Below are 230,686 nucleotides of genomic sequence, written 5' to 3'. Positions count from 1 at the left end.
GGCCCAGGCGGCCCGGCTGCGCGACTGGGTGTCGGCGCGGCCCGGGCTCGAACCGGCTGAGCTGGCCTGGTCGCTGGCCACCACCCGGACCCCGTTCGAGCATCGCGCGGTGGTGACCGGGGACCTGCGGACCGGGCTGGCCGGCCTCGCCGACGGGGCGCCCGGGGCCGGGGTCGTCTCCGGGGTCGCGCGCGGTTCCGCGCGGCCGGTGTTCGTCTTTCCCGGCCAGGGTTCGCAGTGGCGGGGCATGGGGCTCGCGCTGGCCCGGGCGAATCCGGCGTTCGCGGCCCGGCTGGCGGAGTGCGAGCGGGCGTTGGAGTCCTTTGTGGACTGGAAGCTGCCCGAGGCGCTCGAAGGCGAGCTGGAGTCGGCGGACGTCGTGCAGCCCGCGTTGTGGGCGGTGATGGTTTCCCTTGCCGCGGCGTGGGAAGCCGCGGGCGTCGCGCCCGCCGCGGTGGTGGGCCATTCCCAGGGCGAGATCGCGGCGGCCACGGTCGCGGGGATGGTGTCCCTCGAGGACGGCGCGCGGATCGTGTCCCTGCGGTCGAAATCGCTGACTGCGCTCGCGGGTCTGGGCGGCATGTTGTCGGTCAACGCGGATGCTGCCGAAGTCGAGGGGCGGCTGGGCCGGTGGGGCGAGAAGCTGGCTCTCGCTGCGGTGAACGGTCCCGCTGCGGTGGTCGTGTCGGGTGAGCCGGAGGCGTTGGCGGAGCTGAAGTCCGAATTGGACGCTGAAAGCATCCGGGCGCGGATGGTGGCGGTGGATTACGCGTCGCATTGTGCGCAGGTGGAGAGCCTGGAAGCGGAGATCCGTGCGGTGCTGGCGGGGATTGAGCCGCGCAAGGGCCGGGTGCCGATGGTGTCGGCGATGTCCGGGGAGACCCTGACCGGCGAAGAACTGGACGCCGGGTATTGGTACGAAAGCCTGCGGGCGCCGGTGCGATTCGACCGTGCCGTGCGGGTTCTCGGCGACCGGGTGTTCATCGAGGTGTCCCCGCATCCGGTGCTGACGGCCGCGATCGCCGACACCTTGGAGGACGCCGGTGCGGTGTGCGGCACGCTGCGCCGCGACGAGGGCGACAGCGTCCGGCTGCTCACGTCCTTCGCCGAGGCGTACACGCACGGCGCGCCGGTGGACTGGACTGCCGTGCTGCCCGCGGCGAACCGCGTCGACCTGCCCACCTACGCCTTCCAGCACGAACGTTTCTGGCTCGACGCCGGAACTCCCCGCCAGCTCGACGGCAGCGCCGCGAGCCTGCCGGAACCCGTGGCCGCCCCGGTCTCCGGGTGGGCGCGGACACTGGCCGGAAAGCCGGCCGCGGAGCAGGTCGCGCGCGTGCTCGACCTGGTGCGGGCGCAGGCCGCCGCCGTGCTCGGGCACGCTTCGCCGGAGTCGGTGGACTCCGCGCTGACCTTCAAGGAGATCGGCTTCGACTCGGTCACCGGGGTCGACCTGCGCGGCCGGTTGTGCACCGCGCTGGGGCGCAAGCTGCCCAGCACGCTCACCTTCGACCATCCGACCCCGCTCGCGCTGGCCGAGTTCCTGCGCACCGAACTTCTCGGGCTCGCCGACGCCGCGCCGACGCCGGAGCGCACCGGCGCGGCCGCGGACGAGCCGATCGCGATCGTCGCGATGAGCTGCCGCCTGCCCGGCGGCATCAGCGACCCCGAGCAGCTGTGGCGGCTCCTGGCCGCGGGCGGCGACGCCGTCGGGCCGCTGCCCGCCGACCGGGGCTGGGACAGCCTCGGCGAAATCGCCACGGTCGGCGGCGGATTCCTTGCCGCGGCGGGAGAATTCGACGCCGCGTTCTTCGGCGTCAGCCCGCGCGAGGCGCTGGCGATGGATCCGCAGCAGCGGATGCTGCTGGAACTGTCGTGGGAGGCGTTCGAACGCGCGGGCATCGATCCGAAACGGCTCCGCGGCTCGGCGACTGGCGTGTTCGTCGGCGGCGCGGCCTCCGGGTACGGCGGCAACGCGCCCGAAGAGCTTCAGGGGCATCTGCAATCCGGGATCGCGCCCAGCATTCTCTCCGGCCGGGTCTCCTACACCCTCGGCCTGGAAGGCCCCGCGCTCACTGTCGACACGGCGTGCTCGTCGTCCTTGGTCGCCCTGCATCTGGCGGCGCAGGCGTTGCGTGCCGGGGAGTGCTCGCTGGCGCTGACCGGCGGCGTGACGGTGCACGCGACGCCGTCGTGGCTGGAGTGGTTCACCCGGCAGCAGGGGCTGGCGCCGGACGGCCGCTGCAAGGCCTATGCGGAGCAGGCCGACGGAATGGGCATGGCCGAGGGCGGCGGTCTGCTGCTCTTGGAACGGCTTTCGGACGCGCGGCGCAACGGGCATCAAGTGCTGGCCGTGGTGGCTGGCAGCGCGGTGAACCAGGACGGCGCCTCGAATGGCTTGACGGCGCCGAACGGTCCTTCGCAGCAGCGGGTGATCCGCGCCGCGCTCGCCGACGCGGGCATCGAGGCCGCGGACGTCGACGCCGTGGAGGGGCACGGCACGGGGACCCGGCTGGGCGATCCGATCGAGGCGGAAGCACTGCTGGCGACTTACGGGCAGGACCGGGACCGTCCGCTGTGGCTGGGGTCGGTGAAATCGAACATCGGGCACGCGCAGTGGGCCGCCGGAGTGGCGGGCGTGATCAAAACCGTGCTCGCCCTGCGGCACGAGGAACTGCCCGCGACCCTGCACGCGGGCGAGCGATCGTCCCGGGTGGACTGGGAATCGGGTGCGGTCCGGTTGGCGACCGAGGCGGTGTCGTGGCCGGAGGTGGGCGATCGTCCTCGCCGGGCGGGCGTGTCGTCGTTCGGTATCTCGGGGACCAATGCGCATGTGATCGTGGAGCAGGCGCCGGTGGTTCCGGAGGCTCCGGTCGAGATCACCGTCGAGCTGCCGGTGGTGCCGTGGCCGGTTTCGGCGCGTTCGCCGGAGGGGTTGGCGGCGCAGGCCGAGCGGTTGGTCGGGTTGGCTGAGGAGCCGCTGGATGTGGGGTGGTCGCTGGCTTCGCGGGCGGCGTTGGAGCATCGTGCGGTCGTGCTGGGCGACCACGGTGCGGGGTTGGCGGCGTTGGCCGAGGGTCGCGAGTCGGCCCAGGTGGTGTCGGGTGTGGCGGGTTCTCTCGGCAAGGTCGGGTTTGTTTTCACCGGGCAGGGTGCCCAGCGCTTGAGCATGGGATTGGGCCTGTATTCGGTGTTTCCGGTGTTCGCGGAAGCCTTTGACGCGGTGTGTGCCGGGTTGGAAGAGCATTTGGACGGTTCGCCTGCGGCGGTGATCCGGGGCGAGTACGGGGACATCAACGACACGATGTGGGCGCAGTCGGGGTTGTTCGCCGTCGAGGTTGCGTGGTTCCGGCTGCTGGAATCGTGGGGAATGCGGCCGAATGTGGTCGCGGGCCATTCGATCGGCGAGTTGGCGGCCGCTCATGTGGCCGGGGTGTGGTCGCTTGCCGACGCGTGTGCGGTGGTGGCGGCGCGTGGTCGGTTGATGCAGGAGTTGCCGACCGGCGGGGCGATGGTCGCCGTCGAGATGGCTGAAGACGAGGTCCGGAAGGCGATCGCGGGCCGCGCCGGGGTGGGTGTAGCCGCGGTGAACGGCCCGGACGCGGTGGTGATTTCCGGCGTCGAGGACGAGGTGCTGGCGGCGGCGGAGGAACTGGCGGGCGCGGGGTGCCGGACGAAGCGGTTGTCGGTGTCGCATGCGTTTCATTCGCCGTTGATGGAGCCGATGCTGGCGCGGTTCGCCGACGTAGTGAACTCGGTGGAATGCCGTCGTCCGGAGCTGCCGCTGGTGTCGGGGCTGACCGGGCGCGTCGTGGCCGACGAGGTGACTGATCCGGGTTACTGGGTGCGGCATGTGCGCGAGGCGGTGCGCTTCTCGGACGTGGCGGGAACGTTGCGGGACCAGGGAGTCCGGACGGTTGTCGAGGTCGGTCCGGACGGGGTTCTGTCGGGGATGGGGCCGCTGAGCCGTCCCGACGGCGTGGACGAGGCGTGGATTCCGGTGGCGCGGCGCGGACGCGACGAGGTCCGTGCGCTGCTGACGGCGGTGTCCAAAGTGTACGTTCGCGGTCTGGATTTCGGCTGGCACAACGTTTTCGACGGCACGGGCGCCCGGCGGGTCGAGCTGCCCACCTATGCGTTCCAGCGTCAGCGGTACTGGCTGAAGGCGGTCGCGAGCGGCCGCGCCGACGACTTCGGCCTGGACAGCCCTCGGCATCCGTTGCTGGGCGCGGCGGTGGAGCTGCCCGCGACCGGCGGGGTGATGCTGACCGGCCGGCTTTCGCTCGGCGAACAGCCGTGGCTGGCCGACCACGTGGTGGCGGGCCGGGTCCTCGTGCCCGGCACCGCGCTGCTGGACATGGTCGTCCGCGCCGCCGACGAGGCGGGCTGCGACCGCATCGACGAGCTGCTGATGGAAACTCCGCTGGTACTCGAGGATTCGGTGCGGGTCCAGGTCACGGTGAGCGGACCGGGCCCGGACGGCAGCCGCGAAGCGGCCCTGTACGCCCGTGCCGGCGACGACTGGGTGCGCCACGCGGCGGGAACCGTGCGGCCGGGCGCCGCGGTCGAGGCCGTGCGGTTCGCGCAGTGGCCCCCGGCCGGGGCGGCGCCGGTCGAGCTGGAGAACTTCTACCCGGCGCTGGCCGAAGCCGGACTCGGCTACGGGCCGGCGTTCCGGGGCGTCCGCGCGGTCTGGCGGCTCGGCGCGGACCTGTTCGCCGAGGTCGCGCTGCCCGAGGACACCGAGGTCGCCGGCTTCGCCGTGCACCCGGCGCTGTTCGACGCCGCCCTGCACGCGGTGGTCGGCGCCGACGGCGGCCGGCTGGAGGTCCCGTTCGCCTGGCGGGACGTCCGGGTCCACGCGACGGGCGCGACGACCGCCCGGGTCCGCATCAGTCCGCGGGCCGAGGGGGTCTCGCTGGTCCTCGCCGATCCGGCGGGCGAACCGATCGCCACCGTGGGCGCGCTGGCCCTGCGGCCGCTGCCGTCCGGCCAGGAAACTGCCCGGGACGACCTGTTCCGCCTGGAATGGGCGCCGGTGCCGTCCGGTTCCCCGGACGCCGGCCGCTGGGCGGAGTGGGGAAGCGGCGAAGACGCCGATTTCCTGGTCCTGCGGGTGAATCCGGCCGCAGGACCAGTGCCGGAACGAGCGCACGCCGCGGCGGCCGGCGTGCTGGCCGTGCTGCGGGAATGGCTCGCGGCGGACACCGGAGCCCGGCTGGTCGTGGTCACCGAACGCGCGGTGGACGCCGGTGACGGCCTGCCTCTCGACGTGGCCGCCGCGACGGTGTGGGGCCTGGTCTCGGCCGCGCAGGCCGAGCATCCCGGCGGCATCGTCCTGTCCGATGTGGACGGCAGCGCCGACGAGCGGGCTCTGCGGGCCGCCGCGGCCGCCGGCGAGTCGCGGTTCGCGGTGCGTTCCGGGGAGGTGCGGGTCCCGCGGCTGGCCAGGACGACCGCGCCGCGTCCGGCTCCCCGGACCCGTCCGGGCACCGTGCTGGTGACCGGCGCGTCCGGTGCGCTGGGCGGACTGGTCGCCCGGCACTTGGCCGAGACCGGTGCCGTCGCGCGGCTGGTGTTGGTGTCCCGCAAGGGAGCCGAGGCACCGGGAATGCCGGCGCTGGCGGCGGAACTGGAGCAGTCCGGGGTCGAGGTGACCGTCGCCGCGTGCGACGTCGCTGACCGGGCGCAGCTGGCCGCGGTGCTGGACGGCGTGCCGCTCACCGGTGTGGTGCACGCCGCCGGAGTGCTCGACGACGGGGTCGTCGAGTCGCTGACAGCCGAGCGGATGGCCTCCGTGCTGCGGCCGAAGGTCGACGGTGCGTGGCAGGTGCACGAGCTGACCGAGGGCGCCGAGCTGGACTTCTTCGTCCTGTTCTCGTCGGTCGCCGGGGTGTGGGGCACCGCCGGGCAGGCGAACTACGCGGCGGGCAACACCTTCCTCGACGCGCTCGCCGCCCATCGGCGCCAGCAGGGCCTGCCCGCGGTGTCGCTGGCCTGGGGCCCGTGGGACACCGGCATGGCCGGAGAACTGACCGGGACCGATCGCACCCGGCTGTCCCGCCAGGGCCTGCGGACCCTGTCCGCGGCGCAGGGCCTCGCCGTGGTGGACCTGGTGACCGGTCCGGTCGCCGCTCCCGCGCCGCTGCTGGTCGCGGCCCGGCTGGACCTGGCCGCGCTGCGGCGGGCCGGGGAGGCGCCGCCGGTGCTGTCCGGGCTGGCCGGCGCCTCGGCGCCCGCCCGCCGCACCGTCGGGCAGCCGTCCGCCGACGGGAACGCACTGGCCGAGCGGCTCGCGTCGGCGAGCGAGGCCGAGCGGGCGGACGTCGTGCGGGACCTGGTGCTGGCGCAGGCCGGACAGGTGCTCGGCCTGACCGGAGACGCGACTGTCGACTTCGGACGGTCCTTTCGCGACTCCGGCTTCGACTCGCTGACCGCCGTGGAACTCCGGACGCGCCTGGGCGGCGCTACCGGCGTGCGGCTGCCCGCCACCGTGGTGTTCGACTATCCGACCCCGGCCGCACTGACCGAGTTCCTGCTGGGAGAACTGACCGGCCGGAGCGAGACCGCCCCCGCCCGCGTCGCACCGCGCGCGGCCGCCGGCGACGATCGCATCGCCATCGTGGGCATGGCCTGCCGCTTCCCCGGCGGGGTCTCGTCCCCCGAGCAGCTGTGGGAGCTGCTCGAAGCGCGCACCGACGCGGTCGGGGCCTTCCCGACGGACCGGGGCTGGCCCGCCGACCTCGTCGACTCCGATCCGGACGCGGTGCGGAAGAGCGTCGCCGCGGAGGGCGGCTTCCTCTACGGGGCCACCGGTTTCGACGCGGAGTTCTTCGGCATCAGCCCCCGCGAGGCGCTGGCGATGGATCCGCAGCAGCGGGTGTATCTGGAGACGTCGTGGGACGCGCTGGAGGACGCCGGGATCGACCCGAACTCGTTGCGGGGCAGCGACACCGGGGTGTTCGCGGGGTTGTTCTACCACGACTATCTGTCCTGGCATCAGGTCCACGAAGACTCGGAAGGCTACCTGGGCACCGGCAGCATGGGTTCGGTCGCTTCCGGTCGCGTTTCCTACGCGCTGGGCTTGGAAGGTCCGGCGGTGACGGTGGATACCGCGTGTTCGTCTTCGTTGGTCGCGCTGCATTTGGCTGCGCAGTCTTTGAATGCGAGGGAGTGCTCGCTGGCGCTGGCTGGCGGCGTGACGGTGATGTCCACTCCAGGCGCGTTCTTCGACTTTTCGCGCCAGCGGGGCCTGTCGCCGGACGGCCGGTGCAAGTCCTATGGGGACGGTGCCGACGGTGTCGGCTGGGGCGAAGGTTCCGGGGTTCTGGTCTTGGAACGATTGTCGGACGCGCGGCGCAACGGGCATCAAGTGCTGGCCGTGGTGGCTGGCAGCGCGGTGAACCAGGACGGTGCGTCGAATGGCTTGACGGCGCCGAACGGCCCGTCGCAGCAGCGGGTGATCCGCGCGGCACTGGCCAGCGCGGGACTGGATCCGGACGGCGTGGACGTCGTGGACGGACACGGCACGGGAACCCGGCTGGGCGACCCGATCGAGGCGGAAGCACTGCTGGCCACGTACGGACAGGACCGACCGGCCGACCGGCCGCTGCTGCTCGGATCGGTGAAGTCGAACCTCGGGCACACGCAGGCGGCCGCGGGGGTGGCCGGGGTGATCAAGATGGTCTCGGCAATGCGCCGGGGCGTGGTGCCCGCGACCCTGCACGCCGAGACGCCTTCCACCCGGGTGGAGTGGGCTTCGGGTGCGGTCCGGCTGGCGACCGAGGCGGTGTCGTGGCCGGAGGTGGGCGATCGTCCTCGCCGGGCCGGGGTGTCGTCGTTCGGGTTCTCCGGGACTAATGCGCATGTGATCGTGGAGCAGGCGCCGGCGGTCGCGGAGGCTCCGGTCGAGATCGACGTCGAGCTGCCGGTGGTGCCGTGGGTGGTGTCGGCGCGTTCGCCGGAGGGGTTGGCGGCGCAGGCTCAGCGGTTGGTCGGGTTGGCTGAGGAGCCGCTGGATGTGGGGTGGTCGCTGGCTTCGCGGGCGGCGTTGGAGCATCGTGCGGTGGTGCTGGGTGACCACGGCGCGGGGTTGGCGGCGTTGGCCGAGGGCCGCGAGTCTGCCCAGGTGGTGTCGGGTGTGGTGGGGTCGCTCGGCAAGCTTGGGTTTGTTTTCACCGGTCAGGGTGCGCAGCGGGTCGGGATGGGTGCCGGGCTGCACGCGGTTTTCCCGGTGTTCGCGGAAGCCTTCGACACGGTGTGTGCCGAACTGGAGAAGCATTTGGACGGTTCGCCCGCGGCGGTGATCCGGGGCGAGTACGGGGACATCAACGACACGGTGTGGGCGCAGTCGGGGTTGTTCGCGGTCGAGGTCGCGTGGTTCCGGCTGCTGGAATCGTGGGGAATGCGGCCGAATGTGGTCGCGGGCCACTCGATCGGCGAGCTGGCGGCCGCTCATGTGGCCGGGGTGTGGTCGCTGCCTGACGCGTGTGCGGTGGTGGCCGCGCGCGGTCGGTTGATGCAGGAGTTGCCTACTGGCGGGGCGATGGTGGCGGTGGAGGCGACCGCGGACCAGGTGTCGGAGGTGATCGCGGGTCGCGCCGGGGTGGGTATAGCTGCGGTGAACGGGCCGACGGCGGTGGTGATTTCCGGGGTGGAGGACGAGGTTCTCGCGGCCGCGGCGGAGCTGAAGGGATGCCGGACGAAGCGGTTGGCGGTGTCGCATGCGTTTCATTCGCCGTTGATGGAGCCGATGCTGGCGCGGTTCGCCGACGTAGTGAACTCGGTGGAATGCCGTCGCCCGCAGTTGCCGCTGGTGTCCGGGCTGACCGGGCGCGTGGTAACCGACGAGGTGACGGACCCGGGCTACTGGGTGCGGCACGTGCGCGAGGCCGTGGACTTCGTCGCTGTCGCGGGCACCTTGCGGGACCAGGGAGTGCGGACGTTCGTCGAGGTCGGCCCCGACGGCGTCCTCTCGGGAATGGGGCCGCTGAGCCGTCCCGACGGCGCGGACGAGGCGTGGATCCCGGTGGCGCGGCGCGGCCGCGACGAAATCCGCGCACTGCTGACCGCAGTGTCCAAAGTGTACGTTCGCGGCCTGGACTTCGACTGGCACAACGTTTTCGACGGCACGGGTGCCCGGAGGGTCGAGCTGCCCACCTATGCTTTCCAGCACCAGCGGTACTGGCTCAACGCGATCACCGGCGGCCACGCCGACGACCTCGGCATGGACAGCCCGGAGCACCCGCTCCTGGGCGCCGCTGCCGAACTGCCCGCCACCGGCGGGGTCATGCTGACCGGCCGGCTTTCGCTCGGCGAACAGCCGTGGCTGGCCGACCACGCGGTGGCCGGACAGGTCCTCGTGCCCGGCACCGCGCTGCTGGACATGGTCGTCCGCGCCGCCGACGAGGCGGGCTGCGACCGCATCGACGAACTGCTGATCGAGGCTCCGCTCAAGCTCGAAACCGGGGTCTCGGCCCGGGTTCAGCTCACCGTCGACGGTCCGGACGACACCGGCCGCCGCGCGCTCAATGTCTACGCGAAGAGCGGCGACGGCGAATGGGTCCGGCACGCGGCGGGCGCGGTGTCCGCCGGAGCCGCCCCCGCGGACGGTCCGGACCTGGCGCAGTGGCCCCCGGCCGACGCGGAGCCGGTCGACCTGGACGGGTTCTATCCAAGGCTGGCCGAGACCGGGCTTGAATACGGGCCGGTGTTCCAAGGCGTCCGCGCGGCCTGGCGGCGCGGCGAGGAGCTGTTCTCCGAAGTCGAACTGCCCGAAGGCGTTCCCGTTGCCGGGTTCGGCGTGCACCCCGCCCTGTTCGACGCGGCGTTGCACGCGGCCGGAGTGGACACCGAGGGCCTGCGGCTGCCGTTCGCCTGGAACGATGTGGTGGTGCACGCTTCCGGCGCCTCGGCGGCCCGGGTGCGGATCTCGCCGGCGCCAGGCGGGATCGCGCTCGCGCTGGCCGACGCGTCCGGCGAGCCGGTCGCGTCGGTCGGGATGCTGGCGCTGCGCGCGGCAAGCGCCGAAGAGCTGACCGCGAGTTCGGACGGCTCGACCTACGCGGTCGAGTGGACGCCGGTCCCGTCCGCCGGCTCCTCGGACGCCGGCCTCGAACTGCTGACGGTGCCGCCGGTCGGCGGCGAACTGCCGGAACAGGCCAACGCCGTCGCGCTCGACGTGCTGGCCCGGCTGCGGGCGTGGCTCGCCGCGGACACCGAAGCCCGGCTCGCCGTGGTCACCGAACGCGCGGTCGACGTCGGCGACGGGCTCGCGCTGGACCTGGCGGCCGCGCCGGTGTGGGGCCTCGTCCGCGTCGCGCAGTCGGAGAACCCCGGCCGGATCGTCCTGTCCGATGTGGACGATCTGGCCAGTCCCGCGGTCCTCGACTGGGTGCGTGCCGGGATCGCGGCGGGGGAGCCCGAGTTCGCGGTGCGCGCCGGCGAGGTGCGGGCGCCGAGGCTGACCCGGGTTTCGCCGCCTGCCCCGGACGGCGCCCGAGCCGCGGGCACGGTGCTGATCACGGGCGCTTCCGGGGCCTTGGGCCGGCTGGTCGCCCTGCGCCTCGCCGAAACCGGCGTCGCCAAGCGGTTGCTGCTGCTGTCCCGGCGCGGCGCCGACGCTCCCGGGCTCGCCGAGCTGGCCGCGGACCTGGAACGGCGCGGCGTCGAAACCACCATGCTGGCGTGCGACGCCGCCGACCGCGAGCAGCTCGCCGCAGTGCTGGACGGCGTGTCGCTGACCGGCGTGGTGCATTCGGCCGGGGTCCTCGACGACGGGCTCCTCGGCTCGCTGACCGACGAGCGGATGACCGCGGTGCTCCGCCCGAAGGTGGACGCGGCCTGGCATCTGCACGAGCTGACGCAGCCGATGAACCCGGACTTCTTCGTGGTGTTCTCGTCTGTCGCCGGGATCTGGGGCAACGCCGGACAGGCCGCCTACGCGGCGGGCAACACCTTCCTCGACGCGCTCGCCGCGCACCGCCGCCAGCGGGGCTTGCCCGCGGTGTCGATCGCGTGGGGTCCGTGGGAATCCGGGATGGCCGGCGCGTTCACCGAAGCCGACTGGCGGCGGATGTCCCGCCAAGGGCTGGCTCCGCTGCCGGAACCGGAAGGGCTGCGCGTGCTCGACGCGGCGCTGGGCCAATGCGGTCCGCTGCTGGCGGCGGCCCGGCTCGACCTGGCCGGGGTGCGCCGGTCCGGGGAGGTGCCGCCGTTGCTTTCGGCTCTGGCGCCCAGCGCCCGGCCCGCGGCTCCGGCCCGGCGCGCGGTCGGCGAACGCGTCGCGGACGCCCGCGGCACGCTTCACGACCTGAGCGGACCGGAGCGCCGGGACGCGCTGCGCGAGCTGGTCAGCACGCAGGCCGCGCTGGTGCTGGGCTTGGCCGGGGCCGGCGGGCTCGACGCGGACCGCCCGTTCCGCGAAGTCGGCTTCGACTCGCTGACCGCGATCGAACTGCGCAACCGGTTGACCGAGGCCACCGGGCAACGGCTTTCGCCCACCGCGGTCTTCGACTACCCGACCTCGAGCGCACTGGCCGATTTCCTGCTGGAAGGGATGTTCGGCGCCGAGACCGGGGAGGCTCCGGAGCAGCCCGCGCTGTCGGCCTACTCCGGCCTCGACCGGCTCGAAGCTTCGCTCGCCGAACTGCGGGCCGACGACACCGCGCGGGCGCGGGTCGCCGCCCGGCTCGCCGACCTGCTCGCCGCGCTGACCGGACCGGAGGGCGGCGCCGACGGCTCGGTCGCCGAGCAGCTCCAGTCCGCCAGCGACGACGACATGTTCGACTTCATCGACAACCAGCTCGGGATCTGAACTCCGCGCACGAAAGAGGAAGGGCTCCCGGATGTCGAACGAGGACAAGCTCCGCGACTATCTGAAACGGGTCACCGCCGAACTGCACCAGACCCGCGAGCGCCTCCGCGAAGCCGAGGAGCGCCAGCAGGAACCCGTCGCCATCGTGGGCATGGCCTGCCGGTTCCCCGGCGGGGTCTCGTCCCCGGGCCAGCTGTGGGAGCTGCTCGAAGCGCGCACCGACGCGATCGGCCCGCTGCCGGCCGACCGCGGCTGGCCCGCCGACCTGCTCGACCCCGATCCGGACGCGCTCGGCAAGAGCATCTGCGCGGAGGGCGGTTTCCTCTACGGGGCAAGCGGATTCGACGCGGAGTTCTTCGGCATCAGCCCGCGCGAGGCGCTGGCGATGGATCCGCAGCAGCGGGTGTATCTGGAGACGTCGTGGGAGGCGTTGGAGGACGCCGGGATCGACCCGAACTCGTTGCGAGGCGGCGACACCGGGGTGTTCGCGGGGCTGTTCTACCACGACTACCTGATCTGGAACCAGGCGCGCGAGCAGTCCGAGGGCTACCTCGCCACCGGAAACATGGGCTCGATCGCCTCCGGCCGGATCTCCTACGCGCTGGGCTTGGAAGGTCCGGCGGTGACGGTGGACACCGCGTGTTCTTCTTCGTTGGTCGCGCTGCATTTGGCCGCACAGTCTTTGAACGCGGGGGAGTGCTCGCTGGCGCTGGCTGGCGGCGTGACGGTGATGTCCACCCCGGCCACGTTCATCGACTTTTCGCGGCAGCGGGGCCTGTCTCCGGACGGCCGGTGCAAGTCCTATGGGGACGGTGCGGACGGTGTCGGCTGGGGCGAGGGCTCTGGGGTTTTGGTGCTGGAACGGCTGTCGGATGCGCGGCGCAACGGGCATCGGGTGCTGGCGGTGGTGGCTGGCAGCGCGGTGAACCAGGACGGTGCGTCGAATGGCTTGACGGCGCCGAACGGTCCTTCGCAGCAGCGGGTGATCCGTGCTGCGTTGGCGCGTGCGGGGGTGGGGCCGGACGGCGTGGACGTCGTGGACGGACACGGGACCGGGACCCGGCTGGGCGATCCGATCGAGGCGGAAGCGCTGCTGGCCACGTACGGACAGGACCGGCCTGCGGATCGGCCGCTGCTGCTGGGTTCGGTGAAGTCGAACATCGGCCACGCACAGGCGGCCGCGGGGGTGGCCGGGGTGATCAAGATGGTCTCGGCGATCCGTCGGGGCGTGGTGCCCGCGACGTTGCACGCCGACAAGCCATCGTCCCGGGTGGACTGGGAATCGGGTGCGGTCCGGCTGGCGACCGAGGCGGTGTCGTGGCCGGAGGTGGGCGATCGTCCTCGCCGGGCGGGCGTGTCGTCGTTCGGGTTTTCCGGGACGAATGCGCATGTGATCGTGGAGCAGGCGCCGGAAGGTGCGGATGCTCCTGCTGAGGCTGATGTGGTGTTGCCGGTGGTGCCGTGGGTGGTGTCGGCGCGTTCGGCGGAAGGGCTGGCGGCGCAAGCTGCCCGGTTGGCGGGGCAGGCTGACGGGTCGGTGGATGTGGGGTGGTCGCTGGCGGGCCGGGCAGCCCTGGAACACCGGGCGGTGGTGCTGGGCGACCACGATGCGGGGTTGGCCGCACTGGCCGAGGGCTGCGAGTCTGCTGGTGTGGTGTCGGGCGTGGCGGGTTCGCTGGGGAAGCTCGGTTACGTCTTCACCGGGCAGGGTGCGCAGCGCTTGAGCATGGGGTTGGGCCTGTATTCGGTGTTTCCGGTGTTCGCGGAAGCCTTCGATGCGGTGTGTGCCGAACTGGAGAAGCATTTGGACGGTTCGCCCGCGGCGGTGATCCGGGGCGAGTACGGGGACATCAACGACACGGTGTGGGCGCAGTCCGGGTTGTTCGCGACCGAGGTCGCGATGTTCCGGCTGCTGGAATCGTGGGGAATGCGGCCGAATGCGGTGGCGGGTCATTCGATCGGCGAGTTGGCGGCCGCTCATGTGGCCGGGGTGTGGTCGCTGCCTGACGCGTGTGCGGTGGTGGCCGCGCGCGGTCGGTTGATGCAGGAGTTGCCTACTGGCGGGGCGATGGTGGCGGTGGAGGCGACCGCGGACCAGGTGTCGGAGGTGATCGCGGGTCGCGCCGGGGTGGGTATAGCTGCGGTGAACGGGCCGACGGCGGTGGTGATTTCCGGGGTGGAGGACGAGGTTCTCGCGGCCGCGGCGGAGCTGAAGGGATGCCGGACGAAGCGGTTGTCGGTGTCGCATGCGTTTCATTCGCCGTTGATGGAGCCGATGCTGGCGCGGTTCGCCGACGTAGTGAACTCGGTGGAGTGCCGTCGGCCGGAGCTGCCGCTGGTGTCCGGGCTGACCGGGGCCGTAGTCGGCGACGAGGTGACGGACCCGGGCTATTGGGTGCGGCATGTGCGCGAGGCAGTGCGCTTCTCGGACGTGGCGGGCACCTTGCGGGAGCTGGGGGTGCGGACGTTTGTCGAGGTGGGCCCGGACGGGGTTCTGTCGGGAATGGGTCCGTTGAGCCGTCCCGACGGCGTGGACGAGGCGTGGATTCCGGTGGCGCGGCGCGGACGCGACGAGGTCCGTGCGCTGCTGACGGCGGTGTCCAAAGTGTACGTTCGCGGCCTGGATTTCGACTGGCACAACGTTTTCGACGGCACGGGCGCTCGGCGGGTCGATCTGCCCACCTATGCGTTCCAGCACCAGCGGTACTGGCTCACCGCGGTCGCGGGCGGCCGTGCCGACGACCTCGGCCTGCGCAGCGCCGAACATCCGCTCCTGGGCGCCGTCGCGGAGCTGCCCGCCACCGGCGGGGTCGTGCTCACCGGTCGCCTCGCGCCGGGAACCCCGTCCTGGCTCGTGGACTCGACGCTGGCGGGCCGGACGATCCTGCCCGCCGCGGCGCTGGCGGACCTGGCGATCCGCGCCGGGGACGAGGTCGGATGCGGGCGGCTCGAAGAACTGCTCGTCGAGACGCCGGCGGTGCTGCCGAGCCGGGACAGCCTGTCGATGCAGGTCGCCGTCGGCGAAGCGGACGCGGCCGAGCGGCGGCCGGTGGCGGTGTACACGCGGATCGGCGACGCTCCGTGGGCGCGGCACGCGTCCGGCACGCTCGCCCCTGGCGGCCACGGCGCCGGACTGGCCTCGTGGAGTTCGCAGTGGCCCCCGTCCGGCGCGGAAACTGTCGATGTCACTGCGCTGTACGAAGAATTGGCCGCGTCGGGAGCCAGCTACGGGCCCGCCGTGCGCTGCGTCCGCGCGGCGTGGCGACGCGGCGACGAGGTTTTCGCGGACGTAGCCCTGCCCGAGGGCGCCGACGTCGCCGGATACGGCGTCCACCCCGCGTTGCTCGACGCCGCCCTGCACCTGACCCAGCTGGCCGAGTCCACCGGCGGCGCGCCGTCGCTGCCCACCATGTGGAGCGGTGTGGACGTGCACGCCTCCGGCGCGATCGCGACGCGGGTCCGCGTGGCTCCGGCCGCCGAGGGCGTCGAGGTGGCGTTGGCCGACCCGGCCGGACAGCTCGTCGCCTCCGCGCAGTCGGTGGTGCTGACCCCGTTTACCGCCGCTTCGCTGGACCGCACCCACGACGGGCTGTTCCGGATCGAATGGGCGCCAGTCGAGCTGCCCGACGCGGCTCCCGTCTTTTCGCCGGCGGTCCTCGGCGGCGACGGCGGACTGGCCGTGCCGGGCGCGGTGGGCTACGCGGACGTCGCGGAGCTGGTCGCCGCGGTCGAGGCCGGGGCCGCGGTGCCCGAGGTGGTCGTCGTCTGCTGCCCTCGCGGCGAGGACCCGGCGGAAGGCGTCGCCGGACAGGCCCGCGAAGCCGTGCTGCGCGTGCTGGACGTGGTACGCGATTGGCTCGCCGCGGACGCGGTGGAGAGTTCGCAGCTGGTGGTGGTGACCGAACGAGCCGTGGCCGCGACGCCCGGCGTCGGCGTCCGCCTGGACGGGGCCGGGGTCGTCGGCCTGATCCGCGGCGCCGCGGGCGAACACCCGGAGCGGATCGCGCTGGCCGACGTGGACCGGGTCGACGGCGCCGGCGCGCTGGTGCTGGCCGCGACCGCGCTGCGCGAACCCGAATTCGCGATCCGCGGCGCGGAAGTGCTGGTGCCGCGCCTGCACCGGGCCGAAGCGGACGGCCTCGCCGTGCCCACCGGACCGGACTGGCGCCTCGGCTTCGCCGGGCCTTCGCCGGAAAACCTGGTACTGCGCGAAAAAGACCGTGTCCCGCTGGCGGACGGCGAGGTCCGGGTGGGCATCCGCGCCGCCGGGGTGAACGCCGAAGACGTGCGCACCGTGCGGGACGGCGGCTCCGGGCCCCTGGGCCGGGAAGCTGCCGGAGTGGTGCTGGAAACCGGCCCCGGCGTGACCCGGTTCGCCGTCGGGGACGCGGTCCTGGGCGTGTTCGACGGCGCGTTCGGCTCCACCGCGGCGGCCGATGCCCGGTTGCTGCTGCCGATCCCCGCGGGCTGGTCGCACCCGCAGGCGGCCGCCGCTCCGCTGGCGTTCCTCGCCGCGTGGCACGCGGTGGCCGACCTCCGCCCAGGACAGCGAGTGCTCATCCACGACGCCGCGTCGGCGGCCGGGCTGGCCGCGGTGCGGCTGGCCCGGCTTCGGGGCGCGGACGTCGTCGCGGTCGCGGAACGGTCCGCGTGGCGCGTGCTGTCCGAAGCGGGACTCGACGAGGAGCACTGCACCGAGAACGCCGCCGCGGCTCCCGGACGGGAAACCGTGCGGGTCGACCGGCTTCCGGCTCCCGAGGCGTTCGGCCCGCTGCTGGCCTCGTTGTCCGCCCCGCTCGCCGAGGGCGTGCTGCGCCCGTTGCCGGTGGAGTGCTGGGACATCCGGCACGCGGCGGCCGCGTTCGCCCGGGCGGACCGCGGCGGGCCGGAGAAGATCGTGCTGACCGTGCCCGCGCCGTCCGGCCGGGCGGGGACCGTGCTGGTGACCGGGGCGTCCGGCACGCTCGGCGGACTGGTCGCCCGGCACCTGGCGCGGCCGGGCGGGGCCAGGAACCTGCTGCTCGCCTCGCGGCGGGGCATGGGCGCGGCGGGCATGCCCGAACTGGCGGGCGAACTGGCCCGGTCCGGGGCGGGAGTGCGGGTGATCGCCTGCGACGTCGCCGACCGCGACCAGCTCGCCGAAGTGCTCGCCGGACTGCCCGAGACCGAGCCGCTGACCGGCGTGGTCCACGCCGCGGGCGTGCTCGACGACGGCGTCGTCGGCTCGCTCACCCCGGAGCAGATCCGCCAGGCGATGCGCCCCAAGGCCGACGCCGCGTGGAACCTCCACGAGCTGACCAGGCACCTCGACCTCGACACCTTCACCCTGTTCTCCTCGGTCGCCGGGGTCTGGGGCAGTCCCGGGCAAGCCAACTACGCGGCGGGCAACACCTTCCTCGACGCGCTCGCCGCGCACCGCCGCCAGCAAGGACTGCCCGCCGCCTCGCTGGCCTGGGGCCCGTGGGAGGACGGCATGGCCGGGGAACTCACCGAAGCCGGGCGGCAGCGGATGACCCGCCACGGCCTGCGCCCGCTCGCCGCGGCCGACGGGCTCTCGCTGCTGGACGCCGCCACCGGGCGGACGGACCCGCTGCTGGTCACCGCCCGGCTGGACCTGGGCGCGCTGCGCCGTTCCGGCAGCCCGGTCCCCGCGCTGATGACCGCGCTGGTCCGGCCGGGACGGCGGGCCGCCGGAGCCGCCGACCCGGGCCGGACCAGCGCGCTGGCCAGGGAACTCGCCGAGCTGCCGCCCGAACAGCGCGAGGGCGCGGTCCTGAACGCGGTGCTCGCGCAGGCGGCTCTGGTGCTCGGGAAATCCGGTCCGGGATCGGTCGAGGCGACCCGGTACTTCCGCCAGCTCGGCTTCGATTCGCTGACCGCGCTGGAATTCCGCAACCGGCTCAGCGGCGCGCTCGGCCTCCGGCTGCCCGCCGCGGTGGTCTTCGACCATCCGACCCCGGCGGACCTCGCCCGCTACCTGCACGAGCAGCTCGCCGGCCGGGAAGCGGACCACCGTCCGGTGCTGGCCGAGCTGGACCGGCTGCGGTCGCTGCTGGCCGGGATCGGCGCGCGGGACGCGGCCAGGGCCCGCCTGGCGGACCGGCTGGAGCTGCTGGCGGAGGAATTCCGGGGCAGCGCACCGGTTCCCGGGTCCGGCGGCGGTTCCGACGACGACCTCGCCGCGGCGACCGACGACGAGATCTTCGATCTCATCGACAAGGAACTGGGTATCTGACATGGACACGACGCGCGTCTGGCTGGGCGAAGAACTGGCTTGCGTGGCACCGGCTTCCGGCGAACCGGCCGCGGCCGCGCGGATCGGGCACCGGCTGTCCGCGGAGACGGCCCGCGCCGTCCGCGCACAGGCCGGATCCCTTGGCGTCCCGGAGTTCGAGGTGCTGCTCGGCGCCTACGCCGTGCTGCTCGAAAAGCACGGCGCCGGACGGGACCTGTTCCTCGGCAAGGCGAGCAGGCGGCTGCTCGTCGATCCATTGTGGACCGTCCGGGAACTTCTTGTCCGGCAAGGGGAAACTCCCGCGGAGCCGTCCGGGCGCGCGCGGTACGCGTTCTCCCGGGGCCTCGGCGCCGGCGACGGCGCCGAACTCGAGTTCGCTGTCGACGGCGACCTGGTTACGGGCTGGTACCGGCCCGAACTCCTGCCCGAAGAGCAGGTCCGCCTGCTGCTGGCCCGGTACGAGACAGTGCTTTCCGCCGTGGCCGAGGATCCCGGGGGCCGCGTCGGCGACCTGCCGTGGTGGAGCGCGAAGGACCACGAAATCATCTCAGCGGCCAACGACACCGCGCGACCCGTCGAACCGGCGTCGGTGCTCGAGGCCGTCCACGCCCGCGCCGTGCGCGCACCTGAGACCAGCGCTGTCGGCGAAGGGGATCGCTTCGTCGGCTACGGCCAGCTGTGGCACGCGGCCGTCGCTCAATGCGCCGTGCTCCGGGAAGCCGGGATCGGCCCGGGGGACCGGGTGGCCATCGCGCTCCCGCGCGGCCCCGAACTCGTCGCCGCGGTCCTCGGCGCCTGGCTCGCCGGCGCGGCCTACGTGCCCCTGGACGCGACACACCCCGAGGACCGGATCCGCTACCAGCTCGCCGACTCGGGCGCGAAAATCCTGATAGCGGCGGGAAACATGGGCCGCTTCGCCACGCCCGGCCTCGCCGTGCTGTCCGCTTCCCCCGCCGAGGACGCGCCCCCGGCGGACCAGAGCGCGCCCCCGGCGCCGGATCCGGCCTCCTGCGCGTACCTGATCTACACCTCCGGTTCCACCGGACGTCCTAAAGGGACACTCATCACGCACGGCGCGCTGGCCAACGTCGCGGGCCACTTCGCCCGGCAACTGGACGCCGGCCCGGCGGACACGATGCTGTGGACGACCACCTTCGCCTTCGACATGTCCGGCGTGGAACTGTTCGTGTCCCTGGTCTCCGGCGCCCGCCTCGCCGCCGCGCCGGACGCGGCCCGCAGCGACGGCCGGGTGCTGCGCGAACTGGTCGAACGGTACGACGCGCGGTTCGTGCAGGCCACCCCGACCACTTGGCGGCTGGTCCTCGACCGCATGGCGGACTGCTTGCGCGGCCGCAGCGTCGTCACCGGCGGCGAACCGGTTCCGGTGCCGCTGGCCCGTCGCCTGCTGAGCGCCGGCTGCGTGCTGCACCACGCGTACGGTCCGACCGAAACCGCGATCTGGTCGACTTCCCGCGTCGTCTCCGGCGATCCCGGGCCCCGGCTCGACGTCGGCGGCCCGATCGCCAACACCCGGGTGCACGTCGTGGACCGCCACGACCGGGAACTGCCGGTCGGCGTCCGCGGCGAACTGTGCATCTCCGGCTCCGGAGTGGCCATCGGCTACCACGACCGCCCGGAACTGAACGCGGCCCGCTTCGGCACGCACCCGGTGCACGGCCGCTTCTACCGCACCGGAGACCTGGCCGCCTGGCGCGCCGACGGCACCCTGGACCTCTTCGGCCGCGGCGACCGCCAGGTCAAGCTGCGCGGCAACCGGATCGAACTGGGCGAGATCGAAACGACCCTGCTGGCCCACCCCGAAGTCGCCGCCGCCGCGGTCCTGGTCGTCGGCGACCCGACGGCCGACGCCGTGCTCGTCGGCTGCCTGGAGCCGTCCGGGAGCGGGGTGGACCTGGACAGCGTCCGGGAGCACCTGCGCGAACGCCTCCCCGCCTCGATGACCGTCGGCGAGCTTCGGGTCTTCGATCCGATCCCGGTCAACGCCAACGGGAAAGTCGACTATCCGGCACTGGACCGTTCGCTGGCGGAACGGCCTCGCACCGGCGCGGCGGAGCCGCCGGGTCCTGCGCCGATCACCGACCGGTTGGTCGAAGTCTGGCGCGCTGTGCTGCGTCGCGACGACGTGGACGAGGACACCGATTTCTTCGCCCACGGAGGGAATTCGATGCTGGCGGCGGTGGCGATGCAGGAACTGCACAAGGTGAGCGGGGTGTCGGTCGGTCTCACCGAGTTCTTCGAATGCCGCACTCCGCGGGCTCTCGCAGAGCGGGTTCCGTTGGCCGGAGCCACATCGGATCAGTAAACCGCCAAGCGGAAAAACCTTGCGCACTCCCGTTTCCGGGGGACGGACAGCGAACAGCCCCCTCGGGAACCGAGGGGGCTGTTCGACGATCGACGAGGGCGCTCGGCCGGAGCGTTACTTCTTTTCCTTGCGGAACGCCGCGCGGACCTGGCTGTTGCGGGTCAGCACCGCGACCCCGATCAGCGGCAGCGCGCCGATGCCCTGGATGACGGCGTACCAGGTCGGGCAGATGCCCGGGATCAGGTCCACCGCGATGATCGCGATCGGCAGGATGATCGAGACGGTGGCGAGCCGGTCGTACGGGCCCGCCGCGCCGTTGGCGGCCTTCTTCACCCAGCTCAGCATCAGCGGGGCGACCAGGAGCAGGATCGCGCCCCGCACCCACATGAACGTCGTGACCGGCTGGTGCATGAAGGCGACCACCACGCAGGTGCCGAGCACGATGGCGCAGACGATGCCGAAGAAGCCGACGCACTTCTTGATCGTGTCGAACGCCTGCTTGGTGCGGGGGTCGTTGAGCGCCGCGGTGTCGATCGTGAAGTTGGCCATGTCCGGTTCCTTAAGTCTGGTGGTGCGTTCTGAGGTCTTGCGATGCATTCGAAGCTACTGACCGGCCGGGCTGTCCGGTATGGGTCTGGACGTCCGGCCGAGTAGGGACAGCCACACTTCGCTCCCCGGCGGTTCCGGCGGCGACGGCGTGTGCGCCGTCGAACCCGGAAGCCTGGCTGAGGAAGTGAATAGCAGTACCCGTCGGCCGGTGTCAACGACGCGGCGATCATCCCACGGAAAAGCATTAATGGCCGGACGGGGCGGCAGGCGAATGCGCTCGCCGGCCCGGGAAAGGGCCGGTGAACGGCGGCCTAATTCCCCGGCGAGCCGGCGCGGCGGACCGTCCGCCCGGCCCCGGACCGGCCCCGCGGGGTCCGGGACGGCCCGGGGAGCCGCTCGCGCCGGGAACGGGGCTGTCCCGCTTCGATCAAGAGAACCGCCAGTTCACCGGCCAGATCGGGGCAGCAGGGGAGGGGACGGCGGGAGACGCGGAGGGGAAAAACTCCTGCCGCCGCGCCCTGTCCGGTGAGTCGTTGACATGCCTGCTGGGCCGTTGATATGTTCGACTGGCAGTTGAACGGGGGCTGGGGCGTGTCGACTATTCGATAATGGGGGACATTATCAAGCGCGTTCAGCCGTGAAGCAGCGAGACAAAACAAGCTTTGCCGGAAAAAGCGGCAGGGTTCCGATTTTCCGCGCCGGCGGCAGGCCGTCGGGGGAGGTCGCGGACCCGCTGTCGTGAGTCGTCGGCGACGTCGGGGGCGTCGTCTGCGGGCACGGCCGAGCCGGGCGGTCTGGGGAAACACGATCCCGCCCGTGCGACGCGTTCCCGCATGCCCTCTCCCGCGCGGGAAGCACTGCCGCGGGGGAGGTAACTGCCGGAGAGCAGGCAGGCGAGAAAAAGCGGGCGAGGCGATCCGGGGCCGGGTGCGGCGCCGGGTCTCCCGGGACCGCGAGAACCCGGGCCGGACGGCCGCGGGGAATCCGGGCGGCCGGTGCGCGCGAGGCCGGGGCGCGCCGACCGCGTCGGCCGGGCGTGTCCTGTCCGGACGCCGTCAGCGGCGTCCCGGCGAGCGGCGGCCCGTTCCCCCTGGCGCGCCAATGCCCTTTCCCGCGCTTCCACCCTCCACTCAGGACATTCCGCGGCACTGGCGAACCGACGAGGAAAGACACGAGGAGGCCAGTCCGATGAAGCGGATTCGCTCGGGACGGCGGGGGAGCCGGGGCCCGGAGCTGGGGAAGCTGAGAGAGGCCCACCGGCGGGCTGCCGAGGGCCGCGCGGGCACGGTGCTGCTCACCGGTCCGGCGACGGCGGGCAAGACGGACCTGATCCGCCGCTTCACCGACGAGCTGTCCGGCTCCGGCTCGGTGGTGCTGCGCGCCTCGGCGGCGCGGACGGAGCAGCGCGTCGGTTTCGGGGTGGTGGACCAGCTTCTGCTCGGCCTGCCGGAGACCGGAGCCCCGGGCGGAATCGCCGAGGGGCGCGACGCGGACGCCCGCGGCCGGCAGTTCTGCGACGCCGTGCTGGCGCTGGCGGCCGACCGTCCGGTGGTGGTCGTGGTCGACGACCTCCATTTCGCGGACGCCGAATCCCGGCACGCGCTGCTGCACCTGCAGCGCCGCACGCACGAGGAGCCGGTGCTGTTCCTGTTCAGCGAACTGAGCCCGGCGCAGGAGAACGTGCGCTCCTTCACCGCGGAACTGTCCCGCCATCCCGGATGCGAGCGGATCCGGCTGGAACTGCTCTCGCCCGCCGAGACCGCCCGGTTCGCCGGGCCGGAGCACGCCGACGAACTCTGCTACGCCGCCACCGGCGGAAATCCGCTGCTGCTCGCCGCCTTGCTCGCGGACCGCCGGGAAACCGGCGCCGCCCCGGCTCCGGAGAACTTCCGCTGCGCGGTGTCGGCCTGCCTGCACCGGGTGGGCCCGGCCGCGGTGCGGGTGGCCTGCGGCCTGGCGATCCTGGGCGGCGCGGACCGTCCCGCGCTGGCCCGGCTGCTGGGCCTGAGCACGCACGAGGTGGAGCTAGCGCTGCGCATGACGACCGAGACCGGGCTGCTCGTGGACGGGAAGTTCCGGCATCCGCTGGTGGCCGCCGCGGTCGGGGAAACCCTGGTGCTCCAGGCAGGCGCGGAGCTGCGGCTGGCCGCCGCGCGCGTGCTGCGCGACACGGGCGCGCGGTCGCGGGCGATCGCCGAGCAGCTGGTCGCTGCCGGGGAGGCGCCGGACCCGTGGATGGCTGCCGCGCTCCGGCAGGCCGCGGCCGAAGCCCGGCTCGAGGCGGACCCGTCCTTCGCGATCGCCTGTCTGGAGCTGGCGCTGCGAGCCTCGGGCGGGATCGCCGAATCGGCCGCGATCGCCGCCGACCTCGTCCGGATCCAGTGGCGGAACAACCCGTTCGTCGCCGCCCGGCACCTGCGGGCGCTCGGCAGCGCACAGCGGCGCGGCCTGTTGGACGACCGCGACACCGGCGTGCTGGCCCGCTGTCTGGTGTGGCAGGGCGAGATCGCGGAAGCCCGGCAGCTGCTCGACCGCTGGCGGCTGGCGGCCGATCCGGCGGACGCCGGGAGCGCCCGCGAGATCCGCGCGGTCCGGCAATGGATCCGCTGCTCGTATCCGCTCCTCGGCGTGCCCGCCGAGGAGAGCGTGCCGGAGCAGCGGCGGGCAGGCCAGTTCTCCCGCCACGCCGACGCCGTGCAGGCCGCCGAGGCGTTGACCGGCGCGCTGACGGACGGGCACGGGCGCTCTCCGGCCGGCGAGGCCGAGGGGCTGCTGTACGGAAGGCCGTTGACGGAGGACCGGTTCGAAAGCCATTACGCCGCACTGCTGACCCTGGTGTACTCCGAACGCCCGGCCGAGTCGCGACACTGGTGCGATCGGCTGCAGCGCGCGGCGGCCGAACGCCGATCGCCGACCTGGCAGGCGATTTTCGCCGCGACGGCGGCGGAGGTCGCGGTCCGGTACGGGGACCCGGCGGACGCGCTCCGGCACGCACGCGCCGCGCTGCAGCACCTTTCCCTGCGGGACTGGGGCGTTTTCGCCGGACTGCCGCTGTCCGGCCTCGTGCTCGCCTCGACCGCGCTGGGCCGGCACGAAGAGGCGGGCGCGGCGCTGCGGCTGCCGGTGCCCGAAGCGATGTCCGGCAGCCGGACGGCCCCGCTGTACCTCTACGCCCGCGGCATGCACTACCTGGAGACCGGGCGGGCGCGTCCCGCGCTGGCCGATTTCCTCGACTGCGGCCGCTTGATGCGGCACTGGCGGATGGACCGGCCCGCCTTCGTGCCGTGGCGCTCGGGCGCGGCGTCGGCGTGGCTGCTGCTGGGGCGGCGCGAGGAAGCCCGGCGGATCGCCGAACAGCAATGGGGACTGCCCGGTGTGCCGGGCAGCGGGACGGGCGCGGCGTCGCTGCGAATCCTTGCCCTGTGCGGAGATCCGGCCGGGCGGCCGGCGCGCCTCGCGGGCGCGGCCGGGCCGGACGCGGAGATCGGCCGGTTCGCGCTCGTGCGCGCACTGCGCGAACCGGCCGGGCGCGGGCTGCGTCCGGCGCCCGGCGACGGGGCTCCGGCCGCTTCCCGGCGGAAACCGCGGCCGCGTCCGGAAAAACCCGTGCCGCGGAACTGGAGTTCGCTGCTGAGCACCGCCGAGGAACCGGTGGCGACGATGGCCGCGCTGGGCATGACCAACCGGGAGATCAGCGCGAAACTGTTCATCACCGTCAGCACAGTTGAACAGCACCTCACCCGCGTCTACCGGAAACTCCAGGTGCGCAGCAGGGCGGAGCTGCCAGGACGGCTCCGGACGGCAGATTGTGCCGGCGATGCGAGCTGACCCGGCGCGGCGGTGTGTAAAATCCGCCCGGACATCGCGGGCGGGCCGGCGAACGCCCGGAATGTGACGGTATTGCCGGGAAGTGCGAATGTCCAGTTCGGCCATGGGGGTTCCGGAGCCGGACCGGGGGGTTCGCCCAAGAATTCTGGGGCGTTGAATGAATGCATTACGCAGGTTTTTGCGCGGCCGCGCCAAGCGGGCGGCGACGGTGGCCTGTGCCGCCGTGCTGCTGCCCGGCGCGGCCGCCTACGCGGTGACCGGCAGCGGGTCCCTCGGCGGGCCGCGGTCCTCCTTCGACCCGGAGCGCGCGCGGGCGCTGGTGGCGGAGATGACCCTGGACGAGAAGCTGTCGTTCGTCTCCGGGTCGGCGGACCCGGATTCGATCGGGGAGGCGGGGTTCGTGCCCGGCGTGCCGCGGCTGCGGATCCCGCCGCTGCGGATCACCGACGGGCCGGCGGGCGTCCGGATCGGCAAACCCGCCACCGCGCTGCCCGTTCCGGTGGCGCTGGCGTCCTCGTTCAACGACGGACTGGCCAAACAGTACGGATCGGTGCTGGGCGGCGACGCCCGCGCGCTCGGCGCCGACGTGGTGCTCGGCCCGATGATGAACGCGATCCGGGTGCCGCTCGGCGGGCGCAATTTCGAGACCTTCAGCGAGGACCCGCTCGTCACGTCGCACATCGCGGCGGCGGAAGTCACCGGCATCCAGTCGCGCGGCGCGATGGCCTCGGTCAAGCACTTCGCGGGCAACAACCAGGAACAGGACCGCTACAGCGTCGACGCCAGGATCGACGACCAGGCCCTGCACGAGATCGAGCTGAAACCGTTCAAGGCGGCCGTCGACGCGGGCGCGGCCTCGGTGCTGTGCTCCTACAACAAGGTCAACGGCGAACAGGCCTGCGGGAGTTCGGCGCTGCTGACCGACATCCTGCGCCAGCAGCTGGGCTTCCAGGGCTGGGTGATGTCGGACTGGTACGCCACGCAGTCCACCGGTTCCCTCGTCAAGGGACTCGACCAGGAGATGCCGGACAGCAAGTTCCTCGGCTCGGCGCTGAAGTCGGCGCTGGGCAGCGGCGCGATCCCGATGTCCGCTTTGGACACCGCGGTGACCCGGATCGTGACCCAGATGGGCCGCTTCGGGCTGCTCGACTCCCCGCCGCCGGCCCGGCCGGCCCAGGACCCGGCCGCCGGGGCGAAGGTGGCCCAGCAGGTCGCCGAACAGGGCGCGGTGCTGCTGCGCAACGAGGGCGGCACGCTGCCGCTTTCCGGTGCGGCGGGCCAGAATCTGGCGTTGATCGGCCCCACCGCGAAGGTGCCGAAGGTCGGCGGCAAGGGCAGTTCGCTGGTGACCCCGGCGCACGCGTCGTCCCCGCTGGACACGATCACGGCGCGGGCGGGCAAGGGCGCGCGAGTGTCCTACTCGCAAGGCGTCAGCGAGGACTACGCGGCTCTCCCCGCCGCCCAGGTCTCGCCCCAGTTCCCCGCGGCCGCCGACGGCGCGATCACCGTGGCGCCGAACCAGGTGCACCAGGGGACCCTGGACGTGCCCGAGACCGGCGACTACCGGTTCACCGCCGACGTGAGCGGTCCCGGCGTCGCGCTGCTGACCGTCGGCGGACGGGCGAAGGCGTTCATCCCCGGCATCCCGGCGACGCTGCGGGTGCACCTGGAGGCGGGCAAAGTCCCGGTCACGCTGGGGCAGCTGGACGGTTTCGCCAACGGCGACATCACCGCGAAGCTGAAGTGGCTCACGCCGACCCAGGCCCACCAGAAGTTCGGCGAGGCCGTCGCCGCGGCCAAGAACGCCAAGACCGCCGTCGTGTTCGCCTACGACGACGAGAGCGAGGGCATCGACCGCGATTCGCTGTCGCTGCCGGATTACCAGAGCGAGCTGATCTCCGCGGTCGCCGCCGCCAACCCGAATACCGTGGTGGTGCTGAACACCGGTTCGTCGGTCGCGATGCCGTGGCTCGGCAAGACCAAGGCGGTGCTGGACATGTGGTACCCCGGCCAGCAAGGAGCCGAGGCGACCGCGCGGCTGCTGTACGGCGATGTCGCGCCCAGCGGACGGCTGACCCAGACCTTCCCGGCGTCACTGGACCAGACCCCGGTCGGCGGCAAGCCGGAGGCGTACCCGGGCAAGGACGGCACGGTGCAGTACTCCGAGGGCATCCAGGTTGGCTACCGGTGGTACGACAAGAACAGCGTGCGGCCGCTGTTCCCGTTCGGCTACGGGCTGACCTACACCCAGTTCGCCTACCGGGACCTGTCGGCGGCCTGGCGCGACGGCGGGCTCGACGTCGAATTCACCTTGTGCAACACGGGTTCGGCGGCGGGCGAGGAAGTGCCGCAGGTGTATCTGGGCGCCAGCCCGGAGGTCAAGGCGCCGCAGGCGGCCAAGGCGCTGGCGGGATACCAGCGGGTCAAGCTGGCCGCGGGGGCGTCCGCCCGGGTGAAGATGCGGATCGACGGGAACGAGCTGACCTACTGGGACACGTCGGCGAAGAGCTGGCGGGTCGGGACGGGGGACCGGAACGTCCTGGTGGGTCCGTCCGCCGCGGTGACGCCGTTGAGCCGTTCGGTGCGGATCAGCTGACGGGAGGGGCCGGGCGAGCGGGAGTTCCCGTTCGCCCGGCGCGCCGGTTCCGCCGCGGGGAAACCTCTACGCGGACCGCAGCGCGGAACCGGCGACCCGGGAGATCTCCGCGTTCACCGCCGCGCCGTGCACGTTCAGGAAGAAGTGCCCGCCGGGGAAAGCCTTCATCTCGAAGCGCCCGGAAGTGTGCTCGCCCCAGGCCCGCACGTCCTCCAGCGGGGCCTTCGGGTCCGCGGTTCCGCTCATCGCGTGGATCGGGCAGGGCAGCGGCTCCCCCGGCTCGTAGCGGTAGGTCTCGGCCGCCTTGAAGTCGTTGCGGATCGAGGGCAGCGACATGCGGAGGATCTCCTCGTTGCCCGAGACCGGATCCTCGTCGCCGGACAGCTCGCGCACGATCTCGATCAGCCGGTCGTCGCTGGCGAGGTAGTTCTGCTCCGGGAAGTGCCGGGACGGGGCCCGCCGCCCGGTGACGACCAGCGCCAGCGGGGGACGGCCCTGTCCGGCGAGCACCCTGGCCGCCTCGAAGGCCACCGTGGCGCCGAGGCTGTGTCCGAAAAGGACGACCGGTTTGTCCAGCCAGGGCACGAGATTCTCCAGGCACGCCGACACCAGGCCGGGCACGTTGTCGATGCCCGGCTCGGAACGCCGGTCCTGGCGGCCGGGGTACTGCACGGCCAGCACGTCCAGCTTCGGCGCGAGCGTCCGGGCGACCGGGAAGAAGTAGCTGGCCGAACCCCCGGCGTGCGGGAAACAGACGAGCCGGGTCGGCGCCTCGTCGGCGGGCTGGAACCGGCGGATCCACGGTTCCGTGTCACTGATGCTTTTGGGCACGCGCAATCCGTCCTTCACGGTTCACAGCAAGCGGCCGTAGTCGCTCCCCACTCTCCTCGCACCCGGTCCGCGCGGACACCCCTATGTTCGCGCCGTGCCCCGGGAACCGGCGCTCAGGCGCGGACGGGCAGCGCGGTGAGACCGCGGATGAGCAGGCTGGACTGCCAGTTCAGCGAGCCGGGCTCGACGGCGAGGGCGAGCGTGGGCAGCCGGCCGGCGAGCACCCGGAAGGCGATCTCGCCCTCCATCCGGGCCAGCGCGGCGCCGAGACAGTAGTGGATGCCGTGCCCGAACGCGAGGCTCTTTCCCCGCGGGCGCCGCAGGTCGACCTCGTCGGGCCGCTCGAACACCTCGGGGTCCCGGTTCGCCGACCCGATCGCCAGCAGCACGGTCGAGCCGGGCGGGACGGTGGTCGCGCCGATGGTCACCGGCTCGGTCGCGAACCGCACGGTCGCGGTGTTCACCGGGCTGTCGATGCGCAGGAACTCTTCGACCGCGCCGGTCAGCAGCGCGGGTTCCTGCCGCAGCCGGTCCCACTGGGCGCGGTCCTTCAGCAGGGCGAGCACGCCGTTGCCGATCAGGTTCATCGTCGTTTCGTGCCCGGCCACGAGCAGCAGCGAAGCCATCCCGGTCGCTTCGGAGTCCGACAGCCGGTCGCCGTGCTCGTCCTCCGCGACGATCGCGGAGAGGATGTCTTCGCCGGGGCGGTCGCGTTTTTCCGCCACCAGCACGGAAAGGTACTCCGTCATCTCCGCCGACGCGGTCACGAATTCCGCGGGCGAAGCGGGCGACAGCACCGCGTGCGACCATTTCCGGAAGGCGGCCCGGCGGTCTTCCGGCACGCCGAGGATCTCGCAGATCACCTTCATCGGCAGCGGGAACGCGAGCGCGTCGATGAGGTCGACCGACGGCTCGCCGCCGGCGAGGCGCTCGGCCAGCGCGTCGACCAGTTCCTCCGCCAGCTCCTGGATCCGCGGGCGCAGCCCGGCGACGGCGCGAGCGGTGAACGCCTTGGCGACCAGCTTCCGCAGCCGGGTGTGCTTGGGCGGATCCGAGTTGAGCATGTGGTCGTGCGCGTCGAAGTCGTCGAGCGTCACCGCCGCGACCCCGGCGCCCGCCGCGCGCAGATCGTCCAGCGCGGCCGTGACGTCCTTGGACAGCCGCCGGTCGGCGAGCCCGGCGCGCACGTCCTCGTACCGGGTGACCAGCCAGGCGGGCGGCCCGCCGGGCACCTGCACCTTGGTGACCGGACGCTGCGTGCGCAGCAGCGCGTACAGCGCATACGGGTCGTCCGCGAAGCGCGGGGTGAGCAGGACGGCGTCGCCGTCGGTGTCGAATTGCGCGTTCATCTCAGTCCGCCTCGCGGGTAAGCGTGATTTTCGCGCCGTTCGGCGGGCGCTCGGGCTTTGCCGGAGCGTAGCGTTTCGCGATCGCCGGGCACCCCCCTGAGTCCGTTGCCCCGCCCCGTATCCGGAGCGGCCGGGCAGCGCGGGGCGAAAGCCGTTTCCCCGCACTGCCGCTCCGGTTTCTCACTCGGCGATCTTGGTGCGTCCCGTCCAGTGGTAGACCGCTACGCGGGCCTCGTCGGCCCCCTCGAACTCCCCGCGGTGCGAGAAGTGCTCGTATCCGCCGTCGACGCAGATCTTGACGTCCTCGGTGAGGTCGTCCACGTAATGCCCGTCGCCCAGCGGGGCGAGCCGGGACGGGGAACCGACGAGGTTGACTTTGATGCGTGCCATGGTGATTCTCCCATTCGCTCGACAATCTCAGGACAAGTCGTCACCGGGTCCGGGCGGCGGTGCTTCCGGCAGGCGCCAGCACGTCGACGATCGTCCGGACGACTTTCGGGGCCTGCGCGGCGAGATAGAAATGCCCGCCGGGATAGGTGGTCAGCGTGCAGGACGCGGTGGTGTGGTCGCGCCAGCCCTCGGCCTCTTCGACGGTCACCTTGGGGTCGTCCTCGCCGAGCAGGACGTGGATCGGGATCTCGACCACCGTCCCGGGCGGGCAGCGGTAGGTTTCGGCGGCCCGGTAGTCGGCGCGCAGCACCGGAAGGACCATCCGCAGCAGGTCGTCGTCGCCGAAGACCTGCGCGTCGGTGCCGCCGAGGGATTCGACCGCTTCGAGGAACCGGGCGTCGTCCGGTTCCTGGTGCACCCGCTCGTCCCGCGCCCGCGACGGCGCGACGCGGCCGGAGGCGAACAGCGCCCGCAATTCGGTGGCTCCGCCGGCTTCCAGCCGCCGGGCGACCTCGAAACCGAGGGTGGCCCCCATGCTGTGGCCGAACAGCACCGTCGGCCGGTCCAGCCAGGGCCGCACGGCCTCGGCCGCCGCGTCGGCGAGTTCCGCGATGCTCTCCAGGCACCGTTCCGACCGCCGGTCCTGGCGTCCCGGGTACTGGACCGCCAGCACGTCGGCCGCCGAGGACAACGCCCTCGCCATCGGGAAGAAATAGCTCGCGGACCCGCCCGCGTGCGGAAAGCAGACGACCCGGAACGGCGCCCCGTCCCAGGGGTGATACCGCCGGATCCACCGGCTGCTGTCTTGTCCGCTGTCTTGTCCGGACACGGGCATCCCTTTCGTCGTCCGCGCTCTCGGCGAATGCGAGAAACCGCGGTTTCGAGGGTGCCGGAGGATCCGCGAGGGCATCAACCCCTAATAAGTCCGCGCCGCCCCCAGTCGGTCCGGCGGAAAAGCCCGAGCTTGTTTCACCCTATTGGCGGCTTCGTTCACCGAGCGCAGCCGGGCCGGTGAACGGAGGGGGAACGCGGGCGCGCGCGGACGGGCGATTCCCGCCGGAGAGAGGTGAAACGCGAGGCGCGACGGCGTACGGTCCCGGTGCCTGGGACGCCGGTGTTCGGGCAGGTCACCGGCGGTGTGCGACGGTCGCGACGGCGTGCTCGCCGGCGTGGCGGGGGATTGCGAGCGCAGTGGGTGATCGCTAAGATCACTGTTGGCGGGAATAAACGGACAGGAACCCGGCATTGTCGCCGATGACCGAACACGGGAGCCTGCCGCACTAGTTTCCGGATGGCCGAAGAATAGACAGAAACGCATCTCTGGGGGAATCGTGGGGGCAGTCCGGACGAATCATTCGGCGGCGCGGGACCGGCGGTGGCGCGCCGGCGACCGGGGCTGCCGAAGGCTCGGCCGATAGCCGCGGCGACGGCCCGGGCGCGGGATGAAACGAGGGCTCCGGCGCGGGGTCGGTGTTCAGGGACTGACCTCGTGGTTTCACCAGCGGTGCCGTCTTTCGCCGGGGCGGGGTCCGGGGAAAGAGCGGGCGGGAGCGAGGAATCGGCCCCCGGGACCGCGTCCGCCGGCAGGCCCGTCCCCGGGCGGGGCGGCCGGGCAAGACGGGGAAAAAGAATGCGGAACGAACTGGGGTAGGCAACGGTGCGCCCGGGAGCGGCGCGGCTTCCCGGGAGCGAGGCGAGTCGCCGGGGGCGATATCGGCGACTCCCGCGGCGTGCTGCCCGGCGTTCCGCTGTCGGATGCTTGGGGGCAGGACGGCAGTGCTGATCGAGCGCGGAAACGAAGTGAAGTTCCTGGAGGAGCTGTTTTCCGAAACGGATTCCGGGAACGGGAGAATAGCTCTGGTCAATGGCGCCGTGGCCAGCGGGAAGACCGAACTGCTCCGCACGTTCGCCGAACAGCGGGCGCGGGAGGGCGCGGTCGTGCTGACGATGACCGGAGACCGCGACCGCGAGACCCGCGCGTACGGCAGCCTGGAGCGGCTCGTCCGGGAGTTGCCGGTGCCGCGGGCGAAAACCCTCGAGCTGACGCGGTTGATCGCGCGGCCCCCGGACGGTGGTCCGCCTTCGTCGTTCGACGTCGCGAACCTCGTGCTCGAACTGACGCTGGAACTGGCGGAGAGAACGCCCCTGCTGATCACCGTCGACGACGCGCAGCACGTGGACGCGTCGTCGATGGACTGCCTGCTCCGGCTCGCCGAGCGCACGCGCTCGGCCCGGATCATGCTGCTGCTGGCGGAGCTGGCGCACGGCCGGTCGGCGCACCCGTCCTACCGCATCGAACTGGTCCGCCAGCGGCACTTCCGGCGGCTGGATCTCGCGCCGCTCTCGGCGGCGGGGGTGGCGAAGCTGCTGGCCCGGCATCTCGATCCGGACTCGGCGGAGCGGCTGGCCGCGGGGTGCTACACGATCACCCGCGGAAACCCGCTTCTGGTGCGCGCGCTGATCGAAGACCAGCTCGACTGGCCGGAACCCGGCCGGGACGCGCGCCCGGTGGTCGGCGACGCGTTCCGGCACGCGGTGCTGACGTGCTTGCGGCGCAGCGGATCCGACGTGCTGGCGCTCGCCCGCGTCGTGTCGGTGCTCGGCCCGGACAGCACGGTGGAGCGGCTCAGCGGGATCGTGCACCGCAGACCCGCGGACGTCACGCGCGCGTTGCGGGCCCTGCGCACAGTGGGTTTCCTGAACGGCAACGATTTCCGCGACTGGTCCTTCCGCGAGGCGGTGATCGACTGCACGGAGCCGGAGGACCTGGCGAAGCTGCACGTCACGGCGGCGCGGTCGCTGCACGCGGACAAGGCGGGTGCGGGCCGGGTGGCCCGGCATCTCCTCGCGGCGGGCGGCGAACCGGACGCGTGGGCGGTGGAGCAGCTGCACAGCGCGGCCGAGGAAGCGCTGCGCGCGGACGACGCCGGACGGGCCGTCGAATACCTGGAGCACGCGCTGACCGGCCAGCCGGACGGACCGCGGGCCGCCGCTCTGCGCGTCCTGCTGCTCCGCGCCGAACTGCGCGGCGGTTCCGCCGCCGACCGGCATCTGACTCTTCTGTGCGAGCACGAGCGCGCCGGCGACCTCGATCCGGAACAGAAAGTCTTCCTGGTGCAGCGCCTGCTGTGGGCGGGCAGACAGCCGGACGCCGAGCCCGTCCTCGACCGGCTCGGCCGCGAGTACGCCCGCCGGCGGTCGCGGAACAGCACGCTGGCCGACGTCGGCCATTGGCTGCGGCACGCGCATCCCGCGCTCGCGCCGCGCTGGGCGGAGGCGACCGGCGCGGCGGCCCGCGAGGACGCGGAGCCGGCGCGGTGGACGGCGTCCGCGTCGGAAGCGCTGATCACGGTGCTGGGCGGCGCGGACGAGCCCGGCGCGGTCTCGAAGGCGGAAAGCGTCCTCGAGGCGACGCCGCTCGACGACCTGACGGTCGGCCCGATGTGGTCGGCGTTGCGCACGCTGGTCTACGCCGACCGCCTGGAGACCGCGACGAACTGGTGCGACGCGCTGCTCGCGGAGGCGAAGGCCAGGGGAGTGGCGTGGTGGCAGGCGGTGTTTTCGGCCTGCCGCGCGGACATCGCGCTGCGGTACGGGGAACTGTCGAAGGCGTCCGGCCACGCGCACGACGCGATCGAGGCCGTCGGAGCCGAACGGTGGGGCGTCGCGATCGGGATGCCGCTGGCGGTGCTGATCCGCGTCGCCACGGTGATCGGCGACCACGAGGAGGTCCGCGAACACCTGCGGCAGCCGGTGCCGGAGGAGATGTACCGCTCCGGCTACTGCCTGCCGTACCTGCGGGCCCGCGGCCGGTACTGCCTGGCGACCGGCCGCGTCGAGGCCGCGCTCGCCGATTTCGAGCGGTGCCGGGAGCTGATGGCGGCGTGGGGGTTCGAAGCGCCCACGCTCGCGCCGTGGCGGACCGACAGCGCGAAGGCGCATCTTCGGCTCGGCGACGCCGACCGGGCACGGGAACTGGCGAACCGGCAGCTGGCGCATCCCCGGTTCCGCACGCCGCGGGTGCGCGGCGCCGCGCTGCGGATGCTCGCCGCGACCGAGGACGTGAGCTCGCGGCTGGCCATGCTGAAGGAAACCGTCGAGGTCCTGCACGCCAGCGGCGATCGGCTGGAGCTGGCGCAGGCGCTGTTCGACCTGAGCCGGACGCACCAGGCGATGAAGCAGTTCGCCAAGGCGCGGATGGTGCTGCAGCGCGCGCGGCGGCTGGGCCAGGCGTGCCGGCTGGAGGTGACGCCGCCGCGGGGAAGCGAGGAGCCCCGGCCGGAGCCGGGCGCCGAATGGACAGTGCCGGAACAGGCGGCTCCGCCGTCTTCGACGTCTCCGGCGTCTCCGTCGGCTGATGCCTCCGATTCCTCCGGTGGCGCGGCCGCGGCTGTGCAGAACGACCAGATCCTGCGGATCCTGACGTCGTCGGAGTACCGGGTGGCGACGCTGGCGTCGTTCGGGTACACCAACCAGGAGATTTCGACGAAGCTGCACGTCACGCCGAGCACGGTGGAGCAGCATCTGACCAGGGTGTTCCGGAAGCTGAAGGTGAGCAAGCGGACGGACCTGCCGGTGGACCTCCAGCTGGAGGCGGCACGGGCGGGCGGGACGCGGACGGCGGGGAAGCCGAAAGTGTCCGGGCGGGGTCCGCGGTCGGACACGCCCTGAACGGATCGCCGAGCAGCAGGCGAGCACTGAACAGTGCCTCCGCCGGGTGGCATCCGCGAGCACCTGCTCGGCCGATTCGGCCTCCGCGGACCGGCCGTTGCCGGGCCAGCGGCTCAAGCGGAAACCTTGTTTCGCGACGATTTCGAGGCGCGCGAAAAGAATGACACGCCAGGCCGTCGGAACCTTTCAGCCCGCTGAACGGACTGCCGGTCAAGGCCCGCTCCGGAAACGCGGCCGAAAAGGCAGGATCCGCACCCGATCAGCCCGCCCCGGAGGCGGGACAACCCCCCCGGCACAAATACCGTCCCCTAACCGGACCCTCCCGTGGTTTCCCTGGTCGGCGCCCTGAACGCCGGGTCACCCCCCTAAGTGAGGGAGCGGGGTGCGGCCGTCGCATAGGGGGTTGTCCGGCGTCGCGGGCGATCGCTACGTTCGCTGGACCATTTCCGAGTCAGGAAAACGGAATTCGACGAAATCCCGATTGCCGGGACGCTGTCGGCGCGATCGTTTTCCGGCACGAGTCCGCGCGGGTGCTGCCGGGACGGAATGCGTTCCGGCGCGACGGAAAGCGAGTGTTGGGCAATGGGAACAGCGAACCGCTCCGGGCAGTTGCCGCCGTCGGACGCCACCGGCCCGGAATCGGCGCCGGCCGACGGGGCCGGCCGCATCGCGTCCGCCTGAGTCACCGACACCCGAAACGGAGACGGCTGGTTCCATGGCCTTCGATTCCACGGCCTTCGACAGCGGCGCTGCTTCCGCGTCCCTGGCGGTCGTCGGGCTCGCGTCCGGACCGGAGCCGGCGGCGGAGATCGCGCGCCGGGCACTGGAGAACTCGGCGATCGTGCCCGGGCCGGCGGACGTGGTCGGGGTCTTCGCCGCCGGGCACCCGCCGGTCGGCGCCGAACTCGGCCTGACCGGCCCGGCGGAGACAGCGGACGGCTCGGCGGTCCGCCTGGCCGCGGACAGCCTCCGCTCCGGAGCGTCGACTCTCGCGCTCGCCGGCTGGACCTCGCCGGACCGCACCGTCTACACAGTACTGAAAGTCGCCGAGCGCGCCTTCGCCGACGACGATCCGGTCCACTGCCTGCTCGCCCCCGACGCGGTCGACGAGGATCTGTCCGAACTCGCGCAGGGCCGCGGCCCGGCCTCGGCGCTGCCGCCGCCGGAACGTCCCGCGACCCCCGAGGACGAGACGGCGGTGCCGATCCTCCTGTCGGCCGGAAGCCCGGAGGAACTGCGCGGCAAAGCCGGCACTTTGCTGGCACACCTGGAAAAAGCCGAGCCCCCGCCACTGCGGGACGTCGCGCGCACCCTCGCGGTCGCCCGGCCGCACCTGGCCTGCCGCGCGGCCGTGGTCGCCGCCGACCGCGAGGAGGCGCGCGCCGGGCTGGCGGAACTGGCGGACGGCACGGCAGTTCCGGTGCGGGCGGGGAACGGGCGCAAAGTCGCGCTGATGTTCCCCGGCGAGGGCGGCCAACGCCCGGGCATGGGGCGAGAGCTGTACTCGCGGCTCCCGGTGTTCGCGGAAGCACTGGACGAAGTCTGCGCGCACCTGGACGCCGTCTCGACCTGGTCGGTCCGCGAACTCCTCCTCGGCGAGAACGGAACTCGCGTCGACCCCGCCGACGAAGCCCTCTACAGCCAGGACGCCCTGTTCGCCCTGCAACTCGCGCTGTTCCGGCAGTTCGAGCACTGGGGCGTACGCCCGGACTTCGTGGTCGGCCATTCCGTGGGCGAGCTGGCCGCGGCCACCGCCGCCGGGGTGTTCGCCCTCCCGGACGTGTGCGCGGTGCTCGCCGAGCGGATCCGGTTGTTCCGCACGAAAACGACGGTCGGCGGCGCGATGGTGGCGATGCGCGTCACCGAGGCCGAAGCCCGCGCATCGCTGGCCGGCCTGACCGGCAAGGCCGAGGTCTCAGCGGTCAACGCGCCGCGGTCGGTGGTGCTCTCCGGCGACCGCGACGTCGTGCTGCGGATCGCCGAGGACTGGGCACGCCGCGGCCGCAAGGTCAAGCAGCTCGCGGTCGACCGCGCCTTCCATTCCCCGCACATGGCGCCGATGGCGGCCGACTTCGAAGAGTTCGTCCGCCGCTTGCCCGCCCGGCCGCCGCGCATCCCGATCATCCCGGTGCATCCCGGGCTCGGCACCGGCTCCGACGTGGTGTGCCGTCCCGAGTACTGGGGCGCGCAAGTCCGCGGCACCGGCCATTTCCTCGACTGCGTAAGGGGATTGGCCGCCGCCGGGGTCGACACCTATCTCGACCTGAGCGCCAACGGAGTCCTCGCCGCGCTCGTCGAGGAAACGCTTCCCGAGGCCGCGCGCGGCGACGTCTTCGTGACCTCGGCGTTGCGCAGCGCCCGGTCCGAACTCCACGCCGTGCTCGGCGCGGCGGCCGGACTGCACGGGCACGGCGTGCCGCTCGCGTGGCCGAGCATCGTCGCCGGCCGCCGGGTGCACCTGCCCGCCGAGACCGCCGAGACCGCCGAACCGGCCGGAACCCCGGCCCCGGCAAGGGATCTGGCCCGGCTCATCCGGGCCGAGACCGAGGCGTTGACCGGCGCGGACTACCGAGCGGACCGCACCTTCCTGGAACTCGGCCTCGACTCCGTCGCGGCGGTGGAACTCGTCCGGGCGCTGCGCCGCCGGACCGGCCTCCCGATCGCCACGACCGCGCTGTTCGACCACCCGACCCCGGAGCGGCTCGCCGCGCATCTCCGCGGTGCCGGTCCCCAGACCGCGGCGGCCCCGCGCACGGCGTCGGACGAGCCGATCGCCATCGTGGGCATGAGCTGCCGGTTCGCGGGCGGCGTAAGGAATCCCGACGACCTGTGGCGGGTCGTCGCGGACGGCCGCTCGGTGATCGGGCCGATGCCCGGGGACCGCGGATGGGACCTCGAGACCCTCTACGACCCGGACCGGGTCCGTCCGGGCACCAGTTGCGTGCGCGAGGGCGCGTTCCTGCACGACGCCGCCGAGTTCGACAACGCCTTCTTCGGCATCGGCGGGCACGAGGCGCTGGAGATGGATCCGCAGCAGCGGTTGCTGCTGGAACTGGCCTGGGAAGCGTTCGAGCAGGCCGGGATCGACGCGACCGGGCTGCGGGGCTCCGACACCGGCGTCTACGCCGGGTTGGCGCACGACGACTACGGCGCCGGCGGCTTCGGCACGCATGAGAACCTCGCGATCGGGACGGTCTGCAGCGTCGCCTCCGGGCGCATCTCGTTCGCCTTCGGCTTGCAGGGACCCAACCTCGCCATCGACACCGCGTGTTCGTCGTCGCTCGTCGCCGTGCACTTGGCGGCGTCCGCGTTGCGCAGCGGCGAGTGTTCGCTCGCGCTGGCGGGCGGCGTGGCGGTGATGTCCACGCCGACGGTGTTCGTCGAATTCAGCAGGCAAGGCGGGCTGGCGCCGGACGCGCGGGTGAAGCCGTTCGCCGAGGGCGCCGACGGCACCGCGTGGGGCGAGGGCGGCGGAATGTTCGTGCTGGAGCGGCTTTCCGACGCCCGCCGCCGCGGCCATCCCGTCCTCGCGCTGATCGCCGGGTCCGCGGTCAACTCCGACGGCGCCAGCAACGGTCTCACCGCCCCCAACGGCGCTGCCCAGCAACGGCTTCTCGCCACCGCGCTCGCCGACGCCGGGCTCACGCCCGCTGAGGTCGACGTCGTGGAGACGCACGGCACCGGCACCAAGCTCGGCGACCCGATCGAGGCCGGAGCGCTCGCCGCGGTCTACGGCGCGGACCGTCCGGCGGACCGGCCGCTGCTCCTCGGCTCGCTCAAGTCGAACCTCGGCCACACCCAGGCCGCCGCCGGGGCCGCCGGGGTGCTCAAGATGGTGCTGGCGATGCGGCACGGCACCGTCCCCGCCACGCTCAACGTCGACCGGCCCAGCTCCCACGTGGACTGGTCCGGCGGCCTGCGCCTGGTCACCGAGCAGACCGCATGGCCGGACGGCGGCCGCGTCCGGCGGGCGGGCGTCTCGTCGTTCGGCATCGGCGGCACCAACGCCCACGTGGTGCTGGAACAACCTCCGGCGGACGACGAATCCCCAGCGCCCGCCGAGGTTTCCCCGGCTCCGATGTGGACTCTTTCGGCCGGCTCCCCGGAGGCCCTCCGCGCACAGGCTGCCCGCCTGCTCGCGCACTCCGCCTCCGCGGCCGACGCCCGCGACGTCGGGTTTTCGCTCGCCACGACGAGGGCCGCGCTCGCGCACCGGGCTGTCCTCGACGGCGACCGTCCGCGGCTGACCCGCGCGCTGGCCGCGTTGGCGGCCGGCCGGACCGACCCCGCGCTCACCACCGGCGAGGCCGGGGACGGCGGTTTGGCCTTCCTGTTCCCGGGACAGGGCAGCCAGCGCCTCGGAATGGGCCGCGCGCTGGCCGAGCGGTACCCGGTGTTCGCTCGCGCCTTCGACGAGGTGTGCGCCGAGTTTCCCTTGCCGCTGCGCGAAATCGTGTCCGGCGAGGACTCAGACCGCCTGGACCGCACCGAATTCGCGCAGCCCGCGGTGTTCGCGTTCGAGGTCGCGGCGTTCCGGCTGCTGGAGCACTGGGGCATCCGCCCGGATCTGCTGCTCGGGCATTCGATCGGCGAGCTGGCCGCGGTGCACGTCGCCGGGGTGCTGTCGCTGCCGGACGCGTGCCGGGCGGTCGCCGCGCGGGGCTCGCTCATGCAGGCGCTGCCCGAAGGGGGCGCCATGTGGGCGGTGGCCGCCGCCCCGGACGAACTCGGCGAGCTGCCGCCGGGAGTTTCGCTGGCCGCGGTCAACGGTCCGCGTTCGGTGGTGCTCTCCGGAGTCGCCGAGGCCGTCGCGACGGTGGCGGAACGGTTCCGCGAGCAGGGCCGCCGGACCCGGCGCCTGCGTGCCTCGCACGCCTTCCACTCCGAGCTGATGACGCCGATGCTGGCCGAATTCCGCGCGGTGGTGGCAGAACTGGACTTCCAGCCGTCGCGCATTCCCGTGGTCTCGGGCTTGACCGGCCGGATCGCCGCCGACGCCGAACTGTCCACACCGGACTACTGGGTGGCGCACGCCCGCGAGGCCGTCCGGTTCTCCGCCGGCATGCGGACCCTCGCCGGCGAGGGCGTCACCACGTTCCTGGAGATCGGCCCCGGCGCGACCCTGACCGAGCCTGCCTCGGACTGCCTGGACGACGCCGAGGACGCGGCCGTGCTCCCCGCGGTCCGGGACGACGACGTGCGCGCCGCGATCGCCGCCCTGCACGTGCGAGGGCACGGACCGGACTGGGCCGCCTGGTACGCCGGAAGCGGAGCGCGCCCGGTGCCCCTCCCGACTTACGCCTTCCAGCGCAGCCGGTTCTGGCTGCCCCCCGAAACCGCACCCGCCGCGGAAAGCAGCGAGGACACGGAGTTCTGGGAAGCCGTCGCCGGCGGCGACCCGGAGCGGTTCGGCAAGCTCCTCGGCACCGACCTCGACGTCACCCGGCTGCTGCCCGTGCTGGCGCGCTGGCGACGCGGCCGCGACCGGGACGCCGAGGCGGACCGGCTGCGGTACCGGATCAGCTGGCAGCCGGTCGCCGACCGCGACGCCACCGAACGGAACTGGGCCCTGCTGCACCCCGCCGGGCACTCGGTCCCCGAGCCCTTGGCCGCCGCGCTCGGCGGAGCCGTGCGCGCCGTCGAGCCCGGCTCCTCGCGCAGCGAGATCGCCGCGCTCCTGCGCGAATGCGGACCGGTCGACGGCTTCGTGTCCTTGCTGGCGCTGGACGAACGGCCGCACCCGGACGCTCCCGGCGTCCCCGTCGGGCTCGCCCTGACCACCGCCCTCGTCCAGGCCGCGGCGGACCTCGACCTCGAAGTCCCGCTGTGGTGCGCGACCCAGTCCGCCGTCTCGACCGGCCCCGGCGACCGGCTCGACGCGCCCGCCCAGGCGATGGCCTGGGGTCTCGGCCGGGTCGCGGCGCTGGAGCATCCGCGCTGGTGGGGCGGGCTGGCCGACCTGCCGGGGACGGTGGACCGGGCGGCGGCCGAACGGCTGGCCGGGGCGCTGGCCGGGGACGAGGACCAGATCGCGGTCCGCGCGTCCGGGGTGTTCGCGCGGCGGCTGCTGCGCGCCCCGGCGGCGGACGGGGCAGGCGGCTGGCCGCGCCGCGGCACCACCCTGGTCACCGGCGCGTTCGGCGCGCTGGGCCGCCGGCTCGCCCGGTGGCTGGCCGCCGAAGGCGTCGAGCGGCTGCTGCTGACCGGCCGCCACGCCGGCGACCCCGGGTTCGTCGCCGAACTGACCGCGCTCGGCGCGGAGGTCGAGGCGGTCGCCTGCGACGTCGGCGACCGGCAGGCGGTGGCGGACCTGCTGGCCGCGATTCCCGCCGACCGGCCGCTGACCGCCGTCGCGCACGCGGCCGGGGTGCTGGACGACGGCGTCCTCGGCGCACTGGACCCGCAGCGCCTCTCGCGGGTGCTGCGCGGCAAGGCCGGCGGCGCCCGCCACCTCCACGAGCTCGCCAGCGGACTGGAAGCCTTCGTGCTGTTCTCCTCCGCGACCGGAGCCGTCGGCAACGCAGGACAGGCCAACTACGCGGCGGCCAACACCTACCTCGACGCGCTCGCGGACCAGCGGCGCGCGGACGGGCTGCCCGCCACTTCGCTGGCCTGGGGGCCATGGGGCGGCAGCGGTATGGCGGTGGACGGCGCGGACGCGACGGCGGTCGAGGGTCGGTTGCGCCGCAACGGAATGACTGTGCTCGATCCCGAGGTCGCCCTCGCCGCGATGGCGAAAGCGGTCGCCCGCGGCGAGTCCGGTCTCGTGCTCGCCGACGTCGACTGGGACCGGTTCCTCCAGGCGTTCGCCGGCGCCCGGCCCAGCCCGCTGCTCCGAGAGCTGCCGGAAGCCCGCCAGAGCCAGGCCGCCGCTCCGGCGGCCGAACCGGCCAGGCTGCGGCTGACGGGCCTGTCGACGGCGCAGCGCCGCCGCGAACTGCGCGAACTGGTCTGCGAGCGCGCCGCGTCGATCCTCGGGCACGCCTCGGCCGCGCAGGTCCAGCCGAACCGGCCCTTCCACGAGCAGGGGCTCAGCTCGCTCGGCTTGGTCGACCTGCGCAATCAACTCGGCGCGCGGACCGGGCTGCGCGTGCCCGCCAGCGCCCTGTTCGACCATCCGACCCCGGTCGCGCTGGCCGCGTACCTGGAAGCCGAACTCGCCGGCGCCCCGGCCGATCCGCCGCCAGCGGCCGAAGAACCGGCCGAGGCGGCCGAAGAAGGTTCCGAAGCGTCCGAAGCGGACGTGCTCGGCCGGGCCGAACGGGAAGTCTTGCTGGCGCTGGAGGAGCTCATCGATGACTGACAACGGCGAGTTGCTGGCCACGCTGGACCGGGTGACCGCCGCGCTGCGGGACACCAGGGAGCGGCTGCGCGCGATGCGGGAGCGGGCGCGGGAACCGATCGCGATCGTCGGGGCCGGCTGCCGGTTCCCCGGAGGGGTGACCGACCCGGACGCGCTGTGGCGGCTGCTCGAAGACGGCAAGGACGCGGTGACGGCGTTCCCCGCCGACCGCGGCTGGCCCGCCGACCTCTCCGGCGCGGGCGGCTTCCTCTCCGACCCCGCGTGGTTCGACGCCGCGTTCTTCGGCATCGGCCCGCGCGAAGCCGAGTCGATGGACCCGCAGCAGCGGCTGCTGCTGGAGGTTTCCTGGGAGGCGCTGGAACGGGCCGGCATCGACCCGGAGGGCCTGCGCGGCTCCCGCACCGGCGTGTTCACCGGCACCAGCGAGCAGGACTACCGGCAGCTGCTGCTGCCCCGCCTGGACGAGCACGCCGACCATCTGGCGACCGGCACCTCGGCCGCCGTGGTGTCCGGGCGGGTCGCCTACCTGCTCGGGCTGGAAGGGCCGTCGGTCTCGGTCGACACCGCGTGCTCGTCTTCGCTGGTCGCCCTGCACCTGGCGGTGCGCGCGCTGCGCGGGGGAGAATGCGACCTCGCGCTGGCCGGCGGCGCGCTGGTGATGTCCACTCCCGGCATCTACCGCGCGTTCGAACAGCAGGGCGCGCTCGCCGCCGACGGGCGCTGCAAGGCCTTCGGCGACGGCGCGGACGGCGTCGGCTGGGGCGAGGGCGCCGGCGTGGTCGTGCTGGAACGGCTGTCCGACGCCCTCGAACACGACCGTCCCGTGCTGGCCGTGGTCCGCGGCACCGCGATCAACTCCGACGGCGCTTCCAACGGCCTGACCGCGCCCAGCGGACTGGCCCAGCAACGCGTCATCCGCGCCGCCCTCGCCGACGCCGGGCTGCGCCCCGAGGACATCGACGCGGTCGAGGCGCACGGCACCGGCACCCGGCTCGGCGACCCCATCGAGGTGGCCGCCCTGCAAGCGGTCTTCGGCGGGGACCGGGCCGCGCCGCTCGCCCTCGGCTCGGTCAAGTCCAACCTCGGGCACAGCCAGGCCGCCGCGGGGATCGCCGGACTGCTGAAAATGGTGCTCGCCCTGCAGCACCGCACCCTGCCCCGCACCCTGCACGCGGACACCCGTTCGTCCCAGGTGAACTGGACCGGCTCGGTCGAGGTGCTCACCGAGAACCGCCCGTGGCCGGCCGGGGAAGGGCGGCCGCGCCGGGCCGGCGTGTCCGCGTTCGGCATCAGCGGCGCCAACGCGCACGCGATCGTCGAAGAGGCGCCGGACCGCCCCGCCGCCGCACCGGCCGGGAAGGACCAGCTGCCCTGGGTGCTGTCCGCGCGCACCGAATCCGCTTTGCTGGCCAGGGCCGGCCAGCTGCTGTCCCATGTGGACGGACGCGATCCGGTGGCGCTGGCACACGCGCTGATCGCTTCGCGCAGCACCTTCGAGCACCGCGCCGTCGTGCTGGACGAAGACCCGCGGACGGCGCTGGACGTGCTGGCCTACGATTCGATCGCCCCCGGCCTGGTGCGCGGGACCGCCGATCTGACCGGCAAGGTCGTGTTCGCCTTCCCCGGACAGGGCGGCCAGCGGGCGGGAATGGCCGCGGACTTGCTCGACAGCTCCCCGTTGTTCCGCGAGCACCTCGAACGGTGCGCCCGGGCGCTGGCCCCGCACACCGACTGGGACCTCCTCGCCGTCCTGCGGCAGGAACCGGACGCGCCGTCCTTGGAGCGCGTCGATGTCGTGCAGCCCGCGTTGTTCGCGGTGATGGTGTCGCTCGCCGCCGTCTGGCGCGCCTCGAACATCGAACCGGACGCGGTGATCGGCCACAGCCAGGGCGAGATCGCCGCCGCGCACGTCGCGGGAGTGCTGAGCCTGGAAGACGCCGCGCTCGTGGTGTGCCGTCGCGCGAAGGCGCTGACCGCGCTGTCCGGCCTCGGCGGCATGGCCTCGGTCGAACTGTCCGCCGAGCTGCTGCGGCCCCGCCTGGACGAGCGGCTGGTGCTCGCCGCGGTCAACGGACCGGACGCGGTGGTCGTCGCCGGGGATCCCGAAGCGCTCGACGCGTTGGTGACCGAGATGGCCGAGTCCGGGATCAAGGCCCGCCGCCTGGAGGTCGACTACGCCTCGCACTCTCCGGCGGTGGAGGCGGTCCGCGAACGGCTGCTCGCCGAACTGGCCCCGGTCACGCCCCGGGCCGCGAAAATCCCCTTCCACTCCACGGTGACCGCTTCCGTGCTGTCCGGAGCCGAACTCGACGCCGGGTACTGGTACCGGAACCTGCGCCAGCCGGTGCGGTTCGCCGAAACGCTGGCGGGCCTGCCGGCGCCGGAGTTCGCCTTCTTCGTCGAGGTCGGCCCGCATCCGGTGCTCGCGCCCGCGATCGCCGCGACGGTCGGGGAGGACGCCGTCGTCACCGGCACCCTGCGCCGCGGCGCGAGCGGCCGGGAAGCGTTCTTCGGCGCGCTGGCCGAGGTCTACGTCCGCGGGTTGCGTCCGAAGTGGACGGAACTGGGCGAGCCGGGCAGTCCCGGGTTCGCCGCGCTGCCGACCTACCCGTTCGAACGCAAGCGGTTCTGGCTGGCGCAGAAGGAAATCCGCCGCAGCACCCATCCGGTGCTCGACCCGCCGGTCGAGCTGGCGGGCGCCGGCGAACTCGTGCTCGCGGGCAGGCTGTCGACGGCGGAGGCGCCGTGGCTGGCCGATCACCGCGTGCTGGACGCGGTGGTGTTGCCCGGCACCGCTTGGCTCGAACTCGCCTTGACCGCCGGTGCCGCGGCCCGGTGCCCGGCGGTCAAGGAACTCACCCTGGAACGTCCGCTGATCCTCCCGAACGACGCGACGGCGGCGGTCCAGTTGCGGGTCGGCGCCCCGGACGCGGACGGGCAACGCGGCCTGGAGCTGCACGCGAAAGTCGACGGTTCGGCCTGGGTGCGGCACGGCGAAGGGATTCTCGGCCCGCGGCAGGCGGAGCCCGAGCCGCTCGGCGCGTGGCCGCCGGAAGGCGCGGAACCAGTCGCGCACGACGGGCACTACGCCAGCCTGATCGAGCGAGGATTGCGTTACGGCCCGGCCTTCCAGGGCTTGCGCGAGGTGTGGCGGCGCGGCGACGAGGTCTTCGCCGAGATCAGCTGCCCGGTCGACCCCAAGGGTTTCACCGTGCACCCGGCGCTGCTCGACTCCGCCTTGCACGCCCTCGGCTTCGCGGCCGGCGTCCCCGCCGTCGACGGCCCGATGCTGCCGTTCAGCTGGACCGACGTGACCGCGCATTCCGCGCGCCCGGCGGCGTTGCGAGTCCGCCTGCGCGGAGGGCTGGACGGCTCGGTGCGGCTGGACGTCGCCGACGGCCACGGCACTCCGGTGCTGTCGGTGGGCTCCCTGGCACTGCGGCCCGCCGCGGCCCGCGACGGAGTGCCCAGGGACGCGCTGTTCCGGGAGAAATGGGTCGAGGTTCCCGCCACCGGCGGCGCCGCGGGCACTGTCGTGGCTGTCGGCACGGACACCGCACAGTTCCCCGCGTACGCGGACCTGAACGCGCTGGCCGCCGCTGTCGTGGCGGGAGAACCGGTGCCGAACGCGGTGCTCGTCAACGCTTCCGAGGGCTCGGTGCGGGACTCCGCGCACCGAGCGCTGGCGCTGGTGCAGTGGTGGCTCGCCCATCCGGCGTTCGCCGCGTCCAAGCTGGTGTTCCGCACGACGGGCGCGGTCGCGGCCCGCAGCGGTGACGAGCTGCCGGACCTGGCCGGCGCGGGCGTGAGCGGCCTGGTGCGCTCCGCCCAGACCGAGGAGCCCGGCCGGTTCGTCCTGCTCGACGCCGACGAGGTCACGCCCCTGACTGTGGCTGCCGCGCTCGGCTCCGGCGAACCCGAACTCGCCCTGCGCGGGGGAGTGCTGCTGGCACGCCGCCTGGTGCGGGCGTTCGCCCCGACGCCCACGCGGTTCGCCGGCGCGGACGACGTCGTGCTGATCACCGGCGGCACCGGCACTCTCGGCGGACTCCTCGCCCGCCACCTGGCGACCGCCCACGGCGTGCGGCGGCTCGTGCTGCTCAGCCGCCGCGGCTCCGCCCCGGACCTGGTCGCCGAACTCGCCGGGCTGGGCGCGACGGCTGTCGCGGAGTCCTGCGACGTCGCCGACCCGGCCCAGCTGTCCCGCGTGTTCGCCGAACACCAGCCCACCATCGTCGTGCACGCGGCGGGCGCGCTCGCCGACGGCATCGTGGCGGCCCAGACCCCGGAGCAGCTGGACGCGGTGCTGCGGCCGAAGGCGGAGGCCGCGCTGCACCTGCACGAGCTCACGAAAGACAAGCCGCTCAAGGCGTTCGTGCTGTTCTCCTCGGCCGCGGCCGTCGCGGGCAGCGGCGGCCAGTCGAACTACGCCGCCGCGAACGCGGTCCTCGACGGGCTCGCCCGTCGGCGGCACGCACTCGGCCTGCCCGCGCTTTCGCTGGCGTGGGGGCGATGGGCCGAGCGCAGCGAGCTGACCCGGCACCTCGCCGCCGGCCCCGGCGAACTGGCCACCGGGGAAGCGCTCGCGCTGTTCGACGTCGCGGTGTCCCTGCGCGATCCCGTGCTGGTGCCCGCCCGGTTCGACCCGGAGGGCGCCGAGGACCGGCCCCTGCTGCGGGAACTGGCCGAACGGCCGGACACCGAGGACGGCGACCTCCGGCAATGGCTGGACGGCCTCGCCGGCCGGGAACGGGAGCAAGCGCTGCTCGACTTCGTCCTCACCGTCGTCGCGGGCGCGCTCGGGCACGAGGACGCCGCGGACCTGCGCCCCACCGCCGGGTTCCTCGAGATCGGCGTCGACTCGCTGGCCGCGGTCCGCATCCGCAACCAGCTCGCCGGGGCCCTGCGGCTGCGGCTGCGCGCGACGGTGACCTTCGACCACCCCAGCCCCGCGGTGCTGGCCCGGCACCTGGCCGAACTGCTGTCCACCGGCGCGGAGGAGGCGATCGACGAGGAAGGCGCGCGGATGCGCGAATCGGTGCTGCTCGCCCGCGACTCCGCGTGGCAGGCGACCCGCGTCTTCGCCGACTCCGTCGCCGAGCTTGCCGAGCGGCCCGCCCCGGTCCGGCTCGCCGGCGGCGACGCGCGCACCGCGCTGGTCTGCGTCCCCGGCATCGTCGGCATGTCCGACCCGGTGCAGTTCGCGCGGCTGGCCAGGTCCTTCAAAGGCGAGCGGGACGTCTGGGCGGTGCGGCACCCGGGGTACCGCCGCGCCGAGGCACTGCCCCGGACCCGGGAAGTGCTGGTGGACCTGCACGCGGAGGCCTTGCGCGCCGAACTCGGCGACCGGCCGTTCGTGCTGACCGGACTGTCCGCCGGCGGACTGGTCGCGCACCAGATCGCGCGCCGCCTGCACGAACTGGGCACGCCGCCCGCCGGGGTGGTGGTGCTCGACAGCTACGTGCCCAGCGAGCACCAGCGGCTGGTCCGGCTGCTGCCGGGGCTCGGCGAGGAAGCACAGGCCCGGATGGACAACCCGGACCTCGCGGTTCCCGGCGACGACGGCTGGATCACCGCGATGCTGCACTACCAGGACTTCGACTGGGCCCCGGCCGAACTGCCGATCCCGGTGCTGTTCGTCCGCGCCGCCCAGCCGCTGGAGGGCTGGCCGGCGGACTGGGCGCCGGTCTGGCCGTTCCCGCACACGCTCGCCACCGCGCCCGGCAACCACTTCACCATCCTCGAGGAGCACGCGGCGGACACCGCGGCGCTGATCGGGGCGTGGCTGCGCGACACCCTCCCGCCCGCGGGCGGCGAGCACTCCGACCGGACGACCACCTGAGGGGATCCACCGTGGCACCCATGCGAACCGCCCGGCTGGCCGGGCACACCCTTGGCGAAAGCCTTGCCCTGCTGGCGAAATCGACCCCGGAGGCGCACGCCAGGTTCCCCACCGCGGGCGACGGGATCACCGCCGCCGAACTGGATCTCGCCGCCACCGCCGCCGCGCACGAGTTCCTCCGCGCCGGGGTGCGCCCCGGCGACGTGGTCGGCGTGCTGGTGCCGACCGCCGCCCGCTTCTTCACCACGATCTTCGGCCTCTGGCGAGCCGGGGCCGCGGTGAGCGTGCTGCCGGTGCAGGCCGGATTCGCGGACGTGCCCAACACCGCGCGGCGGCTGGCCCGCATCGTGACCGCCGCGGGCATGCGCGACCTCGTGCTCGATCCCGGCTACGCCGAACTCGGCGAGGCGCTGCGGGAACTCGGCACCGGCGTGGCGCTGGCGCCGCCGCCGGACCCGCACGGCACCGGCGACGCGCGTTCGCTGCCGGCCGTCGAACCGGACTCGCTGGCCGTCGTGCAGTTCACCTCGGGCAGCACGAGCCTGCCCAAGGGCGTGATGCTGCCGCACGCCACGACCATGGCCGGGCTGCGGGCCTGCGTGGTCTCCGGCGCGTTCAGCCCCGACGACGTGTTCCTCCAGTGGGTGCCGACCTTCCACGACATGGGATTGATCGGGCTCCAGTCGCACTGGCTGAACGGCGCGGACGTGCACGTCTTCGCGCCGACCACCTTCCTGCGGCGCCCGGAAGCGGTGCTGGCGCACTTCGCCGAGCACCGCGGCACGGTGATGACCGGCCCCAACTTCTCCTACGACTACCTCGTCGACCGCGTCCCCGCCGAGCGGCTGGCGGCCATGGACCTCTCCAGCTGGCGGCTGGCCTTCAACGGCGCGGAACCGGTCAGCGCGGCGACCGTCCGCCGGTTCGCCGAAGCCTTCGCGCCCAGCGGCGTGGACCCGTCGGTGATGTACCCGGTGTACGGGATGGCCGAAGCCACCCTGTCGATCAGCTACCCCAGCGCGGGTTCCCTCCCGCGGATCCGCGCAGTGGACCGCCAGGCGCTCAGCGGCGCCGGCCTCGCGCGTCCGGTGCCCGAATCCGCGGCCGCGGCCAAGCCGGTGGTTTCGGTCGGCCGCGCGGTGCACGGCCTCGAGCTGCGGGTGATGCGCGACGACGGCGCCGTCGCCGCCGACGGCGAACTGGGCGAAATCCAGATCGCCGGCGAAGCGGTGACCACCGGCTATTTCCGGGACCCCGAAGCGACCGCCGCGGCGTTCGACTCCGGCTGGTTCCGCACCGGCGACCTCGGCTTCGCATTGGACGGCGAGCTGTACGTCACCGGGCGGCGCAAGGAGATGGTCGTGGTGCACGGCCAGAACTTCTTCCCCGACGACGTCGAGACTGTCGCCCGGACCGTGCCCGGGATCTACCGCGGCCGCTGCGTCGCCTTCGCCGACACCGACGGCGAAGGCGGCGAACGGATCGGCGTGATCGTCGAGACCGCCGAAGACGCCGCCGCGGTCAGCGAGGCGGTCCGCCGGCGGATCGCCGCCGAGGTGGACCTGCCGCGGGTGGCGGTCTACCCCGTCAAACCGCGCTGGATCCCGCGCACCACGAGCGGGAAATGGCAGCGGGTCCTGGCCGCGCGGCTCCTCGCCGAGGGCGCCGGGGGAGCCGCGGGCGCCAAGGACCGGGCCGAAGTTTCCGAGACCGCACCCGACGCGCAAGGAGAACGAGTGTGAACGCCAGGACGACTTCGCGGGCCGGCGTGCCCCTGCTCGCCGACGAGCAGATGCACAGCGCCCGCATCTTCGCCGAATACCAGCACGCCACCTGGGAAATGCACCACATCCCGTGGCAGGAGTTCGATCCGCGGGCGGTGCGGCCCGAGCACGTGGTCTTCGCCAAGGGCGCGATCATCGGCGAGTCCAATGTGGTCGCCGCGACGCACGGGCTGCTCAACGAGTTCGGCGCGGACTACGACTTCTCGCAGTTCGCCTGCATCTGGGGCTACCAGGAAATCCAGCACCACCTCGCGTTCCAGACCTGGCTGCAGCTGGCGGGCCACCGCATCGAGCACCGCACCATCGCGTCGATGCGCGAGGCGTACCCGCCGGGCGTCACCCGGGCGGCGACCTTGGCCACCAATGTGATCTGCGAGGTGCTTGCCACCCACGCCTACAAGTGCGTGGCGCGCAGCATGGAAGAACCGGTGCTGGCGGAGATCCTGCGCAAGGCGAGCGGCGACGAAGCCCGGCACGCGCGGGAATTCGTGTACTACACGGCGCAGCAGCTGGCCGAGCGGCCCGAAGAACTCGCTTCGGTGGTCGAGACCCTCTACATCTACATGGGCACGACCCGCGACCTGTACCGCCACCCGGTGAGCCGCTTCAAGGGCAACCTGCCCGAGCTCGAGGGCCACGAGACCATCGACGAGATGTTCGCCTACTTCGCCGAGGTCGACGAGGACGGCGCGGAGTGGGCGAAGTGCTGCGAGCAGCTGTTCAAGTACTTCTCCGCGATCACCGGGTACAAGCTGACGAAGATGGCCGACGTCCGGCGCGCGATCGCCGAGGAGTCGATCAAGGCCGAGGCGGCCGCGGTATGACCGTCGCGTCGTCTCCGCCGGGGGAGGAGATCGACTTCCCCTGGCACGCCGAACCGTCGTTCAACTGCTTCGGCTGCGGGCCGGGCAACCCGGTCGGCCTCAAACTGCGGATGCGGAAGCTGCCGAACGGCGAATTCGGTGCGGTGACGGTGTTTTCGCCCGACTACGCGTCCTATCCGGGGATCGTGCACGGCGGCATCGTGCACGTGCTGCTGGACGAGGTCATGGGCGACACCCTCGCGCTGGTGCACGGCATGCTCGCGTTCTCGGTGAGCCTGAGCAGCCGGATGCTGCTGCCGCTGCGCGTCGGCGTGCCGTACACGACGGCCGCGCGGATCGCCGGACAGGGCAACGGCGTGCTGCACACCGAAGCCGAGATCACCGGACCGGACGGCGAGGCGCACGTGATGGCGCGCGGCACCTTCCAGCCGATCCGCTCCGAACAGGCGAAGGACCTGATGGACCTGGACGAGGCCGCCTTCGGCCGCGTCAGCCACTATTTCGACCACGGAACAGGAGAATCATGAACGCCGACACGATCACCCGCGAGGAGATCGCGGCCGCGACCGCCGAGACCCTCGCCGGGGAGCTGAAGATCCCGGCCTCCGACATCGCCGCCGGCGACGTCCTGCGGGACCTGCCCGGCGCGGACTCGATGAAGATGCTGCGCGTGGTGTCCAAACTGGAACGCCGGTGGGACGTCGAGTTCGAGGACGAGCAGATCTTCGCGGTCAAGACCGTCGACGAACTGGTCGAGCTGGTGCGGAAGGGCATCGGGGCCGAACTGGCGGGGTCATGACCGCGCTGACCCCGCAGCAGGCGCGCGACGCGACGAACCGGCATTACGAGCTGCCGCCGGAGCTGTTCGCGCTCTATCTGGACCAGCGGCTGAAGTACAGCTCCGCGCTGTACGACGCCGAGCACACCGGCCTCGACGAAGCGCAGACGAACAAACTGCACTTCGTCGCGCGGCAACTCGGCCTTCGCGGCGGGGAGCGGCTGCTCGACATCGGCTGCGGCTGGGGAAGCCTGCTGCTGTTCATGGCACAGGAATACGACTGCCGCGTGACCGGCGTGACGCCGTCCGGGCCGCAAGCGGACTTCATCCGGGCGCGCGCGGAGGAAACGGGCGTCTCCGAACTGGTCACGCTGGTGCCCGGGGCGTTCACCGGCGCCGAGGTCTCCGGGCCGTTCGACGCGGTGACCATGCTGGGCTCGATCGTGCACATGCCCGACCGGACCGACGTGCTGCGCAAGGTTCGCGGGCTGCTGCGGCGGAACGGGTCGCTGTACGTGTCGGAAAGCTGTTTCCGCGACCACGAGACCTACCGCGAGTTCTCCCGGCGGCCCGGCACCGTGCACGTCACCGACAGCATTTTCGGCTTCGCCGACATGGTGCCCGCGTCGGTGCTGGTGGAGGCGATGGAGACCGCAGGATTCAGCCTAGCCGGGCTGACCGACCTGACCGCGCACTACCACCGCACGATCGAGCAGTGGGAGGAACGCGTGCACGCGCGGCGCGAGCGAGTCGAAGAGATCGCGCCCGGCATGAGCGAACCGCTGGTCCGGTATCTGCAGACGGCGAACGCGGGCTGGGGCTACACCACCAAGCACTACGCGTTCACCGCGGTCAAATCGCGCATGGGCCCGACGGAGGTGCGATGAACCCGGCCGCGGGGCCCGGCGCCCGTGCGGGACTGCCGCCGGAGGAGATGCGGCGGCTGGCCGGCGTCGCGGTCAGCCGCGCGGGCGCCCGGCAGTGGTCGGCCGACGACCTGGCGTGGGACGCGCTGCGCCCGGAGGAGCTGACCGAGACCGACAGCTCGGTGGTCCGGTTCATCACCTTCATCGAGGACCACATTCCCGGGTACCTGACGTATTTCCTCGAAGCGTTCCCGGTCTCCGGCGGCGACCAGGCGATCGAGGAGTTCTGTTTCAACCGGGAGTACTTCCGGTTCCTGATCTCCTGGGCCAACGACGAGGAACGGCACGCTTCGGTGCTGACCAGGTACCAGATCGAGGCGGGCATCAGCGATCCGGACACGCTGATGCGGGAGCTGGCGCAGGAAGGGCGGAAGAAGTTCGCGCTGCCCTACGAAACGCCGGTGCAGGCCTTCACCTACACGCTGGTGCAGGAGAAGGCGACGCAGCTGTTCTACCAGCGGTTCAAGGCGGTCGCCGCGGAGCCGGTGCTGCGCGATCTGCTGCACCGGCTGGCCCGGGACGAAGCCCGGCACTTCGCGTTCTACACCGAACTCGTCGGCGCCTACGTCGAGCGGCACGGACTCGGCGCGACGGTGGCGGATCTGAAGGACGTGCTGGCCACGTTCCGGATGCCGCTGGCCGACACGCTCAAGGGCTATTGGCGGTGGTCGATGAAGGTCGCCGACGCCACGTCGTACGACCACACCGAGGCCTACGACGCGCTGGTGCGGCTGGTCACCGGCTTCGCCGGCGAGAGCGGCCGGGCCTCCGCCGCGGACCTGACCGAGTTCGTGCACCGGATCCGCGCCATCTGACCAGTCTGACCAGTCTGACCAGGGACGAGACGAGATGAGCACACTGTTCGACCCCCGCGATCCCGCGATGCGCACCGATCCGTACCCGGTGTACCGGAAGCTGCGGGAAACCGATCCCGTGCACCGGTCGGACTTCGGGTTCTGGGTGCTCTCGCGCTACGCCGACGTGGATGCCGTGCTGTCCGCCTCCGGCGTGTCCAGCGAGTTCTACCGGAGCCGGAGCTGGACCGAACGGCGGGGCGGCCCGGACAGCCCGCTGGTGGCCAGCGTGCGAAGCTGGATGCTGATGCTGGACGGCCCCGCGCACCGGCGGATCCGCGCGGTGATCGGGAAAGTCTTCACCCGCGCCGCGGTGGACCGCCTCCGCCCGAGGGTGGCGGCGGAGACCGGCCGCCTCCTCGACGCCGTCGGCGAGGGGCCCGCGGACTTGATCGCCGACCTGGCCTTGCCGCTGCCGGTCACGGTCACCTGCGATCTGCTGGGCCTCCCGGCGGAGCACCGGGACCGGTTCCGCCGGTGGACCGAACAGATCAGCCGGGTGATCGACCCGGCGATCACCGCCGGGGACTCGGCGGAGATGAACCGGGCGGAGACGGAGTTCCGGGAGTACGTCGAGGAGGAGCTGGCCCGGCGCCGGGCCGAACCCCGGGAGGACATCCTGTCGCTGCTGGCCCATGCCGAAGTGGACGGCGCACGCCTGAGCGACCACGAGATCGTCGCGAACGTCCTGTTCCTGTTCGTGGCCGGGCACGAGACCACGGTGAACCTGATCGGAAACGGGTTGCTCGCGCTCTTGCGCCACCCGGACCAGCTGGAACTGCTGCGGTCGGATCCGGACTTGATCCCCGGCGCGATGGACGAGCTGACAAGGTACGACGCCCCGGTGCAGATCGTGTCGCGACTGCTGGACGAGCCGGTGCAGCTAGGCGAGGCGGTGTTGCCTGCGGGATCCAAGGCAATGCTGCTGTTCGGTGCGGCGTGCCGCGACCCGGAACGATACCCGGACCCGGACCGGCTGGATGTCACCCGGGGCGCGGTGAAAAATCTGGCGTTCAGCGGCGGCCCGCATTACTGCCTGGGCGCGGCACTGGGGAAAATGGAAGCGGCGACGGTGTTGCGGGAATTGCTGGGGCGGTATCGGGGGATCGGGATGGTGGACGAGGGGGAGTTGCGGTGGCGGGGGAATGTGAGTTTCCGGGGGTTGGAGAGTTTTCCGTTGATGCTTAAGCGGTAGGGGGTGTTCGGCGGGGGGTTCTTTTGAAGCGGCGCGCGACCTCTGGCTGCCCTCGCGTGCTCATTGGCCTGGATGCGCGGCCCCGTCCGGTCGATTCCGGAGAATCCGCGGTACGCGTTCTTCGAGCGGTGGGCGTGGCAGGAGATGCTGCTGGATCCGGACGACGCCGCGGCTGGGCCTCCGTCGAGAACTTCACTGCGGTGCAGCTGTCTCGCGCGGCGGGCGGCCTCGAAGCTCGGCGGAAGCAGTTACGAGGCCTGAAGGCCACGAAGCGGACGTACGTGTTTCGCGGGCCGGGATGCGGTGAACGGCTGGATTGGGGAGCTGTTCGCTCCGAGGACGTCCGGTCGTTGATGGCCCAGCCGGTTGTGGAGCAGGGCACGGGCGGAAATCCGGCCGTACCTGTCCACGTGGCCCAGCGTGTACGTCATGGACCCGTCGGGCGTGTCCGGCGGGACCGTTAGCGGGTCGCGGCGCAAAGAGGTGACGGTGTTGGGCAGGGGAAGCGCGTGGACGATCTGTTCTGCTGTCGACGTTTGACGGGACACGAGATCCTCCGCTGCCGCGTTCAGGGGTGTGTCGAGGCACGCGGTTTCGCGGGCGAACTGATGCGACGGAGGAGGTCTTCGGGGCCGCTCACACACGGCTTAATGCTGTGCCTGCGGCGGTCTGATCAGAGCGCTCGGCGGCAGTGTTGTCGCGGCGTTGGCAGGCCCGGCGCGGCGTTGAAGGAGGCGTGGATCGGGCGTGGTTGTGGACGGCGACCCTGAGGGACAGCCGTTCCGAACGGATCCACTATGGACTGTCGCTGATCTGGCTCGCCTCGGAAGGTCAGGGACATGGTCGCCGATCGTGATGCTGATCAGTCGAGGCGACTGGGGCTCGGGTGACTCCATGGAGTCGACAGCGGGTGGGGCCGAAACCGGCATAGTCTCGGCCCCGTTTCCGCAATCTTCTGATCGCTACGTCGTGATCGTCGTACGTGCCTGCGCGCGCGCTCCGCCGCCGCACGTGACCGTGGTGCCCTCGTAAATCAGGTTGGTCGAACAACCTTCGTCATCGGTGACAGTCACCGTAACCGTCCAGGTTCCAGGCTTGGCGTACGTGTGCGAGACGTCGGGCGTGGTAGTCACCAGCCGCTGGCCGTCGCCGAAATCCCAGGCGTACTGGGCTACTGTGCCGTCCGGGTCCGAGGAACCCGCTGCGGTGAAACCGCGGGTTTTGCCGGAGTCGGGTCCGGATTCGGTGAGTGCGGCCAGGGGGCCTTGGTTCGGGGTGAGGAACGCGTTCGAGCCGTCGTGCCAGACCAGGCCGGTGTCGGCGGGCGGGAGGCCGCTGGGGACTGGCTGCCCGTTTGGCTGCAGCACGTAGCTGTACACCCGACTGTGCAACGTCGGGTTGTCCACCGCGATCGCCTGGATGACGAACAGGTACTTGCCGTCCGCGCTGAGTGTGACCCGGCCCGGCATGACCGGCATCTGGTACGGCGAGCCGGGCAGTGGCGTCAGCTGGCCGGCGGTGCCGATGCTCCAGCCGGTTACCGTGTTGGCGGTGGTGTTGGGCACGTAGAGCCGGCGTGAGTCTGGCGTGATGACGGCACCGTGCGTGGTTCCGCCGCTGGGGTACGGCGATCCGGGGACCGACGTCAGCGAGCCGTCCCGGCCGACGGCGTAGGCCGAGAGGTCACCGCTGCCTTCGTTGCTGACATAGAGGTATTTCCCGTCCGGCGTGAACGCGGGGATGACTGGCTTGTTGCCTGCCGCCACTGGTGCGCCGATCTGGGTCAGCGTCGCGTCGGGGGAGATCGCGAAGGACGTCACGGTGTTCGCGAGGTAGTTCGTGACGATGAGGTGGCTGGCGTCCGGCGAGATCGCGACCTGGCTGATCGCGCTGTCGATCGGTGCGTCGGCCGCGGCCGTTCGGCTGAGTGTTCCGGACGGGGAGATCGCATACGAGCGCACTGATCCGGCTCCGGTCGTCCCGCCTCCGAGCGTCACGAACAGGCGTGCTCCGTCCGGGGTGATGGCGGCTCCGACGACAGGCAGTCCCACCAGGACGGTGCCGCCGTCGAACGGGCTCAGCGTGCCGTTCGAGCCGATGCGGTAGCCGATGATGGTGCCTGACCCGCTGTCGACGGAGTAGACCTTCCGCGCATCTGGCGTGATCGCCATGCCCAGTGAACCGGGGCCTCCGGCGAACGGGGAACCGGGGACGGTGGTCATCGCGCTGTCCCGGGTCACGCTGACCGAGCTGATGCCGGGCGAAGCGAATCCGCCGACCAGGAGGTAATGGTGCAGCGGAAGCGGGGTGTCCGCGCTCGACGGTGCGGACGACATCGCCAGCATCAGTGCCGAGGTCACCGCGATGCATCCGGCGGTCCGCCGGTTCCTTCTCCGTCCAGTCCGGCCGGACCGGACGGAGAAGGTGTGTTCAGGGCCTGCCTGCTGACCGTTGCCCGTCACCATCGCTCGTTTCCTTCCGCCAGACGAGAATTGCCCGCAACGGCAAATCTAGGGCGGTCGAGGGCGCCTGACTGTCCAGCTTCTCGGACAGTCAGACGGTCTGTGCAGCGGAGCCGGACTGGGCCGGTGTCGTTTTCGTGCTCAACCGGGGGAGTTCCCGCAGCAGCAACCCGGCCACAACGGAAATCAGCGCGGCACCGCCGTTGTAGATCGCGACAGTCGTCCAGCTTCCGCTCGACTTGAACAGCGCGGCCGAGATCAGCGGGGCGAACGAGCCGCCGATGACCGCGCCGAGACCGTAGGACACGGCCAGCCCGCTGTAGCGGATCGACGGCGGGAAAGACAGCGCGAAGAATGTCGGCTCCGCGGCGGAGTTCGCGCTGACCGCCATGAACAGCAGCACGAAACCGGCCACCATCGGCAGGTAGCTGCCGCTGCCGAGCAGCGGGTAGAACGCGAACGGCAGCAGCACCAGGGCGATCGCCGACACGACGAACACCTGCTTGCGTCCGAACCGGTCCGCCAGCAAACCGAACAGCGGTGTGGTGACCATGTACATCGCGGTCACGATCAGCAGCATCGAGAGCAGCGTGCTCTTCGGCTCGTGCAGCACCGAGGTGCCGTAGGTCAGAGAATACACCGTCACCACATAGAAATTCACGTGCGTGCCGAGGCAGCACAGCATCACCAGGAGCATCGGACGCCAGCCGCGCTTGATCGCGTCCGCCAGCGGGACCCGTTTCACCGCCCGGGCGTTTTCCACGCGGACGAACTCGGGGCTTTCGTCGAGCTTGACCCGGATGTACAGGCCGACCAGGACCAGCACCGCGCTCAGCAGGAACGGGACGCGCCAGCCCCAGGTGAGGAAGGCGTCGCCGGGCAGTTCGTTCAACACCAGGAAGAGCAGGTTCGCCAGGAGCAGGCCCCAGCCGGCGCCCGAGTTGACGAACGCGCCGGCCAGGCCGCGGCGTTTGTCGGCCGAGCTTTCCACGCTCATCACGAAACCGCCGGCCTGTTCGCCGCCGAGGGCGAGGCCTTGGATCAACCGGCAGAGGACGAGCAGGATCGGCGCGGCGATGCCGATCGTGCGGTAGGTCGGCAGCAGGCCGATCGCGAAGGTGCCCACGCCCATCAGCATCATGGTCAGGAACAGGACGCGTTTGCGGCCGACGCGGTCGCCGAGGTTGCCGAAGACCGCCGCGCCGATCGGGCGCATCACGAAGGCGATCGCGAAGGTGGACAGCGACAACAGGACGCCGGCCGCGGGGTCGACCTGCGGGAAGAACAGCTTGCCGAAGACCAACGAGGCGGCGACCCCGTAGACGAGGAAGTCGTAGTACTCGACGGTCGTGCCGACCATGCTCGCCACGACGGCGCGGCGGCCTGACCTGGCGCGGGCGGCGGGTTCCGGTGCGGACGGGGATTTCGGCGTCGTCATTGAACGCCCCTCTCCGAATGGGGTGCGGCGGACCGGGGAAGGTGATCGAGATAAAGCCCCGAGCGGGGTCGCCGTAGCGTAAGCAGGCCGTTCGGGGTAATCAATTCGGAGTTCCCGAAGTGCTGCTTCGGGTTTGCGAAATAGGTTTCCGCCCCGCGCGCGCGTAGCGTCGCGAGGATGGAAGACACGCATTCCGGACCGCTCGCCGGGGTACGGATCGTCGAACTGGGCGGGGTCGGCCCGACGCCGTTCGCCTGCATGCTGCTGGCCGACCTCGGGGCCGAGGTGCTGCGGATCGAGCGCCCGCCCGGCTACGACGGCGGCGCGCCGATCGAACCGCGCTTCGAGCTGATGAACCGCGGACGCCGCGGCGTACCGCTGGACCTCAAGACTCCGGCCGCGGTCGCTGCCGTGCTGCGGATGGTCGAACAGGCCGACGCGCTGGTCGAGGGGTTCCGTCCCGGCGTCGCGGAGAAGCTGGGACTCGGGCCGGACGACTGCTTGGCCGCGAACCCGGCGCTGGTGTACGGCCGGATGACTGGCTGGGGCCAGGACGGGCCGCTGGCCAAAGCGGCGGGCCACGACGTCAACTACGTGTCGCTGACCGGTGTCGTGCACTCGATCGGCGAGGCGGGAGGCCCGCCGGTGATCCCGCTGAACCTCGTGGGCGACTTCGGCGGCGGCTCGCTCTACCTCGCCCTCGGCGTGGTGTCCGCGCTGCTGGAGAGCCGCACGTCCGGCAAGGGGCAGGTGGTGGACGCGGCGATGGTCGACGGTTCGGCGTCGCTGATGACCGCGTTCTACGGCTTCCGCGCGGCGGGCTACTGGACCGACGAACGCGGCACGAACCGGCTCGATTCCGGCGCGCCCTGGTACCAGGTCTACGAGACCGCCGACGGCGGCTGGATCAGCCTCGCCGCGAACGAGACCCGGTTCTGGCGCAACACCCTCCGGATGCTCGGGTTCACCGAGGACGAACTGCCTGGTCAGCACGACCGGGAGCACTGGCCGGAGATGAAGAAGCGCTTCGCCGAGGTGTTCCGGACGAAGACCCGCGACGAATGGTGCGCGCTCGCCGAAGGGCAGGACGTCTGCCTCGCGCCGGTGCTGTCGATGGCCGAGGCTCCGCAGCATCCGCACCTGCGGGCGCGCGGCACGTTCGTCGAGGTCGACGGCGTCGTGCAGCCCGCTCCGGCGCCGCGGTTCAGCCGCACGCCGGGAGCGATCCAGCGCCCGCCGGCCGCGCCGGGGGAGCACGCGGACGAGGTGCTCGCCGACTGGGGGTTCTCCGCCGCCGAAGCGGCGGCTCTGCTGGGCTGAGTTCGGAAACCCCGAATCCGGCCTTCGGGAATCGTCAATTGGCTTTGCGGTCCGGCCGCATTAACCTGATGGAAACCGCGATGGGAGTACGAGAAAATGTGCGCGAATTTCCTCAATGAATCGCAGGCGGAATGGCTGAAGACCGTCAACGACTTCATGGACAACGAAATCACCGTCGAGTACGTGCGCAAGTGCGATTTCGAACGGCTGTACCCGTACGAGGCGTATGCCAAGATCGCGAAGCAGGGCTGGCTCGGCATCCTGATCCCGGAATCCGAGGGCGGCTCCGGCGGGGACATCTTCGACTACTCCCTGATGGCCGAGGGGCTCGGCAAGTTCGGCTTCGACTTCGCCTGTTCGGTGCTGGTGCCGACGTTCACCGCGATGAACATCATCAAGTACGGCACCGCGGAGCAGAAGGCGCGCTACGTCAAGCCGTTCATCGACGGCGAGATCCGGTTCTCCGTGTCGATCTCCGAGCCGGACGCCGGTTCGGACGCGGCCAACACCAAGACCCACGCGCGCCAGGACGAGAACGGCGACTGGATCGTCAGCGGCTCGAAGCTGTGGTGCAGCGGCGCGGCGGCGAAGGACACCGTCATCGCGATGCTGGTCCGCACCGACAAGAACGACAAGCACAACGGCCTGTCCGTGCTGCTGATCCCGAATGACACCCCGGGCCTGGACATCCGCAAGCTGCCGACGCTGTCCCGGCACGCCACCGGCACGACCGAGATCTTCCTCGACGAGGTCCGGGTGCCCGCGGACGCGCTGCTCGGCGAGGTCGGCCAGGGCTGGAAGATCATCACCGAACACCTCGAGCTGGAACGCTGCGCGGTCGCCGCGGCCTACGTCGGCAACGCGCAGGAGGCGGTGCACAACGCCAACCGGTACGCCCACCAGCGCACCCAGTTCGGCAAGCCGATCCGTGATTTCCAGGTGCTCAAGCACATGCTGGCGGAGAACCAGACGCGCGTCGACGCCGCCCGGCTGCTTTGTTACCGCGCCGCGCAGATGAAGGCGGACAACCTGCCGGCCGCCCGCGAGACGTCGATGGCCAAGCTGTACGGCTCGGAAACCCTCAAGCAGTGCGCGCTCGACGGCATGCAGATCCTGGGCGGCTACGCGAACCTGCCCGAGGGCGACATGGAGCGCTACCTGCGCGAAAGCATCCAGTCGACGATCGGCGGCGGCACCTCGCAGATCCAGCGCACGATCATCGCCAAGTCGATGCGCCTGCCCGCCTGACCCGCTCGTTTTCCCGAGGAGAGAAGATCAATGGGGATCAACAACCGCATCGACATGCCCTACGACGAGCTGGAGGTCGGACAGACCTTCCGCACCGGCGGGCGGACGATCACCGAGGCCGACGTCGTCAACTACTGCGCGCTCACCGGCAACTGGATCGAGATCCACTCCAACAAGCACTACGCCGAGCAGACCCGGTTCGGGAAGCGGCTGGTGCAGGGCTCGCTGACGTATTCGATCATGACCGGGCTGATCCAGTTCGGCCCGTCGATCCAGGCGAACTACGGGATCGACAACCTCCGCTACCTCAAGCCGGTCGCGATCGACGACACGATCTACGTGACCGCCGAGGTGACCGCGAAGAAGGAAAAGGACGAGAAGTACGGCGTCACCACGTTCCTGATGAAGGCGCTCAACCAGGACGGTTACGTGGTGCAGCGCAGCGAGTGGAGCCTGCTGATGCTGCGCCGCCGCGAGGACCTCGAAGCACTGCTCGCGGCCTCGCTGCCGACGGAGAAGCAGCCGGAGCGGAAGTGAGCGCCGGGGAACCGGTCGCCGCGATCGTAGGGATGGGCGACGCGTACGCGTCGAAGGCCGACCGGAAAGACCCGTTGCAGCTGGCCACCGAAGCGACGATGGCCGCGCTGGCCGACGCCGGCATCGGCAAGCACCAGGTCGACGCGGTGTTCACCGGGCGCTCGCCGTGGGCGGACAAGCGGTCCCAGTGGAGCAACATCTTCATCTCGCACCTGCAGATGCCGGTGACGCTCACCAGCGAGATCACCCTGCACGGCGCGGGGCTGACGTCGACCATCGCGGTCGCGTCCCAGATGATCGCGGCCGGCGCGGCGGAGTACGTGCTGTGCGTGCAGAGCGACGCGACCGAGTTGTTCGTGGACGCAGTGGCGATGGGCTCCGAAGCCGATTCGGACCCGCAGTACGAGGTGCCCTACGGCCCCACCATCCCCTCGCTGTACGCGCAGGCCGCGTGCCGGTATTTCCACGAATACGGGGTGACCGAGGAGGATCTCGCCGAAGTCGCCATCGCCAACCAGCGGTGGGGTGCGCGGCATCCGCACGCGGCGAAGCGCAAGCACGGCGAGATCGACCGCGAGAAGGTGCTTTCGTCGCCGTACGTCGCCACGCCGCTGCGCCGGTGGATGTGCTCCACCTGGGGCGGCGGCACCGGCGGCGCGCTGGTGGTGACCTCGCCCGAGCGCGCGAAGGAAGCGCGCGACCCGGTCTGGGTGCGCGGCTACGGTTCGGCGACCACGCACGAGTACCTCACCGACCGGATGAACATGCGCTCGGGCCGGTTCGCCGGGCTGGGCGAGTTCCCGAACCTGACGCACACCGCGACCGTGGAGGCCGCTCGTCAGGCATTCACCCGGTCCGGGCTGACTCCGTCCGATGTGGACATGCTGCAGCTGTCGGTGAACTTCGCGCACATGGGCCCGATCATCATGGAGGACCTAGGTTTCGCGAAGAAGGGCCACGGCATCGACGTGTACCGCGAGGGCCGCACCGGCGTCGACGGCGACCTGCCGACCGACACCAACGGCGGCTGGCTTTCCTTCGGGCAGCCGGGGATTTCGTGCAATATGGACAGTCTGGTCGAGGCCGTCCGCCAGTTGCGCGGGACCGCGCTGGGGCTGGCGCCGAAGCGGAAACCGCGCACGGTGCTGGTGCAAGGCGCGGGCGGGATGCTCGCCGCGGCGGGCGTGATGGTGTTGTCCGGCAACGAAGCTGGGAGGCCGTGATGAGCGAGGACTGGCCGCAGCCCTACCGGCTGCCGGACGCCGAACCGTACTGGTCGGCGCTCGACGAGGAACGGCTCACTTATCAGCGCTGCGGTGCGTGCAGCGAGGTCGTGTGGCCCGCGCACTCCTACTGTCCGCATTGTTCGGCGCGCTCGCTGGCTTGGGAACAGTCGGCGGGCCGCGGCACGGTCTGGTCCTACAGCACGGTCATGCGCGGCCCGACGCCGACATGGGCAGCGATCGTGCCCTACACGGTCGGGTTCGTCGAACTGGCCGAGGGCTACCAGTTGTTCACGCAGATCGAGGCGGAACCGGACGCGATCGAGATCGGCATGCCGGTCGAGGTCCGGTTCGTGCGGCGCGGAGAGCAGACGCTCCCGGTGTTCGCCCCGGCAGCGGAGGGATGACATGGCCGGACCGCTCGACGGAGTGCGGATCCTGGACCTGACCTCGAACTTCATGGGGCCGTACGCGTCCCTGCTGCTCGCGGACCTCGGCGCCGACGTCGCGAAGGTGGAGTCTCCGCAAGGGGACACCACCCGCGGCGTCGGCCCGCGGCGCAATCCCGGGATGGCCGCGATCTTCCTGCACCTCAACCGGAACAAGCGCAGCCTGGTGCTCGACCTGAAGCATCCGGACGGCCGGGCCGCGCTGGTCCGGATGCTGCGCTCGGCGGACGTGCTGCTGCACAGCCTGCGCCCGGCGGCGATGGAGCGGCTCGGACTGTCCTATGCGGACGTCCGGGAGATCAACCCGCGGCTGGTGTACTGCGGCTGTTTCGGGTTCGGCCAGAACGGCCCGTACGCGGGCAAACCGGCCTATGACGACCTGATCCAGGCCGCGGTCGGGATGCCGGTGTTGCAAAGCCGCAGGCAAGGCGAACCGGAGTACGTCGCCGCGGCGATCGCGGACCGGGTAGTGGGGATGGCCGCCTCGAACGCGGTGACCGCGGCTTTGTTCCATCGCGAGCGCACCGGGCGCGGACAGGAGGTGCAGGTGCCGATGTTCGAAACGTTCGCGCATTTCGCGATGGGCGACCACCTCTACGGGCACACCTTCGTGCCGCCGATCGGGGAGTGGGGCTACGCGCGGATGATGAACTCCGACCGCCGTCCTTACCGGACCCTCGACGGCTACCTGGGCGTCAACATCTACACCGACCGGCACTGGCAGCGGTTCTTCGCCGCGGTCGGCCGAGCGGATCTCGCCGCGGATCCGCGGTTCGCCGACATCCACGGGCGGACCGAGCACATCGGCGAGCTGTACGCGTTCCTGGCGGAGGTTTTCGCGACCCGGTCCACCGGGGAATGGCTGAAGCTGCTCGGCGAGGCGGACATCCCGGCGATCCGGATGAACACGCCGGAGACGCTGCTGAGCGATCCGCACATGAGCGAGGTCGGCTTCTTCGCGGAACAGGACCACCCGTCGGAGGGGCGGCTGCGCACCATCGGCATCCCGCAGCAGTGGAGCGAAAGCGCTCCCGAGCTGCGGTATTCCGCGCCCCGGCTGGGCGAGCATTCGGCGGAGCTGCTGAGGGAGTTCGGATTCGGCGAGGACGAGGTCGGCGCGCTGCTCGCGGCGGGCGCGGCCGGGATTGGAGTGCGTGATGACGCGTGAACTGCCCCTGACGGGCATCGTCGTGGTGGAGCTGAGCGACAGTGCGTCCGCGCCGTTCGCCGGCAAGATCCTCGCCGAACTGGGCGCCGAGGTGTGGAAGGTGGAGCGGCCGACCGGCGACTCCGCGCGCGGCTGGGGACCGAGCGAGTGGAAGGGCGACGGAGCCGCGTTCCACGCGCTCAACCGCGGCCGCCGCTACCTCAGCCTGGACATCAAGGACCGCGAGCAGCTCGCCACGCTGCACCGGCTCATCGCCGAGCGGGCCGACGTGTTCCTGCACAACCTGCGGCCCGGCACCGCCGCGAAGTACGGCCTCGACGCGGACAACCTGCGGGTGACCAAACCGGAGCTGGTGCACTGCGAGATCGGCGCGTTCGGCAAGGCGGGCCCCCTGCGCGAACTGCCCGGCTACGACCCGCTGATGCAGGCGTTCTCCGGCATCATGGACATCACCGGCGAACACGACGGGGGCCCGGTGCGCGCCGGCGTGTCCATTGTGGACTTCGGAACCGGGATGTGGGCGGTGATCGGCATCCTCGCGGCGCTGAACCGGCGGCACGTGAAGCACACCGGAGCCGCCGTGGACGCGTCGCTGCTGGAGACGGCGATCGCGTGGAACTGCGTCGGCATCGCCGGCTACCAGGCCGACGGCTATCCCGGCAGCAGGCACGGCTCCGGCGTGGCGTTCATCGTCCCGCATCGCGCGTTCGCGGCCTCGGACGGCGCGTTGATCGTCAGCTGCGCCAACGACGCGTTGTTCGCCCGGCTGTCGGAGGCCCTCGGCCATCCGGAATGGGCGGCCGACCCGCGATTCGCGACCAATGCCGCACGGCTGGACAACCGCGCCGAAATCGACCGGCTGATCGGCGAGCGGATCGCGACCGGCACCCGCGCGCAGTGGCAGGACCGGCTGCAGGCGGCCGGCATCCCGTGCGCGCCGGTGCAGACGACGCCGGAGCTGGTCGGCCACGAGCAGACCCGCGAACTCGGCATCATCGACACGGCCGACGACGGCGAGATCGGCGTCGTCGGGCTGCCGCTGTCGTTCGACGGCCGGCGTCCGCCGCCGCTGCCCGCGGTCCGCCCGATCGGCGCGGACAACGACCTGCTCGGCTCGGTGCTGCCGACCCGGGCCTGAACCCGTCCCCGGACAGAAGTGGAAAGTGTCATGGCTGCGCCGTATTCGGAAAAGCAGTGGAGCGCGATCGAGTCCGCGTCCGCGAGCGAGGCTCGCGCGGTTCAACAGGACCGGTTGCGGGAGCAGCTGGCGTACGTGGCTGCGCGCAGTGCGTTCTATCAGGAGAAGTTCGCGGGGATCGACCTGGCGAAGGTGCGGACGGTCGAGGATCTGGCCGGATTGCCGTTCACGGAGAAGCAGGAGCTGCGCGAGAGCCTGGCCGCCGTACCGCCGCTGGGCGCGCACGTGGCGGCGGGCCCGGAGGAGATCGTGCAGATCCAGGCCTCCTCGGGGACCACGGGCAGCCCGTCGTATGTCGGGCTGACCCGCGGCGACATCGAAACCTGGTGCGAGCTGGGCGCGCGGGCGCTGTATGCGAACGGGTTCCGGCCGGGCGACCGGCTGCTGCACGCGTTCGGGATGAGCAAGGGGTTCGTCGGCGGGCTGCCGGTGGTGCAGATCCTGCAGCACATGGGGATCGTAGACATCCCGATCGGCGCCGAGGCGGGCGCGGAGCGGCTGCTGCGGGTGCAGGCGGACCAGCGGCCGAACGCGCTGATCGGCACGCCGTACTTCCTCGCTTACCTCGCCGAGCAGGCCCCGTCGATCGTCGGTCTGGACGCTCGTGACCTGGGCGTTCGCGCGATCAGCGTCGGCGGCGAACCGGGCGGCGGGCTGCCCGCGGTGCGGGAGAAGCTGGAATCGCTGTGGGGCGCGACCTCGCGGGAGATGCTCGGCGGGACGGACATCGCGTGCACTTACTGGGGTGAATGCGAGGAGGCGAACGGGATGCATTTCCTGTCGCCGGATCTGATGGTCGCCGAGCTGATCAACCCGGACACCGGGGAGCAGATCACGCCGGTGGAGGGCGCCCAGGGCGAGCTGGTGTACACCGCGCTGCGGCGGCAGGCGTCGCCGCTGGTGCGGTTCCGCACGCGCGACCACGTGATCGTCACCGGCACCGAATGCGCGTGCGGGCGGACCGGGTACACCGTGCGCTGCATCGGCCGGACCGACGACATGCTGATCGTGCGCGGGATCAACGTGTTCCCGTCGGCGATCAAGCAGCTGGTGGCGGAGCTGGCCCCGGTCACCACCGGCGAGATGCGGATCCGCGCGGACTTCGAGGGGCATTCCACGCAGAAGCCGCTGCCGCTCGTGGTCGAACACGCGGCCGGGCTGCCCGCGGAGAAACAGGATGAACTCCGGACGTCCCTGGAAAGCCGGATCCGGTCCGCGCTGAACGTGAAAACCGCCGTCACGCTGGTCCCGGACGGCACCTTGAAGCGCCCTGACCACGTGAAAGTCGCTCTCGTCGAACGGGTGCCCGCGCAGACCGCGTGATAGAGGTAGAGCGTGAGCGCGTTCAACAGGCTGCACCTGATCCGGCAGGTCGACCTTCTGACCCTGCGGCTGTTCCTGTCCGCGGTCGAGGAGAAGCAGATCGGGCTGGCCGCGATCCGGGAGAACGTCTCGGCGTCGACGGCGACGAAACGCATCCACGACCTGGAGGCCATCGCGGGCATCGAACTGCTGGACCGCGGCCCGCGCGGCGTCGTGCCCACGCCCGCGGGCGCGGTGCTGGCGCGGCACGTGCGGAAGATCTTCGGCAGTCTCGAGGACATCCGCTCGGAAATCGCGGCGTTCACGGAGGGAATGCAGGGAGATCTGACGATCGCGTCGGCCCGGTCGATCTTCGCGCCGTTTCTCGCTCGGGAACTCGGCGAATTCTACCGGCAATACCCGCAGGTCCGGTTGATCGTCCACGAAATCGAAAACCGGGAAATCCTGCAGGAGGTCGCGCGCGGCGAAGCGGACCTCGGCGTGTTCGCCGCGGCGCACGAACTCGACCTGACCGGCGTCGACGTCACGCCGTACCGGCGCGACCGGATCGTGGTGGCGTTGCCGCGCGGGCACCGGCTCGCGGACCGGCTGAGCGTGACCTTCGCGGAGCTGCTGCCGGAACCCCTGATCGCGGTGGGCCCGATGGCGGGCGCGTTCCGGGCCGCGGCGCGGCGGCTGGGCGAGGAGTTCGAACCGGCGTTCAGCGTGCGCAGCGGGGAGGTCGCGCTGAGCCTGGTGCAGGCCGGGCTCGGCGTGACCGCGCAGCCGGAGTGCATGGTGACGCGCGAATTCCTGGAGCGGGTGGCGGTGGTCGAACTCGCCGAACCGTGGGCGGAGCGGAAGATCCACCTCGCGACCGCGGCGGGCCGTCGTCCGGCGGCGGCGTGCCGGGCGCTGCTCGAGCAGCTGCTCGACCGGCCGGCGGACGAACCGCCGGCGGGCGGCTGACGCGGTTTCCGTTCCCCGAATTGCCGCTTCGGGGATTCCGAATTGATTCTTGCGGTGTGCGCTGCCTAACATCGAAACCGCGGCAGGAAATCATCTGAATGTCATCGAGCGCGGTGAGCGCTATTCCGTGCTGCCGGAAACAAGGAGGCCGAAAACGATGGGCGCACATCGGGGTGCGGTGGTCGCGTGCTGACCCGCGGGGCGGTGCTGCGGGAGACCCCAGGGCGGTACGAGGTGGTGGAACTGGAGGTCGAGGACCCGCGACCCGGCGAGCTGCGGGTGCGGATGGTCGCGAGCGGCCTGTGCCACTCCGACGACCATTTCGCGACCGGCGACCAGACCCCGCCGATCCTGCCGTTCGCGGGCGGGCACGAAGGCGCCGGAATCGTCGAGGCGGTCGGGACGGGAACGCCGGGCTTCGCCGAGGGCGACCACGTCGTCTTCTCCTTCCTTCCGGTCTGCGGCCGGTGCCGGTTCTGCGCCCGCGGCCTGCAGAACCTCTGCGACCTCGGCGCCTCCCTCGGCACCGGTGCCCGGCCGGAGGACCCGGCGTCGTTCCGGCTGTCGCTCGACGGGCAGCCGGTCGGCCAGATGGCCGGCTTGTCGACCTACTGCGAGCACACCACCGTCTCCACCGCCTCAGTGGTCAAGATCGACCCGGACATTCCGCTTGAGGTCGCGTGCCTCACCGGCTGCGGTGTCGGCACCGGGTGGGGAGCGGCGGTCAACTCGGCCGCCGTGCGGCCCGGGCACGTCGTGATCGTGATGGGGATCGGCGGCATCGGGATCAACGCCGTTCAGGGTGCCGCGCACGCCGGTGCTGCCGCCGTGATCGCGGTCGATCCCGTGGCGTTCAAACGAGAATCCGCGCTGAAGCTCGGCGCGACTCACGCGGTCGCGGACATGGCCGAGGCCACTGAGCTGGCGCGGTCGATGACCAACGGGCAGGGCGCCGATTCGGCGATCGTGACCGTCGGCGTCGTGACCGGACGGCACCTCGGCCAGGGTCTCGAGGCGGTGCGAAAGGCGGGGACCTGCGTCGCGGTCGGACTGGGCGAGACCTTCGTCCGTGACGGCGACTTCAACCTGCACGAGCTGGTCCTCTACCAGAAGCGGCTGCAGGGTTCGCTGTTCGGCGCGAGTTCGCCGACCGCGGACATCCCGGCGCAACTGGAGATGTACCGCCAGGGCGTGCTGAAGCTCGACGAACTGATCACCACGCGTTACCCGCTTGACGACATCGCCGCCGGTTTCGACGACCTGAAGGCGGGCCGCAACATCCGCGGCGTCGTCCTGCATTCCGACTGACGACCGAACTTCGAGAGGACGACGATGTCCGCACAAGCTTCACCCCGCGAAACTATCTGCGTCGGCGACATCGGCATCAGCTACCTGCCCGACGGCGAGGCCGTCGTCTCGGCGGCCGCGCTGTTCCCGGCAGGCACCACCGAACTCTGGGACGCACACCGGGAACTGTTCGACGCCGACGGCAAACTCGTGCTGTCTCTGGGCAGCTTCCTCATCCGCACGGGTGACCGCAAGATTCTCGTCGACCTTGGCTTCGGCGACCGCACTGTGGCTTTCCCCGCGGCGGACGGCGAGTTCCGCTCCGGCCGCCTGCTCACCAGCCTCCGCGAGGAAGGCCTCGCCCCGGAAGACATCGACACGGTCTTCTACACGCACATGCACATCGACCACGTCGGCTGGACCGCGCAGGACGACGCGCTCACCTTCCGCAACGCCCGGCACCTAGCCGGCGAAGGCGAAGTCGAGTTCTGGCAGTCCCTCGGCGACCATCCGCTGGCCGCGGTCGGTCCCGATCCGAACGGCGTGCTGACCCCGCTGGGAGGCCGGGTCGACACGGTCGCGGACGGTGCCGTCATCGCGCCCGGTGTGTCGATCGTCGCGACACCCGGGCACACGCCAGGTCACTGCTCGCTGGTCGTCTCGTCCGGGAAAGACCGAGCGATGATCCTCGGCGACGTCCTGCACTGCCCGGCGCAGCTCACCGACAACGAGGTATCGCTGGCCTTCGAAGTGGACGCAGAACTGGGCAAACAGACCCGCGCCCGGATCATGGGCGAGCTGGAAGGCGACACCAATACCGTTGCCGCGCAATGCCATCTCACCGGCTCGGCGTTCGGGCGGGTGATGCGTGGCCGCTCGCGCCGGACGTGGACCTCGCTCAGGTCCCAGGGCGTGTCGTGACGATGCCCGCGCCGGGTGCCGCGACCGAGTACTTCGAGATCGACTCGGCTGCGGTCGGCGCCCGGTTCGCAGTGAGCGTGTTCCTTCCGCGCGGTTACGAACGCGACGGGGCCTGGCCGCTGGTGTACGCCACGGATGGCAACATCGTCGCGCCGCTCACCGAAGGACTGCGCGGCGCGCTCACCGACCGGCAGCAGGCACGCCCGGTCGAACCGTATGTCCAGGTGAATGTCGGCTACGTCGAGGAGGATGCGCCGAACCAGCTGGTCTTGCGCAACCGCGACCTGGTGCCGCCGGGCGAAGGCGTGCCGGACTTCATGCACGCGCACATCCGAAGCCGGCTCGGCGTCGACTCGGGCGCGGCTCCGGAATCGGTGTGCGACGCCTTCTTCGCCCAGCAGAAGAACGCGAGGGCGGACAACTTCCTCGCCTTCCTGGAGACGGAGCTGCACCCGGAAATCGAGTCTCGCTACCGGGTTCGCGCCGACGACGTCGGACTGTTCGGCTACTCCTACGGCGGTCTGTTCACCCTGTTCGCACTGACTGCGGGAGCTGCCCTCTTCACCCGCTTCGGCGCCAGCAGCCCCGGGATCGTCGTGCCGGACAGCCGCATTTACGAACGCTACGAAAGCCTGCGCGGGCTTCCCGGGGAGACCTCCCTGCATCTGACCGTCAACGCGTACGAAATGCTCGGCCCCAGCAAGTTCTACCGGCACCTCGCGATCGAGTTCCTGCGTTTTCTCGACGTGGTGACCGAGCGTCCGCTGCCGGGCCTGCGGGTCAGCTGTGAGCTGATCCCCGGCGAATCGCACAGCACCGGAATTACCGACGCGTACCGGAGTTTCCTGCGTGCCTGCTATCCCGGAGGTGCTTCATGAAGACGACTGCCGCGCTGCTGTGGGAAGCGCCGGGCACGTGGGACGTGCGCGAGGTCGACCTGGATCCGCCCAAGGCGGGAGAGGTTCTCGTGCAGATGCTGGCCTCCGGCCTCTGTCACTCCGACGACCACTTCGCCCAGGGCGACATCCCCTTCCACTCCTATCCGGCCTGCGGCGGGCACGAGGGCGCCGGCATCGTGCGCGAGGTCGGGCCGGGCGTCACCCGGGTCGTGCCCGGCGACCACGTCGTCACGTCGTTCATCCCGGCCTGCGGGCACTGCCGGATGTGCGTGGCCGGGCGGCAGAACCTCTGCGACAACGGGGCGCTGATCACCGTCGGCACCCAGCTCGACGGCACGTTCCGGATGCACGCGGACGGTCGCGGGGTCGCGCAGAACGCCTGCATCTCCACGTTCTCCGAATGGACCGTCATCCCCGAGGTGTCGGCCACGCCGATCCGCCGCGACATCCCGTTCGAGGTCGCCGCGATCGTCGGCTGCGCGGTCCCGACCGGCTGGGGCTCCTCGGTGCGGGCGGCCGGGATCGACGCCGGTGACGTGGTGATCGTGATGGGCGCCGGGGGCATCGGGATGAACGCGGTGCAGGGCGCGCGCTACGTCGGGGCCGAGCATGTCATCGCGGTCGATCCGGTCGCCATGAAGCGCGAACTGGCGCTTGAACTCGGGGCGACGGAGGCGTTCGCGGACATCGGCGAGGCAACCGAACGCGCCCGTTCGCTGACCAACGGCCAGGGCGCGGATTCGTCGATCGTGTGCGTCGGAGTGCTCGCCGCGGAGCATCTCGCGCAGGCGTACGCAGCGGTGCGCAAGGGCGGCACACTCGTGGTGACGAGCGCGGCCAAGCACGACCTCGTCGGGATTCCGGTGCCGCTGCTCGAATTCACCATGTCGGAGAAACGGATCCAGGGCGCGCTGTACGGAATGGGCGGCCCGGCCAGGGAAATCCCGCTGATGCTGGATCTCTATCGGAACGGCTCGCTGAAGCTGGAAGAACTGATCACCCGGACTTACGACCTCGAACAGCTCAACGAAGCGTACGCGGACCTGCACAACGGGCTGAATATCCGCGGCGTGGTGAGCTTCGCGGACCGGCACCGCGGATGAGCGGACTGCTGCCGGATTCGCTGCGCGGGCGCTGGTACAACTCACCGGCGTTCAACCCGGACGACCCGTGGGCCGGGTTCGCGCCGCACCGCACGGCGGTGGTGCTCGTCGACCTGATCAACTGGCAGGCGCATCCCGACGGATTCAGCTCGCGCACAGCCAGCGGGGACTACAAGACCACTCGCTGCGCCGACGTCGTGGTCCCGGCCCTGTCGCGGGTGCTGCCCGCTGCTCGCACCGCGGGCGCCGCGATTGTGCATTCCCGGCTTGCCAGCCGGGCCGCCGACTACGCCGACATCGTGCCCGCGCTGCGCGAGTACGTGCGGGCAGCGGGTGCTCTCGAAGGCAGGTGGGCGGCGGAACCTCTGGACGGCTTGCACGAGCCGGGCGACCTGCTGGTCACGAAGTCCGGCTCGGGTGCGTTCGGCAGCTCGGACCTCGATCAGGTGCTGCGGAACCTCGGGGTGCGGACGGTGCTGTACGCGGGCGTGGTGACCGACCGGTGCGTCCTGCTCACCGCTGCGGGCGGGTTCGACCTCGGCTACGAGCAGTACTTGCTGACCGACTGCACTGCCGCCACGACTGCTGCGGATCAAGCTTCGGCCGAGCGGCTGGTCAGCGGGTATCTGGCACGACCGGCTACTGCTGCCGAGGCAGCCGGGGCTTTCGAGACGAGTTGAGGAGAGTCTTCGCGATGCTCGACCGTCACGACCACCACATCGGCGGGGTGCGCGGCCCGAAGAAGCTCGTCGTGCTCGAGGGCGGCACGCACCTGGACCTCTACGACGTGCCGAAGCACGTCGACCGCACGGTGGCCGAATCGGTGCCGTTCTTCCGGGAAAATCTCGCCGTCACCGCGGTGAAGTGACCGGTTCGTCCTGGCGGGCCGCCCCGGCCTCGTTTGAACGAGCGCCCATCAGCGCATATATTGTGCTTCAGCGCGGCGGCGATGCCGCGCCCTCGGAAGTACCAGAGGTGGCCGATGGACGTGGACAGCACCGTCTCGGGGGCTGCCGGGCTGGGCGCTCGGTACCGGGACTTGTGCGCGGATGTCGGGGCCACGCTGGGTCTCGACGTGCCCGTGCCGCGGCTCGACGGGCCGTGGGCCGGGGAAGCGGCCGGGGCGATGAGCCGGTTGTGGAACGCGGTGCTCGCCGAGACCTTGCAGATCGCCGACGAACCCGGCGTGTCCGGCACCCGGCGGCGGGAGCTGGCCGAGCTGCTCGGCCGGATCCGCGCGGTCGAGGCTGAACTGGCGGAAGCGCGGCTCGCCGACCGGCACGTGCTGCTGCGCCAGGTGGCCGCGTCGCTGGCGTCGGTCCGCGACGCGAAGTCCGTGGACGAATTCCTCGGCCGGGTTCCGGAAGCGGGGTGCCGGCTCGGGTTCGACCGGGTCCTCGTCTCCCGGGTGGTGGATTCCGTGTGGCGGCTGCACACGATGTGCGTCGTGCACGAGCCGCGGTGGGCGGACGAGATCGTCGCGGTCGGGAAAGCTTCGCCGCCCGCCTTGCGCGGCGGGTTGATCGAGGCCGATGTGGTCGACCGGGCCGAAACCCGGCTCATCTTCGACACCCAGCACAGCGCACGGGTGGACCGCGACCTGATCCGGGTCACGAAGTCCACTTCGTACGGAATCGCCCCGTTGACGGTGCAGGGCCAGGTCGTCGGACTGCTGCACGGCGATCGCTATCACCAGCGACGCGACGTCGACGAAACCGACCGCGCGCTGCTCACGTTGATGGCCGAGGCGCTGAGCCATTCGCTCGGCCGCCTCACGATGCTGGAAGGCCTGGCTTTCCTGCGCGACACCGCCGACGGCCTGATGACGCGTCCGGCGGCTCTCCCCGCCCCGGTCGCGCCACCCGCGGCGAGCCCGCAGATCCCGTTGACCGCAAGGGAAAACGAGGTGATGGAGCTGCTCGCGGCGGGCCGGTCCAACCGGCACATCGCACGCGAACTCGCGATCACCGAACGCACCGCGAAGTCCCACGTCACGCAGATCCTGCGCAAGCTCGGCGTGGCCAGCCGCACGGAGGCGATCGCGCTCTGGCTGCGCGGCGGGGGACTGTCCTAAGGTACGGCTCCGTCCCGGACCCTTGGCCGATGTGACCGCGGTCGCACCGGCCACAGAATCACCTCACACACCACGACCCGTGGAGGCATGAGGTGACTGAGCAACGAGGCTCGGCAGGATGGCTGGTCGGCATCGACGTCGGCGGGACCTTCACCGACATCATCGGGCTGGACCGGGCCACCGGGGAGATCCGGGACGGCAAGGTGCTGTCCACGAAGGAACAGGAACACGGCGTCCTCGAGGCGCTCGCCGCGATCGGCGTCGAGCCGCCCGAGGTCGCGGAGATCGTGCACGGGCACACCGTCGGCATCAACGCGCTGCTGAGCCGGGCGGGCGCGAAGACCGCGCTGCTGGCCACGCGCGGGCACCGGGACCTGCTCGACATCGGCCGGATGCACCGCGAGTTCGGCGACCGGTTCTACGACCCGACCTGGCTGCGCCCGCACCAGGAGCGGCCGATCGTGCACCGGCGCGACCGGATCGGCATCCCGGAGCGGATCGGCTACGACGGCACGGAGCTGCTGGCGCTGGACGAGGACGCCGTCCGCGCGGCGGCCCGCGAGTTCGCCGCGCAGGGTGTGCAGGCGGTCGCGGTGTGCTTCATGAATTCCTACCGGGAACGCGGCCACGAACGGCGCGCGGCGGAAATTCTCGCGGAGGAGATTCCGCACGCCTACGTGCAGACCTCGGACCTGTATCCGGTCACGAAGGAGCACGAACGGACCACGACCGTCGCGCTGGACGCGTACGTCGGCCCGGCCGTGGTCGGCTATCTGCGGCGGCTCACCGTCGCACTGGAGGAGCGGCAGTTCGGCGGCACGCTCTGGATCATGACCACGAACGGCGGCGTCGCGACCGTCCAGGACGCGGGCAAAGCTCCGGTCTTCCAGCTCGTGTCCGGGCCGGTCGGCGGCGTGACCGGCAGCCTTCAGCTGGCGCGCGAATCGGGCAAGCGCAACCTGCTGACCATGGACGTCGGCGGCACCAGCACCGACGTCGCCGCGATCGTCGACGCGCAGACCCCGCTCACCGACCTGTGGACCCTGGAGACCGGTCTGACGCTGACGTTGCCGCTGGTCGATGTGGAGAGCGTCGGTTCGGGCGCGGGCAGCGTCATCGGCCCGAACGCGCTCGGGCAGGTCGCGGTCGGACCGAAATCGGCGGGCTCCAACCCCGGCCCAGCGTGTTACGGCCGCGGCGGCACCGAGGCGACGCTCACTGACGCCTGCCTGCTGCTCGGCGTGCTGCAACCCGACCTGTTCGCGAACGGCCGGATCTCCCTGGACGTCGAGGCCGCGCGCGCCGCGCTGGCCCGGACCGGCGAGCAGTGGGGGCTTTCCGCGCTGGAGCTGGCCGAGGCCGCCTACCAGATCGCGTGCGAGGACATCGCGGCGAAGATCCGCACCATCTCGGTCTATCGCGGGCTGGACGTGCGTGAATTCGCGTTGCTGCCGTTCGGTTCGGCGGGCCCGATGCTGGCCGATCGCGTCGCGCGGATCCTCGGACTGGACACGGTTGTCGTGCCGTCGACGCCGGGCCAGTTCTCCGCGCTCGGGCTGCTGCAAAGCGACCTGCGGACCACCCGGGCCCAGTCGCTGATGGTCCCGCTCAGCGCCGATAACGCCGAGACGGTCGAAGCGGAATTCACCGCGATGGAACAGAGCCTCACCGAGGAATTGGCCGCGCAGGGAGTGGAACTGGACGGGCTGGCCTTCGACCGCGCGGTCTTCGCCATGTACCGCGGGCAGACCTGGGACAACCGGCTCCCGCTCGCACCCGGGCCGATGACCGCGGAGCGCGTGCCCGGCGTGGTCGCCGACTTCCACGCCTTCTACCAGGATTCCTACGGTTTTTCCGCAGCCGAAATCCCCGTCGTGGTCTCCACGCTCGAAGTGACCGCGGTGATCCCGAGGCCGAACAAGGTGCCGTCCACCGCGGCCGAACGAGGCGAATCCCTGCTCGGCGAGCGCGAGCTCCGCGTGCCGGGATCCGGCGAGACCGTCAGCGTGCCGGTGCACGTCCGCGAACGGCTCGCCGTCGGCGAGGTCGTCGACGGACCGGCGATCGTCTCCGAGAAGTTCGCCACCACGGTCGTGCTGCCGGGCCGCCGGGCCCGGGTGGACGCGGATCGTCTCCTGATCATCGAGAACCAGGGCTGAGGAGCGCCGACATGACTATTTCCGCGGAACCCGCCGCCGGGACGGCCGAGTTCGAACTCGACATCCTGCGCTACGGCCTGATCGAGGTCGCCCGCGAGATGAACGAGGCGCTGATGCGCAGCGCGTTCTCGCCGGTATGCCGCGACATTCTCGACTGCACCACCGCCATCCACGTCCGCAGCGGCGACGGCTGGGAGACCGTGGCGCAGTGGGAAGGCTGCATGCAGCACGCGTTCACCTCGCCGCACATCGTGAACTTCGTGATGGACGAATTCGACCTCGACTCGCTGCAGCCCGGCGACGTCATCTTCGTCAACGACCCGTGGCGCGGCACCATCCACCAGTCCGACGTGAACTTGCTGCGGCCGGTGTTCGTGGACGGCCGGGTCGAGTTCATGCTGCATTCGACGTCGCATCTGGTCGACCTCGGCGGCCCGATCCCCGGCGGGTTCTCCAACGGCACGCAGACGTCGTTCGAGGAACAGATCAAGCTGCCGCCCTCGCTCCTGTATGCCAACGACGTGCCGGTGCGGCCGCTGTTCAACTTCATCCTGGAGAACAACCGGGTGCCGCACCTCGTCCTCGGCGACTTGCGCGCGTTGCACGGCTGCCTGGTCGTGGGGGAGCGGCAGTTGCAGGCGCTCGTCGCACGCGGCGGTCTGGAGAAGGTGAAGGCGGCCGGTCGCTACGCGATCGAGGCGACCGAAGCGAGCATGCGGCGCGGGATCGCGGGCATCCCGGACGGCGACTACACCGTGGAGGACTTCCTCGACGAGGACGGCGTCACCGACGAACCGATCCCGGTGCGCGTGACGGTGAAAGTGCGCGGCGACAGCATGGAGATCGACTTCTCCGGTTCCGGCCGGCAGCCGCTGGGCAACTGCGGCACCGCGTGGTGCGAGGCGGTGCGGTGCATCGAAGCGGTCAAGCTGATGGTCGACCCGAGCACGCCGGTCAACAGCGGCACGCTCCGTCCTATTGAGACACTCCTGCCGCAGGGCAGCGTGGTGTGCGTGCTGCCGCCGTCGAGCTGCTCGAACCACGCCGACATCGGAGCCCGCGGCATCAACGCCGTCGCCAGCGCGCTGAGCCAGGCCGTCGGCGACCGCGCGATCGCGTGCGACACCGGTACCGCGCTGGTGGTCAGCCTCGGCGGGATCGACACTCGCACCGGGCACGAGGGCATGCCGTGGGGCGCGTTCGCCCTCGCCGGCGGCGGGTGGGGCGGAACGTGGAAGGAAGACGGGATTTCCTTCTGCGTCACGCCGATCGGCAACTGCCGGACGTCGGTGCAGGAGCACGTCGAGATCGAAAGCCCGTTGATCGTGGCGCAGCACGAGATGGTGCTGGACACCGCGGGAGCGGGCGAGTACCGCGGCGGGCTCGGCTCGGTGTACACGCTCACCGCGCAGTCGGACACGATGGTCACGATCACCTGCGACCGGGTGCGCGTCGGTGCGCCGGGTGCCGCGGGAGCTGGTCCGGGCGCGCCCGCTTTCGGCTGGTACATCGAGAACTTCGACCTGGCGCGGCACGCGGATCCGCTTGACCTCCGCGGCGCGGAACCGCTTTTCGGCATGTTCGACGACGACGGCCGCCCGGACCCGAACAACGGCGGGTTCTGCCGGGGCGCGCGGTACCGGACCGGCAAGTTCTCCGGGCTGGTGCTGAAAGCGGGCGACGCGATCCGGTTCCTGATCGGCGGAGGCGGCGGCTGGGGAGATCCGCTCGCCCGGGACCTCGACCGGCTCGGCCGCGACCTCGCCGACGGTCTGTACAGCGAGGAATTCGCCGCGGAGGCGTTCGGGGCCGTGCTGCGCGACGGCCGGATCGACGAGACCGCGACCGGCGAGCGCCGCGCGGAGCTCGCCGCCCGGCGCGACGCGGGCACCTGGTCGGTGCCGGTCGCCACGCCCGTCAACTGGATCCTGGGATAGGAGCACCCATGTCTGTCGACCGACTTCTCTTCCCCCGCCCGGAAACCCCGCGCGTGTCCGTCGAGCGCACGCCGGTGGACGCCACCTGCCCGTCGTGCCGGAGCACCGACGTCAAGCGGTACCCGGTGGCCAACTATCTCGGCCCGCGCATGGTCGTGAAGTGCCAGGACTGCTTCACGCATCTGTCGGTGACCCGGCCGGAGCCCGAGGACAACTGGCCCGCGTGGCGCTCGCCGACGCGCGACTGGGCGCCCTCGCGGCTGGGGTGACGCGCATGTCCCCGACCCCACTGGCCCGGCTGTACACCCAGGCGTACGCCGAGTTCGCCGACCGGCCCGCGATCCGCGACTCCCGGCGCGAGCTGACCTACGGCGAACTCGGCCGCCGCGCCCGGCGGATCGCCCAGGCGTTCCGGGCGCTCGGCGCGGAACGCGGCACCCGCGCGGTGCTGCTCGGGCCGAACAGCTGCGAATGGGCCGAGGCGTACCACGGGCTCGTGCTCGGCGGCGGAGTCCGCGTGGGCCTGCTGCCCCGGCTGCACCCCGCCGAACTGGCCCAGATCGCCGCGGACGCGGAACCGGCCTTCGTGCTCGCCGACGGCGAATGGCTCGGCGAGCACGGCACGGCGTGGATTCCGCCGCAGGTCAAGGAAATCATCGTGCTCGGCGAAGGCCATCAGAGCGGTATCCCGTTCGAGGAGTTCGTCGCTTCCGGCTCGGACGACGAGTTGCCGCTGCCCGATGCCGAGGACGATGCCTGGCTGCTCTACACGTCCGGCTCGACCGGGCAGCCCAAGGGCGTGCGGGTGCCGCACCGGACGGTCGGCGCGCTCGTCCGCAACGCCCGCGAGGTGCTGCCTCCGCTCGGCCCGGGCGACGCCGCCCTGCACACGGCGCCGATCAGCCACTTCAGCGGCGGGATCGCGGACGTGCTCACCGCGAGCGGCGGGCTGAACGTCTACGCGCCGAGGTTCGACGCGGCGGAGGTCGCGGACGCCGCGGCCGGCGGCGAGGTGACTGTGCTGCCGCTGGTCCCGACGATGATCACGATGCTGTTGGAGGAGCTGGCCCGCCGCGGCGCTCCGGCTGGTCGGGTCGGCAACGTCCGGATCCTGCCGTACGCGGGTTCAGCCATCCAGCCGGATCGGGCGGCCAAGGCGCGCGCGTACTTCGGCGAGGCGATGCAGCAGCTGTACGGCGCGAGCGAAGCGCAGCTGCCGATCGCGACGCTTCGTCCGGAGGACCACGTCGAAACGCTCAACGAGCGGGGTCTGCCGCGGCTGGCGTCAGCGGGCCGGGTGACCGCGCACGTCGAGGTCGAGATCGTGGACGCGGACCGCCGTCCGGTGCCGCCCGGGACGACCGGCGAGATCCGGACCCGCGGCGCGCACGTGAGCGCCGGGTACTGGCGGAAGCCGGAAGCGACGGCGGAGACCTTTGCGGACGGCTGGGTGCACACCGGCGACGTCGGCTGCCTCGACGAGCACGGGTATTTGTTCATCCTCGACCGGCGCAAGGACATGATCATCACCGGCGGGTTCAACGTGTACCCGCGGGAAATCGAGAACGTCGTCTCCGAACTGCCCGGGATCCGGGAGGTCGCCGTCGTCGGCGCGCCGGACGAGCGGTGGGGCGAGGCGATCACCGCCTTCGTCTCGGCGGAACCCGGGAACGCCGTGTCCGCCGACGCGGTGCTCGCGCATTGCCGGGCGCGGCTCGGCGGCTACAAGGTGCCGAAGAAAGTGGTCTTCGTCGAGGACTTGCCGAAGACCGGCACCGGGAAGATCCAGAAGCAGATCCTGCGCGAGAAATTGTGGACCGGCCTTCAGCGCCGCGTCTGAATTCCGCGTGAACCAGAAGGAGTGAAACACATGGCGGCGCCGACTTTCGACAGCCGGAGTCTGTTCTTCGCGTGGAGCACCTACAGCACGGACTACGACACCTACGCGAAGTGGTACGACGAGGAGCACATTCCGCAGGTGATGGACGTGCCGGGAATGGTGGGGGCGCAACGGTTCCTGCTCGCGGACACCAAACCGCTGCCGGGGGTGCGCGCCCTCGATTTCGGGCACCTCGCGATCTACGAGATGGAGGGCTCGGCGCAGCCGTTCCGCGAGGAGGTCAAGCGCAAGCTGATCTCGGGCGAAATGGTGCTCCCGGACTTCATGAACCGGCCGTTCCAGGCGTTGTTCCTCGACGCGGTGAGCGAACCGTTCCTCGCTGACGGGTTCGCGAAGGCGGAGAACCTGGACGACCGGCATCTGTTCTTCGCGTGGAGCCGCCACACCGGTGACGACGCGACCTTCGCGAAGTGGTACGACGAGGAGCACATCCCGCAGATCATGTCCGCGCCGGGAATGCTGCGCGCGCAGCGGTTCGAGGTCTCGGCGCTCAAGCCGCTGCCCGGTGTCGAAACCCCCGATCTCGGGCATCTGGCGATCTACGAGATCGCCGGGAGCCTGGAGGGATTCCGCGGCGAGGTCAAACGCCAGCTGATCTCCGGGGAGATGGTGTTGCCGGACTTCATGATCCCGCCGTTCGCGGCGATGTTCCTGAAGCCGGTCAGCCCGTTCTTCGTGGCCGCGCGATGAGCTATCCACCACGGCGAGACAAGCCGGAACTTGCCCTGATCACCGGTGCGGCGGGCGGTGTCGGCTCCGCGACCGCGCGGCGGCTCGCCGAGGGCGGCGCGAAGCTGGTCGTCACCGACATTGACGAGGAGCGGTTAGCCAAAGTCGCGAAGGACACGGGCGCGCTCGCCGTCCCGGCCGACGGCACCGACCGCGAAGCGATCCGCGCCTTGGTCGCGCGAGCGGTCGAGGAACTAGGCGGCCTGGATACCGTGATCGCGACCCAAGGCGCGGCGATCGGCGGGGGAGCGCACCCGAAACACGTCGACTCGTACCACCGCGCGCTCGACGTCAATCTGCACGGGTCTTTCTACTTGGCCGGGGAGGTGCTCCCGCACCTGGCGGCCAGCGAAGGCTCCCTGGTCCTGTTCGCCTCGACGGCGGGGCTGATCGCCGGTCCGCCCGGAGCGGCGGGCTACACCGCGGCGAAAGCGGCGATCATCGGCCTCACTCGCTGGCTGGCCCGGGATTACGGGCCGAAAGGCGTGCGCGTCAACGCGGTGTGCCCGGGATTCGTCCGGACCGCGCTCGCCGCGGGCAGCATGGCGCACCTCGCCGAGCGCGAAGGCATCAGCCTGGACGAGGCTTACGCGCTGAGCGCGGCGCACGTGCCGCTGCGCCGCGTCGCCGAGCCGGAGGAAATCGCCGCCTGCTGCGCGTTCCTGGCTTCGGGCGACGCCTCGATGGTCACCGGCCACGTGCTGGTCGCCGACGGCGGCGGTGCGGCGGTGGACGCCTCGACGGTGGCCTTCGACAGCTGAAGTGTCCAAGTATCCGGACAGTCGAGCGGTCAGCGCGCGCTTAGCGTTCTTCGCATGTCAACGACGACTCATGAAGAACTGGCCAAGGGCTGGATCCGCGCGCTCTCGGACGTCGAAGTGTTCTACTCGCTGTGCGCGGACGACTGCAAGGTCTGGCACAGCGCGGACGACAAGTGGATGACCGTCAAGGAAGCAATCGACGCCGTCCACGAACGCGGCGGCCTTCCGACGTTCGAAAACTCCCGTTACACGTTGACCGACAAGGGGTTCTTCGTGCAGACCTCGGCCACGCTGGCGGCCGCACGAGTGCACCTGATCCAGGTGGTGACGGTGAAGGACGGCAAGGCGGTCTCGGCCGAGGAGTACATCGGCCCCGAGATGGACATCGCCGTCTAGGCGGGAAACGGACTTTCGATGAGTGCAATCGCAGGACGCTCCATCATCGTCACCGGCGGCGCCAGCGGGATCGGCGAAACGGCCGCGCGGCTGTTCGCCGAGAACGACGCGCTGGTGACCATCGCGGACATCAGCACCGAAGCCGGCGAAGCGCTGGCGGAGGAATTGTCGGGCAAGGGCTACGAAGCCCAGTTCGTCACCACCGATGTCACCGACGAGGCGCAGGTGGCGGCGATGGTGGAGGCGGCGGAATCCGCGTACGGCAGGGTGGACGGCGCGTTCAACAACGCGGGCGTGCCGAACAACGGCAAGAAGCTGGCCGATCTCACCCGCGAGGAGTTCGACCGGGTTTTCGCGATCAACGTGACCGGGCCGTTCCTCTGCATGAAGCACGAGGTGCCGGCGATGCTGCGCGCGGGCGGCGGGTCGATCGTCAACACGGCGTCGGTCGGGTCGTTCATCTACATCCCGCTGGCCGCGGAATACACCGCCTCCAAGCACGCGCTGATGGGCCTGACGAAAGCGGCGGCGGCCGAATACGGCGAACACGGCATCCGCGTCAACGCCATCGGCCCGTCCACCGCGCGCACGCCGATGTACCTGGAGTACCTGAAGCTCAATCCGGAGTACGAGAAGACCGTCGCCGCCACGCACGCGCTGCGGCGCGGCAGCGAACCGGTCGAACAGGCCCAGGCGGCGATGTGGCTGCTGTCGGACGCGGCGTCGTTCGTCACCGGCGTGACGGTCCCGGTCGACGGCGGCTACACACTGTACTGAGCGGGCCGTTTCATTGACCCGGCGGATGGCCGCATGAAATATTATGTTCCATGAGTGCGGTGCCGACTCGCGGCGCGCTGGCCCGCGCCGCGGGTCCGGTGCTCGACCGCGTGCAGGCGGAAGTGCGGGGCAGCGCGGTCGCGGTGCTGCTGGCCGACCCCCAGGCCCGGGTGGTGGACATCCGGTACGGCGAACGCTCTTTCGGCCGGGAGGTCGCTTCGCTGGGCGTCCTGCCGGGCGTGCGGCTGGGGGAGGACGACGTCGGCGTGAACGCGATCGGCACGCCGCTGGAAACCCGCCGGAGCCTTCTGCTGCGCGGCGCCGAGCACGCGCTGCCCGCGTTCCACGGGTTCACCTGCTTCGGCCACCCGATCGTCCACCCCGGGACCCGGCGGGTCGCCGGAGTGCTCGACTTCGCGGTGCCGGCGAGCCGGGACGAGCGGCTGGCCCCGGCGCTGGTGCGCCACCTGGTCACGGAGATCGAGAGCAGGCTGCGGACGGACGCGGCGGAGGCGCAGCAGCGGCTGCTCGCCGCGTTCCAGTCCGCGGCCCGGCGACGGGACCGCCGGGTGCTGGTCGTCGGGCACGGCCTGGTGCTGGCCACTCAGCCCGCGCTCGACCTCCTGGCGCCGGCCGACCATGCCGCGGTCCAAGCCTGCATCGAGCACGGCGGGGAGAACACGCGGATCACGTTGGCCTCCGGCCAGCCGGTGCGGCTGTCCTGGGCGCCGGTGGACGGCACCGAGGGGACCATGGTCGACCTGGTCGCCGAGACGCGGCCGCGGCCCCGCGCCGCGGCACCGGTGCGATGGCCGTTGCTGGTGGCGGGGGAGCCGGGCACGGGCAAGACGACCGTCGCGCGGGAGGCCGCCGGGGACGGCGCGGTGGTGCTGGACGGGGTCGAAACGGTCCGGGTCGGCGAGGCGGAATGGGCCGAGCAGGCCAGCCGCCTGCTGGACGGCGACGGGCCGGCCGTGATCGTCGAAAACGTCCAGCTGCTGTCGGAGCGGCTGGCCGCGCTGGTCGCGGCGCGGGCCAGGACGTCGAAGCGGAACCTCGTGCTGACCTCAGCTCCGGGCGAGCCTCACCCGCCGATCACGGCGTGCTGCGGCGAACGGCGGGAGCTGGCCCCGTTGCGCGTCCGCCGCCACGAGATCCCGCGGCTGGCGCAGCGAATGCTCAGCGGGGAGTGCGCGGCCCGGTTCACGCCGGAGTCCTTGCGGGTGCTGGCGGCTCAGCCGTGGCCGGGGAATCTGGCCGAACTGCGCCGGGTCGTCCGCGCGGTGGCGGAGCTGCGTTCGGCGGGCGACGTCGTCCCGGCCGACCTGCCGCCGTCTCACCGGGACGGATCGGCGCTCGCTTCGCCGTTCGACCGGGCCGAGCGCGAAGTGATCGTCGCGGCGATCGCGGCCGCGGGCGGCAACAAACTCGAAGCCGCCCGGGCGCTGGGGATCAGTCGCTCGACGTTGTACAACCGGATGAAAGCCTTGCGCATCCGCTGATTCCCCGAGCCGTTCTCCGCGCGGCTTGACCCGGTCTCCTATCTAGATATTATATATTTCATGCGCGCTGCCGGGTGGCGGCCGACCTGACATCGACGAGGAGCAGGCATGGCGACGATCATCGAGCAGCTCGCGGGATTCGCCGCGGGCGCGGACGCCCGGGAATTCCCCGACGAGGTGATCCGCGAATCCCAGCGCATCCTGCTCGACTCGCTCGGCTGCGCGGTGGCTTCCCTCGGTGACGAAGGCGCGCAGCGCGGCGTCGACTACGCGCGATACCTCGGCGGCGCTGAAGGTCCGGCGTCGATCCTCGGCACCGGCACGAAGACTTCGGTCCCCGCCGCCGCGTTCGCCAACGCCGAACTGATCAACGCGCTCGACCACGACGCGGTCCTGCCGCCCGGACATGTCACGCCGTACGTGCTGCCCGGCGCGCTGGCCACCGCGGAGTCGTTGCGGACGTCCGGCACGAAGCTGCTCGAGGCGATCGCGGTGGCCCACGAGATGTCGTACCGGATCGGGAAGGCGACCGACTATCTGCGCGACATCAAGGACGGCGTCGTCACCATCCCCGACGTCATCGGCTACAGCAGCACGCTTTTCGGCGCCGCGGCCGCAGTCGGCGTCGTGAAGGGTCTCGACGGCGAAACTCTGGCCGACGCGCTCGGCATCATGGGCTCCACCGCGCCGACCAACACTCAGCGCGCGTGGATGATGCACGCCCCGTCGACGACGATCAAGTACCAGCTCGCCGGCGGAATGGCGCTGTCCGCGGTCACCGCGGCCAACCTCGCCGAACGAGGCCACACCGGCGACCGGCAGATGCTCGACGACCGCGAATACGGCTTCCCGCGCTTCATCGGCACCTCCCGCTGGGAACCCGCGCCGATCACCGCGGACCTCGGTGCAAAGTGGACGTTCACGCCGTTCCAGTCGTTCAAGCCGTATCCGCACTGCCGGGTCATGCACGCACTGTTCGACGCGCTGACCGAAATCGTCGAGACACACGACCTCCGTCCCGACGAGATCGACGCGATCACCGCGTATGGCGAGAGCTTCGTCATGCAGCCGGTGTGGGTGAACGAGACCATCCGCAACCCGCGCGACGCGCAGTTCAGCATGACGCACGGCCTCGCCCTCGCCGCGCACCGGATCCCGCCCGGCAAGGACTGGCAGACCCCGGAAGCGGTGCTGGACCCGTCGGTGCTCGACCTGGCCAAGAAGGCGTCGTTCCAGGCGCACCCGGACTACACGGAGGCGTTGAAGAGCAATCCGGCGGCTCGCCGGTCGCGCGTCGAGGTGCAGGCGCGCGGCACCACCTATCGCGGCGAGCGGGCCTACCCGAAGGGCAGCCCGTCGCCCGACCCGGCCACGTATCTGACTGACGACGAACTCGTCGCGAAGTTCCGGCACAACGTGGCGGGCGTCGTGGCGGACCCGGACGCGATCGTCCAGGCGGTTTTCGATCTGCAGAATGTCGAAGACGTTTCGGCGCTGCTGAACCAGGTCGGAGGTGCGGCATGATCGACGTGGTCAACCCGGCGACGGAAGAAGTGATCGGGTCCATAGTGGACAGCGACGCGGCGACCGTCGACGCCGCCGTGTCCGCCGCCAGTGCCGCTCTTGGGCCGTGGGCGGCTCTGTCGCCCGCCACCCGCGGCGGCTACCTGCGCGCGCTGGCGGACGAGTTCGAAAAGCGATCCGAGGAGATCTCGGAGCTGGTCACCCGCCAGAACGGCACGCCGATCAGCATCACCCGCGCGATGCAGAGCCAAGTTCCGGTCTGCTACCGGTACTTCGCTTCGCTCGCGGAGAAACTCTCGGTCGAGCAGCACGTCGAGACGGCGAGCGGCGACGCGATCGTCCTGCGCGAACCGGTCGGCGTGGTCGCGGCCATCACTCCGTGGAACGGCCCGCAACCGCTCATCGCGTGGAAGCTCGGCCCCGCGCTGGCGGCCGGCTGCACCGCGGTGATCAAGCCGGCGCCAGAGACGTCGCTCGATGCGTTCGTCTTCGCGGAAATCGTTGCCGCGGCGGGAATTCCCGAAGGCGTGGTGAACATCGTGACCGGCGGACGCGAAACTGGGGCGGCGCTGGTCGCGCATCCTGGCGTGCACAAGGTCGCGTTCACCGGCTCGACCGTGGCGGGCAAAGCGATCGCCGCCGAGTGCGCGAAGCAACTGAAGCACGTCACGCTGGAGCTGGGCGGAAAGTCGGCGGGCATCCTGCTCGACGACGTCGATCTCGACGCGTTCCGGCCGCTGGTGCTTTCCGCCTGCTCGCCGAACACCGGGCAGACCTGCCGGGCGCTGACCCGGGTGCTGGCTCCGGCGTCGCGCTACGACGAGGTCGTGGAGATGCTCGCGACCACGATGACCGAAATCCCGCAAGGGGATCCGCTCGACCCGGCGGTGTTCTTCGGCCCGCTGGTGAACGCGACGCAGCGGGAACGAGTGGAGTCCTACATCGAACTCGGCAAGGCGGAGGGCGCCGAACTGGTGATCGGCGGCGGCCGCCCGTTCGAGCGCGGCTACTACGTCGCACCGACGATCTTCCGCGGGGTCACCAACGACATGCGCATCGCCCGCGAGGAAATCTTCGGCCCGGTGCTCACCGTGCTGCCGTACCGGACGGTCGACGAAGCGGTCGCCATCGCGAACGACTCGGAGTACGGCTTGGGCGGCGGAGTGTTTTCGCCGGACCGCGATCGGGCGACGGAAGTGGCCCGCCGGATCGTGACCGGGAGCGTCGGAGTGAACACCTCCACGCTGCCGATCGAGACGCCGTTCGGCGGCGTCAAGAACAGCGGGATCGGGCGGGAGCTGGGACCGCAGAGCGTGGACGCGTACCTGGAGTACAAGACGATTTTCCGGGCGTAGCACCGGTTCCCGGCTTTCGGCCGGCGTCGTGCGCTACGGCGGAGCAAGAGCGGAGGAGATGATCGCGATGACTGTGCCCGATGTCGTTTCGCGGCGCGGCGGCGATGCGGGCGCGGTCGAGACCCGCGCCGAGCGCAAGCGGGCGCTCCGGATGCGGCTGATCGAACACGCCGCGGCTCGGTTGTTCGCCGAACGCGGGTACGAGGCGGCGAATTTCGAGGATGTCGGAGCGGCCGTCGACATGCGCGGGACCAGCCTCTATTACTACTTCTCCTCGAAGGAAGAGCTGTTCTTGCGCTGCATGGAGCACGCGGCCGCCGAGGTGTTTCCCCGGCTCCGGGACATCGCCCGGTCCGAAGGCTCGCCGTTGGCGCGGCTGCGGGCGATGTTCCGGGAAGAAGTCGTGATCACGCTTCGCGAGTACCCCGAGTTCATCCCGCTCTTCCTCAAGGTGCGAGTGCCGATCGAGGCGCTCGAACGGCGTCGCCGGGAATTGCGGCGCGAGCAGACCTCGATCTTCCGCGAAGTCGTCGACGAGCTGGACGGCCGCGCGGTTCCGGGCCGTCCGCATCCGACGCTGAATCTCGCGCTGGGCGGGATGGCGCTCGTCGGCGAGTGGTACGACCCGGAAGGGCACCTGAGCGTCGAAGGGTTCGCCGACGAGGTGTCCTTGACTCTGGCCGGGATGTTCACGCCGCGGTAACCCTCGCACACTGGCAGAAGCCCAGGTTTCGCGTCCGGCGAGACCTGGGCTTCTCTCGTGCCCCGGCGGAATTCGAGGCTCGGCTTGAAAACCGAGCACAGAATAGAATATATTATCCGTAGATGAGCGCGGCGGAGTCGTCGCGCGGCGCCGGACCCGACCACAGCGAAGTGGAGTGCACATGCCCGGACGGTTCGAAGGCAAAGTCGTCGTGGTGACCGGAGCCGCGCGCGGACAGGGGCGCAGTCACGCGGTGCGCTTCGCCGAGGAAGGCGCGGACGTCATCGCGGTCGACGTGTGCGCGCAGGTGGCGACCGCGCCGTACCCGCTGGCTGCCGCGGACGACCTGGCGCAGACCGTGAAGGAGGTCCGGGCGACCGGCCGGCGAGTGGTCGCCGCCGAGGCCGACACCCGGGATTTCCCGGCGCTGAAAGCCGCGATCGACCGCGGCGCCGAGGAGCTGGGCAGGCTGGACGTGGTGGTCGCCAACGCGGCGATCGTGTCGTTCGGCTCGCTGCTCGACCTTCCCGAGGAGACGTGGCGGGACGTCGTCGACATCAACCTCACCGGCGCCTGGCACACGGTGAAAGCGGCGGTTCCGCATCTCGTGGCAGGGGGACGAGGCGGCGCGGTCGTGCTGACCAGTTCGGCGGCCGGACTGCGGGCGTACCCGGGACTCGGCCACTACGTCGCGGCCAAGCACGGGCTCGTCGGCCTGATGAAAACCCTCGCGATCGAGCTGGGTCCGCATTCGATCCGCGTCAACTCGGTGCACCCGACCCAGGTCGACACTCCGATGCTGCAGAACGACGCGGTCTACTCGGCGTTCCTGCCCGGCACGGAGAACCCGGGCAAGAACGACTTCGCGCCGGTGTCCCAGTCCATGCACGCGCTGCCGGTGCCGTGGGTCGAGGCGCAGGACGTCTCCGGCGCGGTGCTGTACCTGGCCTCCGCCGAGGCCCGGTACGTGACCGGTGCGGCCCTGCCGGTCGACGCCGGAACGCTGCTCGTCTGAATCCGTTGCCCAGCACATCCTGCAGACTCTTGGGAGCCATTCGATGCCCGCTTCTTCGACCGTGCGCCGCGTCTGGGCGCTCGACGCGCCGGAACTGACCGTGGACTGCAGCATCCTGATGCTCGGCACCGGCGGCCAGGAGGACACCATCCCGTCGCCGTCCTTTCTCGTCGAGCACGCCGAGGGCCTGCTGCTGTTCGACACCAGCCTGGCGACCTCCGGCGCGGGCGACCCGGCCGCCGCGTACGGCCCCCTCGCCGACGCTTTCAAGATCTCGATCCCGGAACACTGCCGCTTGGACCGCCAGCTCGAGTCGATCGGCTGCAAGACGAGCGACGTGCGCCGGATTGTCCTGTCCCACATGCATTTCGACCACACCGGCGGGCTCGACCTGTTCCCGCACGCCGAGGGCTTCATCGGCGCCGGCGAGCTGCGGTACGCGCGCACGCCGTCGAGTCTCGACGCCGGGTTCTTCCGCGAAGAAGACATCGCCGCGGCGGGGAAGATCGCGTGGAACGAGGTCCCGGCCGGTTACGACCACGACATGTTCGGGGACGGCAGCGTCGTCCTGCTCTCCCTGCACGGGCACACCCCCGGCACCCTGGGGTTGAAGGTGCGGCTGCCGGACGAAAGCACCCTGGTGCTGACCAGCGACGCGGCGCACAAGCGGGCGAACGTGGAGGCGACGACCGGGATGCCGTTCGACGTCGACCGGCTGAACAAGAACGCCTCCCTGCAGAAGGTGAAGCTGCTGCGCACGCAGCCCGGCACGACGGTATGGATCAGCCACGATCCGCGGGACTGGGCGGATTTCCGGCCGGACAACGGAGAAATCACGAGCGCCGCGGAGCTGAACCGCGCTGCTGCCCGAGCTTGACCGGCCGACCCGGAGGAACGCTGAAATGAAAACCGTCGCCGCGGTCGTGGACGAGGGAAGCACCGAACTGGAGCTGCGCGAGCTGGAGGTGGCCGAGCCGGGGCCCGGCGAGGTCACCGTCAAGTTCGTCGCGTCCGGACTGTGTCATTCGGACTATCACTTCCTCGACGGAGTACTGGGCGGGCGCAAGCCGATCGTCCTCGGCCACGAGGGCGCCGGAGTGGTCGAGGACGTCGGGCCGGGGGTGACCCGGCTGCGGCCTGGAGACCACGTGGTGGGCAGCTTCGTGCCGACCTGCGGATCGTGCCGTTACTGCGCGACCGGCCGGTCCAGCCTGTGCGACCTGGCCGCGGACACGATGAACGGCACTTTCCCGGACGGGGGCTTCCGCTTCCACGACGCGAAGGGCCAGGGCTACGGCAGCCTGTGCATGCTCGGCACGTTCGCGGAACGGGCCACCGTCCAGGAACGTTCGGTGATCAAGATCGATCCGTGGATCCCGCTCGAGGTCGCGGTCCTAGCCGGATGCGGAGTGCCGACCGGATGGGGCACGGCCACCCGAGCCGGGGGAGTTCGGGCCGGCGACACCGCGGTGGTGTACGGGATCGGCGGGATCGGCATCAACGCGATCCAGGGCGCCGCCTACGCCGGGGCGAAGTTCGTGGTGGCGGTGGACCCGGTGGAGTTCAAGCGGGAAACCGCGCTGAAACTCGGCGCGACACACGCTTTCGCCACGGCGGAAGAGGCGGCGGAGCGCGTGCACGAACTGACCTGGGGCCAGGGCGCGGACCAGGCTTTGGTCACGGTCGGCGTGGTGGACGAGAAGGTGGTCAGCGACGCGTTCGACATCGTCGGCAAGGGCGGCACCGTCGTAGTGACCGGTCTCGGCGCGCCCGATGACCTCACGGTGCACGTTTCCGGCGCGGTGCTGACGAAGTGGGAGAAGACGATCAAGGGGTCGATGTTCGGCACCCTCAACCCGCACTACGACATCGTGAAGCTCCTGCGGCTCTACGACAGCGGGCGGCTGAAGCTCGACGAGCTGGCGACCAAGCACTACCGGCTGGAAGACATCAACCAGGGATACGCCGACATGAAGGCCGGGAAGATCATCCGCGGCGTCATCCGGCACGACCGCTGACCCTGCGGACGCCGGAAGGAGGCTCATCATGGAAACGACTCGATGCGTTCCGTTTCGCGGGACAATCGCTGAGCCAACCGTTGCGAGAATGCCTTCGCCGAACCCGACGGAGCGAGGGAAATGAACATTTCGTGGATCACGGACGCGGTCGCCGGGCAGGTCCCGAGCGTCTCGCCGGACAGTCCGGCGCTGGCGCTCGGCACCGGAGACCCGCTCTCCTACGCGGAACTGCGGGAACGCGAGCTGCTGCTCGCGACTGCACTCCGGCGTGACGGTGTGCGGCCCGGCGACCGCGTGGCGCTGCTGCTGCGCAACTGCACCGATTACGTAGCGCTCTATCTCGCGCTCGGCCGGATCGGCGCGATCTCGGTGCGGTTGAACTGGCGGCTCACCGCGGCCGAATTGAGCTATCAGTTGCGGGATTCCGCCGCGGGAACGGTGATTTTCGACGCGGAGTTCGGCGAGCGGCTCGCCGGGATCCGGGGCGAAGTGCCTGCCCGGACTTACGTCGCGCGGACCGGCTCGGACGCTGCCGCACCAGAGTGGGCCGTACCGCTGGAGGAATTCGCCGGCAGCGCCGCGGACGGCGAGTTCCCGGAGGTCGGGCCGGACCAGCCGCTCACGCTGATGTACACCTCGGGCACGACCGGCCGTCCGAAGGGCGCGCTCCTCTCGCACGGCAACGCAGTGTGGATCGGGACGGTCCAGGCACTGAACTGGAAATTCGATCACACCACGGTCGCGCTGACGCAAGGCCCGCTGTTCCACGCGGGCGGGTTCGAGGTGTTGCTCCTGCCCGCTCTGCTCCGGCACGGGACCGCTGTCACCTTCCCGTCCGGCGGATTCACCCTGGAAGCCATGCTCGAGGCGGCCCGCCGGCACTCGGCGACGGCCATGCTGGTCTATTCGTTCATGCTCGCCGAGTTCGGCGGCATCGAAGGGCTGGAAACCCTGGTTCCGCCTTCCCTGCGACGGATCGTCACCGGCGGCGACACGATCATGCCGTGGGTGTACGACGTGTTCGAGAAGCGGCTGCCGGGAGTGAACCTCACCCAGTCCTACAGCCTCACCGAAGGCGGCGCGGTCGCGCTGCACCTGGACCACACGGTCGCCCGGGGCAGGGAAACGAGCGTGGGCGTGCCGCAGCCGATGACCCAGGTGCGCATAGCCGACCCGCTCGGAACGGAAGTGCCGACGGGCGAGGTCGGCGAAATCCACCTGCGCAGCCCCGGGGTCAGCATCGGCTACTGGAACCGTCCGGAGGAGACCGCGGAGACGTTCGCCGGCGGCTGGTGCCGCACCGGCGACCTCGGCCGGGTCGACGCCGACGGGTTCGTGACGCTTGCCGGGCGGGCCAAGGACATGATCCGCACCGGCGGCGAGAACGTCTACCCGGCCGAGGTGGAGAAGATCCTCACCGGCCATCCCGGCGTGCACGACGCCGCGCTGATCGGCGTGCCCGACGCGAAGCTGGCGGAGGTCGGCTGCGCCGTCGTGGTGGCCGAGCCCGGCGCGGCGCCGGCCGAAGCGCAGCTGCGGCGCTACCTCGCCGAACGGCTCGCGAAGTACAAGATCCCCCGGTACTTCGTCTTCGCTCGCGAACTCCCGCGCACGGCCTCCGGAAAAGTCCTGAAGCACCTGATGAAGGAAACCTACGCGAACCTCGGCGAGCGCCCCGGCGCTCCCGCGGGAGGAGAAGACCCGGCATGACCCAGACCGGACGAGCGGCCCTGTTCTTCGGGCCCGGCGCGAAGCTCGAACTGGCCGAACTCCCCGTTCCCGAGCCGGAGCCCGGGGCGCTGGTGATGCGCGTGACCCGGGCGAACGTCTGCGGCTCCGACGTGCACATCTGGCGCGGCGACGGGGTGCTCGCCAGCCGGGGCCGCCGCGAGGACGGCCGGGTGATCGGCCACGAGATGACCGGCGTCGTGCACAGCCTCGGGCCGGGCGTGGACCGGGACTGGTCCGGTGCGCCGCTGCGGCCGGGCGACCGGATCGTGTGCCAGTACTTCGCGCCCTGCGGACGGTGCCGGCCGTGCTTGCGCGGCCGGTCCGAAGCGTGCCTGCGGCAGCACCGCGCGTTCGTCGGCAAACCTTCGGAGTTCCCGCATTTCCGCGGCGCGTTCGCGGATTACTTCTACGTGCGCCCGACGATGGCCGTGTTCAAGGTCCCGGACGAGGTCGGCGACGTCCTGGCCGCGGGAGTGAACTGCGCGCTCGCCCAGATGGTCATGGCGTTCGAGCGCGCCCAGGTGTCGATGGGGGACCGGGTCGTCGTCCAAGGCGCGGGCGGACTCGGTCTCTACGGCGCCGCGCTCGCCCGGGAATGCGGCGCCGACCAGGTCGTCGTGATCGACGGAGTGGACGAGCGGCTCGAGCTGGCGCGGCAGATGGGCGCCGACGAGACAGTCGACTTCCGCGAGTTCGGCTCGCCGGAGGACCGGGCCGCCCGGGTGCGGGACCTCACCGACGGCGGCGGCGACGTCGTGTTCGAACTCGCCGGGCACCCGTCGGTGATCCCGGAGGGGATCCGGATGACCGCGCGCGGCGGGAAGTACCTGGAGCTGGGCACCTTCTACGAGGGCTCGCCGGTCGAGGTGGACCCGGGTTACCTGGTCATGAACAACATCACGGTGCAGGCGGTGTCCTTCTACGACGCGCGCAGCCTCGCCAAAGCCCTGGCTTTCCTCGCCCGCCGGGCAGGAGACCTGCCCCTGGCGCGAGCCGCCGCGGACTACCCGCTGGCGGAGATCAACGAGGCGCTGGCCGACCAGGCGGCGGGCAAAGCCGCCCGGGCGTCGCTGGTCATGTCCTGAGCCGGCGGCCGAACGAGAACGGAGACCACGAGTTGTCGAACTCGATCGAGATCGCGGGTGTCGAGGTCCGGCACCCGGACGAGGTGTACGTCGGCGGCGAATGGCTGCCCGCGAGCGGCGGCCGGCACGAGATCGTGTCGCCCGCGGACGAAAAGGTCGTCGCCGAAGTCGGGCTGCCGGGAACCGGCCAAGCCGAGGCGGCGGTAGCCGAAGCGCACCAGCGGGGCTTGTCGTTGTGGGCTCGATTGCCCGTGGCGGAACGAGTCGAGGCCGTCCGGCGATTCTGCGCCGCCATGGAAGAACGGCTCCCGGAGATGGGCGCGGTGTGGGCGGTCGAGGCCGGGATGCCCGTCCGCTACAGCAGTACCCTGCATCGTTTCGGCGCGGTCGGAGCGTGGACTGCGGCACTAGACCAGGCCGAAGACGCACTGCGGCCGGAACGGCGCAGCACTCCGCTCGGCGACGTGCTCGTGAAGCACGAGCCGGCCGGGGTGGTCGCCGGGATCATGGCGTACAACGGCCCGCTGGTCACGATGGCCACCAAGATCATCCCCGCCCTGCTCGCCGGTTGCCCGGTGATCGTGAAAGCGGCGGTGGAATCGCAGCTGATCATGCGCCTGGTCGCCGAGTGCGCCGAAGCGGCCGGGTTCCCGCCCGGAACGCTGTCCATTCTGGCCGGGAGCACCGACGTCGCTCGTGCCTTGTCGGCCGATCCGCGCGTAGACCTGGTTTCCCTGACCGGCGGACGCGTCGCCGCGCAGGACATCATCGAATCGACCCGCGGCCGGTTCGCCCGCACGCACCTGGAACTGGGCGGGAAATCCCCGGCGCTGATCCTTCCGGACGCCCCGCTGGACAAGGTGCTGCGGAGCCTGCTCCCGGGCGCGACCGGCGGCACCGGGCAAGTCTGCGCCCTGCTCACCCGCGTTCTCGTCCCCGAATCAAGGCACGACGAAGTCGTCGAGGCGATGACCGGCGCGTGGTCGCGGCTGAAGATCGGCGATCCGCTCGACCGCGGCACCGACATCGGCCCGCTCGCCAACGCGGCCGCTCGCGACCGCACCGAACGGGCCGTCCAGCGCGCCGTCGCGGAACGAGGCCGCGTCGTCGCCGGGGGAGGGCGTCCGCCTGGTCCTGGGTGGTGGTTCGAGCCCACCATCGTCACCGGCGTCCAGCGGGAGTCGGACCTGGCCCGGAACGAGGTTTTCGGCCCGGTCACGGCGGTGCTGACCTACACGGACCTCGACGACGGCATCGCGCTCGCCAACGACACGTCCTACGGCCTCGCCGCGACGATCTACACGACTGACCTCGAACGCGGCCAATACTGCGCGGACCGCATCACAGCGGGCTCGGTCGCGCTGAATTCGTTCGGGCCGAGCGTCGCCGCGCCCTGGGGCGGGCGGAAAGGATCCGGCTGGGGACGGGAAGGCGGGCCCGAAGGAATCCGCGAATTCGCCGAGACCAAGCAGATCCTCCTCGGACCCGGCCTGTCCTGACCGGCGCCGCTGGAGATCGAGGAGCACAGCCAAGCGGGCATGGCGAACCGCCATGCCCGCAGGTGCTTCCGGGCTGCCTGGGCGTTCTCCGCCGGTCGGCGAGCGACCGCGGCGGGGTTCGGGGCAAGCGCCACCGCGGTTCCCGGACGAGGAAGCGACGCCGCGCGGATCGCGGCAATCAGAGGGCCGAAGGTGCCGCGCGGCTGTCGGGCGTGGCTCGGGCCCCCGGCCGGGCCGTCTTGACCGAGCCCCCACGGAAGTTTAATATAAAATATTATTTCTGCGGCAAGGAGGTGCGCGATGGCGCCTCGGACGGATCCGGACCTGAGCTGCCGGGCGCTGGCCCTCCTCCGCGTCGTGGCCGCCGGACGGGCCGAGATCACCTGCAGCCGCGAGCCGGACATGTTCGTCGACGGCGTGCCGTGCTGCGACCAGTACACCGCGCACGCGCTCGCCCATCGAGGGCTGATCGTCCAAACTGGACCGGCTGTGCTCGGGAAGCGGGTCCGCGCCCGCCTCACGCCGGCTGGTGCGGCAGCGCTGGGGGCGGCCGGCGAGGCGGCCTGAAAGAAAAGCAACGGGCAGGACAGCGGCTGGACAGGCCGCGGTCCTGCCCGTCTCCATGTCCGCCCCCGCGGTCGCTTCGTTTTGCGGACTCGGCTGTGCGCTGAGCGGCTGTTGCCCCGGTCTCACCCGGCCTACCGTTCGGAGGTGCGGCAGCGCCGCACTGATCGAGCCGACAATGGAGTTGCGCCGGAATGGACCAGAAAACACACCCGCCTTCCCTCGCGCGGGAACCAGTCGAGGGCGTCTGTCCGCGGTGCCGGGCCGCCGAGTTGTCCCGCTATCCGGTCAATTCCGAGGGCGGCTGGTTCGAGGTCGTGAAATGCCAGGCCTGCCTGTTCTCGGTCAGCCGGGAGCGCGGACCGCGGCTCGGGCCGATCCAGTTGCTCTCCGACTTCGTGGAGCGAAAGGACCGACGATGATCGCAGTCGACGTGGGCGGCACTTTCACCGACGTGGTCGCCCTGCGGGACGGGAAGATCCGCACCGCGAAGGTGTCCACCGACTACACCGATGTGACGCGCCCGGTGCTCGAAGGCGCCGCGCTGCTCGGCGTGGCGGGAGCCTCGGTGTTCAACCACGCCAGCACGCACGGGCTGAACGCGGTGATCACCCGCGACGTGCCGAAGATCGGGTTCCTGGCCACCGAGGGACACCGCGACATCCTGGACATGGGCCGGGTGTGGCGGCCGGCGGAGGCCATTTTGGACCCGGGCTGGCGACGCAGTTTCGGCGACGCCGCGCGGCCGCTGGTGCCCCGGTACCTGCGCCGGGGAATCCGGGAGCGGCTCACCGCGACCGGCGACGTGCTGTTCGAGCTGGACGAGGCGCAGGCGCGAGCCGAACTCGAAGTGCTGCGCGGGTGCGGCGTGACCGGGGTGGCCATCTGCCTGATCAACGCCTATGTGAACCCGGCGCACGAACTCCGCCTGCGCGACCTGGTCCGCGAGGTGCTCGGGGACGTGCCGTGCTCGTTGTCCAGCGAGGTGTCCCCGCTCGCCAAGGAGTACGCGCGGGCGTCGACGACGGTGGTCGACGCGCTGATGAAGCTCATCTACGCCGACTACACCGCGCGGCTGGAAAAGGGGCTGGCCGAACTGGGCTTCACCGGGCAGCTGAACTTCGCCGATTGCGCGGCGACGCTCGTGCCGTCGCACCGCGCGATGGAACAACCGTTCCGCATCGTGTTCTCCGGGCCCGCGGCGGGCACCGTCGCCAGCGCGCACTTCGGCTCGCTGATCGGCGAGCGCCACCTGCTGTGCGCGGACGTCGGAGGCACGTCGTGCGACATCAGCGTGGTCACCGGCGGCGAACCGTTCGTCGACACCACGTTCGAACTGGAGCACGATCTCGTCGTCAACGCGCTGGCCAACGACGTCAGCGCGATCGGCGCGGGCGGCGGCAGCCTGGTGACGATCGGCCAGACCGGCGAGATCCAGGTCGGCCCCGGCAGCGCCGGTTCGACGCCCGGCCCGGCCTGCTACGGCCGCGGCGGCGCCCAGCCGACCACGACCGACACCTGCCTGCTGATCGGCATCCTCGACCCGGGAACGTTCGCCGACGGCGAGCTGACGCTGGATCCGGAGCTGGCCCGGCAGGCGTTCGAGAACCTCGACTCGGAGTTCTCGCTGGCTCAGCGGGTGCGGTACGCGTACGAGATGGCGGTGCACAACATCGCCGAGGGCGTCTTCAACGTCGCGATCAAGAACGGCGTCGACCCGCGGGACTACACCCTGATCGCCTACGGCGCCGCCGGGCCGATGCTGCTGCCCGCGGCGATGGACGCGGTGCACTGCAAGCAGGTCGTCGTCCCGCCGAACCCGGGGCTGTTCTCCGCGCTGGGTCTCTTGTCGGCCGACCAGGTGTTCACCGTGAACCGCAGCGCCTACACCGTGCTCACGCCGGACGCGGCGGAGCGGATCGACGGGCTGTTCGCCGAGATGGAGGAGCAGTTGCGCGAGCGGCTGAGCCCGGACGTCGCGGTGACTTTCGAACGCAGCTACGACGGGCATCTCGTCGGGCAGAGCTGGGACACGCCGTTCGTGCCGGTGCCGGCCGGGACCCTCGACGAGCCGGCGGTCGCCGCGATGATCGCGTCGTTCCACGACACCTACCAGGAGCGGTCGGGCAATCGCTTCGAAACGGTCCCGGTCGAGGGCGTCACGTTCCGGGTCCGCGCGGTGCTGGACACCCCGAAGGTCGAGTATCCGGAACTGCCCGCCCGCGCCGCGGACGAGCCGCTCCAACCGGTTCGCACGGCGACCCTGCGGTATCTGGGCGAGGGCGCGGAAGACCAGGAGGCGCCGGTGTACGACCGCACCGCGCTCCGGGCGGGCGACGAGTTCGACGGCCCGGCGATCGTCCACGAAGGACTGTCCACGACCCACGTCGGCGCCGGCCAGCATCTCGTCGTCGGTCGCTACGGCGAACTCGTCATCCGGAAGAAGTGAGCGTCATGACCACTTTGGACACTCCGCCGATCCGCATCCGCGATCTCGCCGACGACGAGTTCGCCGGCGCCTACCGCACCGACCGCTTCACCGCGTCGGTGATCGTGAACCGGTTGAAATACGCCGTGGGGCACATGAGCACTGCCTTCCTGCGGGAGGCGTTCTCGCCGATCATCCGCGACTGGTACGACTTCGCGTGCACCATCAGCGGCCCGCCGTCCCAGGACTACCGGATGGCCGTCGTCAGCAACAGCCTGACGCCGTTCCTCGGCACGATGCCCGACGCCACCCGCAACGCGGTCGAGGAATTCGGCCCGGAGAACCTGTCCCCGGGCGACGTGCTGATCTGCAATGACCCGTATCGCGGCGGACGGCACGTCAACGACGTGCTGTTCACCCGGCCGGTGTTCGCCGACGGCCAGATCGTCGCGTTCGTGACGATGTGCGCCCACCAGCTGGACATGGGCGGCACGGTTCCCGGCGGCTTCTCCGCGACCAAGACCACCGTCTACGAGAACGGCCTCGTCCTGCCGCCGATGCTGCTGTGGGCGAAGGACCAGCCGGTGCGGTCGACGTTCAGCCTGATCTTCGACAACACCCGCTGGGGCGGCTTGCTGCTGCCGGACTTCCACAGCATGCATCAGCAGCTGCAGCTGGGCGAGCGGCTGGTGCGGGAGAACATCGAGCGCTACGGCCTCGACGCGTTTCTCGGCGCGCTCGAGTACTCGTGCGACACGTCCGCCGAGCAGATGCGCGAAGCGATCGCGAGCATTCCGGACGGCGACTACACCGGCCGCGCGCTGATCGACGCGGACGGGCTCGACGACACCGTCGACTACCAGGTGCACGTGACGCTGCGCAAACGCGGGCACGACATCGAGGCCGACCTGTCCGGCACCTCAGCGCAAGCCCGCACCTGCGTCAACTGCGGTGTTCTCGACGCGAAAACCGCGCTGGGCGTGGCGCTGACGATGCTGCTCGACCCGGCGATCCCGTTCACCTCGGGCACCTGGCGGAACGTCGACCTGGTCGCGCCGCCGGGGACGCTGCTGAGCGCATTGCCGCCGGAGGGCGCGCCGATGATGTTCTGGGAGCCGTCCGGGGCGCTGATCTCCGCGATTTTCGACGCGCTGAACCCGGTGCTGGGCGAACGCGCGATCGGCGGGGACTACGGTTCCACCAACACGCACAATGCGAGCGGCGTGCGGGCAGACGGCACCCCGTGGACGAGCGCGACGCAGTGCGGCGGCGAGCACGGTCCGTGGGGCGCCACGAAAGAGGGCGACGGCGACAGTTACACCGTGCTGTACAACCTCAACAATCTGGACCCGGCCACGGAGACGATCGAGCACGATTCGCCAGTCGTCCTCCTGCGCAAGGAGCACGCCATCGACACCGGCGGACCGGGCAAGCACCGCGGCGGCGCGGCGAACCTGAAGGACACGCTCTGGCTGACCGCGGCCGCGCAGCACCTGTCTCCGTTCCGGACCAAGGAGCCCAGCGGCGTCGGCGCGGACGGCGGGAAGCCGGGGCCGACCGGCGCCATGTGGATCTTCCCGCCGCGGGAAGGGAGCTCCGGGCCGGACGGGCTGCTGGGGGTCGCCCCCGACGTCTACGCCGGGAGCACGCCCGTCGCCGGGGTGCTCGACCCGGAAACCAAGGCGCTGGATCCGGACGGCGGGGTTTACCACTACTTCGCGAGCCGCAAAGCGTGGTTGACCGAGGCGGGTTCGGTCCTGCGGTGCCTGACGAACGGCGGCGGCGGATGGGGGTCGCCGTTCGACCGAGCGCCGGAGAAGGTGCTCGCCGATGTGCGCGACGAATACGTGAGCGTCGAAGGCGCGGCGCGGGACTACGGCGTGGTCGTCGTCGGCGACCCGCACTACGACCCCGAGGGGCTGCGTGTCGACGAGGAAGCAACTGCCCGGCTGCGTTCCGGCCGGTCGGACGAACGAGGAGTGAGCTGATGGTTTCCGCCGCGGTCCCGGTTTTCGGGGATCGGAACCTGTTCTTCGCGTGGAGCACCTACACCACGGACTACGCGACGTACGCGAAGTGGTACGACGAGGAGCACATCCCGCAGGTGATGGACGCACCCGGCATGGCAGGCGCGCAGCGGTTCGTCATCGCCGACACGAAGCCGTTGCCGGGCGTGCGCTCGCTCGACTTCGGGCACCTCGCGCTGTACGAAATGGACGGCAGCGCCCAGGGATTCCGGGACGAGGTCAAGCGAAAGCTGATCTCCGGGGAAATGGTGCTGCCCGACTACCTGGTGCAGCCGTTCCAGGCGCTCTTCGCGAAGCCGGTGAGCGAACCGTTCCACACCGAACAGTTCGCGGCGGCGGAGAACCTGGACGACCGGCATTTGTTCTTCGCGTGGAGCCGGCACACGGGCGACGACGCGACGTTCGCGAAGTGGTACGACGAGGAGCACATTCCGCAGATCATGTCGGCGCCGGGAATGCTTCGCGCGCAACGGTTCGAGGTGTCCGACGTGAAGCCGCTGCCCGGCGTCGAGCCGGTCGACGAGGGGCATCTGGCGATCTACGAGACCGCCGGCGGCCTTGAAGGGTTCCGGGCGGAGGTCAAGCGGCAGCTGATGTCCGGCGAGATGGTGTTGCCGGACTTCATGATCCCGCCGTTCGCGACGATGTTCCTCAAGCCGGTCAGCCCGTTCTTCCGCTCGAGCCGCACGTCATGACGTTCACCCGGATTCTCGACGCGGCGGCCGACCAGCTCCCGCCGCCGGGCGGCGACGGGATCGCGGTCAGCTACGAGGGCCGCGAACGGCTCACCTACGCGGAGCTGCGGGACAAATCGCTGCGGTACGCGTCGGCGTTGCGGGAACTCGGCCTGGGCAAGGGCGACCGGCTGGGACTGTTGCTGTGCAACGACCCGGAGTACCTGCCGCTGTGCTTCGCGGCGATGCGCCTCGGGGTGGTCGCGGTGCGGCTCAACTTCCGGCTCGCGTCCGCCGAGCTGAAGTTCATTCTCGCCGACTCGGGCTGCAAGGCGGTGATCGCGCACCGCAGCCTGCTCGACCGGGTCGAGCCGGTGCGCGCGGAGACCGGGGTCGAGGCGTTCGTGGTCCGGCAGGATTCGGCCGATCCGGTGCCGGAATGGGCGCTTCCCTTCGAGGTGTTGCTCGGCGGCGAGCCGCTGGCCGACGCGCCGGAGGTAACGGACGCGGACCCGATGTCGCTGCTGTACACCTCAGGCACGACCGGGCTGCCCAAGGGCGCCGTGTGGACCCATGCCAATACGGTCGCGGCGGCGACCGCGCAGGCGCTGCGCTGGGGGTTCTCGCCGGGGACAGTCGCGCTGGTGCCGGGCCCGCTCTACCACGCGGGTGCGTTCGAGGCGATGAGCGCGCCGGCATTCCTGATGCACGGCACCGTGGTGTGCCTCCGGTCGGGCAATTTCACCGTCGACCGGCTGCTCGAAGTGCTCGAAACCGAGCAGGTGACTGACTGCCTGCTGTTCTCCTTCATGCTGCACGACCTGCTGCGCGTGGACGGGATCGAGGACCGGCTGCCGAAGTCCGTCACGCATTTCGTCATCGGCGGCGACACGATGATGCCGTGGGTCGTCGAGCGGATGCGCGCGAAGCTGCCCTGGGTCCGGCTGACGCAGGTCTACGGCTTGACCGAGGGCGGCGCGATCGCGACGTCGCTGGACGACGAGGATTTCGACGCCCAGCCGAAGAGCGTCGGCAGGCCGCTGCCGTTGACCGAGGTGCGGGTCGCGGGCGACGGGCTCGCGCCGGCCGCGCGCGGCGAAGTAGGCGAGATCCTCGTCCGCGGTCCCGCGGTGTGCGCCGGGTACTGGCAGCGCCCGGAAGCGAACCGGGACACCTTCGTGGACGGCTGGTGCCGTACCGGCGATCTGGGGTACGTCAACGCGGACGGCTTCCTGGTCCTCGCGGGCCGGGCGAAGGACATGATCCGCAGCGGCGGGGAGAACGTGTACCCGGCCGAGATCGAGCGAGTCCTCACTCGGCATCCGGCGGTGCTCGACGCGGCCGTCGTCGCGGTGCCGGACCCGAAGTACCTCGAAGCCGGCTGCGCGGTCCTGGTCCTCGCCGAGGGCCGGTCGCTCGACGAAGCCGAACTGCGCGCGTATTGCCGTGCGCACCTGGCGGCTTACAAGGTGCCCCGGCACTTCGTCGCGCAACCGGAGTTGCCGCGCAACGCGTCCGGGAAAATTCTCAAGTTCAAGTTGCGCGAGAAGTACGAAAAGCTCGCTGCTCCCACGGATTCCGGCATCCTCGCGGGAACGCGGCCGGGAGAGGAAGGCACCCGATGAACAACCTGGTCCGGCACCGCAAGCCCGAACTGGCGCTGGTGACGGGAGCGGCCGGCGGGGTCGGCTCGGCGACCGCGCGGCGGCTCGTCGAGGACGGCGCGAAGGTCGCGCTCACCGACCTGAACGCCGCACGGCTCGAGACGCTGGCGGACGAACTCGGCGCGGTCGCGTTGCCCGCCGACGGCACTGATCGCGCGGAGATCCGCGAGGTGGTCGAGCAGGCCGCGGCCCGGCTGGGCGGGCTCGACACGGTGATCGCGGCTCAGGGCGCGGCGGTGTCGGGAACCGCGCGGCCCGAGCACGCGGAGGCCTACCAGCGGGCGCTGGACGTGAACCTGCACGGGTCGTACTACCTGGCCGGGGAGGTGCTGCCGCACCTGGTGGAGCGGCAGGGCTCGCTGGTGCTGTTCGCGTCGACCGCCGGGCTGATCGCCGGCCCGCCCGGGACGGTCGGCTACACCGCCGCGAAGGCGGGGATCATCGGCATCACCCGGTGGCTCGCCCGGGACTACGGCCCGAAAGGGGTCCGGGTCAACGCGGTGTGCCCGGGCTGGATCCGGACCCCGCTCGGCGAGGGCGCGATGGCCTACCTGGCGAAACGCGAAGGGATCACACTCGACGAGGCGTATGCGCTGACGACGAAGCACGTGCCGCTGCGCCGGGCCGCGGAGCCGGAAGAAATCGCGTCGGTGTGCGCGTTTCTCGCGTCGGGCGACGCCTCGATGGTGACCGGCCACGTCCTGGTCGCGGACGGCGGCGGCGCGGTGGTGGATTCGTCCACTTTGGAGTTCGACGCGCCGTGAGCGGTGCCGGCGGGCTGAACCGGATCACTGATCGACCCCGGTCACCGCCTCGTCGAGACCGGCACGGGCGGTGCGGTGGCTGTTCGCCGGATGGTTCTCGTCGGGGTAGCCGAACGAGATGCCGAGCAGGATCTTCCGGTCGCCGGGGATCGTGACGTGCGGGGCGGCGAAGAAGCGGAAGTTCTCGAACGCCTGCCGCGCGGACGCTTCCCGGCCTCCTCGTTCGACGCCGACCGCCTGGTACAGCTGCCAGCCGGCGGTCCCGGTACCCGCCGCGATATTCGGCGGGCGGGGCGAAGTCGAACTTCGCCGGGTGGTCGTGCGCCCACTCGGTCATCGTGGAACGGAAGCGTTCGGTGGCCGCGCCGCTGGGGACGATGACTTGCCAGGGCGGCGTGGTGCACCACGACGCCGTTCGCTGGGAGAGCGTCAGCAGCCGCTCGACGACCGGTTCCGGCACCTGCCGATCCTGGCAGGCGCGGCAGCTCCACCGCGCGGCGAGCAGGTTGGCGGCTCAGTTCCGCAGCCAGTACGCCACCGCCTCCGCCCGGTTCGCCGCGCCGAGCTTGCGCAGGATGTGCGTGATGTGCGTCTTCACGGTCCCCTCGGAGATCGAGAGTTTCCGAGCGATCGCCCGGTTCGCGTCGCCGCGGGCCATCAGGTCGATCACCTCCGCTTCGCGGGCGGACAGCAGCGGATGGCGCGGCGGGCCCGGCTCCGGCGGGGGAGCGATGCGCACGTCGGCGGCCAGCCGGGTCATTCCCTCCCGCAGCGAGGCCAGTCCTTCGAGGACAGACACCCGGGCCAGCGTCTCGCTCACGCCTTCCGCGTAAAGGTTCAGCACTGCGCGGTCGGTGGCGTCGACTTCCCGGCGGGGCGAGTAATAGCTGTCCGCGTGCAGTAGCCCGACGACCTTTCCGTAGGCCCGCAACGGCGCGATGGCGTACGAGGTGCAGCCGGACATCGAAACCAGCTGCCGGTTCACGCGCGGGTTCTCCTGCACGTCGTAGACGAGACCGGCACGGGCCTGCCGCACGACGTCGGATTCGACCAGCGATCCGTCCAGCCGCGGCGGGGCCTCGCGGCCGGCGGCGAGCATTTCCGCGGCCAGCCGGGGGTCCTGTTCGATCACCATTTTCCGCAGTACCCAGGTCGCATCGTCCACTGTGGAAACCAAGACCCGGTCGAACCCGATCGTGCAGGCCTCTTCGTCGGCGCGCGAGAGCACTTCGTCGGCGGTCGACGAGGTGTGCAGGCGGGTCAGCGCCCGGCGGACGCGGCGCATCGTCGCTACCCCGTCGGCGACCTTGGCATCGTCCACCCGGGACTCCAGCTCCCGTACCCGGCTCAACAGGGCGGTCAGCCCCGGCAGCCGGTCTGGTGCCGGAGCCGTGCCCAGCTCGGCCATGGCGGCGTCCCAGACCTGGCCGAGCAGCCGTTTCGCGGACAGCACCTCGGCGCAGCGGCCGACCGGCAGCGCGCGGTCGAGGAGAGTGCACGCGTCCAGCCCCAGTTCGCGGACCTCTTCGGCGAGTTCGGCGCCGAGGCGGACGCTGTCGAGCCGCGGAAAGCCCGTCGCGTTCATGGCAGCTCCCTTGCCGACATTTCGCACATTATATATCCGCACCGGCGCCGGGGCCAGCCGGGCGATCGGCCGAACGGGGTAGCGGAATACGACCGGCGACAGATGCGGAGCCGGGGTGACGGCCGACACACTGGCCGCGCTGTCCCACCCATCGAACCGGGAATCCCATGACTACCGCATCAGTGGCAACGAAGCCGCGCGTGCCGCTACGGACACGCCTCGGCGGCTTCGACCAGACCTACCTGGTCCTCGTCATCACCGTGCTGCTCGCGCTCGCCGCAGGCGCCACGACGACGAATTTCCTCACCGCGGGCAATTTCGGCAGCATCCTGAACCTGTCCGCCGCGTTCGGCATCCTCGCGATCGGCGAGGCGATCGTCATCCTCGGCAAGGGGCTGGACCTTTCGGTGGCGGGGATCGGGCTCGGCTGCGCGCAGGCGACGCTCGCGTTCCTCGGCGAAGGCATGCCGGAATGGCAGGCGATCGCGCTGATGACCGCGCTCGCGCTGGCGATCGGGCTCGTCAACGGCGTCCTCGTCGCCGTCTTCGAGGTGCCTGCCCTGTTCGCGACCCTGGCGACCGGCATGCTGGCGATCGGCGGGATCGACATCCTGTTCCTCAGCCAGAACGTCTACGGCGTGCCGGCCGGGTCGCTCCTGTCGCACCTCAGCGGCGGGTCCGTGCTCGGCGTGCCGCGTCCGGTGCTGATCGCGGCGGGTGCGTTCCTGCTCGCCTGGCTGTTCGCCGCCTTCACCTCGCCCGGCCGGCTGATCCGCGCGATGGGCGACAACTTCGAGACCGCCCGGTCGACCGGCGCGCCGGTGCGGCCGCTGCAGATCCTCACCTACGTGCTGTCCGCGCTGCTCGCCGTGCTGGCCGGTTTCGTGACGGTGTCGATCCAGGGCAGCGTGCAGACGACGGTGACGTCCTTCGACCCGATCCTGTTCACCGCGCTGACCGTGGTGGTGATCGGCGGCGTCTCGCTGTCCGGCGGGCGCGGCACGATTCTGGGCGTCCTCGCCGGGGCGCTGTTCGTGGGCGTGCTCAACAACCTGCTGGTGCTGCACGGACTGAGCACGGCCGTGCAGGACCTGATCCGCGGCGCGGTGCTGGCCGCCGCGATCGCGTTCGACGCGTGGCTGCATCCGCGCAACGAGGAAACCGAGAAATCCGGCGAACTGTGACCGGCGACGACGCCGGGGAACGGAAGTAGGAAGCACATGAAGACCACCAGGAAGCTGTTCGTGCTCGCCGCGTCGGCGGCGCTGGGCGCCGCGGGCCTGTCCGCCTGTTCGGTCGGCGGCGGGTCGTCGGATTCGGCGGCCGCCGCGGCGAACGCGGTGTTCGGCGCGAACGAGCAGCTGATGCCGATGCGGCAGAAGTCGCACGACGCGATGAAGGGCAAGCGGATCGCCTTCGTCCCGATTCTCTACAAGGGCTACAAGCTCACCGAGAACTGGGGCACCACCATGCAGCGCACGTTCGGCAACCTCGGGGCCGAGTTCAAGGTCTACGACTCGAACTTCAGCAGCGACCGGATGATCAGCACGATCAACGACCTCATCGCGCGCAAGGCCGCCGACGTGCTCGTGCTGCAGAACCAGGACCTCGGCCTGCTCGACAACGCGATCGACCGGGCGCAGAAGGCGGGCATCTACACCGTGGTGCTCAACATGCCCTCCACCCGGCTCGGCGACGCGTTCGTCGGCGTCGACGTCTACGGTGCGGCGCAGTCGATCGCCAAGCGCGCGGTCTCGGACTGCAACTCCCGCAACGCCCCCAAGACCATCTCCGTCATCGACGGCCCCGGCAACGACCCGGCCTCGATCCTGTGGGACCAGGGCATCAAGGACGTCGTGGAGAAGGAGGGGTACAAGACCCTTGTCGCGCACTCGCAGTTCCAGAACGCCCAGGCGCAGGCCGCCGCGGAATCGGTGCTGCAGCAGCAACAGGGCAAGGTGTGCGGCTTCCTGGTCACCTTCGACCTGAACTCGATCACCGTCGGGCAAACCGTCAAGGCGGCGGAAGGCCGTGGCCAGGTCGCCCCGGGTTCGGTCGGCGTCTACACGCTCGACGCGGACGCGGACTGGTGCAACGCCCTCAAACAAGGCACGGTGACCGCTTCGGCCGCCTACGACGTCCAGGGCATCGGTGCCGCCGGAGCGGTGGCGGTGCAGAACCTGCTCACCAACGGGGCGAAACCGGGCACCGCGCATTCGGTCGGATACGTGTCGAGCACGGTGGTCGACAAGGCGAACATCGACCAGACCACCATCGCGTGCTACCAGAGCAAGTGAGCGGGGACCGATGACTACATCTCCGCTGCGGCGCGGGCTGGACGCGTTCGGCATGACCGGCGGCCGGCCCTCGGAAAGAATCGCCCGCTACCGCACCGTCTCGGAGCTGTTCGAGAAACGGTGGATGGAAGGCGCGGTGCCGCTGGTCCTGGCGCTCGCGCTGTGCGTTTACGTGCTCGCCACGACCAACGTCGGGGCGGCCAACGCGCCGCTCGTGCTGGACGAGGTGTCCGAGTACGGCCTGCTCGCGATCGGCCTGACCGTCGTGCTCGTCGGCGGCGGCATCGACCTCTCGGTCGGCTCGGTCGTCGGGTTCTGCGGGCTGGGCGCGATGGTCGCCGACCGGGTGTGGCTGTGGCCGACCGCCCTGGTCGTCCCGGCCGCGATCGCCGCCGGCGCGGTGCTCGGGGCGATCAACGGGTTCCTCATCGCGATCCTGCGGATGCGCCCGTTCATCACCACCCTGGTCACGCTGATCGCTTTCGGCGGCGCGGCTTCGGTGCTGCAGAACGCGAACAGCACGCAGATCGGCGTGACGAAACCGTCGCTCGTCTGGGATTTCCTCAGCGAGGGCCGCGTGCTCGGCATCCCGGCCGCGTGGTTCCTCTTCGCGGTGGTGCTGCTCGTGGTCCACCTCGCGCTCACCCGGTCCCGGTGGGGCTGGTGGGTCACCGCGACCGGTTCGGACCGGAGGTCCGCGCGGCGCAACGGCATCCCGGTCACCGCCGTGACGTTCTGGACCTACGTCCTGTCCGGCGCGCTCGCCGGCACCGCCGCGATCCTCACGTCGGCACGGCTGGCCCGGACCGACCCGAACGTCGGCAACAGCTGGGAGATCATCGCGCTGACCGCGGTGGTGCTCGGCGGCGTCAGCATCAAGGGCGGACGCGGTTCGGTGCTCCGCGCGGCCGTCGGCGTCGCGGTGGTGACGATCATCGAGCAGGCGACCGTTTCGGACGGGGCGCAGGGCTCGTACTACACCGTCATCCTCGCCGCGGTGCTGCTCGTGTTCACCGTGCTGGACCTCAAATGGGGCAAGTACCGGCAGCGCGCGGTGGAGAAGCTGAAGATCGACCCGGCGCGGTTGCGGCTCGGTCCGCTGATCGACGTCACGAAGCCGGGCACGGTCTGGTCGCTCAACCGCCGGCTGACCGGCGCGCCTCCGGTCGGGCTCGGCAAGATCCGCGGCGCGGAGGACTGCGCGGTGGACGCCGAGGGCAACGTCTACTGCGGCGACCAGCGCGGCTGGGTGTGGCGGTTCCGCGGCCTGGACGACTCCGAGGGCGAGATCTTCTCGCGCACCGGCGGATTCCCGTGCGGCCACGCGTGGGACGCGCAAGGACGGCTGGTCGTCGCGGTCGGCGGCATGGGCATCTACCGGATCGGCGCCGACGGCGAACCCGAACTGGTCGCGAACAAGGTCAAGCGCAGCCCGCTGTCGCTGATCGACGACTCGGGACTGCGGGCGATCGACGACCTCGACATCGCGCCGGACGGCTCGATCTACGCCTCGGACTTCTCGACCCGCACGAACACCGCCGACTTCCTGCTGGAGCTGGTGGAATTCCGCCCGAACGGCCGGGTGATCCGGGTGACGCCCGACGGCAAGACCGAAGTCGTGGTGTCGAACTACGTGTTCCCGAACGGCATCTGCACCGCGCACGACGGCGAGTCGATCCTGATCGCCAGCACCGGGCTGTGCCGCGTCGACCGGCTCTGGATCGCCGGGCCGAAGAAGGGACAGCTGGAACCGGTGCTGGAAAACCTGCCCGGCTATCCGGACAACATCAACCGGTCCTCCGACGGCAACTACTGGATGCCGTTGTGCGCCATGCGGACCCCGATGTCCGACCTGCTCGGCCGCTACCCGGCGGTGCGGCGGCGGATGACCCGCGAGGCGGCGGTCGACAACTGGGTGGTGCCGCAGCTCAACACCTCCTGCGCGATCAAGTTCAGCGACCGCGGCGAGATCCTCGCCGTGCTGTGGGACGAGACGATGGAGAACTACCCGATGGTGACCGCGGTCAAGGAACGCGACGGGCGCCTGTACCTGTGCGGCGTCAGCAACAACCGGATCGGCAGGCTCGAACTGGACCCGAGCGAGATCGGCGACATCGACCCGGCCGCCGTCCCCGGAACCGCCGTGCGCGAGGCGGCGGAGGCGGTGCGATGAGCCCGGTACTGGACACCGTGAAGGAATGGATCAACCCGAACTGGGGCCGCGCCCGCACGGTGCCCCCGATGGACACCGGGCTGCGGCCGAACCTCCGCCTGGACGCCGCGGCGGAGCTGCTGCCCGCGGGCGAGTTTGAGCCGGACGACGTGGTCGCGACCGCCGCGGGACTGGTGTTCAGCAGCGGCAACGACGTCTGCACAGTGCGTGCGGACGAGGTGACGCGGCTGGCTTCGTTCGGCAGCCCGGTAACGGCGCTGACCGTGCGCGACGAACAGGTCATCGCGGCAGTCGAAGGGCGTGGCCTGGTCGCGGTGTCGCAATCCGGCGAGACCGAGGACTTGTGCACCGACGCGCCGGTCACCACCTGCGTGACGGCGCTCGCGACGGACGGGGCCGCGCTGCTGGCGACCGTTGGTTCGACGAAGGTCGCGGAGTGGCCCCGGGCGCTCGTCACCGGCGACCGGTCCGGGTTGCTCGTGCGAGTCGACGGTGCGCGGGCGGAAGTGGTCGCGGAGCGACTTGCGTGGCCGTCGGGCGTCGGCGTCGCCGGAGACGAGGTGCTGCTGTCGCTGAGCTTGGACCACCGAGTGGAAGCACGGTCTGCCCTGGGCAAGAGCGGCCGGGTGCTGAGCGCGAACCTTCCCGTCTACCCGGGGCGAGTGCACGTCGCCGGGGAGGGCTGGTGGTTCGCCGCGCCTTACGTCCGCAACCGGGTCACCGAACTGCTGCTGGACGAACCCGCGCTGCTGGCCGAGATGACGGAGACGATCAGCCCGGAGGAATGGTTCGTGCCGCGGCTGCGCGCGGGCGACCCGTTCACCGACACGATGCAAATGGGGCAGTTGCGCGTGCTCGGCGTGGTCAAGAGCTGGGCCCCGGCGCGGTCGTGCGGTCTGGTGTTCCGGATGGACTCCACCGGCCGCGTGGCCGAGAGCGCGCATGCCCGGGTCGACAGCCCGCGGCACGGGGTCACCGGCGTGACCGTCCACAACGGACAAGCAGTCGCCGCCGCGCGCGGCGCCCGGAACCTGCTGCGGCTGGAGGACGCATGAGCACGGTGTTGCGGCTGACGAACATCAGCAAGCGCTACAGCGGGACGTACGCGCTCGACGGTGTGGACTTCGACGTGCGGCCGGGAGAAATCCACGCCCTGCTCGGCGAGAACGGCGCGGGCAAGTCCACCATGGTCAAGATCGTCTCCGGGGCCGTCGCGCACGATTCGGGCACCTTGGAGGTAGACGGGACGCCGCGCGCGTTCACGACGCCGCGCGAATCGGTCGAGGCCGGCGTGGCGATGGTCTACCAGGAGGGCTCGCTGGTCGAGTCGATGACCGTCGCGCAGAACCTGTTCATGGGCGACGAGAAGGTGTTCAACAACCTCGGCCACCTGAACGTGGCGGCGCGGGAGCTGCTGGAATCGCACAACTTCCACATCCGGCCGGACGTCCCGGCCGGGGCGCTCGGCGTCGGGCAGAAGCAGATGGTGGAGATCGCCCGCGCGGTGCACCGCAACGCGAAGCTGGTGATCCTGGACGAGCCGACGTCGTCGGTGACCCCGGAGGAGCGGCTTCAGCTGTTCCTGTCCATGCAACAGCTTAAAAAGCGCGGGATCGGCGTCATCTTCATCACGCACATGCTCGACGAGGCGTTCGAACAGGCGGACCGGATCACGGTGCTGCGCGACGGCGTCGTCCAGGGGACGCTGGACAGGCCGGAGTTCAGCCGCGACCGCGTGGTGAAGATGATGGTCGGCCGCACGGTCGAGATGGGGCGGGTGGAGCCGAACCGGGCACCCGAGCCGACGCCGACGCTGCAGGTCGAGGACGTGACGCTGCTGCCGGTGGTGCGGAACATGGCGTTTTCCGCCTACGCCGGGGAAATCGTCGGCATCTACGGTCTGGTCGGCGCGGGGCGCAGCGAGACCGCGATGATCGTCAGCGGGATCCTGAAACGGCGCCGCCTTCGTGGCGGGCGGGTGCGGCTCAACGGCGAGCCGGTGCGATTCCGCACGCCCCGGCAGGCGCGCAAAGCCGGGATCGTGTACATCACCGAGGACCGGAAGGCCTCCGGCTTCTTCAGCCATCTCACGATCGCCGACAACATCTACCTCGGGCACCTGTGCGGTGCGCGGCGGTTGCCGTTCCTCTTCCGGCCCGGTGCGCGCAAATCGGTCGCGAAACGGTTCGTCGAACAATTCCACGTCCGCACGCTGCAGCCGACGAAGGCGACCGTCGAGGAGCTGAGCGGCGGGAACCAGCAGAAGATCGTGCTGGCCAAGGGACTCACCCGGAAACCGCTCGTCGCGATCATCGACGAGCCGACCCGCGGCGTGGACCTCGGCACGATCCCCGAAATCCACGCGATGATCCGGGCGCTCGCCGACGACGGGGTCGCGGTCGTGGTCATCTCCTCGTACCTGCCGGAGATCCAGGCGCTGTCCGACCGCGTGCTCGTAGCGCGCGCGGGCAGCATCGCCGCGGAGTTCTCCCCGGAGGAAGCCGACGAGGAAAGCCTCATGTTCGCCGCGGTGCACTGACAAGGACGGAATTCTCATGCGCGGAGCGATTTTCCAAGGCGACCGGGTCCTGCAGATCCAGACCTTCGCCGATCCCGAACCCGGCCCGGACGAAGTGGTGCTGGAGATGAAAGCCTCCGGGATGTGCGGCAGCGACCTGCACTTCTACCGGGCCCCCGCCGGTCAGGCGCTGGCGGCGTTCGGGATGATCGGCGACGGCGCCGGGTTCATCGGCGGGCACGAGCCGTGCGGCGTCGTCGCGGCGGTCGGGCCTGCGGTCGACTCGCGCGCCGTGCGGGTGGGGGACCGGATGATGGTCCACCACTACGACGGCTGCGGGTTCTGCGATCTGTGCCGGACGGGCTGGCCGCAGATGTGCGAGCGCGGCAACGTGATTTACGGTGCGACCGCGCACGGCGGGCACGCGGACTACCTGAAGGTGCCGGCGCGGACGCTCGTCCCGTTGCCGGACGAGCTGAGTTTCGCCGCCGGCGCCGCGATCTCGTGCGGCACCGGCACCGCGTACGGCGCGCTGACCCGGCTGGAGGTGAACGCCCGCGACAGGCTGGCGGTGTTCGGCCAAGGCCCGGTCGGTCAGGCCGCGGTACAGCTCGCCGCGGCGATGGGCGCGGAGGTCGTCGCGGTGGACATCGCGCCGGAACGCGTCGCGCGGGCGAAGGAGTTCGGTGCGGCGCACGCGATCGACTCCACCGCGGCCGACCCGGTCGAAGCGATCCGGGAGCTGACCGGAGGCAAGGGCGTGACGAAGGCGGTCGACTGTTCCGGTGCTCCGCCCGCACGGGCCGCGGCGGTGAAGTCGGCGGCGAAGTGGGGCGCGGTGGCGTTCGTCGGCGAAGGGTCGACGGTGACGCTCGAGGTCAGCCCGGATCTGATCCGCAAGCAGTTGACGGTGGTCGGCTCCTACACCTTCTCGCCGGCGGGCCAGGCGGAGTGCGCCCGGTTCATCGCCCGGCACGGCGTCGAGGCGGACCGGGTGTTCACCGATCGCTGGCGGCTGGACGATGCGGCCGAGGCTTATGCCGCCTTCGACAAGCAGACGGGCGGCAAGGCGGTCATCGAGTTCTGAAACCGGGAAAGCGCCGACGGGTTCCTCCGGACCCGTCGGCGCTTTCGTCCGCTCAGAGCCGGAGCAGCTTGGCGAATTCGGCGACGGGCTGGTCGAGGTCGCCGTCCTTGATCGCGCGCAGAAGTTCGGCCCGCCGGTCCTCGGGCAGCGCCGAGGAGAGCACGTCGTGGAACTTCGCGTCCAGATCCGCCTGCGACATCGGGTTTTCCGCGGTGCCGACCGGATTGTCCACGAACACGTGCTCGGCGGCGCCGTCCCGATAGGACACGGTCAGGTCCGCGACCCAGCGTCCGGCGTACTGCTCGTCCAGGTCGGGCCGCACCTCGATCTTCACCTTGCGGGCCAGCGCGGCGACGTCGCTGTCCTCGCTCAGGTCCAGCTGCCCGGCCAGGTATGCCTGATGCGTCGAGAACCCGTTGCCGCGGCCGAGCATCGAGAGCGCGAACTGGAAGGGGAGGCTGTACTGCAGGTGCTCGATGATCGTCGGGGCGTAGGCGTGGCGGTTCTGGTTGCCGATGATGACGTCGCCGCCGGTCTGGATGCCCAGCAAGACGGATTCGACCTGGTCCGGATTCCCCGTCAGCTGCCGGGCGCCGTCGACGTACGCGTGGTTGATGCCGCAGCAGCAGTAGGGCTTGAGCCAGATGCGGGAGATTTCGAAGGTGCGGTCGAGTCCGAAATGGACCGCGGCCTCCTCGCCGACGTCCAGCCCGGCGAAGGCGCGGAAGAACCCCTTGCCGCCGGTGAGGAAGGTCGTCGGGCCGGTGATCCCGGCGGCCGCCAGTTCTGCCGCGCGGATGCCGTTCCGGGTGCCGATGCCGGAGTGCACGCGTTTGATCGACCCGCCGCCGGAGGTGTACTCGGTGGTGCCGGACGCGTGGCTGAGCGCGATCGACAGCGCGTGTCCGGTGGTCTCCGCGTCGAAACCGCGCAGTTTGGCGACCACCGCGGCGGCCCCGAAGGCGGACAGCAGGCCGTGCGGGTGGAACCCGCGGATCAGCAGGTCCGGGTTCGCCAGCGTGCCGATCCGGGTGTAGACCTCGTAGCCCGCGACGACGGCGGCGAGCACGTCGCGCAGGTCGGCGCCGAGTTCTTCGCCGACGGCCAGCGCCGCCGAGACCACGCAGCTGCCCGGGTGCGCGGAGCTGGCGCGATGCGCGTCGTCGTATTCGAAGCCGTGCCCGAACGTCGCGTTGACGAACGCCGCGTCGGCCGCGCTCATCGCGTCGCCGCTCGCGACGACATGCGCGGTTCCCGGGGCGTGCGAAGCCCGCGTCACGTCGAGCACGGCTTGGCTCCACGGCAGAGCCGCGCTGCCGACCTGGAGAGCGAGCTGGTCCTGCAGCAGCCTGCGGGCCCCGGCGAGGGCCTCGGCCGGGATCGCGTCGAAGGTCAGGTCGGTCACGAGCCGGGCGGCTGCTTCTTCGACCGGGGAGAAAGTGCTCACTGTGGTTGCCTTTCAGGAGAGGGGCAGGCCGTAGGACTTGAGTTCGACGTAGGCGTCGAAGCCCTCCGGACCCGCCTCGCGGCCGATGCCGCTGTTCTTGAAGCCGCCGATCGGCGCGGTGAAGCCGACCGGGTTGCCGTTGACCTCGACGGTGCCGGTGCGGATCCGCCGGGCGACGGCCAGCGCGTGCTCGGGATCGGCGGAGAACACCGACCCGTTGAGGCCGTAGTCGGAATTGTTGGCGATGGCGACCGCCTCCTCCTCGGTGTCGAAGGTGTGGACGGTCAGGACCGGGCCGAAGATCTCCTCCTGGGCGATCTTCGCGTCCGGGTCGACGTCGGCGAAGACAGCGGGGGAGACGTACCAGCCGCGCTCGAGCCCTTCCGGCCGTCCGCCGCCGATCAGCAGCGACGCGCCGGACGCCTTGCCGTCGGCCAGATAGCCCTCGACACGGGCGCGCTGGGCCGCGCTGGCGAGCGGCCCGATCTCCGTCGCCGGGTCGAACGGGTCGCCGACCGGCATCGACCCGATGAGGTCCACCAGCCGGTCGTGGAGTTCGTCCCGGAGCGAGCGGGCGACGACGATGCGGGTCTTGTTGCTGCAGACCTGTCCGGTGTTGCGCAGCGAGACGGCGCGGACGGCGGCGATCGCGGCGTCGAGATCGGCGTCGCCGAGCAGCACCGCCGCGGACTTCCCGCCGAGTTCGAGCGTGCACCGGCGCAGGTCCTGGCCGCACAGCGCGCCGATCCGGCGTCCGGCCGCGGTGGACCCGGTGAACGACACCTTGTCCACGCCGCGGTGCCGGACCAGGTACTCGCTGACTTCCCGGCCCGCCGGAACGATGTTGACCACCCCGCCGGGCAGCCCGATCTTGTCCAGCAGGTCGCCGAGGAGGTACGCGTCCAGCGGCGTCTCCGGGGACGGTTTGAGCACCACGGTGCACCCGGCCAGCAGCGCGGGGGCCAGTTTGATCATCGTGATCAGCAGCGGCGCGTTCCACGGCACGATCGCGGCGACCACGCCGACCGGCTCGCGCGTGACGAGCGCGTGCCCGGTCGCCGAGCGGCGGGTGTCCTGCCACGGGTAGTCCGGGGCGAGGTCGAGGAACGCGTCGAGGAGCAGCCGGGGGCCGATCGCCTGCATCTTGGTCGACAGCGTGATGGGGCAGCCCATCTCGGCGCTCACGAGCCGGGCGATCTCGGTTTCGTGTTCGGCGAGTGCGGCGCTGAGCTTGCGCAGCGCGGCGATGCGCTCGTCGAGCGGCATCCGGGGCCAAGGACCGTGATCGAACGCGTGCCGCGCGGCGGAGACGGCGGTGTCGATGTCCGCTTCGCCGCCCTCGGCGACCTGGGCGAGAACCTCTTCGGTCGAGGGGGAGACCACGTCGAAAACCCGGCCGGACGCGGGCGCCGCCCACTTGCCGTCGAGGAAGAGCTTGTCGTAGTGGCCTTGCCACAGCGGGGGTTGCGCGGGCATCAGTGCACGCTCCTTGCCGTTCCGGGGGAAGTCTCCCGGAAGCATACGTAATATAAAATATCTAGACCAGGGTCTCGCTCCGGCGGGTTGACGCGCACACCGTTGAATAATATAAAATATTATCTAGACCCACCCCTGAACGAAGGCGGGCGACATGCAGCACAAGCCACTCGACGGCATCCGGATCCTGGAGATCGGGGGCTACATCTCGCTCCCGTTCGGGACCTCGATGCTGTGCGGCCTCGGCGCGGAGGTCGTCAAGGTGGAGAAGCCGGTCCTCGGCGAGGACTTCCGGCGGCGGATGAACGACGGCAGCCCGTACTTCCGCCAGTACAACGCGGGGAAGCGGAGCCTGTCGGTCGACCTCAAGACGGCCGAAGGGGTCGACCTGGTCAAGGCGCTGGTGCCGCGCTTCGACGTGCTGCTGGAGAACCTCCGCCCCGGCAAGCTCGCCGCGATGGGCCTCGGCCCGGAGGACTGCCGGGCGCTGCGCCCGGACCTGGTCTACGGCTCGGTGACCGGGTTCGGCTCCACCGGGCCGCTGGCCGACCGGCCCGCCTACGACACGATCGGGCACGCGTTCGGCGGCCTCTACTCGCTGTTCAGCGACGAGGGGCGGCCGCAGCTCGCGGGCGGGCTGAGCGCGGACCTGGTCACCGGCCTGACCACGGCGGCCGGTGTGCTCGCCGCGCTCGTCGGCCGGCTGAAGACCGGACAGCCGCAGCGCATGGAAACCTCGATCATGGAAGCGGTCAGCACCTTGACCGCCGACGGGATCACCCAGGCCTTCGAACTCGGCCACGACCCCAGCCGGACGAGCCGGCATCCGCAGGCGCAGAACTTCTGCGTGCCCACTTCGACGGGGGAGTACCTCGCGGTGCACCTGTCGTCGTCGCAGAAGTTCTGGCAGTCGCTGTGCCGGGCTCTGGAGCGCACCGACCTGCTGGAGGACCCGCGGTTCGCCGAGTACCGGGCGCGCGAGGCGAACTACTTCGAGCTGGTCCCGATCGTCGAGGCGGAGTTCGCGCGCAAGCCCAAGGAGCACTGGGAGCGCGTGCTGACCGAACACGACGTGCCGTTCGCTCCGGTGCTGTCCATGACCGGCTACCTCGACCATCCGCAAGTGCGGCATTTGGACCTCGCCGACCGCCAGCCGGACGGTCTCGCGCTGCTGCGCCCGCCGTGGACGTTCGGCGGCGAGCGTCCGGATCGCTCTCCCGTCGCGCCGAAGGTGGGCGCCGATTCCCGTGCGGTCGCGAGCGAGGTGCTGGCGGCCGAAGACGTCGAAAAGCTGTTCGCGACCGGCGTCCTGTACGAATCCTGACCGACAACTGGAGAACACTGATGAAGCCGTACCGTTCCATGCTTTTCGTGCCCGGCCACAAGGCTTCGTGGGCCGACAAGGGTCTCGCGTCGGGCGCCGACGCGCTGATCCTCGACCTCGAGGACTCCGTGCCCGCCGCGAGCAAGGACGAGGCGCGCCCGGTTGTCGCGGAGACGATCGACCGGCTGCACGCCCAGGGCATTCGCCCGGACCTCTGGGTGCGGCCCAACGCGTCGGTCAGCGGCCTTCAGGGCGCGGACCTGGAAGCGGTCATCCGGCCCGGACTGGCCGGGCTGTTCCTGCCGAAGGTGTTCGACGCCGAGGAGCTGGTGCGGATCGACGCGGTCGTGTCGCACATCGAGGCGCGCGAAGGGCTGCCGGCCGGGAGCGTCGGGCTGATCGTGAGCTACGAGACCGCGGCGTCGATGGCGCGTTGCGAGGAGATCGCGGCGGCGACGCCCCGGGTCGCGAGTCTGCTCGGCGCGACCGGCCCGAGCGCCGACGTCGGCCGTGAACTGGGCTTCGAGTTCACTCCGGCCGGGCTGGAGACGCTCTACCTGCGCAGCCGGATCGTGCTCGCCGCCCGCGCGGCCGGGCTGCACCACCCGGTGGCCGGGGTGTGGCAGGACATCCGAGACCTGGACGGCGCCCGCCAGTTCTGCGTGGACAACAAGCAGCTCGGCTACCGCGGCATGGTGTGCATCCACCCCTCGCACGTGGCGATCGCCAACGAGGTGTTCACGCCGGCGCCCGAGGCGGTCGACCACTCGCGCCGGCTGATCGAGGCGTTCCGCACGGCCGAGGCCGCGGGCAGCGCGGCGGTGGACTTCGAAGGCCAGCACGTCGACATCGCGCACGTGAAGACCGCGGAGGGGATCGTCGCGCAGGCCGAGGCGATCGCGGCGAACGCCTGACGGCTTCGCGCCGGTCGGACAAAGGCCGGGCTCCCGCGGGGGCCCGGCCTGTGCCCGGTGCGGACTATTCGGCCTCGTCTGCCCAGAGACCGCGCTCTTCGAGCATCCGGACGACGTTGTCGGCCCCGTCGAGGATGTGCCGCTCCGCGATCGTCCGGGCTTTGCGGGCGTGGCGGCCGCGCAGGGCCTGCACGAGTTCGGCGTGGTCGGCGAGAGTGTGGTCGACGTGGCCTTCGATCGCGGCGTAGAAGCGGTTCGGCAGGTGCTTGACCACGGAGCTGAGCAGCAGCGTGAGCCGGTGGGAGTCGGCGGCCAGGTTGAGCTGGCGGTGGAACTCGTGGCCGAGCCGGGTGATCGCTTCGTCGTCGCCGGCGCCTGCGGCCTTCTCGAAATCCTCGTTGATCGCTTCGAGCCGGGCGACCTGGTCCGGCGTGATCTTCTTGGCGGCGCGCGCGGCCAGTTCGGCGGAGAACTGCGCCTGGGCCCAGAACAGGTCGCGCACGTCCTGGCGCGACACCGGGGCGACGACGAACCCGCGCCGCGGCACGAGTTCGACGAAACCCTCGCTGCGCAACGAGAGCAATCCCTCGCGGACCGGGGTGTTGCTCACCCCGACCGCTTCGGCGATCGGTTCGGTGCGCAGGAACTCGCCCGGTTTGACCTTGCCGGACATGATCAGTTCCCGGACGTAAGTCGCCACTTCCTCGGGCAGCTGCTGGCGGCGGTCGCCGCTGCGCAGCCGGGCCAGTTCGTCAGCCACGTGCCACCTTCCCGCTGCCTCGAAGCGATTTCGAGGGACCTTGCCGTCAGTCGGACGCCGTCTCGTGCCGTCCAGAAATAACATCATATACAAAGGGCAGGTCATCGTGGCACGGGCGGCAGGCTCTCCGGCGCGCCGACCCGCCGGGGATCCACCGGCGCCGCGGCGAGCAGCGCGCTGCCGCTGACAGTGCCGAGCGGCCCTTCCCGGTCGAAGAGCGTCGCGGTCGAAGCGACGACGCCGTCGTGCTCGACGCGCTGCCCGGCAGCGAGGCCCAGGTGCAGGTCGGCCGCGGGCGCACGGCCGAGCGAGAGGGTGAGGTCGGCATTGATGAATTCGAGGCCGGCGTCTCCCCAGTTCGTCACGAGATTCACCAGGTCGGCCACGGCGGCCGCGTGCTGGAACGGGGTGGGCCGTTCCCCGCGCACGATCTCCTGCGGGAACACCCAGAGGGTTTTGCGCGCGGCGTTCTGATGGGGATCGGGCGATCCCGTCCAGCCGACTCCGTCGCTGTGGAACACCCGGGGTTCGTCCGTCGCGGGGGACACGTCCGGCGGAGGCGGCGCGGGGCAGCGTTCCGGAGCCCACGCGGTGCCGACCGAGGGGGAGCCGCCGGCGAGGAAGAGCCCGGAAGCCTTCCCGACGAGGACGTCCCCTTGCCACAGCGTCGCTTCGACCAGGCAGAGCCTCCGCCCGCGCCGCACGACCTCCGCACGGGCGGCAGCGGGGACGTACCCGGCCGGGCGGAGCAGGTCGACAGTCCAGCGGACAGGGCGGAGAAGTCCCGGTGCGACGATCCGTTCGGCGGCTCGCGCGAGCGCTCCGCTCGTCGCCATCCCGCGCAGCTGCGCGCCGCCGCCCCAGCTCGCGCGTGCTTCGGAGAGCGGGTGCAGGATCTCGCCGTCCGGGCCGGGTTCCGCGGTGAAGAAGGCCATGGTCACTTCACGAATATAACATTATATATGGAAGAGGGGATCCACTGCGGCGGAGGCGTTTCCCGGATCGAGTTCCCTCCGGGAACGAGCCCGTGGCGGCAAGCAGTCAGGGCAGAGTTCGTTCGGCAGGGCAGGTGTCCGGTGGAGAGAAGGGCTCGTCGCTCGGGTGCGGCACCAGCTGGGGCAGACGGGTCGGTCGGGTGCTGGCTAGTCCGAGAGGCTGCCTTGGCTCGCCCGCCAGCTTGCTGACCGGGTGCGGCTGGTCCCGCCGAGTGCTGCGGTGCGCGCTGCTGCTTCACCGGCTTGCGGAGGTCGGCAGTACCTCGTCGTTGTGCTGTCCCACTTCCGGCGCGGGCTGGGGCGCCAGCCGGTGTCCGTTGACCTGGATCGGCGATTTCGGGGCCCAATGTGGTCCCGCGCCGGGCTGGTCGACTTCGCTGAACAGTGCCAGTTCCCGTAGTGCCGCGCCGCCGTCGCGGCCGAGTTCGGCGAAGCTTCGGTAGCGTTCCCACAGGATTCGGTGCCGGGTCAGTGCTTCCGCCACTTCCTCGTACGGCGTCTGCCCGAACCACCGGGCCAGCAGCGGGGTGATCACGTCGCGGTGCTGGTAGCGGTCGGATTCGGTGGCGAACGAGATTCCGAGCGTTGCGCTCAGCCCGGCGAAGGCGTCGGACAGTCCGGTCGCGGCGAGCATTTTGTGCCAGTGTCGTTCGGTGAGCAGGACGATCATCACGCGGACGCCGTCGGCGGTTTCGAAGTCGTCGCCGTAGGTGCCGTAGATTTCGTTGCCGGATTTGGTGCGCGAGTGGTCGGTGAGCTGGGCTTCGGCGAGATAGCCGAGGTTCCCGGCGGTGGCGAGCGCGACGTCCTCGAGCGCGACCCGGATCGACCGGCCCTCGCCGGTGACCTGCCGGTGCCGTTCGGCGGCCAGAAGGCCGACGGCCAGGTACAGCCCGGCGCAGACGTCCCACGCGGGCATGACGTGGTTGACCGGTTCGGGTCCGGTGCCGGTGAGCAGCGGGAAGCCGGTGGCGGCCTGGACGGTGTAGTCGACCGCGGCGCCGCCGTCGGCTCGGCCGGTGAGCAGGACGTGGATGAGGTCCGGCCGCCGCTCGCTCAGCGCCTCGTAGCCGAGGTCGGCGTGCCGTTCGGTGTTGGTCACGACCACGCACGGGCCGCCGTCGACGATCAGGTCGGCCACCCGGCGGCGGTCCACTTCGGACTCCAGGTCGACGGCGATCGCCCGTTTCCCCTTGTTCAGTCCGGACCAGTAGAGGCTGGTCCCGGAGTCGGAGAGCGGCCAGCGGGTGCGGTCGGCGGCGCCGCCGAGCGGTTCGACCCGGACGACGTCCGCGCCGAGCTGAGCGAGGGTGAGTCCGCACAGCGGGGTCGCGACGTAGGCGGACAGTTCCACGACCCGGAGTCCGGCCAGCAGTGCGGGGTTCATGCGTCGTGCACCCGGGAGAAGTCCGGCTTGCGGCGTTCCCGGTGCGAGGCGAGGCCTTCGTGCACCTCGGGCCCGCCGAAGCCGTAGAACTCCAGTGCCAGCGAGGAGTCGAAGATCCCGCCGGCGAGCTGGCGGTACCAGAGATTGAGGCTCTGCTTGGTCCAGCGGATCGCGGTGGGCGCGCCGTTGGCGAGTTCGTGTGCGATCTCGCGGGCGGTGGGCAGCAGGTCGGCTTCGTCGTCGACGCACAGCGACACCAGGCCGATCCGCTCGGCTTCGGCGCCGTTGAGCGGGCGGCAGGTCATCAGGTAGTACTTGGCTTTCGCCATGCCGCACAGCAGCGGCCAGCACACCGCGGCGTGGTCGCCCGCGGCGACGCCGAGGCGCGTGTGGCCGTCGATGATTTTCGCGTTGGCGGTGACGACGGAGACGTCCGCGAGCACGCCGGCGACGAGTCCGGCGCCGACGGCGGGGCCGTGGATCGCGGAGACAATCGGCTTCGAGCAGTCGATCACGTTGTAGACGAGGTCGCGCGCCTCGCGCATGGTGCGGGAGCGCGCTTCGAAGTCGGTGGCGAGTTTTTCGACGAGATCGAACGATCCGCCTGCGGAGAAGCCTTTGCCTTCGCCGCGCAGCAGGACGGCTTTGACCTCGGGGTCGCGGTCGAACTCGCGCCAGATGTCGGCGAGGTCGGCGTGCGCGGCTTCGCTGACCGCGTTGAGGTTCGGGGCGTCGAGGACCAGTTCGAGGACGCCGTCGTCGTTGGGTCCGTCGACTCGCAGGTTTGCGAATCGTGCGTAGCGGCTCATGCCGTTCCTTTCCTGCCGTCGCCGAGGAACAAGCCCTCGCGGTCGTATTTCCGCAATTGCTGGACGTCGCCGGCGGTCACCTCGGGCAGCTCGCTCAGGTCGTCAGCGACGGCGAGGTCCCAGCCGCAGCGGGAGCGGACGTGCTCGACGCGTTCGGCCAGCGGCTCGGGCCCGGGCGCGATCGCGGTGAGCACGAGTTCGCCGTCGCGCCGGGTCAGAACGCCGAGGTCGGTGACCACTGCCCTGACCCGTGCGCCGGGGCTGGTGACGTAGCTGCAGTTTTCGATGAACCGCCGCGGGCTCATCGTCCCGACGACGTAGGTTTCGTCGGCTCCGGTCACGACGTCGTTGCCGCCGCCCGAGCCGACAAGATACGGACCGCCTTCGATGCGCGTGGTGTTGATGTTGCCCTGGCGGTCGATCTCCGCCGCGCCGACGCAGGCGATCGACCGGGTCGCCGGGCCGTTGACGAGATTCCCGAGCGCCTGTTCGGTGTCGAGCAGCATCGAGGACGACGGGAAGTTGGCGAAGCTGAAGATGAACGGGTCGCCGGGCGTCGGGGTGTAGTCCCAGAGGCCGAGTTCGGCCGCCAGCGCGACGTCGTGCCCGTCCGCCTTCGCCTGTTCGACGGCCGCCCAGGCGGCGAGGTTCGCCAGCCCGGCCCCGGCCAGCACGCCGTCGGCTCCGGTCTCGGCGATCCGGGACCGGACCAGCGCGGCGAGCCAGGTCGCCGCGCGTTCCGGCCGCGTCACGGGTCCGGTGTGTTCGCCGCGTCCGGTGGGCGGCGTCGGCTGCCCGAGGGTGCGGGTCAGCCGGTCGAGTCGCGGTTTGCCGAGTTTCGCCAGGTAGGTGTCATGGTCGAGGAGGATCCACTCGCGGATCCAGCCGTCGAAGTCCGCCGAACGGCTCGCTTCCCGGGCGGCGATCCAGAACTCGACGTCCTCGGCGTAGCCCTCGACCGGCAGCCGCGCGCCCTCGGTGCCGGGGAAGACGCCACCGGGATGGGCCCCGAACGGAGCCTCGACCACGGCCAGCACCCGGTGCGCCGGAACACGGACGAACGGAGCCCACGGCCGCAGGTCGTCCACGACCTTCTCCACCGTCGCCAGCACTCCGCGCCGGGCGGCGAACGCGCCGATCGAGCCTTCGAACATCGGCGGTGCGATGGCCAGATTGCCCTGCCGGTCGGCGACCGCCGCGTGCACGATCGCGACGTCCGGGGTGAGCGGCGCGACCAGCCCGACGCGGCCGAACGGCGTGTCGACCTCCGCGTAGCCGGGGTTGTCGGCCATCGAGGAATCGCGCACCGAACCGGTGACCACCGCGGGCACGCCGGTCGCGGCGGCGCGCAACCCCTGGATATAGCTCAGGAACGACCAGTTCTCGACCTCGACCGTGCCGTCCGCGTAGGCCTGCTGGAACACCGGATTCGGCGTGAACACGGGAAACGAGTCTCCCGAGTAGACAGTCACGACCTTCTCCAGGCACCCGGAGCGGAACAGCACCGCGCCGAGCGAGGACAGGCTGGCCATGATCAGCGTGAACCGCGACGGCCGCTGCCAGTGCTGCCGCGCGATCTCGCGCACCAGAGCGCTCCAGCGGCTGTGTCCCAGGATGACGTGCAGCGCGTCGCCCTCGCGGACATGGCGGGCAACAGCTTCGTCCAGACGGCAGAACTCGGTCATCAGGCCACGACCACCAAGGTTTCGGCGACACACGCCGGTTTCTCCGCGCCTTCGAGTTCCACCGTGTACCGCGTGGTCACCGTGACGCCTGCGGCACCGTCTTTCACCTCGGCGAACGAAGCGCTCGCGCGCAGCCGCGAGCCGACCGGAACCGGTGCCGGGAAGCGGACTTTGCCCAGCCCGTAGTTGATCCGCGCGGACCCGAAGTCAAGCCGGATCAGTTGCGCGCTGAAGTACGGGATCAGCGACAGGGTCAGGAAGCCGTGCGCGATCGTCGACCCGAACGGTCCGTTCGCGGCCCGCTCGGGATCGGTGTGGATCCACTGGCGGTCGCCGGTGGCCTCGGCGAACGCGTCGATCCGCGCCTGGTCGACGGCGAACCATGCGGTCGGCCCGATCTCCTCGCCGATCGCAGCCCGGACTTCGTCGGCCGAAGCGAAGACCCGGCTCATTCCGACACCCGCTCGAACACCGCCGCCAAGCCCTGACCGCCGCCGATGCACATGGTTTCGAGTCCGTAGCGGGCTTCGCGGCGGTGCATTTCCCGCGCCATGGTGGCGAGAATCCGGGTGCCGGTCGCGCCGACCGGGTGGCCCAGCGAGATCCCGGAGCCGTGGACGTTGAGCCGGTCGAAATCCTTTTCGCCGAAACCCCATTCGCGGGTGCAGGCGAGTGCCTGGGCGGCGAAGGCTTCGTTGAGTTCGATGAGGTCGATGTCGGAGATCGTGAGCCCGGCGCGTTCGAGTGCGAGCGCGGAGGCGGGGACGGGGCCGATGCCCATGATCTTCGGTTCGACTCCGGCGACGCCGTGGGAGACCAGCCGGACGAGGGGGCGGAGGCCGAGTTGCTCGGCGCGTTCGCGGGTGGTGACGATGCAGACGGCGGCGGCGTCGTTCTGTCCGCTGGCGTTGCCCGCGGTGACGGTGGCGTCGGGATCTTGTTTGCCGAGCACCGGCCGGAGCTTGGCAAGCGTTTCGACGGTGGTGTCGGGCCGGGGGTGCTCGTCGGTGTCCACGACGACGGTGCCTTTCCGCGTCTCCACCGGCACCGGGATGATCTCCTCGGCGAACACCCCGGACTGTTGCGCGGCGACGGCCCGCTGATGGGAGGTAGCGGCGAGCCGGTCCTGCTCTTCGCGGCTGATGTCGTACTGCCGCCGCAGGTTCTCCGCGGTCTCCAGCATGCCGCCGGGGACGGGGTAGTGCTTGCCGCCGGGGGTTTGGCGGCCGCGGGTGAGCGAGTCATGGAGGTGGACGCCTGCTCCGGTGGCTCCCCAGCGGAGGTCGTTGGCGTAGAAGACGGTGTTGGACATGCTTTCCGCGCCGCCCGCGACGATCAGCTCGCTCACGCCCGCCTGGACCTGGAGCGCGGCGAGCAGCACGGATTGCAGTCCGGATCCGCAGCGGCGGTCGACCTGCATGCCGGGGACGGTGACCGGCAGTCCGGCGTCGAGCGCGACGACGCGGCCGATCGCGGGGGCTTCGGCGGTGGGGTAGCAGTGGCCGAGGATGACGTCGTCGATGGCGTCGGCGGGCAAGCCCGTGCGATCGAGGAGGCCCTTGAGCGCGATGGTGCCGAGGTCGGCGGCGGGGACGCTCTTGAGCGCACCGCCGAAGCGGCCGATCGGGGTGCGGACGGGTTCGCAGATGACGGCGTCACGCATGGGGAGTGCCTTCCTGGTGGTAGTCGGCTTCGAGGCTGGTGCGCGGTCCGGCGTCCCCGAGGAGGGTCAGGGTCGCGCCGCCGGGGCGGGGTTCGGTGTGCAGGCGCGCGGGCTGGCCGCAGAACAGCGGGGCCAGGTTGCGGTGGGCCAGCCGGGCGACCCGCGCGCTGGGGTGGTCCAGGCGCAGCACTTCGGCCAGCGCCAGCGACATCAACGGTCCGTGCACGACCAGGCCGGGATAGCCTTCGACCCGGGTCGCGTAGGGCCAGTCGTAGTGGATGCGGTGCGGGTTCGCGGTGGCGGCGGAGAAGCGCATCAGCAGGGCGGGATCGGTCGCGAAGTCCCACCCGTCTTCGCCGCGGCGGAACGGGGTGCCGGCGAGGCCGGCGGGTTCGGCCGGGGCTTCGGAAGCGGTCGCTCCCGCTTCGCGGTAGATCAGGTCCTGCCGTTCCTCGACGAGCGGCACACCGTCCACTCCGGACAGTACGGTTCGAACCACGACGATCACCAGCGGTCCGGAGCGGCCGGTCTTCTCCGTCACCGAGTCCACAATGGACCTCCGGGTCACCGTTTCGCCGATCTTGGGCGGGCGGTGTATCAGGACTTCTCCACCGGCGAACATCCGCCGGGGCAGGTCGATCGGCGGGAGGAACGTGCCGCGGGCGGGGTGACCGTCGGGGCCGAGTTCGGAGGAGGCGGGCCAGCGAGGGAGCGCGACCCAGTGCCACAGCGGCGGGAGATCGTCGCCCGGCCGGGGAGTGGGGAGTCCGTTGTCGAAGAGCGCGGCCAGCGCGGTGACCGGGGCGGGGTCGACCAGTTCCGCGGTGGTGACGGCGTGCGGTTCCCAGCTGGTCACATGAACCGCCCGCCGGTCACCTCGAGCACCGTGCCGGTCATGTAGGAGGACAGGTCGGAAGCGAGAAACAGCGCCACCGAAGCGATTTCGCCCACCTCGCCCGCGCGGCGCATCGGGATTTCCGCCATCTTCTGGTCCCAGGCTTTCTGCGGCATGGCCTCGGTCATCGCGGTGCGGATCAGGCCCGGCTGGATCGCGTTGACCCGGACCCCGTGGTGGGCCATCTCCTTGGCCGCGGCCTTGGTCAGCCCGACGATCCCGGCCTTGGCGGCGGAGTAGTTGGTCTGCCCGACCATGCCGACCTTCCCCGAAAGCGACGACAGGTTCACGATCGAACCGCTCTTGCGTTCGCGCATGATCGCGGCGGCTTTGCGGGTACCGTTCCAGGTTCCCTTGAGGTGCACGGAGATGACTTGGTCGAAGTCGTCCTCGGTCATGGTGCGCATGGTCGCGTCGCGGGTGATGCCCGCGTTGTTGACGAACACATCGACCGGCGCGGGCGCCGCGGCCAGGAGAGCGTCCACATCGGACGCCTTGGTGACGTCGCAGGCAACGCCGACGGCGTCCAAGCTCTCGGCGGCCTTCGCGGCTGCCGCGCCGTCGATGTCGCCCAGCACGACCCGGGCTCCGTGGGCGACGAACAGTTCGGCGATGGCGAGTCCGATGCCTTGGGCGGCTCCGGTGATGACGGCGGTCCGGCCGGCGAGGAGAGTCATGGGGTTCCCTCAGATCTTGTTGCGGGCGATGAACTGGGCGGCGATGACGTTGCGCTGGATTTCGTTGGTGCCTTCGCCGACGATCATCAAGGGGGCGTCGCGGAAGTAGCGTTCGACGTCGTACTCCTTCGAGTAGCCGTAGCCGCCGTGCACGCGGATCGCATCGAGCGCGACTTGCATCGCGGTCTCCGACGCGAACAGCTTCGCCATCCCGGCTTCCATGTCCGCGCGTTCGCCCGCGTCGAGCTTCTCCGCCGCGTCCAAGGTGAGCAGCCGGGCGGCGCGCATCTTCGTGGCCATGTCGGCGAGGAGATTCCCGACGGACTGGTGTTTCCAGATGGGTTTGCCGAAGGACTCGCGTTCCTGGGCATAGCGGACGGCGTCGTTCAACGCGGCCTGCCCGACTCCCAGCGCCCGCGAGGCCACCTGGATCCGGCCGACTTCCAGCCCGCGCATCATGTGCGCCCAACCGTTGTTCGGTTCGCCGCCGAGCACCGCGTCGGCGGGTACTTTCTGTCCGTCGAAGACGAGTTCACAGGCTTCGACGCCTCGGTACCCGAGTTTCGGGAGCTTCTTGGAGATGGTGAGCCCGTCGCCGGGCTCCACCAGCAGCACGCTCATGCCGCGGTGCGCGGGTTTCGCGTCGCGGTCGGTGATGCACAGCAGGCCGATCAGCCCGGAGTGCGCGGCATTGGAGATCCAGGTTTTCGACCCGGTGATGGTGTAGCCCTCGTCGCCCGGCACGGCGTGGGTGCGCATCGCCTGCAGATCGCTCCCGCCGCCCGGCTCGGTGAGCGCCATGGTCGCGCGGATGCGCCCTTCGGCCATGGCGGGCAGGTACTTTTCGCGCTGCTCAGGCGTGCCGAACGTTTTGATCAGATACGTGATGACCGAGTGCCCGCCGATCGCGCCCGCGAGGCTCATCCAGCCGCGCGCGAGTTCCTCGGTGACGCGCGCGAAACACGCAGTGCTCACATCGACACCGCCGTACTCGGCCGGGGCCAGCAGCCCGAAAAACCCGAGCTTCTTCATCTCGTCGATGAACTCGGCCGGGTAGACGTCGTCGGCCTCGAATTCGCGGACCCGGGGCCGGACCCGTTCGTCCACGAACTCCGCGACCAGGGCGACCATCTGCTGTTCGTCGTCGGTGAGCGTCATCGCCCGTTCCCTTCCCGTGTCTGCCGAACAATGCGCTCGACCATCTGCCCGGCCGCCGCAGCCGTGCGGCTGGTCATTTCTGTGCTTTCTTGGCTTGGCGGACGAGCCCGCCGCCGATGATGAGGCGTTGGATTTCGCTGGTGCCTTCGTAGAGGCGCAGGAGGCGGATGTCGCGGTAGATGCGTTCGACGGGGACGTCGCGCATGTATCCGGTGCCGCCGTGGATCTGGACGGCGAGGTCGGCGACTTTGCCGGCCATCTCGGTGCAGTACAGCTTCGCCGCCGAGGGGCCGATCCTGCGGTCCTCCCCGGACACGTAACGGGCGGCGGTCTCCCGCACCAGCGCGCGCCCGGCCATGACCCCGGTCTGCTGGTCGGCGAGCATGGCTTGCACCAGCTGGAAATCGCCGATCGCCTGCCCGCCCTGGGTCGCGGAGGCGGCGTAGGCGACGGATTCGTCCAGTGCGCGTTGCGCGGATCCGACGGCGAGCGCGGCGATGTGCACCCGGCCCCGCGCCAGCGAGGTCATCGCGGCGCGGTATCCGGCGTCTTCGTTGCCGCCGACGAGTGCGGAGGCGGGGACGCGGACGTTGGTGAGGGTGACGTCGGCGGTCCAGGCGCCTTCCTGGCCCATTTTCTTGTCCTTGGGCCCGACCTCCAGTCCCGGCGTGCCCGCGGGCACGAGGAAGACGGCGATGCCGGGTCCGGAGTCGTCGGCGGGGCGGGTGCGGGCGAAGACGACGAACAGGTCCGCGAGGGGTGCGTTGGTGATGAAGCGTTTCTGCCCGTCGAGCACCCACTCGTCCCCGTCGCGCACGGCCTTGGTGCGCAGCCCCGCGGGGTTGGACCCGGCGCCGGGCTCGGTCAGCGCGAAGGAGGCGACGACTTCGCCGGTGGCGATGCGTTCGAGCCACTGGCTCTTCTGTTCGTCGGTGCCGAACCCGACCAGGACTTGCCCGGCGATGCCGTTGTTGGTGCCGAACATCGACCGCAGCGCCAGCGACGTGTAGCCGAATTCCATCGCCAACTCGACGTCCTGGGCGAGGTCGAGTCCGAGTCCGCCCCATTCCTGCGGGATCGCGTAGCCGAACAGGCCCGTCTCCGCGGCTTGCGCGCGCAGGTCGTCGGGGATGGCGTCGCCGTCCATGATCTCCTGTTCGCGCGGGACGACCTTGGTGCGGACGAAGTCGCGCACCAGGTCCAGGATGGGCCGGAAGTCCTCGGGGGTCACCGCTGCTGCCATGGGTCCCACTATGGCCTACCGGGCCGACACAGAAAATAGTTTATCAGAAATCATCGAATGGCTCACACCGCCGGACGCACCGCGTTGCCGGTGTTCCCGCAGGTGGGAGGGAGGTTCGTGGAGTGGGGGGCGCTCGTGGCGGGGGCGGCATGAGCGCCCCGGTCGTGTAATACTTGATCCGAATCAGCGGGCGGTGGAGGGGAGCAGGCGGTGGCGATGTCCACGGGTGCGGGGTCGCGGCGCACTGGTCCGGCGAACCTCAACGCGATGGCGGCGCAGGAAATCCGCCGCCGGGTTTTCTCCGGCCGGCTGCGGGCCGGGGCGAAGATCGACCAGGACGCCCTCGCCGGCGAACTCGGCATCAGCAAGCTCCCCGTCCGGGAAGCCTTGATCACCCTCGACCACGAGGGCGTGGTCGAGCACATCGCCCGCCGGGGCGCGTTCGTCGCCCGGCTGACCCGCGACGACATCCGCGACCACTACCGCGTGTTCGGCGTCGTGTCCGGACTGGCCGCCGAACACGCGGCGAAAAACCTGACCCCAGGAAGCCTGCAAGCACTGGAAGATCTCGTCGACCGGATGGGACAAGAGGCGGATCCCGCGGAGCTGGAACGGCTCAACTTCGAGTTCCACCGCCGAATCAATCACGCGTCGGATTCGCGTCGGCTGATCTCGATCCTGGCGATCCTGGTGAAGACGGTGTCGCACGGGTTCTACGAAGCGCACGCGGATTGGCCGGACAAGGCCGCCGAGGACCATCGCCGGATCCTGAAGGCGCTGAGCACCCGGTCGGCTGCGCGTGCCCGGTCGCTCGTGGAGAAGCATTTCTCCGACGGGGGCGAGCGGGCGGTGGCGTTGCTGGAGAAGCAGGGTTTCTGGGAGCACTGACCGGGTCTTTCGGCGACTGCGCTGAACCGGCCCCGGCGATGGCGCGGGAGCTGAGCCCGCGGACTTTCCCTGGGGCAGAAGGTCGAGGGGTAGCACCGGCAGTAGATAATACATAATATGTTCAAATGCGTGCCCGAACTGCCGAGGGAGTGCCGATGACGACCGAGACGAACCGCCGTGGACCGCTCGCCGGGGTTCGGGCGGTGGCGCTCGCCGGGATGGGGCCGACGCCGTTCACGAGCATGCTGCTGGCCGACCTGGGCGCGGAGGTCGTCCGGGTGGCGCGGCCGGCGGACAACCGGGGCCGCGCGCTCGGTCAGACCGAGGGCATGGCCGCCGAGCACGATCTCGCCAACCGGGGGGTCGACACGGTCCAGGCTGATCTGAAATCGGCCGACGGCGTGCGCGCGGTGCGGCGGCTCACCGAAGCGGCCGACGTGTTCATCGAAGGATACCGGCCCGGCGTCGCGGAGCGCCTCGGGCTGGGGCCGGAGGTCCTCTTGGCCCGGAATCCCGCGCTGGTGTACGCGCGCCTGACCGGGTACGGGCAGTCCGGCCCGCTCGCGCAGCAGGCGGGCCACGACATCAACTACGTCGCCCAGACCGGTGCGCTGCACGCGATGGCCCGGGAAGGGGAGGCGCCGCGGCCGCCGATCAACCTCCTCGGCGACTACGCGGGCGGGGCGCTCGTGGCCGCCTTCGGCATCGTGAGCGCGCTGTTCGAAACCCGCGCGTCGGGCCGCGGCCAGGTGCTCGACGCGGCGATGATCGACGGCGTCGCCTTGCTGACCGCCAAGCTGCAGGGCCTGCGCGCGGCCGGCCGCTACTCCGACGAACCCGGTACGAACTACCTCGATTCGGGCGCGCCGTTCTACGACACCTACCGCTGTGCGGACGGCCGGTATGTCGCGGTCGGCGCGTTGGAGCCCGATTTCTACCGGGAGTTCGTCTCCCGGCTCGGCGTCGACTCGGCCGAGTGGCCAGACCAGGACGACCGCGCGGCGTGGCCTCGGCTGCGCTCGCTCATCGCGGCCGCTTTCGCGGCGAAGGACCGCGACGAATGGGCCCGGATCTACGCGGGGACCGATGCGTGTGTAACGCCGGTGCTCACGTTCGACGAGGCGGCCGAGCATCCGCACAACGCCGAGCGGGCGGTGTTCGGGCGGGTCGGCGACGTGCTCCACCCGCGCCCGGCCCCGCGGTTCAGCCGAACTCCGGCGCGCGAGCCGTCCGCGCCCGACGCGGCGGTGCTGGACTTGGACCGGCTGCTGGCCGCGTGGACGCAGCCCCGGGAGCGGTCGGCCTGACCCCGCGGAGACCGCCCGTCAGCCGCGGGGGCGGGCGGTCTCCGACGGAAGCATCCCGAACCGTTCGCGATACTGCTGCGCGAACCGGCCGGGGTGGTGGAACCCCCAGCGCGCCGCGACGTCGGTGACCGAGTCCGCCGCGCCGGACAGCAGCTCCCGGCGCACCCGGTCCAGCCGGACCGCGCGGAGGTAGGCCATCGGGGACTTGCCCACCGCCTCTTGAAAGCCCGCCTGCAGCGCGCGGGGGCTGATGGCGGCCATGGCGGCGAGGTCCGCGGTCGTGACGCTCTTCTCGGGATTCCGGTCGAGATAGTCGACGACTTCCCGGATGCGCGACCCCCGGGTGTGCGCGGGACGGCTGTGCAGCCTCGCGCTGAGGCTGCTGGGCACGGTCATGAGCAGCTGGGTCATCAGCGCCGACTCGAACTCGTGGCACGCGGCCGGAACGGCGGCGAGCCCGCCGTCGCGGCTCAGTTCGGCGTAGAGGAAGCCCACTGTCGCGAGGAACGACTGCGCGGTGCTCGACCGGAGGGAGAACGTGAGGTCGAAGTCGATCTCCTCGCGGACCGGTTGCCCGGTCAGCTTCGCCGCGTGCGCCTCGAGCAGGTCTTTCGGGAGTTTGACGTGGTACTGCCACGAATCCGCGCTCCACCGCACCAGGACCGGGGACTGCGGCACGAAGGCCACTCCCGCCTCGCCGGCGGCGAACGTCCGGTGCGCGCCGTGCTGCTCCACCGTGCTGGTGCCGGTGGCGGGCAGGTTGACGTGGTAGCACAGCCGCATCGGCGGGCCGACGATCGTGGTGTCCGCGCCGTAGGCCATCCGCCCGATCGTGAGGTGCGCCGACGGCGCGAGGTCGAGCCGGAACCGCATGCCGGCGCGGTCGGCGACCCGCACGTCGTGGCTCGCGAAGGCGCGCGTCACCTGCTCCCGCGCGGTCTCCAGGTCGGCGGTGCGGAAACGGACCGGCCCGGGCGGCACGGCGGGCCGCGGGCGATCAGGCATCGGCGCCTCCTCGGGGTGTCCCAGACGGTCGTCAAGAATATATGATGTGTGCAACCTGGCTAGACGGTGACCGGCCGAGAGTATATTTTATATTTGTTGCGAGCGAGGCGGCCGCGGAGGCGCGGGCCTGCCCGGACCGCAGCGGCCGAGACGATCGACCAGGCGCCGCGCCGAGCGCGGCGGGGAGAGGACACCGGATGGCAGGCCTGTACTTCGAGGAGTTCGAACCGGGGATGGTCATCGACCACCCGACGCGGCGCACCGTCACCGAGGCGGACAACACGCTGTTCAGCGTCATGACGCTCAATCTCGCTCCGTTGCACCTCGACGCGGAGTACAGCAAGAACAGCATTTACGGACAGCGGCTGGTGAACAGCCTCTTCATCCTCGGCCTCGTGTCCGGGGTGACGGTGCCGGAGACGACCCAGGGGACCACCCTGGGCAACCTGGGCTTCGAGAAGATCACCTTCCCCAAGCCGGTGTTCCACGGCGACACGATCCACGTGCGCACCGAAATCGTCAGCAAGCGCGAGTCCAAGAGCCGCGGCGATTCGGGCATCGTGATGTTCCGCCACCTCGGCATCAACCAGCGCGACGAGATCGTGTGCGACGCCCTGCGCGCGGGCCTGATGTTGAAGCGGTCCGCCGCCGAGGCGTCCGCCGCGCAGAGCTGAGCGGAAAGGGGCCGGACATGGCCGAGGACGAGACAGGCTTCGCCTGGGTGCCGCCCGGAGAAGTGCGCGACCGCAGCCGCTACCTCGGCGCGCTGCGGAAGTGGGGCCTGCCCGGAGACGCGGAAGGCGTGTCCGAGGCGAACCGGCGGGCGATCGCCGACCCGGAGTGGTTCTGGCGCGCGGTCGTCGAGGACCTGGACATCGCTTTCGCGGAACCGTTCGAGCGGGTGCTCGACGAATCCGAGGGGAAACCGTTCCCTCGCTGGTTCCCCGGGGGCCGGATCAACGTCGCCGAACTGTGTGCGCACCGGCATGCCCGCGGCGAACTCGCGGGCAAGACCGCGGTGGTCTACGAGGGAGATTCCGGACAGCGGCGCACGCTGACCTTCGGCGAGCTGGACGAGCAGGTGCGCCGGTTCGCGGCGAACCTCGCCGCGCTCGGCGTTTCGCGGGGCGACCGTGTCGTGCTCTACCTGCCAGTGGTGCCCGAGGCGGTCGTGGCGTTCCTCGCGATCGCCATGCTCGGGGCGATCGCGGTGCCGACGTTCAGCGGCTACGCGGCGGACGCCCTTGCCACCCGGCTGCAGGATTCCGAAGCCGTCGCGCTGATCACCGCGGACGGGACGACCCGGCGCGGCAAGGTAGTCCCGCTGAAGGCGACCGCGGACGCGGCACTGGCGGACGCGCCGTCGGTGCGCGCGGTCGTGGTAGTCCGCCACCTCGGCATCGATGTGCCGTGGACGGCTGGCCGCGACTGGCACTTCGACGAGCTGGACCTGTCGCCCGCGCCGGTCGAGACCGCGGCCACCGAGGCGAACGACCCGCTCACCGTCGTCTACACGTCGGGCACGACCGGTCGTCCGAAGGGCATCGTGCACTCCCACGGCGGGTTCGCGGTGAAGACCGCCGTCGATTTCGCTTACGGCTTCGACGTGCACGCCGACGACGTCGTCTGCTGGATCACCGACCTCGGCTGGCTGGTCGGGCCGATGCTGATGACCGGCCCGCTGCAACTCGGCGCGACCATCGTGATGATCGAGGGCCTGCCGACGCATCCCACGCCGGACCGGATGTGGGAGGTGGTCGAGCGCAACGGCGTTACCGTGCAAGGCATCGCGCCTACCGCGGCACGCGCATTGCGTGCGGCGCAAGGCAAACCAGGCCACGAACTGGCGACGTTGCGCTCGTTCGTCTCCACCGGTGAAGCGTGGGACGAGCCGACCTGGTGGTGGCTGTTCGACCAGGTCGGAAAACGCCGGGTGCCGATCGTCAACTACAGCGGCGGCACCGAGGTCGGCGGCGGGCTGCTGATCGGCTATCCGTTCCTGCCCGCCGCGGCGGCCGCGTTCACCGGCCCGCTGCCCGGAGTCGACGCGGCGGTGCTCGACGACGACGGCTCGCCGATCGCCGACGCGATCGGCGAATTGGCGGTGCGCAACACCTTTCCCGGGATGACGCACGCGTTCTGGCACGACCGCGAGCGCTATCTCGACACGTACTGGGCACGGTTCCCGGACGTCTGGGTGCACGGCGATCTGTGCAGTGTGGACAGCGCCGGGCAGTGGCGGATCCACGGCCGCTCCGACGACACGCTGAAACTGGCCGGCCGCCGGGTCGGACCGGCGGAGATCGAAGCGGCCCTGCTGCGGGACAAGCGGATCGCCGAGGTAGCCGTGATCGGCGCGCCGGACGAACTGCGCGGCCAGCGCGCGGTGGCGTTCGCGGTGCTGCGTGCCGGTGGAGCGGAACCTGACGACCTGCAAGAGGTCGCGCTGGAGAACGCGGGGAAGTCGTTCGCCCCGGAGGTGCGCGTCGTGCCGACGCTGCCGAAAACCAAGAACGGCAAGATCATGCGGCGCGCCATCCGGGCGCGGTTCGTCGGGGCGCCGGTCGGCGACCTGTCGTCGCTGGACCCGGCCACGCCGCTCGAAGACATCCCGGTGCTCGCGGAGGAGAACGCGCAATGACCGATCCGGAAAGCAACGTCGAGATCGTCCGGAAGGCGACGCGGGAGCTGGCCCGCAAGTTCGACCACGACTACTGGCTGGACAAGGACCGCAGGCACGAATACCCGTGGGACTTCGTGAAGGCGTTCGCGGCGGGCGGCTGGCTGGGCGCGATGATCCCGGAGGAGTACGGCGGTATCGGCCTGGGCCTGGAAGAGGCCGCGGTGATGATGGGCGAGATCTCCGCGTCCGGCGCTGGGATGGCGGGTGGTTCGGCGATCCATTTCTACGTGTTCCCGCCTGCTCCGCTGGTCAAGTACGGCTCGGAGGAGCTGAAGCGGGAGTTCCTGCCGAAGCTGGCGGCGGGGGAGCTGCTGATGGCGTTCGGGGTGACCGAGCCGGACGCCGGGGTGGACACGTCGCGGATCAAGACCAAAGCGACCAAAGTGGACGGTGGCTGGAAGATCAACGGCAAGAAGGTCTTCATCACCAACGCGCAGAACGCGCAGAAGATCCTGTTGCTGGCGCGCACGTCGCCGCGGCGGGAGGACAAGCCGCTGTACGGGATGTCGTTGTTCTTCGCCGACATGGACCGGGATCGCATCACGGTCCGGGAGATCGAGAAGCTGGGCCGGGCTGCGATCGACACGAACGAGCTGTTCATCGACGATCTGTTCGTGGCCGACGACCGGCTGGTCGGCGAGGTGGACAAGGGGTTCTACTATCTGCTGGACGGGTTGAACCCGGAGCGGATCGTGGTGGGCATGGAGGGCATCGGTCTCGGCCGGGCCGCGCTGGACATCGCGGCCGAGTACGCGAAGAACCGGGTGGTGTTCGACCGGCCGATCGGGCAGAACCAGGCCGTGGCGCATCCGCTGGCGGACTCGTGGATCCGGCTGGAGGCCGCCGAAGGCATGGTCATGCGGGCGGCGAGGCTGTTCGATGAGGGCCAGCCGTGCGGTCCGGAAGCGGCGGCCGCGAAATACCTCGGTGCCGAGGGTGGTTTCGAGGCGTGCGACCGGGCGTTCTCGACGCTGGGCGGCTATGCCTACGCGAAGGAGTACCACGTCGAGCGGCTGTGGCGGGAGGTCCGGTTGCTGCGCAACGCGCCGTTCTCCCAGGAGATGGTGCGCAACTACATCTCACAGCAGGTCCTGGGGCTGCCGCGCTCGTACTGAGGTCAGCGGCAGAGGAACGGGCGGGGCTTCCGGCGGATCGCCGGAGGCCCCGCCCGTTTTCGCGTGGGTTGGCACTGACCGAAAACCCCGCCCATAGCACACTGGCCGGGAGTCCGCCCTGCGGCGAACTCCCGGCCAGCGGCCCGGGGACTCATCCGGCGACGAGTTCTCCCCGGTCCATTTCGTAGTGCCGGGTCTCCTTGAGCCCGAGGGTGCAGACGGCGCTGATCAAGGCCAGCACCGCGAGGAATCCGCCCAGCGCAAGGGATCCGGCGGCTCCGATGATCGGAGCCGCCACCAGCGGCGGGACGGCGCCGCCGAGGATGCCGGCGACGTTGTAGCAGAATCCGGCCGCCGTGTAGCGGTAGCGGGTGATGAAAAGCTCCGGCATGAACGCGCTGACCGGACCGAAGACGAGCCCGGCGAAGACCAGCGTTAGGCAGACCCCCGCGCCGTAGGAGAAGGCCGTGCCGATGTCCAGCACCGGGAACAAGGCGAGTGCCCAGGCGATGGAGACGAAGGTGGACACGAGGATGACCCGGCGCCGGCCGAACCGGTCGGACAGCACCGCGCCGAGAATCATCGAGACGCACCACACGACGCCGGCGAGCACGCCGATCGAGAGCACTGTGGTCTTGGCCAGGTGCAGGTGGGCGGTGCCGTAGGAGGCGAGGAAACTGCCGCTGAGATAGAAGAAGGCGAACACCATGACCAGCACTCCAGAGCCGAACAGCATCTGGCGCGGCTGGTTGCGGAACGCCTCGGCGAGCGGGGCGGACGAGGTGCCGGACCGGCTGGTTTCGCGGCGGAACACGGGCGACTCCTCGATCTTCAGCCGCACGACGAGGCCGACGCCGATCAGCACCACGCTGGCCACGAACGGGATGCGCCAGCCGTAGCTGACGAAGTCCTCGTTGCTCATGGTGAGGCCGGCGATCAGGAACGTGAGGTTGGCCAGCACGACCGCGACCGCGCCGCCGAGCGAGCCGAACATCGAGTAGAAGCCGCGTTTGGCCTTGGGGGCGCTTTCCGCCGCGAGCAGGGTCGCGCCCGCCCATTCACCGCCGACCGCGAGACCTTGCAGGACGCGCAGCAGCAACACCAGCAGGGGAGCGGCCACCCCGATCTGCGCGGCGGTCGGCATCAGTCCGATGAGGACGGTGGAGAGCCCCATCAGGAAAAGCGTGGTGATCAAAGTCTTCTTGCGGCCGACGCGGTCGCCGAAGTGCCCGAACAGGATCGCGCCGAGCGGCCGCCCGAGAAACGCGACGCCCTGGGTGGCGAACGCGGCCACGGTCCCCGCGGCCGGTCCGAGGGCGGGGAAGAACACGTGCGGGAACACCAGTGCGGAGGCGGTTCCGTAGATCAGGAAGTCGTAGTACTCGATCACAGTCCCGGTGCTGCTGGCGATCGCGATGCGGCGCATGTCCTTCTTGGACGCCGTGACGGCGGGAGGCGGCTCGACGCCGGCGGTCTGCTGAGGCTGGTCCATAGCTCTTCCTTGAGGGGGCCGAGTGTCAGTCAGAAGTAAAATATAAAATGCAGAGTCACACTCTCCGTGGGGGAAGCGCGGGTGTCAACCGGCAGGCGCCGCCTCGCGAGGATCGGGCAGGAAGCGTTATCTCTGAGAGTTTTTCGCGATTTGCGCACGAGGATGGAGAAGCGTGACCGGGCGTGGAGGCGAGGCCAGGAGGACGGCTGCGCCTCGCCGGGCTCGCCCGGTATCCAGGGATGAATCCTTCCTAGGAAAAAACCCGATCTGGTACGGCCCCGCGCGGAGGACGAGTGTGGAAGACAGGCCGGGGAAACGCCCCGAGCACGAACGAGGAGGCAGCATGGCCACCGGCACCGTCGAACACGTGAAGTTCCGCAACCGCGACATGTACTGGGACATCGCGGCGGATCTGCACTTCCCGCCGGGCTTCGACGAGACCAAGACCTATCCCGCGATCGTCGCGGCCCACCCGATCGGCAGCTGCAAGGAGCAGACCTCCGGCAACGTGTACGCCCCGGCGCTGGCCGAGGCCGGATACGTGGTCATCGCGTTCGACGCCAGCTTCCAGGGCGCCAGCGGCGGCGAACCGCGGTTCCTGGAAGACCCCGCCCAGCGCGTCCAGGACTTCAGCCGCGTCGTCGACTACCTGGTGACCCTGCCGTACGTCGACGCCGACCGGATCGGCGTGCTCGGGGTCTGCGGAGGCGGCGGGTACACCCTCGCGGCGGCGAAGACCGAGAAGCGCTTCAAGGCCGTGGTGTCCGTCACCGGCGCCAACTTCGGGCGGCTTCAGCGGGAGATGGCAGGCCAGAACGGCGGCGTGCTCCAGGCACTCGGCGCGGTCGGACAGCAGCGCACCGCAGAGGCGCGCGGGGAGCAGAGCGCGGTCAACGCGTTCTTGCCGGACACGGCCGAGGTGGCGCGGCAGACCGGAGACATCGACATCATCGAGGCCTTCGAGTACTACCGCACCGACCGCGGCCAGGCGGAGCACGGCTGCGTCCTGTTCGAGGTCGCGCACGGCACGGCGGCGCTGGGCTGGGACGCGTTCCACCTGGCCGAGGAGCTGCTCGACCAGCCGCTGCTGATCGTGATCGGGGACAAGGGCAAGCAGGGCGCGTTCGGCGCCTACCGCGACGGCCACGAGATCTACGAACGGGCCGCGTCCGCCGACAAGACTCTCCTCGAGGTGGACGGCGCTTCGCACTACGACCTGTACGACCGCCCGAACGGAGCGGGCGAGGCGTTGAAGACGATCGTCCCCTTCTTCGGCGACAAGCTCTGAGCCAACCCGGGAAAGCTCCTTCCCCGGATAGCCGAGGGCCCTAGGATGGCAGACATGGCCGACGCGACGGCGGAACTGCGCGAGCTGGGACAGTTCTTCCAGCATCGCCGCGCTGAGCTGCAGCCGCACGAGGTCGGCCTCGACGTCCCGGCGGCGCAGCGCAGGCGCGTTCCTGGGCTGCGCCGCGACGAGGTGGCGCAGCTGGTCTCGATCAGCACGGACTACTACACGCGGATCGAACAGGGCCGCCTCGCTCCGTCCGAACCGGTGCTGGACGCGCTGGAGCGGAACCTGCGGCTGGACGACGAACAGCGCGATTACGTGCGCACCCTGCTGGCCCGCACGAGCACCCCGCCCGCACCGGCTCGGCGCAAGCGCGCGGTCCGCCCCCAGCTGGAGCGGCTGCTGGGCCAGCTGGACCGCGTGCCCGCGCTGGTGTTCGGCCGGTACCTGGACATCCTGGCGTGGAACGATCTCGCGGCCGCGCTGCTGCTCGATTTCAGCGAGATTCCCGAGCGGGACCGCAACTACGTCCGGCTGGTCTTCACGAATCCGGAGATGCGGGCGCGGTACCCGGAGTGGGAACAGGTCGCGCGCACGTGCGTCGCGGTGCTGCGCATGAACGCCGCGGGCAACCCGACCGACCCGGCCCTGTCGCGCCTGGTCGGGGATCTCTCCCTGACCAGCCCGGACTTCGGCCGCTGGTGGGCGGAACGCCGGGTGGCACACCAGAACTTCGGCACGAAGACGGTCGCGCATCCCGAGGTAGGGGAGATGTCGCTGGACTGGGACAGCTTCCAGCAGGCAGGCAACGTCGACCAGCAGCTGGTGATCTGGTCGGCGGAGCCGGAGTCGGAATCGGCGGAACGGCTGGCCCGGCTTCGAGAGTCGGTTGCCTGGAAGTCCGGGCAACGCACGAGTTGACCTCGCTCAGCGCCGGATGGCGGACGAGAGCTCCAGCTGTGAAGCGGCACGGCCGGCCGTTCTCGTCGCTCAGGCGACCGACGTGCTTCTCGGCACGCCGGCGATTCCTCGTGTAATTCCCGACAAGGTCGTCCGGCAACCTTGCGCAGTACGTTCCCGGCATGACTACGAGGCACTGAACGCGGCAGGTCGCGATGACGGCGGCAGCGAGCCGGACCGAGGCCCGCCACCGCAGCCGCGCCAAACCGTGGTCGCCGACAGCAGCGTCGAGACGGGACAGCGCGTAGACCAACTCCGTCTGCCGGGCCGGGGCGGTGGAGCAGGCAAGGGGGAGACGTTCGGCGTCCGGAGCCAACGACACGAGAGTCTGGCGGATCCGACTCCGAGGATGAGCGGTGGCACGACGGCAGTCATGTGGAGCACCGTCCGGAGATCGTGACAAGGCTGGTCAATGAGGAAAGCCGACCACCCTTGTGCTGGGTGATCGGCTGCTGCGAGACTTGGGGAAATCTCACCAGTTTGGTGTTCGAGGGGGGAGTTGCACACTAACCACACGCCTGCAGTTGCCTTGATGGGCGTCGGCACCACGTTCCGAATGAGACGATTCAGCTGTCAGGACTTCGAGGCATGGTGTCGAGACTTGTTTTTGAGGAGACCCACGCGTACGCCCGAGACTTCCCCAGCATGCTCTTCCTGAGTGGCCTGAGTACGAGTCGACGTCACTGAGCGCTATCGTGCCGTTCGGAGGACTGTCAAGAAGACCGCAGTTGCCGGGGAGCGGAAGGAACTCGAGCGCGGCGGCGAACCGTCCCGGTCAGGTCCGTGCCTCGGGCTCCAGCAGCGTCCTTCCGACGAACCCGGGAACGTCGTTGCTGTCATCTATGAGATAAAAATGCCCTCCGGGGTACATCTGGGACGAGAACGACGCGGTAGTGTAGGCCCGCCAGCCCTCGACGGTGCTTAGCGGGGCCCGCCAATCGGATTGCCCGGTCAGCGCGAGGATGGGCATCTGCAGCAGGGGTACGCGGGCAACGCGGTGGTTCTCCCAGAGCCGGAAATCTGCGAGGACCGGGGGCAGCAATTCAGCGACCGCATCTGCGTCCTCAGCCAGTTCGGCGTCGAAGCCGCCAAGACTCAATATCGCGGCGCGGAACTCTGACTCCGGGAGGCTGTGCAGCTTGGGTCCCTCCCGGACCACATCGGGAGAAGACTGGGCCGACAGGAACAGGCGACGGGGTGACGGTCCCCCGCGTGCCTGCAGTTCGCGGGCTACCTCGAAGGCGAGCAAGGAGCCGCTCGAATGGCCGAAGAAGGAGAACGGCGCGTCGGTCACCGGTCGCAGGGATTCGACTATCGCATGCACCAGCGGGTCCACCGCGTCGGCAGGGGCCTCGTCGATTCGGTTTTGCCGGCCGGGAAGCTGGACAGCCGCCAGTTCGATCTCGGGCGGAAGCTTCCCCACCCAGCTCGCGTAAGCATTCGCGCCGCCGCCCGCGTGCGGGAAACAGACGAGCCGGTGTCGGAAGCCGCGTCGCCGGGCTCGCCAAAGATATAGATTTTCGACGACTAGCCGTTCGCGGGCCTGTTGCTTCCGTGTGTGCACGATCCCTCGCAATTCAGGTCCGGTCCGGCTCGGCGGCCGCTACGTCCGCGATTGCCTGTTCGTTCGCTCTCGCTGTGCCGGCCAGCTTCGCGATCGTCTGCTGCCGGAACAGGTTCCCCGCAGAGATCGCTATCCCGGCTTGCTTCGCCTTGGCGACTATCTTGATGCCGAGGACGGAATCCCCGCCCAGTTCGTAGAAGTTGTCCGACACGCCGACGTTCTCGACCCTGAGCACTTCGGACCAGATCTTCGAGAGAGTGCGTTCATGGTCCGTCCTCGGCGGCACATGGCCGGGGCGCGCGCCGGCCGGATCTACTGGGGGCGGCAGTGCGGCCCGGTCGATCTTGCCGCTCGGGGTGAGCGGGAAGGCTCCGATCGGTACGACGACTGACGGCACCATGAATTCAGGTAGCCTGCTGGCAGCGAACTCGCGCACCCGGGCCGGTTCGATTTCATGCGCTGGAGCCGCACTGACGTAAGCGACCAAGCGTTTCCGTTCATCGTCGCCGTCGCAGACAACAGCCACGTCAGCGACGTCCTCGTGTTCGTGCAGCACCAGTTCGACCTCGCCCGGCTCGATCCGGTATCCGCGAATCTTCACCTGACGATCAGCGCGCCCGGCGAACTCCAGTGCGCCTGCGGGCGTCCAGCGCACAAGGTCCCCGGTCCGGTACATCCGGCTGCCCGGCGGCTCACCGAACGGGTCCGGAAGAAACCGGGTGGAAGTGAGGCCTGGCCGGCGGAGGTACCCGCGGGCAACGCCGGGGCCGCCGACGAACAGTTCGCCGACGACGCCGATCGGGACAGGGTTGAGCCTCTGGTCGAGGACGTAAGCCGTTGTGTTCGCGATCGGGCGGCCGATGGGCACCGTGGTGGCCGCGTCGCTGATCAGGTGCCAGGTGGCGAGCGTCGTCGTCTCGGTGGGCCCGTAGCCGTGCACCAGCCGTTGCGGCGGCTGCCCCGACAGCAGCTGCGCCACCCTGTGGGGGTTGACGGCCTCTCCGCCGAACAGCAGTTGGCGCAGGCTGCGGAAGACAGCGGGGTCGGCGGCGACCACCTGGTTGAATACTGCGGTGGTGAGGATCAACGTGGTGACTCGCTGCAGAGCCAACGTCCCGGCTAGAGTCGCAGGGTCAAGGATCGTGTCCTTGTCGAGCACCTCGATCCGGGCACCGGCGACGAGCGGTCCCCAGATTTCGAACGTCGCCGCGTCGAAGGTCGCCGCCGCTGCCTGCCCGACGACGTCGTCCGCATGGAGCGGAAGGAAGTCCGTGTCGAGGACCAGCCGGACGATCGACTGATGCTCGACGAGGACGCCTTTGGGCGCACCGGTTGATCCGGAGGTGTAGATGACATATGCGGCGCTGCGCGGCCCGATCGGCACCGCGGGCGGTTCGGTTGACTGCGCGGACAGGATCTGCTGGTGGGCGTCCAGCAGGAGCAGCCGAACCGAGGCTCCTCTCAAGGGCTTGTCCAGAAGTGTTGTGGTCAGGCACAACGCGGCGTCAGCGTCGGCGAGCATAAAGGCCAGCCGTTCGGCGGGGTACTCGTGATCCAGCGGCAGATAGGCACAGCCAGCGCGAAGAATCGCAAGAAACGCGACGATCAGCTCGGCCCCGCGCGGCAGGCACACCGCGACCACGGATCCCGGCTGTATGCCGGACGAGACAAGCAAGTTGGCCAGCCGGTTCGCCTGGCCGTCCAGTTGCGCGTAGGACAGAGTTTCGTTGCCTGCTGAAACGGCGATCGCAGAGGGTCGCTGGCGGGCCTGCTCGCCGACCAGTTCGGGCACGCTCCGCCACGACGGCGGACAAGCGTGGTTGACCGCCCAGCCGGTCAGCACAACGTGGCGCTCGTCCTCGTCGAGCAAAGGGAGATCGCCCACCGGCGTCGAAGGATGCCGCGCGGCGGAGCAGAGCGTTACCGACAGGTGCCGGGCCAGCCGCCGCACCGCTGCAGGCTCGAAGAGCTCTGGTGCGCAGCGCACAGATCCCGTCAAATCCCCGGTCTCAGTCCGGCGGAAATCGAGGGCGATGTCGAATGGCTGGCCTGTGTCCGGTACCCGGACGCCGGACATTGTCGCCTGCTGTGGGACGTCAAGGCCGGGCCTGTTCCGGAAAGTCATCAGAACCGGCGTGGGCGGAGCGTCATCGTCCCGGTCAGCGGCAACCGCGTCCACCACGCGGAGGTAAGGAACGTCCCGGTGCGCCAACGCTTCGCGCACGGTGATGGTGTTCTCGGCGACTAGCTGCGCGAATGACGTGCCGGGCCGGACCTCGGAACGGAGGACGACGAGATTGGTCAAGGGGCCGACCATTTCCGCTGCATCCGTCATGGTGCGGTTGGGCACTGCCGTAGCCACCGCGATGTCCTCTTCCCGGCAGTAGCGCGAGAGAATCGTTTGGCATACCGCGAGCAGGCCTTCGAACAAGGTTCCCCCGTTGACTGCGGCTGTTTCGGTGATCCTGCGGGCGATTTGCGCCGGTATCCGGATCTCGCAGGGCACGCTGGTGATGCCAGACGCGTCGGGGCGCGCGCAGTCGGCCGGGAGGTGCAGGATCGGGAGGCCGGCGAGCCGGGCGCGCCAGTAATCGAGTTGGCTGGCTAAATCCTCGCGGGCAAGCCGGTCGCGCTGCCCTCTCACATAATCGGCATAGCGCAGCGCTGGCGCGGCCGCCCGGTCCGGCTCGACGGACGAAGCCGCCGCGTACCCGGCGGCCAGTTCGGTAGCGAGGAATTCCAGGGAGGCGTCGTCGACCGCAAGGGCGTGCGCGCACAGCACCACCAGGTATTCGGAAGCGCCGAGCCGGAATGCAGCCACGCGCAGCAGCGGGCCGGAGCCCAGGTCAAAAGGTTCCCGGACCCAGGCGAGGAGGCGCGCGTCTAGCTCCGGTTCGCGCTCGGACCTGGTCAGCGAACGCAGATCGGTGAAACCGGCGCGGACCGGGCCGATCGGACGGACAGTTTGGCGCGGTTGTCCGCCTGTCTCGGAGAACGTCGTGCGCAGGAGTTCGTGCCGGGCAGTCAGGCGACGGGACACTTCCCTGAACGTCGCCGGTTCGAGGTCGCCGTTCCAGTGGAACGCGAACGCTGAGACGTGTCCGGCCTGGTCCGGATTGCGTCGGCAGCGCAACCAGATTTCCTCCTGCTCGAACGAAAGCGGGAACGGCATGGCTGCTCCGGGCGCTCCATGAGACACCCTGTCATCTCCTTCCGTTCGTGTCATGCCGGCAATGCTGCCCGACCGCGGCGGCCGCCCGCTGGTTCGCCGCGGCCGGAGAGCCGTTCCCGGACTCGATGATGCGAACAACATCGCGACGGGTGCCCAGGAGGCCGAGGGTCCGTGCTATAGGCACTTCGCTGGTGCGGGCGCGCCGCCGCGACAATGCCGAGCGAGCATCGTGATCACTTACGGTGCTGCAAATTGCTCGGCAGTCAGATCGACCATTACCCAATCCGTGGGTGCTGTCACAGACGGTGGTAGTAGGCCGGTCGATGTGGTGGTACCGTCCGATCCTGCGGCGCGTTGGTGTCCGGTCGGCAGGACATCTCGGGGCTACGCGGCGACTGGCGGGTGCGGGCCGTTTCCGGTCCGGCGCGGGTGCTTCTGAAAAAAAGGGGGCAAGGACAGTTGTGATGGCGCGCCGTGTGTTCGAAGTCGCAAGGTGGTTGTGTTTCGAATTCAGCCCGATTGACGGGACGGTTTCACGAAATCGGTAATCCTGACAAGTCCTCTCGGACGGTTTGCCGGCCGGTTTCCCTGATTATCGTTAGCGGCGAAAATGCTGCGCGGATGCTTCGGCAAGGAATCGCGGTGCCCGGACGGAGGCGGCTTCGGAGCCAAGAGCGGGAGTCTGAGGCTCAGGTTCGGGGGGCGCGGCGGCAGATGGGGAGATGCGGTACATGGAAAGTCCGATGTCGGATATCTATGACGTGGTCGGCGTCGGGTTCGGACCGTCGAGCCTGTCGCTGGCTGCCGCTGTAGCGGAATCCCGAGGCGATTCCCCGGAGAGACGGCTGACCGCCGCCTTCTTCGAACGAAAGAGCACCTTCGGCTGGCATCGGGACATGCTGCTGCCGTCGGCGAAGATGCAGGTGTCGTTCCTCAAGGACCTTGCCACCTTCCGCAACCCGGCCTCGTCGTTCAGCTTCGTGTCCTATCTCCATGCGATGGGCCGGCTCGCCGAGTTCGTGAACAACCAGGACTTCTTTCCGACCCGGCGCGAGTTCCACGAATACCTGGAGTGGAGTGCTGCCAAGGTCGCCGACTGGGTGACCTATGGAGCTGTGGTGACCGGCATAGAGCTCGGTGCTGGCGGCCTGCTGGAGGTCGCGGTCGAGAGCGCGAACAAGCCGGTGCAAACAGTGCTCGCGCACAATGTAGCGATTTCCACCGGCCTGGTGCCGAAGATGCCGCCAGAAATCGACCGCGACGACCGGGTCTGGCACAGCTCGGAGCTCCTCGGCCGCTTCGCTGGCGTCGACCGGGACCGGCTCGCTCGTGTCGCGGTCGCCGGTGCGGGGCAGAGTGCCGCAGAGATCACGAGGTTCTTCTGCGATGCCTTGCCGGACGCCAGCATTTTCGCGATCCTCCCGTCCTACGGCTACTCAATCGCCGACAACACCCCGTTCGCCAACGAGGTCTTCGACCCCGGCGCGGTCGAGGACCACTACCGTGGGTCGGACGAATCGCGCGAGGCGTTCTGGCGGTATCACAGCAACACGAACTACTCGGTGGTCGACGCGGCGGTGATCGACGATCTCTACCAGCGGCGGTACGAGGATCGGCTGAGCAAGGCCGACCGGCTGAACTTCTTGCGCCTTTCCCGTGTGACAGGTGTTCGCCGCGGAGCCGGGCAGATGCGCCTGCGCGTCGAGTCGCTCTTGCCGGACACGCCCCGGGAGCTCGACGTCGACCTGCTGGTGTGCGCCACTGGCTATCGACCCATGCAGCCCTCGTCGCTGCTGAGCAGCATGGACTCCAGCGTCCTGCGCGACGGCACGGGCCGGTACCGCGTCGAGCGCGACTACCGGCTGATCACCGATCCGGACTTGCCCGGCGGCATCTACCTGCTGGGCGGGACCGAGCACACCCACGGACTGGCATCGTCGCTGCTGTCGAACATCGCGGTGCGCAGCGGCGAGATTGTCGAGTCAGTCCTGAGCCGCCGCTCCCGGCGCGAGACGGGCGGCTCAGCGGCCGCCGGGCACTTCCGGCGAGCTGACTCATTCCCGGGAAAGGAGAACAGTGAGCAGCACGAATCCCTTCGACGATGAGGACGGCCGATTCTACGTGGTGGTCAACGACGAGGACCAACATTCGCTGTGGCCCGCGTTCTCGATGGTCCCCGCAGGCTGGCGGACCGTGTTCGGCGAGGATACCCGGCAGCGGTGCCTGGAGTATGTCGAGGAGAACTGGACGGATATGCGGCCTAAGAGCCTGAGAGAGGCGATGGCCGCGGACGCCGCGAGCGACGGCGTGTCCCGGTGACCATCCGGGCACAGGGCACGGAAAGGGGGAACGCGCGATGGGCTCGATACGCATGGTGGCCGGTGTTGGGCACACGGACCGTGATCAGGAGAGAATCTTTCCTCACCCGGACCTCGCAGCCGGCGAAAAGGTGCTCGCCACGGGGGTGGGACTGCGTATTCCCGCGGATTTGAGCTTCGAGGAATGGACGCTGGCGGGGAAGCGGCTCTCCGGGCTGATCGACGCGTCGGCGTGGTGGCTCGGCGACTGGCTTGTGTTCGGCAAAAGGTGCTACGCCGATCGGTATCAGCGGGTCATCCGCACCGCAGGTCTGCGCTACCAGACATTGCGCAATTACGCGTGGGTGGCGCGCCGGTTCGAGATCGACAGGCGTCGTTCGGCGCTGACCTTCCAGCATCACGCGGAGGTGGCTTCGCTCCCTTTCGAAACCCAGGAGCGACTGCTCGACTGCGCGGAGCGGGACGCCTGGACCACCAAGCAGCTGCGCACCGCGATCCGGGAGGAGCGCACGCCGGCCAGGGTGCGCGCCCCGGCCCGGCGGCAGTCGCACATCGCAGTGCCCGACGATCACGTCGACGTCTGGCGCAAAGCGGCGAACGCCGCCGGGGCGAATTTCGACCACTGGGTGCGGGAGACGCTGGACCAGGCCGCGGAGGAGGCGCTCAACATGGACGCTCGGCTCCGAGCTTGACGGTATGGATCCCGGGTGCGCGGGGCACTGGACAACCTCCGGCCGGGTTTGGCAGGACTGAGGCCAAGGTCTCGCCGAACCCGGCCACCCGACGGTCCACCCGGGCCGCTGCACTGGCGACCGCGGACCTTCTGGGGTGTCGGCCTGGGAGCCTATGGGGTTGTCAAACCGCAGGTTTTCGTCGACACCCGAGCGGCCGCAGCGTCAGCATCGAGTGTCGGCACCCGGTACGACGAGGCCTGCCCAGCGGTGGGCCGTGCCCCATCAGCGCTCGGACGATGCCGTGCAGTACGGTGCTGGGCGTTAAAGACATCAAAGAGGAGTGCGCGCTGGAGCGTGCCTGGCCGCACAGCTATCGCCGGAGCACTTGGCTGCGTGCCGTTTCCGCACTTACCTGACGTCGCCCGGCCGGAACTTGCCTGCCGAGCTGCATTGCGCGCGAAGGCCGAAACGACCAGGCGCGGTCCAGCAGTTATACGGCCAGCGGCCACGTGCGCGGCGTGCTCCAGCCAGGCGCGTCGATCAGCGGTGCGGTGGCGTACACCAGTCGCAGCACCTGGTCATGGTTCAATCGTGGATCGCAGGCGGTCTCGTAGCGCCGCGCGAGGTCGGCCGGCCGAACCGGCAAGGCGGCGTCGACGCATTCAGTAACGTTCCGGCTGCTCACCTCCAGATGGAGGCCGCCGGGTACGGTGCCCAGCCTGGCATGGACCTCGAAGAACCCTCGTACCTCCTCGCAGATCGTCTCGAGCTGCCGGGTCTTGCGTCCCTCCGGAGTGACGAACGTGTTCCCGTGCATCGGGTCGCACACCCACGTGGCGGGAGAGCCCGCCGCGAGCGCTTCCTCGATCAGCGGCGGGAGCGCGTCCCGTACCCTCGCGGCGCCGAACCGGGCGATGAATGTCAACCGGCCGGGTTCCCGCCGCGGGTCGAGCCGATCCACCAGTCGCGCGATCGTGCCGGAAGCCGTGGCCGGGCCCAGCTTGACCGCGACCGGATTGCCTACCCGTGCCGCGAACGAGACGTGCGGTCCGGGGACCTGCCGCGTCCGCTCGCCGATCCACAAGAGGTGACCGGATGCGCCGTACTGCCGCCCGCTTGCCCGGTCGATGCGCACGAGCGCGTGCTCGTACGGCAGCAGGAGTGCCTCGTGACTGGCGAAACAGGCACCGCCGAGCCTGCGGCGCACGGCGGGTTCACGGGCCTGCAGATCCCGGATCTCCCGGAGCGTGCGTGCCGAAGCGAGGTATGCGCGGAGCAGACGCCGCGGGTCGGGCGCCCGGGCCGCGGCATCGAACCGGTCGGAGTTCACCGCGTCTCCCCGGTAAGCCGGCAGCGTCTGGCCATCTCTTGTTTCCGTCGGCGAGGACCGCGGTTTCGCGTACTGCCCGGCGATGCGCCCAACTGTGACGATCGGCAGCCCCGAGACGGCCTTCAGGACAGCGGCCAGATCAGCCAGGAAGCGGATCTTTTCTTCGACGGGTTCGGCGCGCGGTCCGGCGAAGAGTTCTGCGCAATCGCCGGCTTGGAACAAGAACGCCTCGCCCCGCGACACCGCGGCGAGGCGGCCGCGCAGCGCGTCGCAGTCGCTGAGGGACACCAGCGGCGGAAGGGATTTCAGGATCCGAGCAGCTTCGGACAACGCACTGGCATCGGGCCAGTGCGGCTGCTGCGCTTCCGGCGGCCAGCTCCGCGAGGCGTCTTCGTGCACGGAGTCCTGCGTCGTGGGGTCAGGATCGGCACAGTCGCAGGACCGCATTCGCGACCTCGTCTCCAGACTGTCCGAAGAAGGACCGGTACTTCTGCCGGATATCCGCCTCGCGGTCGAGATCGACTCGTGCGCCGCCTGAGCCGATCCGCGTCTTCTGCACCTGTTGCGAGACGTTGAATCGGACGCGCAACAAGGCGAGGATCCCGGTGTCGATGTTGTCGATCTCCTGCCGCGCTGCCGCGATCGACAACCGGATCAGCCGACCGTCGCGCGTCATCGCGGCGGCGTGTCCTGCACCGTCTGGATCGCACATGCCTGACGACCTCCGTTCCTAGGGAGTGATCAGCAGTTTGCCGATGGTGCGCCGGTCCTGGAGGTCCCGATGCGCGTCGGCGGCCTTCTCGAGCGGGTAGGTCTGGTCGACGCGGATCTTGAGTCGTCCGTCCCTCATCCAGCCGAACACCGCATCGGCCCGTTCGAGGAGCTCGTCCCGGGTCGCGATGAAATCCGGCAAGTAGGGCCGGGTCAGCATCTTCGAGCGCAGCGGGCCGGTAGACACGTCGACCGGGGGGACCTTGCCGCTGGACTGGCCGTAAAGCACGAGTTTTCCTTGCCTGCGCAGGCAGGCGAGGCTTCCGTCGAACGTCGTGTCGCCGACCGCGTCGTAGACGACGTCGGCGCCGGCATTCCCCGTCAGCCGCTGGACCTCGGACACGAAGTCGGCGTCGGTGTAGCGGATGACATCGCGGGCGCCGGCGGCGCGGGCCGCGCTTTCCTTTTCCCGGGACGAAACGGTGCCGATGACCCGGACCCCGAGCCGGTCGAGCACCTGGGTGAGGAGCAGACCGACCCCTCCTGCCGCGGCGTGCACCACTGCGGTCTCGCCGGATCGCACCGGATGGCTGTCGCGCGTCAGCATGTGCACCGTCATCCCCTGCAGCAACGCCGCACAGGCTTGGTGGGCCGAAATTCCCTGCGGCACTTTGATCGCGCGGTGCGCGGGGAGAACGACTCGTTCGGCGTACGCGCCGGGATCGGGCACGTCCACGGAGGCCACGATGTCGCCGGCCGCGAACTCGTTGACCCCCTCGCCCAGCGCGGTGACCGTTCCAGCGAACTCCCGGCCGGGGACGTACGGCACCTGACGGGGGTACAGGCCGCTTAGCTCGTACGTTTCATGATAGTTCACGCCGATGGCCGACACATCGACCTGTACCTCGCCGGGCCCGGGCTCCGGCGCGTCCCATTCAGTCGGCGTCAACGCCTCGGGCCCGCCGTGCCGGTATACCGCGACCGCGAGCATACGCACCTGCTTCACGCGTCCGGGACCTAGATCTGTCCCATTTCGTCAATGATCTGGGGGAGCGGCTCGCCGGACCGGATTCGCCGCAGCGCTTCCCTTTCGGCGTGTTCGATGGCGACCGCGGCCGACAAGGTGCGGTCGAGCAGCGGCGCCGGGATCACGACGGTGCCATTCCCGTCGGAGAAGACCCAATCGCCTGCCCGGACCGTGACGTTGTCGATGACACACACAGTGCCGACCTCGGCCACCCGGAAGGCGCCTTGGGTGTCGGTCGGAACTACGTTGCTGGCTACGACCGGCAAGCGGCGCTGTCGGAGGAGCTCGCAGTCGCGTACGGCACCGCCGAGCACCATGCCCTCGAAACCCAGCTGCTCGATCAGATACGTCGACGACAATCCGCCGGCAAGCGCGGCGTCCCGGACGAGCGGCCCGGAACCCGCGACATAGACCTGCCCCGCGCCGTCGCCGATCTCCGGCAGGAGGAAATCGCGGACAGCCGACCAGGTACTGGGCAGCGGATCGGCGATCTGAGCACGTTTGCGCTGCGGCACCCAGCTGACCGGTACGGCAGCCCCGAAGAAAGCGGAGCCGGATCCGGCGATGCGGTGCAGCGCCGGGTTCAGCACAGCGTTGGGCACGCTCAGCCCGTCCAGTGCGTCCGAGATCGCGCATGTCGAGATCCCGTGCTCGTGCACCATGGTCCGCACCGCCTCGAACCGTCCGGCGAGAGGTGCTTGGCCACCGTCGGCTTCCCGCTCTGGGAGGCCGACAGTCATGGCGTGGCCTTGGTCGGAACGTGGATGCTGAAACCCATCGGCACCGGACCGAAGTCTTCGACGATGTCGAGTCCGGCCGCCCCGGCGGCGACGATCGTCGTGATGCACGCGTCCGCTTCCCCGGCCGCGCACTGGCGCGCGGCGGCCGCGTTGCTGGTCGCCAGCCGGACGTCGAGACCCCGGCCGTCGAGCAGTTGGACCGGGGCCGGATGGCACAGGACGGTCGACCGAGGGCCGATTTCCGGGCTGCCAGCGGGCTTGGCCAACACCATTCGGTGCGTAGGCATGGTGAAGCATTCCCGCAGCGCCAGGGAGTCAAGATGGTCGAACACGATTTCGTGCAGCCGCGGATAGACGATGCAGCCGAGAAGAGCGCTGTCCGCGGGTTCGTCGAGCACGTGTTCGACCGCGTCTTCGAGCGTGTCGTAGAGCACGACGCTGCCGTCCCGATAGCCGTTTTTCTCGAGATAGTGCCGGGCAGCGGCTTCACAGTTCGTGCCGGCCGGTCCCAGGGTGTGAATGCGCAATGGCCGAGAGCCTTCGCCCATGGTGCTGCCCTCCGATCAAAAGCGGTAGTCTTCGCGCACCGGTTGAAACGCGTCGACGCCCTTCGCGCCGTCCGGGGAAAACGCATCGTGTTCCACGTCGCCCGGAATGACCACCGTGTCGCCTGGCCGGAGCACAATGTGCTTTCCCGCGACGGTCAGTTCGAGAACGCCCTCGACGCAGTGGGTGATCTGCTCGTGCGGGTGCCGGTGCGACGGCACTTTCGCGCCCTCGCCGAACTCCCAGGCGGCAAACGTCATCGTGTCGCCGTGAACGAACTGCAATCGCGCGTTCGGGAAGAGATCGGTGATCTCTTGGCGGTCGGCGGGGTGATGCGTCGCGCTCGACATCCATTGCCTCCTTCGCCTGAATTTGCTTCCGAGTGTATCCCCGGACGGCAGCGAAGACCCTTCCGTGCTCGTTTTTCTCCTGTCCTGTCGGCAGGACAGGAATGTGATCTCTTTGCTTGGCCCGCCCGCAGTTCGTTCTGTTACTGTCGCGACAGGCCTGCTGTGGGCCGGCTGGACCGGAGGAGAAGGCGATGTACGTCCCGGAACAGTATCTTCCTCCGTCGGAAGGCTGGATGGCCGAGCTTATTGTGCGGAATCCTTTCGCTGTGCTGGTTACGAGCGGCGGAATCGCGGAGGAGCCGTGCGTCACTCACCTTCCGGTGGTCCCGGGAGAAATTCCGTCCGCCGCGGAATCCGCCGAGCTGGCCGGCGGCCTCTTGCTCGGGCATCTGAACCGGGCGAATCCGCACTGGCGGGCGCTGGCCGGAGGCACGCGGTCGATGCTGGTCTTCACCGGCCCGGACGGCTACGTGTCGCCCGCCGTGTACGCGCGGGATCCGGCGGCTCCGACCTGGGATTACACCGCGGTGCACGTCCATGGGACGCTCCGCCGGATCGAATCCCCCGAAGAATCGATGAACGTTGTCCGGTCGACCGCCAGGCTCTTCGAGGAGCGCTTCGGCTCCGGCTGGGACTCTTCCGGCTCGATCCGGTACTTCGAAGAACTGCTCCCGGGGGTCGGCGCGTTCCAGTTCAGGATTTCGCGTGCGGAGGGCATGTTCAAGCTCAGCCAGGAGCAGCCACCCGAAGCGCGCAGAGCGGTGCGCGAGCATTTTTCGGCGCATCTCAACGGCGGCTGCCGGGCGGTCGCCGAACTGATGAAGCGGCTGCCATAGCCAGGAACGCGCGCAGATCGCGATTCTGCCGGGCGAACACGGACGGAAGGAAAGGCTGTCGGTGAAATGGCGATGCCTGAGACGATCGACGGCGAGCGATCGCTCGCCCTCCGGAGGCGGGAAAGCATTGGGCTGCAGTGCGACGAGCGTGGGTCCGGAGGTCGAGCGGGCCGGTGCGCGACTCGGCGAATCGGGGTGCGCTGATGCGCTGCCGAATTCTGATCACTGGTGCGAGCGCGGGACTGGGCCGGGGAATGGCGTGGGAATTTGCGCGTCGTGGGCGAAATCTCGCGCTCTGCGCGAGACGGATGAACCTCCTGGAGGAGCTCCGCGAGGAACTGCTTTCGGCGTACCCGGAAATCTCGGTTTCGGTGCGGGCTCTCGACGTCACCGACCACGACGCGGTGTTCAAGGTTTTCGGGGAGTTCGCCTCGGAACCCGGCGGGCTGGACCGCATCGTGGTCAACGCCGGCCGCAGTGCGGGCCGCCCGGTCGGCACCGGCGAGTTCGACGTGAACCGGCGCACCGCGGACACCAACTTCGTCGGCGCGCTAGCGCAATGCGAAGCAGCGCTGGAGATTTTCCGCGCCACCGGGACCGGGCATCTGGTCTTGGTCTCCTCGGCGGCCGGATTGCGCGCTTTCCCCCGGAACCTGACTGTCTACGCCGCGAGCAAAGCCGCGGTGCTGGCCCTCGGCGAGGGAATACGCGCCGACGTGATGGACACGCCGATCGAGGTCACCACCTTGCTTCCCGGCTACATCCGATCGGAAACCCAGACCGCGCAGGGTTTTCTGGTGACCGGCTTCGAGCGCGGCAGCCGCGCGCTCGCGAAGGCGATCGAGCGCGAGCCGGCGCGGGCGTGCGTGCCCGCTTGGCCGCCGTGGTGGCTGTTCGGATTCGGGATGCGGGTGCTGCCACTGCGCCTTGTCCGCCGCTTCGGCGGCACTGCCCAGCGGTCCCGCACCGCCTTGACCGAGTGAGGTGCCACGCCACCCGGGCAAAGCTGCCGCACGGGTCCGGGAAGCAGTTCCTGACCGGTGATGCGCTGCTGCGAAGCGAGCCCGTCGATGCGTGATCACGCACGGCCGGGTTGACGAATGTCCGCGCCAGCACGGCAGATCCTGGTGCCGCCGGCTCAGAATCCGGCCGCATCGGCGACTAGCTTGGCCAGTGCCGGGACGTGGTCGAAAAGGAAGAAATGGTCGCCAGGGAACAGGTGCAGGCCGCGGAAATCGGTCGTTTCGTTCTGCCACGCCTCCAGTGTTTCGGCTGGCGTCACGGTGTCGGCGTCACCGCCGAACGCGATTATCGGCACTGGCAATGCGGATGCGGGCTGGTACCGGTAGCTGCGGCAGACCCGGAAGTCGGCCCGCAGCGAAGGCAGCGCGCGCCGCAGCATTGGAGGATCGGCGGCCAGTTCGGGCGGGATCCCGCCGATTCTGCGGAGCGCAGTGACGAACCTGTTCTCGTCGTCGTCCGGGTTGGGCATCACCCGAGGCGATGCGCCCTGCGGCGGGCAGGAAGCCAGCGCCAACAGGCGGGGCAAGGGCGCGCCTCGCCGCCGGAGTTCCCGCGTCATGGCGTAAGCGAGCAGCGCGCCCATGCTGTGGCCGACGAAACCGTAGGGGCCGGACAGTCCCGGGAGCAGGCCGTCGAGTAGTGCGTTGACCGCGCTGCGCAGGTCGGTCAGCGGCTCTTCCCGGTGTCGGCCCGGTCGGCCGGGCAACCGCACAGCGCGCAACTCGACGCCGGGTGGGAGATGCTCGGTCCACGCCCGGAACATCGACGGGCTCCCTCCCGCGCAGGAGAGGCAGTAGAGCGTCCCCGCGGGGGCGGCGGTTTCTCCAAAAACCAAGTACCAGGGATGCGGTCCCCCCATGGAAGCTCCTTCGCCGGACTGCCGGGCGGAAAAGGTCAGATCAGTGATTGGCCGATGATCTCTTTCATGATTTCGGTCGTGCCGCCGTAAATGGTGTGCACCCGGGTATCGACGAAGGCCCGGGCGATCGGGTTCTCGCGGAGGATGCCGTATCCTCCGTGCAGCTGAAGGCAGCGGTTGACGACGTTCTGACAGAGTTCGGTGTTCCACAACTTGACCATCGCGGCCTCTTCGGCGCTGAGCCGCCCGTCGTTGTGGATCATCAGCACTCGGTCGGTGTGACTGCGGGCAACCTCGAGCGAAGTGGCGAGATCGGCGAGGACGAAGCGGTTGTGCTGATGCCGTCCGATCGCCTGCCCGAAGACGATGCGCTCCCGGCAGTACCCCAGTGTGTCCTGGAAAACCTTCTCGGCGGCCGCGAGTGTGCTCACCGCGATCCAGAGCCGCTCCTGCGGAAGGTTGCGCATGAGATGGGCATAGGCCCGGCCCGGCCTGCCGAGGAGATTCTCCGCGGGCACCGCGACGTCCTCGAAGAACAGCTCGGAGGTGTCCAGTGCGCTCATGCCGATCTTGTCGAGCGCCCGGCCCCGGGTGAACCCGGCGCGGTGCGATTCCACGACGAAGATGCTCGCGGACACCGCGGTCCCGTGAACCAGGACTCCCGGGGTGCGCGCGACGACAAGGTACAGATCGGCTATGTGCCCGTGCGAGATGAATGTCTTGCTGCCGTTGAGGATCCAGCAGTCGCCTTCACGTGACGCGGAAGTTCGCATCGCCTGGATGTCGCTGCCTGCCTCCGGTTCGGTGATCGCGATCGCCGTGACGAGCGATCCGTCGCAGAAACCGGGAAGCCACCGTTCTTTCTGCTCGTCCGTCGAGAGGGTCCGGAGGTAAGGGCCCACGATGTCGTTGTGCAGCGGAAGGCAAGGAGCGTGTGCTCCGGCGGCCGCCAGCTCTTCGGCGAGTATCGCGTTGAATCGGTAGTCCAGGGCGTCCCCGCCGCCGTACTCCGCGGGCATGTCCGTGCCGAGCAGCCCGGCTCCGCCGGCCGCGTGCCAGACTGATCGGTCGACCCGTCCGGCGGCCTCCCATTCCGGATGGCGTGGGCTGATCTCTTTGACGACGAAGGACCGGGCGAGCTCCCGGAAGTCGTGGTGCTCGGCTTCCATGATTTCCTCACGCACCGCGGCCCCCCGCGGGGACACGAGCGGCAGCCGCCCGCCGGTCCAGCAGATCGGCGAGTTCAGAGAGCACCTCGGTTTCGAACAGGTCTTCCGCGTCGAGGCGAAGGCCGTGTCGTTTCGCGTCGCCCGCGAGACGCATGGCAGCCAGGGAATCGCCGCCGAGATCGAAGAAGTTGTCGTGCCGGCTGGCCGGCGCCCGGTCGAGGGCGCGGCCCCACAGTTGCGCGAGCAGATGTTCGGTCGGACCAGCGCAAAGGGTTTCCCTCGCCGACGGGTCGGAATCTGCCGGGAGCGGGCGTGCGGCGAGCAGCTTCCGGTCGACTTTTCCGTGCGCATTCAACGGCAGCGAGTCGAGGTGGATCAGGGCGTGTGGGACGAGGTAGTGCGGCAGGACCCGGGAGAGGTGCTCTCTCAGCTCGTGGGCTTCCGGCGCACGAGTTTCGCCTGCGGCGCACCAATAGCCGACGAGACGTCCAGTGGTATCGCCGCCGGGTTCGTGTACCACGACAGCGGCCGCTGCTGTCCCTGGAACCTGAAGCAGGGACTGCTCGATCTCGCCCGGCTCGATCCGGAAGCCGCGCAGCTTCACCTGCTCGTCGGTGCGGCCGATAAAGGCGAGTTGGCCGTCTGGCAGCCGCTTCACGAGGTCGCCGGTGGCGTACATCCGGACGCCGGGCCGCGCGGCGCCCGGATCGTCGCGGAAGCGCTGCGCGGTCTCCTCAGCCCGGTTCAGGTAGCCGCGTGCTACTGCCGCTCCGCTGAGGTGGAGTTCCCCGACCGTGCCGTCCGGGACCGGCTGCAGCCGGTCGTCCAGCACCCGGGCGGTGAGGCCGGGTAGCGGCCGGCCGATCGGCGGAGGCATCGCCGGGTCGGCGTCGGCCGGGATGTCTCCCCAGGTCGCAAGCATGGTGGTTTCCGTGGGTCCGTACACGTGACAGATCCGGAACGAGGGTCGAGGGACCGGCGGTGCGTGCAGTTTCTCCCCGCCGAGCAGCATCGCCCGCATGGCTCCGACCGCCGGCCAGCGTGCCCGCAGCAGTTGCACGGCCAGTGCGGTGGTGAAAAAGCCGACGGACACTCGCTTCCGGCACAACCAGTCGACGAAGTCCTGGGAGGGGCCGGGAAGCCGGCGCTCGTGGATGTGCAAGGTCGCGCCGCCGGCGAGGCACGGCCAGGCCTCCAGGGCCCATCCGTCGAACGAGGGGCGGGCGATCTGTGGCATCTGGTCCCCATGCCTGATCCCGAAAGCGTCGACGTACCAGGAGACGAGTTCGGCTACCCCGTTGTGCTCGACCAGGACACCCTTCGGCCTTCCGGTCGAACCGGAGGTGAAGGTGACATAGGCCAAGTCGCCGCCATCCGCGGCGAATCGGGGGAACGCGTCGCCGGTTTCCGCGGGCTCCAGCTCGTCGACCAGGATCGCTGGCGGAGCACCGGGCGGAAGGCTGTCCGCCAGCGGCCGGGTCGTGAGCACCACTGGTCCGGCGCATTCGGCGAAGATTTTTTCAGCTCGGACAGGCGGCTCGTCGACGTCCATGCCGACGTACGCGCCGCCAGCCAGCCATGTCGCCAGCGCAGAGACGACGGTTTCCGGCGCACGGTCGAGCCACAGCGGCACCAGGACATCGCGTCCGACGGAGCTGTCGCGCAGAACAGCGGCCAGTGCTCCCGCACGCGCGAAGAGCTCTCCGTAGCTCATTTTCCGCTCTCCGTGCACCACTGCGCACCGGCCGGGTTCGGCGTGCGCGTGCCGGGCGATTCGCAGGGCAGCTGGATCGGATTCCGATGGCGGCGCCGAAAGCCGGGCGCCAAATATGTTCCACGCCGCCCCGGCGATTTTATCTGGTTGCTCCATTCCGATGACCTTCGCCCCTTCTTGGGTCTGGCAAGACTGTCGGCGAGCCGCTGCCGACTGCAGGGTGCGCTATTTCGCGATTCCCTGGATGAACAGTGGCACGGAGGCTGCCGGGCGTCCTGGCGACGGGACATGCCTGCGCCAGTTGGCGGACTTCTTGCCCTTCGTGGCACGTACCGCGCTTGACGTGCCGCCGGTCGGTCATTAACGTCGGTTCGAGCGGCCGGGCATCGCAGGCTGTTATTTTTCCTCTTCGATTTTCTGCGGGAAAACCGTGTAGCCTGATATTCGAGCTCTGTGCGGCGCTTGAAATCGGTCCGGATGGAATAGTGAGAGGGGTGTCGTGAAATCCCTGGGTAATACTGGAGGAACTGCGGCCCAGTCTATTCCGGAGTTGTTCGAGCAGTGCGTCCGGAGAGCTCCGGAAGCGATTGCCGTCGAAAGCTGCGGCAAGTCGGTGACCTATCGGGAACTGCACAGTCGCTCCGATCAGGTGGCCTGTGCACTCGCCCGGGTCGGCATCGGGCAGGAGTCGGTGGTCGCCGTGTGCTCCCGCCGCTCCGCGGGCTGGGTGACCGCGGTTCTGGGGGTGCTCAAGGCTGGGGCGGCTTACCTGCCGCTGGACCCCCGGTACCCGGCCGAGCGCATCGCCTACCTGGTCACGGATTCGGGGTGTGAGCTAGTACTGGCCGATGCCGAGAGCCGCCGTGCGTTTCTGGGGCTGCCGGTCCCGACGGCGGGGTTGGCGGAACTCGACGACGGCGGCGACCGCCCGCGCCCGCCGAGGCCGGCGCAGAGCGCCTGCATCATCTATACGTCGGGGTCGACTGGACAGCCGAAGGGCGTATCCGTACCGCATACCGGGTTCGGGTCGCTGGCAGCTCAGGCCGGGCGCATCGGGTTCGGGCCGGGAAGCCGTGTCCTTCAAGCGTCTTCTCCAGGTTTCGGCGCCTCGGTGTGGGACCTGTGCTCGTCGTTGCTGACCGGTGCGACGCTGGTGCTGGCGGCTGAGGAGGACCTTGAGCCCGGCCCGCGGATGGCGGAGACGATCACCACGAAGGCGGTCTCTCACGCGACGCTGACCCCTGCCGTGGTTTCCGCGATGCATCCGGATTCGGTGCCGTCCCTGCGCTGCCTGATAGTCGCTGGTGACACCACCACGCCGGAATTGGTGGCGGCCTGGGCCGTGGGCCGCACGATGATCAACGCATACGGATCGTCGGAAACGACGGTGTGCGCCACGATGAGCGAGCCGTTGCGACCCGACGGGCGGACACCAGACATCGGCAGGGCGATCGTCAACGCCGCCGTCCGGGTTCTCGATCCGAATCTGCACGCGGTCCAGCCGGGCACGACCGGCGAACTGTACGTGTCCGGTCCGCTGCTTTCGCGCGGCTACCGGGGGCGGCCGGGCCAGACTGCGGAGCGATTCGTCGCGGACCCGTCCGGTGTGCCCGGCGCCCGGATGTACCGGACGGGTGATCTCGCGTCCTGGACCGCGGACGGGCAGCTCGTGCTCCACGGCCGTGCCGATCACCAGATCAAGATCCGCGGCGTGCGGATCGAGCCGCAGGAAGTGGAAACAGCGCTGACCGCGCACCCAGGAGTCGCGGACGCCGTGGTCGTTGCGCGCGAAGCGGGCGGGAGCAAGCACCTGGTCGCGTACGTTGTTCCGGCGGCGGGTGCTGTCCGCGCGTCCGGGGACGTGACGCTTGGCCCTGCGTTCTCGCTGAGCGAGCTGCGCGCCTTCGCGGTGCGGCGGCTGCCGGCGCCGCTGGTCCCCGCGGCGTTCGTTGTGCTGGACCGGATTCCGTTGAACCCGAACGGAAAGCGCGACCGAGCCGCGCTACCGCGGCCGCGAATACGGAGCGCGGAATACCGGGCGCCGCGCGACTGGGCGGAGGAGACGCTCGCGAAGCACTTCGCGGACGTGCTCGGAGTGGACCGCATCGGCATCGATGACGACGTCTTCACAGTCGGACTCGACAGCATCCGGGCGATTCAGGTCGCGTCCCGATCGAGGTCGGAGGGCGTGGAGATCAGCGCGCGCGAGATTTTCGAGTCGCGGACCGTGGCTGCCCTGGCGAGTGGTTCCGGTAGCCGGCCGCCGGAAGCGGCTGCACCGGTCCTCTCCGAATTCGACAACGGAGGCATCGGGGCATTCCCGCTTCTCCCGGCCGTGCGACAGGCCCGGGAGCAAGGGCCGGCGTCCGGCCACACCTGTCAGGCCGCGGTGTTCCGCCTGCCGGCCGCCGTCGGGCGGACCGACCTCGTTTCGGCCGTGCGGACGGTTCTTGACCGGCACGAGATGCTGCGGATGCGCCTGGCCCCGGACGAGATCGTGACCGGTCCGCCAGGCAGCGGGGAAGTCCTGCTGGAGCGGATCAGGTGGGACGCCCCCTGGGACGACGCCTGGCGCGAGCGAGTGCAACTCGAGGTTCGCAAGGCCGCCGCCGCGTTGGATCCGGCGAAGGGAATGGTCGCCCGGTTCGTGTGGTTCGACGCGAATCCCGGCCGGTTGCTGGTGGTCCTGCACCGCCTGGTCGCCGACGACACGTCCTGGCGGATCCTCGAGTCTGATCTTGCCGCCGCGTGGGCGGCGGCCCGGGAAGGAACTCCTGCCCGGCTGTCCGGCCCGGGCACCTCGCTGCGCCGGTGGGCACACGCGCTGGTCGGCGAGGCCCATCGCCCGGCGCGGCTGGCCGAGCTGCCGCTGTGGCGGTCGATTCTGGCTGGGCCAGACCCAGTGCTCGAGTCCCGGCGACTGATTCCCCGGCTGGACGTGACCGGCACTGTGCACGAGCAGTCGGTGACGTTGTCCGTGGAGGAGACGGAGGCGTTGCTCACGCGGCTGCCCGCGGCGTTGCGCAGTGAGATGGCGGACGGCCTGCTCGCCGGTCTCGCACTGGCGTTGGCCAAGCGGAGGAGCGCCAAGGGCAGCGGCGACCGGTCGCTGCTGATCCGCGTGGAACGGGATGGCCGGGAGCAGGGGCCGGCGCTCGGCTCCGATCTGGCCCGGACCGTCGGGCGCTGCGTCATCGCGTTCCCGGTCCGGTTCGACCTCTCCGACGTGGATCTCGACGACGCACTCGCCGGCGGCCCGGCCGCCGGCACGGCCGTCCGGATCGTGAAGCAGCGCTTGCGATCCGTGCCCGGGGGAGGCCTCGGCTATGGCCTGCTCCGGGACCTGAACCAGGAATCGGCGCAGGTGCTGAGCGAGTACTCGCCGGGCCAGGTGAGCTTCGCTTGGCGAGGGCGGTTCGACGCGGCTGGTGCCGGGCCGTGGGGCCGGGTGGACCTGCCGGAGCTTTCCTTGCTGGAGACGACCCAGGACCCGGACCTGCCGGTGTGCTCGGAGTTGTCGGTCGACGCGGTCGTCGCGGACGGGCCGGACGGACCGCGGCTGCGCGCCGTGTTCGCCGCGCCGTCCGGCGTTCTCGCTCCGAGTGAGGTCGACGAACTCGTCGGCCTGTGGCTGGCCGCGCTGGCCGCGCTCGCCCAGCACGCCGCCGGGCCGGACGCCGGCGGCCTGACTCCGTCGGACGTTCCGCTCTCCGGCGCGGTCCAGGCGGATCTGGACCGTTGGCAGCAGGACTACCCGGGGCTGGCGGATGTATGGCCGCTTACTCCGCTGCAATCCGGATTCCTGTTCCACAGCATGGCCCGCGACTCGGGCCTGGATGCCTACCAGGTGCAGTACGTGCTGCACCTGGTAGGCGACGTCGACGCGGAACGGATGCGCGCGGCCGGGCAGGGGCTGCTGACCCGGCACGCCGGCCTCCGGTCCGCGTTCGCGCCGGAGCGCAGCGGCGATCTGGTCCAGCTGATCGTCGGCCAGGCCGAACTGCCTTGGCGGACAGCTGACCTGCGAGACGTTCCCGATGCCGGACGCGACGACGCGTTCGAGAGGCTTCTCGCGGAAGACTTGCGCACGCATTTCGACCCGGCCGTGCCGCCGCTGTTGCGAATGACGCTGGTACGGAAAGAACCCGGTGCCGCCGAACTCGTGCTGACCGCGCACCACGCGCTCCTCGACGGCTGGTCGGTTCCGTTGCTGGTGCGGGATTTGTTGCTGCTCTACAGTCCCGGTCCGGTCGAGCTGCCCCGCGCGCGGGACCAGCGGGAGTTCCTCGCCTGGCGGGCCCGGCAGGACAAGCACGAAGCCGCGGCCGCGTGGAAGCGGGAGCTCGACGGTGCCGGCGAGCCGACGATCGCCGTCCCGGCCGATGACGGAGGCCAGGACCGGGACGGCGAAGGCATCGAGCATGTGGACGTGGTGCTCAGCGCCGCCGAGTCCGCTTCGCTGGTGGCGAGCGCCGCCGAACTCGGGGTCACCCTGAACACCGTGGTCCAGTCGGCTTGGGGCCTGATGCTGGCCGCGTTCACCGGCCGCAGGGACGTGGTGTTCGGAGCGGTGGTCTCCGGTCGCCCGCCCGCGGTGCCGGGAGTGGACGAGATCGTCGGCATGCTGCTCAACACCGTGCCGGTCCGGGTGGACTGCGGCCCGGCGAAAAGCCTCGCCGGGCTGATCCGCGAAATGCACGACCGGCAAGCAGCCCTGCTGGACCACCATCACCACGGCCTCAGCGAGATCCACAAGTCGACCGGGAGCTCGGCGCTGTTCGACACGATCGTCGGCTTCGAGTCGTTCCCGCTCGACCGGACCGGGATCACCGCGGCCGGCGAGGCCGCTGGAATCTCGGTGACCGGCATCCGCTCGTTCATCACCAGCCACTATCCGCTGGGCCTCATGGTCTTCGTCGATTCGGACAGTTTCCTGCGCGCTTCGGTGCAGTACCGCCGGAACGCGTTGGACGCGGCCGCCGCCGCGGGAGCGGCGGCCCTGCTCTCGCAAATCCTGCGCCAGGTCTCGGCCGACCCGGCGGTGCTCGTCGGGGCCGCCGGCCTTGGCTGGCTGGCCGCACCCGATCCCGAGCCGCGCACCGTCACGCCGACGACCCTCCCGGAGCTGCTCGTCTCGCGAGCGGAGCGGACGCCGGACTCAGTGGCGGTGCGTTGTTCCGGAACTCGGCTGACGTACCGGGAACTCGACGCCCAGTCAGCGGAGGCAGCGCGTGAACTGATCCGGCGGGGCGTGACCGCGGAAACCCCGGTCTCGGTGTCGCTGGCACCGTCGGCGGAACTCGTCGTCGCCTTGACGGCGGTCCTGCGGTCGGGCGCTTGCGTCGCTGGCCCGGGAGTCGCGGCGGACGTGGAACTGACTGCGGTGCCCGCCGGCCCCGGCGGCGGTGCCGTCGCGGGGCCTCGTCCGGGCGGGCTCGCCGCGATGTTCTCCGCGACCGGCTATCCGGACGGACCCCGGACGGTGCTGGTCAGCCACGCGAGCCTTGCCGCGCGGCTGGCGGACGGGGCACCGGGTACCTGCGTGCCCGTCCGCCTTTCCGGAGACTTTGGCCAGTGGCTTGTCGCACTGCTCGCTGCGGTGTGCGTGGGAGGCGGAGCCGAGATCTTCGCGGACGGAGGTGGGACCGCTGCCGCGGAGCTGTTCCACAGCGAAGCCGGTCAGTTCGGCGGGCACGTTCTCGATGCTTGCCTCCGGCCGACGCCGCCCGGGGCGGTCGGTGAACTGTATGCCACCGGCCCAGGACTGGCTCGCGGCTATGCGGGACCGGCTGGCGCGACCGCGACCTCGTTCCTTCCGGATCCGTTCGGCCCTGCCGGAGCGCGGATGTTCCGCACCGGCGACCGGGTGCGGCGCGGTCGGGACGGACAGCTGGTTCCAGTCGGCCGCACGGACCGCCAGGTACGGGTCGGTGGCATCCTGGTCAGCCCTCCCGCCGTCGAAGCTGTCCTGCTGGCGCATCCGGAGGTCGACGACGCAGCGGTACTCGCACCCAGCCAGGACGGCGCTGCCGGACTGATTGCCTATGTCGTCGGTGCCGGCCTGGAGGGCGCCGACCTGGCTGGGTTCGTTGCCGCGCGCCTGCCGGGACCGATGGTTCCCAGCATTTTCGTCGCGGTGGAGGGCATTCCGCGGCTGCCGGGCGGCAGACTGGACGAAGCGGCGCTGTCCGCCGTCGAAACGACCGGTTCCCGCGAGCCACGTTCGGAGATGGAGGCGGCCCTGCGCCGGTTGTTCGAGGAGATCCTCGACGTCGAAGACATCGGCCTGGACGACGATTTCTTCGAGCAGGGCGGGACATCGCTGCTGGCGACGCGGATGAACAGCCGCATCCGCCGGGAGCTCGGCGCGAACTCGTCGATCCGGACCATTTTCCAGCATTCCAGCATCGCCGGGCTGGCCCGCGCGCTTGAGGAAGCCGGTCAGGCCGTCGTGCCCGGGTTGCGCAAGATGGATCGGAGCCAGCAGCCGTGATCCCACTCTCGTCCGCCCAGCGTCGGCTGTGGTTCATCGACCGGCTTGAAGGGCCGTCCGCGACCTACAATGTGCCGTTCCGCATCCGCTTCGACGGCGGGCTCGACGTCGAAGCCTTGCGGTCCGCGCTGAACGACGTCGTCGCTCGGCACGAAAGCCTCCGCACCCTGGTCACGCTGGACGACGACGGCGTCCCGTGGCAGCGAGTGCTGCCGGCGGAGGAAGCCGAGGCGGACCTGCCGGTCGTCGAGATCACGGGAGGAGAGCTGGACGCGGCGGTCGCGGAGGCCGCCCGCCAGGTCCTCGACGTCGAGGCCGGGATTCCAGTCCGGGCCACGCTGTTCCGGTGCGGCCCGGAGCGGCACGTCCTGCTTTTGCTGATCCACCACATCGCCAGCGACGGCGAATCGCTGGCACCGCTGTCCCGCGATCTGAGCACTGCCTACACCGCGAGAGCCCGCGGTGCCGCGCCCGGCTGGGCGGAGTTGCCGGTCCAGTACGCCGACTACACCCTGTGGCAGCGGGAACTGCTGGGCGACGAAGCCGACCCTGACAGCGTGTTCTCGACGCAGTCGCGGTACTGGCAGGCGGAGCTGGCCGGGCTGCCCCAGCCGATCCGGCTCCCGTTGGACCGGCCGCGCCCCGCGTCGGCCAGCCATCGCGGCGATGTGATCAGTGCCCGACTGGAGCCGGAACTGGTCGCGGCGATCGGCGCGCTGGCCCGTGAGCACGGCTGCACGCCGCCGATGCTGCTGCAGGCAGCTCTGGCGGTGCTGCTCCAGCACCTCGGGGCGGGCTCGGATGTCGCCGTCGGATCGACCATCGCCGGCCGCACCGACGACCAGCTCGGCGATTTGATCGGGTTCTTCGTCAACAGCTGGGTCCTGCGCGTGGATCTGTCCGGCAGCCCCTCGTTCGGAGAGGTGCTCGCCCGGGTCAAGGAGAAGGCGCTCGGCGCTTACGACAACCAGGACATTCCGTTCGAACGGCTGGTCGAGCTGGTCAACCCGGTCCGGTCGACCGCTTGGCACCCGCTGTTCCAGGTGATGTTCACCTGGGGCGACGACCTGGGGCTCGATCTGGACCTGCCCAGCCTGGCCGCGCGCATCGATGCGCTGCCCACTCCCACTGCCAAGTTCGACCTCGAGGTCAATTTCTTCTCCGATCCGGACGGGCATGGCCTGCTCTGCGCACTTCAGTACGCGACTGACTTGTTCGATCGAGCGACCGCTGCCCGCGTCATTGAGCGCTATCTCCGGGTGATCCGGCAGTTGATCGACGCGCCGGACCTGTCGGTCGCGTTGGCGGACCCGCTGACCGAGCAGGAGCGGGCCGGATTGCTCGAGGCTGCTCGCGGCGCAGTATCGGAGTTGCCGCGAAAGTACGTGCCTGCGATCGTCGACGAGCAGGCACGGGCGCATCCGGACCGGGTCGCGGTGCTCTGCGACGGCCTTTCGCTGACTTATGCCGAGCTGTGCTGGCGCGCCGATCGGGTCGCGAGCGCACTGGCCCGGCGCGGGGCCGGGCCGGAAATGCTGGTCGGGCTGGCCTTGCCGCGTACTGCCGACCTGGTGGTCGGTCTGCTCGGCATCCTGAAATGCGGTGCTGCCTACCTGCCGGTCGATCCGCGCTATCCCAGCGCGCGGCTGGACGCCGTCCTCGCCGAGGCGCGACCGGCAGCGATCCTCGCCGACCGTTCGACAGCATCGGCGCTTCCCACGACAGAGTCGCCGATCGTGCTGATCGACGAGGACATCGACTTCGACGGGGACGAAAGCGGCGCTGCCGGCCCGGCGGTCCGCGGCGCGAGGCCGGACAACATTGCGTATGTCATGTACACCTCGGGGTCGACGGGGAAGCCCAAAGGGGTGGCGATCACCCACGCGGGAGTTGTCAACGGGGTGCGTGCCCTGGCGGATGCTATGGGAATCGAGTCGCGGTCGAGCATTCTCGCGGCGACATCGATCGGCTTCGACGTCTCGGTGTTCGAGATCGTGACTCCGTTGTTGGCCGGTGGCTCCGTGGAGATCGTTCGCGACGGTCTGGTCATCGGGGAACGAGGAGGCTGGTCGGGCGGCGTCGTCAGCACGGTCCCGTCCGTTTTCGCTGGTGTCCTCGACGGGATCGCGAGCGAACTGAAGGCGGACACCGTGGTGTTCGCCGGCGAGGTGCTGCCCATGTCCTTGGCACGGCGGGTGCGCGCCGCGCTTCCCGGGGTGCGGGTGATCAACGCGTACGGGCAGACGGAAAGCTTCTACGCCACCGCTTTCCAACTGCCTGCGGAACTCTCCGACGGGGCCTCGGCGCCGATCGGCTCGCCGCTGGCGAACATGCGGTGCTATGTCCTGGGCCCCGGTCTCCAGCCGGTTCCCGCGGGGGTCGTCGGAGAGCTGTACGTCGCGGGTGCCGTCGGGCGTGGCTACCACGGCCGCAGCGAGCTGACTGCTGCCCGATTCGTCGCCGATCCGTTCGGCCCGCCCGGCGCGAGGATGTACCGCACCGGCGATCTCGTGCGGAGCGGCCGGGACGGGGTGCTCGAGTACGTCGGACGGGACGACGCGCAGGTCAAGGTTCGCGGTGTGCGCGTCGAGACCGGAGAGGTGGAGGCTGCGCTCGCCGCGTTCCCGGGAGTGCGGCAGGCGGTCGTCGTCGCGTCCGGGGAAGGCCCTGGCCGCCGTCTCGTCGGCTACGTGGTCCCGAACGGCGCAGAGCAGGGCGCCGGGGACGTGGACAGTCTCGGCGACCTCACCGTGGACTTGACCGCCCTGCTGTCGGCACGGGACTTGCGTAGGTTCGTCGCCGGGCGGCTGCCCGAGTTCATGGTCCCGTCGGCGTTCGTCGTGCTCGACCGCGTTCCGTTGATGTCCAACGGAAAGCTGGATCGAGCCGCGCTGCCGGAGCCGGAATTCCGGGGCGGCGAGTACCGGGCACCGGCTAACCGGACCGAAGAGGTCCTCGCCAGCCTCTATGCAGATGTGCTCGGCCTGGAGAGGGCAGGGGCGGACGACGATTTCTTCGCTCTCGGCGGCGACAGCATTCGTTCGATCCAGGTCGTTTCCCGGGCCAAGGGCGTCGGCGTGGAAATCACGCCGCGGGATGTCTTCGATTGCCGGACGCCCGCTGAGCTCGCCCGGCGGACGGCGGACCGCGGCCCGGCCGGGAACGCGTCGGTCCTGAACGAGCTCGAGGGCGGCGGCATCGGCTGGATGCCGTTGCTGCCGGTCGCCCGATACGTCCTCGACCTGGGCGGCGACTCGGACCGGTTCGCGATGGCGATGGCCGTCGACCTGCCTGCGGACATCGACGAGGACGGACTGTCGGCGACGCTGGCCTCGGTCTTCGAGTGCCACGACGCGCTGCGGTCGCGGCTCGTGGCGGATGGCCTGGTGGTGTCCGCACCGGGATCGGTTCCGGCAGCGCCGCTCGTCCGCACGATCGGCTGGGACCACGGATGGGGCCAGGACTGGCACGACCTGGCCGCGGCGGAGCTGGACGCGGCGGCCAGGCGCCTCGACCCGGCCGCCGGGACGATGGCACAGTTCGTCTGGTTCGCCCCCTCGCAGGCAGCAGGCCGCTTGCTGATCGTGGTGCACCACCTCGCCGTCGACGGCGTGTCGTGGCGGGTGCTCCTGCCCGACCTGGCCTCGGCGTGGCAGCAGGTCCGGGACGGTGCGCCTCCCGTGCTCCTTCCGGCGCGCACTTCGATGCGCCGCTGGGCGCACGCGATCGCGGACGAGGCAGTCTCGGAACGCCGCGCAGCGGAGCTTCCGATGTGGCGCGAGATACTGGATACCGAGGACCCGGTCCTGGGCGCACGTCGGCTGGACCCGGCGGAAGATACCGCGTCCACGATGGCGCACCGGTGGCTGCACCTGTCCGCGAGAACGACCGAAGCGGTATTGACGACGCTGCCGGCTCGCTACCGCAGCGGGGCTCACGACGGCCTGCTCGCCGCCTTGGCGATGGCGGTGATCCGGTGGCGCCGCGCCCGCGGGACAGGCGGTTCCGCAGTGCTGGTCCGGCTCGAGGGACACGGCCGGGAAGAGGGCGCGATCCCCGGTGCCGACCTGTCCCGGACGGTCGGCTGGTTCACCACGACGTACCCGGTCGGGCTCGACCTTTCCGGGATCGATCTCGGCGGAGCCTTCGCCGGCTCCGATCCGGCCGGAGACGTGGTCAAGGCGGTCAAGGAGCAGCTCGTCGCGGTACCGGACCGGGGGATCGGCTTCGGCCTGCTGCGCTACCTGAATCCGGGGACCGCGGAGGTCCTGCGGAACTGCCCGGTACCGCAGATCGCGTTCAACTATCTCGGCCGCTACTCCTCGGCTGACTTGCCGGAATCGCTGCGCGGTCTGGGCTGGAGCCAGGCGCCCGGCACGGCCGGCCTGATCCCCGAACCGGATCCGGACATGTGCGCGCCGGCCGTCCTCGACCTGCATGCGCTGGTCGAGGACACCGACGACGGCCCGGTGCTGGCCATCCGGATCGGCTATGCGAAGAACATCCTCGGCGAGGACGAGACACGAGAGCTGGCCGAGTTGTTCGAGGCGGCGCTGGCCGGATTGGCCCGGCACGCCGACAGTCCGGGGGCCGGCGGTCTGACCCCGTCGGATCTTCCGCTGGTCTCAGCAGGCCAGGATGCGATCGCCGCGTGGGAGCGCCGGTATCCGGGACTGCGCGACGCATGGCCGCTGACACCGATGCAGGCAGGCTTGCTGTTCCACGCCGAGCTCGCCGGGGCGGGTTTCGACTCCTACCAGATGCAGCTTGTCCTGCACCTGGCTGGGCCGGTCCTGCCGGAGCGGCTGCGCAGGGCAGGCCAAGCGCTCCTCGACCGGTACCCCAACCTGCGCGTGGCCTTCCCGGCTGACACCGGGGGGAACCGAGTGCAGGTCGTCCAGGACCGGGTCGAGCTGCCGTGGCGGCACTTCGACTTCGCAGGGGTGAAGCGTGCGGAGCAGCAGGACCGGCTCGACCGGCTGCTCGCCGAAGACCGCGCCCGCCATTTCGGTCTCGACGAGGCTCCGCTGCTGCGGCTTTCCCTGGTGACGCTGGGCGAAGGCCGTTCCGATCTGGTCTTCACCGCGCACCACGTGCTCCTCGACGGCTGGTCGGTTCCGCTGCTCATGGAGGACTTGCTGCGCCTCTACGCGACCGGCGGCGACCGGTCCGGGCTGCCCGCGACGCGCAGTTATCGCGATTTCCTCGAATGGCTGGCCGTCCAGGACCACGCGGCGGCGCGGGAGGCCTGGTCCGCGGAACTCGCCGGCCTCGACGAGCCTACGTTGCTGCTCCCGGAGCCGTCCGGAGAACGTCCGCCGTCCGGCATCGGCCAGGTCGAGGTCCAGCTGGGCAGGCACGAGGGCCGCGCGCTCGCGCGGCTCGGGGCTGTTTCGGGCTTGACCGTGAACACCTTGGTACAAGGTGCCTGGGCGCTGGTCCTGAGCTTCCTGACCGGCCGACGGGATGTGGTGTTCGGCGCCGCGGCGTCGGGCCGCCCGCCGGATGTGCCCGGGATCGACGGGATGGTCGGGCTGTTCGTCACCACGTTGCCGATCCGGGTGGACTGCGATCCGGCGAGCACGCTCCGGGACCTGCTGACTTCCTTGCAGCGCAGACAGAGCGCGCTGCTCGGGCACCACCATCGCGGACTGCAGGACATCCAACGGGAGAGCGGGCTCACCGCGCTGTTCGACACACTGGTCGGGTTCGAGTCGTACCCGATCGACACGGCCGCGCTTTCCGCGGCCGGTGCCGCTGCGGGCATCGAGATCACCGGGGCCAGCCCGTTCAGCGGCGCGCATTACCCGCTGGCGGTCATGGCGTTCGCCGAGCCGTACCTTCGAATCGCCCTGCAGTACCAGCATCACCGCTTGGACCGAGACGCCGCCGAGGCGATCGCGGCACGGCTCGGGCGGGCTCTCCGGCACCTGCTCGCCGACCTCGACACCCTGGTCGGGGCAACGGATCTGGCGGAGCCCGCGGAACGTGACGTGGTCCTCGAGAGGTTCAACCGCACCGACGTCGCTCCGGTGACACAGACGATCCCCGACCGGATCGCCGCGCTTGTGCGGACCCAGCCGGATTCCGTAGCCGTGGTCTGCGGAGACACGGTGCTGAGCTACCGCGACCTGGACAGCCGTGCCGCGCGGCTTGCGACGGTGCTGGCACGTCGAGGCGTGGACCGGGAAGCCGTGGTCGGAGTGGCGCTGCCCCGCTCCGCGGATCTCGTGGTTGCCCTGGCCGCCCTCCTCCGCGCCGGCGGCGCGTACTTGCCGATCGATCCGGAGTATCCGCCGGAGCGCATGGCGTTCATGCTGCGCGACACCCGGCCCGCGCTCGTGGTCACCACGGCGGAGCTGGCCGACCGCTTCGGTGCGGTAGGCGGCCCGGTGTTGGTCTTGGACGATCCGGGGACTGCCGCGGAGGTCGAGTCGGCCAGTCCGTCCGCGCCGCTCCCGGGACACGCCGACCAGCTCGCGTACGTCATGTACACCTCTGGTTCGAGCGGCGTCCCGAAAGGCATCGCGGTCCCGCACCGGGCGGTCCTCGGCCTGGCCGACGACCACCGCTACCGCGGCGGCGACCACCAGCGGGTGCTGGTGCATTCGCCGCAGGCATTCGACGCCTCCACCTACGATCTGTGGGTGGCGCTGCTCGGCGGCGGCCGGGTAGTGGTCGCTCCGCCGGGACGGCTGGACACCGCGGCGCTGGCCGGCCTGCTGGCCGAAGAGGAGATCACCGGGCTCTGCTTGCCCACCGGGCTGTTTCGGGTCGTCGCCGAGGAGCACCCGGAGTGTCTGGCCGGCGTGCGCGAGGTCTGGACCGGGGGAGACGTGGTGCCTCCCGCCGCGATCGCGCGCGTACTGCGGTCCTGTCCCGGGATTTCCGTCGTCAACGGCTACGGCCCGACCGAGACGACCACCTTCGCCACTTGCTATCCGATGCGCTCGCCGGAGGAGATCGGTGATCCGGTGCCGATCGGGCGGCCGATGGACGGGATGCGCGCCTACGTGCTCGACGCGGCGCTCCGGCCGGCTCTGCCGGGTGTGACCGGCGATCTCTACCTCGCCGGGAACGGCCTCGCCCGGGGCTATGCGCAGCGACGGGGGCTCACCGCCGAACGGTTTGTCGCCTGCCCCTTCGGAGGGCCGGGCGGCCGGATGTACCGGACCGGCGACCGGGTCGCCTGGACCGCCGAAGGGGAACTGGACTACCGGGGCCGGGCGGACGAGCAGGTCAAGGTCCGGGGCTTCCGGGTCGAACCAGGCGAGGTCGAGGCGGCGATGCGCACTCGTCGCGGGGTCGCCGAGGCCGTCGTCTCCTGGACCCGTGACAGCGGCGGTGAACGACGCCTGGTCGGCTACGTGGTGCCGGAGCTGGACGGGACCGACAGCCCCGGCGGCGCCGATCCAGTAGACGAGTGGCGTCAGCTGTATAACGACCTGTACGCCGGGTCGAACGCCGCTTTCGGCGAGGACTTCAAGGGCTGGAACTCCAGCTACGACGGGACGCCTATCGCCGCGCCGGAGATGGCGGAATGGCGGGACGCGGCGGTCGGCGCGATTCTCGGCTGGGAGCCCCGGCGGATCCTGGAGATCGGCGTCGGCACCGGCCTGCTGCTGGCGCGGCTCGTGTCCGAGGTCGAGGAGTTCTGGGGCACGGATATCTCGGCACCGGTGATCGACCGGCTGACCCGGCAGGTGGAGCGCGCCGGGTACGCGGATCGGGTTCGGCTTCGGGCAGGGGCCGCCGACGAGATCGGCGGGCTGCCGGCGGCCCGCTTCGACACGGTCGTGCTGAACTCGGTGGTCCAGTATTTCCCGGACACCGGCTACCTCGACCGGGTGTTGTCCGACGCGATGGGCCTGCTGGCTCCCGGCGGCCGGATCGTCGTGGGCGACGTGCGCTCGGTGGCATCGCTCGAACTGTTTCACGCCGCGGTGCGGCGCGCCCGGCATCCGGGGGAACCCGCGGCGGCGGCCCGGGCCTCGATCGAGCGGGCGATGCTCATGGAAGAGGAGCTCGCGCTTGACCCGGAGTGGTTCCATCGCTGGGCCGCCGGACACGGGGCGGTCGCCGATATCCGGCTCAAGCGGGGAAGGGCACACAACGAGCTGACCCGGCACCGGTACGAGGTCACCCTGCACCGGGCTCCGCACGAGCCTGTGGACCTGGCCGAGGCCCCAGTCTTGCGGTGGGGTCGGCACGTTGGCCGGCTGTCCGAAGCAGAACGGTGGACGGGAGACGGGCCGGTGCGGATCGCCGGCATCCCCAACGCCCGCCTCTCCGGCGAGGCGGCGGCCGCCGGGCGGTCCGCGCCCGGGCCGGATCTCGATCCGGAGGACGCGGCCAGCTGGGCCGCGTCGCAGGGCCTCGGAGTGATCCTGGCCCCGTCCGCGGACCCGCGCTGTTTCGACGCGATCATCGGTTTCGGGCTCGCGGCGCGCGGGCAGGTGCTGGCGGGCGCGTTCGTCCCGGCCGGCCGCGCCGCCCGCGCGTGGGCCAGCAGCCCGGCGCGCGCCCGGAGAATCGGCGTTCTCGTCGGAGAACTGCATGAGCACCTCCGAGACCAGCTGCCTGGCTATCTGGTGCCGGAGGCGGTCATCGCCATCGCCCGGGTCCCGTTGACCGCCAACAACAAGGTCGACCGCACGGCGCTGCCCGCGCCGGATTTCGCCGGCCAGGCTTCCGGCCGCGGCCCCCGCGGCCCGCGCGAACAGATCCTCTGCGGGCTTTGTGCCGAAGTGCTCGGTCTCGACCGGATCGGGATCGACGACGATTTCTTCGCGTTGGGCGGGCATTCGCTGTCGGCCACCCGGCTGATCAGCCGGATCCGCACGACGTTCGGTGTGGAGGTCCCGATCTCGGCGGTTTTCGAGTCGCCCACGGTCGCGGAACTGAGTTCCCGCCTGGCACCGGGTGCGCCGCTCCGGCCGCCCCTGCGCCCGGCCGGGCGCAGGCCGGAACCGGTCCCGATGTCTTATGCCCAGCGGCGGATGTGGTTCATCGACCGGTTCGAAGGCCCGTCGGCTGTTTACAACGCACCGGTGCCGCTGCGGCTGACCGGCGAGCTCGACGTCGCGGCGCTCCGCCAGGCGCTCGGCGACGTTGTCGCCCGCCACGAGAGCTTGCGTACGGTTTTCGCCGAGGACGCGGACGGCATCGCCTGCCAGCGGGTGCTGCCTGCCGACGAGGCGGCAGTCGGACTCCCGGTCTCAGATGTCGCGGCGGACCAGGTCGAGGCAGCCGTTCAGGCGTGCGCCGCTCGTGAATTCGACTTGGCCGCGGAGATCCCGGTCCGGGCGTCCCTGCTGCGCTGTGGTCCCGGCGAATACGTGCTCGTGCTGGTGTTCCACCACATCGCGATGGACGGTTCGTCGATGGCGCCGTTCGCCCGCGATCTGACCGAGGCCTATGCCGCCCGCCGTGCCGGAAGGCCGCCGGCCTTCCCGGACCTGCCGGTCCAGTACGCGGATTACACGCTGTGGCAACAGGAACTGCTCGGCGACGAGTCCGATCCGGACAGTGTGCTCGCGACGCAGTCGGCGTACTGGCGGGACGAGTTGGCCGGCGTCCCGGTCCCGGTGCCGTTGCCTGCCGATCGTCCGCGCCCGCCGGTCGCGAGTCACCGCGGCGACCTCGTTCAGTTCGCGGTCGACGCCCGAACCATGCGCGCGGTCGAGGGGCTTGCCCGCGAACACGAAGCGACGGTGGCGATGGTGCTCCAAACCGCCGTCGCGGTGCTGCTCATGCGCCTGGGCGGCGGAGAGGACCTGACGATCGGCTCGCCGATCGCGAACCGGACCGACGATCAGCTGGCCGACCTCGTCGGGTTCTTCGTCAATACTTGGGTGCTGCGGGTCGCGGTGTCTCCCGACCGGACATTCGCCGAGCTCCTGCGAGTCGTGCGAGACCGTTCGCTGGCGGCCTACGAGAACCAGGACGTCCCGTTCGAACGGCTGGTGGAACTGCTCAATCCGGAGCGGTCGACCGCGTACCAGCCGCTGTTCCAAGTCATGTTCGCCTGGCAGAACTACGCGCGGGAGGACTTCGCGCTGCCGGGCCTCGACGTGCGGTTCGAGCCCGCGCGGACCGGCACCGCCAAGTTCGACCTGTACTTCAACCTGGCCGACGTGCCCGGCCGAGGGGTGCTGGGCGTGCTTGAATACGCAACCGATCTGTTCGACGCGCCGACTGCCCGGCGCATCGCCGGCTGTTTCGTGCGCGTGCTGGCCGGTCTTGTCGCCGAACCGGACGGGCGGCTGGGCGACGTCGAACTGCTGACCCCTGCCGACCGGCAGCGGATGCTGACCGAATTCGCGGGCGTCGCGGCACCGGTCCCGGAATCCGTTGTGCCGCGGCTGGTCGAGCAGACGGCCGCGGGTTCGCCGGACGCGGTCGCTCTGCGGTGCGGCGACACGAAGCTGACCTACCGCGAGCTGAACGGGCAGGCCGACCGGCTCGCGGCGGAACTGGCAGTCCGCGGCGTCGGCCCGGAGCGCGTCGTCGGCGTCGCCTTGCCTCGCTCGGCCGGCCTAGTGATCGCGTTGCTGGCCGTGTGGAAGGCGGGTGGAGCCTACTTGCCGATCGACCCGCGCTATCCGAGCGCCCGCCTGGGACTCGTCATCGAGGCGGCGCAGCCGGCGTCGATCCTGGTCGACTCCAGTACCGAGGAGATGCTGGCCAGCGGGGGCTGCCCACTGCTGAACGTGGACCGGCTTCCCGCTCCCGGCACCCCCGTCGTGCGACCGGCAGCGAACCTCCGGCCGGGCAACGCCGCGTACGTCATGTACACCTCCGGCTCGACGGGAACTCCGAAGGGAGTCACGGTCACACACCGCGGCGTGGTCAACGGGCTGTCCCGGTTGATCGAAATCCTCGAGGTGGGCCCAGGCAGCACGGTGCTCGCGAGCACGTCCGTCGGCTTCGACGTGTCAGTGCTCGAGATTTTCGCGACGTTGCTGTCGGGCGGAACAGTGGATCTGGTCCGGGATGCGCTCGCTGTGGCCGAGCGCGGCGGATGGACCGGAAGCGTGCTCTGCACGGTTCCCTCCGTCTTCGCCGGACTGCTCGACCAGTTGCCCGGCAAGATCGACGCGGACATGATCGTCTTCGCCGGCGAGGCCCTGCCGGACGCCTTGGTGCGCAGGACCGCTGACGCGATCCCCGGCGTGCGCGTGGTCAACACCTACGGCCAGACCGAGAGCTTCTACGCGTCTGCCGTCCCGGTCGCGGCGGAGCCGGGAACGGGCAGCGTGCGGCTCGGTCGTCCGCTGGGGAACATGCGTGCCTACGTTCTCGGCGAAGGCCTTAATCCGGTGCCCGTCGGCGTGGTCGGCGAACTCTACGTCGGTGGGGACATCGCCCGCGGCTATCACAATGCCGCACAGCTCACCGCGAGCCGGTTCGTCGCCGACCCGTTCGGGGAGCCGGGGACCCGGATGTACCGCACCGGCGATCTCGTGCGCTGGGACCACAACGGCGTGCTGGCCTATGCCGGCCGGGCCGACGCGCAACTGAAGATCCGCGGCATCCGGATCGAACCCGGCGAGGTCGAGGCGGTGCTCGCCGCCCATCACGGCGTGGCCCGGGCGGCGGTCGCGGTGCACGACGCCGGCGCCGCGGGTGCCCGGCTGGTCGGCTATGTAGTGCCGGCAGGCGGGTCCGGCGGCGGTTCCGAAGTGGACTTGACGGCAGGCGTCTCGCGCGACGAGCTGCGCCAGTTCGCCGCTGCCCGGTTGCCGGAGTTCATGGTCCCCTCCTTGATCGAAATACTGGGAGAATTCCCGTTGGGCCCCACCGGGAAGCTCGATCGGTCCGCCCTGCCGGAGCCGGTCTGGAAGGCCGGCGAGTACTCCGGTCCGGAGTCTCCCGACGAGGAGATCCTCGCCGCGGTGTACGCCGAGGTGCTGGGCATGGACCGGGTCGGCGTCGGCGATGACTTCTTCGCCGTCGGCGGGGACAGCATCCGGTCCATTCAGGTGGTGGCGCGAGCGGCGGCGCTCGGGGTGGAGATCACCCCGCGAGACGTGTTCGAACACCGCTGTGTGGCGCGACTCGCGCAGGCCGCGGCGGCCCGTCGAGGATCGGAGACGGCCCCGGTGCTCGCCGAGTTGCCGGGCGGGCCGATCGGCAGGTTTCCGCTGCCGCCCGCGGCGAGGTACTTGACCGGTTTGGGAGGCGGTTTCGACCGGTTCTCCATGTCGATCGTCCTCGATCTCCCGGACGGCGTGACCGAGACCGAACTCGCGGCGACGCTGCGCGCGGTGCTGGACCGGCACGACGTCCTGCGCTCCCGGCTGGACGGCGACAGCATGGTGATTGAGGAACCCGGCCGGCCCGCGGCGGTGCGCCGGGTGCGGTGCGCTGTCTCCTGGGAGTCGCCCGCGTGGCGAGATCTCGTCGCGGCCGAACTCGACGCCGCCACCGGCGAACTGGATCCGGCCGCCGGGGAGATGGCGAGATTCGTATGGTTCGACCGCGAGGACCGGCCGGGGCGGCTGCTGCTCGTTCTGCACCATCTCGTGGTGGACGGGGTTTCCTGGCGCATTCTGGTCCCGGACCTCGCCGCCGCGTGGCAGGCGGTCCGGGCCGGCCAGCCGCCGGCGCTCGGCCGGGTGCGCACGTCGATGCGTCGCTGGGCGCACGCGCTGGCCGACGAAGCGGCCGCCGCCCGCCGGGTTGACGAACTGCCCTTGTGGCAGGCGATCGCCGACGGTCCCGATCCGCTGCTCGGCACCCGTGCGCTGGACTCCGCAGTGGACACGATGTCCACTGTGGACAGCGTGGCGGTCGAAGCGGGGGAATCGGTGACCGAAGCGGTTCTGACCAGGCTTCCGGCGGTCTTTCGCGGCGGGGTCAACGACGGGCTGCTCACCGCGCTGGCGCTCGCGGTCGCTCGGTGGCGCGCCGAGCGAGGCGGTGCGGAACCGTCGGTTCTGCTTCGCCTCGAAGGACACGGGCGCGAGGAGCAGATCGTGCCCGGCGCGGACCTGTCCCGCACAGTCGGCTGGTTCACCAGCATGTTCCCGGTGCGTCTCGACGTGTCCGGCATCGACCTGGTGGACGCGTTCGCCGGCGGCCCCGCGGCGGGTGCCGCGGTCAAGGCGGTCAAAGAACAGCTGCTTTCGGTTCCGGACAAGGGCATCGGCTACGGACTGCTGCGGTATCTGAACCCCAGGACCGCCGGGGAGCTGAGCCGGCTGCCGTCCGGGCAGATCGGGTTCAACTACCTCGGCCGGCTGGCGGCCGACAGCGCTCCCGGGAGCGCCGGCTGGTCGGTGGCGGCCGACACCCTCGGCCTGATCGCCGATTTCGACGCGGACCTGCCGGCCTTGTCCGGACTGGAGATCAGCGCGTATGCGGCCGAAACGGCTGCCGGGCCCCGGCTCAGCGCGCGGTTCGCGTTCCCTCGGGGGCTGCTGGACCAATCGGAGGCACGCGAGCTCGCTCGATGGTGGAGCGCCGCACTGGAGGGCCTCGCCCGGCACGTGTCGGAGCCCGGTGCGGGCGGGCTCACGCCGTCGGACCTTCCTCTGGTCTCCGTGAGCCAGCAGCAAATCGACGGCCTGGCTCTGCGGTACCCCGGCCTGTCCGACGTGTGGCCGCTGACCTCGACGCAGTCCGGCCTGCTGTTCCACAGCATGCTCGCGCGGTCCTCGTTCGACGCCTACCACATGCAGCTCGTGTTCCATCTCGAAGGACCAGTCGACCCGGCTCGGCTGCGCGCGGCCGGGCAGTCGCTGCTTGACCGGTACCCGAACCTGCGCACCGCGTTCGTCGACTGCCCCGGCGCCGGATGGCTGCAGCTCGTTCTCGACGACGTCGAACTGCCCTGGTCCGAGGCCGATCTGCGCCCGCTTCCCCCGGCCGAGCGGCAGGACGCGCTCGAGCAGTTCCTGGCACAGGACCACGCCCGGCATTTCGAGCCGGCGAAGGCGCCATTGCTGCGGATGTCCTTGCTGCGGATGGAAACCGAGCAGTCCGAACTGGTGTTCACCGCGAACCACGTCCTCTATGACGGCTGGTCGCTGCCGCTGCTGATGCGCGATCTGCTGCGGCTGTACGAAGTCGGCGGCGACTCCGCTGCGCTGCCGCCTGCCCGGTCATATCGCGATTTCCTCGTCTGGCTGGCCGACCGGAGCGATGCGGAAGCGGCCCGGCAGTGGGCTGCGGAACTCGAAGGCGTCACCGAGCCCACGATGCTGGCGAACGACGCCGAACAGGGTGGCCTTGGAGAGATCGAGGTCCTGCTGGCCCCGGGCGAAGCGCAGAACCTGGCCCGGCGCGCGGCGGAACTCGCGGTCACGGTGAACACCGTGGTGCAAGCGGCCTGGGCGATCGTGCTGTCGGCCCTCACCGGCCGCGACGACGTGCTTTTCGGAGCCACTGTCTCCGGGCGGCCGCCCGCTGTCGACGGCGTCGAGTCGATGGCCGGCCTGTTCGTCAACACCATTCCGGTCCGGGTCCGGCTCGCGGGCTCGGACACCGTCGCGAGCGTCCTCGCCGATCTTCAGCAGCGGCAGGCCGCTCTGCTGGAGCACCACCACTACGGGTTGGCGGACATCCAGCGCGCAGCCGGGCTGGGCCCTCTGTTCGACACCATCGTGCTGTTCGAGTCGTACCCGGTCGACCGGGCTGCTCTCGGCGAAGCGAGCAGCGCGGCGGGCATCCGGGTTGCCGGCATCCGTCCGTTGAGCGGCACCCATTACCCCATGGTCGTCGTCGCCGCCGCGGACCCGATGCTGCGGGTCGGTCTGCAGTACCAGGAGACCGCGTTCAGCGGCAGCGCCGCGGCCGGCATCGCGGAGATGCTCCGGCTGGTCCTGGCGCAACTGGCCGAGACGCCCTGCCAGCCGGTGTCGGCCGTGCGAGTGACCGGCCGCGAGGAGTGCGACCGGCTCCTGCTCTCCGGCACCGGCACGGAGACGATGCCGGGGCCCCTGCTCCCGGATCTGTTCGCCGGTCAGGCGGACGCGACGCCGGACGCGGTCGCTGTCGTATGCGGCGATTCCGTTTTGACCTATCGCGAACTAGACCTCCGGTCGAACCGGCTGGCGCAGTGGCTGATCCGGCTTGGGGCCGGACCGGAACGCCGGGTCGTCGTGTCCCTGCCCAGGTCCGCTGACCTGGTGGTGGCGCTGCTCGCCGTGCTGAAGGCCGGCGCGAGCTACGTCCCCGTCGACCCGGGGCATCCGCCGGCCCGGACGGCCGTGATCATGCGGGACTGCGATCCGGTCGCCGTGCTGGACAGCGACTCCTTGCCCGCTGGTCTCGACGACTGCCCCGACACCGCCCCAGCGGTGGCCGTCGCGCCGGCCAGCACCGCCTACGTCGCCTACACCTCCGGTTCCACCGGGGCTCCCAAAGGCGTCGTGATCCCGCATCTTGCGCTGGCGAATCTCCTGGGTGCGCTCGGAAGCGAGTTCGGACTCCAGCCGTCGGACCGTCTCCTCGCGGTCACCACCGTCGCCTTCGACATCGCCGCGCTCGAGATCTACCTGCCGTTGCTGGCCGGCGCGGCGGTCGTGATCGCGCCCGCCGAGTCGGCGGCCGAGCCGGCTGAGCTGGCTCGGCTGCTCCGGCACCACGACGTGACGGTCATGCAGGCGACTCCGTCGCTGTGGCAGATGTTGGCCGCTTACGATCGGACTGCGTTCAGCGGGATCCGGTGCTTCGTGGGCGGCGAGGCGGTTCCGCTGTCGCTCGCCGACGAACTGCGAGCGGCCGCGTCGGACGTCACGAACCTCTACGGACCGACGGAAACAACGATCTGGTCGGTCCGTGCGCGGCTCGCCGGCGGTCCGCCGCCGATCGGCGGTCCCATCGCGAACACCAGGGCGTACGTGCTGGACCGGTTCCTGCATCCGGCTCCGGCGGGAGTGACCGGCGAGCTGTACCTCGCTGGAGCCGGCCTGGCCCGTGGGTACTTTGGCGCGCCCGCGCTGTCCGCGACCCGGTTCGTCGCGGACCCGTTCGCCGAGGGGGAGCGCATGTACCGGACCGGTGACCTGGTCCGCTGGCGCGAGCCCGGGGTGCTGGACTACGTCGGCCGGGCGGACTTCCAGCTGAAAGTGCGCGGTTTCCGGATCGAACCGGGAGAAGTCGAGACCGTCCTGGCCGCCCACGACGGAGTGTCCCAGGCGGTCGTCACCGCCCGGGAAGACCAGCCGGGCGGACCGCGGCTGGTCGCTTACGTGGTTCCGTCCTCCGGAATCTCGTCCGCGCCGGACGAAACCGCAAGGCAGATCGAGGAATGGCGGGAGGTGTACGACCATGCGTACGTCGCTCCAGGATCGGTGCAGGCGGAGTGGGGCGAGGACTTCGCTATGTGGACCTCAGCTGTCACCGGCGAACCGATTCCGCTGTCGGAGATGTCCGCCTGGCGGGACGCGGCGGTCGAACAAGTGCTGCGGTCTGCACCGCGGCGCGTTCTCGAGGTCGGGGTCGGCCCGGGCTTGCTTCTCTCGCGGATCGCCGACCACGTCGAGGAGTTCTGGGGCACGGACGTTTCCGGCGAAGTGATCGGCCGGTTGCGCAGGCAGTGCGCGGACCGGGAGTTCGCCGGCCGCGTGCGGCTTTTCGCCGGGGCAGCCCATGAGACCGACGGGTTGCCTGCCGGGCATTTCGACGTGGTTGTGCTCAACTCGGTGGTGCAGTACTTCCCGAACGCCGATTACCTGAATGATGTACTCGGCAGGCTCAGCACGCTGCTGTGCCCGGCCGGACGGCTCGTGATCGGCGATGTGCGCGACGCGGATTCGCTGTCGGCGTTGTACGACGAGGTCTGCCTGGCCCGTCATCCCGGGGCCACGGACGCGTTCCGGCGGGCCGCGACCGGCCAGGCCGCGTTGACCGAGCGGGAACTCGCTGTCGCGCCGGGATGGTTCGATCGCTGGGCGCGCGAACACGGGATGGCTGCCGACATCCGGCTCAAGCCCGGCCGCGCCCGCAACGAGCTGACTCGCCATCGCTACGAAGTCGTCCTCTCTGCAGCCGGGGCTCCGGTCCGGTCTTTGACCGGGATTCCGGCCGAGCCGTGGCGCGGTTGGGAGCGCGCCGGGGAGTGGTGCCGGACGCACCTCGAGGACCGCCCGGTCCGGATCTCTGCGCTGCCCAATGCCCGATTTGGCGACGGCATCGATCCCGAGGACGCGCGCGAGTGGGCAGCCGGCCACGGATGGACGGCGTTGGCCAGCCCCTCGTCGGCCGGGCCGGACCGTTTCGACCTGGTCGTCCTCCCGGATCACCCGGTTGCGGTTTCGGGCACTTTCGTCGCGTCCGGAGGAGGTCGTGCGGCGGTCACCGATCCAGGGCGGGCGCGGGGCATCGGCGTGCTCACCTCAGCGTTGCGCGGGTATGCGCGGGAACGGCTGCCCGAGTACATGGTCCCTTCCGCGGTCGTCGCCCTCGCCGAACTGCCCCTGACGCCGAACGGCAAGACCGATCGACGGGCGCTGCCGTCGCCGGACGGCATCGGGAATGTTGCCGGGCGCCGTCCGGAAAACCCGTGTCAGCAAGTGCTGGCCGGGCTTTTCGCCGAGGTGCTCGGACTGCCTGGCGTGGACATCGACGCCGACTTCTTCGCGCTAGGCGGTCATTCGCTGCTGGCCGCTCACTTGGTCACGAGGGTTCGCGAGGCGCTGGGCGCCGACCTGCCGATCCGGGCGGTGTTCCAGTGGCCGACTGTTGCCGGGCTGAGCGAACGCCTTAGTGCGAGCAGCGGGACCGACGAGCACGCCGACCCGTTCGGGGTGGTGCTGCCAATCCGCCCGGCCGGCGAGCGGGAGCCGTTGTGGTTCATCCATCCCGGCATCGGATTGTCGTGGGCTTATCTCGGTTTCGCGCACCACCTGGACGAGAACTGGCCGCTGTACGGCATCCAGGCGAGGGGATTCGACGGATCGCGCGTGCCCGGCTCAGTCGGCGAGATGGTCGACGATTACCTGGAGCAGATCCTCAGGGTCCAGCCGGAAGGGCCGTACCGTCTGGTGGGGCTCTCCCTCGGCGGGACCTTGGCCCACGCGATGGCCGCGGAACTCCAGCGGCGGGGCCGTCGGGTGGCGACACTCGCTCTGCTCGACTGCGTTCCGGCGGAGTGGTTCCGTGAGAACGAACTCCCGGAACAGGCGGAGGCGCAGTCGTTCTTCGCCACACACCTGCCCGCGCTGCCCGGTCTCCAGCACGTCGAAGGGACATCGTTGGCGGACCGGGCGTCGGAAATCATGCTGGAGCACCTGAGGAAGATGCGGGACTTCGCTTCGCCAGTCTTCGACGGCGACGTGCTGTTCTTCAGTGCTGCCGAAGGTTCCGCGGAATGCTACGCGGACCGATGGCGGGGGCACGTTTCCGGCGTCGTGCGTCAGCACGAAATCCGGTGCCGGCACACGGAACTGCACCTGCCAGGACCGGCAGCCGCAATGTGCCGGGTCCTTTCCGGTGCGCTGGAAGGGAAGTGAGGCACCGCACATGGCATTGCGAGTCGAGGAACTGAAGAGCAACCCGAAGCATTTCTGGCTGCGCGGGCAGCGGCCGGACCAACTGGTCCGGCCGGACGAGGAAACGGGCATCTGGCACGTCTACGGGTACCCGGAGGCGGTGGCGGTTCTCGGGAACCCGGAGGTTTATTCGTCCGCGACGGCACGTCGTTACGCGCCTGAAGACGGAGCGGAGTTCGCGGAGGACAACCTGCTGCAGCTTGATCCGCCGGAACACCGGAACCTGCGCACCCTCGCCTCGCACGCGTTCACGCCCAGGGTGGTCGCGGAGCTGGCTCCCCGGATCGAGCGAATCTTCCGGGACCTGCTCGACGGGCTCGCCGGCCGTGACCAATTCGACTTCGTCACGGAGCTCGCTTATCCACTCCCGATCACCGTCATCTCCGAACTGCTTGGCGTGCCCGCCGCCGACCGGCGGCTGTTCAAGCAGTGGGTGGACGAGATGATGGATGCCAACGGTGCCTTCGACCTCTCCGACGACCCGGAGAAACAGGCACGCGACGCCAAGGCCCAGCTCGAACCGGCCCGTCAGCTGACCGAGTACCTGCACGCCCACGCCGCCGATCGCCGGGCACGGCCCCGCGACGACCTGCTCACCCGGTTCGTCCAGGCCGAGGTCGACGGCGATCGGCTCACCGACCGCCAGGTCGCGAAGGTGGCGCATGTGCTGCTGATCGCCGGGCACACCACCACCGCGATGCTGCTCGCCAACTCGATGCTGTGCTTTGACAGCTTCCCGGACCAGCAGGCCCGGGTGCGCGCGGACCGCTCGCTCGTGTCCGCCGCGTTCGAGGAGGTCCACCGCTTCCTGACTCCGGTCGCTGCCACTTACCGGGCCACCGCGGTCGCCGCGGAGCTCGGCGGGCAGCGGATCCCAGCCGAGCGGATGGTCGTCGTCTGGTCCGCCGCAGCCAACCGGGACCCGCGCCAGTTCGCCCAGCCGGACGTCTTCGACGCGGGCCGCGATCCGAATCCGCATGTCGGTTTCGGCCGCGGCATTCATTTCTGCCTCGGCGCGGCGCTGGCCCGGCTGGAAGGCAGGATCGCGCTGAACCTCCTCTTCGACCGGTACCCGGCGCTGTGCGTCGACCGGGACGCCGAGCCCTCGTTCCTCCCGGCACAGGACCTGATCAGCTTCTGGAACCTGCCGGTCCGCGCCGAATGACCCCCGCCCCCCCACAGAAACGGACTTCCCGCGATGACGACCCTGGCCGACCGGTGGAACATCCAGCCTGACCACATCTGGCTGCGCGGGCGGCAGCCGGAACACGTCGTCCAGGAGGGCGAGGACGGGATCGTGAACGTCTACGGCTATCCGGAAGCGTCCGCGGTCCTGACCGATCCGGAGGCGTTTTCCAACGACGTCGACCGGCTGATGGAGGGAGACCAGGCACTCACGGGGAAGGAGGACCGCGACGGCAGCCTGCTCGGAGTGGACCCGCCGGAGCACACCCGGATGCGCAAGCTCGTCGGCCACGCCTTCACGCCCTCGATGATCACCCGGCTGGCGCCGCGCATCGCGGAGCTGACCCGGAACTTGCTCGACGAGGCAGGCGGAAGCGACCGGCTCGACCTGGTCGAGTCGTTGACCTACCCGCTGCCGGTTATCGTCATTTGCGAGATCCTCGGCGTGCCGACCGACGACCTGTCGCTGTTCCGGGAGTGGGTCGACCGGATGGCTCGCAGCGCGAGCGGGTTGTTCGACGGAGACGAGGACGTCGACATCGCGGCCGCGCAGCGGCGGGTGCCGGAGATGCTCGACTATCTGGCCGAACTGGTCGCCGATCGGCGCAAAAGCCCGCGAGCGGACCTCATCGGCGACCTGATCCACGCCGACGTCGACGGCGAGCGGGTGACCGACCGGCAGATCGTCACGTTTCTCAAGGACTTGATCGTGGTCGGGCACGCGACGACGAGCGCGGTGCTCGGCAACGCGGTGCTGTGCCTCGACGCGCATCCCGAGGTCGCCGCCCGCGTGCGTGCGGACCGGTCCCTGGTGCCGGGTGTCTTCGAAGAGACCTTGCGCTATCTCGCCCCAGGTGCGATGGCGGCTCGAGCGACCACCCGGGACGTCGAGATCGGCGGGCTCGCCGTGGGGCCGGACCGGCTGGTGATGAACTGGCTCGGCGCCTGCAACCGCGACCCGCGTCAGTTCGACCGCCCGCACGAGTTCGACCCGGCGCGCGACCCCAATCCGCACCTGGCGTTCAGCCGCGGCATCCATTTCTGCCTCGGCGCTCCGCTGGCCCGGATCGAGGGCCGGATCGTGCTGAATGAACTGCTGGACCGGTACCGCGAACTGCGCGTCGACCCAGGGGAACCCCCAGTCTTCCTGCCGTTGCCGTTCGTGATCGGGGTCACCGACCTGGTGGTGCGCACCGCGTGATGCCGAGCCCGAGAAGAGCCGCCATGAAGCTATCGAGCCGCGGGGCTTGGCGGAGCGGCTCGGCCATGGACGAGCGCGGGCAGGAAAGCGGGCTGCGGGCCGGCCGAGGAGGACGCGTGACCGCCGCCTGGAAGTCCTGTCCGGCGGCCGGGGTGAACGACCGGAACAACTGTTTGTGCGAAAGGCAGGCAATCGGATGACCAGCACTGCCGGCGGATGGGGCTTCAACCCCCGCCACTCGTGGATGCGCGGGGAACGGCCGGAGCAGGCCGTCGAGTTCGACGAAGAAACGGGCATGTGGCATGTCTATGGATACCCCGAAGCGCTCGCGATCCTCAACGACCCTGCTGTCTACACCTCCGACGTGGCCCGGCGGTTCGTGCCCGGCGCCGACCAATGGGACTTCGACGGCAACCTGACACAAGCGGATCCGCCCGAGCACCACCAGTTGCGCACGCTGGTCAGCAGGGCGTTCACGCCGAGGGTCGTGAGCAGTCTCGAGCCGCGCATCGCCGAGGTGGCGCGCGAGTTGCTCGACGAGATCGCCGCCGACCGGTTCGAACTCAACGAGGCGTTCGCGTATCCGCTGCCGATGATCGTCATCGGCGACCTGCTCGGCACGCCGCGGGAGGACCGCTTCCTGTTCAAGAAGTGGGCGGACGAGGGCATGGCCGCACGTGCCCAGGTCAAGACGACCGATGACGACGGCGAGCAGACCCGGTCGATCGCCGCACAGCGGGAGAGCCAGCGGCAGATGCACGACTACCTCCTGGAACACATCGCCGACCGCCGGAAGCATCCGAAAGACGACCTGCTGACGCACCTCACCGAGGCGGACGTCGACGGGGAGCGACTGCGGGACAACCAGATCGTCAACTTCGCCGGCCTGCTGACCTTCGCCGGCCATGTAACCACGACGATGCTTCTGGGCAATACGATCCTGTGCCTGGAAGCCAATCCTGCAGAACGGGAGCAGGTCCGCACGGACCGCTCGCTGATTCCGTCGGCGCTCGAAGAATCGCTACGCTGCATGACTCCGCTCGCGTCCGCGTACCGGGGCACGAACATCGACGTCGACCTCGGCGGCGTGCGGATCCCGAAGGACCAGATGCTGGAGGTGTGGCTGGCGGCAGCGAACCGGGACCCGCGCCAGTTCCCCGACCCGGACCGCTACGACGCGGGCCGCACACCCAACGCCCACCTCGGTTTCGGCCGTGGCATCCACGCGTGCCTCGGCGGCTCCCTGGCGCGCCTCGAAGGGCGCATCGCGATGAACGCCCTGTTCGACCGCTTTCCCGAGTTGGGAGTCGACCCGGACGGGGTTCCGGAGATGATCCCGTCGCCCGATTTCACCGGGGTGTGGACGCTGCCGCTGCGTACGAGCAGTCAGGCCGCCGAGTGTACGACGTCATAGTAGTGGGCGCCCGCTGCGGCGGGGCCCCGGTCGCGATGCTGCTTGCACGCGCCGGGTACCGGGTCCTGCTGCTCGAACGCGAGCGGTTTCCCCGGGATACGTTGTCCACTTTGTACATTCATCAGCCGGGCACCGCGTTGCTGAGCCGCTGGGGAGTTCTGCCCGCGGTTGTCGCGACTGGGTGCCCGCCGATCGAGGGGATCAGCTACACCGCGGACGGGGTGCGGCTCGAGGGGCGTTCCTGGCCGGTGGCCGGGGAGGCAGCCGCGTATGCGCCGCGCCGGCATCTGCTCGATTCGATTCTGGTGCGAGCCGCCGTCGCGGCGGGCGCGGAATTCCGCGACGGCGCCCGGGTGCACGACCTGGTGTTCGACGACGGCCGGGTGGCCGGGGTGCGGGTTCGGTCAGGCACCGCCGACCACACCGAGCGGTGCTGCCTGGTCGTCGGTGCGGACGGCATGCGATCCACCGTGGCGGCCAAGGCGGGCGCGACGATCGATCGCGAAGACCCGAAACTCTCGTGCGCGTATTACGTTTTCTGGTCCTCGCTGCCGCAGAGGTTCCGCCTGTACGAGACTCGCGGGAGTTGGGTGGGCACCATTCCGACCGGCGACGGTGCGACCCTGGTGGGCGCCTACTTCCCGCAGGACAGCTTCGCGCGGGTGCGCGGAGACGGCCTCGGCGCGTTGCTGCGCGCCGTCGAGCAGACCGCACCGGAGGTGCGCGAGCAAATGGCGGCGGGCCGTCGTCTCGAACCCTTGCGCGGCACCGGCGATCAACGCAACTTCTTCCGCCAGGCGGCGGGCCCCGGCTGGGTGTTGGTCGGGGATTCCGGGCACCATAAGGATTCCATCACTGCGCGGGGGATCACTGATGCCTTCCAGCAGGCACAGTTGCTCGCCGACTGCATCGGCGAGCAACTCGCCGACCCCGCCGCGCTCCGGTCCGCGCTCGCCCGGTTCGCCCGGGAACGGACTGCGTTGCTGACGCCTGGCTACCAGACGACGCTCGCTACGGCTCGCCTCTCGATCTCCGGGGACCAACTGGCGCTGCTCCGGGCGATCGCACGCAGTTCCGCGCTGACCGACCGCTATTTCTCCGCGCTTTCCGGGGTGTGCCCGATCGACGAGTTCGTGACCCCCGAGCTGATCGACCTGCTCGCGGAGACCGGATAGGGGACAGGACATGGAGTACGCGAATCTGGGCCGCAGTGGCCTTTCGGTCAGCCGTCTGGTGCTCGGCACGCTGAACTTCGGCTGGAATACACCGGAGGCCGACGCCCGCGCTCTCATGGATCGAGCTCACGAGCACGGGATCAACTTCTTCGACACGGCGGACGTCTACGGTGCCAACGGCGGGACGGAAACGATCATCGGAAACTGGTTCGCCGCCGGCGGCGGGCGCCGGGAACGGACGGTTCTCGCGACCAAGCTCTACGGAGACATGGGCGACTGGCCGAACGAAGGCCGCCTGTCCGCGCTGCACATCCGGCGGGCCTGCGAAGCTTCGCTTAAGCGGTTGCGGACCGACTATCTCGACCTCTACCAGATGCACCATGTGGACCGGAGCACTCCCTTCGAGGAAATATGGGAGGCGATGGAGGTGCTTCGGGCGCAAGGGAAGATCCTCTACGCCGGTTCGTCGAATTTCGCCGCGTGGCATCTCGTCAAGGCGCAGGAAGCAGCCGTTCGGCGGCACTTTTCCGGCCTCGTCTCCGAACAGTCTTTCTACAACCTGCTCAACCGGACCGTGGAGCTCGAGGTGCTGCCAGCCTGCCAGGACTACGGCATCGGGATGATCCCGTGGAGCCCGCTCGCCGGGGGACTGCTCGGCGGCATCCTGCGCCGGAACTCCCTGCGCACCGAGGTCATCGGTGCGAACCTGGAGAGATACCGGACGGTGATCGCGGCATTCGAAGCGATGTGCGACGGGCTGGGCTCCGGACCGGCCGAGGTCGCGCTGGCCTGGCTGCTGTCCCGGCCCGGCGTGACCGGGCCGATCGTCGGCCCCCGGACGATCTCTCACCTCGACGCCGCCTTGCGCGCGTTCGAGACCGAGCTGGATGCCGAGTCGCTGCGGCGGCTCGACGAGCTGTTCCCCGGCCCCGGCGGGCCTGCTCCGGAGGCCTACACGTGGTAGGCCGCCGGCGGCGTGATGTCCTGCCGCCAGGACACCACGGCACCATCCACCCGGCATCCGGGACTGCCTCCCGGGGCCCGAAACCACTTGCGAGGCAGTCATGAAATCGGTGATGACCGTGGAGTTCTCGGCAGTAGAGCGCATCACCCCGCTGGTTTCCGGGTACCTGCGCGCCTACGCTGCCACCGACCCGGTCGTGCGGAAAGAATACGAATTCGGCACTTACACGACGACCGTCCGGGCGTCCCGGGAAGGCATCCTCGAAGACCTGGTGAAAGCCGACGCCGACGTCTACGCCCTGTCCGCCTACATCTGGAATTCGCGGCTGGTCCGGTCGGTTCTGCAGACCTTGCGCCGTCACGTGCCGGACGCGAAAGTCATCGTCGGTGGACCGCAGGTCATGAATCACGCCGCGAAGTACATCGACGTGCACGACGAGAACGTGGCTGTCTGCAACGGGGAAGGCGAGATCACGTTCACCGAGTACCTGCGGGAGCTGACCGAGCCCGACCCCGATCTGACGAAGGTCGACGGGCTGAGTTTCTACCGCGGCGGCGAGTTGGTGACCACCGGGAAACGGGCGCGGATCAGCGACCTGGACTCGATCCCGTCCCCGTTCCTGACCGGTGCGATCGACCCCGAGTACAGCATGGCGATCATCGAGACCAACCGGGGCTGCCCGTACCACTGCGGGTATTGCTACTGGGGGGCGGCGACCAACGACCGGGTGTACCGCTTCGACGAGGATCGCGTCCGCGACGAACTGACCTGGATGGCCCGCAACGGAGTCGTGAACCTCTACATCGCCGACGCTAACTGGGGCATGTTGAGCCGCGATGTCGAGTTGTCCCGGCACATCGCCGACTGCGCCCGGGAGTACGGGCTGCCCAACGTGGTCACATTCTCCGCCGCGAAGAACAAGCCGCGTGCGGTCACCGAGATCACCGGCATCCTGCAAGGCGCGGATCTGGTGACGACACAGCCGATCTCGCTCCAGACGCTCTCGCCGGAGACCTTGAAAGCGGTGGCCCGCAAGAACATCAAGCTCGAGGCTTACCAGGAGATCCAGCGCGACATACACCAACGCGGGCTCAGTTCCTACATCGAGCTTATCTGGCCGCTGCCCGGCGAGACCTTGACCTCGTTCAAGGAGGGCATCGGCTACCTGCTGGAGCAGCCCGCGCACTCCACCATCGTCACCTACCCGCACCTCGTGCTGAACAACACACCGATTTACCACCATCAGGACGAACTCGGCCTGGAGACCCGTGAGGCGGGCGGCGACGTGGCCGAGGCTCGGGTCGTGGTCGCGACTCGTGAAGCGACGCGGGCCGACTTCGCGGACGGGATGCGCTTCTACTACGCGGTCCACTCGACCGAGAACACCCGGTGTCTCTACTACCTCAGCCGGTATCTGGTCCGGCAGGCGAAGGCAACCACTTTTCCGGAGCTCTACACCGCGCTGGCGAAGTTCTGGCGCGAGCAGCGCCCGGACTCGCCGGTCGCGCAGTTGGTGGAGGATTCCATCCGGGAGGCCCGTTACTACGACCTGGGCAACTACGGCAGCTTCGTGCACGCGGCCCTTCACCAGCACAGGGCGGCTTTCACCGCCGACCTCGCCGCGTTCGTCCGCACTCAGGCCTGGTGGGACGACCCTGCGGCGCGGGCGCTGTTCGAGGCGGATCTCGTCAACCGACCCTACGTGTACAGCAATACTGCGCTGGAGAAGTTCGACTATCCGTTCGAGTCCCTGACCGTCCAGGAGGCCAGCGGGCGTGGGTACTCCCTCGAACTCTCCGCGCGGCTTCGCGAGCTGCTCTCCGACGAAGGGCTCCCGGACGGCCGCATCCGAGTGGATCACATGCGATCGCAGCATCCGCATATGCCATTGCAGAGCTTCGACCACAACTCGCTGTACTGCTTTGCGATGATCCAGCGGGTGGCCGACCTCACCCCCGTGTGGGGACCGCATCCGACTGCCAGGTGACGCGTAGCGGTGCCTGCCCCGTCGTGGCCGGGCGGCGAAGCAGGCACCAGGGGAGCGGGCTAGCCGGAATACTCGCGGTTGAACAGCTTCCGTGACCAGAAGTAGCCGCCGAGCAGGATCGCCACGCACCAGCCGAGCGCGATGATCGCGGTGCTGCCTGCCGGTTCTCCGGCGAGCAGATGCCGCAGCGTTTCCATGATCGGAGTGAACGGCTGGTACTCGGCGAACCACCGCAGGCCCGCCGGCATCGAGTCGGTGGGGACGAATCCGCTGCCGAGGAAGATCAGCAGCATCATCGGGAGCGGGAGGTTGCTGGCGGTCTCGACGCTGTTGCTCGCCTGTCCGAGCGCGACTGACAGCCAGATGAGCGCGAACGCCGCCGCCAGCAGGATCCCGGTCGCACCGAGCCAGCCGCCGAGTCCCGCTGTCGGCCGGAAGCCGATCAGAAGTTCGATTCCGGTCACGACCGCCACGCCGAGCACCACCTGGATCAGGCTGCCCAGGACATGGCCGGTCAGCACCGACACGCGGGCGATGGACATAGTCCGGAACCGGGCGATGATGCCTTCGGTCATGTCGGTCGCGACCGAGGTCGCCGTCCCTTGGACGACCGCGGTCACGGTCATCAGCATGATCGCGGGGGAGACGTAGTTGACATATGCGGCGCGGCCGCCCGCCTGGCCGCTGAACTGCTCGTGCGAACCGGTGCCGAGGCCCGCGCCGAGCGTGCCGCCGAATACGTAGACGAACAGCAGCAGGAAGATGACCGGCATCCCGATGACCATCACGATCATCGTCGGGTACCGGATCATCCGCCGAAGGTTGCGGCGCAGCATGGTGAGTGAGTCAGTCAGGACGTAGGACTGGGGCGTCATAGGGAGACCTCCTCGGTTCCGCCCTTGGCCGTGCCGGTAAGTGCGAGGAAGACGTCGTCGAGGTCCGGGGTGTGTACCGTCAGCCCGTCGACGGTGACCGAATGGACGTCCAGGCGGTCGAGCAGGCCCTTCAGAGACTGGACGCTCCCGTCCGTCGGCACTTGCAGTGAGAGGGCTTCGTCCCGGCGGACCGCGTGTCGCAGGACGTTCGCGGCCAGGTCCAGCTCTCGCACGTCGGCGAATTGCAGCCGGACGTGGCCGCCGGGAATCCGGCGCTTCAGGTCTTCCGAGGTTCCTTGGGCGATCAACCGTCCGTGGTCCAGAACCGCGATCTGGTCCGCGAGCTCGTCCGCCTCTTCGAGGTACTGCGTGGTCAGGAAAATCGTGACGCGGCGGGCGACGAGTTCGCGCACGATCTTCCACACGCCGCGCCTGCTGCGCGGGTCCAGTCCGGTCGTCGGCTCGTCGAGGAAGATCACCCTCGGATCGCCGACCAGGGTCATCGCGAGGTCGAGCCGACGGCGCATGCCGCCGGAATAGGTCGCGGCGGGCTTCCGGCTCTCCTCGACCAGGTCGAACTGCTCGAGCAGTTCGGCGACCCGACGGCGGCCCTTCGCCCGGCCGAGGTGGTTCAAGTCAGCCATGAGCAACATGTTCTCCTCGCCGGTGAACAGGTTGTCCACCGCGGAGAACTGTCCGGTTACGCCGATTGCGGCGCGGACCGCGTCGGGGTCAGTGGCTACGTCGTGCCCGTCGACTGCGGCCGTACCGCTGTCGGCTTTGATGAGGGTGGAGAGGATCTTGATCGTGGTGGTCTTGCCGGCGCCGTTGGCGCCGAGCAGGGAAAAGACAGTCCCTTCCGGGACGTCGAGATCCAGCCCGTCGAGCACAGCATGGTCGCCGTAAGACTTCCGCAAGCCGCTTGTCGTGATCGCCGATCGGTGCTGCTGGGTCGTCATGGGACTCCTTCCGGGCGTCGGGACTGGTCAGGCACGCCGTATCGTGATGTCTCCGAACTGGGTCTGTGCGCGAACTTCGACGGTCTCGGCGGCGTCCCCGGGGCCTGAGGCCGAGCTGTCCAGGAGGGTATTCAGCCGGCCGTAGCCGGTGTTGACGTCGAGAAGCGCCGCGGTGCCTTCGGCGATGCCGACCTCGAGGTTGCCGGACGAGGTCCGCATCACCACAGAACCGCGGACGGTCTCGCCGATGCGGACGCTGCCGTTCGCGGTCCGGGCTTCGACCCGATCGCCGAGGGCGCGGTTGACGGAAATACTGCCGTTGGCGGCGCGCAGAACCGCCTCGTCGGAGACCGTACCGATCTCAGCGTCGCCGTTGGAGGTTTTGACTACCGCTGGACCGTCGATCGTGCCGATGTTGACCCATCCGGTGCCGGACGTGACGTCTGCGCGCCCGGCGACGTGGTCGACTCGTATGTTGCCGGCCGTCGTGTCGAGATGCACCGGACCCGCGGTCTCGAGGTGGATATGGCCGTTGGAAGCCTTGTACCGGCATTCCCCGAGTTGGCCGGTGCAGTGCAGGTCGGCCACCGCTGCGGTGCCCTGCACCCGCGAGCCGGTCGGCACCGAGATCGAAACGTCGACCGATTTGGTCCTGCTTGTGAAGTCGAGGACATGCTGTTTCGGCACCTTCACCACGAGACAGCCTTCGTTGTAGTCGACACGGGTGTTCTTGGCCGCATTAACGTCGGATCTGTCCGACTCATTCGTCGGGTGCAGGTCGACTACGGTGTCGGTCCGGTCGCTCGCGGCGATGTGCACTGAACCGACCCCCAGTTCGATCATTACGGTGATCGGCTCGGGTGTGTCGAATGTGGGCACGGCTGTCCTTTCCCGGTGTACTGGCGGTTGGAAGCTGGGCTAGCGAACCCAGCCCGTCCTGCGTTGCGGGGCGCGGGTGCTGCGTCGGTCGGGCTGCGGAGCGCGGTCGCGCTGCAGCGCAGCCGAAACCACTCGGATCAGCCATGCGTTGACCGAACTGCCCTCCTTGGCGGCCGCCTCGTCGATCAGGGCTTTGAGCTGGTCCGAGGTGCGGAAGTTGATCCGGGCCATCCCGGTGTCCTCGAGGCCCGCCGGAACGGGACTGGGCGACGGCGGGCGATCGTCGGCGAAGTCGTGACCGGCTGGGTCCGCAGGGCCTGATTCGGGTGCCGGCGGAGTGATGACGAACTCCGGACTGCTCCCGCGCAGGCGCAACTCGACCGATCCTGGCGCCAAATCGCGGGTGATCTCGCTCGCGGCGGTGGTGAGCAGGTCCAGCAGGACAAGTCTGATCAGGGATTCCAAGGGCGTCTTCCGGCGCTCAAGAAGGGCGAGAATGTCGTCGTCATCAGCCGCGACAAGCCCCGCGAACTCGCGACCGAGACGATCTACATACACGCTCAGATCCATGGTGCCATGATGGCGCACGTGTGGCGTCACGGCAAGCTGAATCGAGAGCTTTTTGGCGCCATAGCGAGTAGTTCGGTGGCGCGTCCTGGGCTTCGCTACTCGCGTACGTTGAGTAGCGCGGCCGTGGCAGCCAGGTGTTTTAGGAAGGACGGCCGGTCGTCAGGGGGCGGTGTCGGCCTCTTCCAACGGGCAACTCCGTACCGCCCGGGCTGAAGTTTCCTGCGGGTGCGTTTTCTAGTAGCGGGCGTGGTGCAACCGGGCGGACCGGTAGAGCGACACGTCGGACCGTGCCCAGCCGAGACGTCGCCGGGAGTACCCGCAGATCGTCGCTAGTGAGCATGATTCACCGTGGTGCAACCCTCGCCGGTCTCGCGGATCTGCGGAACGCCACGAATTTCGTTGGCCCGCTCGGAGGAGAGGTAGCTGCGCAGTACTTCGACGTTGGCCAGTCGCGTTCGGTGCCGTGGGAGCGACGGGATGCGGGTGCGCAGTTGTTGGCCGCGCTCAAGGATCCGCGCGGCGAGAGTGGACCGGAGTTGTGGTCGGCGAGGGGATGCGGTGCTGGTTCGGGAACCAGTTCTCGCTGATTGCTCCGCGCTTCGCGGCTTACGGGGTTGACCTGTGGGTTCCGGAACTGGGCGGGAAGTTCGATGCACGCAACCCGTCGCACAAGATGCTGATGAGCGTCCTCGGTGGGATGAGTGAGTCGGAACGTCAGCACGTTCAGGCGCGCGTCCGGTCGGCGATGGATGCGCAGGTGATCAACGAGGGGCGGCATCAGGGCGGCAGGGCACCGTACGGGTACCGAGTGGTGGACGGCGGCCCGCATCCGAATCCGCGGAAGGCGGCTGAGGGGTTTCGCCCGCGGGTCCTGGAAATCGATGAGCCTGCGGCGGACGTGGTGCGCCGGATGTTCGCCGAGTACTTGGCAGGCGTGGGCGACCGGGTGATCGCCCGGGGGCTGAACCAGGACGGCATCCCGTGTCCGTCGAAGGTGCGGCCGGAGCAGAACCGGCACCGGCAGGGGGATGGCTGGCAGGGCTCGACTGTCCGTGCGATCCTGGAAAATCCCCGGTACACGGGCTATGCGGTCTTCGGACGGTGGACGAAGCATGAGCGTTTGCTGAATCCGGATGATGTGAGCGCTGGTTACGTCGTGCGGTTCCGGAAGTCGGATCCGGGCACGGTGGTCCGGTCCCGGCGGCAGTCTCATCCGGAGATCGTGTCGGTCGAGACGTTCGCGCAGGCGCAGTTGCTGCGGCGGTCGCGTGGGGCTGGCGGGATGCGCGGTATTGCGAAGCTGGAGCGGGACCGTCCTGCGGCAAAGAACATCTACCTGCTGAAAGGTCTGATCCGCTGCGAGATCTGCGGGAGGAAGATGCAGGGCGCGCCGATACGGCAGGCGGTCTACTACCGGGGCATAGCCCGAACACTGGCACCGGGATCACCCGCGCTGGAAAGCCATCCGAAGACGGTCAATCTGCGGAAGGACCTCGTGATGCCGTCGTTGAACGGCTGGCTGTGTCAGGTGTTCGACCCGGCGAACCGGGATGAGACGGTCGCCGCGCTGGTGGCTTCGCAGGGTGGGACGCACTCGACCGGCAGAGAGGCGGTTGAGAAGCGGCTGGCTGACGCGGAGTCGCGGCTGCGCCGACATCCGACGACGATCGAAGCAGGTGTGGATCCGGCCGCGGTGGTCGAGGCGATCAACACGGCGCAGGCGGAGCGGGAGGCAGCTCGCGCCGAGTTGCAGCACTTGCCGAAGGCGACGGTCATCGAGGCGGCGGAGGTGTACGCGCGGCTGGATTCGATGGACGACGTAGCGCGGGCACTGAACTCACGGACGCCGGAGCGAATCACGCGGGTCTACCGGGACCTCGGGGTGCAGCTGATCTATGACAATGAAAAAGAGGCGGTCGTAGTGACCGCCTCTCCCCGTGTGTCTAACGTGTGTGTCCGAGGGGCGAGCTGCACACTAACCACACGCTTGAAGCTGACCAGTTGACGTCCGAGCCCTTGATCCGCGCAGCGTGGCAACCCGAAAGCGAGACTCGCTGACGAGACTGCCGCTTGCTGCTCCGGGCTGGGATATTTCCCGCGAACGCGTGCTCAACGCGGATTTGAACACGCGGCTGTGGCACCCATGCAACGGACGCGTGTCCATGTGGCAGAAGCAGTGTCGATCGGCGATGCGACGCAAGCTGGGATTGGTACCCCTTTCAGGGCTGGAATTGGTTTGCAGATCGCGTTCATCCGAACCTGCTGTGTCAGCACTACTCGCCGCATGTGCAGAACGCGGGCCGGGTGTTTCGAATGAGGACCTCTCGACCAACGCGTCGATCTTGCTGCCTATCAGGGAGTCTGCCTCGTTGTTCATGTGTCGGCCCGCTTCTCCAGCCGATGGTGGTGCCGATGCGGGATCTGCGTGACTGGAACCACGGAGCGGGACTCGCTTCGGTTCGGGATACGACGTGATCAGCTACTCCTGCGTCTGTCAAGGCTTTCCGGGGCTGGGCAGGCTCGGCGCGGGGTAGCTCACCGTGGCACTTGGCTACTAGGAGTACCCCGTCCGGCAGGCGTGCAGCAAACAGGCCAGCACCTGTTCCGCGACCCTCCCCACAAGGGACTCGACGATGGCTGGTTCCGCGCCGACCAATCGGGTGACCTCGGCGATCAGTGCCGGCCGCCGATCCAGCGCATGACACAGCTGGGGGCTCGTAACAACTGCGCGTGCCGCGTCGTCAGCCCGAGCAGGGCCGCGCTCACCCCGCCGCCGACTCCAGTCGTGCGGCGACGACGCCCAGCCGCTGCGGTCACGGCTCATCGAGCACGTCCGGTCGCGGCGGGCCAGCACCGTCGCGAGGCCCTGCCGGTCGAGCGCCGCGAGGCGGCCGAAGGAGTCGGTCGGCGGTGGTCACCGGCCCAGGCCGAGGATCGCCGGATGGCGTGGTCCGCCAGGGCCGAACGGGTGGATTGATCGCGTGAGGTGTGACAAGGGCGTACTGGTAAACGATCTCTCACCGGAAACCTGTGAGGAGGCTGGTGATCGCACACGAGGTACGCCTATCGGGCAAGTTCCGTTGGGCGCGATCTTCTGGCATGCTGGAGGGCTCGTCGCAGAACGTCGGGCCCGCACGTGCCAGGTGCGTGCGGTCGACCGTTCCGTTCTGTCGAAGGGGATCAGCGGCATGACCGCACAGCTGGACACCGGGCGGCTCGAGGTCGTCGCCGGGAAGGCCGCCGAGTGGCGGCGCAATCTCATCGACCTCAGTTTCCGCAACACCTTGCTTTACTTCAAAACCACCAAGCTGGGCAGCCTCGACCTTACCGATGCCGACCCGGCCGCCCTGGCCGAGCTGACGACTCGCGCCAAGATACGGCTGAGCAAGCTGGTGCCCGAGCCCGGGAAGCTCAAAGAAGCCTGCAGCCGGACGCGGACCCTCGGCAAGCGGATCCAGCTCTTCGAAGAGGAGCAAGGACTTGACGTCGGCCGGATCGCGTTTGGCTTGATTCGCACCACCCCTCGGCAGCGGCAGGGCTCGGTTCCGGTGCCTCAGCTGCGGGCGCCTCTTCTGCTGCGGCCGGTCACGATCAAGGCCAGGACGAACTCCGAGAGCGACTACACGCTTGAACTCACGGACGAACCCGAGTTCAACCCGGTGCTTTTGCACGCGCTGGACGAGCAGTACGGCGTCGATGTCGCTGGGCTCGCGGACCGGCTCGGCGACGTGATCGACTCCGCCTCGGATCACACGATCCAGATGGAGAGCGCTTACTCCCGGCTGACCGAGGTCGCCGCGGCTCAGGGGATCGAGCTGGAGCTGGAGAAGGCTGTCGTGCTCGGCACCTTCAACTACGAGAAGCTCCCGATGGTCGAGGATCTGGCGAACGCGACCGAACTGCTGGCCTCGCACGACCTGGTCGCCGCCATGGCCGGGTTCGCACCGGCTGCCGAGTCGCTGGTCGCGGAGGGCGGGTTCCGCCCGCCGGCCGTCGATTCCTTGTCGCCCGCCGACGAGTTCCTGGTCCAGGACGCGGATTCGTCCCAGCACCGGGCGATCATGACGGCCTTGTCGGGCAGGCACGTCTTCATCGAAGGCCCGCCCGGCACGGGCAAGAGCCAGACGATCGCGAACATCATCGCGGGGGCGGCGGCGGCCGGGAAGAAAGTGTTGTTCGTCGCCGAGAAGCGGGCGGCGATCGAAGCAGTGCTCAACCGGCTGGCGGCCGTCGATCTCGACAGTCTGATGTTCGACCTGCACCAGCAGAAGATCAGCAAGCGGGAAGTAGCCCAGCAGCTCGCGCTCAGCCTCGACCAGCTGTCGAAGGAGCCGCCGGTCGACGCCACCACATTGCACAACCGGCTGTCCGACGCGCGGCAGCGCTTGCTCGACCACTCGCGGGAGCTTCACACACGGCGACGGCCGTGGGACTTGAGCGCGTACGAGGTCCGGCAGCGGCTGCTCGACCTGCCGCCAGGCCCCGAAATTCGCGGTGCTTTCCGGGGAAACCATCTGCGTGCCTTGGACGCAGCAGTCGTCGGCGAACTCGAGCAGGCGATCAAGGACTTCGTCGACCGCGGCGGCTTACGGATCCTGAGGCGCGAGACGCCGTGGTGCAATACGCAGGTCCGCACCGACGACGAGGCCGAAGCGGTGCTGATCCAGCTCGACCAGTTAGCCAACCAGACGCTGAAGCGCAGTCAGCACGGTGTCCAGCGGCTCGTCGCGCAAACCGGCCTGCGCCAGCCGCAGGACTTCGCAGGGTGGGAGGAGATGCTCGGTCTGCTCGACGGCATCACCCAAAGCGTCCGCGACTTCGGGCCGACGATCTTCGGGACCCAGCTGGATCAGTTCGCGCAGGCGACTGCGGACCGTGCCACGCGGGCTCGGTACTCGCAACCTCTCTCGTGGGGACAGCGGCGAGCGTTGGTGAAGCAGCTCCGGTCGCTGACCACGACCGGCTTGCGCAAGAAGCCGGCACTCCACGCGGCGTTGACGACGGTACTCGGGCAGCGGCAGCGCTGGCAGGAACTCGGCGGCCGCGAGGTGGCGCCGTCCGAAATCATCGGGCTCGACCAGGTCGCGCGTGACTACACCGAGCTGCGTCGCCAGCTCGCGGCAGTGGCCATGTCGGCACAGTGGCCGGATCTGGCTGCCGGCCCGGCGCCACAGGTCGAACAACGGTTGACGGCCTTGGCCAGCGATAAGGAGATGCTGTTCAAGATGCCGGGACTGAATGCGCAGCTGGATCGGTTCCGCCAGCTCGGTCTCGAGCCGTTGCTCCAGGACATCGCGGATCGCAACCTTTCGTCCGACGAGGCTTGGCGAGCGTTCGAATGCATTTGGCTCTCGTCGATCGAGGACGACTTCAAGCTGCGGATCCCGGAACTCGGGCAGTTCGTGGCGACCCGGCAAAGCCGGGCCGCGGCCGACTTCCGCACTGCGGATCGAGAGCACTTCGCGATGGCTGCCCGGAGGGTCCGGCGGCAGGTGGCCAGGCACGCCCGTCAGGCCCAGGACACCTATCGTGACCAAGCCCAGATCCTCAAGAAACAGGCCAGCCTGAAGACGAGGCACATGCCGACCCGCAAACTTGTGGAGAAGGCGTCAGACGTGCTGCTCTCACTTCGGCCATGCTGGGCCATGTCGCCGCTGGTGGTGAGTCGGATGCTGCCGGCCGAGCGGTTGTTCGACCTGGTGATCTTCGACGAGGCGAGCCAGATCCGCCCGCACGACGCGATCACGTCGATCATGCGCGGTGCGCACCTGGTTGTCGCTGGTGACGAGAAACAGCTGCCGCCGTCGAACTTTTTCGACCGGGCCATCATTGTCGACGACGAGGATGACGACAACGACGAAGGTGAGCTCTCGGACTACGAATCGGTCCTGACCGCACTTCGGCCGATCATGCCGTCGCAGGAGATGCTGCGATGGCACTACCGCAGTGCCGACGAACGCCTGATCGCGTTTTCCAATAAGGAGATCTACCGCAACGGGCTGGTCACCTTCCCCGGTGCGGAGAGGGAAACCCCGGTCACTCTCGTCAGTGTGGACGGTCAGGCCGCACCGGGGCAGAAGGGCTCGTCGCCGGCCGAGGTCGAGCGCGTTGTCGAACTGATCATGGAGCACGCGCGGAACCGGCCGGGAGAAAGCCTCGGTGTGATCACTCCCGGCACCACACATCAGGCGCGGATCGAGCAAAGTCTGATGCGGGCCCGTCGTGACCATCCGGAACTCGAAGATTTCTTTTCCGACGACGGGAAAGAGCTGGGCCGGCGGTTCTTCGTCAAGAACCTGGAGAGCGTGCAGGGTGACGAGCGGGACGCGATTATCCTCACGATCGGCGTGGCACGCGGTGCGTCGGGCAAAATCAACAAGACGGGCTTCGGGTTTCTCAACCGGAAGGGCAGCGAGCGCCGGGTCAATGTCGCGGTGACACGTGCGAAGCGCCGAATGACCCTGGTGGCTTCGTTCACTCACCACGACATCGAGCCGTCCGCCGAGATCACCGGCACCGAATTGCTCCGGCGCTATCTCGACTTCGCTACGCACCTGAACGCCGACCAGGTCGGGCGGCCGTTGCGTGTGCCGTTGAACGGGTTCGAACGTTCGATCGCTGATGCCCTGGCACATCGCGGTGTCCCGGTCCATCCGCAGTGGGGCTTCTCCGAGTATCGGATCGACTTCGCTTTGGAACACCGTGATCAGCCGGGGCGGATGGTGCTGGCTCTCGAAGCGGACGGGCATGCTTACCACCAGGCGCACAGTGCCCGAGATCGGGACCGGCTTCGCCAGGCCCACTTGGAAAACCTCGGCTGGCACTTCCACCGGGTCTGGTCCTCGGCGTGGTTCGCCGACCCGGAGCACGAAGCCGACAACATCGTCGAGGCGTGGCACCAGGCCATGGCGGCCGTCGACACGGCCGTACCGGCGGTTGCGGAGCCTGCGCCACGGCCGGTCGGCTCGCCGCCGTCGGCCGTCCGTGGTCCACGGCCACCGGTCCCGGCCGGTCTGTCCATCCAGGAGTACACCGAGCGGCAACTCATCGAGATCTGCCGCTGGCTGATGAGCGACGGCCTGCTGCTCGACGCCGATCAACGGCTGGCCCAGGCGATGTCCGAGCTGGGTTTCCGGCGCCGCGGCCCTCGAATCGTCGCGCGGCTGAACCGGGCCATCGAGATCGCGCAGCATCTCGCGGACAAGGAGGAGAACTGATGTTCCCGTTGGACTACCGGACGGCCGTCCGGCTGGCCGAGGTCATCGTCGACATGGACGGCTCCTACGAACGGAAGGGATATCAGTTGGAGGAGCTGCTGCGGCACGCCGGATGGGCCGACCCGCCCGAGTACGACGGCTCGCCGCGGGTGCCGTGGTTGCGTGATCAGCTCGTGGAGCGCGCCGACAACCACGCCGAAATCGAGCGCCTGCTCTGCCGGGTGTGTGATCCGATCGAGTACGACGACGGGGCGGCGGTCGCGGAGGAGTTCCGTCTGGTCGTCAACGAGAAGCTGGCTCCGGAGGGGCTGGTCGTCACCCTGGTCGGCGGCCGGCCGGTGATCGGTGAGCTCGCCGCGGACGGGGGCAATCCGGTCTTCGCGGAGCCGCCGGACCTCCAGCGCCGCCTGAAAAGCCTGATCACCGATGAGAAAACCATCGAAGTGCTCATGGGCCGGGTAGCCGAGGCGCGGATCTGCGTCGAGGGTGGCGCGTACCGGATGGCGACGATCGGAATCGGTACCTTCATCGAAGGCCTGCTGCTGTCGGTTCTCCTGGAGCGCGACGAAGATTTGCGGAAACACGGGTTCCCGGATGTGCGCCAGCGAATCGCCCCTGACAAGCGTTCGACGAAGCGTTCGAGCCCCGACTGGGTTTCGATGGAACTACTGATTGACACGGCCTTTACGAAGGACTGGGTGCAACTCGACGCGACGGCGTTCGCGCACACCGTGCGAGATTTCCGGAACTTCATCCACCCGCGCAAAGAACTGGCGGAAAGCCCTCGGTTCGACGCGGACACCGTGATGCTGTGCTGGGGTCCCGTGCAAGCGTTGCTGAACGATCTGGAACAGAATCTGGATCCGGTCGGGAAGTGACAAGCTGGCCCCGGCCGAGGAGGCCGGGACCAGCTTGGTCGGGTTCTTGTCGCAGGCGGTGCCGTCCCCTTCGCAATCCAGCCCGGGTCGATATCCGGGCTGGCCGCGATGAATGGGTGCTACGCCCGCACCTTTCGCCGTCGTGCTGACCGGCTCGAAGCAGGAGAAGCCGGCCCAGCTTTACCGAGGCCTCGATCTTGACCTGCGGTTCGACCACGAAACGGGGGCTGTCGACGTGACGGCCTCACCGCGGAGAAATAATGCGTGTGTTCGAGGGCGAGTCGCACACTATCCACCCGCTTCGAGTTCTCTCCGTGAACGGCGGCAGGTCTGTGCGAGTCCGAGACTTCAGGGCAGTTCGGACGGCATCGATATCGGTAAAAATGGCTTTCAACTGAGGGTTTCCGCCGCGTCGGGGTCGCGAGTTCGGAGGGAGCAAGTTGCGGTGATAGCCGGTGCAGCCTTTGCCGCGTGGTGGGACGGGGCGAGCGCGCCGTAGCCTGAACTGTGCCGAGTTCCACGGTCGGAGGGGAGAAGCTCGTGGATGCACCGACGAAGGTCTGGCGGCGGCCGTCGGAGGCCGGGCCGATGGGCATCGAACGTACGTTGCTGGTCAAATTGGTCGCGAACACCGGCGACCCGGTGATGGCGGAATTTGCCCGAGAACTGCTGGCCGGGAATGTGACCCCGAGGCGGGTCGTCGAGTCCCAGCTCTACGCCAGCGCGCTGGAGGTACCAGCCAGCGGTCTCACCGCCTGGTACAGCGGCTTGTCGTAGTCCGAAAAGGACGCTGAAGCAGCCGAGAGCGAAAATGCGCTGCTCGGACTGACGGGCGAGCCCGTCGAGGCATCGCCACGTGTCCGGAAATCTCCCCCTGCGCGCCGTCGGAGCGAAGGGCGTGGAGTATGTCGAAGATTTTTCCGGACGGGACTGGTTTGATGAGGAGCAGTCGTCGAACCTCGGACGAGGGTCCGCTGTATTGGCAGAGCGCGATCCTCCGGCAGGCGTGGTTTCAGCGCCCTGCTGATCAGCGTGGCCTTGGCGGCGCTTGCGCTGCTTCGCCTGTTCGTGCGACCCCATTGGTTGTGGGCAGCGCCGCTCGTCTGCGCGGTGCTGAGCCTGATTCTGGGCGCATCTCGCCCGGCGATCCTGAGCAGGCATCCGACGGGCGAAGGAGCAAGGCCAGACCGCCGCCGCCCATGCGAGCACAGTCCTGGAACGCGCTGACCAGCACGGCGCGGTCCGACACCGCTGCAACGGACAGGGGCGCGGTTAGCTCCGCGTCACGGGGCGGCCCGCGGCCTTCACAGCTTCTGAACGCCGAGTTCGGCGAAGAGCCTCCTCGTTCCAGGATCGACCGAGTAGAGGACCGTGCCCCGGATCGAGCGGGTCATCAAGACCCCGTACGCGTTCCGGATCGCGAGGGCGAGGTCTTTCTCCTCGCGGATCCGGCTGGCCTTGCTCAGCACGTGCTCGCGGTGGACTTGCCAGCCGACACCGTTCCAGGTGAGGTCGGGCCCCATGATCACACCGCCCCACTCGTACTCGAGGCCCTGTGCGGTGTGGACGCAGCCGATCTGTCCGAAACCGCCGGGTTCAGTAGCCCAGTAACGTCGTTTCGGCACGCCGGGGGTGTCGTGCTGGTCGCCGGCGTTCCACGGGCGTGCCCACCCGGGTTCGGGTGCGACTTCCGGGTCCGTGCCGCTTCGGTCCTCCCACTTCCAGCAGATTCCGGCGGACATCCGTGCGCTTTCCTTGTTGCGCTCCTTGTCCTGCAAAAAGCGTTCCATGGTCGAGGCGCTGTCGGTGTAGCAGAGCTGGAACGGCTCCGGCTCGTCCCTGTCGTCCGGCCTCCACGGGAGCGGGTCTTCGGCGAGCAGCCGGCGGATCCACGTGTCGTAGGTCGAACTGCCGACAGCGCGCAGCACCCGGTCCAAACTGATCGGCACCACCTCCGCGCCGAGGCTCTGCACCTCCCGGAGGAGCGCTTCCGGAGACCAGACCTCGTCGGAGAACAACCGCTGGTCGCCGTCGATGAAGAACACCGGCACCTTCGCTCGGGTGACCACCACCGAGACCGAGGACTCGCCGGGACGCATGGAATAGGAGCCCTTCATCGGCCGCTCCGTCAGCCGGTGCGCCTCGTCGCACAGGATGAGGTCCAATTCGTCCGCCGTGCGGTTGTCCGCGATACTGTTCAGAGTCGCAAAAGCGGAGCGCCGCCCCAGCGCGGCACGCTTGAAGGTCTCGCGAGAAGCGACGCCACCGGAGACATAGCAGGCATTGCGCCCTGTACTGAGCGCCCAGCCCAGCAGTGTGAGCCCGACGAGCGATTTTCCGCTCCCGGCGCGACCGCTGACGACGAACACCTTCTTGGCGCCCGTCGACGGGCTGGCCACCTCTTCAGTCACCTTCTTCACCGCGGTCAGCTGGTTCTCCACCAGGCTGAACCGCGTGTGCCCGGCCACGACCGCTCCGACGTCCGAGTCGATCAGCGAGCTAGTCCGGCGACGTTCGAGCAGGGCTTCGGCGGCGCCGGCGCCTGACTCCGCGCTGAAGGTGGCCTTGAGGAATTCCTCGAGCTCACGAGGGACGCGTGCGGTGAAGGTCGGTACCCCGGGCCGAGGAGAGACATTTCTGATCCACTGCGAATCGGGGTCCTTGAGATTGTGCAGGTACGACGCACCCGCGAGGTGTACGTAACGGTCGTCGAACATGGCGTGGTGCACCTTGAGCGACTGCATGTTCTCGTATACCTGCACAGCCGGATGCTTCTTGTTTCTTCCGTACGAGTCCACATAGACCAGGTCGAGTGCGCACCGACCGCACAGGGCCCCCGTTCCCGCTCGGCGGCACTCGGCGCACAGGCCTTTGGCAGGGTTCGGCTGGGGACGTCCTGCCTGGCTCCACTGCTTCAGCTCGATCACCGCGTAGCTCAAGCCGCCGTTCGGGTGGTAACCCGCCAAGACGACGTCCACCGGATTCATCGCCCCGACCCGGTACTCCACGAACATCCAGACCTGGTCCAGCCCGACGCGATCGAGCAAGGACGCCAGCCAGTACACGCTTTCCCGCCAGGACCGCACGTCGCCGGGACCGGCGTCCTCGTTGTTCGGGTGCGCTTCCCGGTAGCGGTTCTCGATTTCCGGGATCAGCCGGTCACTGTCCCGAAGGAGCTCTCGTGCCGGCCAGAACGCTTCCAGCGGCTTCCACGCGTTCGTCGTCGTTCTCCTTCGAACCATTCCGCCGGACTTCTCGGGATCCCGCACCGCACAGGGAACGAGGCCGAGAAAGCGGAATATTCCATATGGGAGTGGTCTGATAAGACTCAAGCTTGCGGGGTGCAGCGATGCGCTCCGATCGTGCAGTCGTCTGCGATCAGAGCACGTTTTCGAGCTTCACCCCCTGCTCTCGGAACCGGAACTGTCTTGGTTCGTAAACACGTTCTACACGATTAGGTGAACGAGTGCCGTCCCGGCCCCTCCGGGACGACCGGGCAATCTGGGCCGAATGGAAGGTCTTACCGATGGCTATTGCGGAGTGACTGTCTGTGCGTACCGTGGAAGAGGTCGCCGGCGTGGGGAGAGCTAGCGTGGGTACCTTGAGCAAGTGGACCGGGCCCAGAACGGACGTCTGGAAGGCAGTTTCCCGGAGCGTCGCGCGACTGCGGCCGGCCGAGGGCGCCGCAGCGACAGCCGCGGAGATTCCCGGGCCGCGGCAGCCGCACGATCACCCGATTTCGGACGAGTCGGCGGCAAGACGAGGACAACGCTGCCGGGAGGCGCTCGCGGCGGCAGTGCGCGACGACCCGGACGCCTTTGGCTTGCGGGTGACGATGACTGCAGCGGGCGAGTCGCTGATCGGATTCGTCGAAAGCTTCGGAGAGGGCCGCGGGCAGAAGAATCTGGTACCCGATTCCGGCTGGCGCGGGACTCGCGAGGAGTGGTTCCTCTGCCGATTCGTGTCCGCAGTTGCCGGAGAAGGCACCACAATCGCCGACGCTGTCGCGCGGCGTTCCGCCGCGGTGTGCGCGCCGAGCCCTGGCCTGGTGTTCGAGTGGGCACGCCGAGGGGACGGCGGCCTGCTCGGCCAGTCGCCTGCCAGGTGGTGACCGTCGACGGCCAGCGGTCGCCGTCGGTCATGCCGGAGCGGCGACCAACTGCGGCGAGGTGGACAGCTCCGGTGGAGGCTGGAGCGCGCCTGACGGCCTGCCGTCGTCGAAGAGATTGTGGCCGTTGATCTGTTCAGGGGGATGCGCGGTTGTTTGTCGCCCTCGGCCTGTCCGCATGTCGTCCCGGTTCCGGGCCGGCGGAGGGAGCCGCGGTGGGTGTGTTGACTGATGCGGGGTTCGCTGAGGCTGTGGCCGCTCGGCAGGGTGTGGCGCGGTTGCCCGGCCGGGTCGCGAGTGGTGTGCGGTTCGCGTTTACGGGCGGATGTCGGCCTTTGAGTTCCAGGATTCGCGGACGTCGCGTGCGTGGCAGCGTGCGGTGGCGGACGAGCTGGTGGAGGGGGCTGGCGAGGTGGTGGTGGGGTTTGCGATTAGGGCCGGTCGCGGCGGTGGTCGTGGGAGGAGCGTCCGGCATCGTCGGAGTTGTTGGCGGCTGCGGAGTGCGGGGATCGCGGGTTTGATGCTGTGGTGGTGGGGGAGTATGAGCGGGCGTTCTAGGGCGACCAGTTCCGCGAGGTAGTCGCCCGGCTTGCCGCGGTGGGTGTGCAGGTGTGGTCGCCGGAGGCGGGCGGCCCGGTGGAACTGGACAGTCCGGTGCGTCAAGCATTGATGACGTTGCTGGGCGCGCAGGCGCAGCGCGAGGTGGTGCGGGCCCGGCACCGGGTCTTGGCGGCCATGGCTGCCCAGGTGCGGTTGCAAGGTCGTTTTCTCGGCGGTCGTCCGCCGTACGGGTACCGGTTGGCCGACGGCGGGCCGCATCCGAACGCGGTCCATGCGCGGTGGGTTCGGCGTGTGCATATGCTGAAGCCGGATCCGGCGACGGTGCGGTGGTCGAGCGGATGTTCACCGAGCGTGCGCGTGGCCGGTCGATTGCGTCGTTGGCGCGGGAGTTGAACGGGCGCGGTGTCGCGTGCCCGTCGGGTCCGGACCGGGTGAGGAATTCGCACCGGTCGGGGTCTCGGTGGATCGTCCGTACCGTGGCGATGATCCTGGAGAATCCGCGTTACACCGGCCGGCAGGTGTGGAACCGCCAGTCCACGAAAGGGCATGGTGCCGGTGGACGGCGTGGGGGTCGGGGCTCGGGTGCCGTGCGCCGGAACGACGCGGTGGGGTGGGAGGTGTCCGAACGGCTGGCGCATGCCCCGCTGGTGGACGAGGCGACGTTCCTCGCCGTGCAGCGTATCCGCGCCGAACGGCGCACCAAGGACGGCGGCACGCGCGAGTACGCGCTGTCCGGGCTAGTCGTGTGCGGGCTGTGCGGTCGTCGTATGGAGGCGCACTGGGTCCACGGCCGGCCGGGGTACCGGTGCCGGCACGGCTACAGCACGGCCACGCCTCGGCCGAAGGACGGGCCGCGCAACGTCTACGTCCGCGAAGAACACCTGCTGCAGGCTGCGGCACATCTGCTTCCGGCGGACCGACCGGACGGCACCCGCAGCCCGCGCGAGATACGGGAGGCCCTCAACGATGGGCAGCTGGAGATCTCCTGCAGTCTCGAGGGGCGCGAGTTGCGGCCGGCCGAAGCGCGACAAGCGGTCTGCCCGGCGCGACCACCGGATCAGCTCACTCTCGACCTCGGCTGCGGCCTCCACGCGGACACGGAACCGGAGCACTGGTCGGAGGCTGCAGAAGAGGACTTCCGTACACTATCTGCCGCCGCCGAGCAGTCGCCATCAGCAGCCGGGTTGCGAGCACCGCGTACCGGCATAGAAACTACCCCACGGATCTTGGAATCCGTGGGGTAAGGGAGTGTCCGAGCGAGTTGCACACTATCCACACGCCTGCACTTGGCCTCGTGAACGACATAGCTTCCCCGCCGAAGCCAGCCCGTCGGTTTGGCTGTGGCTTACCGTCGGCGGAAGCTGGCTCCACGGCCGTAATGTGCGTTGGTTATCCGAGCGCGCCGAGCCGCTGCAGGCGTGCCAGCGCGGCGGCGGCGTGCTGGCGCAAGGCTTCGTCCAGGTCACGGCGCTCTGCCGGCGAAGCCTCCGGCGATACGAAGTACTCGTCGACCTCAGAGAACAGCTTGTCGAGCACGGCGAACACGTCGTCGGGATGCAGAGCCTCGTCGTTCTTCATCAGGTCGAGGTATTGCTGCTCGAACTGGCCAGCGTCGATCGTGCAGTCGACGAATCGCGCGATCAGCTCGCCGTAGTCGGCAGCGTCGCGCTTGTTCTCTGCGGAAGCGCTCATCTTCACCCTCCACCCAGGAAGACCGGCAGCTTTGAGGCCAGCTATTCCCCGAGCACCGCCGCCCCCAGCCACTGGCACGCCACCGAGGCCAGCTCAAGATCGACCCGATTGTCCCGCAACGATCCGCCGCAGATCTCGGACGCCTACCCCAGCCGGTAGCCGACGGTGTTCTTGTGGATGTGCAGGCGTTGTGCCGTCGCGCTGTGGCTGCCTCGTTCTTCGAGGTACACCTGCGGGGTCGCGCGCAGGTCCGCGGCGGTGCGGGTGTCCGCGGCGAGGTTGCCGAGGGTGTTGCGGACCAGTCGCCGGGTGCCTTCGAGGTCGGCGGTGAGCATGGAGGCCGCCCGGACGCGGGTTCGGTGGCCGAGACCAGTGCGGGGGCGCGGTCTCCGGCGGTGCGGGCGACCCGTTCGGCGAGCAGGGCGTCGCGGTGGCTTTTCCGGAAGCCTTCCACGTCGCGGCCCTGGCTGCCGAGGGCGAGGCGGACGCGCAGGTCCAGTTCGGCGATCGCGGCTCGAAGCGCGTGGAGCGCGGTGGCCTGGCCCGGCTCCCGCGGGGCCCACCACCAGGCGGTGGTGGAGTCGCGGAGCCAGGACAGCGGCTCGCCCGTGACGCCGGCGGCCGCGGCGAGCCGGCGCGAGAGTTCTTCGAGCCCGGCGAGGTCGGTCTGGCTGGCGCGGGCGTCGTCGATCCAGTTCATCGGCTGGATCCAGACGTGCCCATGCCGTCTCCGACGGCGGAGAGGAAATTCCGTGGAGAACTCACCGGAAGCTGAAGTCGCCCGGAGCAGGCTGTCCGGCGGGCTGACGCCCGCGCGGATCGTGTTCCTGATGGTCGCGGCTGCCGCGCCGATGGCCGCGATGGTCGGCACGGTCCCGGTCGCCTCCGCGATCGGCGATGGGGTCGCGACGCCCGCGCTTTTCGTTTTCGCTGGCGTAGTGCTGCTTCTCTTCTCCGTCGGTTGCGCCGCGACGAGCCGCAAAGTCGTGAACACCGGCGCGTTTTACGCCTACATCGCGTGGGGAATCGGCAAATCCCCGGCAGTGGGCGCTACGCTGATCGCCGTCCTCGCGTACAACGCGATGGCGATCGGACTGATCGGGTCATTCGGCCACTTCTGTGCCCTGGCACTGCAGGAGGGATTCGGAATCCACGTGCCGTGGCAGGTGTGCTCCGCCGTCGTCTTGGCCGCGACCGCAGTGCTCGGCTATCGCAATGTCGACCTTAGCGCGGGTTCTCGCCACGCTGATGGTCGCCGAGATCGTCATCCTGCTCGTGCTCGACGACGTCTTCTCGCCGCGAAGGGACCCGCCGCCTTGCCCGCCGAGTCGTTCGCGTCACACCAGGTCCTCGCCGGCGGCTCGCTGGGGGTAGGACTGAGGTTCGCGTTCATTTCCTTCATCGGTTTCGCATCGGCGGCGCTCTACGGCGAGGAAGCGCGCGATTCGGCGCGAAGCGTCCCCCTCGCCACATACACGCGGTCATCACGATCTTCTACGGGTTCACCAGCTGGGTCGCGGTAGGCACCGTAGGCGAGGATCGGCTGCGGGAAGTCGCGGGCAAGGAGCTAGGCGAGCTTTTCTTCCGCCTCAGCACGCAGTACGTCCACCCGTTGCTCACCGAAGCGATGATGGTCATGCTGGTGACCAGCCTGTTCGCCTCGCTGCTGGCACTGCACAACGCGGCCAGCCGGTACATGTACGCGCTGGGCCGCGAGCGGATTCTCCCGAGCGCGCTGGGCAAAGCCCATGTGCGCCACCAGGCTCCGTCCCGGGTCAGCCAGGTCCAGTCCGCCGCCAGCCTGGTGGTGGGCGCGTTCGCCGCCGCCGGCGCGGACCCGTTCCTGAACCTGGCGAACACCATGCTCGGCCTAGGCACGATCGGCGTGATGGCGCTGCAAGCGACCGCGTCGTTCGCCGTCGCAGGTTTTTTCCTCCGCCGCCCAGACCGGCACTGGTGGCGGACCACGCTCGCGCCGCTCCTGGGCGGCCTGGGCCTGCTCACCGCCACGGTGCTGGTCGTCGTCAATTACCCCACGCTCACCGGATCGACTTCCCCGCTGATCAACGGATTGCCTTGCCTGCTCCCGCTCCTCGGCGGCGAAGGCGCGGCCTACGCCGGATGGCTGCGGAGGCCGGGTGCTACGCCGTGGCCAGTCCGAGGTCGACCAGTTGCCTCAGGCGCGCCGTTCCTCGCCGTCGGCCGCCCGTGGTTCGGGCATGGACATCCGCGGCGCGACGTCCTGGACTGCCACGCCTACGCCACGATCTCCGCGTTCACCGTCGTCGAGCGCGTGATCCGCATGCCGTTGTCCCGGGAGCGCGGCGGCTGCGACTGGGCGAAGCTGTTCGGTGGGGGCGGCGAACTTGGAGTCGCTCCGTTCGCCGCGGGAACCACCGTTGGCCAGATCGCCTCACACGTAACGGATGCCCAGGGCGACGACCGCAATTGTGACTGGTGCGCAGGAGGCAAGCCCCGACCCCGAGCAGGCGGCGGCGGTCCTGCGGTCGCAGGCCTGGGTACCGTGTCGGTCGGCCAGGCGGATCCCGAACGCGTTCCACACCTAGCCAAACGCGAGTACGAGGCGGATCGAGCGCGAGCGCACCGGAAATCCCGGATCGAACCGATCCAGCGCGCGGTTCGCGAACTGTTCGGCGCGACCGCCCGGGAAATCGAGTGCGCGTTCTGCCAGAGCACGGGCCATCGCGGTCGCGGCGGTGGCGCGGCTGCGGTCCTTGGCGACCCGCGACTGGGCTCAGTAGGCCGCCTGTCGTAGCTAGGTTAGTCCGTTTTGTCTGCTGAGCAGGTCGATCTTCTTATAGTCTGTTTCATTAGCGGCGCACTTCGGTGTTGAATACCGGGAAGGCGCGAGGGGCGGGACGGGGTTCTTGAACTCCGCAGGGGAGGAGCTTTCGTGCGTCGAAGACGCTTGCGCACTATCGGATGTGCTGTGCTGATCGCGACCAGTGTCTTGTCCGCAGGCACGGCTTGGGGAGCCGAGCGGCCGGTAGCGGCCGCCCGTTCGGGCGGTCTGGCAGAGGAGACAGCGCTGCTGGATCCGGCGGAACTGGTCTTGAAGATCGCGCAGACGCATCCCTACGAGATGGTGCGCACCTACGCATGGGTCGCGCTGCTCGGCGAACCTCAGGCGAAGTCGATCGCCGAGTTCCGGGCGCATGGCTATTACGAGGCGATGGAGCTCGCGAAGCAGAACGACGCGCGGAACCTCGATTTCGCGAAGCGGATCCGCGACACGACGTCGGCCGAGTTCTCTCCTGAAGTGAATGCGGCGGCGCTGCGTGCGATTGGCGGCACTCAGGTGGACCGGCAGCAGTTCGTCGATTCCGGATACGCAGCGGCGCTGGCGCGGGACAAGGCGGCCCGGGAAGAGTCCGGCAAGCAGGAAGAAGCGTTGCGGCAAGCGGACCGCGCGTTCGTCGAGACGCTCGCCAAGAGCGATCCCGGCAGACAGGTTCGGGTGCGGGCGGAGTGGGCGATCCGGGAGGGCGCGGCCAAGAGCGACCTGGTGGAGTTCTTCGCCTACGGCTGGGCCAGTGCCGCGCGGATCGATCTGGAGGGCTTCCTCATCCGCGCCGCCGACAATGAGGCGAAGTGGCGGGCCGGCATCCGCCGGTTGTTCGTCGAGGCGCAGGAAGCCGAGCAGGCGGCCAGCCACGCCGCGGAAGAATTTCGCGAGCAGGCGCGGAAAGCCGCGGCGCGAGCCTGGCGGGAGGCGGCCGACCAAGCGACTCCGGCGCGCACCGAGTGGCGCAATGCCGAGGACGCGGCTCGCGCACAGGCGGAGACCTGGCAGAAGGTCGTCGCCGCGGCGGCGGGTGCGACAGGACCGAACTGGGCGGCCATCGCCGATCCGGCGCACGATAACGAGCGGCGATGGGAAAGCGAACGGCAGTCCGCCGCCGCACAGACCGCGAACTGGACTTCCCTCTGGGAATTGGCGCAAGCCGGCGAAAAGCGAATGACGGACTAGTTGCCCGGCTGTGCGGTTGCCCTGTTTCTCCTTGTGTCTCTTCCGATTTTCCCGAATTCTTCGACGGGAGTACTCGTCATGTCTCGGTTGCGAAGATCGATGGTGGCCTTTCTCGCGGTGCTGCTGCTGGCCGGGCTGGTCCGGGCGATGCCGGCTGGCGCCGAGCAGGCGCGGGAGGGCGGCGCGTCGCGGGTGACGGGCGGGTCTCGGGCGGCACCGGCCTCGATGTGGCAGGGCTGGCAGTCGTTCGACGTGCCGGTGGACCCGTTCCTTCGGGACGTCGTCGCCGACTACGCCGAATTGGACGAGGACCCGGAGGTGCGCAAGGCCGCGCAGGCCGCGTTGGACGCATTCACCACCGCAGCGCTCGAAGCGTTCATGGCGACCGGAATCGACGAGGCGAAGACGCGAGCGAAGGACCGCAAGGCGGGAGTCGCCCGGCAGCACCGCAAACAGATCGAGGCCATGGCCGGAACCGGCGGCGCGATCTTCAACGCCGAGGTGGTGCGCGTCCTCGCAGGCACCGACGGGGACCGGGCTGATTTCCTCGCGTACGGCGCGCAAATCGCACGACAGCGAGACGAACAGGCACAACTGAACGCTGAAGCACGGCTGAAGCAGTTGCGCGACCGGGTGCGGTTGCTGGTGGCGACCGGCGGCCTGGAATTGCGCAAAGCCGCGCAGGCCGCGCTGGACGCTGGCGATGCAGCTATTGCGGACTTCTTCGCGAAGGGCGGCTATGAAGCCGCCGTCAATCGGGACGTGCAGGCTCGGTAAGCATTTCTGGAACAGCAACGGCAGCAACGCGAAGCGGCCGAAAAGCTTTCCGAGCTGGCGAAGCGGGCGAAGCAAGCTTGGGACGCGCGGCGAACTCTGCTGATCGCCCACGGCGACGGTGTCAACGCGTTGCAGCGCGCGGCGAACTCAATGACTCTGGCTGCGAACGAACCCCGGACAGCGGCGCAGATCCTGGCGGCCAACGAGGCAGGCGGGATGCATCCGCCGGAAGCGTTCAACGAGGTGAAGCGGGAGGTCGCACGCCAGGTCGAGAATACCCGGAAGGCGGTGACGGACGCGGAACAGGCTGCGATCGCAGCGCAGGCGCAGGCGGACATCCTGATCGGGATCGACCTGCCCTACGGCGCGCAATGGGCGCGGATGGCGCAGGGGATGCACCTGGCCGCGCAGGCGGCAACCGGTGCCGCGGAGACTGCTCAGCACACGATCGACGCCGCGGCCGCGACGGATGCGGCGCGGGACGCGCAGGAGAAAGCGGAGCGGCGCGCCGAGCAGGCCGCGAAGTGGCGGCAACAAGCAGAACAGCACGCGGCGGCGGCCACGCGGCTCGCGGAGGCTGCTCAGGCGGAGGCGAACGCGGCGAAGGACGCCGCGGCGCGTGCACGTGACGCGAGGATCGCGGCGGACCAGACCGCCAAGCAGGCATGGGCCGAGGCCGCGAAAGCACGGGCACAACGAGACATAGCGCAGCAGGAGGCGGGCAAAGCCGCCGAGGCAAGAAAACGCGCTGAGCAGGAACGAAACACCGCTGCTCAGCAACGGGCTGAGGCGGAGAAGCAAGCTTCACTGGCGAGAACCGCGCGCGGCAATGCCGAGCGGGAGGCCACTGTTGCCCACGACGCCCGATCGCGCGCGGAACGACATGAAGCTGACGCCAAGAAGGCGATAGAGACTGCGGAGGATGAAGAACGCAAAGCCGCCGCAGCTCGTGACGGCTCTATCGCCGCCGAACGAGGGCGGCAAGCTGCTGAGGCGAAGCGGCAGGCGTTAGAAGTGGCCGCTACGGCTGCACGGGGCAAGCCGTACGAGGCAGAGGCCAAGGCCGCTGCTGAAGGGGCCGGACAGGAAGCGATCGCTGCGACCAATGCGGCAACTCAGGCTCGCAACGAAGCCAACAACGCTACGTACGCCGCCGTACAAGCGCGTACGCACGCCACCGAGGCAGGGCGGGCGGCAGCCAGGGCACGGGCCGCCGCCAACGATGCTTGGTCGGCTTACGCACAAGCCGATGCAGCTGCGACCAAGGCAGAGGCACACGCCGCGAACGCGCATGCGTTAGCGATGCGCACCAACCAGAAGGCGGCTGAGGCTACTGCGAATGAGTTGCAGGCGGCTGAGCACGCCAGCGCCGCGGTACAGCTGTCCCAGCAGGCTTGCGGTAGAGGCGCAGCAGGCGTTGTTCGCCGCCGGGCGAACGAAGGCTGAAGCGGACGCGGCCGCTCAGGAAGCGGTGTCCGCTGCGACGCAGGCTGAAATGTCGATCCGCGCGGCGTCGGCGGCGAGGGCGTCTTCGAACGGGATAGCCCAGCCTGCCAACACCGCGATCACTGTCGTTGCGCCGTTCACTGGCCACGACCTCGACGCCGAGTTCGTTGCCGAGGTGGCTCGGCAGGCCGGGCTGGTCGGGGAGGAACAGGCGACGCAGGCCGAAGCCCGCGCTGCCGAGGCGCAGGAGGCTGCGCGCCTGGCACAGGAGGCGGCGAACAAGGCCGCAGCCGAGGTCAAACCCGCTTATGACGCGGCAGCGTCCTCCGCCCGTTCCGCGTCCGCTGCGGCCCGGTCGGCCGCCGAGGCGCAACGAGCCGCTGCCGACGCTGCGGCCGAAGGCGTACTGGCCCGAGCAGCAGCCGCGAGCGCCAACGACGCGGACCGGCAGGCGCGGGACGATGCCAGGCTGGCCAGAGACGCGGCCAACGCGGCTTGGGCGGACGCGACCATCGCTGGCCGAGCGGCCGACGCCGCCGAGCGAGACGCCAAGGCCGCGGACCAGGCGGCCAGCCGGGCCGAGTCGGACGCACTCGCCGCGAGGAAGGCCGCCGATCGGGCCGAAGCCGACGCCGCGGCAGCTCGCACGGCCGCCGAAAACGCGCGCAAAGATGCCGAACGTGCCGCCGAAGCGGCCCGGGACGCGGTCAGCCACGCCACCGAGGCCCAGCAGGCGGCGGACCGGGCCGAGGAACAGCGCCGCCGTGACGAGGAGGAACTCCGCCGTCGGCAGGCCCAGCAGGTCGGCGACTGTCTCGCCGAACTGACTCCCGAGCAGGTCGACGACCTGAACAGTTTCGACGAAGGTGCCGTCTCTGTCGCGGAGCACCGGAAGATCCGGCAGGAATGCGCCGGCGGCGGCGATGTGCTGTCCTATCTCGCCGAGGTCGGCGCGGATGTCCTGCTCGAAGTCATCGGGGTGAACGACGCCATCCGGTGCTTTGGCGACGGGAATGTCTCGGCATGCCTGTGGACGGTTGTGAACGTGCTGTCGCTGGCGACTATCTTCGCCAAACTTGCCCCGATCGGAAAGGCGATCGTCTCCGCTGTCAGCAATATTGGAAAATACCTCGCCAAATCCGAGCGCATTCAGAAGATCGCGGCGAAAGTCGAGTCCGTCATTCAGCGGGTGCGGAAAGTGTGCAAAGTCCGGCCGCCGGTGCCGGCGACAGCCGGAGCCGGCAGCGCCGCCGTGGCGGGTGCGCACGCGATGTCGGGGTGGCTGTGCGACCCGCTGCCGAATCTGACTCCGGAAACCCTGGCGGAGGAACTCGCGGTGGCCGCGCGACTGGGCGTCCGGCCGGTTACTGTGGGCACCGCGGAGTTCGATGCACTGGTCGCGGAAGGCGGGATCATGAAGTGGGTGGTCTTGCAGGACGGAAAGCTTGTCGTGGTGCCCAAGTCGGTGGGTGGTGAAGAGATCAAGCACACTGTCGCGAGCCGCGGCCAGGATGTCGCGTCCGCTGGCGAGGTGAAAGTGACGGGGTCGGCTCGGGACGGCTATACCGGCGATTTCATCAACCTCGACAGCGGGCACTATCAGCCGTATCGGGCCGGTTCCCTGGGGCGGGCTTATCTGCGCATCGGCAAAGACGCGTTCGCTGAGTTCGGGGTATTCTTCCGATGATCCCAGCTCAAGCGGAGTTGCGGGGACTGGGGTTTCGGGAACTGGCGGCCAAGCTGGCGGCCGCTCGTCTGACCGATCCGCCGCGAGGCGAACCCGCGGACCCGAACGCTTACTACTATGACTGGTATCTCGCAATCAGGTGGTTCACCGAAAAATTTGTCGAGACCTGCTGTGAACTGACCGATGCCGAATGGCCGCGGTACTCCGCGTTGGCCGACGAACTCTTCCGAGCAGCCGCCGAATTCAGTGGAATAGAACGATGGAAACTGTATTTCGACCAGTTTCGGCTCTCCGCGGCGCTGCTGATGCGAGTGCCGCCGCGGCCGGATGTTCCGGTGCTCGACCCGGACCGGCTGCTGAAGGACTATTTGTCGGTGCTTTCGATATCGCCGGAGGAAGCGGCGCGCAGGAAGGCCAGGCGCCGCGAGCTCAGGAAGGCGGAGGAACAACAGCTGTGGGAAACGAGCTGGCTGATGTCGCAAATCAAATTCGTCGAGCACCTCTTCTCCGAATCGCCCGAGCTGGATGAATACCGCAAATGGAGGCAGCTGTGGCCGGAACCGCCGCGCTGACGAAAGAAAGATCGAGGAACGCCGATGACAGCGACTAAGAGACCGGACGGCGACAGACTGGCGCGAAGACGAGGGCGGATCACCGTGCTCCCCGCGGTGGCCGCCGTGCTCGCGTCGGGGCTCGCCGGACCGGCGGTGGCGGCGGGGCGGGCCCCGGCCGCTGTCGTGAAAGCACCCGCGATCGCCGCGGCGGGCTCGGCGGAGAAGATCAAAGTGCTCGGCGAGATGAGCATGCTGGACGACGCGAGCAGGCTGCTTCCCTTGAGCGACTGCAGCTTCACCACCGAGGTGGGAAAACGCGCGCTGGCCGTGGGGAAGAACGCGGTAGCCGGAACCGCTCGGCTGGCCTGGACCGACGGGGACAGCGCCTGCGCCCGGTGGATCCAAGAGCTGTTCTTCCACGCGCTGCGGTCAGACCAAGAAAGCGAGTGGAGAACGCTCACGCTGAAGCAGTACGCCGCTGAAGTGGTGGGGCTGAACGCCACGCAGCAGATGCTGGCGTTGGGCGTGAAGAACTTCGTGTTCGAGGTCTACAACTGGGCGGTATCGTCGGGGCAGCCGAAGGTGAAGGCGGCCGCGTTGGCTGCCTACCGGAGTGCGGAAGCCGACCAGTTGGCTTTTCTCGACGCGGGGGTCGTCGAGGCGCACAACGAAGACGTGCAAGCCAAAATCGATCAGGATGAGCAGAAGGACGAGGAACAGAAAAAGCTGGAAAAGTCGCGCGCGGCGAAGCGGAACGCGTTGAGCGTAGTTCGCGTCACGCCGACCGACGAGCTGATCAACCTGCCCGATCAGCAGTTCGTCTCGGAAATCGTGCGTCGAGCCGAGCGGGACACCAAGGTCTACGCGGCGGCGCTGACCGCGGTGCTGAGCGAGGATCCAGCGGCGTGGAAGGAGTTCATCAGCTCCGGCATCTACCGGGCACGCGACGCCGACCTGCACCGGGACGCGCAGCAGCGAGCGGAAGAGGATCGCCGCCGGGCACTGGAGATCAGAACGAAAGCGGCGCAGAGCCTCGTGCACCCGGCGCTGGTCGCGGAGGCGGACGCGGCGCTGGCGGGCGGTCCCGCGGAGGTCGGCGACTTCCTGATCTACGGGCAGTACCAGGCCCTGTCCCAATCGATCGAGTCCGGCGCGGCGGGCGAGCGCGGGAAGTACCTCAACGGCGCCGCCGGTTCCGTGTGGCTCGGTCCCAGCGAGCCGGGATCGGCGGGCGGCGCGACCTGGACGATCCGGGCCGGCCTCGCTGATCCTGGCTGCCATTCGTTCGAAATGCCCGGGAGCCTGAACACCTACCTGATCCCCGCGGTCGAGGGGCTGAGCCCGAACGGCAACCCGCTGGCTTCGGGTTTGACTGTGGCGCCGAGCGACGGCAGCGACGCGTTCCGCCGGAAGGCCACCTGGTGCGTCGAGCAGCGTTCGGCGGAGGTGCTGGCCCTCAGGTCGCTGGCTTACCCGAAATACTATCTGCGGCGGGCGGGTTCGGCGGTCGGGCTCGGCAGGAACGGGCCGGAATGCGAAGCGACCGAAGTGCCGAAACCAGGCCAGCTTCCGCCGACGATCTGCCAGCGGATGTGGGCTTCCGCCGGTTTCGCCGCCGAGACCGTGTGGCGCGTCGGCGTGCCGAACCCGCCCGACACGTCCTCGCCCATCGCCCAGCGGTTGCTGAACGACGACGGACTTCGCGCCCGGGTGGGCGATCCGGTGGGCGCGGAGCAGGCGGACGGCCCGGTGCGGTGGCGCGACTACCAGCACGCCCGGTTGTACTGGCGTGCCGACACCGGCGTGCACGAGGTGCGCGACCAGATCCTGGACGTGTACCTGAACCGCTTCGGCGGTCACCGGTTCGCGAATTTCGGTCCGCCGGTCAACGACCAGAGCGTCACCCCGGACGGCATCGGCCGGTACAGCCATTTCGTCAACGGCGGCTCGATCTACTGGACCCCGAACACCGGTGCGTACGGCGTGTGGGGCTCGATCCGCGCCAAGTGGGCGGAACTGGGCTGGGAGCGGTCGTTCCTCGGCTATCCGATCAGCGACGAGCACGACATCCCCGGAGGACGGCGCAGCACCTTCCAAGGCGGCTGGATCGACTGGATCGCCAACCCCGGCCGGATCGTGGTCTGCACTGGTTCGCCCGAAACCTCGACGTCGTGCAAGACTCCTGTTTGACCGCTTTTCGGCGAGACCCGACGGGGGTCGCCGGGTCTCGCCGAACAGCGCGAGCGAGCGGTCGTCGATTCGCACGCACGGTGCCGCGCCGGCGACCAGACCGGAGGCCGGGACCGCCGGAAGAGGCGGAACGCAGCGGATTTCGGGGTCGGCGGGGCTGAACGACATGCGATAGCGGGGAGCGGCGGTCGCATGGTTCTGTTGATATCGTCCTGAGTCCTTGCAGCCGAGTGCGAGGGCACCGCCCCAGACTCGCCGACGGAGCTGTCGTGGTCGGCTTGACCAGAACGGCCTGACCCCCTGCTTCCACATCCAGGGACATCGCGAGCGGTCTCGGCTGCTGAGTGGCGGCTCTGAGCCGGATTTTGTTGAGAACCGCACGTCAGTCAGGGTTGGTAATGGTCAATAATTGCGGGCGAACGCGTTTAAGGATTGACGAACTGGGTCTGGTCGTTTCGACACTCACTAGTCACCCGACATCGCTGAACCTCGCCGCTGACCCCTCCAACGGCAGCGCGAGCCCGTTCACCAAATAGCTGATCATCCGGTAAAACCCGGCCAGCATCAGCAGTTCCAGCAGGGCCTCGTCGGAGTGGCGGCGGGCGAGTTCAGCCCACAGGTCGTCGTCCACGGTCGCGCTCTCGTGCAGAGCGTCGCACAGGCGGATCAGCACCCGGTCGTCCTCGCTGTCCCAGCACGGGTCGTCCGGGCCGCCGAACGTGAGCGACCGGATCTGCTCCGGCGTCAGCCCTGCCTTGGCCGCGTAGACCGCGACGTGGACGCCCCACTCGTACTCCGCGCCGCATCGGGCGGTCGTTCGGTCGATGACGATTTCACGCTCGCGGATCGTGAGGTTTCCGCGGTCGAGGAGGCCGGAGCTGAAAAGTTTGAAAAACAGCCGACGGTCCCGCGCGAGCGTGGTGAACAGCTGCAACGGCGGGTTGCCGCGCATCACCTCGGCGATGGCCGTCGCGATGTCGTCGGGCAGCGGCTCCGGCGCGGGTGCCACCCGGCCGCTATAAAATTCGAAGCTTGTCATGGTCGCATCGTAGGCGCAGATGCTACGATTTTTGAAGCATGAGCATTCCCCGACCTGGCAGTCCGGCCCGCGGTTCGTCGACAGGGCGGCCGCTCATGGTCGCGCTCGACGTCCTCGGCCGCCGGGGCGCCTTGCGGATCCTCTGGGAACTGCGCGACCGGCAGTTGACCTTCCGGGCGTTGCAACAGGCCTGTGAAACCAACCCCGGTCTGCTCAACACTCGGCTCAAGGAACTGCGGGCCCTGCGGATCGTCGACCACGCCGACGGCGGCTACCTGTTGACAGCGCATGGCACCTCGCTCGTGCGGGCGCTGCGCCCCTTGAACGGCTGGGCGGCCGCCTGGGCCGACGCCATCGCGCACGATGAACCCGGCGACCCTGCCCCGTGAAACGCCGAGTGGCCCACGTTCTAGGAGCCAGCACCCGCTCGTCGCGACGTGCGGGTGCTGGCGGCGGCAAGCAGTGCGAAGGCGAGTAGGACGAGCAGGCCGACGCGCAGGCCGCTGAGCTGAGCGAGCGCACCGGCGAGCAGGGGTCCGGCGATCTGGCCTAGACCGGCGACGGTGAGGATCTGGCCCAGCGCTTGATCCGCGGTACGGGGGCTGGCCGCGACGTGCAGGGCCGCGGCCAGCGGGAACGTGCCCCCGATCCCGACGCCGGTGACCACCAGGCCGACGGTGGCCAGCACTGGACCGTGGGCAGCGAGCAGGATCGGGGCGCCGACCAGTGCGGTGGCCAGCGACAGCCGCAGGACCGCCGTCGTGGACAGGTGCCGGGCGAGCCTGCTGGCCAGCAGGCGGCCAGCGAGGTTGGCGGCGTAGAGGGCGCTGACCAGGGCGACGGCGGTGTCCTGGCCGATACCGACGTCGTCGTGCAGGTAGCTCGCGGCCCAGAAGCTGGTCGTGAACTCCAGGGCGACCACCGCGGCGATGGCGGTCAGGGTCCGCAGCGGCGTCGGACCCGGCACAGCATCGGCGTGCGCGGTGTCGGGTATGTCTGGTGCCGGAGTGGCGCGGGGTATGCGGGTGAGGCGCAGTGCGATTGCCGCGGCGGCGACCAGGGCGGCGGCGATGACGAAGGAGAATTGCCAGCCGAGGGCGGTGACGGCGCAGGCGCTGATGAGGGCGGGAGTGAGGATGCCGGCCAGGCTGACGGCGACTTCGCCTTCGGTCATCGCGACGGCGCGGTGACGGTGGTGCAGATCGGCCAGCACAGCCCAGATGCGGATGAGAGCGGCGGTGGCGAACGCGCTCAGCAGGAAGGCCGCTGTCATCGTCGCCGCGAATGCCCGGGCGTAGCCGAGGACCACTCCGGCGGCGGTCGCGGCGAGAAGGCCGGTGATGATCATGGGCCGCCGCGGCGCGTGGGAGCGGCTGGCATGGATGCCCGCGGCCATGCCCCCGAGGGAGAACGCGACCTGGTGCAGCGCGCCGGCGAGGTAGGAGGTGTGCTGGATTTCCCGCAGGTAGGGCAACGCTGGGCCGAGTGCGGCGTTGAGGATGCCGAAGGCGAACAGCGCCGCGAACGCCGTCCACGTCGCGGCGTCACGCCGGTAGCTCGCCGTCTCCGGTTCGGCGGAAGCGGTTCGGCCGCGGCGGCTCATCGGGACACCCGGCTGCGGCTGGCCCAGCGCGCGAGCATCTCGGCGTCCATGACGCGGTCGAACACCGACAGCCCGACGCCGATCAGCGACGCGTCCGGCCCCGACCGCGCGGCGACGATGCTCGGCGGCGGGTCGCGGTGCACTGCCATCAGCCCGTTGTGCACGGCGCGCTCGAACTCGCCCGGAGCCGAGTCGCGCAGCGGTGCGGCGAGGCCGCCGAGGGTGACGAGGTCTGGGTCGAGGGCGTTGATCAGTCCGGCGATCCCGCGGCCGAGGTCGGCGGCCAGTGCGGTGCGGATCCTCCGGACATCCGGTGCGGGGGCCGGGTCGGTGTAGAGACTGTGCAGCCACGCGCGCGGATCGTCTCCGACCGGCTGATGGGCGCCTCGGGCGACCGCCGGCACGTCGAAGGCGACGGTCCAGCAGCCGCGAGCGCCGCACGGGCATTCGGCGGCCGGGTCGCCGAGGGGCAGGTGCCCGAATTCGCCGTGCAGCCCGCGGGCGCTGGGCGCGGGCTGGCCGCCGACGACGAAGGCGCCGCCGATACCGACTTCGACCACCACGTGCAGCAGCGTGTACGGGGGCGGGGTATGCAACCGGGCTTCGGCCACCGCGGCCATCGTCGCGTCATTGCCGACGACGAGCGGCACGTCCGGGTCGGGTGCGACGCGGGTGACCTGCAGGTCGTACCAGCCGAGCATGGTCGCTTGCACCAGCCGGTCCTCGGCCACCGGGCCGGGCACCGCGACCCCGATCCCGGCGACCCGGTCGCCGAGCGACGTGGCGAGCGGCGCGATCCGCGCGGCCAGTCGGGTGAGCAGTGCCTGCGGGGCGGTGCCGTCATGCCGGCCGGCGGCCGTGATGGCGACCTCGCCAGCCAGGTCGCAGGTCCCGATGCGCCAGTCGCCGTGCCGCAGGTCCACCACCACTGCCAGCGGGCCGGACGGATGGGCGTGCACGGTGGTCGTCGGCCGCCCTGGACCGCTCGACGGCGCGCGGCGTTCGACGATCAACTCGGCGCGGGTGAGTCGTTTGACCAGGTCGGAGGTGGGACCGCTGTCCAGGCCGAGATGCTGGCCCAACTGGGGCCGGGTCAGCCGGGTTTCGCGGCGCAGCACCGCGAGCGCGTCGGCGGCGGAACGCCAGTGCCGTGCCTGCGCGGAGGTCATGACAGCTCAATATACTCGTTCAGCGAGGATATTCCAGCGCGGTCAAGGCCAGGGAAGCTCGCCCGGCTGATGACCTGCGTCGTCTCGTGAAACGAGCGGTTCCCGGCGGACAGCTGCCACGACGACGGCGAATGTGCAGACCGCGGCCGGGTTGCGAGCCTGGGCAACAGCGAACTCGCGGGGCAGAACCGTTTGCTTGCCGGGACGTGTCGAAACCGCCGTGGCCCGTTCGTAGAGGAAGTGACAGTCCGGCAGCGGGCCGGGCGGCGCGGAGAGGACATCCCCATGGCTGACACGACCAAACGCGAAACCAAGCCGTTGCGGTTCGGGGTGGTCGCGCCGATTTCTTCCGACCTGCCGGCCTGGCGCGACCAGCTGCGTGGCCTGGCGGACAGCGGCTATTCGACGATCTTGATGCCCCACGTGCCGCAGTGGCAGCCTGCGCCGGGTCCTGCGCTCGCTACGGCCGCGGCGGTCACCGACCTGCGAGTGGGCACCTGGGTGTACGCCTCTCCTGTCCGCCCGGCGTGGAGCACGGCGTGGGAGGCGCACTCGTTGTCGGTGGTCACCGAAGGGGCGTTTCGAAATGGACATCGGGACGGGCCGTCCGGGGATCGCCGTCCAGCTCCGCGAGCTTGGCCTGCCGGTCACTCCTGCGAGCCGGCGGTTGGACCAGGTGCGTGAGGTCGTCACTGCCTTGAGGGAACTGGACGGTCCGGACCTGCACACGCCGGTCGTCATAGCCGCGGGCGGCCCGGAATCGCTGGCGCTCGCTGCGGAGGTCGCCGACACGGTGACTTTCGTGATGCCGCAGATCGAGACCCGGGAGCAGACCATGCAGCGGGTGCGGCAGTTCGACAACCGGCGTGGTCTCGAACTGGCGTTGCACGTGCCCGTGATCGGTGATTCTGTGGCCGCGTTCATGGCCGGGCCCGATACAGATGTCGCCGCAGTTCGAGCGGCGGACTCGGTGGCGTTCCTCCGCAGCGATCCCGCGGCCGCGGCTGAGGAAATCCCGCGGCGGCGCGAGGAAATGGGCTTCTCTTACTTCAGGGGATCGCCGACGTCATGGGCCGGGTTCTGGACGCCCCGGTCGCCGCCCCGGACGAGGTCGACCCTGCCAGCCTCGCTGCCTGCGACCTCGTGGGGTTCGGCTCGGGGATCTTCCCGGGCTCCTTCCACCCGCAGTTGCGCGCGTTCGTCCGGTCGCTGCCGCAGGCGCGACGGGGCGCGGTGTTCGTGTTCGCCACCTGCGCGAGTTTCATGCAGCACGCCCGTAGTCGCACCGGGTACTCCAGTATTCGTGCGTGTGGTCGGCCTGGGCGGGAGCCGCGGCAACACAGGCGAGCGCCGCGATCAAGCCCGCGGTGGCAATGATTGCCGCCGCCTGGCCGCGTGAGGTGGTCAGTGAGTCTGTCATCGGATCTCCGATCAGGCGTAGTGCGTGAGACTGGGCTTCTTGCCGGCCCGAGGGCTCCGAGCGGGTCCGCCGCCGTCTCCAGGATCGGCGCATCTGCGGCTGCCCGGGCAGCTTCTGCGGTCACAGCGGCCGTTGAACACCGCCGAGGCGGGTCGGGAGGCGGACTCGCGCCCCGGCTGCGGCAAGACGGGCGCGGGGCGGCCATGACGGCGGCCCCGTGCTCCATCGGTCCGCGTGCCGTGTCAGCAGTCGAGGTATTTGCTCGCGATCCAGTACAGACTGTTGTAATCGGGGCCCCACAGATGGCCCTCAGACCAGTTTCCGCTGCGCCCGACGACGTCGAAGCCCTGTCCCTTGTTGACTGTGCCGCGGCTGGGGAAGGTGATACCGGGCCCTGTGCGGAAGTTGACGTTGTAGCCGTTGACGAAGCACACCTGGGTTGGCTTCGCGTGGTCGACGACGGCAGTTGGGGCGGTTTGCGGGGCGGCGGACGCGGCGGCCGGGGCCGCGGCGAGGCCGAGCCCGGCGATGGCTGCTGCGCCGGCGATCCAGGCCGCTGCGCGGCTGCGGGAGATCTTCGAGGACGTGGACACGGTTGTTTCCTGTCGGTTGTGGTGTGGCGGGTGTTTCGGATCGGCCGGTGCGTTCAGGGCTCCTGCTGTCTGGCGGAGCCGGCGGCCGGGTTCCAGGTGTAGCCCGCCGTTCGTGTCCGGTGTCGGTTCGCACCGGCCCGGACAACAGTTCCGGACAACCACGCCACGCCCGGCCGGTCCGCCGGCGGCCGGGGCAGAGCCGCATACACGCTGGGCAGCTGCACGGCGACCGTGAATGCGATGCCCGGCGACAAAGGGTCCGCTCGCCGCGCCGACTGATCGTCGGGTTGCTCTGTTCGAGGTTGTCCGCCGGACGGCCGACGCGCGGCAGGGCACTGCTTTGGGACCCTCAGGAACGGGGAGGGAAGGCGATGCCGCGTGCGGAACAGCCGTTGCCGGCGGACGGCACGGTGCTGACCGAGTTCGCGCAGGCGCTGCGCCAGGTCCGGAAGGCGGCGGGAACGCCGACGTACCGGGCGTTGGCTCGGCGCGCGCACTACTCGTCCAGCACCCTGGCCGAGGCGGCCGGAGGGAAGATACTGCCGAGCCTCGAGGTGACCGTGGCGTTCGTGCAGGCCTGCGATGCAGACGCCGGGGAGTGGGAGCGGCGGTGGCACGCGACGGCGTCCCGGATCGCCGCCGACGCGCCGCCGCCCGCGGCCTGTCCCGAAGAATCCGAGGACGACGCTGCGGCCCCGTACCTCGGGCTGCGTGCCTACCAGCCCGGCGACGCGGCGCGGTTTCACGGGCGGGACGAACTGGTCGCGCAGGTCCGCGACGCGGTCACGGATCACCGGTTCGTGACGGTGGTGGGTGCTTCGGGCGCGGGGAAGTCGTCGTTGCTGCGCGCGGGCCTGATCGCGCAGGCCGATGAAGCCCGCCAGCCAGTCGTCGCCGTCACACCGGGGCGGCGCCCGGTGGAGGAGGTCGCGGTCGCGCTGGCCGCGGCGTCCGGTGGATCGGCGACGGCGTTGCGCCAGGACATCGTCGGCGATCCGGAGGGGTTGCACCGCGCCGCCAGGCAGTTGCTTGCAGCCCGCCAGGCCGAGGGCGATCTGCTGGTGGTGGTGGACCAGTTCGAGGAACTGTTCACGCTCTGCCATGACCCAGGGGAAAGAACAGGCTTCCTCGCCGCGCTGATCGCCGACGCGACCGCCGAGACCAGCCGCGCCCGCGTTGTGGTGGGGGTGCGGGCCGACTTCTACGCGCACTGCTGTGCGCATCCGGATCTCGCGCGCACGATGAACGGCAGCGCCCAGGTCGTGGTCGGGCCGATGACCTCCGATCAGCTGTGCACGGCCGTCACCGGGCCCGCAGCGGCGGCCGGGCTGAGCGTCGAGAGCGCACTGCTGGCCGAACTGCTCGCCGAGGCAGTCGGCGAGCCCGGTGCGCTGCCGCTGGTGTCGCACGCGCTGCTGCAGACCTGGCGCCGTCGGCGCGGTGTCGTGCTGCCCCTGGCCGGTTACCGGGAAGCGGGCGGAATCCGGCACGCTCTCGCCGAGACAGCCGAGACGGTCTACGAAAGCTTCGACGCGGCACAGCGGTCAGCGGCTCGTGAACTGTTCCTCCGCCTCACTGCTCCGGGCGAGGGCGCCGAAGACACCAAACGCCGCCTTCGGCGCGACGAAATCGACGATCCGGACCTGCCGGAGGTCCTGGCTTCGTTGGTCGCCGCCCGCCTGGTCGTGATGGACCGCGACACGGTCGAGATCGCTCACGAAACCCTGATCAGATCCTGGCCCCGGCTGCAGAGATGGCTCGACGAGGACCGGGAAGGCCTGCGTGTGCACCGGCGGCTGACCGAGGCAGCCCGCGCCTGGGAAGCGACCGGACGGAACCACGCGGTCTCTATCGCGGCGCGCAGCTGTCGGCGGCGCGCGAGTGGAGCATGCGGAGCGCGCCTCGCTTGAACTCGAGCGAGCAAGCATTCCTCGAGACCAGTGTCCGTGCGTCGGCGCGGCAGGCCCGCAGGCGCAAGCAGCTCGTCGTGCTCGGGGCTGTGCTGCTGGTCCTGACTCTCGCGTTCGGCGTTGTCGCGGCGGCGCAACGGCAGGACGCGGTGCAGCAGCACGACCTGGCGGTGTCGCGGGAGATGGCGGCCCGGACGGCCTCGTTGGCGGCCACGCAGCCGGAGCAGGCGATGCTCCTTGCTCTCGCGGCGTTCCGGCAAGCTCCCACGGTGGAGGCCCGCAGTGCGCTGCTGAGCATTCAGGCGTCGCCACTCCGCGGCAGGATCAGCGGCACCGCCCCTTTGTGGGGAGTGGCCATGAGCCCGGACGGGGGCGTCGTGGCAACGGCCAGCATCTCCCCACCGGCGGTGCGGCTGTGGGACCGGGCGACCCGGCGCGAGATCCGCACCCTTCCGACACCGGCGCCCGCGCTGTTCGGCCTTGCGTTCAGCCCCGACGGACACGTTCTCGCCGCGGCCCCCAGCAGTCGGCTGACCGACCCGATGACGGTCAGTCTCTGGGACGTCGCAACCGGTCGGCGAACCGACCTCCGGACAGGGCGCCGCGGGCTCCCGCTGGCGGTGGCTTTCAGTCCGGACGGCCGGCTGCTGGCCGTCGCCGGGTCCGGCGGCGCGGTGGATCTGTGGGACGTGCCCGGCGGACGGGTCGCCGAGACGGTGGTCGCCCATGGATCGGCCGTGTCCGGGGTCGCGTTCGGCCGGGACGGTGCCTTCCTCCTCACCACTGGTGAGGAGGAAGGCGTTGTCTGGAAGCACGACCTGCGCACCGGCCGCGAGTCAGCTCTGCTGACCGGGCTGCCGGGAGTGACCGCGATCGCCCTCAGCCCGGACGGCCGCACGCTCGCCACAAGCAGCGCCAACGAGAGCATCACCAGGCTCTGGGACCTCGCCACGCGACGTCAGCTGCTCGCCGTGGGCGGGCACACGGGCAACACACTGGCGGTCGCGTTCGCCCCGGACGGCCGCACCCTGGCTACCGGCAGCGACGATCACACCGTCGCTATCTGGGACGTCGGCGTCGCGATCGACTCCTCCTCCGGCAAGCCGGTCGTCGACAGCGACGGTTCCAGAGCGGCCGCGCCCCGGCCAGACGGCACCGTGCGGGTGTGGGAGGTCGGTACTGGCCGGGACCTCGCCACGATTCCGGCAGACCCGGCCGCGCCACCGAACCTGAGCTTCAGCGGCGACGGACGGCACCTGGCGATGTCGGGCACCGACGGGAACCTACGCCCGCACGACCTCGGCAACGGCCAGGCGGCCGACGGTCCGGACGCTGTCCATTACGGCCTGGCTCTCAGCTCCGACGGGACGAAAGCACTGTCCGCCGCCGCCGACGGTTCGGTGAAGCTCTGGGACACCGCGACCCGTTCGTCGACGGTGCTCGCCGCCGGAACCCGCCCCCAGGCCATGGCCTTCAGCCCGGACCGGAAACTGGCCGCGCTCGCCGGGGTCGACGCGGCCGTCAGCCTCTGGGACGTGGCCACCGGACGACGGACGGCCGTCCTCGGCGGACAACCCGGCTCGATCCTCACAGTGCGCTTCAGCCGCGACAGCAGCCTGCTCGCCACCGCCGGCAGCGATGGAGCCGTCCACCTCTGGAACGTCGCGTCCCGTCAGGAAATCAGTACGCTCCAGGCCCGTCCCGGGAGCGTGTTCGCACTCGCCTTCGACGCCACCGCAACCACCCTTGCCTCGGCCAGAGCGGACGGGAGCATCTCTCTGTGGGACCTTCCCGCCCGCCGCGAAACCGCCGTCGTGACCGGCCACCCCGGGCCGATCCGAGCGGTCGCCCTCTCCCCGGACGGCCACCGCCTGACCGCGGCAGGACAGGACGGCGTAGTACGCCAATGGGACACACGCGCCGAGGAAGCGGCGGGCACAATCTGCGCGACCATCGGCTCAGACCTGACCGCTGGACTCTGGCAGAGCGTGATTCCCGATGCGCCGTACCGTCCTCCCTGTGCATAAGAACCTGTCCCTGCCTGACCTGTACGACCGCGTGTCCGCCGCGTTCACGCCGCGCCGGAACAGTCCGGCGAGCACGGCCTCCGAGGCGAGTGCACGTCGGAGTTTCCCCGCAGAACGCCCGTTTCTGCGCGGACGGCACTAGTGAGGATCTTGGCGGAAATCGTCGGGTGCGCCGAGCGGTCTGGCCAGCAACGGGCCTCGGTGCTCATGACTGCGCGTCGCGAATGCAGCTCGCCGTGCGGCCGGAGATTTCGCACGGGCGACGCTGACCGAAGGGTTTCATCGGCGCCAGGTGTGTTGTCGCGAAGTACGCAGTGGTGATTGTCGTTGCCGTCGTGGCTTCCTGCTCTGTCGGCTGGACGCCCCGAGTGTCGTCGCTCCGGTGGAAACGATCGGCAGTGCCACTGCGCCAGCGTCTTTCAGAACGGCCGTGGAGCTGTTGGATTGCTCTTTCCTGCGGCAACTGTCCGGGTGCCGTGTCAGCAGTCGAGGAATCTGGTGGCGATCCAGTAGTCGACGGATCCCTCTTCACCCCACGGGTGCCCCGCGGACCACACTGGGCCCGGCGCGACGACCACGAAGCCCTGTCCCTTGTTGAGTCGCCGGACAACGGGGAATTGGATGCCGGGTCCGTTGCGGAGGTTGGCGTTGTTGCTGTTGACGAAGCACAGTTCGGAAAGCTTCGCCTGGTCGGCACTTGCCGCCGAGGGGGTTGGTGTCGCGGCGGTCGCGGCGGTCGCGGCGGGCGGGGCTGCGGCGGCGAAGCCGAGCCCGGTGACGGCTGCTGCGCCGGTGAGCCAGGCTGCTGCGCGCCGGCGGGATGTCTTGGACGGCATGAACATGGTCTTCTCCTGTTGTTTGTTGTGTCGTGCGTGATGTCGGACGGGCCGCGGTGCTGTCTGTCGTTCTCCGGGCCCTCGCGCGCGGAACGCGCGATGACCCGGCCCTGTCTCCGGGGCCGGCTCGCCCGAGCGGAATGCGCGCGGCCCCCGAAGCTTGACGTGACGATCAGGGGCCTACCGCAGTGACGACACCTGTCCGAACGTCGCGAGGTCGTGCGGCTCCAGCAGGATCGACCATCCCAGGACCTGTCCGGAGCGTGCGTCGACCGTGGCTGTCAACACGTTCCCTCTGGGAGCTTTGCTCCCGGGAGGAACCTTGGCGGCGTATCCGATGAAGTTTCCCGTCATTTGGATCAAGTAGACCGGGTCGTTGGATTTCGGCGCCGTTCCGTCGACGCGCTGGAGCGAGTTCCGGTCGGTTTTCACGTATGTTATATCTGCGGGACTGCTTTCATCGTTGGCGGCTGCCAGGCTCGTTGCCGTGTTCAGCAGGTCTGACGCGGAAGGAGGTGTATTGCTGCGGTCAGCGGTCATCTTTTCTTTCTTGTCTACGCAGGGTTTGCGGGTTGAAGCCGTGATGCCTTGCCCGTTCGTGTAGATGCTGAACAGATCGCGGCTTTGATTGTACGTGTCCGTTTGCGCTGGATGCCAGACGTTATCGGTGTCCTGGTATTGGAACCTGAGGGAGCTGCCGAAGACCCGTGCGCCCGGAGTCGTTACTTCCAGTCCGTTGTACGCCTGGCCGCCGTACGCACCGTTGCCCGCAGAGGTCCCGACGCGTTCTCCGTTCTGGTAGACCTCCCAGTCGGGGCTGTTGGGGACCCATTTGAAGGTCACGTTCTCGTGAACGAGTTCATGCGCGGGTTTGATGAAGAACTCACGGTAGGGGACTCCTGGGCGCTGATCGGCCCAGTACCAGAGGAAACCCTTCTCTTGCCCGGGGGAGCGCTGCAGCGTCCCGGCGGTCATCCCCGCTTCGACCCACGTGTCCGACTTCGGATCGTTCAGAT

Annotated in this window: 150 protein-coding genes and 4 pseudogenes (2 of these 154 only partly in view); 104 read left to right on the top strand and 50 right to left on the bottom strand. The window is 70.0% G+C overall.

The window, feature by feature from the left end:
* The 3 genes and pseudogenes from F9C11_RS30465 to F9C11_RS30455 all read left to right on the top strand — a co-directional run.
* Positions 1 to 11,815, top strand: partial view of an SDR family NAD(P)-dependent oxidoreductase gene (locus F9C11_RS30465; protein WP_409180792.1) — the 3' portion only. It extends 1,403 nt beyond the left edge of the window; only the last 11,815 of its 13,218 coding nucleotides appear in the window; the start codon falls outside the window, past its left edge; its stop codon occupies positions 11,813 to 11,815.
* A 34-nt stretch (positions 11,816 to 11,849) separates the two neighbouring features.
* Positions 11,850 to 18,050: pseudogene (locus F9C11_RS30460) on the top strand (SDR family NAD(P)-dependent oxidoreductase); the annotation flags it as partial.
* Between the two features lies 1 nt (position 18,051).
* Entirely contained in the window at positions 18,052 to 20,373 is a 2,322-nt protein-coding gene (locus F9C11_RS30455; protein ID WP_409180791.1) for an amino acid adenylation domain-containing protein, read from the top strand.
* Between the two features lie 114 nt (positions 20,374 to 20,487).
* Here the strand turns inward: F9C11_RS30455 and F9C11_RS30450 are convergent, their stop codons facing one another.
* Positions 20,488 to 20,922, bottom strand: coding sequence for a hypothetical protein (locus tag F9C11_RS30450; RefSeq protein WP_409180790.1), 435 nt, complete (start codon positions 20,920 to 20,922; stop codon positions 20,488 to 20,490).
* A 1,188-nt stretch (positions 20,923 to 22,110) separates the two neighbouring features.
* On the opposite strand from F9C11_RS30450, the gene F9C11_RS30445 reads away from it, so the two are divergent.
* Together F9C11_RS30445 and F9C11_RS30440 are read left to right on the top strand one after the other, a co-directional pair.
* Positions 22,111 to 24,750, top strand: coding sequence for an AAA family ATPase (locus F9C11_RS30445; protein WP_409180789.1), 2,640 nt, complete (start codon positions 22,111 to 22,113; stop codon positions 24,748 to 24,750).
* A gap of 157 nt (positions 24,751 to 24,907) precedes the next feature.
* The gene (locus tag F9C11_RS30440; protein ID WP_409180788.1) at positions 24,908 to 27,346 is read left to right on the top strand and encodes a beta-glucosidase; all 2,439 of its coding nucleotides are present in this window, start codon (positions 24,908 to 24,910) and stop codon (positions 27,344 to 27,346) included.
* 66 nt (positions 27,347 to 27,412) lie between these two features.
* On the opposite strand, the gene F9C11_RS30435 is transcribed toward F9C11_RS30440, so the two are convergent.
* From F9C11_RS30435 to F9C11_RS30420, 4 genes are all read right to left on the bottom strand, one after another.
* Complete coding sequence (locus F9C11_RS30435) at positions 27,413 to 28,177, bottom strand: thioesterase II family protein (RefSeq protein WP_409180787.1); 765 nt, start codon at positions 28,175 to 28,177, stop codon at positions 27,413 to 27,415.
* A 113-nt stretch (positions 28,178 to 28,290) separates the two neighbouring features.
* The gene (locus tag F9C11_RS30430; protein WP_409180786.1) at positions 28,291 to 29,526 is read right to left on the bottom strand and encodes a cytochrome P450 family protein; all 1,236 of its coding nucleotides are present in this window, start codon (positions 29,524 to 29,526) and stop codon (positions 28,291 to 28,293) included.
* A gap of 180 nt (positions 29,527 to 29,706) precedes the next feature.
* Positions 29,707 to 29,916: a DUF5988 family protein gene (locus F9C11_RS30425; protein ID WP_409180785.1), complete on the bottom strand. Its 210-nt coding sequence runs from the start codon at positions 29,914 to 29,916 to the stop codon at positions 29,707 to 29,709.
* A 40-nt stretch (positions 29,917 to 29,956) separates the two neighbouring features.
* Positions 29,957 to 30,751, bottom strand: a complete 795-nt coding sequence (locus F9C11_RS30420) for a thioesterase II family protein (protein WP_409180784.1) — start codon at positions 30,749 to 30,751, stop codon at positions 29,957 to 29,959.
* A 920-nt stretch (positions 30,752 to 31,671) separates the two neighbouring features.
* Between F9C11_RS30420 and F9C11_RS30415 the strand changes: the two genes are divergently transcribed.
* The 11 genes from F9C11_RS30415 to F9C11_RS30365 all read left to right on the top strand — a co-directional run bounded on the left by F9C11_RS30415 (position 31,672) and on the right by F9C11_RS30365 (position 54,354).
* Positions 31,672 to 34,587: an AAA family ATPase gene (locus tag F9C11_RS30415; protein ID WP_409180783.1), complete on the top strand. Its 2,916-nt coding sequence runs from the start codon at positions 31,672 to 31,674 to the stop codon at positions 34,585 to 34,587.
* A gap of 715 nt (positions 34,588 to 35,302) precedes the next feature.
* The gene (locus tag F9C11_RS30410) at positions 35,303 to 41,890 is read left to right on the top strand and encodes a type I polyketide synthase (RefSeq protein ID WP_409180782.1); all 6,588 of its coding nucleotides are present in this window, start codon (positions 35,303 to 35,305) and stop codon (positions 41,888 to 41,890) included.
* A complete protein-coding gene (locus F9C11_RS30405; protein WP_409180781.1) occupies positions 41,883 to 47,732 on the top strand; it encodes an SDR family NAD(P)-dependent oxidoreductase in 5,850 nt (1,949 codons plus the stop codon). Before F9C11_RS30410 ends, F9C11_RS30405 begins: the two co-directional genes overlap by 8 nt.
* A gap of 20 nt (positions 47,733 to 47,752) precedes the next feature.
* On the top strand, positions 47,753 to 49,474 hold the full coding sequence (locus tag F9C11_RS30400) for an AMP-binding protein (protein WP_409180780.1): 1,722 nt from the start codon (positions 47,753 to 47,755) through the stop codon (positions 49,472 to 49,474).
* Entirely contained in the window at positions 49,471 to 50,340 is an 870-nt protein-coding gene (locus tag F9C11_RS30395) for a ferritin-like domain-containing protein (protein WP_409180779.1), read from the top strand. The genes F9C11_RS30400 and F9C11_RS30395 overlap by 4 nt, the downstream gene beginning before the upstream one ends.
* Complete coding sequence (locus F9C11_RS30390) at positions 50,337 to 50,867, top strand: PaaI family thioesterase (RefSeq protein ID WP_409180778.1); 531 nt, start codon at positions 50,337 to 50,339, stop codon at positions 50,865 to 50,867. The genes F9C11_RS30395 and F9C11_RS30390 overlap by 4 nt, the downstream gene beginning before the upstream one ends.
* Entirely contained in the window at positions 50,864 to 51,139 is a 276-nt protein-coding gene (locus F9C11_RS30385) for an acyl carrier protein (RefSeq protein ID WP_409180777.1), read from the top strand. Before F9C11_RS30390 ends, F9C11_RS30385 begins: the two co-directional genes overlap by 4 nt.
* Positions 51,136 to 52,005: an SAM-dependent methyltransferase gene (locus F9C11_RS30380; protein WP_409180776.1), complete on the top strand. Its 870-nt coding sequence runs from the start codon at positions 51,136 to 51,138 to the stop codon at positions 52,003 to 52,005. The genes F9C11_RS30385 and F9C11_RS30380 overlap by 4 nt, the downstream gene beginning before the upstream one ends.
* On the top strand, positions 52,002 to 52,859 hold the full coding sequence (locus tag F9C11_RS30375) for an acyl-ACP desaturase (protein WP_409180775.1): 858 nt from the start codon (positions 52,002 to 52,004) through the stop codon (positions 52,857 to 52,859). Before F9C11_RS30380 ends, F9C11_RS30375 begins: the two co-directional genes overlap by 4 nt.
* Before the next feature lie 34 nt (positions 52,860 to 52,893).
* Complete coding sequence (locus F9C11_RS30370) at positions 52,894 to 54,093, top strand: cytochrome P450 (RefSeq protein WP_409180774.1); 1,200 nt, start codon at positions 52,894 to 52,896, stop codon at positions 54,091 to 54,093.
* Between the two features lie 72 nt (positions 54,094 to 54,165).
* Positions 54,166 to 54,354, top strand: coding sequence for a hypothetical protein (locus F9C11_RS30365; protein ID WP_409180773.1), 189 nt, complete (start codon positions 54,166 to 54,168; stop codon positions 54,352 to 54,354).
* A 701-nt stretch (positions 54,355 to 55,055) separates the two neighbouring features.
* Here the strand turns inward: F9C11_RS30365 and F9C11_RS30360 are convergent.
* Both F9C11_RS30360 and F9C11_RS30355 read right to left on the bottom strand, forming a co-directional pair.
* Complete coding sequence (locus F9C11_RS30360) at positions 55,056 to 56,453, bottom strand: PKD domain-containing protein (RefSeq protein ID WP_409180772.1); 1,398 nt, start codon at positions 56,451 to 56,453, stop codon at positions 55,056 to 55,058.
* A 193-nt stretch (positions 56,454 to 56,646) separates the two neighbouring features.
* Complete coding sequence (locus tag F9C11_RS30355; RefSeq protein WP_409180771.1) at positions 56,647 to 57,993, bottom strand: MFS transporter; 1,347 nt, start codon at positions 57,991 to 57,993, stop codon at positions 56,647 to 56,649.
* Positions 57,994 to 58,170: 177 nt separating this feature from the next.
* Between F9C11_RS30355 and F9C11_RS30350 the strand changes: the two genes are divergently transcribed.
* The 41 genes from F9C11_RS30350 to F9C11_RS30150 all read left to right on the top strand — a co-directional run bounded on the left by F9C11_RS30350 (position 58,171) and on the right by F9C11_RS30150 (position 102,903).
* The gene (locus F9C11_RS30350; protein ID WP_409180770.1) at positions 58,171 to 59,313 is read left to right on the top strand and encodes a CaiB/BaiF CoA transferase family protein; all 1,143 of its coding nucleotides are present in this window, start codon (positions 58,171 to 58,173) and stop codon (positions 59,311 to 59,313) included.
* A 96-nt stretch (positions 59,314 to 59,409) separates the two neighbouring features.
* Positions 59,410 to 60,561 carry an acyl-CoA dehydrogenase family protein gene (locus F9C11_RS30345; protein WP_409180769.1) on the top strand — a complete coding sequence of 384 codons (1,152 nt, stop codon included), beginning with the start codon at positions 59,410 to 59,412 and terminating at the stop codon, positions 60,559 to 60,561.
* A gap of 30 nt (positions 60,562 to 60,591) precedes the next feature.
* Positions 60,592 to 61,098 (top strand): MaoC/PaaZ C-terminal domain-containing protein, encoded by a 507-nt coding sequence (locus F9C11_RS30340; protein WP_409180768.1) that lies wholly within the window; start codon positions 60,592 to 60,594, stop codon positions 61,096 to 61,098.
* Positions 61,095 to 62,321 carry a thiolase family protein gene (locus tag F9C11_RS30335; protein ID WP_409180767.1) on the top strand — a complete coding sequence of 409 codons (1,227 nt, stop codon included), beginning with the start codon at positions 61,095 to 61,097 and terminating at the stop codon, positions 62,319 to 62,321. The genes F9C11_RS30340 and F9C11_RS30335 overlap by 4 nt, the downstream gene beginning before the upstream one ends.
* On the top strand, positions 62,321 to 62,728 hold the full coding sequence (locus tag F9C11_RS30330) for a Zn-ribbon domain-containing OB-fold protein (protein WP_409180766.1): 408 nt from the start codon (positions 62,321 to 62,323) through the stop codon (positions 62,726 to 62,728). Before F9C11_RS30335 ends, F9C11_RS30330 begins: the two co-directional genes overlap by 1 nt.
* A gap of 1 nt (position 62,729) precedes the next feature.
* Complete coding sequence (locus F9C11_RS30325; protein ID WP_409180765.1) at positions 62,730 to 63,938, top strand: CaiB/BaiF CoA transferase family protein; 1,209 nt, start codon at positions 62,730 to 62,732, stop codon at positions 63,936 to 63,938.
* Positions 63,928 to 65,076: a CaiB/BaiF CoA transferase family protein gene (locus tag F9C11_RS30320; RefSeq protein ID WP_409180764.1), complete on the top strand. Its 1,149-nt coding sequence runs from the start codon at positions 63,928 to 63,930 to the stop codon at positions 65,074 to 65,076. Before F9C11_RS30325 ends, F9C11_RS30320 begins: the two co-directional genes overlap by 11 nt.
* A gap of 30 nt (positions 65,077 to 65,106) precedes the next feature.
* On the top strand, positions 65,107 to 66,459 hold the full coding sequence (locus tag F9C11_RS30315; RefSeq protein ID WP_409180763.1) for a phenylacetate--CoA ligase family protein: 1,353 nt from the start codon (positions 65,107 to 65,109) through the stop codon (positions 66,457 to 66,459).
* Positions 66,460 to 66,471: 12 nt separating this feature from the next.
* Positions 66,472 to 67,407, top strand: a complete 936-nt coding sequence (locus F9C11_RS30310) for a LysR family transcriptional regulator (RefSeq protein WP_409180762.1) — start codon at positions 66,472 to 66,474, stop codon at positions 67,405 to 67,407.
* 186 nt (positions 67,408 to 67,593) lie between these two features.
* Positions 67,594 to 68,715 (top strand): NDMA-dependent alcohol dehydrogenase, encoded by a 1,122-nt coding sequence (locus F9C11_RS30305; RefSeq protein ID WP_409180761.1) that lies wholly within the window; start codon positions 67,594 to 67,596, stop codon positions 68,713 to 68,715.
* 24 nt (positions 68,716 to 68,739) lie between these two features.
* Complete coding sequence (locus F9C11_RS30300; RefSeq protein WP_409180760.1) at positions 68,740 to 69,615, top strand: MBL fold metallo-hydrolase; 876 nt, start codon at positions 68,740 to 68,742, stop codon at positions 69,613 to 69,615.
* A 2-nt stretch (positions 69,616 to 69,617) separates the two neighbouring features.
* The gene (locus F9C11_RS30295; RefSeq protein ID WP_409187007.1) at positions 69,618 to 70,493 is read left to right on the top strand and encodes an alpha/beta hydrolase; all 876 of its coding nucleotides are present in this window, start codon (positions 69,618 to 69,620) and stop codon (positions 70,491 to 70,493) included.
* Positions 70,490 to 71,617, top strand: coding sequence for an NDMA-dependent alcohol dehydrogenase (locus tag F9C11_RS30290; protein ID WP_409180759.1), 1,128 nt, complete (start codon positions 70,490 to 70,492; stop codon positions 71,615 to 71,617). Before F9C11_RS30295 ends, F9C11_RS30290 begins: the two co-directional genes overlap by 4 nt.
* Positions 71,614 to 72,297 carry a cysteine hydrolase family protein gene (locus F9C11_RS30285; protein ID WP_409180758.1) on the top strand — a complete coding sequence of 228 codons (684 nt, stop codon included), beginning with the start codon at positions 71,614 to 71,616 and terminating at the stop codon, positions 72,295 to 72,297. Before F9C11_RS30290 ends, F9C11_RS30285 begins: the two co-directional genes overlap by 4 nt.
* A gap of 14 nt (positions 72,298 to 72,311) precedes the next feature.
* On the top strand, positions 72,312 to 72,485 hold the full coding sequence (locus F9C11_RS30280; RefSeq protein ID WP_409180757.1) for a hypothetical protein: 174 nt from the start codon (positions 72,312 to 72,314) through the stop codon (positions 72,483 to 72,485).
* 114 nt (positions 72,486 to 72,599) lie between these two features.
* Entirely contained in the window at positions 72,600 to 73,691 is a 1,092-nt protein-coding gene (locus tag F9C11_RS30275) for a LuxR C-terminal-related transcriptional regulator (RefSeq protein WP_409180756.1), read from the top strand.
* 92 nt (positions 73,692 to 73,783) lie between these two features.
* On the top strand, positions 73,784 to 75,850 hold the full coding sequence (locus F9C11_RS30270) for a hydantoinase/oxoprolinase family protein (protein ID WP_409180755.1): 2,067 nt from the start codon (positions 73,784 to 73,786) through the stop codon (positions 75,848 to 75,850).
* Between the two features lie 11 nt (positions 75,851 to 75,861).
* Positions 75,862 to 77,787 carry a hydantoinase B/oxoprolinase family protein gene (locus F9C11_RS30265; protein WP_409180754.1) on the top strand — a complete coding sequence of 642 codons (1,926 nt, stop codon included), beginning with the start codon at positions 75,862 to 75,864 and terminating at the stop codon, positions 77,785 to 77,787.
* Positions 77,788 to 77,795: 8 nt separating this feature from the next.
* Positions 77,796 to 78,056, top strand: a complete 261-nt coding sequence (locus tag F9C11_RS30260) for a hypothetical protein (protein WP_409180753.1) — start codon at positions 77,796 to 77,798, stop codon at positions 78,054 to 78,056.
* 5 nt (positions 78,057 to 78,061) lie between these two features.
* A complete protein-coding gene (locus F9C11_RS30255) occupies positions 78,062 to 79,627 on the top strand; it encodes a class I adenylate-forming enzyme family protein (RefSeq protein WP_409180752.1) in 1,566 nt (521 codons plus the stop codon).
* Positions 79,628 to 79,657: 30 nt separating this feature from the next.
* Positions 79,658 to 80,377: a hypothetical protein gene (locus F9C11_RS30250; protein WP_409180751.1), complete on the top strand. Its 720-nt coding sequence runs from the start codon at positions 79,658 to 79,660 to the stop codon at positions 80,375 to 80,377.
* The gene (locus F9C11_RS30245) at positions 80,374 to 81,177 is read left to right on the top strand and encodes an SDR family NAD(P)-dependent oxidoreductase (RefSeq protein WP_409180750.1); all 804 of its coding nucleotides are present in this window, start codon (positions 80,374 to 80,376) and stop codon (positions 81,175 to 81,177) included. Before F9C11_RS30250 ends, F9C11_RS30245 begins: the two co-directional genes overlap by 4 nt.
* Positions 81,178 to 81,231: 54 nt before the next feature.
* The gene (locus tag F9C11_RS30240) at positions 81,232 to 81,573 is read left to right on the top strand and encodes a hypothetical protein (protein ID WP_409180749.1); all 342 of its coding nucleotides are present in this window, start codon (positions 81,232 to 81,234) and stop codon (positions 81,571 to 81,573) included.
* Between the two features lie 18 nt (positions 81,574 to 81,591).
* Positions 81,592 to 82,350, top strand: a complete 759-nt coding sequence (locus F9C11_RS30235) for an SDR family NAD(P)-dependent oxidoreductase (RefSeq protein ID WP_409180748.1) — start codon at positions 81,592 to 81,594, stop codon at positions 82,348 to 82,350.
* 50 nt (positions 82,351 to 82,400) lie between these two features.
* Positions 82,401 to 83,852 (top strand): helix-turn-helix domain-containing protein, encoded by a 1,452-nt coding sequence (locus tag F9C11_RS30230; protein WP_409180747.1) that lies wholly within the window; start codon positions 82,401 to 82,403, stop codon positions 83,850 to 83,852.
* A gap of 108 nt (positions 83,853 to 83,960) precedes the next feature.
* A complete protein-coding gene (locus F9C11_RS30225; RefSeq protein ID WP_409180746.1) occupies positions 83,961 to 85,376 on the top strand; it encodes an MmgE/PrpD family protein in 1,416 nt (471 codons plus the stop codon).
* Complete coding sequence (locus tag F9C11_RS30220; protein WP_409180745.1) at positions 85,373 to 86,731, top strand: aldehyde dehydrogenase; 1,359 nt, start codon at positions 85,373 to 85,375, stop codon at positions 86,729 to 86,731. Before F9C11_RS30225 ends, F9C11_RS30220 begins: the two co-directional genes overlap by 4 nt.
* Before the next feature lie 67 nt (positions 86,732 to 86,798).
* Positions 86,799 to 87,434: a TetR/AcrR family transcriptional regulator gene (locus F9C11_RS30215; protein WP_409180744.1), complete on the top strand. Its 636-nt coding sequence runs from the start codon at positions 86,799 to 86,801 to the stop codon at positions 87,432 to 87,434.
* 181 nt (positions 87,435 to 87,615) lie between these two features.
* On the top strand, positions 87,616 to 88,449 hold the full coding sequence (locus F9C11_RS30210; RefSeq protein WP_409180743.1) for a mycofactocin-coupled SDR family oxidoreductase: 834 nt from the start codon (positions 87,616 to 87,618) through the stop codon (positions 88,447 to 88,449).
* Between the two features lie 43 nt (positions 88,450 to 88,492).
* Positions 88,493 to 89,326, top strand: coding sequence for an N-acyl homoserine lactonase family protein (locus F9C11_RS30205; RefSeq protein WP_409180742.1), 834 nt, complete (start codon positions 88,493 to 88,495; stop codon positions 89,324 to 89,326).
* Positions 89,327 to 89,351: 25 nt separating this feature from the next.
* Positions 89,352 to 90,467, top strand: a complete 1,116-nt coding sequence (locus F9C11_RS30200) for an NDMA-dependent alcohol dehydrogenase (RefSeq protein WP_409180741.1) — start codon at positions 89,352 to 89,354, stop codon at positions 90,465 to 90,467.
* Between the two features lie 120 nt (positions 90,468 to 90,587).
* Positions 90,588 to 92,177 (top strand): class I adenylate-forming enzyme family protein, encoded by a 1,590-nt coding sequence (locus F9C11_RS30195; RefSeq protein ID WP_409180740.1) that lies wholly within the window; start codon positions 90,588 to 90,590, stop codon positions 92,175 to 92,177.
* Positions 92,174 to 93,283 carry a zinc-binding dehydrogenase gene (locus F9C11_RS30190; RefSeq protein WP_409180739.1) on the top strand — a complete coding sequence of 370 codons (1,110 nt, stop codon included), beginning with the start codon at positions 92,174 to 92,176 and terminating at the stop codon, positions 93,281 to 93,283. Before F9C11_RS30195 ends, F9C11_RS30190 begins: the two co-directional genes overlap by 4 nt.
* Positions 93,284 to 93,315: 32 nt before the next feature.
* Complete coding sequence (locus F9C11_RS30185) at positions 93,316 to 94,782, top strand: aldehyde dehydrogenase family protein (protein ID WP_409180738.1); 1,467 nt, start codon at positions 93,316 to 93,318, stop codon at positions 94,780 to 94,782.
* 300 nt (positions 94,783 to 95,082) lie between these two features.
* A complete protein-coding gene (locus F9C11_RS30180; RefSeq protein ID WP_409180737.1) occupies positions 95,083 to 95,349 on the top strand; it encodes a hypothetical protein in 267 nt (88 codons plus the stop codon).
* A gap of 191 nt (positions 95,350 to 95,540) precedes the next feature.
* Positions 95,541 to 95,768: a hypothetical protein gene (locus F9C11_RS30175; RefSeq protein ID WP_409180736.1), complete on the top strand. Its 228-nt coding sequence runs from the start codon at positions 95,541 to 95,543 to the stop codon at positions 95,766 to 95,768.
* Positions 95,765 to 97,795 carry a hydantoinase/oxoprolinase family protein gene (locus tag F9C11_RS30170; RefSeq protein ID WP_409180735.1) on the top strand — a complete coding sequence of 677 codons (2,031 nt, stop codon included), beginning with the start codon at positions 95,765 to 95,767 and terminating at the stop codon, positions 97,793 to 97,795. Before F9C11_RS30175 ends, F9C11_RS30170 begins: the two co-directional genes overlap by 4 nt.
* 5 nt (positions 97,796 to 97,800) lie before the next feature.
* Positions 97,801 to 99,762, top strand: a complete 1,962-nt coding sequence (locus tag F9C11_RS30165; RefSeq protein ID WP_409180734.1) for a hydantoinase B/oxoprolinase family protein — start codon at positions 97,801 to 97,803, stop codon at positions 99,760 to 99,762.
* Positions 99,762 to 100,496, top strand: coding sequence for a hypothetical protein (locus F9C11_RS30160; protein WP_409180733.1), 735 nt, complete (start codon positions 99,762 to 99,764; stop codon positions 100,494 to 100,496). Before F9C11_RS30165 ends, F9C11_RS30160 begins: the two co-directional genes overlap by 1 nt.
* On the top strand, positions 100,493 to 102,100 hold the full coding sequence (locus tag F9C11_RS30155) for a class I adenylate-forming enzyme family protein (protein ID WP_409180732.1): 1,608 nt from the start codon (positions 100,493 to 100,495) through the stop codon (positions 102,098 to 102,100). The genes F9C11_RS30160 and F9C11_RS30155 overlap by 4 nt, the downstream gene beginning before the upstream one ends.
* Positions 102,097 to 102,903, top strand: a complete 807-nt coding sequence (locus F9C11_RS30150; RefSeq protein WP_409180731.1) for an SDR family NAD(P)-dependent oxidoreductase — start codon at positions 102,097 to 102,099, stop codon at positions 102,901 to 102,903. The genes F9C11_RS30155 and F9C11_RS30150 overlap by 4 nt, the downstream gene beginning before the upstream one ends.
* A gap of 301 nt (positions 102,904 to 103,204) precedes the next feature.
* Here the strand turns inward: F9C11_RS30150 and F9C11_RS30145 are convergent.
* Both F9C11_RS30145 and F9C11_RS30140 read right to left on the bottom strand, forming a co-directional pair.
* A pseudogene (locus F9C11_RS30145) lies at positions 103,205 to 103,408 on the bottom strand (nitroreductase family protein); the annotation flags it as partial.
* A gap of 9 nt (positions 103,409 to 103,417) precedes the next feature.
* The gene (locus tag F9C11_RS30140; protein WP_409180730.1) at positions 103,418 to 104,488 is read right to left on the bottom strand and encodes a LuxR C-terminal-related transcriptional regulator; all 1,071 of its coding nucleotides are present in this window, start codon (positions 104,486 to 104,488) and stop codon (positions 103,418 to 103,420) included.
* A gap of 200 nt (positions 104,489 to 104,688) precedes the next feature.
* Between F9C11_RS30140 and F9C11_RS30135 the strand changes: the two genes are divergently transcribed.
* Genes F9C11_RS30135 through F9C11_RS30110 form a run of 6 tightly spaced genes read left to right on the top strand, consistent with a single transcriptional unit; the run spans position 104,689 to position 112,563 of the window.
* Positions 104,689 to 105,672, top strand: a complete 984-nt coding sequence (locus F9C11_RS30135; RefSeq protein ID WP_409180729.1) for an ABC transporter permease — start codon at positions 104,689 to 104,691, stop codon at positions 105,670 to 105,672.
* A 36-nt stretch (positions 105,673 to 105,708) separates the two neighbouring features.
* Positions 105,709 to 106,785, top strand: a complete 1,077-nt coding sequence (locus F9C11_RS30130) for a sugar ABC transporter substrate-binding protein (protein WP_409180728.1) — start codon at positions 105,709 to 105,711, stop codon at positions 106,783 to 106,785.
* A 10-nt stretch (positions 106,786 to 106,795) separates the two neighbouring features.
* The gene (locus F9C11_RS30125) at positions 106,796 to 108,958 is read left to right on the top strand and encodes an ABC transporter permease (RefSeq protein WP_409180727.1); all 2,163 of its coding nucleotides are present in this window, start codon (positions 106,796 to 106,798) and stop codon (positions 108,956 to 108,958) included.
* On the top strand, positions 108,955 to 110,013 hold the full coding sequence (locus F9C11_RS30120; RefSeq protein ID WP_409180726.1) for a hypothetical protein: 1,059 nt from the start codon (positions 108,955 to 108,957) through the stop codon (positions 110,011 to 110,013). The genes F9C11_RS30125 and F9C11_RS30120 overlap by 4 nt, the downstream gene beginning before the upstream one ends.
* Positions 110,010 to 111,497 carry a sugar ABC transporter ATP-binding protein gene (locus F9C11_RS30115; protein WP_409180725.1) on the top strand — a complete coding sequence of 496 codons (1,488 nt, stop codon included), beginning with the start codon at positions 110,010 to 110,012 and terminating at the stop codon, positions 111,495 to 111,497. Before F9C11_RS30120 ends, F9C11_RS30115 begins: the two co-directional genes overlap by 4 nt.
* Positions 111,498 to 111,513: 16 nt before the next feature.
* Complete coding sequence (locus F9C11_RS30110; protein ID WP_409180724.1) at positions 111,514 to 112,563, top strand: zinc-dependent alcohol dehydrogenase family protein; 1,050 nt, start codon at positions 111,514 to 111,516, stop codon at positions 112,561 to 112,563.
* A 52-nt stretch (positions 112,564 to 112,615) separates the two neighbouring features.
* Here F9C11_RS30110 and F9C11_RS30105 read toward each other — a convergent pair whose 3' ends face one another.
* On the bottom strand, positions 112,616 to 114,010 hold the full coding sequence (locus tag F9C11_RS30105) for an MmgE/PrpD family protein (RefSeq protein WP_409180723.1): 1,395 nt from the start codon (positions 114,008 to 114,010) through the stop codon (positions 112,616 to 112,618).
* A gap of 12 nt (positions 114,011 to 114,022) precedes the next feature.
* A complete protein-coding gene (locus F9C11_RS30100; RefSeq protein ID WP_409180722.1) occupies positions 114,023 to 115,486 on the bottom strand; it encodes an aldehyde dehydrogenase in 1,464 nt (487 codons plus the stop codon).
* A gap of 154 nt (positions 115,487 to 115,640) precedes the next feature.
* Here F9C11_RS30100 and F9C11_RS30095 point away from each other — a divergent pair, with 154 nt between their 5' ends.
* On the top strand, positions 115,641 to 116,810 hold the full coding sequence (locus F9C11_RS30095; protein WP_409180721.1) for a CaiB/BaiF CoA transferase family protein: 1,170 nt from the start codon (positions 115,641 to 115,643) through the stop codon (positions 116,808 to 116,810).
* A 20-nt stretch (positions 116,811 to 116,830) separates the two neighbouring features.
* Entirely contained in the window at positions 116,831 to 117,724 is an 894-nt protein-coding gene (locus F9C11_RS30090) for an HpcH/HpaI aldolase/citrate lyase family protein (protein ID WP_409180720.1), read from the top strand.
* Positions 117,725 to 117,788: 64 nt separating this feature from the next.
* Here F9C11_RS30090 and F9C11_RS30085 read toward each other — a convergent pair whose 3' ends face one another.
* The 11 genes from F9C11_RS30085 to F9C11_RS30035 form a co-directional block, all read right to left on the bottom strand.
* Entirely contained in the window at positions 117,789 to 118,484 is a 696-nt protein-coding gene (locus F9C11_RS30085) for a GntR family transcriptional regulator (RefSeq protein WP_409180719.1), read from the bottom strand.
* Positions 118,485 to 118,585: 101 nt separating this feature from the next.
* Entirely contained in the window at positions 118,586 to 119,419 is an 834-nt protein-coding gene (locus F9C11_RS30080; protein ID WP_409187006.1) for a thioesterase family protein, read from the bottom strand.
* A gap of 295 nt (positions 119,420 to 119,714) precedes the next feature.
* Complete coding sequence (locus F9C11_RS30075) at positions 119,715 to 120,866, bottom strand: CoA transferase (RefSeq protein ID WP_409180718.1); 1,152 nt, start codon at positions 120,864 to 120,866, stop codon at positions 119,715 to 119,717.
* Entirely contained in the window at positions 120,863 to 121,675 is an 813-nt protein-coding gene (locus F9C11_RS30070) for an enoyl-CoA hydratase/isomerase family protein (RefSeq protein ID WP_409180717.1), read from the bottom strand. The genes F9C11_RS30075 and F9C11_RS30070 overlap by 4 nt, the downstream gene beginning before the upstream one ends.
* Complete coding sequence (locus tag F9C11_RS30065; protein ID WP_409180716.1) at positions 121,672 to 123,360, bottom strand: CoA-transferase; 1,689 nt, start codon at positions 123,358 to 123,360, stop codon at positions 121,672 to 121,674. Before F9C11_RS30065 ends, F9C11_RS30070 begins: the two co-directional genes overlap by 4 nt.
* Entirely contained in the window at positions 123,360 to 123,812 is a 453-nt protein-coding gene (locus tag F9C11_RS30060; protein WP_409180715.1) for a MaoC family dehydratase, read from the bottom strand. The genes F9C11_RS30065 and F9C11_RS30060 overlap by 1 nt, the downstream gene beginning before the upstream one ends.
* Positions 123,809 to 125,023 (bottom strand): acetyl-CoA C-acetyltransferase, encoded by a 1,215-nt coding sequence (locus F9C11_RS30055; RefSeq protein WP_409180714.1) that lies wholly within the window; start codon positions 125,021 to 125,023, stop codon positions 123,809 to 123,811. The genes F9C11_RS30060 and F9C11_RS30055 overlap by 4 nt, the downstream gene beginning before the upstream one ends.
* Positions 125,016 to 125,879, bottom strand: a complete 864-nt coding sequence (locus F9C11_RS30050) for a MaoC family dehydratase N-terminal domain-containing protein (protein WP_409180713.1) — start codon at positions 125,877 to 125,879, stop codon at positions 125,016 to 125,018. Before F9C11_RS30050 ends, F9C11_RS30055 begins: the two co-directional genes overlap by 8 nt.
* Entirely contained in the window at positions 125,876 to 126,595 is a 720-nt protein-coding gene (gene fabG, locus F9C11_RS30045) for a 3-oxoacyl-ACP reductase FabG (RefSeq protein WP_409180712.1), read from the bottom strand. The genes F9C11_RS30050 and fabG overlap by 4 nt, the downstream gene beginning before the upstream one ends.
* Before the next feature lie 9 nt (positions 126,596 to 126,604).
* Positions 126,605 to 127,753, bottom strand: coding sequence for an acyl-CoA dehydrogenase family protein (locus tag F9C11_RS30040; RefSeq protein ID WP_409180711.1), 1,149 nt, complete (start codon positions 127,751 to 127,753; stop codon positions 126,605 to 126,607).
* Between the two features lie 73 nt (positions 127,754 to 127,826).
* Positions 127,827 to 128,996, bottom strand: a complete 1,170-nt coding sequence (locus F9C11_RS30035) for an acyl-CoA dehydrogenase family protein (RefSeq protein WP_409180710.1) — start codon at positions 128,994 to 128,996, stop codon at positions 127,827 to 127,829.
* 216 nt (positions 128,997 to 129,212) lie between these two features.
* On the opposite strand from F9C11_RS30035, the gene F9C11_RS30030 reads away from it, so the two are divergent.
* Both F9C11_RS30030 and F9C11_RS30025 read left to right on the top strand, forming a co-directional pair.
* Positions 129,213 to 129,884, top strand: a complete 672-nt coding sequence (locus F9C11_RS30030; RefSeq protein ID WP_409187005.1) for a GntR family transcriptional regulator — start codon at positions 129,213 to 129,215, stop codon at positions 129,882 to 129,884.
* 155 nt (positions 129,885 to 130,039) lie between these two features.
* Positions 130,040 to 131,191: a CaiB/BaiF CoA transferase family protein gene (locus tag F9C11_RS30025; RefSeq protein ID WP_409180709.1), complete on the top strand. Its 1,152-nt coding sequence runs from the start codon at positions 130,040 to 130,042 to the stop codon at positions 131,189 to 131,191.
* An 18-nt stretch (positions 131,192 to 131,209) separates the two neighbouring features.
* On the opposite strand, the gene F9C11_RS30020 is transcribed toward F9C11_RS30025, so the two are convergent.
* Positions 131,210 to 132,196 (bottom strand): AraC family transcriptional regulator, encoded by a 987-nt coding sequence (locus F9C11_RS30020; protein WP_409180708.1) that lies wholly within the window; start codon positions 132,194 to 132,196, stop codon positions 131,210 to 131,212.
* 197 nt (positions 132,197 to 132,393) lie between these two features.
* Here F9C11_RS30020 and F9C11_RS30015 point away from each other — a divergent pair, with 197 nt between their 5' ends.
* The 3 genes from F9C11_RS30015 to F9C11_RS30005 are packed head-to-tail and all read left to right on the top strand — an operon-like array spanning position 132,394 to position 135,994.
* Entirely contained in the window at positions 132,394 to 132,870 is a 477-nt protein-coding gene (locus tag F9C11_RS30015) for a MaoC family dehydratase (protein WP_409180707.1), read from the top strand.
* A gap of 17 nt (positions 132,871 to 132,887) precedes the next feature.
* A complete protein-coding gene (locus tag F9C11_RS30010; protein ID WP_409180706.1) occupies positions 132,888 to 134,837 on the top strand; it encodes an AMP-binding protein in 1,950 nt (649 codons plus the stop codon).
* Positions 134,834 to 135,994: an acyl-CoA dehydrogenase family protein gene (locus tag F9C11_RS30005; protein WP_409180705.1), complete on the top strand. Its 1,161-nt coding sequence runs from the start codon at positions 134,834 to 134,836 to the stop codon at positions 135,992 to 135,994. Before F9C11_RS30010 ends, F9C11_RS30005 begins: the two co-directional genes overlap by 4 nt.
* A 151-nt stretch (positions 135,995 to 136,145) precedes the next feature.
* Here the strand turns inward: F9C11_RS30005 and F9C11_RS30000 are convergent, their stop codons facing one another.
* On the bottom strand, positions 136,146 to 137,486 hold the full coding sequence (locus tag F9C11_RS30000; RefSeq protein WP_409180704.1) for an MFS transporter: 1,341 nt from the start codon (positions 137,484 to 137,486) through the stop codon (positions 136,146 to 136,148).
* A gap of 343 nt (positions 137,487 to 137,829) precedes the next feature.
* Here F9C11_RS30000 and F9C11_RS29995 point away from each other — a divergent pair, with 343 nt between their 5' ends.
* Together F9C11_RS29995 and F9C11_RS29990 are read left to right on the top strand one after the other, a co-directional pair.
* Positions 137,830 to 138,774, top strand: coding sequence for an alpha/beta hydrolase (locus F9C11_RS29995; RefSeq protein WP_409180703.1), 945 nt, complete (start codon positions 137,830 to 137,832; stop codon positions 138,772 to 138,774).
* Between the two features lie 54 nt (positions 138,775 to 138,828).
* Positions 138,829 to 139,698: a helix-turn-helix domain-containing protein gene (locus tag F9C11_RS29990; RefSeq protein WP_409180702.1), complete on the top strand. Its 870-nt coding sequence runs from the start codon at positions 138,829 to 138,831 to the stop codon at positions 139,696 to 139,698.
* An 814-nt stretch (positions 139,699 to 140,512) separates the two neighbouring features.
* Here F9C11_RS29990 and F9C11_RS29985 read toward each other — a convergent pair.
* Positions 140,513 to 141,301, bottom strand: coding sequence for a thioesterase II family protein (locus F9C11_RS29985; RefSeq protein WP_409180701.1), 789 nt, complete (start codon positions 141,299 to 141,301; stop codon positions 140,513 to 140,515).
* A 13-nt stretch (positions 141,302 to 141,314) separates the two neighbouring features.
* Positions 141,315 to 144,473 (bottom strand): non-ribosomal peptide synthetase, encoded by a 3,159-nt coding sequence (locus F9C11_RS29980; RefSeq protein WP_409180700.1) that lies wholly within the window; start codon positions 144,471 to 144,473, stop codon positions 141,315 to 141,317.
* A gap of 743 nt (positions 144,474 to 145,216) precedes the next feature.
* Here F9C11_RS29980 and F9C11_RS29975 point away from each other — a divergent pair.
* The 3 genes from F9C11_RS29975 to F9C11_RS29965 are packed head-to-tail and all read left to right on the top strand — an operon-like array spanning position 145,217 to position 147,483.
* On the top strand, positions 145,217 to 146,578 hold the full coding sequence (locus F9C11_RS29975) for a lysine N(6)-hydroxylase/L-ornithine N(5)-oxygenase family protein (RefSeq protein ID WP_409180699.1): 1,362 nt from the start codon (positions 145,217 to 145,219) through the stop codon (positions 146,576 to 146,578).
* The gene (locus F9C11_RS29970) at positions 146,550 to 146,792 is read left to right on the top strand and encodes an MbtH family protein (RefSeq protein ID WP_409180698.1); all 243 of its coding nucleotides are present in this window, start codon (positions 146,550 to 146,552) and stop codon (positions 146,790 to 146,792) included. Before F9C11_RS29975 ends, F9C11_RS29970 begins: the two co-directional genes overlap by 29 nt.
* Positions 146,793 to 146,829: 37 nt before the next feature.
* Positions 146,830 to 147,483, top strand: a complete 654-nt coding sequence (locus F9C11_RS29965; RefSeq protein WP_409180697.1) for an LmbU family transcriptional regulator — start codon at positions 146,830 to 146,832, stop codon at positions 147,481 to 147,483.
* Between the two features lie 472 nt (positions 147,484 to 147,955).
* Here F9C11_RS29965 and F9C11_RS29960 read toward each other — a convergent pair whose 3' ends face one another.
* From F9C11_RS29960 to F9C11_RS29935, 6 genes are read right to left on the bottom strand one after another with little or no spacing between them, the layout of a single operon-like run.
* Positions 147,956 to 149,194 carry a 3-deoxy-7-phosphoheptulonate synthase gene (locus F9C11_RS29960; protein ID WP_409180696.1) on the bottom strand — a complete coding sequence of 413 codons (1,239 nt, stop codon included), beginning with the start codon at positions 149,192 to 149,194 and terminating at the stop codon, positions 147,956 to 147,958.
* A gap of 19 nt (positions 149,195 to 149,213) precedes the next feature.
* Positions 149,214 to 149,471, bottom strand: a complete 258-nt coding sequence (locus F9C11_RS29955) for a chorismate mutase (protein ID WP_409180695.1) — start codon at positions 149,469 to 149,471, stop codon at positions 149,214 to 149,216.
* Positions 149,472 to 149,525: 54 nt separating this feature from the next.
* Entirely contained in the window at positions 149,526 to 150,497 is a 972-nt protein-coding gene (locus F9C11_RS29950; protein WP_409187004.1) for a quinone oxidoreductase family protein, read from the bottom strand.
* 26 nt (positions 150,498 to 150,523) lie between these two features.
* Positions 150,524 to 151,273, bottom strand: a complete 750-nt coding sequence (locus tag F9C11_RS29945; protein ID WP_409180694.1) for an RraA family protein — start codon at positions 151,271 to 151,273, stop codon at positions 150,524 to 150,526.
* Positions 151,270 to 151,800: a hypothetical protein gene (locus F9C11_RS29940; protein WP_409180693.1), complete on the bottom strand. Its 531-nt coding sequence runs from the start codon at positions 151,798 to 151,800 to the stop codon at positions 151,270 to 151,272. The genes F9C11_RS29945 and F9C11_RS29940 overlap by 4 nt, the downstream gene beginning before the upstream one ends.
* A 36-nt stretch (positions 151,801 to 151,836) precedes the next feature.
* Entirely contained in the window at positions 151,837 to 152,169 is a 333-nt protein-coding gene (locus tag F9C11_RS29935) for a cupin domain-containing protein (RefSeq protein WP_409180692.1), read from the bottom strand.
* Between the two features lie 191 nt (positions 152,170 to 152,360).
* Between F9C11_RS29935 and F9C11_RS29930 the strand changes: the two genes are divergently transcribed.
* Both F9C11_RS29930 and F9C11_RS29925 read left to right on the top strand, forming a co-directional pair.
* The gene (locus tag F9C11_RS29930) at positions 152,361 to 153,005 is read left to right on the top strand and encodes an FMN-binding negative transcriptional regulator (RefSeq protein ID WP_409180691.1); all 645 of its coding nucleotides are present in this window, start codon (positions 152,361 to 152,363) and stop codon (positions 153,003 to 153,005) included.
* A 203-nt stretch (positions 153,006 to 153,208) separates the two neighbouring features.
* Positions 153,209 to 153,988, top strand: a complete 780-nt coding sequence (locus F9C11_RS29925; protein ID WP_409180690.1) for an SDR family oxidoreductase — start codon at positions 153,209 to 153,211, stop codon at positions 153,986 to 153,988.
* Positions 153,989 to 154,143: 155 nt separating this feature from the next.
* On the opposite strand, the gene F9C11_RS29920 is transcribed toward F9C11_RS29925, so the two are convergent.
* From F9C11_RS29920 to F9C11_RS29910, 3 genes are read right to left on the bottom strand one after another with little or no spacing between them, the layout of a single operon-like run.
* Positions 154,144 to 154,887, bottom strand: coding sequence for a thioesterase II family protein (locus tag F9C11_RS29920; RefSeq protein ID WP_409180689.1), 744 nt, complete (start codon positions 154,885 to 154,887; stop codon positions 154,144 to 154,146).
* Positions 154,888 to 154,922: 35 nt separating this feature from the next.
* Positions 154,923 to 156,071: an acyl-CoA dehydrogenase family protein gene (locus tag F9C11_RS29915; RefSeq protein ID WP_409180688.1), complete on the bottom strand. Its 1,149-nt coding sequence runs from the start codon at positions 156,069 to 156,071 to the stop codon at positions 154,923 to 154,925.
* Entirely contained in the window at positions 156,064 to 157,926 is a 1,863-nt protein-coding gene (locus F9C11_RS29910) for a non-ribosomal peptide synthetase (RefSeq protein WP_409180687.1), read from the bottom strand. The genes F9C11_RS29915 and F9C11_RS29910 overlap by 8 nt, the downstream gene beginning before the upstream one ends.
* Positions 157,927 to 158,269: 343 nt before the next feature.
* Between F9C11_RS29910 and F9C11_RS29905 the strand changes: the two genes are divergently transcribed.
* The 8 genes from F9C11_RS29905 to F9C11_RS29870 all read left to right on the top strand — a co-directional run bounded on the left by F9C11_RS29905 (position 158,270) and on the right by F9C11_RS29870 (position 190,689).
* The gene (locus F9C11_RS29905; RefSeq protein WP_409180686.1) at positions 158,270 to 164,263 is read left to right on the top strand and encodes an amino acid adenylation domain-containing protein; all 5,994 of its coding nucleotides are present in this window, start codon (positions 158,270 to 158,272) and stop codon (positions 164,261 to 164,263) included.
* A complete protein-coding gene (locus tag F9C11_RS29900) occupies positions 164,260 to 182,724 on the top strand; it encodes an amino acid adenylation domain-containing protein (protein ID WP_409180685.1) in 18,465 nt (6,154 codons plus the stop codon). Before F9C11_RS29905 ends, F9C11_RS29900 begins: the two co-directional genes overlap by 4 nt.
* A 10-nt stretch (positions 182,725 to 182,734) precedes the next feature.
* On the top strand, positions 182,735 to 183,928 hold the full coding sequence (locus tag F9C11_RS29895; RefSeq protein WP_409180684.1) for a cytochrome P450: 1,194 nt from the start codon (positions 182,735 to 182,737) through the stop codon (positions 183,926 to 183,928).
* A gap of 33 nt (positions 183,929 to 183,961) precedes the next feature.
* Entirely contained in the window at positions 183,962 to 185,149 is a 1,188-nt protein-coding gene (locus F9C11_RS29890; protein ID WP_409180683.1) for a cytochrome P450, read from the top strand.
* Between the two features lie 46 nt (positions 185,150 to 185,195).
* A complete protein-coding gene (locus F9C11_RS29885; RefSeq protein ID WP_409180682.1) occupies positions 185,196 to 186,563 on the top strand; it encodes a cytochrome P450 in 1,368 nt (455 codons plus the stop codon).
* A 35-nt stretch (positions 186,564 to 186,598) separates the two neighbouring features.
* Positions 186,599 to 187,738 (top strand): NAD(P)/FAD-dependent oxidoreductase, encoded by a 1,140-nt coding sequence (locus F9C11_RS29880; protein ID WP_409180681.1) that lies wholly within the window; start codon positions 186,599 to 186,601, stop codon positions 187,736 to 187,738.
* A 10-nt stretch (positions 187,739 to 187,748) separates the two neighbouring features.
* Complete coding sequence (locus F9C11_RS29875; protein ID WP_409180680.1) at positions 187,749 to 188,702, top strand: aldo/keto reductase; 954 nt, start codon at positions 187,749 to 187,751, stop codon at positions 188,700 to 188,702.
* Between the two features lie 112 nt (positions 188,703 to 188,814).
* Positions 188,815 to 190,689: a radical SAM protein gene (locus tag F9C11_RS29870; protein WP_409180679.1), complete on the top strand. Its 1,875-nt coding sequence runs from the start codon at positions 188,815 to 188,817 to the stop codon at positions 190,687 to 190,689.
* 59 nt (positions 190,690 to 190,748) lie between these two features.
* On the opposite strand, the gene F9C11_RS29865 is transcribed toward F9C11_RS29870, so the two are convergent.
* From F9C11_RS29865 to F9C11_RS29850, 4 genes are read right to left on the bottom strand one after another with little or no spacing between them, the layout of a single operon-like run.
* Positions 190,749 to 191,564 (bottom strand): ABC transporter permease, encoded by an 816-nt coding sequence (locus tag F9C11_RS29865; protein ID WP_409180678.1) that lies wholly within the window; start codon positions 191,562 to 191,564, stop codon positions 190,749 to 190,751.
* Positions 191,561 to 192,523 carry an ATP-binding cassette domain-containing protein gene (locus F9C11_RS29860; RefSeq protein ID WP_409180677.1) on the bottom strand — a complete coding sequence of 321 codons (963 nt, stop codon included), beginning with the start codon at positions 192,521 to 192,523 and terminating at the stop codon, positions 191,561 to 191,563. The genes F9C11_RS29865 and F9C11_RS29860 overlap by 4 nt, the downstream gene beginning before the upstream one ends.
* A gap of 27 nt (positions 192,524 to 192,550) precedes the next feature.
* The gene (locus F9C11_RS29855; protein WP_409180676.1) at positions 192,551 to 193,402 is read right to left on the bottom strand and encodes a DUF4097 family beta strand repeat-containing protein; all 852 of its coding nucleotides are present in this window, start codon (positions 193,400 to 193,402) and stop codon (positions 192,551 to 192,553) included.
* A 39-nt stretch (positions 193,403 to 193,441) separates the two neighbouring features.
* On the bottom strand, positions 193,442 to 193,972 hold the full coding sequence (locus F9C11_RS29850) for a DUF1778 domain-containing protein (RefSeq protein WP_409180675.1): 531 nt from the start codon (positions 193,970 to 193,972) through the stop codon (positions 193,442 to 193,444).
* A 538-nt stretch (positions 193,973 to 194,510) separates the two neighbouring features.
* Here F9C11_RS29850 and F9C11_RS29845 point away from each other — a divergent pair.
* From F9C11_RS29845 to F9C11_RS29835, 3 genes are all read left to right on the top strand, one after another.
* Complete coding sequence (locus F9C11_RS29845) at positions 194,511 to 195,977, top strand: recombinase family protein (RefSeq protein ID WP_409180674.1); 1,467 nt, start codon at positions 194,511 to 194,513, stop codon at positions 195,975 to 195,977.
* A 976-nt stretch (positions 195,978 to 196,953) separates the two neighbouring features.
* The gene (locus tag F9C11_RS29840; RefSeq protein WP_409180673.1) at positions 196,954 to 201,189 is read left to right on the top strand and encodes an AAA domain-containing protein; all 4,236 of its coding nucleotides are present in this window, start codon (positions 196,954 to 196,956) and stop codon (positions 201,187 to 201,189) included.
* 53 nt (positions 201,190 to 201,242) lie between these two features.
* Positions 201,243 to 202,067, top strand: a complete 825-nt coding sequence (locus F9C11_RS29835; RefSeq protein ID WP_409180672.1) for a hypothetical protein — start codon at positions 201,243 to 201,245, stop codon at positions 202,065 to 202,067.
* A 63-nt stretch (positions 202,068 to 202,130) separates the two neighbouring features.
* On the opposite strand, the pseudogene F9C11_RS29830 reads toward F9C11_RS29835, so the two are convergent.
* Positions 202,131 to 202,199 (bottom strand): annotated as a pseudogene (locus F9C11_RS29830) (excalibur calcium-binding domain-containing protein); the annotation flags it as partial.
* 408 nt (positions 202,200 to 202,607) lie between these two features.
* On the opposite strand from F9C11_RS29830, the gene F9C11_RS29825 reads away from it, so the two are divergent.
* A complete protein-coding gene (locus F9C11_RS29825) occupies positions 202,608 to 202,844 on the top strand; it encodes a hypothetical protein (protein WP_409180671.1) in 237 nt (78 codons plus the stop codon).
* A gap of 527 nt (positions 202,845 to 203,371) precedes the next feature.
* On the opposite strand, the gene F9C11_RS29820 is transcribed toward F9C11_RS29825, so the two are convergent.
* Positions 203,372 to 205,309, bottom strand: coding sequence for a DNA/RNA helicase domain-containing protein (locus F9C11_RS29820; protein ID WP_409180670.1), 1,938 nt, complete (start codon positions 205,307 to 205,309; stop codon positions 203,372 to 203,374).
* Positions 205,310 to 205,902: 593 nt separating this feature from the next.
* Between F9C11_RS29820 and F9C11_RS29815 the strand changes: the two genes are divergently transcribed.
* The 3 genes from F9C11_RS29815 (at position 205,903) to F9C11_RS29805 (ending at position 207,980) form a co-directional block, all read left to right on the top strand.
* On the top strand, positions 205,903 to 206,178 hold the full coding sequence (locus F9C11_RS29815) for a hypothetical protein (RefSeq protein WP_409180669.1): 276 nt from the start codon (positions 205,903 to 205,905) through the stop codon (positions 206,176 to 206,178).
* Between the two features lie 594 nt (positions 206,179 to 206,772).
* The gene (locus tag F9C11_RS29810) at positions 206,773 to 207,129 is read left to right on the top strand and encodes a hypothetical protein (protein ID WP_409187102.1); all 357 of its coding nucleotides are present in this window, start codon (positions 206,773 to 206,775) and stop codon (positions 207,127 to 207,129) included.
* A complete protein-coding gene (locus tag F9C11_RS29805) occupies positions 207,075 to 207,980 on the top strand; it encodes a recombinase family protein (protein WP_409187003.1) in 906 nt (301 codons plus the stop codon). The genes F9C11_RS29810 and F9C11_RS29805 overlap by 55 nt, the downstream gene beginning before the upstream one ends.
* Before the next feature lie 145 nt (positions 207,981 to 208,125).
* On the opposite strand, the gene F9C11_RS29800 is transcribed toward F9C11_RS29805, so the two are convergent.
* The 3 genes and pseudogenes from F9C11_RS29800 to F9C11_RS29790 form a co-directional block, all read right to left on the bottom strand.
* On the bottom strand, positions 208,126 to 208,428 hold the full coding sequence (locus F9C11_RS29800; RefSeq protein WP_409180668.1) for a colicin immunity domain-containing protein: 303 nt from the start codon (positions 208,426 to 208,428) through the stop codon (positions 208,126 to 208,128).
* Positions 208,429 to 208,571: 143 nt separating this feature from the next.
* Positions 208,572 to 208,763, bottom strand: coding sequence for a helix-turn-helix domain-containing protein (locus tag F9C11_RS29795; RefSeq protein ID WP_409180667.1), 192 nt, complete (start codon positions 208,761 to 208,763; stop codon positions 208,572 to 208,574).
* Between the two features lie 83 nt (positions 208,764 to 208,846).
* A pseudogene (locus F9C11_RS29790) lies at positions 208,847 to 209,128 on the bottom strand (ABC transporter substrate-binding protein); the annotation flags it as partial.
* A gap of 52 nt (positions 209,129 to 209,180) precedes the next feature.
* Between F9C11_RS29790 and F9C11_RS29785 the strand changes: the two are divergent.
* The 8 genes from F9C11_RS29785 to F9C11_RS29750 all read left to right on the top strand — a co-directional run bounded on the left by F9C11_RS29785 (position 209,181) and on the right by F9C11_RS29750 (position 219,073).
* Positions 209,181 to 209,951: a hypothetical protein gene (locus tag F9C11_RS29785; RefSeq protein ID WP_409180666.1), complete on the top strand. Its 771-nt coding sequence runs from the start codon at positions 209,181 to 209,183 to the stop codon at positions 209,949 to 209,951.
* On the top strand, positions 209,840 to 211,204 hold the full coding sequence (locus F9C11_RS29780; protein WP_409187002.1) for an APC family permease: 1,365 nt from the start codon (positions 209,840 to 209,842) through the stop codon (positions 211,202 to 211,204). The genes F9C11_RS29785 and F9C11_RS29780 overlap by 112 nt, the downstream gene beginning before the upstream one ends.
* Positions 211,205 to 211,378: 174 nt before the next feature.
* On the top strand, positions 211,379 to 212,419 hold the full coding sequence (locus F9C11_RS29775; RefSeq protein ID WP_409180665.1) for a hypothetical protein: 1,041 nt from the start codon (positions 211,379 to 211,381) through the stop codon (positions 212,417 to 212,419).
* A 78-nt stretch (positions 212,420 to 212,497) separates the two neighbouring features.
* Complete coding sequence (locus tag F9C11_RS29770; protein WP_409180664.1) at positions 212,498 to 213,196, top strand: ALF repeat-containing protein; 699 nt, start codon at positions 212,498 to 212,500, stop codon at positions 213,194 to 213,196.
* Positions 213,197 to 213,346: 150 nt separating this feature from the next.
* Entirely contained in the window at positions 213,347 to 214,642 is a 1,296-nt protein-coding gene (locus F9C11_RS29765) for a hypothetical protein (protein WP_409180663.1), read from the top strand.
* A complete protein-coding gene (locus F9C11_RS29760) occupies positions 214,614 to 216,329 on the top strand; it encodes a hypothetical protein (protein ID WP_409180662.1) in 1,716 nt (571 codons plus the stop codon). Before F9C11_RS29765 ends, F9C11_RS29760 begins: the two co-directional genes overlap by 29 nt.
* Positions 216,326 to 216,901: a hypothetical protein gene (locus tag F9C11_RS29755; protein WP_409180661.1), complete on the top strand. Its 576-nt coding sequence runs from the start codon at positions 216,326 to 216,328 to the stop codon at positions 216,899 to 216,901. Before F9C11_RS29760 ends, F9C11_RS29755 begins: the two co-directional genes overlap by 4 nt.
* 24 nt (positions 216,902 to 216,925) lie before the next feature.
* The gene (locus F9C11_RS29750; protein ID WP_409180660.1) at positions 216,926 to 219,073 is read left to right on the top strand and encodes an AbfB domain-containing protein; all 2,148 of its coding nucleotides are present in this window, start codon (positions 216,926 to 216,928) and stop codon (positions 219,071 to 219,073) included.
* 469 nt (positions 219,074 to 219,542) lie between these two features.
* Here the strand turns inward: F9C11_RS29750 and F9C11_RS29745 are convergent, their stop codons facing one another.
* Positions 219,543 to 220,112, bottom strand: coding sequence for a carboxymuconolactone decarboxylase family protein (locus F9C11_RS29745; RefSeq protein ID WP_409180659.1), 570 nt, complete (start codon positions 220,110 to 220,112; stop codon positions 219,543 to 219,545).
* A 95-nt stretch (positions 220,113 to 220,207) separates the two neighbouring features.
* On the opposite strand from F9C11_RS29745, the gene F9C11_RS29740 reads away from it, so the two are divergent.
* Positions 220,208 to 220,501 (top strand): winged helix-turn-helix transcriptional regulator, encoded by a 294-nt coding sequence (locus F9C11_RS29740; protein WP_409180658.1) that lies wholly within the window; start codon positions 220,208 to 220,210, stop codon positions 220,499 to 220,501.
* Positions 220,502 to 220,521: 20 nt separating this feature from the next.
* Here the strand turns inward: F9C11_RS29740 and F9C11_RS29735 are convergent, their stop codons facing one another.
* Both F9C11_RS29735 and F9C11_RS29730 read right to left on the bottom strand, forming a co-directional pair.
* Complete coding sequence (locus F9C11_RS29735; protein ID WP_409180657.1) at positions 220,522 to 221,715, bottom strand: MFS transporter; 1,194 nt, start codon at positions 221,713 to 221,715, stop codon at positions 220,522 to 220,524.
* Positions 221,712 to 222,884, bottom strand: a complete 1,173-nt coding sequence (locus F9C11_RS29730) for an ROK family protein (protein ID WP_409180656.1) — start codon at positions 222,882 to 222,884, stop codon at positions 221,712 to 221,714. Before F9C11_RS29730 ends, F9C11_RS29735 begins: the two co-directional genes overlap by 4 nt.
* A 586-nt stretch (positions 222,885 to 223,470) precedes the next feature.
* Between F9C11_RS29730 and F9C11_RS29725 the strand changes: the two genes are divergently transcribed.
* Positions 223,471 to 224,283 (top strand): LLM class flavin-dependent oxidoreductase, encoded by an 813-nt coding sequence (locus tag F9C11_RS29725; RefSeq protein WP_409180655.1) that lies wholly within the window; start codon positions 223,471 to 223,473, stop codon positions 224,281 to 224,283.
* 263 nt (positions 224,284 to 224,546) lie between these two features.
* Here the strand turns inward: F9C11_RS29725 and F9C11_RS29720 are convergent, their stop codons facing one another.
* A complete protein-coding gene (locus F9C11_RS29720) occupies positions 224,547 to 224,897 on the bottom strand; it encodes a hypothetical protein (RefSeq protein WP_409180654.1) in 351 nt (116 codons plus the stop codon).
* A 371-nt stretch (positions 224,898 to 225,268) separates the two neighbouring features.
* Between F9C11_RS29720 and F9C11_RS29715 the strand changes: the two genes are divergently transcribed.
* Together F9C11_RS29715 and F9C11_RS29710 are read left to right on the top strand one after the other, a co-directional pair.
* On the top strand, positions 225,269 to 226,807 hold the full coding sequence (locus F9C11_RS29715; RefSeq protein ID WP_409180653.1) for a helix-turn-helix domain-containing protein: 1,539 nt from the start codon (positions 225,269 to 225,271) through the stop codon (positions 226,805 to 226,807).
* Positions 226,804 to 228,834: a hypothetical protein gene (locus tag F9C11_RS29710; RefSeq protein ID WP_409180652.1), complete on the top strand. Its 2,031-nt coding sequence runs from the start codon at positions 226,804 to 226,806 to the stop codon at positions 228,832 to 228,834. Before F9C11_RS29715 ends, F9C11_RS29710 begins: the two co-directional genes overlap by 4 nt.
* Before the next feature lie 479 nt (positions 228,835 to 229,313).
* On the opposite strand, the gene F9C11_RS29705 is transcribed toward F9C11_RS29710, so the two are convergent.
* Together F9C11_RS29705 and F9C11_RS29700 are read right to left on the bottom strand one after the other, a co-directional pair.
* A complete protein-coding gene (locus tag F9C11_RS29705) occupies positions 229,314 to 229,676 on the bottom strand; it encodes a hypothetical protein (RefSeq protein WP_409180651.1) in 363 nt (120 codons plus the stop codon).
* A gap of 174 nt (positions 229,677 to 229,850) precedes the next feature.
* Positions 229,851 to 230,686, bottom strand: partial view of a hypothetical protein gene (locus F9C11_RS29700; protein WP_409180650.1) — the 3' portion only. The gene runs 94 nt beyond the window's last position; only the last 836 of its 930 coding nucleotides appear in the window; its start codon lies off the right edge, out of view; the stop codon is at positions 229,851 to 229,853.

Origin of the sequence: Amycolatopsis sp. VS8301801F10, from assembly GCF_046195355.1 — a bacterium.
In the GTDB taxonomy this organism is placed as follows: Bacteria; Actinomycetota; Actinomycetes; order Mycobacteriales; family Pseudonocardiaceae; genus Amycolatopsis.
The sequence above is the reverse complement of the archived record's forward strand: the minus strand, read 5'-3'. Positions and strand labels throughout refer to the sequence as shown.

Bases quoted from the DNA above. Each gene is read 5' to 3' on its own strand.
- F9C11_RS29980 (WP_409180700.1), bottom strand. From the start codon at position 144,473: ATGCCGTTCCCGCTTTCGTTCGAGCAGGAGGAAATCTGGTTGCGCTGC.
- F9C11_RS30295 (WP_409187007.1), top strand. From the start codon at position 69,618: ATGCCCGCGCCGGGTGCCGCGACCGAGTACTTCGAGATCGACTCGGCT.
- F9C11_RS29835 (WP_409180672.1), top strand. From the start codon at position 201,243: ATGGACGGCTCCTACGAACGGAAGGGATATCAGTTGGAGGAGCTGCTG.
- F9C11_RS29850 (WP_409180675.1), bottom strand. From the start codon at position 193,972: ATGGATCTGAGCGTGTATGTAGATCGTCTCGGTCGCGAGTTCGCGGGG.
- F9C11_RS30290 (WP_409180759.1), top strand. From the start codon at position 70,490: ATGAAGACGACTGCCGCGCTGCTGTGGGAAGCGCCGGGCACGTGGGAC.
- F9C11_RS30350 (WP_409180770.1), top strand. From the start codon at position 58,171: ATGGAAGACACGCATTCCGGACCGCTCGCCGGGGTACGGATCGTCGAA.
- F9C11_RS29995 (WP_409180703.1), top strand. From the start codon at position 137,830: ATGGCCACCGGCACCGTCGAACACGTGAAGTTCCGCAACCGCGACATG.
- F9C11_RS30095 (WP_409180721.1), top strand. From the start codon at position 115,641: ATGCAGCACAAGCCACTCGACGGCATCCGGATCCTGGAGATCGGGGGC.
- F9C11_RS30075 (WP_409180718.1), bottom strand. From the start codon at position 120,866: ATGAACCCCGCACTGCTGGCCGGACTCCGGGTCGTGGAACTGTCCGCC.
- F9C11_RS30180 (WP_409180737.1), top strand. From the start codon at position 95,083: ATGGCGCCTCGGACGGATCCGGACCTGAGCTGCCGGGCGCTGGCCCTC.
- F9C11_RS30440 (WP_409180788.1), top strand. From the start codon at position 24,908: ATGAATGCATTACGCAGGTTTTTGCGCGGCCGCGCCAAGCGGGCGGCG.
- F9C11_RS30220 (WP_409180745.1), top strand. From the start codon at position 85,373: ATGATCGACGTGGTCAACCCGGCGACGGAAGAAGTGATCGGGTCCATA.
- F9C11_RS29965 (WP_409180697.1), top strand. From the start codon at position 146,830: ATGGGCTCGATACGCATGGTGGCCGGTGTTGGGCACACGGACCGTGAT.
- F9C11_RS30080 (WP_409187006.1), bottom strand. From the start codon at position 119,419: ATGGCCTTCTTCACCGCGGAACCCGGCCCGGACGGCGAGATCCTGCAC.
- F9C11_RS30240 (WP_409180749.1), top strand. From the start codon at position 81,232: ATGTCAACGACGACTCATGAAGAACTGGCCAAGGGCTGGATCCGCGCG.
- F9C11_RS30410 (WP_409180782.1), top strand. From the start codon at position 35,303: ATGGCCTTCGATTCCACGGCCTTCGACAGCGGCGCTGCTTCCGCGTCC.
- F9C11_RS29865 (WP_409180678.1), bottom strand. From the start codon at position 191,564: ATGACGCCCCAGTCCTACGTCCTGACTGACTCACTCACCATGCTGCGC.
- F9C11_RS29990 (WP_409180702.1), top strand. From the start codon at position 138,829: ATGGCCGACGCGACGGCGGAACTGCGCGAGCTGGGACAGTTCTTCCAG.
- F9C11_RS30120 (WP_409180726.1), top strand. From the start codon at position 108,955: ATGAGCCCGGTACTGGACACCGTGAAGGAATGGATCAACCCGAACTGG.
- F9C11_RS30345 (WP_409180769.1), top strand. From the start codon at position 59,410: ATGTGCGCGAATTTCCTCAATGAATCGCAGGCGGAATGGCTGAAGACC.
- F9C11_RS29920 (WP_409180689.1), bottom strand. From the start codon at position 154,887: ATGGGGGGACCGCATCCCTGGTACTTGGTTTTTGGAGAAACCGCCGCC.
- F9C11_RS29945 (WP_409180694.1), bottom strand. From the start codon at position 151,273: ATGACTGTCGGCCTCCCAGAGCGGGAAGCCGACGGTGGCCAAGCACCT.
- F9C11_RS30030 (WP_409187005.1), top strand. From the start codon at position 129,213: ATGTCCACGGGTGCGGGGTCGCGGCGCACTGGTCCGGCGAACCTCAAC.
- F9C11_RS30330 (WP_409180766.1), top strand. From the start codon at position 62,321: ATGAGCGAGGACTGGCCGCAGCCCTACCGGCTGCCGGACGCCGAACCG.
- F9C11_RS29870 (WP_409180679.1), top strand. From the start codon at position 188,815: ATGACCGTGGAGTTCTCGGCAGTAGAGCGCATCACCCCGCTGGTTTCC.
- F9C11_RS30065 (WP_409180716.1), bottom strand. From the start codon at position 123,360: ATGACCGAGTTCTGCCGTCTGGACGAAGCTGTTGCCCGCCATGTCCGC.
- F9C11_RS30125 (WP_409180727.1), top strand. From the start codon at position 106,796: ATGACTACATCTCCGCTGCGGCGCGGGCTGGACGCGTTCGGCATGACC.
- F9C11_RS29715 (WP_409180653.1), top strand. From the start codon at position 225,269: ATGCCGCGTGCGGAACAGCCGTTGCCGGCGGACGGCACGGTGCTGACC.
- F9C11_RS30255 (WP_409180752.1), top strand. From the start codon at position 78,062: ATGTCCCCGACCCCACTGGCCCGGCTGTACACCCAGGCGTACGCCGAG.
- F9C11_RS30055 (WP_409180714.1), bottom strand. From the start codon at position 125,023: ATGCGTGACGCCGTCATCTGCGAACCCGTCCGCACCCCGATCGGCCGC.
- F9C11_RS30205 (WP_409180742.1), top strand. From the start codon at position 88,493: ATGCCCGCTTCTTCGACCGTGCGCCGCGTCTGGGCGCTCGACGCGCCG.
- F9C11_RS30000 (WP_409180704.1), bottom strand. From the start codon at position 137,486: ATGGACCAGCCTCAGCAGACCGCCGGCGTCGAGCCGCCTCCCGCCGTC.
- F9C11_RS30140 (WP_409180730.1), bottom strand. From the start codon at position 104,488: ATGAACGCGACGGGCTTTCCGCGGCTCGACAGCGTCCGCCTCGGCGCC.
- F9C11_RS30005 (WP_409180705.1), top strand. From the start codon at position 134,834: ATGACCGATCCGGAAAGCAACGTCGAGATCGTCCGGAAGGCGACGCGG.
- F9C11_RS30215 (WP_409180744.1), top strand. From the start codon at position 86,799: ATGACTGTGCCCGATGTCGTTTCGCGGCGCGGCGGCGATGCGGGCGCG.
- F9C11_RS30355 (WP_409180771.1), bottom strand. From the start codon at position 57,993: ATGACGACGCCGAAATCCCCGTCCGCACCGGAACCCGCCGCCCGCGCC.
- F9C11_RS30425 (WP_409180785.1), bottom strand. From the start codon at position 29,916: ATGGCACGCATCAAAGTCAACCTCGTCGGTTCCCCGTCCCGGCTCGCC.
- F9C11_RS29930 (WP_409180691.1), top strand. From the start codon at position 152,361: ATGTACGTCCCGGAACAGTATCTTCCTCCGTCGGAAGGCTGGATGGCC.
- F9C11_RS29820 (WP_409180670.1), bottom strand. From the start codon at position 205,309: ATGGTTCGAAGGAGAACGACGACGAACGCGTGGAAGCCGCTGGAAGCG.
- F9C11_RS30275 (WP_409180756.1), top strand. From the start codon at position 72,600: ATGGACGTGGACAGCACCGTCTCGGGGGCTGCCGGGCTGGGCGCTCGG.
- F9C11_RS29955 (WP_409180695.1), bottom strand. From the start codon at position 149,471: ATGACGCGCGACGGTCGGCTGATCCGGTTGTCGATCGCGGCAGCGCGG.
- F9C11_RS29910 (WP_409180687.1), bottom strand. From the start codon at position 157,926: ATGGAGCAACCAGATAAAATCGCCGGGGCGGCGTGGAACATATTTGGC.
- F9C11_RS30400 (WP_409180780.1), top strand. From the start codon at position 47,753: ATGCGAACCGCCCGGCTGGCCGGGCACACCCTTGGCGAAAGCCTTGCC.
- F9C11_RS30430 (WP_409180786.1), bottom strand. From the start codon at position 29,526: ATGAACGCGCAATTCGACACCGACGGCGACGCCGTCCTGCTCACCCCG.
- F9C11_RS30245 (WP_409180750.1), top strand. From the start codon at position 80,374: ATGAGCTATCCACCACGGCGAGACAAGCCGGAACTTGCCCTGATCACC.
- F9C11_RS30170 (WP_409180735.1), top strand. From the start codon at position 95,765: ATGATCGCAGTCGACGTGGGCGGCACTTTCACCGACGTGGTCGCCCTG.
- F9C11_RS30190 (WP_409180739.1), top strand. From the start codon at position 92,174: ATGACCCAGACCGGACGAGCGGCCCTGTTCTTCGGGCCCGGCGCGAAG.
- F9C11_RS29705 (WP_409180651.1), bottom strand. From the start codon at position 229,676: ATGTTCATGCCGTCCAAGACATCCCGCCGGCGCGCAGCAGCCTGGCTC.
- F9C11_RS29755 (WP_409180661.1), top strand. From the start codon at position 216,326: ATGATCCCAGCTCAAGCGGAGTTGCGGGGACTGGGGTTTCGGGAACTG.
- F9C11_RS30340 (WP_409180768.1), top strand. From the start codon at position 60,592: ATGGGGATCAACAACCGCATCGACATGCCCTACGACGAGCTGGAGGTC.
- F9C11_RS29935 (WP_409180692.1), bottom strand. From the start codon at position 152,169: ATGTCGAGCGCGACGCATCACCCCGCCGACCGCCAAGAGATCACCGAT.
- F9C11_RS30100 (WP_409180722.1), bottom strand. From the start codon at position 115,486: ATGCCCGCGCAACCCCCGCTGTGGCAAGGCCACTACGACAAGCTCTTC.
- F9C11_RS30370 (WP_409180774.1), top strand. From the start codon at position 52,894: ATGAGCACACTGTTCGACCCCCGCGATCCCGCGATGCGCACCGATCCG.
- F9C11_RS29805 (WP_409187003.1), top strand. From the start codon at position 207,075: ATGTTCACCGAGCGTGCGCGTGGCCGGTCGATTGCGTCGTTGGCGCGG.
- F9C11_RS30265 (WP_409180754.1), top strand. From the start codon at position 75,862: ATGACTATTTCCGCGGAACCCGCCGCCGGGACGGCCGAGTTCGAACTC.
- F9C11_RS30195 (WP_409180740.1), top strand. From the start codon at position 90,588: ATGAACATTTCGTGGATCACGGACGCGGTCGCCGGGCAGGTCCCGAGC.
- F9C11_RS29730 (WP_409180656.1), bottom strand. From the start codon at position 222,884: ATGACCTCCGCGCAGGCACGGCACTGGCGTTCCGCCGCCGACGCGCTC.
- F9C11_RS30010 (WP_409180706.1), top strand. From the start codon at position 132,888: ATGGCCGAGGACGAGACAGGCTTCGCCTGGGTGCCGCCCGGAGAAGTG.
- F9C11_RS30325 (WP_409180765.1), top strand. From the start codon at position 62,730: ATGGCCGGACCGCTCGACGGAGTGCGGATCCTGGACCTGACCTCGAAC.
- F9C11_RS29725 (WP_409180655.1), top strand. From the start codon at position 223,471: ATGGACATCGGGACGGGCCGTCCGGGGATCGCCGTCCAGCTCCGCGAG.
- F9C11_RS29875 (WP_409180680.1), top strand. From the start codon at position 187,749: ATGGAGTACGCGAATCTGGGCCGCAGTGGCCTTTCGGTCAGCCGTCTG.
- F9C11_RS29800 (WP_409180668.1), bottom strand. From the start codon at position 208,428: ATGAGCGCTTCCGCAGAGAACAAGCGCGACGCTGCCGACTACGGCGAG.
- F9C11_RS30455 (WP_409180791.1), top strand. From the start codon at position 18,052: ATGGACACGACGCGCGTCTGGCTGGGCGAAGAACTGGCTTGCGTGGCA.
- F9C11_RS30060 (WP_409180715.1), bottom strand. From the start codon at position 123,812: ATGAGCCGGGTCTTCGCTTCGGCCGACGAAGTCCGGGCTGCGATCGGC.
- F9C11_RS30025 (WP_409180709.1), top strand. From the start codon at position 130,040: ATGACGACCGAGACGAACCGCCGTGGACCGCTCGCCGGGGTTCGGGCG.
- F9C11_RS30390 (WP_409180778.1), top strand. From the start codon at position 50,337: ATGACCGTCGCGTCGTCTCCGCCGGGGGAGGAGATCGACTTCCCCTGG.
- F9C11_RS30250 (WP_409180751.1), top strand. From the start codon at position 79,658: ATGGCGGCGCCGACTTTCGACAGCCGGAGTCTGTTCTTCGCGTGGAGC.
- F9C11_RS30160 (WP_409180733.1), top strand. From the start codon at position 99,762: ATGGTTTCCGCCGCGGTCCCGGTTTTCGGGGATCGGAACCTGTTCTTC.
- F9C11_RS29795 (WP_409180667.1), bottom strand. From the start codon at position 208,763: ATGCTCACCGCCGACCTCGAAGGCACCCGGCGACTGGTCCGCAACACC.
- F9C11_RS30405 (WP_409180781.1), top strand. From the start codon at position 41,883: ATGACTGACAACGGCGAGTTGCTGGCCACGCTGGACCGGGTGACCGCC.
- F9C11_RS30130 (WP_409180728.1), top strand. From the start codon at position 105,709: ATGAAGACCACCAGGAAGCTGTTCGTGCTCGCCGCGTCGGCGGCGCTG.
- F9C11_RS30020 (WP_409180708.1), bottom strand. From the start codon at position 132,196: ATGCCTGATCGCCCGCGGCCCGCCGTGCCGCCCGGGCCGGTCCGTTTC.
- F9C11_RS29770 (WP_409180664.1), top strand. From the start codon at position 212,498: ATGTCTCGGTTGCGAAGATCGATGGTGGCCTTTCTCGCGGTGCTGCTG.
- F9C11_RS30165 (WP_409180734.1), top strand. From the start codon at position 97,801: ATGACCACTTTGGACACTCCGCCGATCCGCATCCGCGATCTCGCCGAC.
- F9C11_RS30115 (WP_409180725.1), top strand. From the start codon at position 110,010: ATGAGCACGGTGTTGCGGCTGACGAACATCAGCAAGCGCTACAGCGGG.
- F9C11_RS30365 (WP_409180773.1), top strand. From the start codon at position 54,166: ATGCGCGGCCCCGTCCGGTCGATTCCGGAGAATCCGCGGTACGCGTTC.
- F9C11_RS29740 (WP_409180658.1), top strand. From the start codon at position 220,208: ATGGTCGCGCTCGACGTCCTCGGCCGCCGGGGCGCCTTGCGGATCCTC.
- F9C11_RS30235 (WP_409180748.1), top strand. From the start codon at position 81,592: ATGAGTGCAATCGCAGGACGCTCCATCATCGTCACCGGCGGCGCCAGC.
- F9C11_RS29975 (WP_409180699.1), top strand. From the start codon at position 145,217: ATGTCGGATATCTATGACGTGGTCGGCGTCGGGTTCGGACCGTCGAGC.
- F9C11_RS30090 (WP_409180720.1), top strand. From the start codon at position 116,831: ATGAAGCCGTACCGTTCCATGCTTTTCGTGCCCGGCCACAAGGCTTCG.
- F9C11_RS29880 (WP_409180681.1), top strand. From the start codon at position 186,599: ATGCTGCTTGCACGCGCCGGGTACCGGGTCCTGCTGCTCGAACGCGAG.
- F9C11_RS30200 (WP_409180741.1), top strand. From the start codon at position 89,352: ATGAAAACCGTCGCCGCGGTCGTGGACGAGGGAAGCACCGAACTGGAG.
- F9C11_RS29950 (WP_409187004.1), bottom strand. From the start codon at position 150,497: ATGCTCGCGGTCGCGGTATACCGGCACGGCGGGCCCGAGGCGTTGACG.
- F9C11_RS30210 (WP_409180743.1), top strand. From the start codon at position 87,616: ATGCCCGGACGGTTCGAAGGCAAAGTCGTCGTGGTGACCGGAGCCGCG.
- F9C11_RS30110 (WP_409180724.1), top strand. From the start codon at position 111,514: ATGCGCGGAGCGATTTTCCAAGGCGACCGGGTCCTGCAGATCCAGACC.
- F9C11_RS29860 (WP_409180677.1), bottom strand. From the start codon at position 192,523: ATGACGACCCAGCAGCACCGATCGGCGATCACGACAAGCGGCTTGCGG.
- F9C11_RS30450 (WP_409180790.1), bottom strand. From the start codon at position 20,922: ATGGCCAACTTCACGATCGACACCGCGGCGCTCAACGACCCCCGCACC.
- F9C11_RS30035 (WP_409180710.1), bottom strand. From the start codon at position 128,996: ATGGCAGCAGCGGTGACCCCCGAGGACTTCCGGCCCATCCTGGACCTG.
- F9C11_RS29735 (WP_409180657.1), bottom strand. From the start codon at position 221,715: ATGAGCCGCCGCGGCCGAACCGCTTCCGCCGAACCGGAGACGGCGAGC.
- F9C11_RS30150 (WP_409180731.1), top strand. From the start codon at position 102,097: ATGAACAACCTGGTCCGGCACCGCAAGCCCGAACTGGCGCTGGTGACG.
- F9C11_RS30155 (WP_409180732.1), top strand. From the start codon at position 100,493: ATGACGTTCACCCGGATTCTCGACGCGGCGGCCGACCAGCTCCCGCCG.
- F9C11_RS30285 (WP_409180758.1), top strand. From the start codon at position 71,614: ATGAGCGGACTGCTGCCGGATTCGCTGCGCGGGCGCTGGTACAACTCA.
- F9C11_RS29750 (WP_409180660.1), top strand. From the start codon at position 216,926: ATGACAGCGACTAAGAGACCGGACGGCGACAGACTGGCGCGAAGACGA.
- F9C11_RS29925 (WP_409180690.1), top strand. From the start codon at position 153,209: ATGCGCTGCCGAATTCTGATCACTGGTGCGAGCGCGGGACTGGGCCGG.
- F9C11_RS30230 (WP_409180747.1), top strand. From the start codon at position 82,401: ATGAGTGCGGTGCCGACTCGCGGCGCGCTGGCCCGCGCCGCGGGTCCG.
- F9C11_RS29745 (WP_409180659.1), bottom strand. From the start codon at position 220,112: ATGACAAGCTTCGAATTTTATAGCGGCCGGGTGGCACCCGCGCCGGAG.
- F9C11_RS30280 (WP_409180757.1), top strand. From the start codon at position 72,312: ATGCTCGACCGTCACGACCACCACATCGGCGGGGTGCGCGGCCCGAAG.
- F9C11_RS29890 (WP_409180683.1), top strand. From the start codon at position 183,962: ATGACGACCCTGGCCGACCGGTGGAACATCCAGCCTGACCACATCTGG.
- F9C11_RS29765 (WP_409180663.1), top strand. From the start codon at position 213,347: ATGACTCTGGCTGCGAACGAACCCCGGACAGCGGCGCAGATCCTGGCG.
- F9C11_RS30385 (WP_409180777.1), top strand. From the start codon at position 50,864: ATGAACGCCGACACGATCACCCGCGAGGAGATCGCGGCCGCGACCGCC.
- F9C11_RS30225 (WP_409180746.1), top strand. From the start codon at position 83,961: ATGGCGACGATCATCGAGCAGCTCGCGGGATTCGCCGCGGGCGCGGAC.
- F9C11_RS30375 (WP_409180775.1), top strand. From the start codon at position 52,002: ATGAACCCGGCCGCGGGGCCCGGCGCCCGTGCGGGACTGCCGCCGGAG.
- F9C11_RS29815 (WP_409180669.1), top strand. From the start codon at position 205,903: ATGACTGCAGCGGGCGAGTCGCTGATCGGATTCGTCGAAAGCTTCGGA.
- F9C11_RS30320 (WP_409180764.1), top strand. From the start codon at position 63,928: ATGACGCGTGAACTGCCCCTGACGGGCATCGTCGTGGTGGAGCTGAGC.
- F9C11_RS30420 (WP_409180784.1), bottom strand. From the start codon at position 30,751: ATGCCCGTGTCCGGACAAGACAGCGGACAAGACAGCAGCCGGTGGATC.
- F9C11_RS30175 (WP_409180736.1), top strand. From the start codon at position 95,541: ATGGACCAGAAAACACACCCGCCTTCCCTCGCGCGGGAACCAGTCGAG.
- F9C11_RS30040 (WP_409180711.1), bottom strand. From the start codon at position 127,753: ATGACGCTCACCGACGACGAACAGCAGATGGTCGCCCTGGTCGCGGAG.
- F9C11_RS29895 (WP_409180684.1), top strand. From the start codon at position 182,735: ATGGCATTGCGAGTCGAGGAACTGAAGAGCAACCCGAAGCATTTCTGG.
- F9C11_RS30315 (WP_409180763.1), top strand. From the start codon at position 65,107: ATGGCTGCGCCGTATTCGGAAAAGCAGTGGAGCGCGATCGAGTCCGCG.
- F9C11_RS30260 (WP_409180753.1), top strand. From the start codon at position 77,796: ATGTCTGTCGACCGACTTCTCTTCCCCCGCCCGGAAACCCCGCGCGTG.
- F9C11_RS30380 (WP_409180776.1), top strand. From the start codon at position 51,136: ATGACCGCGCTGACCCCGCAGCAGGCGCGCGACGCGACGAACCGGCAT.
- F9C11_RS30300 (WP_409180760.1), top strand. From the start codon at position 68,740: ATGTCCGCACAAGCTTCACCCCGCGAAACTATCTGCGTCGGCGACATC.
- F9C11_RS30415 (WP_409180783.1), top strand. From the start codon at position 31,672: ATGCTTGGGGGCAGGACGGCAGTGCTGATCGAGCGCGGAAACGAAGTG.
- fabG (WP_409180712.1), bottom strand. From the start codon at position 126,595: ATGACTCTCCTCGCCGGCCGGACCGCCGTCATCACCGGAGCCGCCCAA.
- F9C11_RS30015 (WP_409180707.1), top strand. From the start codon at position 132,394: ATGGCAGGCCTGTACTTCGAGGAGTTCGAACCGGGGATGGTCATCGAC.
- F9C11_RS30445 (WP_409180789.1), top strand. From the start codon at position 22,111: ATGAAGCGGATTCGCTCGGGACGGCGGGGGAGCCGGGGCCCGGAGCTG.
- F9C11_RS30070 (WP_409180717.1), bottom strand. From the start codon at position 121,675: ATGAGCCGCTACGCACGATTCGCAAACCTGCGAGTCGACGGACCCAAC.